The sequence below is a fragment of the Imperialibacter sp. genome, assembly GCF_040222815.1.
GTDB lineage: Bacteria > Bacteroidota > Bacteroidia > Cytophagales > Cyclobacteriaceae > Imperialibacter.
The window spans coordinates 1-230686 of record NZ_JAVKCH010000036.1 but is presented as its reverse complement, the minus strand read 5'-3'; the positions used below and the strand labels follow the sequence as shown (position 1 = coordinate 230686).

Annotated in this window: 205 protein-coding genes and 1 pseudogene (1 of these 206 cut by a window edge); 128 read left to right on the top strand and 78 right to left on the bottom strand. The window is 46.6% G+C overall.

Translation table 11 applies throughout. The features are described 5' to 3' along the window. On the top strand, positions 1 to 519 hold the 3' portion of the coding sequence (locus tag RIF36_RS18215) for an outer membrane beta-barrel protein (RefSeq protein WP_350125265.1). Its footprint begins 2223 nt before the window's first position; only the last 519 of its 2742 coding nucleotides appear in the window; its start codon lies off the left edge, out of view; its stop codon occupies positions 517 to 519. Positions 520 to 546: 27 nt separating this feature from the next. Here the strand turns inward: RIF36_RS18215 and RIF36_RS18210 are convergent, their stop codons facing one another. Both RIF36_RS18210 and RIF36_RS18205 read right to left on the bottom strand, forming a co-directional pair. Then, on the bottom strand, positions 547 to 1260 hold the full coding sequence (locus tag RIF36_RS18210; protein WP_350125268.1) for a LytR/AlgR family response regulator transcription factor: 714 nt from the start codon (positions 1258 to 1260) through the stop codon (positions 547 to 549). Beyond that, the gene (locus RIF36_RS18205; protein WP_350125303.1) at positions 1238 to 2455 is read right to left on the bottom strand and encodes a sensor histidine kinase; all 1218 of its coding nucleotides are present in this window, start codon (positions 2453 to 2455) and stop codon (positions 1238 to 1240) included. The genes RIF36_RS18210 and RIF36_RS18205 overlap by 23 nt, the downstream gene beginning before the upstream one ends. A 93-nt stretch (positions 2456 to 2548) precedes the next feature. Here RIF36_RS18205 and RIF36_RS18200 point away from each other — a divergent pair, with 93 nt between their 5' ends. From RIF36_RS18200 to RIF36_RS18170, 7 genes are all read left to right on the top strand, one after another. After that, entirely contained in the window at positions 2549 to 2917 is a 369-nt protein-coding gene (locus RIF36_RS18200; RefSeq protein ID WP_350075851.1) for a MotA/TolQ/ExbB proton channel family protein, read from the top strand. Positions 2918 to 3299: 382 nt separating this feature from the next. Continuing rightward, the gene (locus RIF36_RS18195; protein ID WP_350125271.1) at positions 3300 to 4523 is read left to right on the top strand and encodes an ATP-grasp domain-containing protein; all 1224 of its coding nucleotides are present in this window, start codon (positions 3300 to 3302) and stop codon (positions 4521 to 4523) included. 19 nt (positions 4524 to 4542) lie between these two features. Beyond that, positions 4543 to 6531 carry a hypothetical protein gene (locus tag RIF36_RS18190; RefSeq protein ID WP_350125274.1) on the top strand — a complete coding sequence of 663 codons (1989 nt, stop codon included), beginning with the start codon at positions 4543 to 4545 and terminating at the stop codon, positions 6529 to 6531. Beyond that, positions 6525 to 7682 (top strand): alanine racemase, encoded by a 1158-nt coding sequence (gene alr / locus RIF36_RS18185; protein WP_350125277.1) that lies wholly within the window; start codon positions 6525 to 6527, stop codon positions 7680 to 7682. Before RIF36_RS18190 ends, alr begins: the two co-directional genes overlap by 7 nt. A 100-nt stretch (positions 7683 to 7782) precedes the next feature. Further along, the gene (locus RIF36_RS18180) at positions 7783 to 8664 is read left to right on the top strand and encodes a mechanosensitive ion channel domain-containing protein (RefSeq protein WP_350125280.1); all 882 of its coding nucleotides are present in this window, start codon (positions 7783 to 7785) and stop codon (positions 8662 to 8664) included. A 114-nt stretch (positions 8665 to 8778) separates the two neighbouring features. Further along, positions 8779 to 9126 carry a hypothetical protein gene (locus tag RIF36_RS18175; protein ID WP_350125283.1) on the top strand — a complete coding sequence of 116 codons (348 nt, stop codon included), beginning with the start codon at positions 8779 to 8781 and terminating at the stop codon, positions 9124 to 9126. Positions 9127 to 9334: 208 nt separating this feature from the next. Continuing rightward, on the top strand, positions 9335 to 9961 hold the full coding sequence (locus RIF36_RS18170) for a carbonic anhydrase family protein (protein ID WP_350125286.1): 627 nt from the start codon (positions 9335 to 9337) through the stop codon (positions 9959 to 9961). 66 nt (positions 9962 to 10027) lie between these two features. Here the strand turns inward: RIF36_RS18170 and RIF36_RS18165 are convergent, their stop codons facing one another. Then, positions 10028 to 10858, bottom strand: a complete 831-nt coding sequence (locus RIF36_RS18165) for a polysaccharide deacetylase family protein (protein WP_350125289.1) — start codon at positions 10856 to 10858, stop codon at positions 10028 to 10030. A 233-nt stretch (positions 10859 to 11091) separates the two neighbouring features. Here RIF36_RS18165 and RIF36_RS18160 point away from each other — a divergent pair, with 233 nt between their 5' ends. The 4 genes from RIF36_RS18160 to RIF36_RS18145 all read left to right on the top strand — a co-directional run bounded on the left by RIF36_RS18160 (position 11092) and on the right by RIF36_RS18145 (position 21610). Beyond that, on the top strand, positions 11092 to 13083 hold the full coding sequence (locus RIF36_RS18160) for a tetratricopeptide repeat-containing sensor histidine kinase (protein WP_350125292.1): 1992 nt from the start codon (positions 11092 to 11094) through the stop codon (positions 13081 to 13083). After that, entirely contained in the window at positions 13083 to 13733 is a 651-nt protein-coding gene (locus RIF36_RS18155) for a response regulator transcription factor (protein ID WP_350125294.1), read from the top strand. Before RIF36_RS18160 ends, RIF36_RS18155 begins: the two co-directional genes overlap by 1 nt. Before the next feature lie 97 nt (positions 13734 to 13830). Next, on the top strand, positions 13831 to 21042 hold the full coding sequence (locus tag RIF36_RS18150; protein ID WP_350149483.1) for an Ig-like domain-containing protein: 7212 nt from the start codon (positions 13831 to 13833) through the stop codon (positions 21040 to 21042). 283 nt (positions 21043 to 21325) lie between these two features. Beyond that, a complete protein-coding gene (locus tag RIF36_RS18145) occupies positions 21326 to 21610 on the top strand; it encodes a hypothetical protein (protein WP_350149481.1) in 285 nt (94 codons plus the stop codon). A gap of 234 nt (positions 21611 to 21844) precedes the next feature. Here RIF36_RS18145 and RIF36_RS18140 read toward each other — a convergent pair whose 3' ends face one another. The 8 genes from RIF36_RS18140 to RIF36_RS18105 all read right to left on the bottom strand — a co-directional run bounded on the left by RIF36_RS18140 (position 21845) and on the right by RIF36_RS18105 (position 29028). After that, positions 21845 to 22048: a hypothetical protein gene (locus RIF36_RS18140; protein WP_350122939.1), complete on the bottom strand. Its 204-nt coding sequence runs from the start codon at positions 22046 to 22048 to the stop codon at positions 21845 to 21847. Between the two features lie 611 nt (positions 22049 to 22659). After that, the gene (locus RIF36_RS18135; protein WP_350122942.1) at positions 22660 to 24183 is read right to left on the bottom strand and encodes a hypothetical protein; all 1524 of its coding nucleotides are present in this window, start codon (positions 24181 to 24183) and stop codon (positions 22660 to 22662) included. Between the two features lie 188 nt (positions 24184 to 24371). Then, a complete protein-coding gene (locus tag RIF36_RS18130; protein ID WP_350122945.1) occupies positions 24372 to 25001 on the bottom strand; it encodes a hypothetical protein in 630 nt (209 codons plus the stop codon). Positions 25002 to 25166: 165 nt separating this feature from the next. Next, a complete protein-coding gene (locus RIF36_RS18125; RefSeq protein ID WP_350122948.1) occupies positions 25167 to 25571 on the bottom strand; it encodes a hypothetical protein in 405 nt (134 codons plus the stop codon). A 29-nt stretch (positions 25572 to 25600) separates the two neighbouring features. Further along, positions 25601 to 26002: a hypothetical protein gene (locus RIF36_RS18120; RefSeq protein WP_350122951.1), complete on the bottom strand. Its 402-nt coding sequence runs from the start codon at positions 26000 to 26002 to the stop codon at positions 25601 to 25603. A gap of 705 nt (positions 26003 to 26707) precedes the next feature. Next, positions 26708 to 27271, bottom strand: a complete 564-nt coding sequence (locus RIF36_RS18115) for a fibrobacter succinogenes major paralogous domain-containing protein (RefSeq protein ID WP_350074614.1) — start codon at positions 27269 to 27271, stop codon at positions 26708 to 26710. Positions 27272 to 27344: 73 nt separating this feature from the next. Beyond that, positions 27345 to 28043 carry a hypothetical protein gene (locus tag RIF36_RS18110; RefSeq protein ID WP_350090009.1) on the bottom strand — a complete coding sequence of 233 codons (699 nt, stop codon included), beginning with the start codon at positions 28041 to 28043 and terminating at the stop codon, positions 27345 to 27347. A 430-nt stretch (positions 28044 to 28473) separates the two neighbouring features. Next, positions 28474 to 29028 carry a hypothetical protein gene (locus RIF36_RS18105; RefSeq protein ID WP_350074618.1) on the bottom strand — a complete coding sequence of 185 codons (555 nt, stop codon included), beginning with the start codon at positions 29026 to 29028 and terminating at the stop codon, positions 28474 to 28476. 99 nt (positions 29029 to 29127) lie between these two features. On the opposite strand from RIF36_RS18105, the gene RIF36_RS18100 reads away from it, so the two are divergent. Both RIF36_RS18100 and RIF36_RS18095 read left to right on the top strand, forming a co-directional pair. Then, entirely contained in the window at positions 29128 to 30015 is an 888-nt protein-coding gene (locus RIF36_RS18100; RefSeq protein WP_350122954.1) for an SMP-30/gluconolactonase/LRE family protein, read from the top strand. 4 nt (positions 30016 to 30019) lie between these two features. After that, positions 30020 to 30424, top strand: a complete 405-nt coding sequence (locus RIF36_RS18095; protein ID WP_350122957.1) for a VOC family protein — start codon at positions 30020 to 30022, stop codon at positions 30422 to 30424. Positions 30425 to 30835: 411 nt separating this feature from the next. Here the strand turns inward: RIF36_RS18095 and RIF36_RS18090 are convergent, their stop codons facing one another. Then, entirely contained in the window at positions 30836 to 33241 is a 2406-nt protein-coding gene (locus tag RIF36_RS18090; RefSeq protein ID WP_350122960.1) for an ABC transporter permease, read from the bottom strand. 190 nt (positions 33242 to 33431) lie between these two features. On the opposite strand from RIF36_RS18090, the gene RIF36_RS18085 reads away from it, so the two are divergent. From RIF36_RS18085 to RIF36_RS18070, 4 genes are all read left to right on the top strand, one after another. Beyond that, a complete protein-coding gene (locus RIF36_RS18085) occupies positions 33432 to 34010 on the top strand; it encodes a DinB family protein (RefSeq protein ID WP_350122963.1) in 579 nt (192 codons plus the stop codon). Between the two features lie 64 nt (positions 34011 to 34074). Then, on the top strand, positions 34075 to 34509 hold the full coding sequence (locus tag RIF36_RS18080; RefSeq protein WP_350090027.1) for a hypothetical protein: 435 nt from the start codon (positions 34075 to 34077) through the stop codon (positions 34507 to 34509). A 116-nt stretch (positions 34510 to 34625) separates the two neighbouring features. Then, positions 34626 to 36386 (top strand): TrkH family potassium uptake protein, encoded by a 1761-nt coding sequence (locus tag RIF36_RS18075; protein WP_350122966.1) that lies wholly within the window; start codon positions 34626 to 34628, stop codon positions 36384 to 36386. A 6-nt stretch (positions 36387 to 36392) separates the two neighbouring features. After that, the gene (locus RIF36_RS18070) at positions 36393 to 37061 is read left to right on the top strand and encodes a potassium channel family protein (RefSeq protein WP_151997448.1); all 669 of its coding nucleotides are present in this window, start codon (positions 36393 to 36395) and stop codon (positions 37059 to 37061) included. Between the two features lie 44 nt (positions 37062 to 37105). On the opposite strand, the gene RIF36_RS18065 is transcribed toward RIF36_RS18070, so the two are convergent. Then, positions 37106 to 37744: an NAD(P)-dependent oxidoreductase gene (locus RIF36_RS18065; RefSeq protein ID WP_350090033.1), complete on the bottom strand. Its 639-nt coding sequence runs from the start codon at positions 37742 to 37744 to the stop codon at positions 37106 to 37108. 652 nt (positions 37745 to 38396) lie between these two features. Next, positions 38397 to 39245, bottom strand: coding sequence for a sugar phosphate isomerase/epimerase family protein (locus RIF36_RS18060; protein ID WP_350122969.1), 849 nt, complete (start codon positions 39243 to 39245; stop codon positions 38397 to 38399). 126 nt (positions 39246 to 39371) lie between these two features. Between RIF36_RS18060 and RIF36_RS18055 the strand changes: the two genes are divergently transcribed. The 10 genes from RIF36_RS18055 (at position 39372) to RIF36_RS18010 (ending at position 49590) form a co-directional block, all read left to right on the top strand. Then, the gene (locus tag RIF36_RS18055) at positions 39372 to 41222 is read left to right on the top strand and encodes a metallophosphoesterase (RefSeq protein ID WP_350122972.1); all 1851 of its coding nucleotides are present in this window, start codon (positions 39372 to 39374) and stop codon (positions 41220 to 41222) included. 166 nt (positions 41223 to 41388) lie between these two features. Then, positions 41389 to 41613 carry a DUF433 domain-containing protein gene (locus RIF36_RS18050; RefSeq protein ID WP_350122975.1) on the top strand — a complete coding sequence of 75 codons (225 nt, stop codon included), beginning with the start codon at positions 41389 to 41391 and terminating at the stop codon, positions 41611 to 41613. Then, complete coding sequence (locus RIF36_RS18045; protein ID WP_350122978.1) at positions 41610 to 41966, top strand: DUF5615 family PIN-like protein; 357 nt, start codon at positions 41610 to 41612, stop codon at positions 41964 to 41966. The genes RIF36_RS18050 and RIF36_RS18045 overlap by 4 nt, the downstream gene beginning before the upstream one ends. A gap of 133 nt (positions 41967 to 42099) precedes the next feature. Next, on the top strand, positions 42100 to 42963 hold the full coding sequence (locus RIF36_RS18040; RefSeq protein ID WP_350122981.1) for an SIR2 family protein: 864 nt from the start codon (positions 42100 to 42102) through the stop codon (positions 42961 to 42963). 148 nt (positions 42964 to 43111) lie between these two features. Beyond that, entirely contained in the window at positions 43112 to 43792 is a 681-nt protein-coding gene (locus tag RIF36_RS18035) for a hypothetical protein (protein WP_350122984.1), read from the top strand. A 75-nt stretch (positions 43793 to 43867) separates the two neighbouring features. Continuing rightward, positions 43868 to 44467 carry a hypothetical protein gene (locus tag RIF36_RS18030; protein WP_350122987.1) on the top strand — a complete coding sequence of 200 codons (600 nt, stop codon included), beginning with the start codon at positions 43868 to 43870 and terminating at the stop codon, positions 44465 to 44467. Positions 44468 to 44561: 94 nt separating this feature from the next. Continuing rightward, complete coding sequence (locus RIF36_RS18025) at positions 44562 to 45395, top strand: carboxypeptidase-like regulatory domain-containing protein (RefSeq protein ID WP_350122990.1); 834 nt, start codon at positions 44562 to 44564, stop codon at positions 45393 to 45395. A gap of 42 nt (positions 45396 to 45437) precedes the next feature. Beyond that, entirely contained in the window at positions 45438 to 46028 is a 591-nt protein-coding gene (locus RIF36_RS18020; protein ID WP_350122993.1) for a hypothetical protein, read from the top strand. A 60-nt stretch (positions 46029 to 46088) separates the two neighbouring features. Beyond that, positions 46089 to 46886: a penicillin-binding transpeptidase domain-containing protein gene (locus tag RIF36_RS18015; protein ID WP_350122995.1), complete on the top strand. Its 798-nt coding sequence runs from the start codon at positions 46089 to 46091 to the stop codon at positions 46884 to 46886. A gap of 292 nt (positions 46887 to 47178) precedes the next feature. After that, positions 47179 to 49590: a TonB-dependent receptor gene (locus RIF36_RS18010; RefSeq protein WP_350122998.1), complete on the top strand. Its 2412-nt coding sequence runs from the start codon at positions 47179 to 47181 to the stop codon at positions 49588 to 49590. 90 nt (positions 49591 to 49680) lie between these two features. Here RIF36_RS18010 and RIF36_RS18005 read toward each other — a convergent pair whose 3' ends face one another. From RIF36_RS18005 to RIF36_RS17995, 3 genes are all read right to left on the bottom strand, one after another. Further along, positions 49681 to 50811, bottom strand: coding sequence for a YncE family protein (locus RIF36_RS18005; protein WP_350123001.1), 1131 nt, complete (start codon positions 50809 to 50811; stop codon positions 49681 to 49683). A gap of 190 nt (positions 50812 to 51001) precedes the next feature. Further along, positions 51002 to 51613, bottom strand: a complete 612-nt coding sequence (locus RIF36_RS18000) for a hypothetical protein (RefSeq protein ID WP_350123004.1) — start codon at positions 51611 to 51613, stop codon at positions 51002 to 51004. After that, the gene (locus RIF36_RS17995) at positions 51610 to 51957 is read right to left on the bottom strand and encodes a PadR family transcriptional regulator (protein WP_350123007.1); all 348 of its coding nucleotides are present in this window, start codon (positions 51955 to 51957) and stop codon (positions 51610 to 51612) included. Before RIF36_RS17995 ends, RIF36_RS18000 begins: the two co-directional genes overlap by 4 nt. 326 nt (positions 51958 to 52283) lie before the next feature. On the opposite strand from RIF36_RS17995, the gene RIF36_RS17990 reads away from it, so the two are divergent. From RIF36_RS17990 to RIF36_RS17975, 4 genes are all read left to right on the top strand, one after another. Further along, positions 52284 to 52559 carry a VF530 family protein gene (locus RIF36_RS17990; protein ID WP_350123010.1) on the top strand — a complete coding sequence of 92 codons (276 nt, stop codon included), beginning with the start codon at positions 52284 to 52286 and terminating at the stop codon, positions 52557 to 52559. Position 52560: 1 nt separating this feature from the next. Next, positions 52561 to 53289: a carbon-nitrogen hydrolase family protein gene (locus RIF36_RS17985; protein WP_350123013.1), complete on the top strand. Its 729-nt coding sequence runs from the start codon at positions 52561 to 52563 to the stop codon at positions 53287 to 53289. Between the two features lie 247 nt (positions 53290 to 53536). Beyond that, entirely contained in the window at positions 53537 to 53839 is a 303-nt protein-coding gene (locus RIF36_RS17980; RefSeq protein ID WP_350123015.1) for a TfoX/Sxy family protein, read from the top strand. Between the two features lie 107 nt (positions 53840 to 53946). Then, the gene (locus RIF36_RS17975; RefSeq protein WP_350123018.1) at positions 53947 to 56049 is read left to right on the top strand and encodes an outer membrane protein assembly factor BamB family protein; all 2103 of its coding nucleotides are present in this window, start codon (positions 53947 to 53949) and stop codon (positions 56047 to 56049) included. Here the strand turns inward: RIF36_RS17975 and RIF36_RS17970 are convergent, their stop codons facing one another. Next, positions 56050 to 56343 carry a chaperone modulator CbpM gene (locus RIF36_RS17970; protein ID WP_151997470.1) on the bottom strand — a complete coding sequence of 98 codons (294 nt, stop codon included), beginning with the start codon at positions 56341 to 56343 and terminating at the stop codon, positions 56050 to 56052. Next, complete coding sequence (locus tag RIF36_RS17965; RefSeq protein WP_350123021.1) at positions 56340 to 57236, bottom strand: DnaJ C-terminal domain-containing protein; 897 nt, start codon at positions 57234 to 57236, stop codon at positions 56340 to 56342. Before RIF36_RS17965 ends, RIF36_RS17970 begins: the two co-directional genes overlap by 4 nt. A gap of 240 nt (positions 57237 to 57476) precedes the next feature. On the opposite strand from RIF36_RS17965, the gene RIF36_RS17960 reads away from it, so the two are divergent. Continuing rightward, on the top strand, positions 57477 to 58211 hold the full coding sequence (locus RIF36_RS17960) for a hypothetical protein (RefSeq protein WP_350123024.1): 735 nt from the start codon (positions 57477 to 57479) through the stop codon (positions 58209 to 58211). Between the two features lie 57 nt (positions 58212 to 58268). Beyond that, entirely contained in the window at positions 58269 to 59057 is a 789-nt protein-coding gene (locus tag RIF36_RS17955; protein ID WP_350123027.1) for a polysaccharide deacetylase family protein, read from the top strand. Between the two features lie 11 nt (positions 59058 to 59068). Here the strand turns inward: RIF36_RS17955 and RIF36_RS17950 are convergent, their stop codons facing one another. Beyond that, positions 59069 to 60220, bottom strand: coding sequence for a DUF819 family protein (locus tag RIF36_RS17950; RefSeq protein ID WP_350123030.1), 1152 nt, complete (start codon positions 60218 to 60220; stop codon positions 59069 to 59071). Between the two features lie 219 nt (positions 60221 to 60439). Here RIF36_RS17950 and RIF36_RS17945 point away from each other — a divergent pair, with 219 nt between their 5' ends. The 8 genes from RIF36_RS17945 (at position 60440) to RIF36_RS17910 (ending at position 70669) form a co-directional block, all read left to right on the top strand. Then, positions 60440 to 61411 (top strand): ligand-binding sensor domain-containing protein, encoded by a 972-nt coding sequence (locus tag RIF36_RS17945; protein WP_350123033.1) that lies wholly within the window; start codon positions 60440 to 60442, stop codon positions 61409 to 61411. Further along, positions 61408 to 62442 (top strand): hypothetical protein, encoded by a 1035-nt coding sequence (locus RIF36_RS17940; protein WP_350123036.1) that lies wholly within the window; start codon positions 61408 to 61410, stop codon positions 62440 to 62442. The genes RIF36_RS17945 and RIF36_RS17940 overlap by 4 nt, the downstream gene beginning before the upstream one ends. A 2-nt stretch (positions 62443 to 62444) precedes the next feature. Beyond that, positions 62445 to 63407 (top strand): transporter, encoded by a 963-nt coding sequence (locus RIF36_RS17935; protein ID WP_350093999.1) that lies wholly within the window; start codon positions 62445 to 62447, stop codon positions 63405 to 63407. A 107-nt stretch (positions 63408 to 63514) separates the two neighbouring features. Next, on the top strand, positions 63515 to 66322 hold the full coding sequence (locus RIF36_RS17930) for a CHAT domain-containing protein (RefSeq protein WP_350123039.1): 2808 nt from the start codon (positions 63515 to 63517) through the stop codon (positions 66320 to 66322). Between the two features lie 167 nt (positions 66323 to 66489). Continuing rightward, positions 66490 to 67038 carry a hypothetical protein gene (locus RIF36_RS17925; protein ID WP_350093993.1) on the top strand — a complete coding sequence of 183 codons (549 nt, stop codon included), beginning with the start codon at positions 66490 to 66492 and terminating at the stop codon, positions 67036 to 67038. Between the two features lie 109 nt (positions 67039 to 67147). After that, the gene (locus tag RIF36_RS17920) at positions 67148 to 67594 is read left to right on the top strand and encodes an SRPBCC family protein (RefSeq protein WP_350123042.1); all 447 of its coding nucleotides are present in this window, start codon (positions 67148 to 67150) and stop codon (positions 67592 to 67594) included. Positions 67595 to 67770: 176 nt separating this feature from the next. Beyond that, positions 67771 to 69627, top strand: coding sequence for a cation:proton antiporter domain-containing protein (locus RIF36_RS17915; RefSeq protein WP_350123045.1), 1857 nt, complete (start codon positions 67771 to 67773; stop codon positions 69625 to 69627). A 28-nt stretch (positions 69628 to 69655) separates the two neighbouring features. Next, positions 69656 to 70669, top strand: coding sequence for an esterase-like activity of phytase family protein (locus RIF36_RS17910; protein WP_350123048.1), 1014 nt, complete (start codon positions 69656 to 69658; stop codon positions 70667 to 70669). A 15-nt stretch (positions 70670 to 70684) separates the two neighbouring features. Here the strand turns inward: RIF36_RS17910 and RIF36_RS17905 are convergent, their stop codons facing one another. Then, positions 70685 to 72196, bottom strand: a complete 1512-nt coding sequence (locus RIF36_RS17905) for an FMN-binding glutamate synthase family protein (RefSeq protein WP_151997477.1) — start codon at positions 72194 to 72196, stop codon at positions 70685 to 70687. 140 nt (positions 72197 to 72336) lie between these two features. Next, positions 72337 to 74550, bottom strand: a complete 2214-nt coding sequence (locus RIF36_RS17900) for a M28 family metallopeptidase (protein ID WP_350149474.1) — start codon at positions 74548 to 74550, stop codon at positions 72337 to 72339. 264 nt (positions 74551 to 74814) lie between these two features. Here RIF36_RS17900 and tpx point away from each other — a divergent pair, with 264 nt between their 5' ends. Next, on the top strand, positions 74815 to 75315 hold the full coding sequence (tpx, locus tag RIF36_RS17895; protein ID WP_350123053.1) for a thiol peroxidase: 501 nt from the start codon (positions 74815 to 74817) through the stop codon (positions 75313 to 75315). 80 nt (positions 75316 to 75395) lie between these two features. On the opposite strand, the gene mdh is transcribed toward tpx, so the two are convergent. The 3 genes from mdh to tilS form a co-directional block, all read right to left on the bottom strand. Continuing rightward, positions 75396 to 76322: a malate dehydrogenase gene (gene mdh / locus RIF36_RS17890; protein ID WP_350075372.1), complete on the bottom strand. Its 927-nt coding sequence runs from the start codon at positions 76320 to 76322 to the stop codon at positions 75396 to 75398. A 127-nt stretch (positions 76323 to 76449) separates the two neighbouring features. Beyond that, positions 76450 to 76983: a cyclic nucleotide-binding domain-containing protein gene (locus RIF36_RS17885; protein WP_350123055.1), complete on the bottom strand. Its 534-nt coding sequence runs from the start codon at positions 76981 to 76983 to the stop codon at positions 76450 to 76452. Next, the gene (gene tilS, locus RIF36_RS17880) at positions 76977 to 78314 is read right to left on the bottom strand and encodes a tRNA lysidine(34) synthetase TilS (RefSeq protein WP_350123058.1); all 1338 of its coding nucleotides are present in this window, start codon (positions 78312 to 78314) and stop codon (positions 76977 to 76979) included. The genes RIF36_RS17885 and tilS overlap by 7 nt, the downstream gene beginning before the upstream one ends. A gap of 93 nt (positions 78315 to 78407) precedes the next feature. Between tilS and RIF36_RS17875 the strand changes: the two genes are divergently transcribed. The 8 genes from RIF36_RS17875 (at position 78408) to ispE (ending at position 87126) form a co-directional block, all read left to right on the top strand. Next, positions 78408 to 80153 (top strand): OstA-like protein, encoded by a 1746-nt coding sequence (locus RIF36_RS17875; protein ID WP_350123061.1) that lies wholly within the window; start codon positions 78408 to 78410, stop codon positions 80151 to 80153. A 39-nt stretch (positions 80154 to 80192) separates the two neighbouring features. Then, on the top strand, positions 80193 to 81014 hold the full coding sequence (locus tag RIF36_RS17870; protein ID WP_350075379.1) for an outer membrane protein assembly factor BamD: 822 nt from the start codon (positions 80193 to 80195) through the stop codon (positions 81012 to 81014). Positions 81015 to 81017: 3 nt separating this feature from the next. Next, positions 81018 to 81347 (top strand): DNA-directed RNA polymerase subunit omega, encoded by a 330-nt coding sequence (locus RIF36_RS17865; RefSeq protein ID WP_151997485.1) that lies wholly within the window; start codon positions 81018 to 81020, stop codon positions 81345 to 81347. A 124-nt stretch (positions 81348 to 81471) separates the two neighbouring features. Then, the gene (gene coaBC / locus RIF36_RS17860) at positions 81472 to 82668 is read left to right on the top strand and encodes a bifunctional phosphopantothenoylcysteine decarboxylase/phosphopantothenate--cysteine ligase CoaBC (protein WP_350123064.1); all 1197 of its coding nucleotides are present in this window, start codon (positions 81472 to 81474) and stop codon (positions 82666 to 82668) included. Continuing rightward, positions 82628 to 83554 (top strand): type IX secretion system protein PorD, encoded by a 927-nt coding sequence (gene porD, locus RIF36_RS17855; RefSeq protein WP_350093963.1) that lies wholly within the window; start codon positions 82628 to 82630, stop codon positions 83552 to 83554. The genes coaBC and porD overlap by 41 nt, the downstream gene beginning before the upstream one ends. A 116-nt stretch (positions 83555 to 83670) precedes the next feature. Beyond that, positions 83671 to 85326 (top strand): DNA repair protein RecN, encoded by a 1656-nt coding sequence (recN, locus tag RIF36_RS17850; RefSeq protein ID WP_350123067.1) that lies wholly within the window; start codon positions 83671 to 83673, stop codon positions 85324 to 85326. A gap of 50 nt (positions 85327 to 85376) precedes the next feature. After that, positions 85377 to 86189: an enoyl-ACP reductase FabI gene (locus tag RIF36_RS17845; protein ID WP_317487070.1), complete on the top strand. Its 813-nt coding sequence runs from the start codon at positions 85377 to 85379 to the stop codon at positions 86187 to 86189. Between the two features lie 133 nt (positions 86190 to 86322). Then, the gene (gene ispE, locus RIF36_RS17840) at positions 86323 to 87126 is read left to right on the top strand and encodes a 4-(cytidine 5'-diphospho)-2-C-methyl-D-erythritol kinase (RefSeq protein ID WP_350123070.1); all 804 of its coding nucleotides are present in this window, start codon (positions 86323 to 86325) and stop codon (positions 87124 to 87126) included. Here the strand turns inward: ispE and RIF36_RS17835 are convergent, their stop codons facing one another. From RIF36_RS17835 to tgt, 3 genes are read right to left on the bottom strand one after another with little or no spacing between them, the layout of a single operon-like run. Then, the gene (locus tag RIF36_RS17835) at positions 87127 to 88038 is read right to left on the bottom strand and encodes a DMT family transporter (protein WP_350123073.1); all 912 of its coding nucleotides are present in this window, start codon (positions 88036 to 88038) and stop codon (positions 87127 to 87129) included. Continuing rightward, complete coding sequence (locus RIF36_RS17830; RefSeq protein ID WP_350123076.1) at positions 88035 to 89108, bottom strand: LptF/LptG family permease; 1074 nt, start codon at positions 89106 to 89108, stop codon at positions 88035 to 88037. Before RIF36_RS17830 ends, RIF36_RS17835 begins: the two co-directional genes overlap by 4 nt. 4 nt (positions 89109 to 89112) lie before the next feature. Continuing rightward, positions 89113 to 90243 (bottom strand): tRNA guanosine(34) transglycosylase Tgt, encoded by a 1131-nt coding sequence (gene tgt / locus RIF36_RS17825; RefSeq protein ID WP_350123079.1) that lies wholly within the window; start codon positions 90241 to 90243, stop codon positions 89113 to 89115. Positions 90244 to 90627: 384 nt separating this feature from the next. Here tgt and tnpA point away from each other — a divergent pair, with 384 nt between their 5' ends. From tnpA to RIF36_RS17810, 3 genes are all read left to right on the top strand, one after another. Further along, positions 90628 to 91089 carry an IS200/IS605 family transposase gene (gene tnpA, locus RIF36_RS17820; RefSeq protein WP_350075397.1) on the top strand — a complete coding sequence of 154 codons (462 nt, stop codon included), beginning with the start codon at positions 90628 to 90630 and terminating at the stop codon, positions 91087 to 91089. 187 nt (positions 91090 to 91276) lie between these two features. Further along, positions 91277 to 91996 carry a glucosamine-6-phosphate deaminase gene (locus RIF36_RS17815; RefSeq protein ID WP_350123082.1) on the top strand — a complete coding sequence of 240 codons (720 nt, stop codon included), beginning with the start codon at positions 91277 to 91279 and terminating at the stop codon, positions 91994 to 91996. A gap of 54 nt (positions 91997 to 92050) precedes the next feature. Further along, a complete protein-coding gene (locus RIF36_RS17810) occupies positions 92051 to 92773 on the top strand; it encodes a hypothetical protein (protein WP_350075401.1) in 723 nt (240 codons plus the stop codon). A 13-nt stretch (positions 92774 to 92786) separates the two neighbouring features. On the opposite strand, the gene RIF36_RS17805 is transcribed toward RIF36_RS17810, so the two are convergent. The 3 genes from RIF36_RS17805 to RIF36_RS17795 are packed head-to-tail and all read right to left on the bottom strand — an operon-like array spanning position 92787 to position 95143. Further along, positions 92787 to 93476 carry a LytR/AlgR family response regulator transcription factor gene (locus RIF36_RS17805; protein WP_350075403.1) on the bottom strand — a complete coding sequence of 230 codons (690 nt, stop codon included), beginning with the start codon at positions 93474 to 93476 and terminating at the stop codon, positions 92787 to 92789. Then, complete coding sequence (locus RIF36_RS17800) at positions 93473 to 94525, bottom strand: sensor histidine kinase (protein ID WP_350123085.1); 1053 nt, start codon at positions 94523 to 94525, stop codon at positions 93473 to 93475. Before RIF36_RS17800 ends, RIF36_RS17805 begins: the two co-directional genes overlap by 4 nt. Continuing rightward, the gene (locus RIF36_RS17795) at positions 94526 to 95143 is read right to left on the bottom strand and encodes a hypothetical protein (protein ID WP_350123088.1); all 618 of its coding nucleotides are present in this window, start codon (positions 95141 to 95143) and stop codon (positions 94526 to 94528) included. Between the two features lie 281 nt (positions 95144 to 95424). On the opposite strand from RIF36_RS17795, the gene RIF36_RS17790 reads away from it, so the two are divergent. The 4 genes from RIF36_RS17790 (at position 95425) to rsmG (ending at position 98857) form a co-directional block, all read left to right on the top strand. Further along, positions 95425 to 96207: a hypothetical protein gene (locus tag RIF36_RS17790; protein WP_350123091.1), complete on the top strand. Its 783-nt coding sequence runs from the start codon at positions 95425 to 95427 to the stop codon at positions 96205 to 96207. A 172-nt stretch (positions 96208 to 96379) separates the two neighbouring features. After that, a complete protein-coding gene (locus RIF36_RS17785; protein WP_350123094.1) occupies positions 96380 to 97492 on the top strand; it encodes a glycosyltransferase in 1113 nt (370 codons plus the stop codon). Next, a complete protein-coding gene (locus RIF36_RS17780) occupies positions 97483 to 98091 on the top strand; it encodes an RNA polymerase sigma factor (RefSeq protein ID WP_151997501.1) in 609 nt (202 codons plus the stop codon). The genes RIF36_RS17785 and RIF36_RS17780 overlap by 10 nt, the downstream gene beginning before the upstream one ends. Positions 98092 to 98230: 139 nt before the next feature. After that, the gene (gene rsmG / locus RIF36_RS17775) at positions 98231 to 98857 is read left to right on the top strand and encodes a 16S rRNA (guanine(527)-N(7))-methyltransferase RsmG (protein WP_350123097.1); all 627 of its coding nucleotides are present in this window, start codon (positions 98231 to 98233) and stop codon (positions 98855 to 98857) included. A gap of 8 nt (positions 98858 to 98865) precedes the next feature. Here the strand turns inward: rsmG and RIF36_RS17770 are convergent, their stop codons facing one another. The 3 genes from RIF36_RS17770 to RIF36_RS17760 form a co-directional block, all read right to left on the bottom strand. Then, positions 98866 to 99201, bottom strand: a complete 336-nt coding sequence (locus RIF36_RS17770) for a type II toxin-antitoxin system PemK/MazF family toxin (protein WP_350123100.1) — start codon at positions 99199 to 99201, stop codon at positions 98866 to 98868. Beyond that, entirely contained in the window at positions 99198 to 99491 is a 294-nt protein-coding gene (locus RIF36_RS17765; protein WP_350123103.1) for an AbrB/MazE/SpoVT family DNA-binding domain-containing protein, read from the bottom strand. Before RIF36_RS17765 ends, RIF36_RS17770 begins: the two co-directional genes overlap by 4 nt. 252 nt (positions 99492 to 99743) lie before the next feature. Then, positions 99744 to 99911 (bottom strand): hypothetical protein, encoded by a 168-nt coding sequence (locus RIF36_RS17760; RefSeq protein ID WP_350123106.1) that lies wholly within the window; start codon positions 99909 to 99911, stop codon positions 99744 to 99746. Between the two features lie 388 nt (positions 99912 to 100299). On the opposite strand from RIF36_RS17760, the gene RIF36_RS17755 reads away from it, so the two are divergent. Further along, a complete protein-coding gene (locus tag RIF36_RS17755) occupies positions 100300 to 100830 on the top strand; it encodes a hypothetical protein (protein ID WP_350123109.1) in 531 nt (176 codons plus the stop codon). A 166-nt stretch (positions 100831 to 100996) separates the two neighbouring features. Here the strand turns inward: RIF36_RS17755 and RIF36_RS17750 are convergent, their stop codons facing one another. Next, positions 100997 to 103531: a TonB-dependent receptor gene (locus RIF36_RS17750; protein ID WP_350123112.1), complete on the bottom strand. Its 2535-nt coding sequence runs from the start codon at positions 103529 to 103531 to the stop codon at positions 100997 to 100999. A 200-nt stretch (positions 103532 to 103731) separates the two neighbouring features. On the opposite strand from RIF36_RS17750, the gene dnaE reads away from it, so the two are divergent. The 7 genes from dnaE to RIF36_RS17715 all read left to right on the top strand — a co-directional run bounded on the left by dnaE (position 103732) and on the right by RIF36_RS17715 (position 112706). Beyond that, positions 103732 to 107913: a DNA polymerase III subunit alpha gene (gene dnaE, locus RIF36_RS17745; RefSeq protein ID WP_350123115.1), complete on the top strand. Its 4182-nt coding sequence runs from the start codon at positions 103732 to 103734 to the stop codon at positions 107911 to 107913. A 187-nt stretch (positions 107914 to 108100) separates the two neighbouring features. Continuing rightward, positions 108101 to 108424: a thioredoxin gene (trxA, locus tag RIF36_RS17740; protein WP_151997507.1), complete on the top strand. Its 324-nt coding sequence runs from the start codon at positions 108101 to 108103 to the stop codon at positions 108422 to 108424. A gap of 131 nt (positions 108425 to 108555) precedes the next feature. Next, complete coding sequence (locus RIF36_RS17735) at positions 108556 to 108792, top strand: antitoxin (protein WP_350075419.1); 237 nt, start codon at positions 108556 to 108558, stop codon at positions 108790 to 108792. Next, on the top strand, positions 108792 to 109037 hold the full coding sequence (locus RIF36_RS17730) for a PIN domain-containing protein (RefSeq protein WP_350075661.1): 246 nt from the start codon (positions 108792 to 108794) through the stop codon (positions 109035 to 109037). The genes RIF36_RS17735 and RIF36_RS17730 overlap by 1 nt, the downstream gene beginning before the upstream one ends. 337 nt (positions 109038 to 109374) lie before the next feature. Continuing rightward, positions 109375 to 111600, top strand: coding sequence for a DUF5916 domain-containing protein (locus RIF36_RS17725; protein WP_350123118.1), 2226 nt, complete (start codon positions 109375 to 109377; stop codon positions 111598 to 111600). Between the two features lie 32 nt (positions 111601 to 111632). After that, positions 111633 to 112043, top strand: a complete 411-nt coding sequence (locus RIF36_RS17720) for a DoxX family protein (RefSeq protein ID WP_350075423.1) — start codon at positions 111633 to 111635, stop codon at positions 112041 to 112043. 120 nt (positions 112044 to 112163) lie between these two features. Further along, positions 112164 to 112706 carry a PepSY-associated TM helix domain-containing protein gene (locus RIF36_RS17715; RefSeq protein WP_350075425.1) on the top strand — a complete coding sequence of 181 codons (543 nt, stop codon included), beginning with the start codon at positions 112164 to 112166 and terminating at the stop codon, positions 112704 to 112706. Between the two features lie 64 nt (positions 112707 to 112770). Here the strand turns inward: RIF36_RS17715 and RIF36_RS17710 are convergent, their stop codons facing one another. After that, entirely contained in the window at positions 112771 to 114783 is a 2013-nt protein-coding gene (locus RIF36_RS17710; RefSeq protein ID WP_350149492.1) for an OmpA family protein, read from the bottom strand. A gap of 517 nt (positions 114784 to 115300) precedes the next feature. Between RIF36_RS17710 and RIF36_RS17705 the strand changes: the two genes are divergently transcribed. From RIF36_RS17705 to RIF36_RS17655, 11 genes are all read left to right on the top strand, one after another. After that, a complete protein-coding gene (locus tag RIF36_RS17705) occupies positions 115301 to 115693 on the top strand; it encodes a response regulator (RefSeq protein ID WP_350075428.1) in 393 nt (130 codons plus the stop codon). Between the two features lies 1 nt (position 115694). Beyond that, positions 115695 to 116822 (top strand): sugar transferase, encoded by a 1128-nt coding sequence (locus RIF36_RS17700; RefSeq protein ID WP_350123121.1) that lies wholly within the window; start codon positions 115695 to 115697, stop codon positions 116820 to 116822. Positions 116823 to 116845: 23 nt separating this feature from the next. After that, complete coding sequence (locus RIF36_RS17695; protein WP_350075432.1) at positions 116846 to 118891, top strand: LruC domain-containing protein; 2046 nt, start codon at positions 116846 to 116848, stop codon at positions 118889 to 118891. A gap of 251 nt (positions 118892 to 119142) precedes the next feature. After that, positions 119143 to 119865, top strand: a complete 723-nt coding sequence (locus tag RIF36_RS17690) for a TolC family protein (RefSeq protein WP_350075434.1) — start codon at positions 119143 to 119145, stop codon at positions 119863 to 119865. Positions 119866 to 119902: 37 nt separating this feature from the next. Then, positions 119903 to 122008, top strand: a complete 2106-nt coding sequence (locus RIF36_RS17685; protein ID WP_350123124.1) for a nucleotide-binding protein — start codon at positions 119903 to 119905, stop codon at positions 122006 to 122008. Positions 122009 to 122022: 14 nt separating this feature from the next. Further along, positions 122023 to 123240, top strand: a complete 1218-nt coding sequence (locus RIF36_RS17680) for a glycosyltransferase family 2 protein (protein ID WP_350123127.1) — start codon at positions 122023 to 122025, stop codon at positions 123238 to 123240. A gap of 37 nt (positions 123241 to 123277) precedes the next feature. Continuing rightward, positions 123278 to 124756, top strand: a complete 1479-nt coding sequence (locus RIF36_RS17675; RefSeq protein WP_151997518.1) for an O-antigen ligase family protein — start codon at positions 123278 to 123280, stop codon at positions 124754 to 124756. 23 nt (positions 124757 to 124779) lie between these two features. Next, a complete protein-coding gene (locus RIF36_RS17670) occupies positions 124780 to 126114 on the top strand; it encodes a lipopolysaccharide biosynthesis protein (RefSeq protein ID WP_350123130.1) in 1335 nt (444 codons plus the stop codon). A 61-nt stretch (positions 126115 to 126175) separates the two neighbouring features. Continuing rightward, the gene (locus RIF36_RS17665; protein ID WP_350123133.1) at positions 126176 to 127066 is read left to right on the top strand and encodes a glycosyltransferase family 2 protein; all 891 of its coding nucleotides are present in this window, start codon (positions 126176 to 126178) and stop codon (positions 127064 to 127066) included. A gap of 108 nt (positions 127067 to 127174) precedes the next feature. After that, the gene (locus RIF36_RS17660; RefSeq protein ID WP_350123136.1) at positions 127175 to 127819 is read left to right on the top strand and encodes an SRPBCC family protein; all 645 of its coding nucleotides are present in this window, start codon (positions 127175 to 127177) and stop codon (positions 127817 to 127819) included. A gap of 551 nt (positions 127820 to 128370) precedes the next feature. Beyond that, positions 128371 to 128583, top strand: coding sequence for a hypothetical protein (locus RIF36_RS17655; protein ID WP_350123139.1), 213 nt, complete (start codon positions 128371 to 128373; stop codon positions 128581 to 128583). A gap of 202 nt (positions 128584 to 128785) precedes the next feature. Here the strand turns inward: RIF36_RS17655 and RIF36_RS17650 are convergent, their stop codons facing one another. Beyond that, a complete protein-coding gene (locus RIF36_RS17650; protein WP_350123142.1) occupies positions 128786 to 131404 on the bottom strand; it encodes an FtsX-like permease family protein in 2619 nt (872 codons plus the stop codon). 633 nt (positions 131405 to 132037) lie between these two features. Then, positions 132038 to 132376, bottom strand: a complete 339-nt coding sequence (locus tag RIF36_RS17645) for a PadR family transcriptional regulator (RefSeq protein WP_350123145.1) — start codon at positions 132374 to 132376, stop codon at positions 132038 to 132040. A 150-nt stretch (positions 132377 to 132526) separates the two neighbouring features. On the opposite strand from RIF36_RS17645, the gene RIF36_RS17640 reads away from it, so the two are divergent. After that, entirely contained in the window at positions 132527 to 132952 is a 426-nt protein-coding gene (locus tag RIF36_RS17640; protein ID WP_350123148.1) for a hypothetical protein, read from the top strand. Here the strand turns inward: RIF36_RS17640 and RIF36_RS17635 are convergent. Both RIF36_RS17635 and RIF36_RS17630 read right to left on the bottom strand, forming a co-directional pair. Continuing rightward, positions 132942 to 133907 carry an IS1595 family transposase gene (locus RIF36_RS17635; protein WP_350123151.1) on the bottom strand — a complete coding sequence of 322 codons (966 nt, stop codon included), beginning with the start codon at positions 133905 to 133907 and terminating at the stop codon, positions 132942 to 132944. The two genes, RIF36_RS17640 and RIF36_RS17635, sit on opposite strands and share 11 nt — an antisense overlap. Then, entirely contained in the window at positions 133904 to 134338 is a 435-nt protein-coding gene (locus RIF36_RS17630) for a hypothetical protein (RefSeq protein ID WP_350123153.1), read from the bottom strand. The genes RIF36_RS17635 and RIF36_RS17630 overlap by 4 nt, the downstream gene beginning before the upstream one ends. Positions 134339 to 134759: 421 nt before the next feature. Here RIF36_RS17630 and RIF36_RS17625 point away from each other — a divergent pair, with 421 nt between their 5' ends. From RIF36_RS17625 to RIF36_RS17615, 3 genes are all read left to right on the top strand, one after another. Then, positions 134760 to 136448, top strand: a complete 1689-nt coding sequence (locus RIF36_RS17625; protein ID WP_350123156.1) for an NACHT domain-containing protein — start codon at positions 134760 to 134762, stop codon at positions 136446 to 136448. After that, the gene (locus RIF36_RS17620) at positions 136445 to 138868 is read left to right on the top strand and encodes a hypothetical protein (RefSeq protein WP_350123159.1); all 2424 of its coding nucleotides are present in this window, start codon (positions 136445 to 136447) and stop codon (positions 138866 to 138868) included. The genes RIF36_RS17625 and RIF36_RS17620 overlap by 4 nt, the downstream gene beginning before the upstream one ends. 61 nt (positions 138869 to 138929) lie before the next feature. Beyond that, positions 138930 to 139070: a hypothetical protein gene (locus RIF36_RS17615; RefSeq protein WP_350123162.1), complete on the top strand. Its 141-nt coding sequence runs from the start codon at positions 138930 to 138932 to the stop codon at positions 139068 to 139070. 47 nt (positions 139071 to 139117) lie between these two features. Here RIF36_RS17615 and RIF36_RS17610 read toward each other — a convergent pair whose 3' ends face one another. Both RIF36_RS17610 and RIF36_RS17605 read right to left on the bottom strand, forming a co-directional pair. Then, positions 139118 to 139513: a (R)-mandelonitrile lyase gene (locus RIF36_RS17610; protein ID WP_350123165.1), complete on the bottom strand. Its 396-nt coding sequence runs from the start codon at positions 139511 to 139513 to the stop codon at positions 139118 to 139120. 160 nt (positions 139514 to 139673) lie between these two features. Continuing rightward, on the bottom strand, positions 139674 to 142223 hold the full coding sequence (locus tag RIF36_RS17605) for a zinc-dependent metalloprotease (protein ID WP_350123168.1): 2550 nt from the start codon (positions 142221 to 142223) through the stop codon (positions 139674 to 139676). Between the two features lie 187 nt (positions 142224 to 142410). On the opposite strand from RIF36_RS17605, the gene yiaK reads away from it, so the two are divergent. From yiaK to RIF36_RS17580, 5 genes are all read left to right on the top strand, one after another. Next, on the top strand, positions 142411 to 143415 hold the full coding sequence (gene yiaK, locus RIF36_RS17600; protein WP_350123170.1) for a 3-dehydro-L-gulonate 2-dehydrogenase: 1005 nt from the start codon (positions 142411 to 142413) through the stop codon (positions 143413 to 143415). A 115-nt stretch (positions 143416 to 143530) separates the two neighbouring features. Next, complete coding sequence (locus RIF36_RS17595) at positions 143531 to 145018, top strand: hypothetical protein (protein WP_350123173.1); 1488 nt, start codon at positions 143531 to 143533, stop codon at positions 145016 to 145018. 119 nt (positions 145019 to 145137) lie between these two features. After that, a complete protein-coding gene (locus tag RIF36_RS17590; RefSeq protein WP_350123176.1) occupies positions 145138 to 145653 on the top strand; it encodes a GNAT family N-acetyltransferase in 516 nt (171 codons plus the stop codon). Between the two features lie 133 nt (positions 145654 to 145786). Further along, entirely contained in the window at positions 145787 to 146605 is an 819-nt protein-coding gene (locus RIF36_RS17585) for a hypothetical protein (RefSeq protein ID WP_350123179.1), read from the top strand. Positions 146606 to 146662: 57 nt separating this feature from the next. Then, complete coding sequence (locus RIF36_RS17580; RefSeq protein ID WP_350123182.1) at positions 146663 to 147562, top strand: helix-turn-helix domain-containing protein; 900 nt, start codon at positions 146663 to 146665, stop codon at positions 147560 to 147562. A gap of 100 nt (positions 147563 to 147662) precedes the next feature. Here the strand turns inward: RIF36_RS17580 and RIF36_RS17575 are convergent, their stop codons facing one another. The 6 genes from RIF36_RS17575 to RIF36_RS17550 all read right to left on the bottom strand — a co-directional run bounded on the left by RIF36_RS17575 (position 147663) and on the right by RIF36_RS17550 (position 159151). Continuing rightward, positions 147663 to 150095: an alpha-L-rhamnosidase-related protein gene (locus tag RIF36_RS17575; RefSeq protein WP_350123185.1), complete on the bottom strand. Its 2433-nt coding sequence runs from the start codon at positions 150093 to 150095 to the stop codon at positions 147663 to 147665. A gap of 208 nt (positions 150096 to 150303) precedes the next feature. Further along, a complete protein-coding gene (locus RIF36_RS17570; RefSeq protein ID WP_350123188.1) occupies positions 150304 to 151806 on the bottom strand; it encodes a RagB/SusD family nutrient uptake outer membrane protein in 1503 nt (500 codons plus the stop codon). 41 nt (positions 151807 to 151847) lie between these two features. Continuing rightward, complete coding sequence (locus tag RIF36_RS17565) at positions 151848 to 154967, bottom strand: SusC/RagA family TonB-linked outer membrane protein (RefSeq protein WP_350123191.1); 3120 nt, start codon at positions 154965 to 154967, stop codon at positions 151848 to 151850. 389 nt (positions 154968 to 155356) lie between these two features. Next, positions 155357 to 156388, bottom strand: a complete 1032-nt coding sequence (locus RIF36_RS17560) for a GntR family transcriptional regulator (protein WP_350123194.1) — start codon at positions 156386 to 156388, stop codon at positions 155357 to 155359. A gap of 45 nt (positions 156389 to 156433) precedes the next feature. Then, positions 156434 to 158098 (bottom strand): carboxylesterase/lipase family protein, encoded by a 1665-nt coding sequence (locus RIF36_RS17555; protein WP_350123197.1) that lies wholly within the window; start codon positions 158096 to 158098, stop codon positions 156434 to 156436. Positions 158099 to 158251: 153 nt separating this feature from the next. Continuing rightward, positions 158252 to 159151 (bottom strand): helix-turn-helix domain-containing protein, encoded by a 900-nt coding sequence (locus tag RIF36_RS17550; RefSeq protein ID WP_350123200.1) that lies wholly within the window; start codon positions 159149 to 159151, stop codon positions 158252 to 158254. 232 nt (positions 159152 to 159383) lie between these two features. Between RIF36_RS17550 and RIF36_RS17545 the strand changes: the two genes are divergently transcribed. The 6 genes from RIF36_RS17545 (at position 159384) to RIF36_RS17520 (ending at position 164740) form a co-directional block, all read left to right on the top strand. After that, positions 159384 to 159836 carry a nuclear transport factor 2 family protein gene (locus RIF36_RS17545; RefSeq protein WP_350123203.1) on the top strand — a complete coding sequence of 151 codons (453 nt, stop codon included), beginning with the start codon at positions 159384 to 159386 and terminating at the stop codon, positions 159834 to 159836. A gap of 48 nt (positions 159837 to 159884) precedes the next feature. Continuing rightward, positions 159885 to 160331, top strand: a complete 447-nt coding sequence (locus tag RIF36_RS17540) for a nuclear transport factor 2 family protein (protein WP_350123206.1) — start codon at positions 159885 to 159887, stop codon at positions 160329 to 160331. Between the two features lie 28 nt (positions 160332 to 160359). Further along, complete coding sequence (locus RIF36_RS17535) at positions 160360 to 160995, top strand: flavodoxin (RefSeq protein WP_350123209.1); 636 nt, start codon at positions 160360 to 160362, stop codon at positions 160993 to 160995. A 4-nt stretch (positions 160996 to 160999) separates the two neighbouring features. After that, positions 161000 to 161851 (top strand): aldo/keto reductase, encoded by an 852-nt coding sequence (locus tag RIF36_RS17530; RefSeq protein ID WP_350123211.1) that lies wholly within the window; start codon positions 161000 to 161002, stop codon positions 161849 to 161851. Between the two features lie 78 nt (positions 161852 to 161929). Further along, on the top strand, positions 161930 to 163552 hold the full coding sequence (locus RIF36_RS17525; protein WP_350123214.1) for a carboxylesterase/lipase family protein: 1623 nt from the start codon (positions 161930 to 161932) through the stop codon (positions 163550 to 163552). 114 nt (positions 163553 to 163666) lie between these two features. After that, positions 163667 to 164740 (top strand): alpha/beta hydrolase, encoded by a 1074-nt coding sequence (locus RIF36_RS17520; RefSeq protein WP_350123217.1) that lies wholly within the window; start codon positions 163667 to 163669, stop codon positions 164738 to 164740. Between the two features lie 388 nt (positions 164741 to 165128). Here the strand turns inward: RIF36_RS17520 and RIF36_RS17515 are convergent, their stop codons facing one another. From RIF36_RS17515 to RIF36_RS17495, 5 genes are all read right to left on the bottom strand, one after another. Next, positions 165129 to 165542, bottom strand: a complete 414-nt coding sequence (locus tag RIF36_RS17515; RefSeq protein WP_350149462.1) for a putative quinol monooxygenase — start codon at positions 165540 to 165542, stop codon at positions 165129 to 165131. 56 nt (positions 165543 to 165598) lie between these two features. Beyond that, positions 165599 to 167752: an outer membrane protein assembly factor BamB family protein gene (locus tag RIF36_RS17510; RefSeq protein ID WP_350123223.1), complete on the bottom strand. Its 2154-nt coding sequence runs from the start codon at positions 167750 to 167752 to the stop codon at positions 165599 to 165601. A 51-nt stretch (positions 167753 to 167803) separates the two neighbouring features. After that, complete coding sequence (locus RIF36_RS17505) at positions 167804 to 168511, bottom strand: LytR/AlgR family response regulator transcription factor (RefSeq protein ID WP_350123226.1); 708 nt, start codon at positions 168509 to 168511, stop codon at positions 167804 to 167806. After that, positions 168508 to 169506, bottom strand: a complete 999-nt coding sequence (locus RIF36_RS17500) for a sensor histidine kinase (RefSeq protein WP_350123229.1) — start codon at positions 169504 to 169506, stop codon at positions 168508 to 168510. The genes RIF36_RS17505 and RIF36_RS17500 overlap by 4 nt, the downstream gene beginning before the upstream one ends. A gap of 372 nt (positions 169507 to 169878) precedes the next feature. After that, positions 169879 to 170043 (bottom strand): hypothetical protein, encoded by a 165-nt coding sequence (locus tag RIF36_RS17495; protein WP_350075488.1) that lies wholly within the window; start codon positions 170041 to 170043, stop codon positions 169879 to 169881. Positions 170044 to 170170: 127 nt separating this feature from the next. On the opposite strand from RIF36_RS17495, the gene RIF36_RS17490 reads away from it, so the two are divergent. The 4 genes and pseudogenes from RIF36_RS17490 (at position 170171) to RIF36_RS17475 (ending at position 174434) form a co-directional block, all read left to right on the top strand. Next, positions 170171 to 170623: a nuclear transport factor 2 family protein gene (locus RIF36_RS17490; protein ID WP_350123232.1), complete on the top strand. Its 453-nt coding sequence runs from the start codon at positions 170171 to 170173 to the stop codon at positions 170621 to 170623. Positions 170624 to 170826: 203 nt separating this feature from the next. Further along, positions 170827 to 171285 (top strand): (2Fe-2S)-binding protein, encoded by a 459-nt coding sequence (locus RIF36_RS17485; RefSeq protein WP_350075492.1) that lies wholly within the window; start codon positions 170827 to 170829, stop codon positions 171283 to 171285. A gap of 22 nt (positions 171286 to 171307) precedes the next feature. After that, a pseudogene (locus tag RIF36_RS17480) lies at positions 171308 to 173569 on the top strand (xanthine dehydrogenase family protein molybdopterin-binding subunit). 235 nt (positions 173570 to 173804) lie between these two features. Further along, on the top strand, positions 173805 to 174434 hold the full coding sequence (locus RIF36_RS17475) for a hypothetical protein (RefSeq protein WP_350123238.1): 630 nt from the start codon (positions 173805 to 173807) through the stop codon (positions 174432 to 174434). 342 nt (positions 174435 to 174776) lie between these two features. Here RIF36_RS17475 and RIF36_RS17470 read toward each other — a convergent pair whose 3' ends face one another. Continuing rightward, complete coding sequence (locus tag RIF36_RS17470) at positions 174777 to 175703, bottom strand: hypothetical protein (RefSeq protein WP_350123241.1); 927 nt, start codon at positions 175701 to 175703, stop codon at positions 174777 to 174779. Between the two features lie 200 nt (positions 175704 to 175903). Here RIF36_RS17470 and RIF36_RS17465 point away from each other — a divergent pair, with 200 nt between their 5' ends. The 5 genes from RIF36_RS17465 to RIF36_RS17445 all read left to right on the top strand — a co-directional run bounded on the left by RIF36_RS17465 (position 175904) and on the right by RIF36_RS17445 (position 180513). Continuing rightward, positions 175904 to 176203, top strand: coding sequence for a nucleotidyltransferase family protein (locus tag RIF36_RS17465; protein ID WP_350093639.1), 300 nt, complete (start codon positions 175904 to 175906; stop codon positions 176201 to 176203). Next, positions 176196 to 176528 (top strand): HepT-like ribonuclease domain-containing protein, encoded by a 333-nt coding sequence (locus RIF36_RS17460; RefSeq protein ID WP_350123244.1) that lies wholly within the window; start codon positions 176196 to 176198, stop codon positions 176526 to 176528. Before RIF36_RS17465 ends, RIF36_RS17460 begins: the two co-directional genes overlap by 8 nt. Positions 176529 to 176657: 129 nt before the next feature. Then, positions 176658 to 178910: a xanthine dehydrogenase family protein molybdopterin-binding subunit gene (locus RIF36_RS17455; RefSeq protein WP_350123247.1), complete on the top strand. Its 2253-nt coding sequence runs from the start codon at positions 176658 to 176660 to the stop codon at positions 178908 to 178910. A 111-nt stretch (positions 178911 to 179021) separates the two neighbouring features. Continuing rightward, positions 179022 to 180008 carry an aldo/keto reductase gene (locus RIF36_RS17450; protein WP_350123368.1) on the top strand — a complete coding sequence of 329 codons (987 nt, stop codon included), beginning with the start codon at positions 179022 to 179024 and terminating at the stop codon, positions 180006 to 180008. 163 nt (positions 180009 to 180171) lie between these two features. Then, positions 180172 to 180513 (top strand): hypothetical protein, encoded by a 342-nt coding sequence (locus tag RIF36_RS17445; RefSeq protein WP_350075498.1) that lies wholly within the window; start codon positions 180172 to 180174, stop codon positions 180511 to 180513. 12 nt (positions 180514 to 180525) lie between these two features. Here the strand turns inward: RIF36_RS17445 and RIF36_RS17440 are convergent, their stop codons facing one another. The 8 genes from RIF36_RS17440 to RIF36_RS17405 form a co-directional block, all read right to left on the bottom strand. Continuing rightward, on the bottom strand, positions 180526 to 181164 hold the full coding sequence (locus RIF36_RS17440; RefSeq protein ID WP_350123250.1) for an acyltransferase: 639 nt from the start codon (positions 181162 to 181164) through the stop codon (positions 180526 to 180528). Further along, complete coding sequence (locus RIF36_RS17435) at positions 181124 to 182377, bottom strand: glycosyltransferase (RefSeq protein WP_350123253.1); 1254 nt, start codon at positions 182375 to 182377, stop codon at positions 181124 to 181126. Before RIF36_RS17435 ends, RIF36_RS17440 begins: the two co-directional genes overlap by 41 nt. Then, positions 182377 to 183312, bottom strand: coding sequence for a hypothetical protein (locus RIF36_RS17430; RefSeq protein ID WP_350123256.1), 936 nt, complete (start codon positions 183310 to 183312; stop codon positions 182377 to 182379). Before RIF36_RS17430 ends, RIF36_RS17435 begins: the two co-directional genes overlap by 1 nt. A 4-nt stretch (positions 183313 to 183316) precedes the next feature. Beyond that, positions 183317 to 184237, bottom strand: coding sequence for a glycosyltransferase family 2 protein (locus RIF36_RS17425; RefSeq protein WP_350123259.1), 921 nt, complete (start codon positions 184235 to 184237; stop codon positions 183317 to 183319). After that, a complete protein-coding gene (locus tag RIF36_RS17420) occupies positions 184234 to 185145 on the bottom strand; it encodes a glycosyltransferase family 2 protein (RefSeq protein WP_350123262.1) in 912 nt (303 codons plus the stop codon). The genes RIF36_RS17425 and RIF36_RS17420 overlap by 4 nt, the downstream gene beginning before the upstream one ends. Before the next feature lie 2 nt (positions 185146 to 185147). Continuing rightward, positions 185148 to 186326 carry a glycosyltransferase family 2 protein gene (locus tag RIF36_RS17415; RefSeq protein ID WP_350123265.1) on the bottom strand — a complete coding sequence of 393 codons (1179 nt, stop codon included), beginning with the start codon at positions 186324 to 186326 and terminating at the stop codon, positions 185148 to 185150. Positions 186327 to 186433: 107 nt separating this feature from the next. Continuing rightward, a complete protein-coding gene (locus RIF36_RS17410) occupies positions 186434 to 187117 on the bottom strand; it encodes a LytR/AlgR family response regulator transcription factor (RefSeq protein ID WP_350075511.1) in 684 nt (227 codons plus the stop codon). After that, a complete protein-coding gene (locus RIF36_RS17405) occupies positions 187114 to 189975 on the bottom strand; it encodes a PAS domain S-box protein (protein WP_350123268.1) in 2862 nt (953 codons plus the stop codon). The genes RIF36_RS17410 and RIF36_RS17405 overlap by 4 nt, the downstream gene beginning before the upstream one ends. A 306-nt stretch (positions 189976 to 190281) precedes the next feature. On the opposite strand from RIF36_RS17405, the gene RIF36_RS17400 reads away from it, so the two are divergent. Next, the gene (locus tag RIF36_RS17400) at positions 190282 to 192714 is read left to right on the top strand and encodes an ABC transporter permease (RefSeq protein ID WP_350123271.1); all 2433 of its coding nucleotides are present in this window, start codon (positions 190282 to 190284) and stop codon (positions 192712 to 192714) included. A 68-nt stretch (positions 192715 to 192782) separates the two neighbouring features. On the opposite strand, the gene RIF36_RS17395 is transcribed toward RIF36_RS17400, so the two are convergent. From RIF36_RS17395 to RIF36_RS17380, 4 genes are all read right to left on the bottom strand, one after another. Next, positions 192783 to 193196 carry a DUF1573 domain-containing protein gene (locus RIF36_RS17395; RefSeq protein WP_350075517.1) on the bottom strand — a complete coding sequence of 138 codons (414 nt, stop codon included), beginning with the start codon at positions 193194 to 193196 and terminating at the stop codon, positions 192783 to 192785. Between the two features lie 140 nt (positions 193197 to 193336). Then, positions 193337 to 194434: a mannonate dehydratase gene (locus RIF36_RS17390; protein ID WP_350123274.1), complete on the bottom strand. Its 1098-nt coding sequence runs from the start codon at positions 194432 to 194434 to the stop codon at positions 193337 to 193339. Positions 194435 to 194512: 78 nt separating this feature from the next. Beyond that, positions 194513 to 196186 carry an ATP-binding protein gene (locus RIF36_RS17385; protein ID WP_350123277.1) on the bottom strand — a complete coding sequence of 558 codons (1674 nt, stop codon included), beginning with the start codon at positions 196184 to 196186 and terminating at the stop codon, positions 194513 to 194515. Positions 196187 to 196272: 86 nt separating this feature from the next. Beyond that, positions 196273 to 197679, bottom strand: a complete 1407-nt coding sequence (locus RIF36_RS17380; protein ID WP_350093686.1) for an ATP-dependent DNA helicase — start codon at positions 197677 to 197679, stop codon at positions 196273 to 196275. 64 nt (positions 197680 to 197743) lie between these two features. On the opposite strand from RIF36_RS17380, the gene RIF36_RS17375 reads away from it, so the two are divergent. The 4 genes from RIF36_RS17375 to coaD all read left to right on the top strand — a co-directional run bounded on the left by RIF36_RS17375 (position 197744) and on the right by coaD (position 200339). After that, on the top strand, positions 197744 to 198295 hold the full coding sequence (locus RIF36_RS17375; RefSeq protein ID WP_350149455.1) for an NUDIX domain-containing protein: 552 nt from the start codon (positions 197744 to 197746) through the stop codon (positions 198293 to 198295). 71 nt (positions 198296 to 198366) lie between these two features. Beyond that, positions 198367 to 198957 (top strand): hypothetical protein, encoded by a 591-nt coding sequence (locus RIF36_RS17370; RefSeq protein WP_350093691.1) that lies wholly within the window; start codon positions 198367 to 198369, stop codon positions 198955 to 198957. Between the two features lie 6 nt (positions 198958 to 198963). After that, entirely contained in the window at positions 198964 to 199851 is an 888-nt protein-coding gene (locus tag RIF36_RS17365) for a DUF3822 family protein (RefSeq protein WP_350123283.1), read from the top strand. Positions 199852 to 199883: 32 nt separating this feature from the next. After that, positions 199884 to 200339 carry a pantetheine-phosphate adenylyltransferase gene (gene coaD, locus RIF36_RS17360; RefSeq protein WP_350093693.1) on the top strand — a complete coding sequence of 152 codons (456 nt, stop codon included), beginning with the start codon at positions 199884 to 199886 and terminating at the stop codon, positions 200337 to 200339. On the opposite strand, the gene RIF36_RS17355 is transcribed toward coaD, so the two are convergent. Beyond that, positions 200327 to 201013: an NUDIX hydrolase gene (locus RIF36_RS17355; RefSeq protein ID WP_350093696.1), complete on the bottom strand. Its 687-nt coding sequence runs from the start codon at positions 201011 to 201013 to the stop codon at positions 200327 to 200329. The genes coaD and RIF36_RS17355 overlap by 13 nt on opposite strands. Positions 201014 to 201211: 198 nt before the next feature. Here RIF36_RS17355 and pyrE point away from each other — a divergent pair, with 198 nt between their 5' ends. The 9 genes from pyrE (at position 201212) to RIF36_RS17310 (ending at position 207800) form a co-directional block, all read left to right on the top strand. Continuing rightward, complete coding sequence (pyrE, locus tag RIF36_RS17350) at positions 201212 to 201862, top strand: orotate phosphoribosyltransferase (RefSeq protein WP_350123287.1); 651 nt, start codon at positions 201212 to 201214, stop codon at positions 201860 to 201862. Further along, the gene (locus RIF36_RS17345) at positions 201789 to 202739 is read left to right on the top strand and encodes an aldose 1-epimerase family protein (RefSeq protein ID WP_350149453.1); all 951 of its coding nucleotides are present in this window, start codon (positions 201789 to 201791) and stop codon (positions 202737 to 202739) included. Before pyrE ends, RIF36_RS17345 begins: the two co-directional genes overlap by 74 nt. A gap of 90 nt (positions 202740 to 202829) precedes the next feature. After that, positions 202830 to 203294, top strand: a complete 465-nt coding sequence (locus RIF36_RS17340; RefSeq protein ID WP_350123293.1) for a YHS domain-containing (seleno)protein — start codon at positions 202830 to 202832, stop codon at positions 203292 to 203294. A gap of 231 nt (positions 203295 to 203525) precedes the next feature. Continuing rightward, a complete protein-coding gene (locus RIF36_RS17335) occupies positions 203526 to 203927 on the top strand; it encodes a response regulator (RefSeq protein ID WP_152000997.1) in 402 nt (133 codons plus the stop codon). A gap of 123 nt (positions 203928 to 204050) precedes the next feature. Beyond that, complete coding sequence (locus tag RIF36_RS17330) at positions 204051 to 205028, top strand: calcium/sodium antiporter (protein WP_350075539.1); 978 nt, start codon at positions 204051 to 204053, stop codon at positions 205026 to 205028. Positions 205029 to 205246: 218 nt separating this feature from the next. Next, positions 205247 to 205837, top strand: a complete 591-nt coding sequence (locus RIF36_RS17325) for a TetR/AcrR family transcriptional regulator (RefSeq protein ID WP_350123296.1) — start codon at positions 205247 to 205249, stop codon at positions 205835 to 205837. Between the two features lie 66 nt (positions 205838 to 205903). Then, positions 205904 to 206137 carry a hypothetical protein gene (locus RIF36_RS17320; RefSeq protein ID WP_152000992.1) on the top strand — a complete coding sequence of 78 codons (234 nt, stop codon included), beginning with the start codon at positions 205904 to 205906 and terminating at the stop codon, positions 206135 to 206137. A gap of 18 nt (positions 206138 to 206155) precedes the next feature. Then, positions 206156 to 207409: an MFS transporter gene (locus RIF36_RS17315; RefSeq protein WP_350123299.1), complete on the top strand. Its 1254-nt coding sequence runs from the start codon at positions 206156 to 206158 to the stop codon at positions 207407 to 207409. Between the two features lie 76 nt (positions 207410 to 207485). Then, positions 207486 to 207800 (top strand): antibiotic biosynthesis monooxygenase family protein, encoded by a 315-nt coding sequence (locus RIF36_RS17310; protein ID WP_350123302.1) that lies wholly within the window; start codon positions 207486 to 207488, stop codon positions 207798 to 207800. A 36-nt stretch (positions 207801 to 207836) separates the two neighbouring features. Here RIF36_RS17310 and RIF36_RS17305 read toward each other — a convergent pair whose 3' ends face one another. The 5 genes from RIF36_RS17305 to RIF36_RS17285 all read right to left on the bottom strand — a co-directional run bounded on the left by RIF36_RS17305 (position 207837) and on the right by RIF36_RS17285 (position 211195). After that, positions 207837 to 208613: a TIGR02757 family protein gene (locus tag RIF36_RS17305; RefSeq protein ID WP_350123305.1), complete on the bottom strand. Its 777-nt coding sequence runs from the start codon at positions 208611 to 208613 to the stop codon at positions 207837 to 207839. Further along, entirely contained in the window at positions 208610 to 209062 is a 453-nt protein-coding gene (locus tag RIF36_RS17300) for a PIN domain-containing protein (RefSeq protein ID WP_350123308.1), read from the bottom strand. The genes RIF36_RS17305 and RIF36_RS17300 overlap by 4 nt, the downstream gene beginning before the upstream one ends. After that, positions 209046 to 209261 (bottom strand): hypothetical protein, encoded by a 216-nt coding sequence (locus RIF36_RS17295; protein WP_350123311.1) that lies wholly within the window; start codon positions 209259 to 209261, stop codon positions 209046 to 209048. Before RIF36_RS17295 ends, RIF36_RS17300 begins: the two co-directional genes overlap by 17 nt. Positions 209262 to 209343: 82 nt before the next feature. Further along, positions 209344 to 210411: a LysM peptidoglycan-binding domain-containing protein gene (locus RIF36_RS17290; protein ID WP_350123314.1), complete on the bottom strand. Its 1068-nt coding sequence runs from the start codon at positions 210409 to 210411 to the stop codon at positions 209344 to 209346. Next, the gene (locus RIF36_RS17285) at positions 210389 to 211195 is read right to left on the bottom strand and encodes a DUF4905 domain-containing protein (protein WP_350123317.1); all 807 of its coding nucleotides are present in this window, start codon (positions 211193 to 211195) and stop codon (positions 210389 to 210391) included. The genes RIF36_RS17290 and RIF36_RS17285 overlap by 23 nt, the downstream gene beginning before the upstream one ends. Before the next feature lie 37 nt (positions 211196 to 211232). Between RIF36_RS17285 and RIF36_RS17280 the strand changes: the two genes are divergently transcribed. The 4 genes from RIF36_RS17280 (at position 211233) to RIF36_RS17265 (ending at position 216211) form a co-directional block, all read left to right on the top strand. After that, positions 211233 to 212585: an NfeD family protein gene (locus RIF36_RS17280; RefSeq protein WP_350123320.1), complete on the top strand. Its 1353-nt coding sequence runs from the start codon at positions 211233 to 211235 to the stop codon at positions 212583 to 212585. Positions 212586 to 212614: 29 nt separating this feature from the next. Beyond that, positions 212615 to 213358, top strand: a complete 744-nt coding sequence (gene kdsB, locus RIF36_RS17275) for a 3-deoxy-manno-octulosonate cytidylyltransferase (RefSeq protein WP_350123323.1) — start codon at positions 212615 to 212617, stop codon at positions 213356 to 213358. Positions 213359 to 213442: 84 nt separating this feature from the next. Continuing rightward, positions 213443 to 214573 (top strand): DUF3667 domain-containing protein, encoded by a 1131-nt coding sequence (locus RIF36_RS17270; RefSeq protein ID WP_350123326.1) that lies wholly within the window; start codon positions 213443 to 213445, stop codon positions 214571 to 214573. 63 nt (positions 214574 to 214636) lie between these two features. Then, a complete protein-coding gene (locus RIF36_RS17265) occupies positions 214637 to 216211 on the top strand; it encodes a serine hydrolase domain-containing protein (RefSeq protein WP_350123329.1) in 1575 nt (524 codons plus the stop codon). Between the two features lie 45 nt (positions 216212 to 216256). Here the strand turns inward: RIF36_RS17265 and hemL are convergent, their stop codons facing one another. From hemL to guaA, 3 genes are read right to left on the bottom strand one after another with little or no spacing between them, the layout of a single operon-like run. Beyond that, the gene (gene hemL / locus RIF36_RS17260; RefSeq protein ID WP_350093738.1) at positions 216257 to 217555 is read right to left on the bottom strand and encodes a glutamate-1-semialdehyde 2,1-aminomutase; all 1299 of its coding nucleotides are present in this window, start codon (positions 217553 to 217555) and stop codon (positions 216257 to 216259) included. Between the two features lie 4 nt (positions 217556 to 217559). Further along, positions 217560 to 219404: an ABC transporter substrate-binding protein gene (locus tag RIF36_RS17255; RefSeq protein WP_350123332.1), complete on the bottom strand. Its 1845-nt coding sequence runs from the start codon at positions 219402 to 219404 to the stop codon at positions 217560 to 217562. Further along, the gene (gene guaA / locus RIF36_RS17250; protein ID WP_350123335.1) at positions 219395 to 220924 is read right to left on the bottom strand and encodes a glutamine-hydrolyzing GMP synthase; all 1530 of its coding nucleotides are present in this window, start codon (positions 220922 to 220924) and stop codon (positions 219395 to 219397) included. The genes RIF36_RS17255 and guaA overlap by 10 nt, the downstream gene beginning before the upstream one ends. 38 nt (positions 220925 to 220962) lie before the next feature. On the opposite strand from guaA, the gene RIF36_RS17245 reads away from it, so the two are divergent. The 6 genes from RIF36_RS17245 to RIF36_RS17220 all read left to right on the top strand — a co-directional run bounded on the left by RIF36_RS17245 (position 220963) and on the right by RIF36_RS17220 (position 223694). Then, positions 220963 to 221112 carry a hypothetical protein gene (locus RIF36_RS17245; protein ID WP_350123338.1) on the top strand — a complete coding sequence of 50 codons (150 nt, stop codon included), beginning with the start codon at positions 220963 to 220965 and terminating at the stop codon, positions 221110 to 221112. Positions 221113 to 221284: 172 nt separating this feature from the next. Then, positions 221285 to 221632 (top strand): hypothetical protein, encoded by a 348-nt coding sequence (locus RIF36_RS17240; RefSeq protein ID WP_350123340.1) that lies wholly within the window; start codon positions 221285 to 221287, stop codon positions 221630 to 221632. Between the two features lie 13 nt (positions 221633 to 221645). Next, the gene (locus RIF36_RS17235) at positions 221646 to 221918 is read left to right on the top strand and encodes a hypothetical protein (RefSeq protein ID WP_350123342.1); all 273 of its coding nucleotides are present in this window, start codon (positions 221646 to 221648) and stop codon (positions 221916 to 221918) included. A gap of 25 nt (positions 221919 to 221943) precedes the next feature. Continuing rightward, the gene (locus RIF36_RS17230; RefSeq protein ID WP_350123345.1) at positions 221944 to 222219 is read left to right on the top strand and encodes a hypothetical protein; all 276 of its coding nucleotides are present in this window, start codon (positions 221944 to 221946) and stop codon (positions 222217 to 222219) included. A 22-nt stretch (positions 222220 to 222241) separates the two neighbouring features. Continuing rightward, the gene (locus RIF36_RS17225) at positions 222242 to 222466 is read left to right on the top strand and encodes a hypothetical protein (RefSeq protein ID WP_350123348.1); all 225 of its coding nucleotides are present in this window, start codon (positions 222242 to 222244) and stop codon (positions 222464 to 222466) included. 130 nt (positions 222467 to 222596) lie between these two features. Beyond that, positions 222597 to 223694 carry a DUF695 domain-containing protein gene (locus tag RIF36_RS17220; protein WP_350123351.1) on the top strand — a complete coding sequence of 366 codons (1098 nt, stop codon included), beginning with the start codon at positions 222597 to 222599 and terminating at the stop codon, positions 223692 to 223694. A gap of 48 nt (positions 223695 to 223742) precedes the next feature. On the opposite strand, the gene RIF36_RS17215 is transcribed toward RIF36_RS17220, so the two are convergent. Together RIF36_RS17215 and RIF36_RS17210 are read right to left on the bottom strand one after the other, a co-directional pair. Then, a complete protein-coding gene (locus tag RIF36_RS17215) occupies positions 223743 to 225125 on the bottom strand; it encodes a high affinity choline transporter 1 (protein ID WP_350123354.1) in 1383 nt (460 codons plus the stop codon). A 149-nt stretch (positions 225126 to 225274) separates the two neighbouring features. Then, positions 225275 to 225676, bottom strand: coding sequence for an Hsp20/alpha crystallin family protein (locus RIF36_RS17210; RefSeq protein WP_350123357.1), 402 nt, complete (start codon positions 225674 to 225676; stop codon positions 225275 to 225277). Between the two features lie 152 nt (positions 225677 to 225828). Between RIF36_RS17210 and RIF36_RS17205 the strand changes: the two genes are divergently transcribed. Then, a complete protein-coding gene (locus RIF36_RS17205) occupies positions 225829 to 226824 on the top strand; it encodes a phosphatase PAP2 family protein (protein WP_350123360.1) in 996 nt (331 codons plus the stop codon). 27 nt (positions 226825 to 226851) lie between these two features. Here the strand turns inward: RIF36_RS17205 and RIF36_RS17200 are convergent, their stop codons facing one another. Next, complete coding sequence (locus tag RIF36_RS17200; RefSeq protein ID WP_350075586.1) at positions 226852 to 227571, bottom strand: DUF4197 domain-containing protein; 720 nt, start codon at positions 227569 to 227571, stop codon at positions 226852 to 226854. A 158-nt stretch (positions 227572 to 227729) separates the two neighbouring features. Here RIF36_RS17200 and RIF36_RS17195 point away from each other — a divergent pair, with 158 nt between their 5' ends. Together RIF36_RS17195 and RIF36_RS17190 are read left to right on the top strand one after the other, a co-directional pair. Continuing rightward, positions 227730 to 228989 carry a competence/damage-inducible protein A gene (locus tag RIF36_RS17195; protein WP_350123363.1) on the top strand — a complete coding sequence of 420 codons (1260 nt, stop codon included), beginning with the start codon at positions 227730 to 227732 and terminating at the stop codon, positions 228987 to 228989. Positions 228990 to 229220: 231 nt separating this feature from the next. Further along, positions 229221 to 230489: a dihydrolipoamide acetyltransferase family protein gene (locus RIF36_RS17190; RefSeq protein ID WP_350123365.1), complete on the top strand. Its 1269-nt coding sequence runs from the start codon at positions 229221 to 229223 to the stop codon at positions 230487 to 230489. The last annotated feature ends 197 nt before the right edge of the window (positions 230490 to 230686 follow it).

Here is a 230686-nt window from a genome sequence, read left to right as displayed (position 1 = left end):
CTCATCAACGATGAGCTCAACCTGGCCAACTCATGGAACTACCGCCTTGGCTTTTCGCTAAGCAGCAACATCAGTGAAAATATCGACTTCAGGGTGGCCACCTGGTCGAGATACAATGTGGTGGAGAACAGCCTGCGGCCGGCGCTCAACAATAACTTCTTCACTCAAACTACCAGGCTCAACTACAACATGATCTTCGGAAACGGCTTCACGTTCAGAACAGACGTGAGGCATCAAATCAACGCAGGGCTTTCTGCCGGTTTCGACAACAGCTTCACTCTTTGGAACATGAGTGTGGGTAAAAAGTTGTTCAAAAACAAGCTTGGTGAAGTAAGTTTGAATGTGTACGACATCCTGAAGCAGAACAACAATATCCGAAGAAATATATCCGAAATTTACATTGAGGATACGCAGTCGAATGTGCTTAACCGGTATGTGATGCTTTCTTTTACCTACAATTTCCGGCATTTCTCAGTGGGAGCCAGCCAGGACGATTTCGAAGAGATCAAAACCAACTAAACAAGCTAACGGGGGACCCGAGAGCGGCTAAAGGCTTTGGAACCTTAACAGCACTTCTTCCTTGTAGCTCCGGCTGATGGGCACCTCTTTGCCTGCAACGTTGACGTGCTCGTTGGTAAATGACTTTATCTGTGCACTGTTGATCACAAATGACCGATGTGTTCTGACAAAAACGGCAGGTAGGCTATGCTCGATATGGCTAATCCTCTCTTTTGTAATGATCGTCTCGTCAGCGGTGAAAATCTTGATATAGTCGCTGTAGCTTTCTATGTAAAGAATGTCCTCCAGCACTATTTTTACGGTTTTTCTATCTGATTTTACGAATATTGACGCTGGTGTTTGCGTGGTCGCTGCCTGCACTTTTGCATTGCCCTCCGACAATTGATAAAATTTATCTACCGCCTTCATGAACCGCTCCAGAGAAACTGGCTTGAGCAGGTAATCCACCACATCCAGGTCAAAACCCTCAATGGCATATTCCCGGTAGGCCGTGACCAAAATCACCTTTGGTCGGTGCTGAAGTGCCTTCAGGAAGTCGAGACCTGTGAGCTTAGGCATTTGAATATCGAGAAAAATAAGGTCGATGGAATGGCTGCGCAAAAGCTGAAATGCCTCCGTGGCCGAGCGGCACTCAGCCACTATTTCGAAGCCACCAATTTGCAGCAGATAGCCCCTGATCACCCGAATGGCAATCGGCTCATCATCAACAATCATGCATTTACGAGTCGCTTCCGACATCATCTTTTGTCTTTAAGTCAAGTTCCAGGTTTACAATAAAGTGCTGCTCATTGTTCTCAATTGTGAGCTCGTGGCTGCCCGGATAAAGCAACTCCAAACGTTTCCTCACATTTGACAGCCCCACCCCGCCAAGCTGCCCCGCTTCCTTCTCGTTTTTTGAGAATGAATTGGCCACTGTGAGGTAAAGTCGCTCACCTTTTGTATGGATTGAAATGGATAGAAAAAGCTGCTGGTCGTCCTGCATAAAGCCATGCTTGAAGGCGTTCTCCACAAATGGAAAAAGGAGAAAAGGTGCGATACTACAGTCATTCCCGTTGGCCTGAATATCCAACTCAAGCCGAAGTCTTTCTTCAAACCTAAGTTCTTCCAGTGCTATGTAATCCTTCATTAACTTAATCTCGTCGGCCAGTGGCACCAATGGCTTATTGCTTCTGTACAGAAGAAAGTCGAGCAGTTCGGAAAGGCGCAGGATGCTAACAGGGAGAACATCCGACTTCTCCAATGCCAAACCGTAGAGGTTATTGAGGGTGTTAAATAAAAAGTGAGGGTGTATTTGACCCTTGAGCAACTGCAGTTCTGCTTCCTTCAGCTTCAGCGCTGCTTCGAGGCTGGCACTTTTCAATTCGGCCCTTTCTCGCTCAGCTTTCATCCAAAGTCGCAGCAACTTAAGAGCGACACCCAACAGTACGATAGAATAAAGACCTACCGGCTGAAAAATGAAATCCCCGGCTACCGGCCCTAGTTTCTCATAGTTGTACTCAGCGATGGAGATATAGGTGAGCGCAATTACCCACATCTGGAAATACATCGACACAATAAGTGTGTACAAAAAATACAACATGAACTTGCCGTAGCTTCTCGTAAGGAGGTACTTAGGTACAAGGTTGTAATTAATGAAGTAAGTGGTGCCCATCGCCACCGGCAACATGAGGCACGCAAAACGCAGAGAGAAGCCATAATCGCTACTTATCCTGGCAAAATAAACCATCAGGAAAGCAAGAGAGAGCCACCAGAAGACCACGTGGGCCAGCACTCTACCACCTTTTGAATAGACCAACTTGTTGAGATAATCGCTTATCATTGCTGCAAAATGCCGATAAATTCTAAATCTTACCGTGAAAGTCGACGAAATGCCATTTTCGGCAGGTATTTTACCAAAAATGTAGAATCCCCCCGAAAAGTGGTTGTCCACCGACATCGTCGGCAACTCCGTCTACTTTGCCCATTTTGCCTGGCTAAAAACCGTAAGATTGCCCTGGATGTTTTTTTAAACCCTTAAATCTTTACAACTATGTTTGAATTATTTTGGATGGGCGGAATAGAATTCATGTCAGTTCTTACGCTAATGTTTCTTGCTGCATTGATCTTCAGCGGGCTTTCTGCCTCAGATATCTTCTCCAAAGGGTTGAAAGGTGACGAAGTCAAAAGGAGGCTGGACTATGTAAAGTTCTTTGGACTACTGGCCCTTGTCACTGGAGTGCTTGGTCAACTCATTGGAATGTTCATGGCCTTCCAGGCAATCGAGCAAATTGGAGAGGTATCGCAAGCCATGCTGGCAGGTGGGCTGAAGGTGTCAAGCATCACCAGCATCTACGGCATGCTTATTTTTGTTGTCACAAGGCTTATCTGGTTTGGCCTACACTACAAAGCCAACAAATAGCAGCAGGTTGCATTTGCCCCTTCAATGCATGCGGGCTCCACTCAACTCCACTATTATGTAGGGCAGTTCCGCACGGCAGCATAAAAGTTTGTTTAATAGTTGATTGGCGAAAGAGACTTCCTGTGTGGAGTCTTTTTCTGCTTGTGCATCCGAATTACGCTTTAAATGTAACTATTGTAACACATCATTGACTTATTTCAATGAATTCAAATTTTTTTGAACGATAGTGGCCTGTATCCTCTTGTTCTTATAGATGCAGCAATCTAAGAGAGGACATGTATGCCTTTATCAGACAGTCGATCAGCTTCCGCTCCCACTTGCAAGCCGCCTCTGTCCTTTCCGCATCCATTTTGAATTTTTCACCTTTTAAACCAACACGATTATGGCAAAATGTTTCGCACTGATGGGCTGGAGTCTGCCTGTAATAGAAAGTATGCAAAAATTAGGAAAACCCTATGTAGTGGTGTCATTTCCGGATTTCGAACCATATGCAGCCGAACATAACATACCATTTGTTCCCTACCAGCTAGATGAGTGGAGTGACACTTCCAATTCGCTTGACCTTGTTGAAAAGCTAAAACCATATAACGCTGACGTGGCTGTTCCGCTTTACGAGGAAACAGTAGAATGGGCCGGAGCACTGAATTCAATTTACAGAAATGACCCCAGGGTACTTAACCGGGCTTTTCTTTTTCGAAACAAGGCCATCATGAAGCGCAAAGCCCTTATTGGAGGACTGAGGGTTGGTCTGTTTGAAGAGGTGTATAGCAAAGACGGTGTGAAGGCCTTTATGAAGCGACTGAACGAAGCCAATCTGCAACTGGAAGGCGAATCGGATAGCTGGGTACATATCAAGCCCTTTGCCTCGGCCGGTACTGTTGGCCATCGCCTGTTGAAGTCAATGGCTCAAATAGACGAAGAATGCGAAGATGGCGATTTCCCATGTCTTGCTGAGAGTCACTTGCCAGGCAGGGAGTTTTCCTGTGAAGCATTTATCCATAAAGGCAAAATCAGGTTCCTCAATATCACCGAGTATGTGAAACTCGGGTATTCTAATTTTATTCCTGAAGGCAACTTTTTGGAAACCAAGCGTGAGTTGATCCACAAACAGGTGCAGAAAATGGTCGATATTTTCGGTATTGAGTTTGGTATGGTACATCCCGAATGGTTCCTTACCGAAAACGATGAGCTGAATTTTGGAGAAACTGCCTGTAGAATTCCCGGCGGACACATTCTTGAGCTTTGCTCCAAGTCGTACGAGTTCGACGCTCTGGCAGCTTTTGTGGTCTCGCACGATCCGAATGCAACCGACGAAGAGCTGGATGCAATATTCCCTCCAAAGGGCTTCAAACCGAAGTATTACCATGGCAACGTGATGATCTATCCTCACAAGCGTCAGTTTTCGAAACTTGAAATACCCGAAGAGCTCAACAACGACCCTTACTTCATTGAGCACAGCCTGGTTCCGCCCTACGAAGGTCAGAAAATCAGTGGCGACCGTGGAGGATTTGGCAATCACTTTGGCACTATCAACTTCAAGGGAGAAGACCCCGACCGTATGACAGAGCTTTTAAAGCATTATCAGAAAGTCGATTTTTATGTATAAGCGAAGGTAAACCACCCTTATGGAAATAGCATCCGACAGGATATTTCAAAATTTTGAAAAGAGTTTAGAAGAGTTTAAAGAGTCAATTGAGTTAACCAAGCAGGAGAAAGCTGCCAAGCTGGCGAGTCAGGTAGATATACTCAGTCAATCCAGGAATGGGCTGGTCTACCTGCTTCAAAAAATCGGTGAGCTCGACCGTGCGGGCATTTTCAACAACACAGTATGGAGCGAGCCCGACAAGCTCATTCCTCTGCTGGTGAAGGGCACCCTGAAAGTCGGCCACCCTACCTCCAGCTTTGAGATTCTCTCTGAGCTGCGGCTGTTAGCTTTTGCAACCGGCATTGAAAAAAGCGATAAGATAGCGCAGAAAGACGCTCAAAGCTTTTTGGAAGAGGTGATGGTGCACAATCTTGAGTTTGCCCATCAGGATGTTTCAGAAGAAACCCGTTTGGCCATGCCTGTGAGAGAGTTGAAAAAGGCGTTCAATCTCTTCGGCTTCATCGTCTCAGAAATCGACCTGCAGGGCGTGTATGAAAAGCTCGCCGAGGAAATCCGACTCATCTGCGCTCAACGGCCCATCATGACCCGCAAAGCCAGAGAGCTCATCCGATTGGTTAACGAGCGTTTCGATACCACAGGAGACTCCGAAACGGATCGGTCGGTTCGGCTGTACATCAACGCTATCTATGCTCCTTCTGAAGGAGCAAGAAACAATGCCAGCCTCAAGGATTACGAGCATTTCCTTTCGGAAAGCAGCGTGGCCACTTTGGAAAGGGAGGCCAGAGCCATGGGCGACCATATGAACGCCACTGGCCTGGTGAGTGGCTACCACTCTCTGCTACTCAAAAAGCTCGTTGCTGACTATGAAGACCTGGTTCCTGTTTGCCTCCACCTCAACGACCGTGGAGTGGCCGAGTGGGAGAAATTTCATGGGTTGATTTCCACCCTGATCAACGAAACAGTCAGCCCCGACAATTGCCAGTGCATTTATGGCTTAGCCCGAATGCTGGGGAAAAGCTTGTTTTCCAGGCGGCCTGTTAGGGTGGGACTCGAAAACCTCCGCAAAGTCAAAATCCACAGCATGGTGGAGAAGCGGATCAGCAAGTCGCTGATCAACAAAGACGCTGATGTAACTGTGCTACAGTACCTGATAGGCGGCACCATTAAAGTGCTGGGGCAGCACCTTGGCGTGGGGCAGGGCAACAACCCCACCTGCCAATCGGCCAGGGGCATTAGCATGTGGAGCCAGCATGCCCCGGCAATGCTCATCGATATGATCATTACTGTGGCGACCCAAAATGACCTCATCATGCGCTTTGAAAACCAGGACCTGACCTCTAACCAGCTGGGGAAAGGGCTGCTTGACAACCTGGACCACAACCTTGATGTGGTGTCGGTAGTGCTTGTGCCTCATTTGGATAAAATCTACAATGAGATGATGAGGCGTTCGTCATTTCGTGGTGAAGATCCGCACAAATGGGTAAACCCGGCCATGTATGGGCAGTGGGTGCACGTGGGCTTTGCTTCGTGTTATGACTACCCGAGCAATTCGATCGTTGACTATGCAGGTTTTGTCAAAATCTTTTACGCTGCTTTCCACCCCGACTTCAACGGTCAGCACCAAATGGTGTACCCCAACCCAGTAGGCATTTTTCTCACTACCAACAAAGGAGTGATGGTGGGGCTTCATGCCATCTCTCTACTCCGTGTAGACAAAAACAAAAAAGGAGAAATGAGGGCCTACTTTCTCAACCCCAACAATGAGGGGCGGCAGGATTGGGGCCAGGGAATTAAACCCACAGTGTTTGGAAATGGTGAGAAGCCCGGGGAATCATCGCTGCCGTTTTATCAGTTCGTTGCCAGGGTGTACGCCTTCCACTACAGCGCCCTGGATGTAAAAAGCTGGTTGAGCCTGGTGCCACAAGAGGAAATCAGGAAAGTAGAGCCCCTGGCCAAGGAAAGCTGGGGAAAATCATATGTCTGGAATCAACAAACTAAACTATGGTAAGGCACTCGTCAAGAATAGAGCTCAGCCAGTCTTCTCTGGTGAAAAACATCAATTTCATCAGAAAGAAAATTGGTCCAGATGTGAGGATTTCCTCGGTGGTGAAAGCCAATGCCTATGGCCATGGTATAGCACAATTTGTGAAAATGGCTGAGAAAGCTGGCGTAGATCATTTTGCTACGGCATCGGCTTTTGAAGCCGAGGAAGTATTGGCAGCCAAGTCGGAAAAAGGAGGTATCATGATCATGGGCATACTGTACGATCAGGATATTGAATGGGCCATTGAAAACGATATTGAATTTTTTGTTTTCAACTACGCCAGGCTACCACTGGTGTTGGAAACAGCCAGGAAAGTTGGTAAGCAAGCACGGGTGCATATTGAAGTGGAAACAGGTGCCAACAGGACCGGTATGAACGCCAAAGAATTTCCTAAAACACTGAGTTTTTTGAAAAAGAATACCCAACATATTGAATTCACTGGCCTCTGCACGCATTTCGGGGGTGCCGAGAGCTTCTCCAACCAGTTCAAAATCACTTCGCAACACAAACGGTACAAGGATTTCCTCAAGGAGTGTAAACAAAAAGGTACAATGCCCGAATACCGCCACATTGCCTGCTCTGCTGCTGCGTTGGCCATGCCCGACACAGTATATGATATGGTGAGGATTGGCGTGGCTCAGTATGGTTTTTGGCCCAGTCCGGATATTTACTACACCCACTTGCAGGAAACAGGCAAGCCGTCCGATGGAGCCCTGAAAAGGATTTTCAATTGGAAAACTGATGTAATGGACGTGAGGGATGTTGACCCCGGCGAGTTTATCGGATATGGCACTTCCTATCAGGCAACACAGAAAATGAAAATAGCAGTAATGCCTTTAGGTTATTCCAACGGCTACCCCAGGGCGCTCTCGAACCGGGGGCACGTACTCATTCACGGAAAAAAAGCTCCAATAGTAGGCCTGATCAACATGAACCTGTTCATGGTGGACGTATCCCATATACCTGGCGTAGAAGTGGGCGACGAGGTGGTGCTCGTAGGTCGGCAGAACAACAACACCATCAATATCAGCTCTTTTACGAACGTGACCCAGCTAATCAACAACGAAATGCTCAGCAGGTTGCCGGCGGCAATTCCCAGGAAGATAGTGAAGTAAATGCTTGTGCGATATTTCGATGTGCCCAACTGGTCGGTTTCTTTCCTTTAAATAACCCAAGTTCTTCTATAGATTTGCACCGCCATCAACACATCACCCCATGGCCAAACGATTTGTGGATTTTAAGAAACTAAGGAATTTTCGACTGCTGCGCCGAATCTTCTTCCTGCTCATTTTTCTAGGCATTGAAGAAGGCCTAAAATGGGCTGATAGTGAACGATACATCACCATTCCAAGCTACCTCGACAAGCTGTTGGACGTGGTGTTGTGGGCCGTGGGTGCACTGATTACCGTAACTATCATATTGAGGTTTACCGAAAACAGGGTCTTTCGGTTCAATGACGATGAGGTAGACATCGAACAACGCATTCTTTTCACAAAAATCTACTCGACCACACTGTACCTTCTCGTAGCAGCGGTGGTGTTCTGGAGAATGGGGCTTGAAATAGGCAACATCACTATCTTTCTGGGCCTTATTACTACGGGTGTGGCCTTTGCGGTGCGGGATGTTATCAACTCCTACTTTACCTGGTTCATCATTCTCACCAAGCACCCTTTTCGAATAGGCGACTATGTAAAAATTGGTGATGAGGCCGGCACTGTTGAACGCATCGGCACTTTCTTTGTGACTTTACAGAATCCCGGAGCCATAGATTTCATTAAAGTACCGAACAATACACTGCTCAGCAAAGCCATTATCAACATGGGGAAAAACAGGGTAATGCATACGGTAAAGTTCCCTATCAAAACCATCCCGGCCGATATCCAGGCCAGAATGGACAAAATTGATGAACTGGCAAAGGCGGTTGTAAAGGACAAATCGACCCCAAAAATGCAGCTACAGGCTGACGGAGCCATCATGACAGTCTACATTGTGCTCCCCCTACCAGTCGGTCAGGTAACCAAGCGCACTGAGTTCATTGTGAAGGCCAATGAGGTGCTGTCAGACATCATTGCTGAGCCAAGAGCACTTCTTTCGTAAGGAGCCTACCAATTAAAATTTGATTAGAACTAAAAGCAACACCATATTGGTAGGGTTGAATTTCAAATTATCATTATTTTTGACCATGTTCACTAATTCTAAGTGGCGGTCGAAATGAGATTTCTGTTTAAAATACTAGCGATTACTTTGCTAAGCCTTTTCATAGCGACTGAGGCCCAATTTGTCTTGTTTGTTTTCGACAACAACAGTGCTCTACTGGAGGACATCGAATTAGCAGAATTGGGAGGAACCGAAAGTGGCGAAGAAGAGAAAGCTGATGACAGTAGCGAAGAAGTAGAAAAGTTTTTCGCTGCACACCAGTTTGACCTTTACCCAGAGCTATTTTTGCGACGTGGTCAGCAGTTTTTCTACAACATGTTCATAAAAGCAAATTTGCATTTCGAGGTAATATCACCTCCTCCTCAATTACTTCTGCTCGCCGCCCCTCTGGCAGTTTTCTAAAAATTTGTAGCGATATCAGATTACCTTTATCCTCTGCAAAACGCATCACTTAAAGTGCCTCCATAGCTGGCAATTTAAGTAACATGCTTCAAAGGTATCAGGTTTCCGGGGTCGCCGACCAGGTGACCAATTTGACTGATTTTGATTTGCTTCAGGTGCTACACTGAGGCACCACATATATTTAATTAACACTAACAGGTAAAACACTGTGAAAGCACATACAAAAGAAACCCAAAGCACAATGACGCCAGCAAAAGCGCTGGCCTTTCTCAAAGAAGGAAATCAACGATTTCAAAATAACCTCAAAGCCAACCGCAACCTGCTGGAGCAGGTGAACGACACCAGTGAGGGACAGTGGCCTTTTGCTGTTATTCTTAGCTGTATCGACTCCCGGGTATCAGCCGAGTTGGTCTTCGACCAGGGGCTGGGCGACATCTTCAGCGTGCGGATAGCAGGCAACTTTGTCAACGAAGACATATTGGGCAGCATGGAGTTTGCCTGCAAAATAGCAGGATCAAAGCTCGTTGTGGTACTGGGCCATAGCAAATGCGGAGCCATCAAAGGCGTATGCGATAATGTGACCATGGGCAACCTGACTGCGCTCATGAGCAAACTCAAGCCTGCTGCAGACGCTGTTAAAGAACCTGCGGAGAACAGAAATTCAGGCAATTCCGAATTCGTGGAAAATGTGGCTGCGATGAATGTGAGAATGACAATGAAGAATGTAAAGGATAGAAGCCCCATTTTGAAAGAGATGTTCGACAAGGGTGAAATCGGCATCGTTGGTGGTATGTACGACGTAGAAACCGGAATTGTCCGGTTTTTTGAAGATTAATTACACGATGTAATTAAAAAGGGAGCCCTAATCAGCCCGGCCAGCACCTGGGCTGGTTAGGTTTTTTTATCGCTTAGCGGCCACATAGTTGGCCACTGTGCCCACCGGCGCCAGCCAAATACCGTTAGCGGGGTTAGCAGCATATTTCATCAGCTCTTCCAGCATGACCAGGCGGGTGGTTTGGTCACCGCCCTCGCCCATTTCATGTCCCGCCAGCACAAGCCACTGTCCCGATCTTTTGGCCTGTTCGATCAATGAAAGGATTTTATCGAAGTCTTTGCCGTCGCTCTCCACGCCAGTGAGCTGTGCAAAGTCAACGTAGGAAGGGTCATTAGCCGCTTCGTCCATCCAGCCCCGGCTGTTATCAAACATTTTTGCCACTATGGGCACATAGCTTTGGGTGCCCTCGCCCCTGCCAACGAAAGTCTGGCCACAGGGGTAAGCGAACACCTTGCAGTCGACGCCAAGCATCTCTTTGATTTGCTTGTTCGCCTCTATGAGCTCCGCCCCCATTTTCTCCAGCGTATACTCTTCCAGGGCTTTGGAACGAGACCACACAAAATTGCCGGAGCAAGGATGATTCAGAGAATGGTTGCCTATTTCATGACCCGAGGCCACCGCCTTTTTCCAACCTTCCAATTGGCCTTTTACCGCTGAGGGCACCACGTAAAAAGTGGCCTTCACTCCGTATGCATCCAACAGCGCTGTGCCCCCATTCACCTGACTGGCACGGGCGTCGTCGAAGGTCAGGCTAACGGCGCATTGCTTGCCATCGGGCCAGGGAAAGGGTTGAGGATTTGCTTGCGCAAAAATGTTGCAGTTTACCAGTAATAAAAAAGCGAAAACAAACACCCCCTGCTTTACGCTCGTGCTTCCGTATGTGACAAGTATTTTCATACTACTCTTGATTATCCGATTGAAACCCTTTTTCGGGACTAAAACTTCAACTAAGCAATGATGGTGTTCCGTCTTTTTTGAAACTACCTCACGAGCTGAATTTACGATTAAAAAAGTCTTGTCCATAGCCGGGGCTCGATAGCCACCGGCTAGAGGAATGATTTAATGGAGACAGTGTATTGATCGATTGTTTATTTTGGATATTTTAGAGCATTAATAGACCATCAACTCACATGTATACCAACTTTATCAGTCGATATAACCGGGGTGCCTGTGTGTTGCTGCTTTTTGTGTTTCACAGCAGTTTTTCGCAAAGCCCGAAAGCGAACCAGGACATACCCCTTTACCCGCTTGAAAAAATATTCAGCATGCTCCGGTCCCAGCCCGACTCGGCAATTATGCTTTTACCCCCCTATTTTGCCGCCAGCAACGACAGCATCAAAGGAAAGGCCTATAACTACATGGGCAATGCCTACTATTTCAAATCGAATTATGACACCGCCATTCAATACTTTACCAGGTCATCAGAGATATTCAGCAGGCTACAGGACGACGAGAACCTTTCAAAAAACTACAACAACATGGGAGTTGCTCACTATTTCCTGAGCCAGTATGAAAAAGCCTTTGAGTTTCATAAAAAAGCACTGGAAATCCGGGAGAGGCATCAAGACCCTGGCATTACGTCAACCTATAACAACCTGGGGCTGGTGCTTACTGACCTTGGGTCAACTGAGGAAGCACTCTACTACTACAAAAAATCGCTAGATGCGAAAATACAATACAGGCAGTTCACCAGCCTGTCCACAACTCTTACTAATATCAGTAATATTTACAGAGACAGAAACGAGCTTGATTCTGCTTTGATGTATGAATTAAAAAACCTGCAGCACCTTGATAGTTTGCCGGACAACAGAAACCTTGCCACCTGCTACAACAATCTGTCAATAAGCTACCTGCGACTGCTTGACCTCAAAAAGGCTGAATTCTATGCCCTAAGGGCGCTTCGGCTGGAAAAAGAACTGCAGAGAGGTTTTGAGTTGATCAATGTGTGCAAAAATTTAGCAGAGATCTACCTTCAACAGAAAAAAGCGGCCCTTGCTTACCAGTACCTCGACTCCGTTTTTTTGCTTGTGCCCAATCATGGCGATTACAGGGCGGTTACAGGCGTATATCTTTCGCAGGCTATTGCCGATTCTGTGAAAGGAAACATGGGTGCCGCATACGTCCATATGAGGAAGTATATGGATTCCAAAGTGCATTTCGACGAGTTAGAAAGAAAGAATCTGGTGCTGGATCTTGAGAAAAAATACCAGGGAGAGATCAAGGAGCAAAAAATTCTGGAACTGGAGCAAGCCCACACCATCAAAGATCTTGAAGCAGAGCGCTCGAAACTGTTCAGGTTGTTCCTCATTGCCATAGTTATCCTGCTCATGCTGGCTGCCGCAATCCTCTACAGCCGCTACCGGCTAAAACAAAAGACAGCCGGGATGCTGGACGCTAAAAATAAGGAGTTGCAAAGCCTGAATCAGGTCAAAGACCGTCTGTTTGCTATTGTTTCCCACGACTTGAAAAGCCCGCTGTCGTCGTTTCACACCGTCACCAGCACCCTGAATCAATACTATGAGCAGATTAGCCCCGATGACATAAAAAGGTATCTTACAAAGCTGGAAACCGCTGCCAAATCGTTGGAGGATCAAATGAAAAACCTGCTCGAATGGTCGTTGCACCAAATTTCCGAAAGAAGCTTAAAAACGGAAGTATTTGAGCTGCGGGACATGGCTGAAAAATTGAGGAGTTTCTTTCAGCTCAACCTGGAGGTGAAGCGACAAAACATTTACATTGAAATTGAAGCGCCGATCCACCTGGAGACTGACAAAGAGTACCTGCAAACCGTTTTGCGTAACCTTATTTCTAACGCTATCAAGTTCACACCGGCAGAGGGGATCATCTGGCTGCGGGCCAATGTTATTGACAATAATGTGATCATAGAAGTGGAAGACTCAGGAATCGGGATAGCAAGTGACGACTTCCACAAACTTTTCACTCTGGAATCGGACAAAAAGTCGATTGGCAACTCAACAGAAAAGGGAACAGGGCTGGGGCTTGTTTTAGTGAAAGAAATGATAGAAAAGCTGGGAGGCGTACTTTCGCTAACCAGTGAATTGGGAAAGGGCACAACGTTCACAATCCGCATGACTGGCAAACAACTTAAGAAAGCTGCCTGATGACGTCAGGAAAGATTCGACTACTGATGATCGACGACCACGAGCTGTTCAGGGACGGTTTGTCGCTCTTTCTGAAAATGCAGTCCGACGTGGAAGTGCTGGCGGCAGCCTCCTCGCCCAGGGAGCTGCATCAGCTGCTGAGCCAGCACGAGGCGGACATCTTACTGATGGACATCGGCCTGCCCCAGCAGTCGGGTATTGACCTCAGCAGGCAGTTGTTGAAGGAATACCCAAAACTTAAGATCATCTTTCTCTCAGGAAATGAGGGACAGGCCTATATTGAACAGAGCCTGAAAGCTGGCGGAAAAGGCTTTGTGCCCAAAAGCGCCCCGAAAACGGAGGTGCTCGATGCAGTTAGAAAGGTGGATCAGGGGCAGTTCTACTTTCCGGAGGGGCTCGCACAGGGCATTTTCCAGCAATATATCTCACAGCTGCACCTCCAAACTGATGCAAGCACTGTAACAGAGAGAGAACTGGAAGTGCTCCGCTGCTTTGCCAATGGCATGAGTTTCAAGGAAATTGAAGACCATCTACACATCAGCAAGAAGACCATTGAGCACCATAAAAAAGCTATTTTCGACAAGCTAGGCTTTTCTTCCAACGCCGATCTGGTGAAGTATGCTATCAAAAACAATATCATAGAATTATAAGTAGGGGTTTTTCTCCTGGGTTTTGAGGGATTTGCCTCATATCAATTGGACAGACAAAAAATGACTTTTGGTGGGTAAAACCAATAAACCTTAAGTCATGAATGTTCACTTGATTTTCAAAAGCTTCGGCAAGCGCATCAAGTTTTGCGCCATTTTTTTCCTTGCTGTCATCACCTTTTCCTGCGTGGAGGTTTTGGCTCAAAACCATGAGTGGGTGAGCGTCTTTACGGGAGCCTCTTCCATTCAGGCAAATGCCATTACCGTTGACGCCTCGGGCAACGTGTATACCACGGGCGTTTTCGCCGGCACCGCCGATTTTGATCCGGGCGCAGGCGAGGTTTCGCTTACTTCGGCGGGAAACAATGACATATTCATCACGAAACTCAATGCTTCGGGAGCGCTTGTGTGGGCACGAAAAGTGGGCGGCACGGGCACCGATGAAGGACTGGCCATCAGGGTGGATGCCTCCTCCAACGTGTTGGTGTCCGGTAAGTTTACGAGTACCGTTGATTTTGACCCGGGAGCAGGAACATCCAATTTGACAGCCAATTCAACAGATCTCTTTGTGCTGAAACTCAACTCAGCTGGTGACTATGTGTGGGCCAAGCGGTGGGGATCCAACCTGGAAAGTGAACACATAGGTTTGGCTGTGGACGGCTCCGGCAACGTTTATACGGGTGGCTCATTTCGAAACACCATCGATTTGGATCCGGGAGCGGGTACAGCAAGTGTAACTACAGGATTGTCAAATATCACGCATACTTTTTTGGTAAAATTGGACGCATCAGGCAACTACGTTTTGGGAAAGAGACTCGGTACGCCCACTTTTAGTTCTGTCGTTTCAAGGGTATTTGAAACAGATGCCTCCTCAAATATCATTATAGCTGGGCAATATTTCCTCGGAAATGGTGGAACTGACCCAGTAGACTTCAACCCTGATGCGGGTACAGCTAACCTGGGCGCCACAGGAGGTTACTTTGTTGCTAAATATAATTCTTCACTGGCTTACGTGTCGGCGGCCGAGGCTCCGCCAGTAACCATCACCGACCTACACGCCGATGCATCTGGAAACCTCCTTGCCACCGGGCAGTTCACCGGCACCAAAGACTTTGACCCGGGAGTTGGGGTGACTAATCTTGTGTCGTCAGGATCGGTTGACGCCTACGCTTTTAAACTCAATGCTGCTTTTGAATTGCTGTGGGCAAAAAACTTTGGCGGGACTGTGGATGATCAGGGCTTTTCCATAAAATCCGATGCTTCAGGAAACGTTTATATCGCCGGGGAATTTTTTGGCACCAGCATAAACGACTTTGACCCTGGAGCTGGCACTGTTACGCTGACGGTTGGGCCTAATGGCTATGACGGTTTTATACTGAAATTAAATGCCTCCGGTGAATATGTATGGGTGCAATCTTTCTACGGGCCCTTCTCCAACGGGTATGAGAAGGTGAGTGGACTTTTTGTTGATGGGTCAAACAATGTCTATGCCACAGGTTTTTTCACAAATGGAACCGTAGATTTCAATCCAGGTGCCGGAGCGGATAACAAAACGGCAGCCTCCTCGGATGCTTTTGCTCTAAAGTGGAACCAAAATGTACTGACCAGTCAAACCATCACCTTCAATGCGCTGCCAGCCAAGGCCATGGGCGACGCACCATTTGCACTTACTGCCACGGCCTCTTCAGGGCTTCCGGTGAGTTACACCAGTTCCAACACTGGTGTGGCTACTGTAAGTGGCAACACAGTAACGCTGATTGCCCCTGGCACCACCACCATCACGGCCAGTCAGGCCGGCAACGGCACTTTCGCACCCGCTTCCAACGTGCCGCAAAGCCTCACCGTAACCAAAGGCAACCAAACCATTACCTTTGGCACATTGCCCCTGAAGACCTTTGGCGATAGCAATTTTATACTAAGCGCCACCGCCAGCTCAGGCCTTTCTGTAAGCTATGCAAGCTCGAATACGGGGGTTGCCACCATAAGCGGCAACACCGTGACCATCGTGGGAGCCGGTACCACCAATATTACCGCCTCGCAGGCTGGCAACACGAATTACAATGCCGCTGCCAATGCCGTGCAGCCGTTATATGTAGACAAAGCGGATCAAACCATCACCTTTTCACCATTTCCCAACAAAGAAGCAGGCGATCCCGACTTTGCACTTTCCGCCTCGGCTACATCGGGCCTGCCAATCACCTTTACAAGTTCGAGCCCAGCCGTGGCCACCATTAGTGGCAACGTGGTAAGCGTGGGAAACGTGGGGCAATCAGAAATCACTGCCTGGCAATATGGCAATGCGAATTACAATGAGGCTACTCCCGTGTCATACATTCTCACAGTCACTTCCTCGGATGTTACTGCTCCAACAATTTCCTCCTTTAACCCAATCAACAACGCCACCGATGTGGCTGTGGCTTCCAACCTAGTAGCTACCTTTTCAGAACCGATTGAATTGGTGAATTCCAAAATAATTCAGATTGTGAGGTACCCTGAGCTTGTCGCTCATGAGCAATACACCTTGCCATCGGCCAATGTGCAGGTGTCGGGCAGCACACTCACCATTAACCCCGCCAATAACTTCCTCAACTCGGCTGCTTATTATGTTTTCATAGCAAGTGATGCGATTACTGATGTAGTAGGAAACCCCTTCGCCGGCATCGTTTCTAATGGTATGTGGCAATTCAACACGGTTGCAGGTGCCGATATTACCGCCCCTACGATCAGCAGCTTATCTCCAGCCGACAACGCAACCGGAGTGGCCGTAAATGGCGACCTGGTGGTAACCTTCAGCGAAAACATTGTGGCCAACACTGGTGTGATTACGATCAGGGACATCGGAGGATCTATTCACTCCAGCTACAGTGTAAACGGCGGTGCGACCATCGCCAACAACACGCTCACCATTACGCCATCCTTCAATCTGAACGCCAGCACTGAATACTATGTCGACCTGGGCGTGGGTGTAGTGAAGGACGCAGCAGGCAATACATTTGCCGGACTAAATGGTAATCCCAACTGGACGTTTACCACTCAGGCACTTGAAGTATCAGCCTTGAGTTACGCTCCAGCCAATGGCAATACCAACGTAGCAGTTTCAAGCGATCTCAGCATCACTTTCGAAGAAAATATCACCATCGCTACTGGAACAATCAGTGTACATCATGCAAGCAATGGAATGTTGATCACCAGCCTGACCAACTATAATGGCAGTGAGATGACGATCAATGGTGCCACTGTCACTTTTAACATGCCCAATGATTTACCGGCCAATACGGAGGTATATGTTAACGTCACCAGCGGTTACCTGAGGAGTGCAGCAAATTCTCAAAAGATATGGCCCGGAATCGAGGACAATACCTCGTGGCGGTTCACAACAGGAAAACTAAATCAGACAATCACTTTCGGCGCACTCCCTGAAAAAGCATTTGGTGAAGCACCCTTTGCCCTCTCTGCTACTGCCAGCTCAGGCCTGACCGTTGCCTATGCCAGCTCCAATCCGGCGGTGGCTACAGTGAGCGGCAACACAGTGACGATTTTGGGTGTGGGCACCACCACCATCACAGCTTCACAGGCGGGCAATGCAAGCTACAATGCCGCCGCCAATGTACCGCAAACCCTCACGGTTAACAAGGTCGGCCAAACCATCACCTTCGGAGCCCTGCCAGCCAAAACCATCGGAGACGCTAATTTCACATTGTCAGCAACGGCCAGCTCAGGACTGACCGTTGCCTACACCAGCTCCAACACAGCGGTAGCGACAGTAAGTGGAAATACAGTAACGATTGTCGGTGCCGGAAGCACCACCATCACAGCGTCGCAGACGGGCAATGCGAATTACAATGCCGCCACCAACATGCCGCAAACACTCACGGTGAACAAAGCCAGCCAAACCATCACCTTCGGAGCCCTGCCAGCCAAAACATTTGGGGATGCCAACTTCACACTGGGAGCAACATCCAGCTCAGGTCTGTCTGTGAGCTACGCCAGCTCCAATACTTCGGTAGCCACAGTAAGTGGCAACACGGTAACGATTGTCGGTGCCGGAAGCACCACCATCACTGCGTCGCAGACGGGCAATGCAAACTACAACGCCGCCACCAACGTACCTCAAACCCTCACGGTGAACAAAGCCGGCCAAATCATCACGTTTGCGGCTTTGCCAGCGAAAACATTTGGGGAGGCCAACTTCACACTGGGAGCAACATCCAGCTCAGGTCTGACGGTGAGCTACGCCAGCTCCAACACAGCGGTAGCGACAGTAAGTGGAAACACAGTAACCATTGTCGGAGCCGGAAGCACCACCATCACAGCTTCACAGGCGGGCAATGCGAATTACAATGCCGCCACCAACGTGCCGCAAACACTCACGGTGAACAAAGCCGGCCAAACCATCACGTTTGCGGCGTTGCCAGCTAAAACCTTTGGTGACGCTAACTTCACACTGGGAGCAACATCCAGCTCAGGCCTGACCGTTGCCTATGCCAGCTCCAACACAGCGGTAGCGACAGTAAGTGGAAACACAGTAACGATTGTCGGAGCCGGAAGCACCACCATCACAGCTTCGCAGGCGGGCAATGCGAATTACAATGCCGCCACCAACGTGCCGCAAACACTGACGGTGAACAAAGCCAGCCAAACCATCACTTTTGCGGCTTTGCCAGCCAAAACATTTGGCGATGCCAACTTCACACTGGGAGCAACGGCCAGCTCAGGTCTGACGGTGAGCTACGCCAGCTCCAACACAGCAGTGGCCACAGTGAGGGGCAACACGGTAACGATCATTGGAGCCGGAAGCACCACTATCACAGCTTCACAGGCGGGCAATGTGAATTACAATGCCGCCACCAACGTGCCACAAACACTCACGGTTGATAAGGCCAGTCAAACGATTACCGTCTCTCCTATCGCCGACAAACTTGTGTCCGCCGCACCGTTTGCTGTGTCGGCCAGCACAACCAGTGGCTTAAGCCTTACCTATGCTATTGCAAGCGGCCCGGCCACCATCAGCGGCAACACGATCACCCTAACCGGAGCCAGCGGCACGGTGGAGGTGGCTGTGAGCCAGGCAGGTAACACCAACTACAACAGTGCTTCGTCCTCCGCTTCATTTTTCGTGTCGGATCCGGACAAGGCCAACCAAACCATTACGTTTGCTGAATTACCGGCGAAAGCCTTCGGAGCCACCAGCTTTTCTCCCGGGGCAACCGCCAGCTCAGGTTTACCTGTCAGCTACACCAGTTCTAACCTGTCAGTGGCCACCATCAATGGAAGCCTGATAACAATCACAGGCGTAGGCAGTACAACCATCACAGCCTCACAGGCAGGCAATGCAGCATTTAACCCAGCGCCATCGGTGCGGCAGACACTGACAGTAAGCAAAGGCAGCCAAACCATCACTTTTGATGCCATCGCCGATAAGTCTTTTGGCGACGCTGCCTTCACTTTGTCACCAACGGCCTCTTCTTCGCTGGTAGTAAGTCTGGAAGTAGTGAGCGGACCTGTTACACTAAACGGCAGCGAGGCAACCATTACCGGTGCCGGAACAGCCACTATCAAAGCTACCCAGGCAGGTAACGAGAATTTCAATGCGGCCTCTCCTGTCGAAAGAACTTTCACTATTGCCAAAAAGGTACAGGTAATTACCATTGCTGATATTGAAGACAAACTGACTACTGATGCGGCTTTTGACCTGGTCGTCTCTGTTGATAGTGACCTGGCATTATCATACAGCATCGATGGCCCGGCCACGCTGTCGGGTGCAACTGTGACACTGACAGGCGAAGAGGGTACTGTGACTATTACAGTCAGCCAGGGGGGCAACGAGAACTATCTCGCTGCTGAAGCTGCTACAACTTTTGAAGTGACCGCACCAGAGGTAGACGAAAAACAAGAGCAAACCATCACTTTTGCAGCCATAGCAGACAAAACCTTTGGTGATCAGGCCTTCGCCCTGGAAGCAACTGCCACATCCGAACTTGCCGTCAGCTTTGAGGTGGTAAGCGGCCCGGCGACACTCAGTGGAAACACTGTGACAATCACCGGCGCAGGAACCGCCACCATCAGGGCCTCTCAGTCAGGTGACGAAACGTTCCAGGCTGCGGTTGCTGTCGAAAGAAGCTTTGCCATAGCCAAAAAAGCCCAGACCATTGTCGTTGAAAGCATTGGAGACAAGCTAACGACCGATGGCCCGATAGCGGTAAATGCCACTACAGACAGTGGGCTCGAGTTGAGCTACAGCGTAACAGGACCTGCCAGCCTTACCGGCACTACGCTTACTCTAACTGGGGTTGAGGGCACTGTCACCGTTACCGCCAACCAGGTTGGCAACGACAACTACCTCGCCGCTGAGGCCACGGAAGCGTTTGAAGTGACGGCACCGGTTGTAAAAGCGTTGAGCGTCACCGGTGTGGCTTCTCTGGGCAACTCCGCCTTCACCCAGGGCGAAGCAAAGCTTCACCCGAAAAACAGTAATGGCACCTTTGGCACACCAATAATATCTGCGCTGTCCGCCAATGGAGCATTTACTTTTGACGATGTGCCAGCGGGCCAGTATGCTTTGAGCGTTGCATCTGCTTCCACTGCCGTGCTTACTACTTATTTTGAAAAAGCCACGACCCTTGCCAACGCCACGCTAATTACACTGTCTACTGAAAGCATTGAAGGCATAGTTGTTGACATGATCGAAAAGCCGTCGGTGCCAGGCGGGCCCGGCTCTATTGCAGGAAAGCTGTTGCTTTCGGACGATGGAAGCCGCCATCTGGTGACAGACGGAAGAACCATGGAGGGCACTCCCCTTTCCGGGGTCACAATCTTGCTTGTAAGCAGCCCCGGGGGTGAGCTGATCGCCAGCACCGTAACCACCAGCGACGGAAGTTTTGGGTTCAGCAACCTGCCACTCGGTGCTTACAAACTTCTGATCGACTACGAGGGGAATGTAAGCCTGGAATCGCCTGAAATAACCATCAGCACCGGGCAGCTAAGCTTTGAGGTAGCCTCTGAGGTAACAGACGAAGGCATTGTGATCATTGCCATGCCCACCGCTACCACGGGCGTTTCAGCCGAAGTGCTCCGCTCGATGATCAAAACTTACCCTAACCCGTCGCAGGGACAGTTCACCATAGCGTGGGATGGTTCGCTGGCAGATGTAAAAGAAATTATCATCCACAACAACAACGGCTCAGCCGTGTGGCAGCATTCGATGACTACGGCACAGCTGACTGTCGATATCAGCAGTCAGCCAGCCGGAGTCTACATTCTCAGGCTGGTCACCAGCCACGGGGCAGCCGTGCATAAGCTTGTGATCAAGTAAAGTAAAAACCGCCGCCCCATGGGTGGCGGTTTTGTTTTACCCAAACCTATCGAGCGGCAAAGTTACAGGCTTCAGTGGCATTGGGAACAGTGCAGGCAACAGCTACACTACCCAAGGGCACGTCATCCCGATTGCGAGGTACGAGCGAGGGATCCCCATGATGATGGCACTGAACCGAACCGGGTGCCGTTAAGACCTGGGTAGTGAATCTGGGGGATCCAGCAGCAGTAAGGCGTTGGTACAGTTGCGCTAAAGAATGCGTGGGTGGCCATCAGACACCCTTTTGACAGTTATAAACAACGTTCATGAGTCGTTTGGGCAATCCTTACTCCTGCATTGCGCAACATCGGCTACAGGTATTGCGCAACCTCGTCTACCTGGGTTGGGCAACACCGCCGCCGACATTGGGCAACACCGCCGCCGCCCTTGCCCAACCGGGGAGCCGAAGTCGCCCTGCACCCCCAGCCGCTATTGGGCGATAGGTATAGTGGAGGTTGGGCGAGTGGACAAACAAAAGGTGCTGCTGACGAATGACTCAAAGGAGTTGTTTGATTTTTTGGGGTTTTGAGAGATAAATGGAGCTGGTTGATTCGCTTTGAAACAGCGATAAAGCTACAGGCCGATAGTATCATAGATAAACAACACCCATAACTTTCATTCCCTTGCTCGCCTATTTGTGATTTGCTTTCATCCCGGGCGGGCAGCCTATTGATCTTTGACGTTTCGGAAACAGTTGCTACCTTCAACCAGGCCGCTGCTCAAAACGATTATTCATGGAAGCCTTGTGTTATCAGCTTTTTACTTAGCCATCCAGAACTTCCAGTCGATCGGTAAATGCATCTATCATTTGATTTAAAGCTGAAGACAGAGCCTCGTGGTCAATCGAAAGCTGTGGAATTCTTACCGAGGCCAATTCTTCGTTTTTGCCAAATTCCTTCCAGAATATCTCGTTGTATCCAAACTCCCAAAGGTCTCTTACCTCCTGCTTGCTAGACAATGCCAGCAACTCATCATCTGCTAGCTGAATAGCGAGGTCGTTAAACAGGTTAATGAAGTTGATTGATTCGGTAATTGAAGCTTTAGTGAAGCCATTAACGTCCAGCGAGGCCTCAATGGAACAGATGTCATAGCTTATTGCAGAAAGATCGTCCAGACTCTCAACCTAAGTCACCCAAGTTATGGTGTTTATCGGGTCTGGCAATAAGTGCTTGTGCCTGTTTAAGTACGTGAGTAATTGTCTAGAGTCAAAAGCTGCAACAACTTTTTTGAAGTTGTTTAGTATAAGTTTGTCGGTGTCATTGTCACTGAGGTCGGTTATCCAAACTATCGTTACGGGCTTTGCAAATCGTCTGGAGTTAATTTGCATCAACCACTTTTGGTAAGTCCGGCACTTGTCCTCAAATGATTGCCTTGTTTCATCAACTGCCATTCGTCAAGTTACTTTGCTGATATCGCCTGCCTAAAGTGAGTGTGGGAGTTTTATGCAGCTCCGCTTCCACTGGCACTTAGCCACGCTTTGCTAGCCGTAGCTTTAGCGAAGGTTAGGCGATGTTAAAATTATAAATTGTGGCGGGCAATCCAAGCCAACTGCCCTATGACATCCACCGAAGCCCACATTCACTTTACTGTTGTGTTACCAGCTTTTTTCATCAAGTCTAACAGTCGCTGCTCCTCCCGAGTCCATTCTAAGACATTTCGTGGATATTTGGATTTTATACTCTCCAGCTCAGGCTGCCAGTACCAATATTCCAACGGTCGTTGATAGAGTTCCAACGACATTTCGTTTTTTAGATTCTCTATTTGGCTGTATACCAAATCAAGGTATTCGATATACCGACCAAAGGTGATTTGATTGTCTTTGTTAAATATGATGACGTTGTCAGGAGAATACTTTTTGGTGAATTTGTAAACAATCTCGGCAAGCTTGCTATCTGTTACTGTTGCCCCATTTACCATTACGTCGTCCTTGCCAACATAAACTTCAATGCGATTATATTCTTTAAGGGCATTGACCCTATACATCATAGATTCTGGCAATCGAATCGTGTACTTATCAAAATCAAGATGCTCTGCCGAATCCAGAAAGCTCACAAACTTTGGATAGTGTCTAGGATAAAGGTTTTGTTGAATTCCTGAATACTTCCATTGTGGATAGTTTGGTGGATACTTTGAGTGTTTTTGTCCGGTCGAATACTGGATTATCCTTAGGCTGTCTTGTCTGAACCGATACTTGAGTTCTTCAACGAACGTCATTGGGATATTTTCGTCTATGTGCAGATTGATAGCCATTTGAGAACTCTCAATCCATGATAGCTTGTCCCGTTCGATGTTTAGTTTAATGTCAATACTATCCAACCCAGTTTGAGTGTAGACATTGTTGATGAAGATTATCGGTTGAAATGGGTCAATCGTATCCCGAACAATGTAGACATTTGTCGTTAGGGATCTACGTTGTAACAACTGTTGCGTTTGACTTCTTGGAACCGTCAAGCCATAAGTGTATTCGATAGATTTCTTGAGAAGTATTTTGTTGATTTTTTCGCTGGCTAGAAAACTCTTAAAGGCAAATCCAAAGCTCATTGTCGCAAAAATACCTAAAGATATCGCCGTCCATTTGAGCCTGTAGCCCTTTGTGATTAGAGCTAGTTTTGGCCACGTGGTAAAGAATACAACAATTGGAAGAAGGGTTAGAAGAAAAGGGAACTCATCAAGGAAATAAACGTCGTATTGAATTGGGAAAGCAATATAACAAATCCCCAATATGCTTGTAATTCTACTAAACCAGGATAAGAATGCCCAAGTAAAGAAGTCTTGCTCATTCAGTGTCCTCCGCATCAAAAACCGTGCTTTTGCTGACTGTCCAGTCACTGAGTTTTGAAGCACAAACCTCAGTGCCAGTCCATAACCAATTGCAACTGCCAGAGATGAACAAAAGAGATTGTAGATGAAGGTTTCGTTTTTGTCCAGTACGAGCAATACTTGATCTCCAAAATCGGCAGTGAGAAACCTAAAAATCTCACGACTTAAGAAGAAAAAAGCATAGAGAATATAGGAGAAGATAATCCAAAGAATCGTCCCGCTTGAGAGTAGGCTAGTGCTGAATACCGTACGTTTCTGTAGAAATCCCTTGGAGATTGTCATGCGTCATGTAGACAATTGCTGGTAACGTCTGCCTAAAATGAGTGGGGGAGTTTAAAGCAGCTCCGCTTCCAACACATCTTAGCCACGCCAAATTTAAAATTAACTTTTGTGGCGGACAATCCAAGCCAGCCACACTCAGCTTACCTGAACAGCCCACATTCATTTTTACCGCTGTGTTATACACTTTTTCATTTGCCGTGCCCGTCATGGTCAGCCAGAAGTTTAGCGTAGGCAATCTGAAGAAGCTGGCCTAGTCGTTTGTTCTTGGAGGATAAGTCGGAATGAAATTCAACGAAGCCCTCTTTCATTTGATCTGGATGGGGTCCGTCGTACATGAATCTAAACACGCTCAGAAGTTCGTCGTCTGTCCGTTTTGCCAGTTGCTTGCAGAATTGGTCAGGGTCGTCACGAAACCTTTTACCAAGCACAAAGGCACCACCGATGTTGTCTGCCTGCCAGTATCCGTCAATGTTGATGTCGATATACCTGTTATAATACTGCGAAGGTTCAATGCTCTTTAGGTTTGAGAAAAACAGAATCGTCTCCATACCTGCGGGAAACTCATAAAGAGGGGCTGCCACACCTGTTTTCATGTCAAATCCGAAAAGTCGCTCCATGTCAGCAAATGAGGCCGGAAAGGCACAGAAGAATTCTGATTCAATTGAAAGCTTTCTTGTCTCAGAGGCAGTTGGGTACTCTTCTCGAAGCTTGGTCAGGTAAGCCGCTTGATCTTCGATATTTTCAAACTCTGGGCACTGGCAGAAAGCAGTCCTTCCGAAAGCCCACAAGAACAAAAGTAAGAGGTGCTTTATTGCCATTCCTGCATTGTGTACGCTCAGCTAAGCAGCGTGGGGATTGGTAAGAGAATCCGTCACCGTCCGCAAATAGCCACGCCGATGAATAAAAATACACAAAGTGGCGGGGACTGCAATCCCCACCGCCATTTCCTTGCAGGTGAGGCCCCATGATGTCTTAGCTTTGTGTTATATGCCTTTCTTCCCAGTGATTCGGTCTCGAAACTCCATCCATGCCTGCATTTTCTCAGTTGCCGTGTCATTGTCAAAAAATTCGCCGTTGGAACCATCTGCTGCTCTAAGCCCTAAGTGTTTTAAGATGTTTCCAATGCAAGGAATGGCAAGTTCGTTGCCCCGAACATGCAAAGCAAAAGAGCCTAGAACCTCGTCTTCTCCCATGTTAAACTCAATTGAGAACTGATCGTTTTCGATAGTTCCCCAAGACTGATCAGTAAAGTTCGCCGAAGGCTCAACTGCCTGAATTTGCTCGATGATGGTCGAACGCCTTCCAATTGGCTGCGGTTGGAAATCATCTGGAGTGTCGTCAAGTGTCTTAGCAGTACCCCAGTCTTGCACAAATAAGTCCCAGCTCATTCAAATATGTTTTAGTTTTGCATACATTTCTATTCCGTATGTAGTCCAGTCGCTGTGATCACCAAATTCGTTGATTTAGGCTGTTCGTCTACCCCATGTAGAAAAGTTAGCCGTTTAGTAGCAGTGTCAAACTTATATGTCCGAGGATTGAAGAAGTTGCCGTCTACCCAGTAACTTTTATGAGTCGTCTTTTCTTGATCGTCCATTTGCTGGATAGAAATGAGAAGTCTGTGAACAACTACGTCGCCATCGAGACCAGCTACCTCGTCCGTTGTTATGTAGGCACTTTCCACAAGTCGAATAGCTACTCGGTCACCACCAAACTGCATAGTATTTCTAATCGACAGAAGCAGCGAATTGATCTCCTGGTCGACGGATTCAGCTACAGTTATTTTCTGAGCCAACAAGGCAGGAGTCAGTACTAAAGTCAAGATTATTGCCGTCAAGAAGTTTTTCGTCATGCAGATTCTGGCATATCATCCGGATATAGACCGGTCTATATTCGCATTATATATTCATTGAATATCGAGTATTTATTTCAAAAAATAATATTTAGGAGGGTTCTTCAAGCTACATAAGGCAGTCGCTTGAAAATTCTCTAAGCAGTATTGAGTCAAAGGCACATTCCCCAGGCTGATTTGCGTGATGATGGCAGCGAGTCATTAGCAGGCACTGCAAGTTCACGGGAATCCCGTTCCACGTCGGCTCTCCGCTAGCTGGCGGATTGAAATGACGCTGTTATGGAGTCAATGGCAGATCGACGGCCTGGCTGGTCAACCAAATAACGGCTTTGCGTGAGGGATAGCAGCGGAAAGCCCACAGGACGACCCCCCCCCGATAGCTATCGGGGCTATCGGGGCTATCGGGGGCGGCCGAGGACTTGGAGCGGATAGCCCGACCCCCGCCAAACGGTGTCTGTTCTATTCAAACGGAATATGGCTGGCGGGGGGCACGCCCAAAAAGGAATTACAAATAGCAACAAAGGCGAATATCAGGAAGGGAAGTGCGTCTCTGGAAAAATACAGCCGCTACTCTCTGTAGAAGCGATTAAAGAGGTTACTATCTGCGGAAGCGCAGAGAGTAACCTCTTTAATGTCGCCGATTATCGGGCTTCGAAAGGACAGGAAAAAGGCCGACTACGCCTTTAGGCAGCGCACCGAGAGGCCGTCCTTTTTCTCGTAGTAGCTGCGGTTTACGTGGTCGTTGTCGTACTCCATGATATAGCTCCAGGCGAGTTTCTTGCCTTCTTCGTCGGGGGTCCACCAGTAGCCAATGGTGCCTCTGTCCATGAAGGAGCAGTCGTCGTCGCAGAGCCCGCCTGGCTTGGCACTGAAGCCTGCCTGGTTGGTAGCGCCTTCGTTGGGTGCCTTCCACAGCTCAGTTGACTTGAGGATGGCACCAGCCGTTAAATGTCCGCCCACGGTTTGCAGAAGCAGTTTCCAGTCGCTGTCGCTGGCAATTCTAAAGCCCTCTGGCGCCAGTCCTCTGGGGTCGACCAGCGCATACCAGTTGTAGAGCTTGCCATACAGCTTGCCCATTTCGGGGTCGTTGTTGTAGTAGCACCAGGCGCCAGTGGTGAGGCGGTCCCATTCGTCAGTGTCGGTTACCTCGGGGATGGGGTCACCGTTGCGATATGTGTCTACGTCCAGGTTGTCGGCCATCCATATCTGGTTACCGATTTTCACCAATTTGAATTCCATGGTTTGGGCAATTAGTATGTCGATAAAAAATTTGTCAGGCTATAATAGCTGTATGCCAAACAAAAAACAATAGCTATTTGATGGTATCAAGTACCAATGCGTCAGTATCCCTACTACCGTCGGCTAAAAAAAGATCAATTTCTTTCAGACATCTGGGGTATTTCTCTAGTAGCAACTGCTCCGACAATTGCATATACGTGCCCAACGTTCGCTGGAAGCTGTGGAAATCATTCTTCCTGCCATTTCCAATATTTCTCAGGTCACTGATTAACAGGTTGTCTATGCCGGCGACCTTTTCCTGAAGATCATAGGATTCGTTAATTGCGTACAAGAGATTAAAATCAATTGATGACAATATGGAAGAATTGAGGCTCGTTTTCCACGCCACTTCAGGCAAGCCAAGCAATTCGATTTCTATATCAAGCCTACCTCTCGCTAGCAGTAAGTCCGGGAATTGCGCCTGAAGAGAATCAAATTGACTACTGGAGCCTAAGAATGTCATATCATCATCCACCAATGGAAGGTAAGCATCCAAAAAGCCGAGCTGACGTGCGTTAACTTGAACTAGCGTATCCATGGCAGACTGATTTCTTGCTACTTCACTTCGAATATTTTTCAAAGCCACCTCTGCTATTTGCTGCTCCCGCCTGTTACCTGCCCAGTTGTTAAGCCAAAAGGCTATCAGCACACCCAAAACCACTCCTGCAAATCCAAGGACGTGGTTTAGCCATTCAATTTTTACTTTGGGTGCTTTCTTTTTTTGCTTCGCCATGAGTTAAATGTTCTGATAAATTTATTATGGCGTCGGGAGGAAAGCAACTGGTGGGAAGTAGGTGGAGCAATTACAGGGGAATAAGTCAACCGACGCCTCCACAGCGGCGTCATGCCTGCCTACCGAAACGTAGTGGAGGTGTGGCTGATTCCGAGTCTGTTGGGCTTTCCGAAACGCAGTGCAGGTAAGCGATGCGACGAGGGAGGCATCCCCCGGTTGATGGCACAAACTAGGAAAAGCTCCAGCAGCAGGTCTGGGGGATCTCTCCCACCGCCCCGATTGGCATCGGACCGGTAGATCGAGATGACGGTTGTTTATGGAAGCTTTTGTTGTTGGGCAACCTTTGGTAGTTTACCTGCCCCGCCCCAAACGAAAAACCCGGCCAAAGGCCGGGTCTTTTAATACCGGAACATATTATCCATACACCTGCTTATTCCGGTCGTTTGGATATAACGTAGCCAGCGGGTATTTCCTTGTCTGGCAGGTTAAAAGTTTCTTTTACAGCGTCATAGTCAGTGTAGTCCATTCGTCCGCTAAACTGCCCGGGCACTACCACTACCCTTGCCAGCCAGTTGTCGAGAAACGGCGAGCCCAGGTTGTCGAGGTTAAAGTCGGAATCAAGAAATACCCTTGTGTCGAACTTGGTGAAGTCGAAGTTGTACTGCAGAAACCCAAAGTCGGTGATCATGGACTGTGGCAGCAATCGCCACACTTCAGTGCCATCATCGAGTGTATCCCACAGCAGGTAAACCAAAACCACATCTGAATCAAGCGCAGTAAAACCATCGGGGTACTCAAGAAGGACACCATAATCGGGCGATTCAAAGTCGAAGACGAATTCAAACACATACGCTTCCTCGCCGTCTTTTCCGTCGACGCCATCGTAGCCATCAAACCCCTGTGGGCCGGGAGGGCCCTCAGGGCCAACGCAGGATTGACTGATAAAGAGCAGAGCAACAAAGGCGGAGTAAATGAGCTTTTTCATATCATTAGATTTTTTGGTTCATACTGGCAATAAGCCAAAGATTGTTCCAAAAAATATTTTTGAACGACTTTCCTTTTACCTTTGAGGCAAAGCCAGATCATGAAAAAGTCTATTCTTTACGCCACCAGCCTGTTTTTCATCCTCTTTTCCTGCTCGGAAAAAAAATCAGCCGAGCTGTTCAAAGCCACGGATTTCACAGCCGAAAACCTCTTCACCAACAACATCGAGGGGCCGGCCTTTGATGCCGAAGGCAACCTGTACGTTGTCAACTTTGGAGAAGATGGCACCATCGGGAAGGTAGCCGCAGATGGTACCGCCTCGCTCTTTTTGACACTCCCTGAAGGCAGCACCGCCAACAGCATCAAGTTTGGGAAAGATGGCACCATGTACCTGGCCGACTACACCGGCCACAATGTGCTGGCCGTTGATATGGCCACCAAAGCGGTCTCCACCTTTGCTCACAACGACGCTTTCAATCAGCCCAACGACCTCTGCATCGACAGCCAGGGCAGGCTCTACGCCTCTGACCCCAACTGGGGAGACAAAACCGGGCAGATCTGGAGAATTGACACCGACGGCACCACTGTTTTGCTCGACAGTGCCATGGGCACCACCAATGGCATAGCGCTGAGCCCTGATGAAAAGACGCTTTATGTAAATGAAAGTGTGCAGCTGAAAATATGGGCATTTGATGTGGATGCCAATGGTGATATTTCCAACAAGAGAGAATTTGCTTCCTTCGAGGATTTTGGCTTCGATGGGATGAAATGTGATAAAGAGGGCAATCTGTACGTCGCCCGATACGGCAAGGGAGTCATCGCCGTGCTGAATCCCGCCGGAGAACTGGTAAGGGAAGTGGCGCTTACGGGCAAAAAGTGCAGCAACCTGGTTTTTGGTGGTGCCGATGGCAAAACTGTCTTCGTGACCCTGCAGGACAGAAAAGGCATGGAGAAGTTCCAGAACGATGTTCCGGGCAAAGGCTATTAAGCCGATGGCACAGCTGCTGAAACACATCGCCCTGGTGGTGACCGATTACGACAAAGCTATTGAGTTTTACACTAAAAAGCTCTATTTCACCCTTGTGGAAGACACCCGCCTGAGCGATACCAAAAGGTGGGTGCTGGTGGCACCGCCAGGCGGAACCGATGGTTGCCTGCTGTTGCTGGCAAAGGCCGCCAGCGACGAACAACAAACCAGGGTGGGTAACCAAACCGGCGGTAGGGTGTTCTTATTTCTTCACACAGATAACTTCCAAAGAGACTATCAAAACCTTCTTGATCAGGGCATCAAAATTGTTCGAGAGCCTTCGAAAGAGGACTATGGCACCGTGGCTGTTTTTGCTGACTTGTATGGTAATTTGTGGGATTTGATTGAGCCAGACTCCTCCGGCGGCTGACGGCTCCACCGCACCAAGCCTGCTGGCCGTACCGACGCCTGGCCAATCTGGGGGCACTTTCCTGTAGGATGTGGCTTCACCAACATCCTTTGGGTATTACGCCCTTTCAGGGCTTGCGGAGTTTCGAGCCCTGGGCCGGGCACCCCCAATGCTATTAAGTTAAGAGGTTCCTTGTACCAATTCTATTTTTACCCCTGACCCTGAAGGGCGAGTGAATTGTCATTAGCAGAGCCCTTTAGGGATTAAGGGTAAAATGCTCTTAACTTAATAGCATTGCGGGCACCCCTGAAGGGGCCCGGACGGAGTGAAATATCTATGCGTTGGGTGTAGCCCGACGCACCAACCGGCGGCTGACGGTTCTACCGCACAGGCTCGTTGGCCGTACCGACGCCTACTCTTCCGTCCCCTACCTCATTCATACCTCAGCGATTTCACAGGATTCATTCTGGCGGTGTTGATGCTGTGCCAGGCCACGGTGAGGAAGGCGACAACAACTACGGCAACGCCGGTGACGGCAAAATATACCCAGCTCATGCTGATGTGATAGGCAAAATTTTCCAGCCAGCCGTTCATGAAGTACCAGGCAAAGGGCCAGGCGATCAGGTTGGCAATCAGCACCAGCTTGAGGAAGTCCCACGACAGCAGCCTCACCAGGCCGATTACATTGGCACCAAGTGTTTTTCTAATGCCTATTTCCTTGGTTCTTTTTTCAATCATGTAGTTGGTCAATCCAAACAGCCCCAACACACCGATCACGACCGAGAGCAGGGTGAACAGCACCAAAACACTTGCCTGTCGTTGCTCGCTGTCATAAAGCCGCTGCAGCTCAGTATCAAGCAGGCTGTACTCAAAGGGTGCATCGGCAAAGATGTTCATCCAAACTTCACGCACATGGTCCACCCCGGCGGGGTCGTTGATGTTATTGACTTTCACGTACACATACCTGTCCTGCCACGGGCTGACGAAAAAGAAAAGAGGATCAATTTGACTCCTTAGTGAGTTGAAATGAAAATCTTTCATCACCCCTACTATCTTTCCGCTTGCTTCGTCTCCATAATGGAGTGTTTGTCCAACGGCCTCCTCAGTTCTCCAGCCCAGCATGCGCACCAACGCCTCGTTCACCACCACATGGCTATTGAGCGGTTCGTCGGTGCTATCGTTTAGCTGCATGGAGGTAGCATTGAAACCCTCTCCTGCCAGCAGCTCGATACCGAGGGTATTTGCCATTTGATCGTCGGTGGTAAACCCAAGGGTACGAATGCCCTTGTTGGGATCCATGCCGTCTTTGTACGACGACCAGGTGGCGAGAATATTGCCCATCATGGCCGAGCCTCTGCTCACATCGCCAATGGCGCTATTCTGCTTTAGCTCGCTGCTGAAGGCCTCAAACTTGTTGAACATCTTTCTATCGGCAAAGGGCACAACAATCACCTGTTCTGAATTGTAGCCCAGGTCTTTGCTGTTGGTGAAATTGAGCTGCTGGTAGATGACCAAAGTGCCCAAAATCAGAAAAATAGAAATACTGAACTGGAAAATGACCAGCGCTTTGCGAAACATGTCGCCAGCCTTGCCCGGGTTGAAAGTACCCTTGAGCACCTTCACTGGAATGAACTGCGACAAATACAGCGCCGGGTAGCTGCCAGCGATCAGGGTAATGGCAAACACAACGGCTGCCAGCAGCGCTATCCAGCCGGGGTTGTCAAAATAGCTGATCGATATTTTCTGTCCAATGAGCTCGTTGAAAGCGGGTAGCGTGAACTCAGTGGTGCCTACGGCTAAAAGCACTGCCAGGAAAGTGATGATAAGGGTTTCCCCGTAAAACTGTAGAATAATGTGCGTTCTTACCGCACCCATTACCTTTCTGATGCCTACCTCACGGGCTCTTTTTTCGGAGCGGGCCGTCGTCAGGTTGATATAATTCACGCAGGCCACCAGCAAAATGAAAACGCCAATCAGCGCAAACGCCAGCGTGTTGGACATGTTTCCTCTCTGACCAATGTCCGCCTGTAAACTACTGTCCATGTATATGTCGGTTACCGGCTGCATTTCAAATGACACGGACATGCCGGAGCCCTCCAGTTGCTCTCCAAGTTCTTTTTCAACAATAGCGTTTATTTTCGTTCCCACTTCGCCTGCATCTACTCCCTCCGCCAGCCTCAAATAGGTGATGTAGTTCATGGGAAACCACTGCTCACCATCCTCCATGCTATGAAAAGCGCAGATGAAGTTGAACTGCAGGTGGCTATTGGCAGGCGGATCTGCCACCACACCAGTTACCTTCTTGTCAGTATTATTGTTGATTCTCAACGTCTTCCCCATAGGGCTGCCGCCCGGAAAATACTTCCTGGCCATGGAGGATGTGATCACTACCGAACTCGGATCCTTCAAAGCCGTCTCTACATCTCCTTCTATCAGGTCAAACGAAAACACTTTAAAGAATGAGGAGTCGGCATAAGAAAATGTCTTCTCCATAAATACCCTTTCCCCTTCTTTTACAATGGTTGGCTTAAAAATGCCCACATCAGCATAACGGCAGAACAGCTCCACGCCAGGCACCTCTCGTTTAGCAATTGGGCCCAGGATACTGCCAGAAACGGCAATTCGTCCCTTTTCTTCACCCATGACTGCGGAAGTCACCACTCTAAATATGCGTTCCTTCTCCTTGAAGAACTGATCGTAGCCAAGCTCATGAGACACAAAAAGGAAAATGAGCAAACAACTCGCCACGCCGGAGGCAAGGCCAAAGATGTTGAGCAGTGAATAAAATTTATTTTTCCAGAAACTTCGAAAGGCGATGGTAAGGTAGCTTTTGAACATATCGGTGAGTTTAGTTGCCCTGTGGCACATGTGTTGGCAAATAGCTTACCAAATAAATCCTGCCCAAATATAGCTTAAAAGGCCCTTTGTAAGGAGCTGACAACACCATAGCGTCCGCCAGCGAACAGCAACGACCGCAGGGTGTACAATGTGACAATTAAGCCGTAAATTGGTTTTCAAATGAATCGTCATGAGTCAGAGCTTCCACAATGTCAATATTCAATCGCATCTTGATAAGATGGAGGAGTTGATTGCCGAGGTCAACAATGTATTCGGAGACCTGTCGGCGCAGCAGTTAGGCTGGAAGCCAACAAAAGGACAGTGGAGCATCAGAGAATGCCTGGATCATATCATGATGACGAACAAACAATACTATCCACAGTTTGACAAAATTGCCGATGGCAGGTACGAGCCCACTTTTTGGCAGAAAATGCCTGCTTTTTGGCACAGCTTCTGGGGCGGGCAACTGGTGGAATACCTGGGGCCGGAGGTGAAGCGTAAATCGAAGTCACCGGCGATATTCCGGCCAACCGCAGGCAGGCTTAGCCAGCACATTGTGAAAGACTTTACTGATAGCCTCAAGCTGTTGACTAGAAAAATGATAGCGATGGATCATGTAGATCATACTACCGTCATTATTACGTCGCCAGTGTCAAGGCTGGTGACCTACTCGCTGTACGACACGCTACAAATTGTGGTGGGCCATGCGGAGAGGCACGTAAATCAAGCCAAACGGGTTACCCAGCAGCCCCTTTTTCCTGTCAGATAATGTCTTTTGGCCTTGCATGATTTTCGCTCATTTGACTCATCGTTTTCAGGTAAAAAACCAAACCATGACAGATCTTATCAAAAAACTTAACTACAAAGCTCAGCAGGCGATAGGCATATTTGAGTCTCCGGATGAGTTTGCTCCTCATATCAGGGACTTTGAGAAGCTCGGCACTGTTTATACTAAAATCCATTCAGCCGACCACTTTGACTTTGTGCTGGTGTTTGTGCAAACAGAACAAGCAATTGCTAAGCTCAGCCACGAGATAAATCCAAAGCTGACGGACGACGCTCCGTTTTGGTTTGTATACCCTAAGAAGACTTCTAAAAAGTATAAAGCGGAAATCCACCGTGACCACGGATGGGCACCTCTTGGAAAGCTGGGCTTCGAAGGTGTGCGCATGGTAGCGGTGGACGACGACTGGTCGGCGCTGAGGTTCAGAAAAACGGACAAAATCAAGGAACTGAAAAGAGACCCCTCGTGGCGGCTGACGAAATAGTAACCAATTTTCATTTAAAAAGGGGAATTTTAATAGCAATACGTTATGCAATAAGGCCAACGATAGCTAGCTTTCCCCCAAGGTAGCGTCGGTAAAAAGACAGTGGCCCAGATCATTTGAAACGGAAAGCACTCAATATTATTAACTGGTCTTCGCTGGGAGTAAGCAGTGTTGGCTTGCTTCTACTGATTATTGACTTTGGCTTCCCCTACAGCGGCGTCCTTGAAGTCTACCTTCATACCTTGCTTCCCGTTCTTGCTGGCATCTTGTTTGTGCTGATTACAGTTGCAAGCACTATCGCATGGATGCTCGATTCCAGTCGACTCCGGTCAAGACTGGTAGAGGCACTGCTGGCTATCTACATGCTGGCCTATGTAGTGTTTTCAATCAACCCGCACTTGTATCCTCAGTTGAGCTTTTTCACCCATAAGTTCACTGGCTACTGGGGCTGCTTTTTCATTTTTGTAATAGAGTTTTCAAGGCGCACAACATCCCTCTACAAGCTTTCGAAGAATCCAGCCAATCTCTTTATCTTCAGCTTTGCGCTCATTGTGTTGCTGGGCTGCGGACTACTGATGCTGCCTAATGCCACTTATGAGGGTATTGGCTTTGTAGACGCCCTTTTTACATCAACAAGCGCCGTATGCGTTACAGGCCTCATAGTAGTTGACACTGGTTCTTATTTCACTACGTTCGGTCAGGTTGTGATACTTGGCCTCATTCAGGTGGGTGGCATTGGCATTCTTACCTTCACCAGCTTTTTTGGCCTTTTTTTTAAAGGTGGGTTTAGCATCCAGAACCAGCTATTTCTAAAAGATGTAACAAATACTAACCGGCTGGCGGAGGTAAGTGGCATAGTGAAAACAATTGTCGCTTTTACCCTTCTGGTTGAGTTGGCAGGAGGTATTGCCATATTCACGCAACTCAACAAGGCAGTGCTGCCAGGTTTTGTCGACAGGGTACTCTTCGCCGGATTCCATTCCATATCGGCCTTCTGCAACGCAGGCTTCTCTACGCTTGGTAATAGCCTGTACGATCTAAACTATCGCTTCAACTACTCTCTCCATTTAGTCATCGCCTTTCTCTTCATTTTCGGAGGGTTGGGCTTTCCCATCGTCTTCAATTTTGTGAACTATGTTAGGGAGTCAGCCCGCACAATAGTGGCCCGGCTGGTAAAACGGCGGATTGTCTATCGGCTACCCATCAGGATCAACCTGCACACACGGATCGTACTTATTACAACGGCACTTCTCATAGTCCCCGGCACTTTGCTTTTCTACTTCTTCGAATACGACAATACGCTGGCCGAGCACAACGAATTTGGCAAATGGGTGACCGCCTTTTTCGGTGCAGTTACGCCCCGAACTGCTGGTTTCAACACTGTCGACAATGCGGCATTGAAGCTTCATACCATCATGATCATATTGTTGCTCATGTGGATTGGCGCCTCGCCCGGTTCCACCGGTGGTGGCATAAAAACTACCACGATCTTCCTGGCCACCCTTAACTTTCTAAGCCTGGCCCGCAGCAAAGACAGGGTTGAGTTTGGCAAAAGAGAAATCTCCAACAAGTCGATCAGGAGAGCGTTCGCCATTATTTCTCTTTCGCTGATATTTATCGGACTGGCCACATTTATGATTACGATGTTTGATCCTCACTTACCCTTTATTCAGGTAGCTTTCGAATGTTTTTCTGCCTATAGCACCGTGGGGCTAAGCATGGGAATTACATCGAGTCTTAGTACAGGAAGCCGACTGGTGATTATTCTTATTATGTTTATTGGTCGGGTGGGTGCGCTTACCTTGCTTGTAGGCATGCTACGAAGAGTGCAAACATTGAGGTATCGTTATCCAAACGAGGAATTGTTTATAAATTAAGTTTGTATGAAATACATCGTTTTTGGTCTCGGAAATTTTGGCAGCAGCCTGTCCACCACGCTCACCGCCATGGGGCATGAAGTGATTGGGGTGGATAAAAAAATGGACAAGGTGGAACTGCACAAGGATGACATTACGCATACCATTTGCCTCGACTCTACCGATATTCAAGCAGTAAGCTCCCTTCCTCTGGAAGATGCGGATGCGGTTATTGTTGCCATAGGTGAAGACGAAGGTGCCTCTATCATGACCACAGCCCTGCTGAAGCAACTCCATGCTAAACGAATTATCGGCAGAGCGGTGAGCGAATTACACACTACGGTGATGCAGGCCATGGGCGTGCATGAAATCAGTCGGCCAGAGCAAACCTCCGCCATCAGGCTGGCGAAAAGGCTTAACTTCAAAGGCGTAGTTGATTCATTCGAACTGTCGGACAAGCACAATATCATTGAACTGAAGTGCCCTGAGAAATATGTAGGAAAAACACTACTGGAGTCAGAGTTTAGAAAGAAGTACAACATAACAGTGTTGACTACCATTAAGCCAGTGGAAGGAAAAGAAGATGGTAAAATTTCCGGTGTAGCCACTGCGGAGACTGTTCTGGAAGAAGGAGATACGCTGGTTATTTTTGGTGCACTCGACGACTTGAAAGACATGCTGGATGACAGTGAATAAAAGTGCAAAACGATGCGGATCGATACAGACCCGCATCTTTTCAATCAATTACTGGCTATAAAAGGTGCTTGCCCCACAAAAGCATCGTCAGTCAACTGATCGGCCACAAAATGAGCCAGATCAGCAGCACTAATCCCGTCGCCGGGGCAGCTCTCCAAGCTTACGTTCACTCCCCTACTTTCGTCGGTAAGCTCAATCATAGGAAGCCTCACCAGCGTCCAATCGATATCGCTTTTTCTAAGAGACTCATATTCTACCTGCTTGTCCGCTGTGGTTTTGGGGTAGTTGGCTCTCATCCACTCAGTGGCCATTGCCACTTTTTCGCACTTCTTGTCGAAAGGAGTGTCTACGTTGAGCCCTGTGAGTATGACATATCGTCGAATACCTTGAATTGACATCGCAGCCACAATATTCTTTGTGGCCTGGTCGAAAATTGGCTCCTCTCCCCTCGGCTGACCAACGGCGCTGATGATAGCCTGGCATCCGTCGAGCAAAGATCGGATAGCTTCCACATCTCGTGCATCGCCTTTCAGTAACTCGATTTTCGGGTCTTCAATTTGAAGGTTTTCAGGAAACCTAAGAAGAAGTTTGAGGTGATACCCACGGCTGAGCAGCTCTTTTACGATGTACCTGCCAGCCTTACCTGTGCCGCCAATGACGGCTATTTTTGAAGTGTTACTCATTTTTACTCTCGATAAAATAAGACAATAGTTGATTACCTGGTATTGCCAGAAAAGCAAACCGCTTGAGCAGAAGTGTTTTCCGCTAAGCTTAAGTCAATATTTTATCAGGAGATTTTAATAAGTCGAAGGTAATGGATTTTGGGGAATTATGCAGCTTGGAAATGATCAGACTGGAGTAAATTCCAAGCTGGCAATAAAGCCTTGTCGGCCTGGAATAAATTCCAGGCCGGTGATAAAGCCGTGTCGATGGCACTGGCCAATCGGTTAGAGACATTTTTCACAAGCGAACCAAGTTCGGCAGCTTCAAACCTTCAGCCTGGAATGAATTCCAAGCTGATCAAAAAAACCGTGCCGATAGCACTAATCGATCAATAGGTGCCTTTTTCCGAAAGGAATTGGCAGCACCTTCAAACCAGCTTGGAATAAATTTCAAGCTGATCAAAAAAACCGTGCCGATGGCACTAATCGATCAATAGGTGCCTTTTTCCGAAAGGAATTGGCAGCACCTTCAAACCAGCTTGGAATAAATTCCAAGCTGATCAAAAAAACCGTGCCGATGGCACTAGTTAAATAATGCGAGGTTAGTTCATGTCGATAGGTAGTTCGGTAGTTTTCAAATCCTCGATTCCTCAAATAGTCAAATACTCTCTTCCTACTTCCACACCTCTTTGACCTTCGCTTCCAAATATTTCAATGTGGCGGGCGCTTCTTTTGGAAAGTCGTCCCAGCGGGCTTCGATGACAATACTTCCCTTGTAGTCAATTTTCTTCAGCTCTTGCAGGTACGGAACTACTTCGTCGCCCAGCGTACCTGGCGGGTCTCTGTCTGCCTTTTCAGCGATATCGCAGTGGAAAGTGAGGTCTTTTCCCAGCGCTATCATCGACGGAGGATCACCATCCATGAGCATGTGGTAAATGTCCACGCAAGCCATCAGATTTGGCTCATCTACCCGCTTCACCACATTCACCACCTCATCAAAGCCGTTGAGAAAGTTGGCTTCGGTCTTGTTGAGGTTTTCTACAGTGATCAGGATATCGTATTTCTGCGCCTGCACGGCTACTTTCTTTGCAATGGCTACAAACTGATCTACTGCCTTTTGATAGTCCCAACCGTCAGGCAACCGCCGGGAGCCACCGCTGCCCCATACCACCAGATCTACATCAATCTGCTTGCAACGCTGAAATACAACGTCGGTGTAGGCCAGTATGGCTTCCTCATTTACGTCAGGGCCAATCACTTTCAGGTTGCCTGGTAAAAAGTAGTTCACAGCAAACATGTTGGTTTTCAGCTTTTTGATGGTGGCAACATTCTCGGCAAACTGCTCATCTGACACTTTTTGCGGACTGATAATTTTGTCCACCTTTTCTACAAAATACTTATAGCCGCAGGCACGCATGAGGGCGTCGTCTTCCATGTCCCATGCCACGGTAACTGCCGGTCGTTGTGCATAAACAAACAAGGTGGTGCCAAGAAGTAAGAGAGCGAACAAAGTGGTTTTCATAGGCGATAGTTAAGCAGTTATTTTTATTGTTTCCTTCGCCAGGAAACATTAACTTAAACTTAACTATTAATTTCAAATACCTCTCGGCAAGGAGGCGTAACTTCACCCTAACCAAATCTATCTAGTATGAATCATCTTTCAGCCGCTGTTGTTGGCCTTCTTGTCTTTGGTGCGGCTTGCACCGCTCCAGTCGAAAAAGCAAGTATTAAGATTGAACCCATCGAAGGGCCAACACCCTACACCAGCCTTGATCTGAACAATGACCCCTCTTCTTTTCAGTTTGCCATTGTTACTGACCGAACCGGCGGCCATAGGGGTAATGTGTTTGAAGTGGGCCTAAGCAAGCTTAATCTGCTACAGCCTGAGTTTGTGATGAGCGTGGGAGACTTTATTGAAGGCTACACTGAAGACGAAGCACGGCTGGATGCTGAGTGGACGGAATTCAATGGGTTTATCGATTCTCTCACGATGCCCTTCTTTTACGTGCCTGGCAACCACGACATCACCAACAAGGTGATGTATGACAAGTACAAAACCATTTTTGGAAAGGATTACTATCACTTTGTGTACAAAGACGTGCTGTTCCTCTGCCTCAATTCGGAGGACAACTACCGTGGGGCAGGAAAAGGTACCATCGGCGACGAGCAGTATGAGTGGATAGAAAAAACCCTTGCAGCAAACGCAGACGTGAAATGGACGCTGGTGTTCATGCATCAGCCTCTGTGGAACCAACAGGCCGAAACCCTTCGCTGGCCTGACGTTGAAAAACTACTGGCACCCAGAAAACATACCGTGTATGTAGGCCACCACCACAGCTACGTGAAATACGAAAGAAATAATGGCAAATACTTTATTCTGGCTACCACAGGAGGCAGCAGCCGACTGAGAGGCCCACGGTTTGGGGAGTTTGATCATGTGGTGTGGATCACTATGACCGACAACGGGCCCATCATGGCTAATCTGGAGCTTTCGGGCGTTTGGGACGAGAGCGTGGTGACAGAGCAGTCGAGTAACTACTTCAGGCCACTTTTTAATGGGCAGCCTGTGCGCATATCGCCGATGTTTACCGATGGCAGCACGTTTTCGGATGGCACCACCGAAATCCGCCTGACCAACGACAGTGATGCCCCAATGGACGTTAGTTTTGAATTGGCTGCTAACAAAGATCTTACTTCCAGCATTATCCGTCAAAGTCTCACCATAGCTCCGAATTCAGTAGAAATAATTCCCCTAAAGCTTAGTGGAAAAGCTGCCCCGATTGCTACACTGGAGCCAGTAGAATTGAGAGGAACGGTCACCTTCCACGGCGAGGGCATGGCGGACGTCACGATGGATGTAACACAAAATGCCCGTCCGGCCAAAAAGGAATACATTTCAAAGGGCACCACCAAGACAATAGATGGCAAACTTGACGATTGGGCGGCCCTCCCATACTCAGAAATCAAAATGTACACGGAAGCCAATCCCTTCTCTCACAAAGGTGGCAAGGCTGACGGCTCGGTTCGGTTCGGAATCAGCTACGACGACCAGTTCCTTTACATTGGCGCCGAGGTAACAGACGATGAACTGCTGGCAGTGGCCTCCTCAAGGCCTTACAACCAGGATGCCTTTCAGATAATTATCGACGGCCGCAGTGAAAATATCAGCTCTTTCGGGACGAGCCTCTCGGGTGTGCTGTACATAGGAATGAGTCCTTATGTGGATGGCGCTGAGAACACCACGCCGTTCACCAGTGGCAACAAGCCCGATGGAACCATTGGCGTAACAAGAAAAACGGAAAAGGGCTATGCCACTGAGCTGGCCATCCCGCTAAGCTACCTTGGCGAGCAGCAGGGTGGCGACTGGAAAACCGTCCGGGTCAACGTAGGCGTGAACGACTTTGACAACGACTACAGTCACCGCACCAACCTGTGGTGGCAACCCGACTGGCGTGGTGCTGCCAACTACCCCGGTTCGGGTACCTTTTTCAGAAAATAACACGGGTAATATCAGTACGAGAAAAGAGCCTGCGGAAACGTGGGCTTTTTTTGTTCAAAAACCGTCATCACATTGGAAACTCCGACATATCGTTGGAATAAATGATTTACACCTCCTTTTCGGATGGTTTCGGCAAAAGAGCTATTTTTGCTAAAACCCTGTCCAAATGGTAGACTATAAAAAGATCATCCAAAGGAACCCGAACAAAAGATTCGGTAAGCCTTGTGTACGAAATACAAGGATTACCGTATATGATGTGCTTGGCTGGCTAGCTGCCGGAATGGGTTTCAACGAAATTCTCGAGGACTTTCCCGAGTTGACACTGGAAGACATTCAGGCCTGTCTTGCCTATGCAGCAGACAGAGAGCATAAGCTTCAGCACAATGCATGAAGCTATTGTTCGACCAGAATATCTCTTTCAGATTGGTGAAAAAGCTTGTTGACTATTTCCCCAACTGTCTACATGTAAGTCACTGTGGCTTAACCGACATGGAAGATTCAGATATTTGGCCTTACTCAAAAGAACATGGCTTCACCATTGTCACTTTTGAGGCCGATTTTTATGATATTAGTGTGATTAACAGCCATCCACCAAAAGTGATTTGGATTAGAACAGGCAATCTCTCAACTAATCAAATAGCCCAGCTTTTAATCAACAACTACTCGGCGATAGAAAATTTTCTACTGCAAGATGCCTATAGAGAAATGGCCTGCCTTGAGTTGGAAGCCGACAACAACAGCTGACCTCGCTTTATCGTCTTGACCCCAGCCTTATTGGCGTACTTGAGTACCCCGCAAGAAATTGAATACCAATACTGCCTGCGGAAACGTGGGCTTTTTTTGTTACATTCTCCAAAAAAGCATCCACTAACCTCGTATGAACGCCATTGCATCCATCAGGAGCAAATACAAAGACGCCGCTTTTCTTATTGGGAACGGCCCTAACCTACGAAGTGGCATTATGCCATCCTGGAAGGACTTGCTGAAGGCAGCCTCTCCAAAACCTATTCCCTTCGCCCTGACAGGACTGACTAATACAGAGATATATGACCTGATCGAGTTGTACGCAAACGACCCTGTCAAAGTGAAAAATAGGGTGAAGGCTGAATTGCAATTGACAAACAGCGATGACCTGTGTGTCCATAAAAAAATCATGGAATTTGCCAGGTCAACAAACACACCAGTGCTGACAACAAACTTTGATACGGCTTTCGAAGAGTCTGTAGGGGCAAGGCCATTTCACATTGATTCCGATGGATTTACCCGATTCTACCCCTGGAAAACCTACTACGGCTTCGAACAAATGACTACTCCTACTCACGGCTTTGGTATTTGGAAGATTCATGGCGACATAAACTATCGGGATAGCATCAGGCTTGGACTCGGCGACTACATGGGGAGTGTGCAGCGAGCTAGAAGCCTCATCACCAAAGGACGACGCAGGCTTTATAAAGAAACACTTCTGTCGAAATCGTGGCAAGGCGAGCAGACCTGGCTCCATATCTGGTTCCACAGCCCACTCATCATTTTTGGCTTTGGCTACGAACCCGACGAGGTGTTTCTCAGGTGGCTGCTAATTGAAAGGAAAAGGTATTCCATCAAACTCAGATATGCCATGGATGTTTGGTATGTAACGAAAGGTGCGCCCAGCCCCTCAGTGAAAAACTTAATGGAAAACCTTGATGTGAAGATTCATTTGGTGGAAGACTATTCGGATATCTACGACGGCCTTTCTGATTGATGTTCTTTGATTTATCGCAAGTATTCACGTTCCAAATTTACTGAATTACTGCCGGCTATTTCCTCCAATTAAATTAAAGCGACCATTACGCAATATAAAGGGTAAAAATATGTTCTATTTCGACAACAAATAAATCAACAACCACGTCATGAACAAATCGCTCAGCCTCACTATCTTTCTTTCACTTCTGTTCCTGATTTCTTTTACCTCACACGCCCAGTTCTCAAAGGGAACAAAGCAGGCTGGAGGAAATTTGAAGTTCTATCGAACAGTGGTGAACAACGAGTATACGACACCTGTCAGCTTCGTACAACAGTCTATCAACGAAAACAGCGAGATTAAAATACTTCCGAGGGCGGGATTATTTATATATGACAATTTCAGCGTCGGCGTTTCAGTGGGCTTCGTAAACAACTACACCCGCACCAAATCCTCGGCACCCCAATTTAATATTGACCAGAGAACGGCATCAAATCTAGCAGCAACACAGGTTTTTGGCAGGTATCATGTAAATATTACTGACCACTTGATTTTGTTTGGGGAGGGCTTTGCCAATTCAAACTTTGGAAAAGAGAAAACGACGGTTGTGGCGAATGAATATGAAGAAAAAGTCGTTGGGTTCGGTGTTGGCGTGAAACCTGGCATTATCCTCATGATTAGCGAAAAAATAGGGCTAGAAACTTCCATTGGACTTCTGGGCTATCAACAAGAAACCAGAAAGCCTATTGATCGCCCCGAATTGCCTATTGGAAACACTAATACTCAACGGGACTACGGTCTATCCCTTTCTCTTGCAACCCTCGACTTTGGTATGCAGTATTACTTCTAAGCATATACAATGGCAACTTTTTGGGGAAGCCAGAAAACTTTCTAGTTTCGAAGCCATAAAACAGCATTGCTGCTTATGAAAAAGATGGTTGTTGCTGGCTTTGTCATTTTCTTCGCCGGGTTCTTTATCAAGTTCTTTCACATTCACTACAATGCAATTGTGATGCTGGCAGGTCTTTTTATATTGCTTGCCGCTAGCCTGATTGCCATTATCAAAAAAGAAAACAATGTGAACGGATGGGCCAACCTTGCCTCCGCTTTCTGGCTGGCCATGCTGCTGTTTACAATTAAGTTCTACCCGTTTGTATCGGTCGTACTGGCCCTGGCAGTTGTTTTCACTTTAGTTGCCGTTCTCACAACTGCAAAAAGAAAAACATGGAAGACATTGACGTTCCCGGCAATGGGTTTAGCGCTCGCCCTTACCTTCCACTTAATGCCTGCCGATAGTAAGTACCACCTCATGAATATCCGCTGGAGTTATGAAATCGATACAGACTTCGTCACATGGGACAAATACGCATGGTTTCTTTACCAAAATGGCAAACACGATGAAGCCCTGAATGCTTCAGGTAAGGCGCTGCAACTAGCCACAGAAGCAGGTGAAGCAGAATGGGCAAACTTCATTGCCGACCACAAGAGCAGGATTGAGCAAGGGAGCTGGACGACGTTTCGCTGAAAGCCGTGCTGAGGCGGCCTTCTGTTGATTATCACAAGTCGCTTTACACTTTTCACAAGTAATCTGCGATATTTGTAGCCTTATACCTGCTTAAATGTTGTACAAATTGCGCTTGTTTCTCGCTGTCCTGGTACTGGGTGCGCCCCTTCAACTCATTTCCCAAAATCAGATTTGGGGCACGGTAGTGAGTGCCGAGAATGGCCTACCAATTCCCTACGTTAATGTAGGTGTGGCGGAAAAGAACATAGGAACTGTATCAGACGAGAAAGGGGAATTTTCTTTTGATATCGAGCAGGTTGCTCCAAGTGATTCTGTTATCTTTTCAATTGTTGGATACAAAAGAGAGGCTGTAACGTTGCGTGCGCTGTTGGCAAACGTCTCGCCGCAAAAAATAGAACTCAGGGAGCATGTGATTAAGCTGGCAGAGGTTGTTATCGAAGTCGATCCATCCAACAGCAAAGTATTGGGAGTTCAGCGGGTTTCCGGTAAAAGATTTGGCTTTGTCGGAGGCATTGGTGCCGGAGCGGAAATATCCCGAAAAATGAGGATATCCCAACCTTCTGTGCTGAATACGGCCTCCATTTATGTTAAAAACAAAAGCAATCAGCCATTCAAACTGCGACTGAATGTATACACAGCTAATTCTAAAGAAGGGGAGCCTGGGGGTTCATTGCTTAGCCAGTCAATTATTTTGGAGTCTGACCTGAAAGAGGGTTGGCTGAGCTACGATTTCAAAGAGCCTGTCGTCGTCGATCGTGCATTTTACATTTCCTACGAATGGGTAGAGCCGAATCTCCAGAATCCCATGATCGCTCTCAGGGGCAACAACCTGGACGAAAGGGTGAGGGTGAGACCAGTAAGCATGGGGAAGTGGATCATGGGTGGAAACTTCGATTTTGCTATTCGCTGCGAGGTAATGAATGACTGAGGAAGCCAACATGACAATTCCACCTCCCCTCACCTTATGCCCATGATGAAGAAAACGATAGGACTTTCCCTTCTGGTGGTTCTTTGCGAGTACGCTATTTACGTGTGGTCGGGCGGTGTATCACCCGAGCCAGGCATCTACTTCCAGCTTGCAGCACGGTATTCTGCCAGGGTTTCATTTTTGCTTTTTGCAGGTATCCTTTGCTGGACGGGCATCAGAGGCCTGAAGCACATTTATGCAGAAGAGCAGCGTCGTCAATTGTTTGTTAGCTTGCTTTTTTTTCTGGCCCTCAACCACCTCATCCATTTCTACTTCCTCGCTATGAACTTTGAGACAAGGGGCATGGAGCTCCGTGAGTTTAAAAATTTACCAGGTGCAGTTGCCTACGTTGTTTTGACCCTCTCGCCGTTCTTTTTATGGAACAAAAAAGAGCTAACAAGAAGTCGCTACCAAATTATCATCTCAGGGTTTGTGCTTGTTACGGCCTTGTTTGTTGGTACCTATGTCAAAAGGTTTACACAGGAAATAGAGATGCCCATTTCGAAATATTTGCTGATAGCCAACCTGGCGGTAATGACGTCGTTGGTGATCATCAATATCTTCAGAATACGCTCCGAAAAAAATCCCCAATAATTCACAGTATATGCCAACCAATTTGCAACAACTAGCGTCATTCTGATAAAAAATCTAACAATGAAAATTACTTTTCTGGCAGCCGCAGTTCTTCTTTTTTATCATCTACCGGCGCAAGAATCCCTCACAAAACCATTTAGAGAGTGTAACATCGAAGGCAGCATCACCCTCTTCGATTACAACGCCAAAAAATGGATTTCCAGCGACATCAACGATAGCCATGTAGCTACTTTGCCAGCCTCCACTTTCAAAATCATCAACACCCTGATAGCGCTGGAAACCGGTGTAGCAAAAGATGAAAATCAAGTGATAAAATGGCCGGGAACCACCGACACGGTGAAGTATGGCTACCGGCCTGACATTTACCATGACATGACTATGAAAGAAGCCTTTCGGCTTTCTGCCGGATGGGCCTATGTGGAAATGGCAAAGGAAATCGGCAAAGAGCGCTATGCGCACTTTCTAAAAGCCAGCCACTATGGCAATGCCGATGTTTCCATCAACGACCCTGACTTCTGGAACTTTGGTTCGTTTGCCATTTCGCCAGCCAATCAAATAGAAATCCTCATTGGAGTGTACGAAGAGACTCTGCCATTCTCCAAACGCTCTTTTACCATCCTGAAAGAGATGATGATAGAAGAGCAAAACGAAGGCTACATATTGCGAGCCAAAACTGGCTGGACCCGTGACAGCGGAAAAGATACTGGCTGGTGGGTTGGGTACATTGAAAAGGAACACAATGTCTATTTCTTTGCCACCAGGTTGATAAAAGACAGGAAGGTACCGAACCCAAATTTCGGAAGTTGCAGAAAGACGATTACGAAGCAAATTCTGACTCAGCTAAAAATGATGCCTTAGTTAAAGTTCAATTTGTGAGGTTATGGGTTGGTTACTCTGCTGACTCTCCTATAATCATTTTTCATCTCCCACGACTGGCCTTTTGCGGCCACCTGAGCTTCCTGCCGGAACTCATACCCTTTTGTTCCTTCTAACTCCTTGCGAACACAAAGGAAGTCTTCAAAGTTTATTCAGAATTCAGTGGCTACCTTGCATCAATGAATGTTCTAAATATTAGAAACGAGCAAGAACTGTCAGAAAACATCTTTGGTATGTTGCGATACGTAATTGAAAGAAACCGTTCGGTAGTAAAATGAATCAAATCACAAAATTTATTCTGAGTATCCTATTTCTAGTGCCTTTGGTAATATCAGCCCAAAACAGTGCCATCACAGTCTCAGGATCAGTAAAAGACAACAAAGCACAATCGGGACTGGCTTATGTTAGCGTCGTGCTGAAAACTGAGGCAGATAGTGCGTTTGTGTCAGGCACCATCACCAACGACGAGGGGCTATTTGTACTCACCGGTGTGAAACCAGGAAAGTATGTACTGGAAGCCTCTTATGTTGGCTTTAAACCCTTAAAACAACCACTGTTTGTGGGTAGCCTAAGCAGGTTTTTAGAGGTAGCGCCCGTCATTTTGGATGAAGACATAGAAACGTTGAGCGAAGTGGTTGTCACCGGTCAACAGGACGCAGTCAGTGAATCGCTAGACAAAAAGACCTTCACTGTAGCCGACAACGTTAGCCAGGCGGGTGGCTCGGTGCTCCAGGCCATGCAAAACCTGCCGGGAGTAACCGTGCAAGACGGTAAGGTACTGCTGAGAGGCAATGACCGGGTCGCAGTGCTGATTGATGGCAAGCAGACTGCCCTAACAGGTTTCGGCTCGCAATCTGGACTTGACAACTTGCCAGCTTCTGCCATCGAGAAAATTGAAGTCATTAACAATCCATCTGCCAAATATGACGCCAATGGCAATGCGGGCATTATCAACATCATTTACAAAAAAGACAAGCAGGAAGGCTTCAACGGAAAAGTCGGGCTTTCATCAGGCCTGGGAGCGCTTTGGGTCAAAAATGAGAACCTGCCCACCATTCGGCCTCAATACCAGGCAACACCCAAAATCAACCCTTCACTATCTCTCAACTACAAAAAGAACAAGGTCAACACCTTTTTGCAAGCCGATAACCTCTATACCCATACGCTCAATAAAAATGAATTCGTCACCAGGACCTATGACGATGGCACGGTGATCTACAACCAAACAAAGCGCAACAGAGACACCAACCTCTTTTCAGGCAAAACCGGCATGGACTGGAGTATCGACGATGCCAATAGCCTCACTGTGTCTGGCTTTTTCAGCAGTGAGAAAATTCTTGATCGTGGCGACGAACCATTTTTCGAAGGAGACCTCAGCAACCGTTACAGACTGTGGCAATTCCTGGAGGATGAGCTAAAAACAACCGTGATGGCTACTGCTGCCTACCAGCACAAGTACAAGCAGCCAGGTCGCTTGCTCAATATTGGTTTTAACTACACCTACCACCGGGAAAATGAGCAGTACTTCTTCGACAATATTCTGCCGGAGTCAACTGGAAGGGATGCCTTCAAGCTCATTTCTGATGAGCATGTGGCCGATTTCAACCTCGACTATGTACAGCCTTTGGCGTACGGTCGCTTCGAAACAGGCCTTAAGTTTCGCAGGCGAACCATCCCCACCAACATGCAGTTCTTTCCAGGGCTCAACTCCCCCATCGACTCGGCAGCAGGTGGATGGGCAAATTACGGAGAGCTAATTCCAGCCGTGTATGGTAACTATGTCTTCGAAAATGAAAAGTATGAGGCGGAAGCCGGCGTGCGGGTGGAGTATGTGAAGATTGACTACAAGGTGAATCCCGATCACCCCACATACAAAACCAGCGGCTACAACTACACCCAGCCGTTCCCGAACGTGCGCCTGGCTTACAAGCTCAACGACAACAACAAACTGTCGGTCTTTTTCAATCGCCGTGTCGATAGGCCCAACGAGGTTGACATCAGGATCTTCCCCAAGTATGACGACGCAGAGATCATCAAAGTGGGTAACCCGGGGCTTCGGCCACAGTTTACAACCAACTACGAGGTTGGCCACAAGGGCAGCTGGAACACGGGCTATTTGTACTCATCCGTTTACCACAAGCAGATGGATGCCACCATCACCCGCATCGGAAGCATCGTGCCGGGCAGCGTACTTATCTACAACATCTTTCAAAATGCCGGCAAAAGCTACAATACGGGTTTTGAAGTGCTGCTTTCTCAAAACCTGGACAAATGGGCCACCATCAACTTTAGTGTGAATGGCTACCAGAACATCATCGAGGCCTTTACGGTAACCAACCTTTATCCTGAAGTGAACGTGTTCACAGCTGCCCGGCAGGAAATCCTTTCAGGAAACGTAAAGCTCAATAGCGTCTTTCACCTGGCAAAGCAAGTGGATATTCAGCTAAGCGGCACTTACCTGGCCCCTGACATCATCCCACAGGGAACCATTGGCACCCGCTTTTCACTGGATTTGGGTGTAAAGAAACCCATGCAGAAAGGAAGAGGCGAATTGTATGCCAACGCCACCGATTTGCTCAATACCATGAGAGTAAAGCGGGAAATTCAGGGCGATGGGTTTAAGTACCTGGCTACCGACTACTACGAAACCCAGGTGGTGAGAGTGGGCTACAGTTATAAGTTTTAGAAATTGGTGGCGTTGTGTGAAATCATGGCGTCACCACAATGGTTTAGTTCAGGCGTGTCTCACACGCCTTTTTTCATGCTATTTCTCTGACTACAAAGCCCTGCCAAGCCCAAACTGATCGCCGGCTTTGGTGGCCTTGCCATCTTTCATAAAAATCTCCACCATCTTCTCACTTGAAACAGTGTTGTAATTTTCGTCTTTCAGAAAATACAGTACTGCTCTCTTTGCCGGATCTATCACCTCTCCGCTGGAAGGATAGGCATATTTACCGTCGACGCTAAAGGTAATCCAGCCGGGCATGTCGCTCAGCGGAATGGTTGTTAGCTGCTGATAAGGCGGCTTGCCATCAAAAATGTGCATGCGCATATTGTGGCCATCGCTGATCCAAATTTCTTTTTCATCAGGCGTAAGTGCGATTCCATGAGCAGGATTACCATGCCGACGCACTGGGCCTTTGTCCCAGCCCAGCACCTGCACACTGGCCAGCTTCTCTCCTGTTTTCAAATCGCCCACCTCAAAGCCCAGCAGTTCATTCACGTTCACGAACACCAGCGATTCATCGGCATTCACCGTAAATGGCCTGATACCTGCACTGAAGGGGCCGATCTTTTGAACTACTGTATGGGTTTTAGGGTCGGCTACATGAAGTTCAGGCGACCCAATGTCGGCCATGTATACCTTTTTGCCAGATGGCCCATAAATAGTGTTGTGCGCTCTTGAGTGTATTTTTATTTTGGCTATTATGTCACCGCTTTCGCAGCTTACCACATTCCAGAAGTCTTTTTCCAGCGACGGTAGGTACATCGTCATCCCATCAGGGGAAATAGACATGCGGTCGCAGCCGCCTTCATACTTTCGCTCCCAAACTACTTTTTCTGTTGCTAAATCAATTCGCTGCATGGATTCCAGCGTGGAGATATAGACACTATTGAGCTGGACGCTCACATCAATGCCTTTGACATTGGAAGGGGTTCCGTTTTCATGAAAACCCTGCGTCTTAATGCGTTTAACAAACTTATGGTTATTGTCCACGTCAAAGACAAGCAAGCCATGTCCGCCGTAGCCTAGATAGTCTCTGATGCCGGGAGTAGCCACATACAAAAAATGCCCTGTTCCTCCGGCTGGTAACACTTTCGTTGATAAATGACCCACAGGCACCACCCAGGCGGTGGCGAACAAGAGTAAAAAAAGGACGGTAACAGATAGGAGTTGGCGTTTCATAGTGGTGTTATTTGAAAAACGGGCTATTTTTAAAGTTACATCTTCCAGACTAAACTTGGCAACAATCTCTTATTGTATTGCACTTGAATTCCACTTCCGCATAAAAAAAGGCGAGAGCTTCCTCTCACCTTTACCTACTACCATTGCTACGTTATGAATTTCTTCGTTTCAGCAGCAAGTCCGCTTTTTGCTAGACGGCCTCAATTGATCGCTTATACAAAGTGTAAAAAAGAAAAGGCAGGAAGCCGAACCCAAAAAGAAAGCCCCCGCTAATAAGCACCGCCCCTGAACCTTCCAAATGAAGCATATTGAGAATACTGCCAAGTGCCAGCATCATAAAGCCCGCAGCTCCTACTATCCATTTCATTTTTTCCGATGGCGAATAAGCCCCGCTAGTCTTCAAATGGCTTACCAAAAGGAGCGGAGCAAACACAAACGCAGTAACCATAATACTACCGAACAGCAAAATAGAAGCACCCGGCAAATGCAACGATTTGAACACGACGGACAATGTAAGCCCCAATGAGGAAATGAATCCGGTTAGATAAGTAATTCGCTTCATATTAGTGATTTTATTAAAGTTGAGAACAAAAAATACTTCCTCCTGTATTTCGTCAAAACCATTCGGCGTGGTTTGATGAAATGCTTTTTGATAGGCAACCTCAAAAGACACACCCTGATCCATGTCTTCTTCTATGAGGCAATAAAAATGGTCGATGAGATCATCCTGCACTTCTTTGCTGGAAATACTACTTTCCTTCACTTTACCAGTGATAAAGTCTAATTGGTCGTCAGTAATCATGCGCTGGCCGGTTTACTATCTGGTTCAAACATGATGCTCTCAATGGTCTTCAAAAAGTCCATCAACTCCGACACCTTTTCCCTCTTGGCTTCATTTCCTTTTTGAGTGAGCGTGTAATACTTCCTGACCCGTTTGCCTATGCTCACTTCCTGGGTGGTTACCGTGCCGTCCACAAGCATTTTGTGAAGGGCCGGGTACAACGAGCCATCTTTGAGTAGTATCTTACCTCCAGTGAGCTCTTTCACCTTTTGACAAATTTCGTAACCGTACATTCTGCCATGCTCACTGAGTAACCTCAAAATGATCATGTCGATGGTGCCTTTCAATAATTCTTTTGAATACATAGCACAATAATACATAGATATATGATATATCAATACTATAGGTATGTTTTTTTTTGAATTTGGACATATTGTTGAAGGTTGAGATGAAAATCGACCAGATCAAAACTTCCGTTAAGTCAGACAGTGCAATGAAGAGCCGTTGAGCCAAACGGATCTGAACCCAGCCGACTCACCACCAGCTTGTTCGCTTGGGGCTCAGTAGTCCTGGCGGCATATGATACTTTCCTGTGGCACAAGCTAATTCTACAAGCAACAAAATAAATTGACTGTGGCCGATGAATCATTAACTTTATAGCATAATGCAGATCAACCATTTAAATAAATAAATGACAAACGAAGACCCAGGAAAAAGTGGCCTTGCTGGCCGGATAAGCAAGTTAGCCAACTCTGAGCAGCGAAACAATCCTCTTCACGGGGTAAGACTGGATGCCATTCTGGAAGAACTGGTAGCTAAGCTTGGCTGGGAAGAACTGGGCAAAAAAATCAACATCCGCTGTTTCAACTACGATCCTTCCATTAAGTCGAGCCTGGCATTTTTACGAAAAACACCCTGGGCCAGAGAGAAAGTGGAGCAACTTTACCTACGTGTGATCAAAAAATGAGATGAGGATTTGTGTAGCGCAAACCCGGCCGATTAAAGGCGATATCGTTGCCAATATTGAGCAGCACAAAAAGCTCATCCATCAGGCTGTTGGTAACAAGGCAGATGTCATCGTTTTCCCTGAGTTGTCGATCACTGGCTATGAGCCAACCCTGGCCAGGGGCTTGGCTATGGACGCCAGCGATACAAGGCTTGATAGCTTGCAACAGATAGCCGACCTGCATGGGATAATTATCGGAGCAGGCATCCCAATGAAGTGTCGTAATGGCATCAACATCACGATGGTACTTTTTCACCCCAATGCACAAAGGCAAACCTATTCCAAAAAATACCTCCACGACGATGAAGAACCGTTCTTCGTAAGCGGGGAAAATAACGCCACGTGCATAAGAGGCTCGAACGTTGAGTTAGCGATCTGCTACGAAATATCGGTACCTGAGCATTCGGCCAATGCCGGTAAAAATGGCGGCAAAATCTACCTGGCCAGCGTGGCCAAATCCGCTAAGGGAGTGAAAGCAGCCCACCAAACCCTGTCGGGCATTGCTGCAAAGTATGGCATGACGGTTTTGATGGCCAATTCGGTGGGGCCAAGCGACGATTTCGTGGGAGCCGGTGGATCGGCGATTTGGGATAAGAAAGGAAAACTCGTGAGCCAATTGGGTTCGGACTGTGAGGGGCTATTGATAGTTGACACGGAAACTCTGGAAGTGGATGTGAAGGAGTTCTACTAGTTGAACCTGGCTGTCACTTTGTGCAAAGTAGTCCGGATAACCTTTCTCCTGTGATGGTCTACATCTGCAATGAACGACTCCAGAAACTACTTTTCCCACAAATATTCTGACCTGCCAACTACCTGGAAAGCGCCTTACATGACGACTAAATATGTCCACGCAGTAAGCATATTAGACCATCCCAGTCAAATTCGTATCTTTAGCTACACAACCAACCTCACACTCGATGGGCGTCAAAGGAGATAAAATGACAAAGGAATCAGCTAGTTCTGTAGAGTGGCTGGTAGAGAAATTATCCCCCATTGAAGGGATCACCGTTAAGAAAATGTTTGGGGGTCATGGCATATTTCATGAATCCACCATGTTTGGCATTGTAGACTCCAAAGGCCAGTGTTTTGTGAAGGTGAACGAAGCACTTAAAAGCACCCTTGTTAAAGCCGGAGCCAGCCAACACAGCAAAATGCCTTACTACTCCATCCCGAAAAGCATATTAGAAGATCAGAAAGGCCTTGTTGACTTAGTGAACAAGATTATCGCCGATACAAAGTGACATAGAAACTAAAAGTTTCATGACTCTCATAAATCCCGTTAGCTTATGTTGCCATGCTTGACACAAAAGGATCGCAACATTTCCAACTCCTTTGTATCTTTCTCTTTATGAATAAAAGCACCACAGAACTCTCCTTATGCCGGACAGCTTATCTATTCACCTTGCTGGCGTGTTTTGGATGTTCATCAACTGACACCAACTGGCCCGAATACAATGGTGGCCCTGATCGGAATCACTACTCTGAACTAACCCAATTCAACAAAGAAAACGTCAATCGCCTGGAAAAGGCATGGGAATATAGCTCAGGTGGCGCCGATACCACAAAAAATCAAACGCAGATCCAGTGTAACCCTATCATCATTGATGGCATACTCTATGGCGTTTCGGCAGGTTCGCAGGCTTTTGCGTTAGACGCCGCTTCGGGGCAGGAATTATGGAAAACCAACTTCAATGACAAAACCTTTTCCATGACCAGCCGGGGTGTTACGTACCAGGCTGACGAAACAGGAAAGCGGATTTTTTTCGGGTATGGGCACCTGCTTTACTGTCTCGACGCAAAAACTGGAAAGCCTATTTCCTCCTTTGGAGACAATGGAAAAATCGACCTGAAGCAAGGCCTGGAGCGCCCAACTGCCGACGATTACGTCGTGTACAACACGCCCGGCGTCATCTTCGAAAATCTGTTGATTACTGGCGCCCGTGTGCAGGAAAACTCCTCAGCCTTGCTGGGCGATGTGCGGGCCTTTGACGTTCACACAGGTGAGCTGACCTGGACTTTCAAAACGATTCCGGAAAACGGCGAATTTGGCAGCGACACCTGGCCACCCAACGCCAGGCAAAATACAGGCGGTGCCAACTCGTGGATGGGCATGGCCATCGATAGGGAAAATGAAATAGTGTATGTGCCCACCGGTTCGGCTGCATTTGATTTTTATGGTGGCGACCGGGCAGGCGACAATCTCTTTGCCAATTGCCTCCTCGCCCTCAATGCCAGAACAGGCGAGCGCCTATGGCATTTTCAAACCATGCACCATGACATTTGGGACAGAGACCTCCCCGCTCCTCCCAACCTGATCACGCTGGAAAAAGACGGTCAGCAAATACAAGCAGTGGCCCAAATTACAAAGCAGGGCTACGTTTTTGTATTCAACCGCCTCACCTGGGAGCCACTGTTCCCGATAGAAGAAAGGCCCATGATTACAGAAGGAATGCCAGGTGAGCAAGTAAGTCCTACCCAGCCCTTCCCCACCCTGCCCGAGCCTTTTACAAGGCAGTCATTCACCTCGGCTGATGTGCGAACCGATGCTCCCGACCGGGAGGAGATTCTCCGTCAACTCAGCGAAGCAAAAACAGGACGGACCTATATCCCGCTGACTGAACAACGAACCATCTTCTTTCCGGGGACTGATGGAGGCGGTCAGTGGGGTGGTGCGGCCGTTGATTCCGAAGGCGTGATGTATGTGCCCGCCAAGGAAGTTCCGGTATACTCTTCGCTTACCAACGCACCTCAGCAGCAGGCTCTAGCCTCCTCCAGCACCTTGTATCAAATTCATTGCGCTTCCTGCCATGGCAAAGACATGACAGGCGATCACAGCGGTGCCTACCCTGCTATTAAAGACTTTAACAAGAGACGCACAGCTACCGAGGCATATAGCATCATAGAACGAGGCCGGGGAATGATGCCTGCTTTTACTCAACTGAGCAACGCCGAAAAGAAAGCCATTGCCGACTACATCATGGGCATTGGAGATGCGACCCTGACAGTCTCAACTGACTCCCGCTCTTCGCCTTACAAACATACTGGCTATAACCGGTGGTACTCGGAGGACGGCTACCCTGTGAACACACCACCGTGGGGCACGCTGACTGCCATTGACCTGGCCTCTGGCAAAAGAAAATGGCAGGTGCCACTTGGTGAATTCCCAACGCTGAGTGAGCAGGGATTTCCACCAACAGGCACTGACAACTACGGCGGGCCGCTGGTGACCGGAGACCTCATTTTCATAGCAGCAACCCCCGATCAAAAATTTCGTGCGTTTGATAAATTGACTGGTGAACAGGTTTGGGAAACTGATCTTCCGGCGGCAGGCTATGCTTCGCCATCGACTTACTCAGTAAATGGAAAACAATACCTGGTGATTGCCTGCGGCGGTGGCAAGCTGAGAAGTCGTTCAGGAGACAGGTACGTCGCTTTTGCCTTGCCAGACTAGCTAGTCTTCATATAGCTTCAGTCGACTCCTTACCTGGCTGAGTTCCGTCTGTAGCGCCTCAATTTTGTTCAGCAAATTGAATACGACATCGATGCCTTCTATGTTGACATCCAGCTCATGATGCATGCGGATCATCTTTTCGACGGCATTCATTTGGTCTTCATGAATGTACTGCGTTTGCTCAAGCGTCTCTATCTCGATCAACCCAATCTCTCCCAGGCCAATAAAGAAGGTGGTCTCCACTTTATAGTGCTCGCAAAGTGTTTCTATTGGTATGTGGGTATCGGTTTTCATGGTCTTCTCAATTTAGCAAGTTCGCTCAACAATTCTTTCTCTTTGCTGGTCAGGTTCGTAGGTATGGAAATCTGGTAAGTCACATACAAGTCGCCAAACGCTCCCTCTTTTTTGTAGACAGGAAAGCCCTTTCCTTTCAGTTTCACCTTCGATCCATTTTGGGTTTCTGGCAGCACCTTCAATTTCACTTTTCCATCGAAAGTATCAATGGTGATTTCTCCGCCTAGCATCGCTGTGTACAAATCGAGGTCAACCATAGAGTAAAGGTTATCGCCATCGAGTTTGAATTTGGTATCGTTGGTAATAGCAAAGGTGATGTAGAGGTCGCCTTTTGGCCCACCGCTCATTCCATCACCTCCATGGCCTTTGATCTTGATTACCTGCCCGTCCTTCACTCCGGCAGGGATTGTCAATCTTATCTTCTTGCCATTAACGGTCAATGTCTGCTTCTGCGTATTGTACACATCACGTAAACGCAAGTGTAATTCAGCATGATAATCTTGTCCTTTGAATTTCACACTGCGCCCACCCGTTCTACCGGCACCGCCTCCGAACATTGATTCAAAAAAATCTGAATAGTCTTCTCCGCCAAAGCCTCCTGCAGTCTGCTGCTGAGTACTTCCTCTCCTTTGATGCTGTTGTGCTTTTGCCTTGTCAAACTCGTCGGCATGCTTCCAATCCTTGCCGTAAGCATCGTACTTCTTGCGGTTTTCCGCATTGCTCAGCACTTCGTTCGCCTCGTTCACTTCCTTGAACTTCCTCTCCGCCTCTTTATCGTTGGGATTTACGTCAGGATGATACTTCCTTGCCAGTTTGCGATAGGCATTCTTTATTTCCTTCTCTGTAGCTCCTTTTTCTATCCCAAGAAGCTTATAATAATCAATAAATGCCATTTATGTGTGTATTCTAATTGCTTTGCAAGATATCACTGTAAATATCTGATCGGGCGCCTTTCTTTTAGCTGACTAGCGTCATTCATTCCTGAGATTCTCGTCAGCTGGTGGTAAGCAATCCATCACAAGCAATATCATAGAAAGTTACGTCACACGAGCCGAGCCTAACAAGCACATTTTATCGGCCTCTCTGATATTCAACTTCTTTCAGCTAACTTGGTATAGAACATCAATATATCTATGAAACCTATCCACCTACTGCTCTGGTTTTGCTGCTACTTCCTATGCACATCTTGCCAGGATAAAACACGTCCAAACGAGGACAAAGGTGAAGAAACGACTAGTGAGGCCTCAAGCAGCCGGGAAGATGGCGATGTAAGTAAGGAGTTGATCCCCATTTCGTCCTCCGATTCATTGCACATCAATGGCCTGATCAATCAACTGACAGGAATAGAACGCTTTGCAGTAGAGAATAATTTCAACCTGTTTGCCAGCCTCTTACAGCATGCCAACGACGGCAGTTTTGATCGGGTCAATAACATTCTGGCCAGTTCGACTGATTGGTTACAGACGTATGAAATAATTGCCTTGGATAAAACAGGTGGTTATATCGAATATGCTCCCAGAGGTGCCGAAGTCACCTATAGTATGACGTATTGGAACTTAAAGGATGGCACAAAACTAATAGCAAAGGTTGAAAAAGGCTGTGGTCCTGTCTGCGAGTCTGAAATTCATTTTTCAAAATACTTCAATGGCATATCTTCTATTCAGAAAACTTCGGACATCATCCCCACATTCGACACTTTAAAACCGCTACTGATAGCCAAGTACCCGAGCGATTGCGACCCTTGCGAATTTATTTTCCATCTTCCACGCAAAGGGAAAAACATCACGCTTTGTGAAGAAAGTGATGCCTCAGGTGAGAAATGTATTGTCCTTGTTTGGAAAGATGGTGTTTTCGATGTTGAAAGTTAGGTAGCAGTTGGATTTGATTTTGCTAACTTTCACCCAAAAGCCTATCACCGCCGCTCCATGAAAGAACCCTTGGTCTTCGTCATAATGCTTTGCAGTTTTTTGCCAGTCAAAGCTCAAATCCTCAAAAAACCCATCGAAGACAAAACCGTGGTGCTGACCTTTGACGATGCCCCGGCAAGCCAGTATTCGGTGGTAGCTCCTCTGCTTCAGCAATATGGCTTTGATGCCACCTTCTTCGTCTGTGAATTTCCTCCAAACTACAAAGACAGCTCACTTTACATGAACTGGAGGCAGATCAGAGAGCTCGACCAAATGGGGTTTGAGATCGCCAGCCACACCCGGTCGCATGCCAGGGTGGCCAGTCTTACCAAACCTCAATTGATCAAAGAGCTTACCTATATTGAAACCAAGTGTGATTCCCTGGGAATAGCCAAGCCAGCTAACTTTGCCTACCCAGGCTACAGCCTCAGCCCGTTGGTCGTTAACACACTTGACGAACAGGGTTATGCATTTGCCCGTGCTGGCGGTGGCCGCCCATACGACCCGTTGAAAGACCACCCCTTGCTGGTTCCCAGCTGGGCCATGGACAGCACAAATAGAGATGAAATCATGCAGGCACTTAATGAGGCCAAAGACGGCAAGATCGCTGTGCTTACCATTCACGGTGTACCTGATGTGGAGCACCCTTGGGTGACTACCCCTCCAGAGCTATTTGAGGAATACTTGAAGTACCTATCCGAAAACGGCTATAAAGTACTCTCTATGAAAGGGCTTGAGCGCTATATAGATGTGGAAAAGGCAAAGAAAACGCTCACGCCAGATTACAATCTTCGGCTAAAGAACTGATCGGAGCGGCATCACAAAAGCACCTCCGCCACCAAAAAGCCAATGTAGGTACCCAAGCCAGTTCCAAGGGATCCTATAACTATAGAAGGCAAAAGCAGGTCTTCTCTGTTCAAACTTTTGGCAAGCGCCATGGCAGATGACGGCCCGCCTACGTTGGCTTGTGAGGCAATGGCTACCACATCCCAATCCTGCCGAAGCAGTCCACCCACGCCAAAAATAACAAGCCCATGCACAGCTACAATGATCAGCGTAAACAGACCGATGTAAATCGCCAGTTCGCCAATCCCTTTGAGGGCGGCCAACTCGCAAAAAGCGCCAATAACAGCCAGAAACAAATAAACTGTAAAGAGGCCGAGTAAACGACTGCCCTGTAATTCTCTTATGCCTTTGAATTGCGCTAGTCCAAGAGCAATGGTTGTCACTATCAATATGGAAGGGAAATTCCACCCATACGCTTCGTTCAACGCAACAGCCAGCCAATCTGCAAATAGCAAACTTCCGCCGCCCAACGCCAACAGTACAGCCAGCGACCAAATAGAAACCATTTCCCTTGCTTCAGGCAGTTTTCCTTCAATATCCCTGGTGGAGGCACGGTTACCGACCCTCTTCCATATTTTACCGAGCATTCGTGGCAAAAGTAAGGTAGCCACCATCCACGTCGCAGTGAGAATATTGTCCACCGCAACGGTTCCGGCATATAAACCACCCTCTTTCATCACTCCATAATGCAGAGCAATAGCGTTAAAATTGAGGCTTCCCCCTATGTAAGTACCGGTCATCATGCCTGCCAGTGCCTTATAATGCTCTCCAAAAACCACCGGCCCGTTCACGACCCAAATGGCCATCAGCGCTCCCAGGCTTGTGCCAACAGCCCCCAGAAGAAACATGCTGAGCATAGGCAGGCCTGCCTTTTTCAAATCAACCAATCTCACATCCAGCAGCAAAAAGAACACTGAAAGTGGAGCGATGAAGGTAAAAATCCCTTCGTAAACAACCGAAGACTCAGTGGCGGACGGAATAATTCCCAGGTTAGCAACCACTGCCGTGAGAATAATTACGAGCAGCGTGGTACCCATGTGCTTGAGAAAAGTATGGTTCTCAAGCCATTCACTGATCAGGATATTGAAGACAAGGACGGTAAGCACCCACAAAGGATTTGACATCTGAAATAATATTAAGGCCAGGAAGGAAATTAAGACAAAAAGAAACCGATTGAAACTTAATTAATACATCCGCAAATGGTATTGCCAAAAAGTTCGGGATACTTACTATTCAAAGTGATCGCCAAGTGCTGAAAGGCACGGAAAAATTCGTCCCGAAAGAATTTGAATTCATGCTACTTATTTCGTAAATTCCTAATAATCAAATACCTATGAAGGCGCATGAGGTTAATTTTTGCTTTTTTGCTGCTTTTCTCCGTTTTTCTTTCCTGCACTGACGATGATGGGGTAATTCAACCGGATTCAACCGTTGAGTGGAAGAACCTTAAAACGAGCGACGGGCTTCCGTCCAATGAAGTCTACAAGCTATTTGAAGACTCCAAAGCCAATGTATGGATTGGCACCGACAAAGGAATTGCTCTTTTTGATGGCGAACGCTTCAAATCGTTCAATCAAATCAATGCACAACTTGGCTACGCAGATGCGATTACTGAAGGCCCGGATGGCGAAATATGGGTTGGTTCTGCGAATGGCATTGCCCTCTATGAGGAAGGGGAATGGTTTTTTTTCAACTCGATTGAGGGGCTTGACCTTGGTGTGATTTCGCTCCAATCAACCCGAGCGGGAAAAATCCTCATGGGCACTACTAATCTTGGCATCTTGATTTATGATGGATCAGGCTTTCTCCAGCTATACGATGAAGATTGTTCAGAGTGCAATTCTGCAAGAGTTTTCCTTGAAGACATACAAGGCCAAGTATGGATTGGAACTGACGGTGGGCTGAAACGTTTGAAAGGCAATCAGGTGACGCTTTTTACCACTCAAGGCCTTTCCGTGAACCAAATCAGGACTCTGGAAGAGGATCAATGGGGAAGAATTTGGGTGGGTACTCTGTATGGTGAAGACCCATTGGCCTTTGAAAATGAGCGTTTCAGATTCATTAAAATGCAAAATGGATTGGAATTAAACCCGATCTACGCCCTTGCTGAAGACCGTGGGGGCACCATGTGGCTGGGCCTAATAAAAGGAGGGCTGATCACATACGACGGGGCATTCATGAAACCCATTACCTCTTCAGAAGGGCCGGGATTGGAGACCATATTTTCTGTGATCGAACGTTCCAATGGTGAAATTTGGGCAGGCACCTCAACCAAAGGAATTTTTATCTATTCACCCTCAGCGACCACACCATGAGATATTTTTTCTTGCTCATAGTGCTTTCATTCCCATTACTTGCGGTAAGTCAATCAAGCAGAGACACTGTCTTTTTGAAAGAGAGAACTATGGATCGCCCGTTGATTGTGCATGATCATCAGCTACGGGTGACCGGACTATACGGATTTTCGACCATTACAAAAAAGTTTGATGAGTCCTCCGGCAGGATCAAATTATCCGACGAGGGATCTTCCAATATGCTTCACAGAGGTTCGGTGGACATTCGCTATGGGTTTTTAAATATCCTGCAGGTCAACGTTGCCCTTACCTATGTCAACAATTATCAAAGAGCCCAACCGATTCTTTCATTTGCCCTTGACGGCAGCTACGTTGAGACATACTACAACAGCTATTACTCTGGTTTTCAGGACTTGTTTATTGGAGGCAGTATTTTAGCACCATGGAAAACCAGGAAAATAGACCTTGTGCTGTCAGGAGGGATGACATTACCAACTGCCAATTCAATGATGCCACAACCAGGTCACACCTACGAGCAGGGAGCTGGTTCTACGAAAATTACCTATAACAGGAACTACCCTGTTGGCTTGGGGGTCGCTAAAACCTACGTGGGAACCCAGTTCAAATATCGTTTGAAAAATATGGCTTTTACAGCCTCTCTGCGCTACGGGTTTCCTATGGGAGAGTCAGAAGATGTGGATTGGCGTTATCGGGTAGTTCTCAACGAATTCAGTTATGAGCGCCACACATACAGGCTGGCTCATCCATCTTCATACAGTGCCCTTCTTGAAGTTGAATATCAGCTATTTCCGTTTGTGAATGTCTTTTTAGACTTGGCTCAAGACGCTTTCATTGGCGGGTGGTCCGAAAGAACTACTGTCAAAACCGGTTTCCCGGATCGGAAATTTACTATCCTTTCTCCCGGAATTGAAGTACTGCTAACTTCAAAATTCTGGCTAAGACAGCAGGCCATTTTTGGAATCGCTGGGCAAAACACCCTGGCACCGTTTAGTATCAACACAAGCCTGATGTATAATTTCTTTCCGTTCTAACAATGAAAAGAATCGGGATCACCGTACTATTCCTTTACACACTGGGGAGCCAAATACAGGCTCAGACGGAACAACAAATACTTCCATCTGAGCTTAAAAAACAAACACTAATCACTCAGCCGGCTACGCTGTACAAGGGGTTCTTCAGAACAGGACTGAGTGGTAGCTACATTTTTTTAAACAAGGTTTTCAATGCTGACAGCAAGCGTGAGTCTATTTCTAATTTTTTTGGGTATGGATATACAATCACTGCAAGTGTGCAATATGGTGTGACTGATCGATTACAGGTTGAATTGGCTGTTCCTTTCTCTACTCAAACCAACTACCTTTCTTTTTTGGCTCTTTTTCCAGGCGACAACGCCGAAATTCAAAGAACGTATAAAAACAAAGGTTCAGGGCTTGGAGACACTTATCTATCTGGTAGTTATCAATTGATAGCTGGAAATGGAACAAAGCCTGCTTTGGTTGCCAGGGTTACGGCCTTTCTTCCAACAGGTGAAAAGAATCCGTCAAATATAGTTAGCGAAAACGAGTATGAGCTACCCATAGGCAGCGGTAATTTTGCGACGGAACTCAGTCTGATGCTACGGCAAATTAACTACCCCTTCTTGTTTACTTCATGGATTAGCTACAAACACAAATTTCCAGGAAATAAGATTGCCTACCCTTTTGAGCCTGCTTCCGATTTCCATAACGGAGGACTATTCAACGTAAGCGGCTCCGCAGGATTTCACGTTAACGAATGGATGGCGGTATTGAACGACCTGGATTTTGACCTAATCGGGAGAGACAAGGTAGAAGACGTGTATGTAGATACTGAAGCAAAATGGGCGTTGGTTTACCGGCCACATATCAGTTTCCAGGTCAACCAAATCCGTATCAACCAGGCACTATCATTTCCACTTTTTGGCAAAATGAGCGGTGCCGACCCCTCCTATTTGATCATTGTACAGTATGTCTTCTAATGATAGGGCCCATCCTCTATAGGTGCTTTTTTATCACGACAATAGTCGGCGTGTGTCTACTTGAAAGCTGCGTCACCACATCTGTATCCTCCACTCAAACCATTGCCATGGGGGACGCAATGAACAACCAAAACCGATATTCGGAAGCCATACAATACTATGAGAGCTACTTGAGGGACAGCCCATCTCTAGGGCTTTATCGCAATTATGAACTTGAAAGTGATGTCTACAGAAAGCTGGCCCACGTAAATAGTACCCAGGGGCGGTATTCAAATGCGATAGATCAGCTGCAAAAAGCCTATGAGATAGATAGCGAAATCAACAAAAATAATTTACGGGCAGCCGAGGATTTGCGCCAGCTAGGGCTTACCTACAGCTACACTGGCGATTACCAAAGTGCAACCAATTATCTCCGGCAATCACTTGCTGCTACGTCAGGGATGGGGGCTAGTGCGAAATCGGAGCAAAAGTTGGCTGTAGCTGATACCTATCTGTCTCTGGCGAGTGTTGAACTGGCGCTTGGCAACATTCAGCTAGCCCTAACCAACACTGAACTGGCGCTCGCAATCTACGATAAGCTTCCCAATGAGTATGTGGGCAAAGTGGAAGCTTTCCTGATCACTGCACAGGCGCTTACTGTGGTATTTGAGCTTGAAAAAGCAGAAGCGGCCGTAGAAGAGTCTCGAGCTATTGCCGAAGCACACCAAATGAATACTGCCCGTCACCTTCAGGCTGAAAGTGAAATAAGCCGTCTAAAAGGGGACCTGGAAGGCAGCCTGAGAAAGCGGCTTGGAGCGCTTGAAGAGGCAGAAAAATCAAATATTACGCCGCAAATAGCATGGGCTCAACTTCGGGTCGGTGACGCTTACAATGACCTTAGTGATGGCAAAAGTGCCTCCACATTCTATCGGCGTGCCCAATTGCTGCAGCAACGTTCCGGTACCGATACTTCTTCACTACAGCCTTCTATTCAGCTGAGGCTGGGCGACATCGAACAAGCCAGAAATGTGTGGGGTAAGTCTGGGTTTTCCTTAGGCGTTGGCATTGCCAACCTTAAGCTAGGACAGCAGCTCTTCGCCAGTGGTCAAACGGACTCAGCCTTTTCCTATTTTTCAGAATCCGGGGCTGTCTTCGCAGATGCTAGCAACACAGAAGGGCTGATAATGTCGAATCTTGGGCTGAGTCAGTGCCACATCCAAAAAAGGGAATACCAGATGGCACTCTCTCTGCTCAACGAAACGATCAGGTTGAATGGTCAAGCCGGGCACCAGCCGGATGCACAATGGCAACTTTGGTTTCAGAAGGGGCTTGCCTTCGATGGATTAAATAAAACGGACAGTGCTATTCACGCATACTTTCTATCTATTGACATTATAGAGGGTATTCGTGGCTCCATCACAATTGAAGAGTTTCGAAGCTCCTTCTTCGAGGACAAAACGATTGTTTATGATCAACTCATTCAAAGTATTCTTCGAAAAGGCGTGGAAGTAAATTACCGGGGACGGAAGGTTCCTGCGGGTGAACTAGCCTTCATATTCAACGAGCGGGCGAGGTCTCGCACTTTCCTGGACATGTTGGGAAATAAGAAAGTGCCGCCAAGAAAATCGGTTGACAACGCCTTGCTTGAACGAGAGCAATCACTAAGGTTAAAAATCCAACTACTCGGGCAGCAGATCCAGCGCAATGAATTGAGTGGCAAGGATGAATCGGCCATCCAGGCTGAACTTGAAAATACACAAAAAGAATATGAAGAAGTTGTGCAGAGAGTCAAACTTGCAAATCCAGCATATGCCGGAATGGTATCGCTGGATCCACCACAACTGCCTGATGTACAATCGAAACTAAATAAGGAAACCGTTCTGATAGAGTATTGGGTCGGAAAGGAGCAGGTAGTAGCGTGGGTGATCGGCAACGGCCTGTTTCACTATAAGCTCCTCGAAACAAACCAAGGGCAACTGAAAAACGACATCAAGGCGCTGCGCAATTCTATCAAGTTTAACCTGCAAAGCGAAATTGACAACCGTTTAGCCTCACTTCACTCGCAGCTCATCGCCCCCCTTAACGAATGGATTCAACCGTATGACAATATTGGCATTATCCCTCACAGTAGCCTGCATTTCTTGCCATTTCAAGCCCTTGTTGATGAAACGGGTGTCTATTTAATAGCCGACAAAAACTTATTCTTCAATCCATCGGCTGCTATATACTATCTCAGTAGCAACTCAAAGGGCGAAAATGGAAAAATGCTAAGTGTAGCACTGGGCAATCACATCATTGGAGCGCACAAGGCATTGCCCGGCACCCAGTTTGAGATCAATCAGATATCACAGTTTTATCAGCAATACACTCCGAGGTACGGCGAAGGAAATTCCGAAGATTACTTCAAAGAAAATGCTCATCAATATAACCTAATTCATGTTGCCACCCATGGCGTGCTGTCCGACAAGCAACCCTTATACTCCTATCTGCTCATGTCCGCATCTGAGCAAGAGGATGGCAGGCTGACAGTAAATGAAATCATGGATATGAAGCTCTCTTCAAAACTTGTAACCCTCAGCGCCTGTGAAACTGCCCTCGGCGACTTGAATAATGGTGATGAATTGGTGGGTTTGAGTAGAGCATTTCTTTATGCTGGCACTGAGGCGGTCATAGTAAGCCTTTGGACTGTGGATGACCTGTCCACCTCGCTACTCATGACCAAGTTTCATCAGTTCTTGAGTGAAGACAACTCGCCTGCGCAAGCACTTGGCATGGCACAAAGAGCGATGCTGAAGCAGGAGTTTCAGCTTTCCGACAGCAGAGGGGTGAAATTAAAATGGGAAAACCGACTGGAAGAGGAAGTGGGCGTTGCTAACAGGTTCCGCAGCAGCCCATACTATTGGGGTCCTTTTGTTCTCATAGGAAATGGAAATTAGTAATAACGAAAACGTAACCCTCTGTGGCAGAGACAATCAAACTCACAAGCTAAATTCTGCAAAGTGGATTTCTTATTTGAAACAGGCCTGGCAAAATAGTAGCTGACCGATCAACAATTGAAGTATCGAAAACAACAATCTCTTTCACCGTTTTAAACTCTACGGCCATGAAAAATTACTCAGTTCTTCTATTCGCAACGATACTATCCTTTTCATGTATGGCTCAAAATACATTTGAAGTGAGTGCCGCTGCGGGCTACACAGCAGTGGATCTTGATGCCCTTGTTGAAAAAGATGAAGTCTCCGGGTCCTATGTCGCCGACTGGAACCAACTTAGCGCTGGAATTGGTGTCCAATATTTTTATGCAGCCAGCGAAAATATAGGGTACGGCGCAGAGCTGATGTATCACCACCTGTACTGGTACAGCGTAAGGATACCCTTCGGCACCCAGGTGATCTACCGGGACTATTCGGTAACCGCCTTTAGGATAACCCCAATCGTTAGATTTGGCATAAACTCAGCCGTATCCTTTGATATTGGCCCCGAACTGAACTTCTCCGACGGATTGGAAGTGGGCTTTATGCTCGCTGGTGGTTATAACATCTCACTGTCTGACAGATTAACTGTTCCCCTGAAGCTTCGCCTTGATATAATGAACAGCACCGTCATTACCCTGCCTGTTACGATCAACGCCGGACTGCGGTTCAAACTGTAGGAAATTGCACACTGCCACTTAAAAAACCGATAGATCACCTCCACTATGCTAAATTGTCCTGGATCACCAGACTTAATCGTCATTAGTCACCAACAAAAACATTAAAGGAATGCAGTCAGTAGACATTACAACAGAAATAACTTTTTCAAAGCCAATCGAAAAAGTGGCTATCTACGCCAGCGACCCCGACAATGCACCGAAGTGGTATGTGAATATAAAATCTGTCGAATGGAAAACCCCCAGGCCGATAGCAGTAGGAAGTAAGGTGGCTTTCATTGCAAAATTCCTTGGCCGCAGGCTGGAATACACATACGAAGTTGTAGAACTCGTTCCGGAACATAAGCTTGTCATGCGAACTGCACAGGGGCCATTTCCAATGGAAACAACCTACACCTGGGAAAGCTCCTCAAACGGGGGCACTAAAATGACCCTGCGAAATGCAGGCAGCCCTGCTGGCTTTTCACGACTATTTTCCCCATTCATGGCTGCTATGATACGAAAAGCGAACAAAAAAGACCTCCAAATGCTAAAGCAAATACTTGAGGGAAATAACTAATTGTTCTCCCTAACAAGCAAGCAAGGCAACTCAAAGTGAATCATTCCTTGCTTCAAAGAATATTGCTATCACGGTAATAGTTAGTGCAAGTTTTGAGTTCATATCAGTCAAAATTCTGATTGCAGTCTGTGATTGTTATATTGGGGGTCGACCTAACCCAAAAGTCAACCTTCGTTATGGAAAATAGCATTAATTACCTTCCTCTTTTTATAATCATGGTGGTAGCCTGGCTGGTGCCTATGGCATTGACCTGGGGACGGGTAACCAAAATCCCGGCGGTCATTGTCGAGATCATTGTGGGCGTTATCATTGGCCCCTACGTGCTTGACTGGATTGAAGAAACTCCCTACATGCGGTTGCTAGCTTACTCGGGCTTTCTGTTCCTTATATTTCTTTCGGGGCTCGAAATTGACCTTGGAGAAATATACCGCTCGATTCCAAAAAAAATCAGAAAAATAGATCTGGTAAGCAATTCAATGTTGCTGGCTATCACCATCTACACGGGATCACTTTTATTCGCCATCCCATTTTCCTTGCTTCTGCATTTTTTCTTTAACACCGACGTCGTTTTCTTTTCCATGCTTCTTCCGACCGTGGCGTTAAGTGTTATCGTCCCTATTATTAAGGCTGACGGCGAGCTCAGCCGAAAGTTTGGAAAAATCATTTTGATGGTTGGTGCCATTGCCACCATCATGAGTATTATTCTGATTTCCATTTATTCAGGAATCCTGAAGAATGGGTTTGAATCTGAGCTTCTTCTCTTCCTGGTCATCTTTGTGGTTTTCTTTGTCGCTTACAAAGCCGGAAGATGGCTGATAGGGATACGTACGTTTCAAAAATTACTTTACACACTTGAACACGCCGCCTCCCAAATCAGAATTCGTGGTACCGTTGCGTTACTGCTGTCCTTCGTGGTGGTGGCCTACCTTATCAAAACAGAACTTGTATTGGGTGCCTTCTTTGCTGGCTCTCTCCTCTCCATGTTTTTGAACAAGCAGCGATCCGCTCTCATGTTTAAGCTTGATGGGATGAGCTATGGCTTTTTTATTCCCATTTTCTTCGTGATGGTGGGTGTCAATCTCGACATCTCTGCCCTGAGTGAGTTTCAAAGATCAATCCCATTAACCCTGTCTATTTTGGCCGGATTCTTTATCACTCAGGTATTGCCTGCTTTTGCCATGGCAAAGATATTTGGATGGAAAAAAGCCCTTTCAGGAGGCCTCCTGTTGTCATCGAGAATGGGGCTGAGTATAGCTACTGCTCAAATAGGCCTCTCGCTTGGCGTAATCAGCCAGTCTACAAATTCCGGCATTGTAGCTGCTTCGATCCTCGCATCCGTTTTGGCTCCTATGCTTTACAAATTGCTTCACAGCGAAGGCGAAGTGAATTTTAATTTGTATTTGTTTGGAGGCAGCAAAGCAAGTCTTTTGCTCGCAGAGCGTTTGAAATTGCATGGTTTGAACCTCTTTACCGTGGTAACCACCGCAGAAGATGTCGAAGCTTTAAAGGAAAAAGGAATTCAAGCAGCCTATGTGCCTAACCTGGACACCTACTACCTTCGTAAACTGAAGATAAGACCGACCGACCAGGTGGTTATTCTGACTGATTCATTTGCCATGAACAAGAACCTGGCTTTGTTTCTGGAACAAGAGCTGAATCACAAAAAAACCATCACGCTTACGAAGGACAAGCACTCCACACTCTTTAGTGAGACCTCGGGAGTGAAGCTTGTGAACATTGAAGACACGCTTGCCAGCCATGTGGAAAACCTAATCATGAGGCCCGACTCCTACCAGGCCTTTTCAGAAAGCTTTGGATTATACAGGGTCGAAGAAATTCTCATGAGCAATTCTCAACACGACAGAGAAAAAGTAAAAAAAATAGCCTTTCCTCCCTCGGGCTCTCTGGTGATGTTCCGTCGAAACAACGAGATTTTCATCCCGCACGGGGATACACAGTTATTGTTGGGCGACGTAATTACGGTGATTGGAAACACCCAGGCGCTCGAAGAATTCCGCAATAAATTGGAATAATCGGTTTCGATATATATAAATTGGAGCGATGAAATTAACCCGCCGACTAACCTGTTCACTCGCTTTCCTTTTCCATTGTTTTTGTATCTCGCATTGGGTGGACGCACAAGTCTCTTTTGACACCGAGCACTCATTCTTTATTGAAATCCCGTTCGATACATCGGGCGTTTTTGAAGGCCAGGAAAAGCCCTTTGGAGGCATTTCCGCCATCACATATTCCGGGCACGAAAGTGACTACTATTTACTGTCCGATGGCCTTCCAGCCCGGTACTACACATTTAGCATCGACCCAATAAAGAGCCTGAGCATCGTTTACAAAGACGTATACTATCTGGCGGAAAGCCAAATTCGTGGTGAAGGAATGGCGCTTTCAGGATCAAGCATGTTTGTGTCCGATGAGAGGGATATTGACAATGTAGAAAAGACACTTGTGTGGCAAGCCGACGCTTCAGGAAAACTCCAAAACATCAAAGACCTGCCCGTCAGATACTATGGAGAAATGTACGACAATAGCGGCTTTGAGGGCCTCACCATCAGTCCCGATCACAAGAAGCTTTTCCTGGCTATGGAAAGGGCACTGCCAACGAGCGGGTGCCGGAGCATCTTACCGATTCTTGAGTACTCATTGGCAGATCATAGCACCAAAACATACTGGTATCAAATGCAATGGAATACCAAAGGCAATGGCATTAGCTCCTTGGTGGCTCTGAGCGACTATGAGTTGCTGGTCATCGAGCGGGACTACCTGAAGGCAGAGGACCGCAACGAAGTGAATATTTACAAGATTACGTTGATCGAAGCATCCAAAAATAACGACTCCGACTGTCCACAGTCAGGAGAGTCGGTATTGGTGCCTGAAAAGATTTTCTCATTCAGTCAAGACCTCAAGCTGGGCGGACAACCCTACAAAGTCAATAATATCGAGGGGGCCACCTTCACTCCTGACGGCCAATACCTTCTACTGGTTTCGGACAACAATTTCGGCAACAAAGGCAACCGCACCCCCACTCAGCTGGTCGCTCTGAAGGTGACTAAGTTCTAGCTTTCAACCTCTTCCTTATTCGTCTACCCTGTTCAATACCGAATCGGGGAAATAGCGGTTAGTAAGGGCCACCATTTCGTCTCCTTTCACAAACATGCTAATGTTGATTTCCTCAGTATGCTTACAGCCACAAGCTCCCAGCAACTCGAGCACCGCTTCAATAGTATTATGGTGAAAGTTGTATACTCTTTCAGCCTTGTCAGTGACCACAAGGCCTTTGACCAGTTCACCGTCTTGTGTAGCAACTCCCGTGGGGCAATCGTTGGTATTGCAACGCAGCGCCTGAATGCAGCCGATGCTGAACATAAACGCTCTGGCGGAATTGCAGATATCTGCTCCTAGCGCTTTCATCCGTAGAATAGAAAAAGCGGTAAGCACCTTGCCACTGGCAATCACCCTTACTTCTTCTCTCAATCCGAACTTTTTCAACGTGCTGTGCACAAATATCAGTGCAGGCTCAAGCGGAATGCCCACGGAGTCTGAGAACTCAAGTGGAGCTGCTCCAGTGCCGCCTTCTGCCCCATCAACGGTAATAAAGTCTGGCCAAACACCCTCTTCCTTCATTTCCTTACATAGCTCAATGAACTCTTCCGTCCGTCCCACGCAAAGCTTAAAACCGATCGGCTTCCCGTCGGAAAGTTCACGTAGCTCGGCGATAAAATGAACCAGGCCTTTCGCATCGCTGAATTTCTTATGACTAGGAGGTGAAATAATAGTGGTATGAGGCTTCACACCTCTGATCTTTGCAATTTCTTCGGTATTCTTTGATCCGGGTAACACACCACCGTGGCCAGGCTTCGCCCCTTGCGAAAGCTTGATTTCAATCATCTTTACCTGGGGAGTAGCAGCCTTTTTCTTGAATTCGTCGGGATCAAAATCTCCATCGTGCGTGCGGCAGCCAAAGTATCCGGTTCCTATCTGCCAGGTAATGTCTCCTCCTCCTTCGAGGTGATAATGTGAAAGACCACCCTCGCCAGTATTATGGTAGAAGTTGCCCTTTTTTGCCCCCTTATTCAGGGCAAGAATGGCGTTCTTGCTCAGCGACCCGAAGCTCATAGCCGAGATATTGAGCACAGAAGCACTATAGGGATGCTTACAAAATTTACTTCCTATATCTACCCTTGGAAACTCCTTCACAGGCTCGGTGGCATATATCGAGTGCCTTATCCCTTCATAGTGTTCATCGTTGATATTCAGTTGAGTGCCAAAAGGGTGAGTAGCGTTCACATTTTTTGCCCTGCGATACACCAGCGCACGGTGATTGCGGCTAAATGGCTTTCCATCCGTTGACTTTTCAATGAAATACTGCTGAATCTCAGGAGAAATCAGCTCAAACAGGTAACGAAAGTATCCCAGAATTGGGAAATTTCGGAGGATAGTGTGGCTCTTCTGAAGCCTGTTCATAATGCCCACAAAAATCAATGGGCCAATAACGATAAATGCCCACAACATGGGGGGCCAGAAATAGCTTACAATGCCAATAAAAATTACAGAGATGACAATGAACCTGTAGAATAGGTGTCTCATACTGACTAGAGTTGATAGTAAATTCTTAAAGATTGAAATCTTTGAGCAGATTTCACGGAGCTAGCCAAATAATATTTTAAAAAATGTGGTTTTCCACATAAATCCGGCAGCATCCTATGGCGAGGATGCTGCCGGGGTAATTACTTTGCAGCGTCAATGATCTTATCGAGGTGGCTGTTGAACTTGTCAAGCGTTGCAGCCAAAGTGACTATCTCTTCCTGAGCTTCTGCCCATTCCTCTTGCTCTATAGCTTCTCTCACACCAGGAAGCGTTTTTACGCCATATCCTGTGTAAAAACCTGGCGCATAAATCTCGTGCTTAAACCAATCTCTCCTGGGCAGTCCGCTCTCATCAATCAATGTCCTCTCCGACTGATAGAGCAACTCATTCACTTTCGTCCAATTGCCAGGTGCTATGCTTCCCGCCTTGAGCAAGCCTTCCACCACAGCTGCCTTTTCCTTCAATGTTGCCAGTGATGTTTGCAATGGGCTAAAATTAAGATAAGGCACTTCGCTGGGGGGTAGTGGCTTATAGTTAGGCTGTTTCGGATCGGCAGCCAGGTCGTAGTAGTTTTGCTTTAGCATACCGTTGATCTTTTCCGCTTCCTTTCTCATTTGCTCCGGCAGCTTCATTACCTCATCGGCGTAAGTGGCAACAGTGCTATAGAAATGATCGAACTCAAAAGGAAGAATATCGGCGTTGGCAAGCCTCATGGTCAAACGCCCGCAAACCTGTGCCAGCACTACTCCATACACCATCCCAGGATCCTGGAACCTGGAATAGTGGTCGTAAGAGTCGTAAATGGAATGGTACTCTCCTCCGCCGCTTTCACCACCAAAGCCGACGTTGAGCGAGGCGATACCCAGGTGCTGAATAAACGGGGTAAAGTCAGACCCTGACCCTAATGCGCTTATTTGGAACCCTTTGTGGTCTGGGTTGCCTGAGTTCACAATGTCAAATGCCTTTCGTCTCTCTGCCAGCGTCACCCCTTTTTGCGGGTCGGTGACCGAGGCCGCTACCTCTCCCACCAGCTCTTCCAGCGTATGAGATCCACCTGCAAAAAGGAATCCTCTACCATTTCCGTCGGTGTTGATATAAGCAACCGCTTTTTCTTTCAGCTCTGCAGCATGATCTTCAGCCCATTCAGTTGACCCGATTAAGCCAGGTTCTTCGGCATCCCAGCCACAATAAACCAGCGTTCTTTTGGGCTTCCAGCCCGTCTTTGTCAGTTCAGCAACTGCCCTCGCTTCTTCCATCAAAGCCACCATGCCACTTACCGGGTCGGCAGCACCATTTACCCACGCATCGTGGTGGTTGCCACGAATCACCCACTGATCAGGAAATTCGCTGCCTTTCATTTTGGCAATGACATTGTAAGCAGGCTTGATATCCCAGTTGAATTCCAGTTTCAGGTGAACCTTTGCCGGGCCAGGGCCTATGTGATAAGTGATAGGCAGGCCACCTCTCCAGGATGGGGGAGCTACAGGGCCTCCCAAAGCATCAAGTAGCGGCTTTGCATCGCCGTAAGAAATCGGAATCACGGGAATTTTAGTCAATGTAGGTGCCGTCTTGATATCCAGCCTTTTTGCGTCTTTTGTCGCACCAATCCCTGGCGTCAAAGGGTCACCAGGGTACAGCGGCATATCCATCACTGAGCCACGCTGAGCACCCTGCTCGCTTCTGTAAGGCCCTTCAGGGTACACATCGCCCTGCACATAGCCATCATCAGCCGGGTCAGAATAGATGATACAGCCAATAGCTCCTTTCTCGGCCGCCAGCTTGGGCTTGATGCCCCTCCATGAGCCATAGTATTTGGCTATCACTATTTTGCCCTTCACATCTATGCCTGCCTTTTCGAGTTCTTCGTAGTCGGCTGGCACGCCGTAGTTAACATACACGAGCTCTGCTGTTACGTCTCCGTCGGCTGAGTAAGCATTGTACACGGGCAATTGCTCCTTCGTCTGCCCGGACGTAGCATCTTCTTTTAGCGCAGGCTCCACAAGCCCCGCTTTAAAACGTGTTGGGCCTGTCATTTCCAGCAGCCTCACTTTAGGGGTGGGAAACAGCACATCGTAGCTCACCACCTCAGCATCGTAGCCCCACGATTTAAACATCGCAGCCATAAAATCGGCATTGTCTTTGTCAAATGGCGACCCCACGTGGTGTGGCTTTGACGACATACGCTTTAACCACTGATCGAGGTTTTCAGCCTTCAATTGCTGATCAAATTTTTTCTCCAGTTCCAGCTCAGTAGCCGGATCTTTGAAGCCCATAATGCCTTTGTCCTGGGCAAAGGCACCAGTGGCAGACAAGCCTAAAGCCACAAGGGATAAAAAAGTAGTAAGTCTCCTCATTCGTTTTTTTCTTTAATATAGAAAGAAATTAACCTGAGAGAGTAGCCTTGTACAATGAAGGAAATATCACTTGAAGAGTGGCTGGTTAAGAACCCATACTGTTCTAAATTAAGCGTACATATCCCATCGATCTGATTGCATTGTTGACCCTCACCTCCCAATAGATTATTACTTAGCAAGGGGAATTATTCCTGCTTCGTCTCGGTATTCTAACAAAGCATTCATTATTTAGTTGTTCACATAAACCGTTAACAGACTATTCAAATGGCTAGAATTACATTGGGTGGAAATCCATGCACCACTATTGGCGAACTTCCTGTAGTAGGGTCTTCAGCACCAAATTTTAAATTGGTAAAAGCAGATATGTCGGAGGCATCTTTGTCTGATTTCAAAGGAAAGAAAGTGATCCTCAACATTTTCCCAAGTGTGGATACCAGGGTCTGTGCCACCTCGATAAGAACGTTTAACAAAGAAGCATCATCATTCGACAATACAGTCGTTTTGTGTATCAGCAAAGACCTGCCTTTTGCAGCCAAAAGGTTTTGTGGCGCCGAGGGCCTGGATAACGTAATCACGCTGTCGAACTTCAGAGACGGCAACGCTTTCGGCAAAGCCTATGGCGTAGAAATTATCGACGGTAGGTTCCAGGGCCTCGATGCCAGAGCTGTAGTAGTGATAGACGAAACAGGCAGGGTAGCATATACCGAACTTGTGCCGGAAATTGGCCAGGAGCCAGATTACGAAGGTGCACTGAAGGCGGTTTAAATTAGTGAAGACCTGATTGGTCATAAAAAAGGCACCAGAGATAATTCTCCGGTGCCTTTTTATATGTGTGATTTGAAGGACTATAGCTCCAAAGCATCGTTCATATTGCGAACAGCTGCTGCGCTGGCCTCAAATTTGGCTTTTTCTTCAGCGTTAAGCTTGAAGTCAACTACTTTCTCCCATCCGTTTTTGCCAATGATCACAGGCACACCTACGCAGATGTCTTTTTGACCATATTCGCCTTCGAGATACACCGAAGCGCTCATTAATTTTTTCTGGTCACGCACAATGGCCTCAATCACGGCTGCCCCTGATGCTCCCGGAGCGTACCATGCTGAAGTACCCAACAGGCCGGTAAGTGTAGCACCACCAACCATCGTAGCTTTCGACACTTCTTCAAGCTTCTCTGCTGAAAGGTAGTTGGATACAGGTGTTGAATTATAAGTAGCCAGACGAGTCAAAGGAATCATGGTTGTATCGCCATGCCCACCAACTACAACACCCTGCACGTCATTGGCATTGCAGTTAAGCGCTTCAGCCAACCTGTAGCGGAAACGGGCGCTGTCAAGGGTGCCACCCATGCCAATGATTCGATTCTTAGGTATACCGCTTGTTTTAACAGCGAGATAGGTCATCGTGTCCATAGGGTTGCTGATCACCACAATGATAGCCTCCGGAGAGTGCTTGAGCACATTTTCAGTTACTGACTTGACGATACCAGCATTGGTGCCGATCAACTCTTCACGGGTCATGCCTGGCTTTCTTGGGATGCCTGACGTGATTACTACCACTTTCGATCCGGCTGTTTTGCTATAGTCGCCAGTAGTACCAATGATTCTCGAGTTGAATCCATTGAGGGTTGCACATTGGTTGAGGTCCATTGCCTTGCCTTCCGCAAAGCCTTCTTTGATATCGAGGATCACAATTTCGTCAGCCAGTTCTTTCATGGCTGCGTATTCAGCTACACTGGCCCCCACGTTTCCAGCGCCAACAACGGTAATTTTCATATGTCTATTTTTTTAGGAGTTGAACCATTTAATAATCGGGACAAAGCTATAAAATACAAGCTATTATTCGAACAAGCTTTTGACTAATTGGCCTGCCCGGTTGCTAACAAATATGTGCGGCAAATATTTAGCGTCTTTTGTAAGCCAAACTCAGGTCAAAAAAGCCGAAGTGATTTCGGTACGACTTCACAAGGTTGGCTGAATAGGCGTTGTAAATCTCAGCAAACGAGGTCATCACCTTAGCCCTGATCACCGTGTTATCATTCATGATCTGCAATAAGTTTACTTGCGGAATCACATAAAGCTCGGCGTTGTCGCTCACCACAACGGAGGTAAATATTCGGGTGGCACTTTCAATCACAGTGTTGTCCCCAAACGCATCGCCTGGATAGATCCGTGACAACTCCTCAAATTTATCCTTCACGTCGATGTTCAACGCTATCTCCCCACTCTTAATGATGTAAAGCGCATGACTGGGGTCACCTCTAAAAAAAACAGCTTCCTCATTTTTATACTGCCTGAGATACAGATAAGGGACAAACAACGCCATCTCCTCATAGCTCAGGCGCTCGAACAGCCTTACTTTTTGCAAAAAGCCAAAAAGGTTGAGTTCCTCTGAGTTATAAGACCTTCTGAATGGATTCAATATGCTCTTTAACATACACTTAGTTTGTACACCCTGCTTGTGGAAGAAGTAATCTTACATCGGTCATCAATCCTTTTGCCAACCACCCAGACCACTTCGCCGCCCGACAACAGGACATATACCCTGCTTTTCAAGTTTACTGGAATTTTGGCATCAATCATAAAATCGCTGATCTTTTTTTGGCCGCTCATGCCCAGTGGCACAAAGCTGTCTCCTTCTCTCCAGCGCCGAAGTTCCAGGGGAAACTGCAGGCAGTCAGCGTCTAACAAAGCTAGGTTCTGTGATTTGTCAATAGCTACAGGCATAGCCAACCTTTCACAGCTAAGCTTTCCGAGTTGAAATGTTATCACCTTGTCATTTGCTTCAATAAGAATCGGTTCATCACCCTCATCCCCACCTGCCCTGCTTATAATAAGTCGGCCCCGGTCCAGGTTGATCTGATGGGTATCAGTGAAAAAAAGTTTGCCGGAAGTGCCTTCTTCAATACTCGCTTCCAATTGCTTGAAAGACTTGTAGGCCAGCGAGGTTTTAGCCTTCAGGTACTCATAGACGTAAAACGTGGAGTGCTCTCCAGCTCCCTTCAGTGTTACTTCGGTGTAGTCGCCCTTTTCCACTACATAATTGGCCAGCCATACTTCCAGTGAACCCTTAATGGCAACGTCAGTTGCCCAAAGCCTGGCCAGCGTGTCCTTCAGGGTACCTCCCAGAGAAGGGTTTAATTCTTCCAACACCGGCACTACATGGTGTCGCAGCTTGTTTCGCTCGTAGTCATCTTTGGCATTCGACGCATCCTCTCTCCACTTCAGGGCCAGTGTACCGGCTATTTCTCTTATTTCTTCGCCCGTAAATAACAGCATAGGCCTCACAAAATGGTCCCTGGCCGGTGTGATGCCAGAAAGCCCCCGAAAGCCTGTCCCATGTGTGAGGTTGAGCAAAATGGTTTCCAGCGCATCGTTAACGTGGTGAGCCGTGGCAATTTTTGCATTGCCTTGTTGCTCACTTAGGATGGAAAAATAGCTATATCTGAGCTCCCTGGCCGCCATTTGAATCGAGAAGCCGTTTTCTTCTGCAAAAGCCGCGGTATTAAACGAGGTGGAGAAAAATTGTGCTCCCCACTCGTTGGCCAATTGTTTCACGAAGGCCTCGTCGCCATCGGAAGCTTCGCCTCTCAACTTAAAATTGCAGTGCACAACACCGAAAGATTGCCCAAGCTCCATCATTAGCCGACCCATCACCACCGAATCGACTCCCCCGCTTATCGCCAGCAAAATCGTTTCGCCGGGATCAAAAAGGCCGTACTTCCGGATAAAAATTCTTAATTCACGGAGTTTTTTTTCGATATCCATACCGCATTTGGTTGCCTTGCCGTTTAAGCAGCTAAAGGAACTTTACGCAAGTAAAGGTTCTTTCTCTATTTTTGCCACGCACTAACAAAAACAATGAGGCAATTCTCTTTTCAAATACTCATCATCTTTTTCTTCCTGCTGGGCATCTCGCTTCCCGCCCAGGCGCAGCGCAAGGAGAAGCTCAAATACAAGGCAGAGCATGGCATGGTGGTGAGAGACAAAGCTGGCTCCTATGAAAAGCTGTGGGACAAAGTGACCTTCTCGCAGAAAAACACCATCATCTATTGCGACTCGGCGGTGATGCTAAAATCCACCAACTCCATGGAGGCTTTTGGGCACGTAAGAATTGTTGACAACGATACCGTGACTATTACAGGCAACAAGCTTTTTTACGATGGTAATACCAGAAAGGCGCAGATGCGGGAAAATGTGGTGTACACCAGTGGCGAAAACAGGCTTTACACCGACTTTCTGGACTACGAACTAGACACCCGTGTGGCCAACTACTTTAACAATGGTAAGCTGGTGGATTTGAATAACACACTTTCAAGCCGCCGGGGCTATTTCTACGGTTTTGAAGACCGGGCCACTTTCTACGGCAAGGTCGAGCTGTTAAGCCCTGAATACACATTACATTCCGACACACTGCGGTACAATACCATTACCAAAATTGCCATCACCGACGGGCGAACGGAGATCATCACCTCTGACAGCACCATGCTGTATTCGAAAGGTGGTGAGTTCAAAACCGTTCCCGAGCAGTCTTCATTTATCAAAGGACAAATAGACACCAGAGACTATATTCTGGAGGGAGACGAGCTGTTTTTTGACGACATCAATAAATACTACACCGCTACTGGTCATGTGAAAATGACAGCAAAAAACAATGATGTCATCATCACTGGCGAAAAGGGAGTTTACTGGAGAAACAAAGGTTTATCCAAGGTGTTTGGCAACCCAGTCATGAAAAAAATGATGCAGGCGGATACCTTCTACCTGGCTGCCGACACCCTGATCTCAATAGAAGATAATGTAGACTCGCTGAAGCGAATACTGGCTTACAACCATGTACGGATGTTCAGATCCAATTTGCAGGGAAAAGCGGATTCATTGGCCTACTTTATAGCTGATTCTGTTATCACCTACTATTTCGATCCGGTGCTGTGGAACTTCAAGAATCAGATAGAATCTGACACGATCAGTTTGTATTTAAAAAACAACGTGATCGACGAGATGTACATGCAGAAAGACGCATTCATCGTTTCGCAGGATACACTCAAACAGTTTAATCAAGTCAAGGGACGAAACATGAGGGCTTACTTTGCTGATAATTCCATCAAGAGAGTGGACGTAAATGGCAACGGTGAGAGCATTTACTATGTGTTAAGCGACGGCGACAGCCTGCTGATGGGCATGAACCGGATACTATGCAGCAATATCACCATGCGATTCAAGGGAAATGACCTAAATAATATTTCGTTCTACATGAAACCGGAGGCCACATTCTACCCGCCACACGAAATTACGCCCGAGCTCACAAAGCTGGATGGGTTTGCCTGGCGGGCCAGTGAACGGCCTACTCTTCTACAGGTACTCAGCCCTGTTCCGCCGGAAGAAATCACAACCGACAGCCTGGGCAATGCCATCAAGAAACCTTCTCCTACAAAACCTGTCCGAAAAGGCGGTGTGAGCACAACTTCAAGTTCAGCGAAAGGTGCGGCGGGAGGTTCGCCAAACAACGCAAGCGGTACCCTACCATCTAAAACCGCCGTTCCGACAAAAAAACCCAACCCTAACGGCACATCTGGTGTCAAAAAGAAAGAAAACAGCCAACAATAGATTGGTAATTAGCTGACCATCACTTAATTTTGCGAGCTTATGTTCAAAACCCGGCTTTTAGTAACGCTTTTATACCTTTCGATAGGTTTCATCACAGTTTCTTGCAGCGAATTTCGAAAAATCCAGAAGAGCACTGACTGGAAAAGGAAGTATGATGCGGCAATGAAATATTATGAGGAGGAAGAGTACTACAAAGCCAACGTGCTTTTTGAAGACATCATCCCTATCATTAAAGGAACCAAAGAAGCTGAGCTGGCGGAGTACTACTATGCTTATTCTTACTATTATCAGAAGCAATACATATTAAGCTCCCACTACTTCAAAACATTTGCCACTACCTACGCCAGAAGTGAGCATGCCATGGAAGCGCAATATATGAATGCCTATTCGCTGTATCTTGAGTCCCCAGTAACTGACCTCGACCAAAGCAGCACCTATGAGGCCATTGCATCTATGCAAACCTTTATAAATAAGTACCCGTACAGTGAATACAAAGACAAATCGCAGCAGATCATTGACGATCTTCAGCTAAAATTAGAGAAGAAATCTTTTGACAATGCCCGTCTGTACTACCAACTCAGGAGGTACAAATCGGCGGTTGTGGCATTCAATAACTTTGAAGTAGATTTTCCCGATTCTGAGTTTAATGAAGAGGGATCATTCCTTCGCATTAAATGTCAGTTCGAATATGCTCAGCAGAGTATTCCGAGCAAGCAGGAGGAACGATACAGAGAAGCAATTGTTTATTACCAGAAGTTTATAGACAAATTTCCAGAAGGTAAATTTGTACGGCAGGCCCAGGATATGTACACGATCAGCCTGGAGCAGGTACGTGAATTAGCAAGTATTTCAAGTAACTAAGATATGGCAGTTAACAAAACAAATTCGCAGGCATCTATTATCACCCGTGATAATGCGCAACTAGCTAAACCCACAGGCAACATTTATGAGTCTGTAGTAATAGTTGGTAAGAGAGCCAGACAGCTTTCTGCAGAAATGAAAGAGGAGCTTAGCAATAAGCTGGCTGAATTCGCTTCTACCGTAGACAACCTGGAGGAAATTTTCGAGAACAGAGAGCAGATCGAAATCTCTAAGTTCTATGAGAAGATGCCTAAGCCTACCATCGTGGCAACAGATGAGTTTCTGGAAGGAAAGCTTTATTTCAGAAGAAACGAAGAAGAGGAAACAGCTTAATTAGCTTTTCCTTCAACCAAATTCGTTTCGAATAGCCTGAAAAGCGTTAATTTGAAGATGAAGCGGCTGAAAGTGACCTTTGGTTATGAATTTGGCCGCTTCATAGTTTTTCAATTACATTAACATGCTTCAAGGTAAAAAAATCCTTCTGGGTGTTTGTGGCAGCATTGCCGCTTATAAATCGGCTCTTCTTACCCGTTTACTCGTTAAACAAGGCGCAGAGGTGCAAGTACTTCTCACTGCCGACGCCAAAAACTTCATCACCCCGCTTGCGCTTTCCACACTTTCTAAGAAAGCAGTTTATTCCGACTTCTTTCACTCCGCCGACGGTACCTGGAACAATCATGTAGAGCTTGGTCTTTGGGCTGACGTCATGGTAATAGCCCCGGCAAGTGCCAACACGCTAGCGAAAATGGCCAATGGCATTTGCGATAACCTGCTGCTAGCCACTTACCTTTCTGCCCGCTGCCCTGTGTTTTTTGCCCCTGCCATGGATCTCGACATGTACAAGCATCCATCTACCACCGCCAATATCAACTCGCTTCTGTCCTACGGTAATAAGCTCATCGATGCCGAAGATGGAGAGCTCGCCAGTGGCCTGAGCGGTGTAGGCCGGATGGCAGAGCCTGAACACATAGTGCAGCATCTGGAGAAGCACTTCAGCAAAACACAGCGCCTGGCAGGAAAAAAAGTGCTCATCACTGCAGGCCCAACACACGAAGCAATCGATCCGGTTCGTTTTATAGGCAATCATTCTACTGGCAAAATGGGCTTTGCGTTGGCAGAGCAGTTTGCCAGCCAGGGAGCGACAGTGGAAGTAGTGAGTGGTCCTTCGTCACTTTCCGCCTCCCATGCTGCCATTAACGTCACCAAAGTTCGTTCGGCTGAAGAAATGCTGACAGCTTGCGAGGTGCTGTTTAACGATGTTGATATCGCCGTTTTTGCTGCCGCAGTGGCTGACTACCGCCCCGACACACCCGCACAGGAAAAAATTAAGAAGAGCGACGACACGCTCACTTTGCACCTGGTGAAAAACCCCGACATTGCAGCCACACTCGGCAAAAAGAAGAAAAAGCAATTTACTGTCGGCTTTGCTTTGGAAACTACCAATGAAATAGCTCATGCAAAGGAAAAGCTGAACAAGAAAAACTTCAATCTCATCGTTCTTAATTCGTTGAAAGACCAGGGAGCGGGATTTGCCCACGATACAAATAAGATTACTATCTTAGACCATGATGGAAGCAGCACGTTTGACCTTAAATCTAAACACGAAGTGGCCAATGATATTGTCGACATGGTGTGCGAGAAAATGGGCTTATAGCCTGACAATGGCATTCGCCTTGTGTGCGACATTGACTGCCAATGCCCAGGAGCTCAATTGCAAAGTGACAGTGAACGCACAACAGGTGCAAACCACGGAGCGCCGAATCTTTTCTGACATGGAGCAGGCGTTTACGCAGTTTTTCAACAGCCGCAAATGGACGAACGACGTTTACAAGCAAGAAGAGCGGATAAACTGCAACATCATCATTAACATGGAGGAAATGCCCTCCGTTGGCAACTTCAAGGCAGCTGTTCAGGTGCTGTCGGCCCGGCCCGTGTATAATTCGGGGTATGAATCGCTTGTTTTCAACTTCGCCGACCGGGACTGGCAGTTTGACTACACGGAGTCGCAGCCCCTGCAGTTCAACGAGAACGCCTTTACCAGCAATATCACATCGATGCTGGCCTACTATGCCTACATTATCCTGGGTATGGACTACGACACGTACTCAAAAATGGGAGGCACGCCTTATTTCGAAAAGGCGTTTCTTGTTGTTAACAATGCCCAGCAGTCGGGAGCCGTTGGCTGGGATCAGTTTGGGAACAACCGAAACCGCTACTGGCTCACAGAAAACCTGATGAACGCTGCCATGATCCCCCTACGTGAAGCAGCATACGACTACCACTTGAAGGGCCTCGACCTATTTCAGGAAAAGCCAAACGAGTCCCGGGTGGCGATGCTCGAGACACTAAAAAAAATCCAACAAGTAAAAGCCGTAAGGCCTAACAGTATTTACCCCATCGCCTTTATGGATGCCAAACTCGATGAGCTGGTAAATATTTACTCACAGGGAGATAGATCGGTTCGCCAGCAGGCTTACGATATCCTGACCAAACTCGACCCGGGAGAAAACGATAAACTTCAGGCAATCCTCAAGAATTGAGCGTTGGAAGTGAGGGATTCTTTTAAAGAATTCTCCACCGAACTCGGCTTTCAAAACATTTAAACTTATATTTTTGGCTTCCTTAATGCAAAGACAATAGGGAGTAACCGGCAACCATGCTAAAACACCTGCTCATTAAAAACTATGCACTCATTGAACACCTGGAGATGACACCATCGCCCAGGCTGAACATGATAACAGGTGAAACCGGCGCAGGTAAGTCCATCATGCTGGGAGCCGTTGGCTTGCTGCTTGGCAACAGGGCCGACACCAAGTCGCTCTACAACGAAAATGAAAAGTGTGTAGTGGAAGGTTCTTTTGATGTTTCTGCCTATAGATTGGCCCCACTTTTTGAGGAAAATGAACTTGACTACGAGGCAGTAACGCTGATCCGAAGGGAAATCAGCCCATCTGGTAAATCGAGGGCTTTTGTGAACGATACGCCCGTTACCCTTGACGTACTCAAGTCGCTGGGAGATCATTTAATGGATATCCATTCACAGCACGACACATTGCTGCTGGCTTCTAATAAGTTTCAGCTGGGTGTGATCGATGCCTATGCTGGCAGTCAGTCGTTGATAGATGGCTATACCGGCTTTTTCAAAAACTTCAGAAAGAAAAAGAAAGCTTACGAGCAATTGGTGACCGAAAGTGCTGAGCTGCAAAAGGAGGCGGAATACAACCTGTTTCTTTACACAGAGCTCGAAAAAGCAGCTTTGAAGGCAGACGAGCAGCAACAATTGGAGGATGAGCTTGCCACGCTGGAGCATGCCGAAGAAATCAAGCTGAGGCTCAACGAAAGCCTGCAGCTACTCAGCGAAGCAGAGTTTTCTATTGAAAGCCAACTGGCGCAGGTAACGCATGCCCTCTCTGCTGCTGGTAAGTTCTCAGGAAAAATCAATACCCTCAGAGAGCGGCTGGAAAGCGCCGTGATTGAGCTACAGGACATTGGCGAGGAAATAAAAAAAGAAGATGATCAGATTGAATACGATCCTGAGAAAATCCAATTGACAAAAGAGCGGGTTGATTTGATCAATCAGCTGCAGCAGAAGCACAGAGCGGCCTCTATTGAAGAGCTGCTCGTTATTCAGCAAAACCTTGAAGCAAAGGTGAGACTTGTCCAAAACATGGACGACACCCTAACCGATGCCAGAAACGAGCTTGATGAAGCTGAAAAGGAATTGACATTGGCGGCTGCTAAGTTGAGTGAGCATAGAAAGTCTGCTTTCGCCAGTTTCTCGAAGGCAGTAGTGGAGATCGTAAGAGAGCTCGGCATGCCTTTGGGATCTTTCGAGGTCAGCCACAAGCTGGTGCCCCCAACAGAGTCGGGTGTTGATGAAATTGGCTTCCTTTTCAGCGCCAACAAGGGCATTACTCCAAGGGAACTCAAAGACGTAGCCTCTGGTGGTGAATTTTCACGGCTCATGTTTGCTATCAAATACATCCTCACAGACAAAACTGCTTTGCCTACCATCATCTTCGACGAGATTGACACGGGTATTTCTGGTGAGATCGCAAATAAAATGGTAGGTATGATGAAAACCATGGCGACGAAGCACCAGGTGATATCAATTAGTCACCTGCCTCAGTTTGCTGCCAAAGGCGATGCACACTATTTTGTTTACAAAGACAACAGCAGCGATAAGGCCGTGAGTAAAGTAAAACTGCTCGCAGAGGAAGAGAGGGTGAATGAAATTGCCAAGATGATTGCCGGTGCCTCCCCTACTGCATCTGCGCTGCAGAATGCACGGGAGTTACTTCAACAGGATTGAGTTAAATTTTTCTATTTTTGCCCATATTACATTCGCTTAAAACAAGAACTATGGCTTATAATCTATTAAAAGGAAAAAGAGGAATCATTTCTGGCGCATTGGATGAAAACTCCATTGCCTGGCATGTAGCTGAAAAAGCCCACGCCGAAGGTGCAACTTTCACACTAACAAACGCACCTATTGCCATGAGAATGGGCAAAATAAACGACCTGGCCAAGGCCTGTAATGCCGAAATCATTCCTGCTGATGCTACCTCTGTGGAAGAATTGGAAAACCTCTTCAGTAAGTCGACCGAAATATTGGGTGGGAAAATCGACTTTGTGCTGCACTCTATCGGCATGTCACCTAACATCCGCAAAGGGAAGTCGTACGGTGAGCTGAACTACGACTGGTACCAGAAATCCATTGATATTTCTGCTCTTTCCTTTCATAAAATGATGCATGTAGCCGAAAAGCAGGACGCACTCAACGAATGGGCTTCCATCGTTGGCTTGTCCTACATCGCTGCACAACGCACCTATCCTTTTTACACCGACATGGCCGACGCCAAAGCTGTGCTGGAATCCATTGCCAGAGGCTACGGATACAGACTGGGAAAAGCGAAGAACGTGAGGGTGAATACGATCTCTCAATCGCCTACAAAAACCACAGCAGGATCAGGTATCGATGGATTTCAGAGCTTTTATGACTTTGCCGACAAGCAGTCTCCATTGGGTAACGCACCTGCCGGCGCTTGTGCCGATTACTGCATTTCGCTTTTCTCAGACCTTACCCGCATGGTAACGATGCAGAACTTGTACCATGATGGTGGATACTCCAGCACAGGTATCTCTGAAGAGGTGATTGAAATGTTCAATAAGTAATTGAAATAACTTTGCGTATACGGATCGTCGTGCCTGCGAAAGCAGGCATCTCCGTTTAACTACCTGTCAGTTGGTTATCATTGCCTGATCAACACGCCTTGCAAAGAATTTCGGACTACAACCAAAGCCCTCAGTGATCACCTTCCCCAACGCTAAAATCAATCTGGGACTTCAAATCCTTCGTAAAAGAACGGATGGGTATCACGACATTTCTAGTCTCTTTCTGCCTATTCCGCTACAGGATGTGTTAGAAATAGTGGAAGCTAAATCGTTGTCATTTACATCATCGGGTTTGCCCATCCCCGGCAATAGTGACGACAATCTTTGCCTGAAAGCCTATCAGTTACTTCAAAGGGATTTTGCGCTGCCACCCTTAAGCATCCACCTCCACAAAGCCATCCCTATGGGCGCTGGGCTCGGCGGCGGCTCTGCCGACGGCGCTTTTATGCTGGTGATGCTCAATAAAAAATTTGCGCTGGGGTTGAGCAATGCTCAGCTGGAAGACTACGCAGCTCAGCTTGGTAGTGATTGTCCTTTTTTTGTGAAAAACCAGCCGGCCATGGCGCTTGGTCGGGGAACTGAGCTAACGCCCTTCCCTACTGACCTAAATGGATACCATTTACTCCTAGTATTTCCCGGTATTCACATCGGAACAAAAGAAGCCTATGCGGGAGTAAAGCCTAATGACAGGCAACAAGGCATCACTGATATCCTTTCCCAGCCCATTGAAAAATGGAAAGGCCAGTTGGTAAATGACTTTGAGCAATCTGTATTTTCCAACCACCCTGCTCTGAAGGAAGTAAAAGAAAAGCTTTATGCCAAAGGGGCCGTTTATGCCAGCATGACAGGCTCCGGTTCAACGATGTATGGAATTTTCGAAGACAAACCGAAAGCAAGTCTGGCAGGTGAAATGAGTAGCTGGACCACTATGCTCTAATCACCGCAACACATCGGTCTCCAGTGCTTTTCTCTTGTAGTACCTATTGATCCATGGGTAGACCAGCACAGACGATAAAATAACAAGTGTCCCCAGATAAAATCCCGGTTTCATTTTCTCTTGCTCTCCGAAGATCAGCAACGCCAGTACGATACCGTAAATAGGCTCCAGATTGACGGCCAGGTTGACTGCAAAGGCCGGAATCCTCTTCATCAGCTTCACCGACTCGGAATAGGCATACACAGTGCAGGCGAGCGCCAAAATAATCAGCCAGAGCAAGTCATATCCTTGCAGCCCAAGTTGAACTCCATCGGAAAAGTAAGCCCCATAGATCGGGAAGAACAGAATGATGCTCAGTGAGGCGCCAATCATTTCATAAAACGTGACCGTGAAATGGTAGTGCCGCTGTGTAAACTGAGAGTTGATGACAGTAAATACAGCAGCTAAAAATGCAGAGACAATGGCAACGAAAAGCCCCCAGGCATACTTGAACTCCACATTGAAAATAATAACGATGCCGACTATAGCCATCATGCCAAGCACAACCTCAAAGCCCTTTACCCGCTTTTTGGTCATAAGGGGTTCCAAAAGACTAGTCCACAACGAAATAGTAGCTATTCCGGCCAGGCAAACGGAAATATTGGAAAGCCGTGCTGCGGCAAAGAAGAGAATCCAGTGTACGCCAATGATAATGCCTGTACCAAGCGTTTTAACAATGTCCTTAGTGCCTATCGCAAAGCTTTTCTTTCCGACTAACAGCATGACGCCCAGTGCGATGGCTGAAATGAATGTGCGGTAAAAAACCAGCTCCACCGACGGCATGCTTACAAGCATTCCCAGTATGGCTGTGAAACCCCATAAGAAAACAATGAAATGGAGCTGGAGATAGTCTTTGGTATACTGACTCGTCATCGGGGAAGCGTGAAGTACATGAGCCCTCCAATAGTACCAAACACAATGTTAGGCAGCCACACTGCAAGAATAGGATCCATCGATCCAGCCTCGGCCACTGCCCGTGAAAAAGTATAAAAAATGATGTAAAGAAAGGCCAGCGCAAAGCCCAAAGCGATGAGATAGCCTGTGCCTCCTCTCGACTTTCTTGCTGAAACGATCACTCCTATAAACGTGAGGATGATGACGGCAAATGGCTGCATATAGCGGATATATTTCTCAATTTTGTAAATCACTACATCCTCCGCTCCTCTGGCGGTTTGCAATTGAATGTGCTCTTCCAATTCATTCATGTTCATGGTCTCCTGGCGACCATAGTTGTTGGTAAAATCCGCCGGAGACAGGCTCAATGCCGTATCAAGTTGAGTTCCTGCTGTTATTTTCTCTTCAAAACCATCAATCTCCCGTAGCTGCCAGTTGATTACCTTCCACTTGTGGGTTGTTGAGTCCCAGTCCATTCGGTTAGCTACCAGCTTGGCTTTCATCTGATCTCCCTCTATCTTCTCCAGCGTTACTTTGTAGGCCACGTCCGAGCTGTTATTATAACTCTGCAGGTACAGGTAGGTGTCATCTCCTACCTTCATGTGAATATCTCTCTCAACAAAATAAAATGCCTTTTTCACGTAGGCCACTTCGAAGCCAATCCTGAATTTATTGGCATTAGGAATGATGTATCCGTTAAAAAAAAATGTGAGTATAGCGATAAGAATAGCACCTATAGCATAGGGTACAAGCATGCGTTTGAAGCTAATACCGCTGGCCAGAATGGCAATTATTTCTGTTCGGGCGGCCATATTGGCTGTGATGAATACAGTAGCAATGAAAACAGTGATGGGGGTGATTAAGCTGGCGAAGAAAGGAAAAACAGTGAGGTAATATTTGAAGATGATCGCAGCTTCCAAACCATTTTTGATGAACTTATCATTCTTCTCAGTGAAATCGATTACACAGATGACAGACACAAGCATCACCATCACAAAAAAGAATGTGACGAGAAATTTCTTGAGTATGTATTTGTCGATCAGCTTCATTTCGCTACAAACGGTGGCTTACCTTCTTCACCATAATATCTTTCCAGCTCGCAAAAGTACCATCAATGATTTTTTCCCTTGCTGTATTAACCAGCCAAAGATAAAAAGTAAGATTGTGAACCGTAGCTATTTGTGCCCCCAACATTTCCTTGCTCATGATGAGATGACGCAGGTAAGCCCGGGAATAGAAAGTGCTGGCATATCCACCAACCGTTGCATCAATAGGCGAAAAGTCGTCCCTCCATTTCTCATTCTTAATATTGATAATCCCCTCAGAAGTAAACAACATGCCGTTTCTGGCATTTCTGGTTGGCATCACGCAGTCGAACATATCCACCCCCAGGGCAATGCACTCCAGGATGTTGGCTGGCGTGCCTACTCCCATCAGATAACGGGGTTTGTCGGCAGGTAGTATATTGCAAACAAGGTCTGTCATTTCGTACATAAACTCAGCAGGCTCGCCCACCGACAAGCCACCAATGGCATTGCCATCCATGCCTCTGGAAGCGATGTACTCTGCAGAAATCGTACGGAGTTCTTTGTCCACACTGCCTTGCACTATGGGAAATAAGGCCTGCTCATATCCGTAAAGCGGTTCTGTCGTTTGCAGATGGCTGATGCACCTGTCCAGCCAGCGATGTGTCATCTCCATGGACTTTTTTGCGTAGTCCAGCTCACAGGGAAAAGGCGGGCACTCGTCAAAAGCCATGATGATGTCAGCGCCAATGGTGCGCTGAATGTCCATGACATTTTCAGGTGTGAAAAGGTGATTGGAGCCGTCGATGTGTGACTTGAACTTTACGCCTTCCTCTGTGATTTTCCGTTGATCGGCCAGGGAATAAACCTGATAGCCTCCGCTATCGGTAAGGATCGGCCCCGTCCAACCATTGAAGCCATGAAGCCCTCCGGCAGGCTTGAGAATATCCAGGCCCGGCCTGAGATAAAGATGGTACGTGTTGCCAAGGATGATCTGTGCTTTGATGTCCTCTTTCAGCTCCCGCTGATGCACGCCCCTTACGGAGCCCGCTGTGCCTACCGGCATGAAGATGGGGGTCTGAATCTCACCGTGCCCTGTACTCAGCTGCCCGGCCCTTGCTTTCGATCCTTTGTCTGTAGCTTGAAGTTTAAATTGCATCCCTTTTAAAAACAGGTGCAAAAATAGCTTAATAATTGGCAATAGAGAGAGAATGCGATGCAAGTATCGTCGCTAATCCCAACTCGCAAGCCCTAAAACCCATATGGCATCCCTACGGGATTTGAATCTTGTCATTCTATTTGCTCTATGTACCGATATGCCGTCCCTAACGGGACTTGGGATACTGTAAAAATATGACCGGGAATGAAATAGTTTGCAGAACTCCTCAGGGATGCTTCATTCCCTTATCTGAGCATTAGAGTCAGACTTAGGCCCAATTTGTAATACCCTAGTCCCATCGGGACGCCACATCGGTAGCCCCATAGGGGCGAAAAAGATGCCCATCGAATCCCGTAGGGATGGCATATTTGTTATATTTAAGTCATGCCGAACACCTATACACAAATTCATCTCCAGATCGTTTTTGCGGTAAAATACAGGCAGGGGTTAATTGAAAAAGCATGGAAAGATGACTTGTATAAATACATAACGGGCACAATTCAGTCTTATGATCATAAAATGCTTGCTATAAACGGTGTGGAAGATCACATCCACATTTTGATAGGCATGAGACCTACCCAGTCCCTTTCTGACCTTTTGCAAGACATAAAATCAGGCTCTTCCAAATGGATCAATGATAACAAGCTGACCAAGCGGAAATTTGCCTGGCAAGAAGGATATGGAGCCTTCTCATACAGCAAGTCCCATGTGCCGAATGTTATAAGGTATATCCATAATCAAGAAGAGCACCATCGAAAAAAGACCTTTCTGGAAGAATATGAGGAATTTCTCAAGAAATTCGAAGTGGATTATGACCGGCGCTACATTTTCAAAGAGCCAGAATAGCCTCTAGAACTATATGCCATCCCTTCGGGATTCTGATTTGTCGCTAGCTTGCTTCCTATCGACCTTTATGTCGTCCCTAACGGGACTAGTCACGAGACGTCAGCCTATCAAATCCCGTCGGGACGACATATATTGGTAACCCAGGCTCGGCACACTATCTTCGCCAGTCCAAAACACCTCAGACGATATGACCATCCAAACCTACACCACCTACAAAGAGCTCTCTCGCAAGACTGCTGATCTAATCATCGAAAGTATAAAAGGCAAACCCAATCCTCTGGTCTGCCTGGCCTCAGGCCATACGCCGATTGGTGTCTTCAAATGCTTCGTGGAAGACGTGAAGTTTGGCAAGCTCGACGTCTCTGGCTGGACTTTTGTTGGGCTCGACGAGTGGAATGGCATGAACGGCACCACCAAAGGCTCGTGCCGCCAAATGATGGATGAAGACCTCTTTGAGCCACTGAACATTCCCGAAAAGCAGATCGTTTTTTTTGATGGTACCCAACCCAACGTGCAGGCGCAGTGTGATGAGGTAAATGAGCTGATCCACCAACATGGCGGTTTGGATGTGATGCTGGTGGGAATAGGCCTCAATGGCCACATTGGCATGAATGAGCCTGGCACTTCTTTCGACACCTATGCCCACATCAGCCAGCTGGCCAAAGAAACCATCACGGTCGGCCAAAAATACTTTCCTGGAGAAACGAAACTCTCCACTGGTATCACCATGGGATTGAAGCATTTTCAGGAAGCCAGGCTGCCCATTATTATGGCGAATGGAGAAAAGAAAGCGGGCATTATTGCTAAAGTGGTAGCCTCACAGCCAATCGAGAGTCTGCCTGCCAGCATTGTGCATATATCTCCGCAGGCTTATATAATGGTGGATAAGGAGGCGAATTCTCGATGAGAATTACTATTTTATTGGTAGCTTCAGATTGAAATCAGCGATCAAATTCATTGTATGAGATCATCTACAGGAACTATCAAAATAATAATAATTACCTCTATTGTGGTAATTCTTTTGTGGATGATGAATTTCGCTATCGTGATAAAATGGGATTGGCTAATTTTATTTTTTCCAAGTTTGGCTGGAATTGAGCCAGGCACACTTGGCGACACTTTTGGCCTCGTTAACTCTCTTTTCTCGGCACTAGCATTTTCTCTTCTTATCTGGACGTCTCTCATGCAGAAAGAAGAGCTTTCTCAAAACACTAAGATATTGGAAATGCAAGCCAAAGAGATGACTGACCAAAGTGAAAGTCTTAGGATGACTCGAAAAGCCCAGGAAGAAAATTTGAATCTGGTAAAGAACCAACTTAGGCTATCTGTAAGACCTTCTTTTTCTTCTGGCTATATCTTATGGTATGAAAATGGCAAATACTACGAGCTTGCTATTCCAGTAATGGATCATTCAATTGCTCTGCTCACATCAGATATTTCGATAACGATAAATAGTGAAAAAGTTGAGTTCGAAGCGTTAGTAAAATATATAAATCCAGGGGAAAAAATTATTTACAAATCAATAACTTTACCATCCCCAAGTGAAGGGCTAAACGCTTATGGTACTTTGAAATTTTTTGACAAGGTTGGCAATATCTATAACCTTGGATTCGGTCTAGATTCTCCTGAAAACCAATCGGCAATATTAAATATCTATAGTATCCAATACTTAGAAAATAGTTAAAACGTATCAGCTCTTACCCCCCCAACCCCTCCATCAATTTATCCTTATAAGTCAGGCCTACCGGCAACATCTCCTCTCCCACTTTCACCTGGTTGCCTTCCAGGTATTGAATAGCATGCAGAGACACTATATAAGATTTATGCAGCCTGATGAATTTTGGTGAGGGCAATTCGTCCTCAATATTCCTCAGGGTCTCGTTGGTGATCAATACTTTGTCACGGGTATACACCTTCACATAGTCGCCAATCGACTTAAAATAAAGAATATCCTCCAGCGCTATTTTGTGCAGCTTTTTATCAGCCTTGACTACAAAATAGTCTGCTAGCTGCTTTCTCCCAGAGGCCTGCAAATAGTTCTCAACTTTGCCAACTGCCTTCAGGAATCGCTCGAAAGAGCATGGTTTCAGCAGATAGTCGACTGCTTCCACCTCAAAGCCTTCCACCGCAAACTCAGGATAGGCAGTGATGAACACAACCGCAGGTGGTTTGGCTAACGATTTCACCAGGCTGATGCCCGACAACTTGGGCATGTTGATATCAAGAAAAATGAGGTCGACGGGCTGACTCCGAATTACCTCAGCGGCCTCCAGCGCATTGCCGCATTTGGCCACCAATTCCAACTGTGGCGTGTCGGTCACATAGCCTTCAATCACTTCTTGTGATAGCGGTTCATCATCGACAATAAGACACCTGAGTTTGATCATAGTTCTATTGTTAAGTGAACTTTATACTCGTCCTCCGCTTCATCCAACTCCAGGGTATAGCGGTCTTCATATATCAACTCAAGCCGCTTTTTCACATTCTCCAGCCCTATGCCCCCGTATTTCTTTTGCTCCACATCGTCAATACTTCCCACATTATTGCGACAAGTAAAATCGACAAAGTCGTCCCCAACTTCCATTTTCACATCAACGTAAGATTCGCCTGTCTCCCCTTTTATGCCGTGCTTAAAGCTGTTTTCAACAAATGGAACAAACAGTAATGGAGCAATTCTTTGTTCTCTTACCTCACCAACGATTTCTAATGATATCCTGGCATGGTGATCGGATCGCAACCGTTGCAGGTTGATGTAATTCTCGATAAAAGCTATCTCCTTTTCAAGCCGTACCTTCTCATCTTTTGCTTCGTAAATCATGTAACGTAAAACCTCCGACAACTTCAATATCGAGGCTGGCGTCTTCTTATCCCCTTTCAGGGAAAGACCATAAAGGTTGTTGAGGCTGTTAAAAAGGAAATGTGGGTTGACCTGCGACTTAAGTGCCTCCAACTCTGCATCCAGCTTTTCTTGTCGGGTCTCCGCTAGTTTGGTTCTCGCCTCGGCAAGCTGAAACCATCCCTTCGATAGCTTCAGCAAGGTGCTCGCACCCATGTATACTGCGAAAAACTGAATGATGTCAACTAACTCATAGTAGCTAATGAAGTAGTAGCCCGGCAGAAGAAAATCAACAAGATAATCGAAAAACCAGGTATTAAGCTGGCTAAACACCAGGATGGAAAAACCGACTAAAGCGATATAAAGAAAGTACCTGCCCTTGTCCAGCAGTTTCGGGATCAGAACAAAGAGATTAAGGTAGACGGGTATGATTAGTGTGAATTGAAATAGTCCGTCGTAGATGTAATCGATGTTACGAATCTCGCTGTCAGTAGAAAAAATCCGCAGCAACACATAAAAGGACAGCACCCAAAAGGCCAGGTGCTGCACCAACCTGTTGGATACTGTCTTTTTGAACAACTGCTTACTACTTTTCATCATTTACTGACGCTTTCTGACAAACTTATCAGGTTCGCTGAAAGCTTTGGGGTCATTGTGATATTTCGCCACAAACTTTTGAAGCTCGTTCGTTGATGCTGTCAACACCACCCTGTCGGCCCCATGGGCTTTTACTACTTCATGCGAAATTCTGATCTGGTTGTTTTTTATCAGGTCACTGAGCCATTCGCTGTCAAACTGATAGATGTATAAACTGTCATCCTGCGTTTCCACCTTTGAAAAGGTATGGACAGGAAGTAAATTCCCCAGGAGTATGTCGTTTCCTATTTCTTTGTCATAGTTTTCTGCTGGAAACAAATCGATAAAATAGGTCCCATCCAGTTTCATCATATAGGCATCCAGGTTGGTTTCAACCGAATCCCCATGGTAGGTTATTTGATAGGCCTTAGGGTTTACCAACTCCTTCTTCAGTTGATTGGCATCCGGCCTTTGAGCTCTCTTAATTACCCAGCTATTGCCATCATCATCTATCCATTCTCCTTTCAAAAAGGGCTCATAGATCATAGTTTTTTCATCGTACAATGGGTGCAACGACTGAACAGTGCATGAGGATGCCGCCATTACCAGGGCAAGCATTCCAATAATTGATTTAGCCTTCATCTTCATGTGTCTTTTGTGATTGTTTCTTAGCACGAAGAAATAGTCCATCCATCGAACGCTCAAAAAACTTCGATGTACACCAAAAAACTCGAGGTAAAATGAGAAATACTCCCGGTCTTTTCCTAATCAGTCTCCCTCATGTCAACATGATTCGGAGGTACGATGACTCCACTCTATTCTTCACCCGCCCTCCAAAACGAACTTAACTAATTGATATATAATTACTTGTGTTTTTGGCCCGCCATTTGCATATATCAGACCAGAACCAAACAATTACGGTCATGAAAACTTCTACATTAATTCTGAGTTTGAGCTTGCTGGTACTGGTTAGTACTACAGAAGCTGTTTCACAACCTTCATTTGCCTTCTATTATAGCAGCTACGGCGACCAGCTGAGCTGGAATGTGCCGCAGGCAGTGATGTACAAAATCAATCGTTCGTACTACGGTTACGATGTAGTCCATGTTCGCCAGGTACCTTACAGAGGTTTCATTGACTTCGAAATTATCCTTGAAAACAGAGGCACCTTCGTGTCAGTGAATATAGACCACTACGGTAGAATCCTGAACTCGGTGCAGATCGTGAATTCCCACTTTGCTCATCACATTTGTGACAGCTACTGTGGATTCCACGCCAATCACTACCAGAGGTACTACCGTCCAAGACCTGTAGTGGTTGCCAGTAAATACCATTACTACAACAAAGGGTACGCTCATGGCCACAACCATCATAATAAGCACCATTATAACAATGACCACAATTATGGCAACAACAACCATCAGAAAGGTCAGCAACATGGCAAATATGATAACGACCGTCGTGACAATAATCAATACCGTGATAGCCAGAATGGAAAGAGTTATGATAAAGACGGGCGCCGTGACAACAACCAAAACACTGGAAAAGGCAGCTCAAATGATAAGTACCGTGGCCAGGCCAGCGAAAGCAGAGTGGCGGATACTAATAGCAAAACAGAAAGTACTGGTTACAGAAGAGGTTACAGAAGAGGTCTTCAACCGGCGACAACCGCAACGGCCCGTCAGCTAAGCACAAGAGGTAACTGATTTCTGAATAATTGATAGTTCGTTGTTGGAGTTTGAAAAGGAGCGGCGCATGTCGCTCCTTTTTTTGTGCACCACTACTGAAAATCATCACTTCATATTTAGCCCTTCAATTCGATCATCTAATTGGCTAAAAAACCTATCTTTGATGCTTTTGAAAACTTGAGCGTTTTACATGGAGTATTTAGTACCAGCCTTGTGTGGTTTTTTTCTTTTCATTCATCTTTTCTTTCAATTCAAATGGTGGATTGGCTTGAGCAAAGTCAATAAGCGGCAGAAAACGCTGGCTAAAACTGAAGTGGGTGTCTCAGTCATTGTGTGTGCTCACGACGAAGAAGAAAACCTAAAAGCGCTTATTCCGCTCCTGCTGGCCCAGGACTACCCCAACTTTGAGGTGATCATTGTGGATGACCGCAGCAATGATGGCACTTACGACCACTTGTTAGGCCTTAAGGACAGCACTCCAAAGCTAAAAATGGTTAGGGTAGACAGCTCGCCCAACCATGTCAACGGCAAGAAGTATGGCCTGACATTGGGAATAAAAGCAGCGAACAACGACATAGTGCTATTCACAGACGCCGACTGTCGCCCTGCTTCCGACCAGTGGGTGGCAGAAATGGCTAAAGGATTCAGCTCAGAAAAAATTCAATTCGTGCTCGGGTATTCCCCATACTACACTGAAAAGGGCTTTCTTAATAATTTCATTCAGTGGGAAACCACTATCACGGGCATCAACTACCTCGGGTCGGCTGGTGTGGGTGGCGCCTTTATGGGAGTTGGACGCAACCTGGCTTACCGGAAGTCGTTCTTTCTCGACAACAAGGGCTTCAATGCGCATTTGAAAGTGACCGGAGGAGACGATGATTTGTACGTAAATGCCCACGCCGGTTCAAAAAACACGGTGGCCATTGTGAACCCCCAGTCATTGATTTACTCCTACCCAAAAAAATCATTTGGCACCTATTGGACGCAGAAGCTAAGGCACCTTTCGGTGGGCAAAAGATATAATGCCGGGGATAAAATTAATTTAGGCCTCTGGTCGTTTTCCCAGATAGGATTTTGGGTGACTTTGCTTATTTTAGCCCTTTCAAATACCCAACCCTATTGGGCTTTGGGAGGTTTTTTGGGCAGGGAAGTATTGACCTTGGGCTTGTTGAGTTACTTCCATCGGCTAACCGGACATCGTTTTTCTTACTGGGCGCTACCAGTAATTGATTTATTTTATGGAGTATACCTGCTTCTTGTTGGTGGCAGGGCTACATTTGCTAAACGGGTTAAATGGACGTAAACAAACAATTTTCTGACAAAGCATTACGGGATTTCAAGCTGATCGACAAAGCCACGGTCGACGGGGAGGAACATGCCTATGCAGATTTGATGCAGCTATACAAAAAGCCCGTTTATCACATGATCCTCAAAATGGTGAGGAATATTGATGATGCTGAGGACCTGACCATTGAGGCATTTGCCAAGGCCTTTCGCAACCTTCACAAATTCAAGAAAGACTACACATTTAGCACCTGGCTGTTTCGCATAGCTACTAACAATGCCATCGACTTTATCAGGAAAAAGAAGCTGGACACCTATAGCCTCAACACCAGTTTTACAGACGAAAGTGGCGACTCAGTGAATATAGATGTGCAGGATGAGAACCTGAACCCGGCAGAGGAAACCATCAAAACGCAAAAGATAGAGATTGTGCAGATGTTTGTGAACAAGCTGCCCGCCAAATACCAGAAACTGGTGCGTCTTCGCTATTTCGACGAGCTGAGCTATGAAGAAATAGCCGTGGAGCTTGAGGCACCCCTGGGCACCGTGAAGGCGCAACTGCACAGGGCACGGGAGTTGATGTACGACCTGGTGAAAGAGAAAAAGGATCATATCTGAGGATCATATCTGAGGATGATATCTGAGGATCATATCTAAACTTTACTGAGGCCTGTCAGGGGACAGGCCATGGGAATGAACGGGAGCTTCCTCAATCCCCCTTGGTCTGTCCCCTGACAGACTTAAAACAATCAAGACCTTGAATCAAGACCTCATCTTCCGCTATTTCCCTGATCTATCGCCTCGGCAAAAAGAGCAATTCACAGCCCTTTACCCTCTTTACGAAGACTGGAACTCCAAGATCAACGTCGTTTCCAGGAAAGACATTGAGCAACTCTACCTTCACCACGTGTTGCACTCGCTGGCTATTGCCAAACTGGTTTCATTTCAACCAGGAACAAAGGTTTTAGACGTCGGCACTGGTGGTGGCTTTCCTGGCATCCCGCTGGCTATCCTCTTTCCCGATGCCGAATTCACGCTTGTCGACTCGATTGGCAAAAAGATATTGGTGGTAAAAGAGGTGTGCAAAGGAGCAGGCATCCAAAACGTAACGGCTATTCACGGCAGAGCCGAAGAACAGAAAGGCGAATGGGATTTCGTCGTAAGCCGGGCAGTTACCCGCCTAAAGCCCTTTATAGAGTGGGTGGAAAATAAAATTAGTAAAACGCCTAAGCACTCCGTTCCCAATGGCATTCTATGCCTCAAAGGCGGCGACCTGGACGAAGAACTCTCAGAGATCGATTACCCTCACCATGTGCATGACCTCAGCGACTTCTTTAAAGAAGAATTTTTCGAGACGAAGAAGCTAGTGATAGTGAGTGTGTAAAAGGCTAGTTACAACAAATCGAGAACTTTCATCAGGCCCAGCTTTACATCATCTATTTCATCGTCGCTCAATTTGCCTAACCTCCTGATGAATCTTTTCTGGGAGACCGACTTCACCTGAAAGCAATCGGCAATACTTAGTTTAATCAGTCCATTGGAAGGCGAGGGCGTCAAGACAACATGCCATTCCTTTGGAACCTTTAAGCCGTCAGTTACAGGTACTACCACTTTGAGGTCGAGTGCCCCCATCGTATCGTTGTTGACTACAATAGCAGGCCGGGTTTTTCTGATTTCATCACCCACCTGAGGCGAAAAATTGACCTCCCAAACCTCACCTGTCGTCATTCGTCTGAAATGTTTAAGTCAATATCTGCCGACTGGCTCTCCTGCTGATAGAAATCGATGATTTCAGGATCATTGGCAGCAGCCCTCATTCTCTCATAAATTTGGGCTTTTGACGCTCTTGCCGCTTCTACCTTCTTCTGAAATGGATTGTCAGCAGATTTATGAGGCCTTATAAGTATTCCTTCACTTGTTTCCTCAAGGGTTACCTTCTCCAAATGATACTTTTCTATGAGGTGCTTTGGAAGAATAATAGCCTGACTGTTTCCTACGGTGGTGAGAGATTTAACCATTCCTAAATTTATCAAAAGTAATAACAAAATTATAACAACTAGTTATATTTTAGTACTTACTCATTTAATCCACCAAAGACTAATCTGCTTTCAATTGTCAGCCCAATATCAAAGGATAGCGTCCTTCCCAGGTTTGGGAAATTGAAGCAGCAACATCTCAGCTAAGTCGAGATTGATGATACGTATTGAGCCTTATTGATACGAAAATGAACCGCAAGCTTAGCAGTCAATTCATCTCAAACCCCTCCCTTTTCAGGAACGGGCGACCATCTTCGTATGCATCAGCCTTTCTACTTTAATCAGGTGAATAAAGGAAGCGACACCTTTGGCTTCATAGTTTGCCGAAAGGCTTTTTCCATCTTTGAAATAACCAGCCACAACACCGCCAGATGCCCGACTTCCATATATGGCAGCTCCCATTCCTTTAAGGGTATAGTGTGGCCGTAGCTAGTTATCTGCAAGCAAAGGTGCGCTTCCTCCTACTAGCCCTTAGTCTATTTATTTTCATATGTTGGTGACAATAACGGAAAACAATCTGCTACCGACCGGATCAATATTGGACAGGTATTTATCTACTTCATACGGGATAAATTCTACTTGAATGTTATAAATGATATATTAGGGTATATTATATAGGCAAATGAAATTTCCTGCCTACCCCACTTGAAAGTTCGACTTCAAAAGAAACGTCGATATTGTATTTTGGGATAGGAATGGGGTTTCAACTGGATTACATTTTTACAGTATTAAACTACGCAGAAGTGATAAAACGGTAATTGGATGGTTATTAATATGAAACAAATCAGCTATGAAAAATTTTCAAACTAGTCTTTGCATAGGGCTATTTGCTCTTTTAGGCGGGACAGCATTGGGGCAGTCAAAGGACGAGTCTAACTCCCTTTACGCAGAATTTTTAGGAAACGGAATCGTCTATTCATTAGGATATGAGAGGGTATTTCTTCGAACTGAAAAAGATTGGTTTGCCGTTCGTGTTGGTTTAGGTGTAGTTCCTGAATCTCGTGGGAATGCCAAAGGATTATTTTTATCCTTACCCTTGGAAATCGTAACAAGGGGCATCCATAAAAACATTGAAATCGGGACAGGAATAACACCTTATTTGAGCAATACATATGTTCCTTTAAGCGTTACTGAGCAATTGTTTGAAAAAGAAACATCATTGGAGTTTAAGGTTTATGCAAGACTCGGATACGTCTCCTCCCCTGGTAAGCGTGGCTTATTCTGGAGAGCGGCATTTGTACCCGACCTTTATGACTCTAGGCACAACAACAAGAAAAATAATGTCATAGGATTCGGTTTGGGGCTTGGGAAGAAGTTTTAGTAGTTTATAGTATCACTGATATCGTCTTACCAATATGAAAATCAATCAATACCATACTTTGGATCACTACTCTAGACCTCTATTCGACTTCAAGTAAGAATAATGGCCCTCCACGGGTGAATAATATTTCTTACAAGGAATCAATCAGAGTAGCAGACATTCAAATCTAATTCACCACAAACTCCTCCTTCTTAACAAACGGCCGACCATCTTCCGTAATTCCTTCAATCCTCACTTCAAAAGTGGAAGCCACATCCGATGTATAAAACTCCAGCTTGGCAGGAGTTCCTTCTGCTGTTTTCAATCCGCCTTTCCAGTAAAGGGTCGGCCGAACATCAGTGCGGACGTGGGATTGCTTTTTGCTGCTGTAGTCAGGTGTGTAGAATTCACGGGCTTGATAAAAACCTGGATGTATCATTCCGAGCGATCCCTTAGGCACAAAAGATTCGTCGACTTCGCTACCATCCTTTAAATAAACGGCAACAACTCCACCAGCACCCATTGAGCCGTACATGGTTGCCCCCGTGCCGGTCAGTACGTCGACGAAATCAACCCGATCAACTGGAATGGTATTAATGAAACTTGCATCCACGATACTTCCATTCAACACATATAGGGGATTAATGCTTCCTCCCTGCAAACTAGAAGCACCTCTAATAATCAGGTCATAATTAGGGTAAGACCCGACTACCCGAACGCCAGGCGTACGTCCTATAAACACTTCGAAAATGCTAAGAAATTGAGTGGTTCTACTTATGGAATCCACGTCAACTCTTCTCGTGGGCCTCTTGTATGTCATTCCTGGCTTATTAAATCTTTCGCCAGTCCTCACTCTCTCTCCTTCCACTTGCATCTCATCCAAAATTACTACGTCTTGCTTTGCAAATGCCGCTTCAATTTCCCTCACCTTTCTGGCCTCCTCAAGGTAGGCGGCTATTGCTTTACTACTAACCAGTTCATCCACAGCCATTTCACCATATTTAATTTCCGGTGATTTCGTTTCGTTGACAACTATTTTGGTTGCAAGGTTTACATTGCCCCCTTCAACAAAATCTTTCTTACCGCCCTTTTTCCCCATCTTCTTTTCATCAGGCGTTTGAATAACTACTCGTGCCGTATCGTCGATGTCCAAAGCCGTGAATAAGAAATAACCATCGTCGTCCGCCTCCGTTTCAGCTGACCACAAATCACCGTCTGCTTCAGTGCCCGTAATTGTCACTTTCGACTTTACCGGTTTGGACTGAAAAAAGAAATCGGTCACACGGCCAGCAATGCTAAAACCGGGCTCCACCAGGTGATTGATGTCCGGCTTTTTGTCCTCCATAATGTCTTTCCAGGTAAAGCGTCTCCATCCCTGCGTCAGCATCAAATTATCCAGCGCTGGCACCCTGTCTTTGTTGGCCTCATCAAAATAGTAGCCGGGGCTTTCAATATCCCCCTTGATATCGGAGGCCATTAGCAGGTAGCTTACAATATCATCTGAATTAGGGTCAAATTGCACTTTCGTTTTATCCACTACCGCCACCGACAAGTGAGATGTAGTCGTAGCCTCTGCTTCCGCCATCATTATGGCGAGGTCAACTTTTGATCTTTTTTCGTATGTCGCCTGAAGCCCGTCCACCCTGGCAACCGGTCTCTTATCAGATTGATCGATATACACGATCCTTTCTGCCTGTGGCTGCCCTTTCTTGTCAAAAAAAGTAAACTGTGCAACACCCTCGGGCAAATTCTCCTTGGGTATCAATCCTTGTAAAGGCTGCCCATCACTTGCTGGCAGCGTTAAAAACACCACTCCTCTTACATGACCCACAACGGTTCCACCATCTGTGCTTTCACCGCCGGCTCCTTCCACCTTCAGCGTTACATACTTTGGCGACACGTTGGTCATGGTCATCACATAGCCTGATGGCCTGGCCGTTGGTAAAGGCACCTGCATCTTCTCCATACCAAATTTAAATGTAGCCTTATAGCTCTCACCTGCCACGGGCTGCATCAGGAATTTCCCCATACCAAACCTGCTGGCTTTGATGTCAGCGATCTTCTTGCCCGTGTTATCGGATACCTCTCCTTCAATGTCCACGCCCTTGCCATCGGGCCCCGTTGCTTTAAAGCCAACAGTGCTCCACAGACCCTCAACAAGATCACCTCCCTCAGGGAAAAACTGTAGTCTGACGAGATCTGAATAGTTTTTCATTTCTTCACTTCTCAATTGTGCGGTCGAGCCGGAGACATCAGCCTCGTCAAACGACGGCGACTGCGTATTTTCTATTCGAAGCTCCTTGTGGAAAAAGAAGTCATGGTCAAAGTTTCGCATAAAACTTGTATAGGCCCTTAGTTCATAGGTGTCAGATATCAGTGTGTCTGGCAGAGCAATATCCCCACTACCACTACCTTCACTAATAAAAATATCTCTTTTGGCCACAACGGATCCATCGGTACTTACCACCTCCACGTACACCAGCTTGCTTGGGGCTGATGCCATGTGCGAAATACCATGGGTGAGGTAGGTGGCAAACCAAATGGTATCCCCAGCCGAATAGTAAGGCTTGTCGTGATGGACATACACTTTTTCCGGTGTGTAGTAGGCCAGGTAAGCCTCCAGTTTCTCAATCAGGTCGCTAACAGAAGCTGGCGGTGTTAAAAAAGAAAACAAGGCGCAAATCCATAGAATGAGAAAGGGTTTAGCTTTAAGTTTAAACATGCGGTTGAAGTATTGATTGGTTTCGATTAATTATTAGCCTAAAAGTTAGCCTAAAAATACTTGTGATAATAACATAAATTCTGATTTTAGGAATTATCTCTGTCAATATAACTAATCTGTTAGTCAAAAATTGTGGATAACTGTTTGCGGAATTTTTCTACTTTCACCGTCGTTGTTCTCATTGACTTTCCCTAAGCTTTATGTACCTCATATTCGATACCGAAACCACCGGTTTACCCCAAAACTATAATGCGCCGCTAACGGATTTCGACAACTGGCCAAGGGTGGTGCAAATTGCATGGCAGCTGCACGATGCCTCTGGAAAGCTCGTTTCAAATAACAACCTGATTGTGAAGCCTGAAGGCTTCGAAATTCCCTTCAATGCCGAGAAAATACATGGCATTTCCACTAAAAGAGCACTGGAAGAAGGCCATCCTTTGGAAGAGGTACTGAAGCAGTTCAACGAAGACCTGGCCCGGTGTGAAGTAGTTGTAGGCCACAATATTGAGTTCGATATCAATATCATGGGCTGTGAGTATCTCCGCAAAGAGATCGAAAGTCCGCTCATCTCTCTCAAAAGTATCGACACCAAAAATGAGTCTACCGAATACTGCGCCATACCCGGCGGCAGAGGTGGAAAATTCAAATGGCCTACGCTCACCGAACTGCACAAAAAACTCTTCGGCGTTGGGTTTGATGAGGCGCACGATGCTGCCTACGACGTGGCAGCCACCACCAAATGTTTCTTCGGACTGATTACAGAAAAGGTGATCAAGCCCCTTGATGGCGCTGATCCAGCATCTATTGTTTATGAAGAACCTAAACTGGCGGCAGCCAACTTCGCTCAAAAGGAAGACAAGGGTAAGACCCCCGAAAAAGCTGTTGCGGTTGACATCAAAGGGCCCTTCTGTCACCTTCATGTGCACTCACAGTTTTCCATTCTGCCTGCCACTGCCGACATTAAGAAACTGGTGAGCAAAGCCAAAGAATATGACATGCCAGCCGTGGCCCTCACTGACCTTGGCAATATGTTTGGTGCCTTTAAGTTCGTAAGAGAAGCCCATGCCCAGGGAATTAAACCCATTGTGGGATGCGAGTTTTATGTTTCTGAGGATCGCAAAACCAGAAAGTTCACCAAAGACAATCCGGATAGGATGACCCAGCAGGTATTGCTGGCCAAAAACAAGGACGGCTATCACAACCTCATCAAACTGTCATCATTGGGCTATATGGAAGGACTTTATGGCCTTTATCCACGGATCGACAAGGAGCTGATTAGGCAATACAGCAAGAACATCATTGCGCTAAGTGGTAACCTAAGCAGTGAGATTCCCAACACCATCCTGAACCAGGGCGAGAGCCAGGGTGAAGAGCTTTTCAAGTGGTGGGTAGAGGTATTTGGCGACGATTTTTACGTGGAATTGATCCGCCATGGCCTGCCTGAAGAAAACCACGTGAATGAAGTGCTTCTGGGGCTGGCAGCAAAATACAACACCAAGGTAATTGCGGCCAACGACGTCTTCTATACCGAAAAAGCCGATGCTGATGCCCATGATATCCTTCTGTGTGTGAAAGACGGGCAGGTTCAATCTACTCCCAAGGGGCTTGGCAGAGGTAATCGCTTTGGTTTTCCCAACGACCAGTTTTACTTCAAGTCCGAGGAAGAAATGAAAAAGCTGTTCGCCGATGTGCCCGAAGCCATCGAAAACATCGGCGGGCTGCTGGAAAAAATTGAGAGCTACAAACTAGATAGGAATGTGCTCCTCCCCGCCTTCCCTATCCCTGAAGGCTTTGAAACAGAAGACGACTACCTCCGACACCTCACCCTCGAGGGAGCAAAAAAGAGGTACAAAGAGATCAGCCCGGAAATTCAGGAAAGGCTCGACTTTGAGCTGGAAACTATCAAGAAAACGGGTTACCCTGGCTACTTCCTTATCGTGCAGGATTTCACCTCTGAAGCCCGTAAAATGGGCGTTTCGGTTGGCCCTGGCCGTGGTTCAGCAGCAGGTTCAGCGGTAGCCTACTGCATCGGCATAACCAACGTGGATCCTATCAAGTACGACCTACTGTTTGAGAGATTCCTGAATCCGGACAGGGTATCACTCCCCGATATTGATATTGACTTTGACGATGAAGGCCGGGGCAAGATCATCGAGTGGGTGGTGAACAAATACGGCAAAAACCAGGTGGCGCAAATCATTACTTATGGTACCATGGCCGCCAAGTCTTCCATCAGAGACAGCGCCAGGGTAATGGAGCTGCCGCTTTCGGATGCGGATATTCTGGCCAAGCTTGTTCCCGAGCGGCCAGGCACGTCGCTCACACAGGCTTTCAGGGAAGTGCCTGAGCTCATGGCCTTTAAAAATGGCAAAGACCTGAAGGCCCAGGTGCTGCAAAAAGCGGCTGTTATCGAAGGGACAGTGCGGAACACTGGTATCCATGCCTGCGGCATCATCATCACGCCCGACGACCTGACCAACCACGTGCCGGTATCCACCGCTAAGGATTCTGACCTGCTGGTGACACAGTTCGATAACAGCGTGGTAGAAAGTGCGGGCATGCTGAAAATGGACTTTTTGGGTCTGAAAACGCTCAGCATTATCAAAACAGCCATTGAAAATATTCGGCTGCGGCATGGTATCACCATCGACCCCGACGAAATTCCGCTGGATGACGCCAAGACCTTCGAACTGTACCAAAAAGGCCAAACCAATGGTACTTTTCAGTTTGAATCGCCGGGTATGCAGAAACACTTGCGCAACCTGAAGCCCGACCGGCTGGAAGACCTGATTGCCATGAACGCCCTATACCGTCCGGGTCCGCTCGAATACATCCCCAACTTTATTGCCCGAAAGTTGGGCAAAGAAGTCATCGCCTACGACCTCCCTGAGATGGAGGACAACCTGAAGGAAACCTATGGCATCACCGTGTACCAGGAACAGGTGATGCTCCTGTCGCAGAAGCTGGCCGGCTTTACCAAAGGCGAGGCCGACGTGCTGCGAAAGGCGATGGGTAAGAAGCAGCGGGAAGTGCTGGATAAGATGAAAGGCAAGTTTGTTGAGGGTGCCACGAAGAAAGGACATCCCAAAGACAAGCTCGACAAAATCTGGAAAGACTGGGAAGCCTTTGCGCAATATGCCTTCAACAAATCGCACTCTACCTGCTACTCGGTAGTCGCCTACCACACAGCCTACCTGAAAGCCAACTACCCGGCTGAGTACATGTCGGCGGTGCTTACTCACAACCAGAGTAGCATCGAGAAGGTGTCGTTTTTCATGGAAGAGTGCCGCAACCTGGGGCTTCCTGTGCTAGGCCCTCACGTGAACGAATCGAGGGTGAACTTTGCTGTGAACAAAAAGGGCGAAATTCGCTTCGGTCTGGGTGCCATTAAGGGTGCTGGGGAATCTGCCGTGCAATCTATTATAGAAGAAAGAGAGAAAAACGGCCCCTTTCAGGACATCTGGGACTTCGGCGTGCGGGTGGTGAAAAACGGCTTCAACAAGAAAACCTTTGAATGCCTGGCCATGTCCGGCGCCTTCGACTGCTTCGAAGAGTACCACCGCAGGCAGTACCTCGAAGCGGCCGATGGCGAATCGACGCTGGTAGAGCTCATTACCAAGTATTCGCAGCGACTTCAGCAGGAGGCAGCCAGCGATCAGGTATCCCTTTTCGGAGGCTCGGGGCAGGTAGAAGTGCCAAAACCCCGAATACCCGATATCGAACCCTTTGGCGACATCAGGAAGCTGAACATAGAAAAAGAAGTGGTAGGGCTATATATATCGGGGCACCCACTCGATCAGTTCAGCTTTGAAATGAAGCATTTCTGCAACACCACGCTAACTGACCTCAAGAACGACGAAAGCCTGGCAAATGGCGGCATTATCAGACTTGGCGGCATTGTAAGTGGTATCAACCACCGCACAACCAAAAAGGGCAATCCATTTGGCGTGTTGACATTGGAAGACTATTCCGACTCCTACGAGTTCTTCATGTTTTCTGACACCTATGTTAAATTCAAGCAGTTCTACATGGTGGGCTGGTACTTGTTTGTAGAGGGCTTCATGCAACCCTCCAAATTTCGGGTGGGAGAACTTGAGTTCAAAATTAGCGAAATCCAGCTATTGAATGACATCAGAGACAAAATGGCCAAGGGACTTATCCTGAAGCTGGATGTCAACAACCTGACCGAGCAGATGATTGATGACCTCCATCAAATGGCCATAGACCATGCTGGCTCCTGTCCGCTGAAGGTGGTGGTGCAAGACCCCTCGGAAAACATTTCGCTGGAACTATTCTCCAGAAAGCTACAAGTAGAGCCGAAAGGCGAACTCATCAAGCAATTGGATGCAGTGGGAGATTTGGAGTATGAGGTAATGACGTAAGAAAAGAGGATTTGAAGAACTGAAGATTTGAGTATTTGACGTTCCTCAAATACTCGATTACTCAAATCCTCAACTCGTCTCCGCTTTTGTCCGCACGCATACATATTGAGATTTTTTGACAAGGATGTAGAACTTATTGATCTATATTTGTGTAAGGTATTCAGCAATTACAAAAATTATACATACAATGGGTAAAGCAATAGAAGTAACTGACGCTAATTTCGAGGAGATCATTAGCTCAGACAAACCCGTTCTGGTTGACTTTTGGGCAGAATGGTGTGGGCCTTGTAAAATGATTGGGCCAATAGTTGAGGAGCTGGCTGGTGATTTTGAAGGCAAAGCCGTTATCGCCAAAATGGACGTGGACATGAATCCACAGGTGCCCGCTAAGTTTGGCATCCGCAGCATCCCCACCCTTTTGGTTTTCAAAAATGGCCAGGTGGTTGACAAACAAATTGGTGCAGTTCCCAAGTCAGTTTTGAACCAGAAAATTCAAGCTCAGCTAGCTTAATCAGCTACTGAGGAATAAATAATAGAGAGGCTACCTGAAAGGGTGGCCTTTTCTCGTTATAAAGAAAAGCAGGTGAAACCTGCCTTGTTTTCCTTTTTCTTTAATTTTGTACATTAGTTGAAAATGACGCCATGGGTTTCGAAACAATTGATATAAAAGATTCTACAGGCACTCAGTTGATTGGAATACCCGAGAGCCTTAAGATTAATGACAATAAGGCCTACCTCAAAAAGGTTGGCAATGTGTTGTATATTATCCCTTTCCACGATCCCTGGAAGAGTTTGATTGATAGTGTGAATGAGTTTTCTGACGACTTCATGACAGTGAAAGGTCAACCAGATCAGCAAAAAAGGGAGTCGTTTGATTGATGTTTATTCTCGACACGAATATTTGCATCTACATTATCAAGCAAAAACCGCTTCATTTTTTTGAAAGATTTCGGTCTATCCCTTTGGGTAAAATCGGGATTTCTTCAATAATACTATCTGAACTGAATTACGGAGTAATGAACAGTGCACTGGCCGAGAAAAATAAGCTTGCGCTTGCTCAATTTCTTATTCCATTGGAAATCCTACCCTTTGATATCGATGCCGCCATGGCTGTGGCAAAATAAGAGCGGATCTCGAAAACAAGGGAAAGCCCATTAGCCCCCTGGATATCCTGATGGCAGCTCACGCACTCAGCCTTGATCAGACACTTGAAACCAACAAAGAGAAAGAGTTCACAAGAGTCACTTCTCTGAAAATCGAAAACCGGGTTTGAATGATAGGAAAGTCAATGGAATCACTTTTGCAGGCAAAAAGACGGCTACCTGAAAAGGTGGCCGTCTTTTTTTGTCCGGTGACATTCTTTTACACTCCGCCCAACAAATCTTTAGTTGACTGTCGCACGTCAACCCATTTTCTTTGTCAACGACACAATCAACACTCTATAACCGATCGGTCGGATTTATGCGCAAAACCATAATTACGTTCATTTTTGGACAACTTTTTTTCCTCGACGCAACCTCCCAGGAAGTCAACGATAAGAAAAATACCGGATTTCAGTCAAAGTATCAGCTCAGAATAGAGCGAGCCAAAGATCCTATCGTGCTTGACGGCGAACTCAACGAAAGTACCTGGCAAACCGCCGATGTAGCGACTGACTTCTGGATGAAATTTCCAAGAGACGACCAAAAAGCACCCCGGCAAACAGAAATGCGTGCTGCCTACGATGAGAAATTTCTGTACATAAGCGCCGTGTGCTACGACACCAGCTACTACGTGGTACAAACGCTTAAAAGGGATATCCGGTACTTTGATGGCGACGGCATCGCAGTGGTGCTTGACCCAGTCAATAAAAAAACCAACGGCTTCTTTTTTGGTGTAAGCCCCATGAATGTGCAGGCCGAAGACCTGCTGGCCTCGAGCTCCAACAACCTCAATTTTAGCTGGGACAACAAGTGGTTCTCTGAAGTAACCAGGCATGAAGACCGCTGGATAGTAGAAATGGCCATCCCGTTCAAAACACTTCGATTTGAAGCCAATAATGATGAGTGGGGCATCAACTTCATCCGCAACGATGTGAAAGCTAATCAATACCACGCCTGGACCAATATCCCTATCAACTTCGACGGCTATGATTTGGGCTATACCGGATCGATGGTATGGGACAAAGCCCCAGACCCTGTAAAAACCAACTTATCGGTGATCCCCTTTGTCACTGGAGGCATCAACAACAACCGGGAAGACGAAGTACCTGTCACCTCAGCTGACCTGGCGGGCGGTTTGGATGCGAAAATTGGCATTACCTCTTCCCTCAACCTGGACCTTACTGTATTGCCCGACTTCTCCCAGATTGAGGTAGACGTGCAACAAACCAACCTGACCCGTTTTAGTCTCAATTATCCTGAAAGGCGAACCTTCTTTCTGGAAAATGCAGATCTGTTTTCCGGTTTCGGTGGTGGCCCGAATCGTCCCTTTTTTTCCCGACGAATAGGGCTCGACGAAAACGCCCGGCCGATCCCCATCCTGGCAGGTGCCAGATTGAGTGGTAACCTCACACAGCGCATGCGAGTAGGCGTTATGAACATTCAAACCAGGGAAACAGACGACACCGAAGCACAGAATTACACAGCCGTCGCCGTTAACCAACGTGTTTTTAGCAGGTCGCTCATCAAAGGCTATTTTCATAACAGGCAAAGCTTTGTTGCTGGAGCGGGAACCGATAAAACCAATTATGGGCGAAATGGGGGGATTGGGTTCGACTACTCCAATATTCCGGGATCCATAACGGGCACAGCCCTTGTAAGCGTATCTGAAAAGCCAGGTGCCGGTGTTTCTTATTCACAACACTATACCGCCGGGTATGACGACAGGCACTGGTCTCTGTTCGCAGACTATATCTCCGTTCCTACCGACTTTCATGCCGACATGGGCTTCATTCCGAGGTTAGAAAACTATGATGCGCTGCGAGACACTGTTATCAGACTGGGATTTGAACATATATACAGTCAGGCTAGCTATACCATCCGCCCCACCAATGGAGGCAACATCAATACCCATGAAATTCAAACGAGCACCAGTGTAGATTGGAATCCCGACTGGACACTCAATGAAAGATCTTCCTCCCTGGGCTATGAAATCAACTTTAAAAATACATCTGGAATAGAAACAGAGCTGAGCAGCAACGACGTTCGGCTGCTTTTTCACACGGCTTTCATTGACGATACACCGCTCCCACCCGGCACTTATCAGTTCAGCCAATTCAATATTGCCTACGAGTCAGATGAACGAAAAAAGCTGGCTTTTTCAGTTGAGGCCGGTGCTGGTGGCTTCTATAACGGCGAAATTCAGCGATACCAAACAGAATTTACCTATCGGCTACAGCCCTGGGGCAACTTTTCACTTGGCTTCGAGCAAAACGAGCTGGCCTTTGCTGAAGGCTACGGCAGCGCAAGCATAAGCTTATTTAGCCAGCGATCAGAAATCAATTTTTCCAATAGTCTGTTCTGGATAACTTTCTTTCAGTACAACACCCAGAGAAACAACTTCAATATCAACAGCAGGCTGCAATGGAGGTATAAGCCTATGTCTGACCTCTATTTGGTATACACCGACAACTACTTTGCAGATCCTTTCCTGAAGGCCAAAAGCAAGGCCATCGTGTTTAAGCTGAACTATTGGTTTACCCTTTAATGCTATTATTGAATCCCGTTAAATTTTCTACTATGAAAAAACTTTTCTCCAGCTCGATCAATGAAAACTATGTCTCACTTGGCCTCCTCGTTCTCAGGCTGTTTTCGGGCGCTTTTATGTTAACTCATGGCTTCGGTAAGTTCCAACGCCTGTTCTCCGGAGGGGAAATCCGCTTCATGGATTTCATGGGGCTTGGCTCAACCGTCTCCCTGTCTCTTGCTGTGTTTGCCGAATTTGTGTGTGCCATCCTCATTATGCTGGGCGCTGCCACACGCCTGGCCGCTATCCCTCTCATTGTAACGATGACAACAGCAGGCTTCGTGGCTCACGCCGCAGACCCTTTTGGCACCAAGGAAAAGCCCTTTCTGTTCCTGATTATTTTCATCTCTCTGCTGATTATGGGGGGTGGCAAATACTCTGTAGATAAATTGATTAGTAAGTAAACTCGGCCGCCAACGGGTAGCCGAATAACACTCTGGCATCCTGAAAAAGTAAGTCAACGTCGATTTTACCAAATTTTGTTAGATGAAATGTATAATTTCACCGCAAAAAAGCGAACTGAAATGAAGCTAACCGCACGAAACACCCACAGGGACATCGCCTATTTTTATATAGGCCTCATTATTGCCTTTTCTTTTTCAGGAATTTTCCTCAATCACCGAAGAGTGTGGCACCCGAGTCGGGTAAAGTATACTTCACAGGAAATCACAATGACTCCCGTCAGCGCCGAATCGATTAACGATGACTTCATCAAATCGTTTTCCGCAACTCAGTCCATAGATGACCAGCTTCGCAGGTACAGCATGGACGGAAATACCTTGAGAGTTTCCTACGCTAATCAAGACGTGACAATGGACGTGAGCACGGGCAGAGGAAAGCTGGAAAAATACATGACCACACCGCTTCTCGGTCAAATGACCAAGCTTCATGTAGACACCAGTGACTTCTGGATCTACTACTCCGACATATTCGGGGTGGCCATGCTTGTCATCGCCTTCACCGGGATGTTTATTGTGAAAGGTGACAAAAGTTTCAGAAAAAGAGGGTGGAAACTGGCCGCCATTGGGCTTTTGTTTCCTTTGATTTTTCTCTTCTTACTGGGTTAAAAATAACCTCTATATCATGAAAAAGCCGTTAATAGCGGCTTTTTAGTTTTCCAGAGTGCCCATACTAGTTACCTTCCGCTACCACCAGAAACTCTACTCTTCTATTGAGCTCCCGCCCCTCCAATTCCTGATCGTTACTAGCCATAGGCTTGGTTTCTCCATATCCCTTGGCGATGATCCGGCTGGCAGCAATACCTCTTCCGACAAGATGCTTTTTAATTGACTCCGCTCTATTTTGCGAGATCACCATATTGATCTTCGCACCTCCAAAATTATCAGTGTGGCCAGCCACTTCAATTACTAGACTTTCATCTTTTCGCATTAAAGACAACACCTCATCCAACAGCGGTTGGTAGTCAGCAGAGAAATAGACTTTGGTATTTTCAAAATATACGTTTGGTCTTACCAGCTTTCGGATAGCTTCTTTGTATTTGTGACTATGAGTCTGACTATTACTACCAGCGGCGGTGGTAGCGCTTGTTCCTGTGCTTCCGCTACCTGAGTTTTCAACCCCACCCTCATTGATCAGCTCCACCACTGCCTTTTCCTTACTGGCGATGAGGTAGTCTGTATCGGCCTGCTCAGGCATTTTTACATCGATATTGGTTACCGTGAACATCTCCTCCGTTTGCTCTCCCCCAATAACAAAGTTTCTGGTGAGTGTGGTTGCCAAACCACCCGACGCCTTGATCTGGAGGCTATTGTTGTAAATCATGTTTTCATCGACATCGAAAATCTCAACCACGAAAATCTCGTCGGCAATAATCTCGTTTCCGTAGGCGCCAGACTCGCCCGTAAAACTGGTGAACGACTCATCGTAATAGCTCGAAGGGTGGAATTTGATCTGGCAGTCGACGCACGGCATACCTGTGGCCCCGTCAGTGATCACACCCTTTATGTTGACCTTCTCAATGGCCCAGAAGTAATAGATATCGAAAGCTCCCATACCGTGTATGCGATCCGATGAAAAATATCCTTCCTCACCATCCACCTTCATTTTAAAGTTCAACTCATTATCAGGGGAGTTAATTGGAAACCCCATATTCACTGGTGCTCCCCACGTCTTCGTGGCTTCGTTAAATGCTGAACTAAACACATCGTATCCCCCAACAAACCCAATCCGGTCTGAGCTGAAATACAGGGTATTTCCGTCGGCACTCAAATAGGGGCTAAGCTCATTAAAAGTGGAGTTTACGCTTCCTGGCAGTAATGTTGGCTCACTCCATTTCGCTGTTGCAGGATCTTTTAGTGACTCAAAAAGGTCAAAATCCTTGCCTTTCTTTCCATCGTTGGAAGCAAATATTACCCGGTTCTCTTTGGGATTGATAAAAAAATGAGAATGAACGTGGGCGTTAGACAACATGGCGTCAAACTCGGCTGGGACTGTCCACTGGCCGTTTTTTTGCTCACTATAAAAGAGGCGCCCTCCCTTTTTTCTGTCAAAAACAAACAGCTTTCCGTCTTCATTCACCACTTCCAGATTGGCATTTTCATACTCAAAGTCTCCCAGCAACGGAATTTGTGTCGGCTTTTCCCAAGTGGACTCTCCAAACTTAGTATGATACACCCTGTATACATCTTCTTTGCCTTCGCTGGAGCGTGAGGAAAGAAACAGTAACTCATCGTTGCCACTAAAAAATACCGGAGAAAGGTCGTTTTGCTCAGAGTTGACACCTGGAACGAGCCTAATCTCGAAATCATCAGGATTCCTCAGGTATTTCAGGAGCCATTCCGCATCAGTAAAGAAACGCTTGGTCTCATCTACAATCTCCTCACTCTTCTTTGCTCTCAGGTCCAAAAAGATCTGGAAATGCTTAATGGCATGCTGGGCATCATAGTTTCCAAAATAAATTCTACCCAGCCAGTATGAAAAGAACTTGTCCTTTTTCCCCTGAATATCGTCCAATTCTAATAATTCATCTATTGGCTTGCCTCTGCCATCGGTAAGGAAGTGACTAATGAGATAGTGGTACTTTGCTTTGGTTTGTTTGGGGTCTATTTCTAGTATCTCTTTGTACTTTTCCCGAGCCAAAACGAAATTTTCATCATAAAAAATCTTTTCCGCATCACGAAGCATTCTATCCACGTTTTGAGCAGAGGCGGTAAAATACGTGGCTATTAGTACAAAAAACAGAAACAATCGAGGCATGGTGTCGAACTAAGGGTCTTGTTGAACAATCACTCGTTTTGTGATTGTTCCAAGTCAATTACACAAATAATACAATAAGATAATGCTGCCGATTGCCAGGCAATCACTTGCATGCCAAGTGAAACCCCGCCAAACTAGCTGGTTTTGAGCTAAAAAAACCACTGTTCGGAGCAATCCGGCCTTCTCAGTTGCCTACATCCCTAGTTGGTGAAACTATAAAATATCTTTCAATAATGAAAAACGCCGAAATATAACATTACTAACACATACATAGCAACTTATCGGCCAATTGAGGCGATAAAATCTATTTTGAAATACCAATATTCATTTCTAAACATCATTTCATTACCCCCCAAATATCGATAAAAGCCTACCAATCGTCTAAAGGTTCCTCTGCCTGGGAGCATCTCCAATTACATTTGATCATCCATAAAACGACAAAACCATGAAAAGTAAACTTTTGATTATTGACGACAACGAAATGATGCGGAGCTTTCTTAAGCACATTCTCGGAAGCTCATTTGAAGCTGAAGTGGTGAGTAGCGGAGAGGAAGCGCTCGAAGTTTTACACGACAAGACAAGAACACCCCACCTGGTGCTTGCTGATTTTGACCTCGACGGCATGAACGGGTTGGAGCTTTTGGTTTATCTCAAGTCTTCGGCCGTGTACAAACATCTTCCGGTGGTTATCCTTTCCGGCAAGGGCAACAGCAATAACAGAATTAACTGCCTCAAGGCCGGTGCTTCTGACTTTATCACCAAACCTTTCAATCCCGTTGAACTACAGGTGAAAATCGAAGGTATTCTTGCCTCCCATAAGGTTCAACAAACAGCCTAACATGATGAAAATTGCAGCTATAGGAAATAGACTTTTACCCGTTACCGAGGAGCTTACGGCCAATGGAGTCGCTGTGTCGTGGCACCCTTCCGTTGAGGGCACGCAGGCTAATAACCTTGTCTTCATTGAGGCGCAGCCGGATATTCAACAGCAGTTGAGAGACCTCGTAAAGGAGCAAGCCGAAAAAAGTTGCTACAAGAAGGTGGTACTTGTCGACTTCGACAACATCGCTATCCCAGCAGCCATGCAGCTACCTCCATTTATTGTCGATGTAGTTCAATATTCGAAAAATAAAGAAACCTTCGTGGGGATCGTCAAGACCCTGATACATTTCACTTCAGAAAAAAAAGCTGAAAAGAAAAATGTCACCACTTTCAAAATGCCACTATCAAAGCGGCTATTTGACATCATCGTGTCTTCGATGATCATTCTTATGATCAGCCCCATTCTTATTCTGGTGGCCATTCTCATCAAGCTGGAATCCAAAGGACCGATTGTCTATCAATCGCCCAGAGTAGGCACAGGCTACAAAATATTCCCCTTTTACAAATTCCGCTCCATGAGACCCGATGCTGACAAGCTGCTGGAAAACATGAAGCATTTGAATCACTACGCCCAGGACGATAAAGCCGTAGAGGATCCTACAACAAAAGTTGACGGTGTTGATCAAAGTATCGCCTTTGACGACGAGAACGTTTTGATTGGTGACGACTACTGGGTGGAAGAACCGAAGTTCGCTGCCTTCAAGCAAAAAGAAGAGAAAAACTCGTTTGTTAAAATCAACAATGACCCCAGAATTACCCGGGTTGGCAAAATTATCCGCAACTCAAGCATAGACGAATTGCCGCAACTTTTCAATGTGCTGCTGGGGCATATGTCAATCGTTGGCAACCGTCCCCTCCCGTTGTACGAAGCTGAGAAGCTTACGTCCGACGACTGGTCGAAGCGATTTATGGCACCAGCCGGCATCACCGGCCTTTGGCAGGTGACCGAAAGAGGCAAAAAAGCCACGTCGGAAGACAGCCGCAAACGCCTGGATATTGAATATGCGGAAAACTATTCTCTGTGGATGGACATCAAAATTTTAGTTAAAACGCCTCTTGCAGCCTTCCAGCACGAGAACGTATAAATACCCTTATGAAAATTAAAGCTATGAGAATTAAAAGTATCGATGTAATTACCTTTCTGTTTGGAGCAACCCTGCTGACGGGTTGTGTCAAAGAGTTTGACGGTGGGCCTGGCAATTCGTCAGCAAACACCTACGACCTGGACTTTTCGAATGTGACTACAAAGGCCATTCGCATCAAACTAACAGATGAGGAAGGCAGCCCGCACAAAGGAGTTAAGATTACACTCTGGGACAAGTCACCTCTCGACAATGGAGTGATCATCCTGAAGGGCTTTACCGATCAAACCGGCAATTTTGAAACTGAGTACAGCATGCCCAACACCTTTACTGAGGTAGTTATGGAGCTGTCATACCTTGGCCTTCCTGACTTTCTGGTGATTCCCGTCGAGCGCTTTAACGGGCAGGTGACCGTTGCCGGATTTGAGCATGACTTTGATTATTTAGCGGACGAACTAGTGCCGAATCAAAGTGTGCAGGATGGCACAGCGGTGGATAATTCAGGTGGAAGAATGGCAGCAGCAACACTAACAGCCCTAGGATCCTTTAGAAAGGATGGAAAGCCTGACTATCTGCTTCAGAAAGACAAAATTAAACATAGAGCCCTAGAGTTTATCAATGCTTCTCTGCCGGAAAGGCAGCCAGTACCATCCTACCATCCCGGTTATCTCGCTGAAGGGACAGAAACCAACCTCAATGTGACATCGGAGGCCGATGTGTGGATGACCTTCGTGACTGAAGGTGCAGGGTTCTTAAACACTTTGGGTTTTTACACTTACCCCACTGGCAATCCTCCCTCAGAGCCAAGTGACATCGAGACACTCTATATCGGCTTTCCAAATGCCTCTCTTCACGGGTCAGGTGGGCCATTGAAGTCCGGCGACAAAATTCACCTGGGAACATTTAATTCAGGAACGTCTATTGGGTTTGTGCTGATAGCCGATGGATTCGATAGCTCAACCTCTACAATAAAAGAGAATGCCAACAGGTACTACTCACATAGCCACCTCAACCCTGAAGCTGATGCTTCATTGAAACAACACACCGTCACACTTTATGATGAGGAAAATGAGCTTTTTGTCATTGGTTTTGAAGACTTGAATAGAGCAACCGGAAGCGACGACGATTTCAACGACGCTGTTTTTTACATCACTTCAAATCCAATAACAGCCATCAGTACTGAAAACGTTAAGCCAATTGACAAGCCCGGCGACGACGACGGAGATGGTGTAAGCAATGTTTACGACGAGTTTCCTGATGACCCGGCTTATGCCTATAAATACGACTATCCTTCATCGGAGGCATACGGCACCTTTACTTTCGAAGACAGGTGGCCCGGCTATGGCGACTACGATTTCAACGATTTCGTAGTAGATTATCGGTTCACCCAATTCGCTGACGCCAACAATAAAATCACTAACCTGAAATCAGAATTCGTGATCAAGGCCATTGGGGCAAGCTATCAGAATGGGTTTGGGTTTTCTACCAAAATAGCATCCGGCCTGGTTGCAAGCGTAACCGGCAGCGAACTTCATGGCTCAGCTGTTACGCTAAGTGCCAATGGCACCGAACAGGGCCAATCAAAAGCCACAATTATTGTGTCCGACAAGGTTCATGGTGGTTTTCCAACCTCGGGTATTATCAATACCATACAAGCCAACAGCTTTGTGGCTCCCGACACCATCCGAAATCTTGTCACCTTTACAAGACCTGTTACCTTTGCGGAGTTGGGGTCAGCGCCCTACAACCCATTTCTGTTCATCAATCAGGAAAGAGGCCGTGAAATTCACATGCCGGGGTATGAGCCAACTGACCTTGCTGATCACAGCTACTTTGGGACGGAGAATGACAATTCGGATCCATCCAGAGGCATCTACTATAGATCAAAAGAGGAGCTGCCATGGGCGATGAATCTTCCTATAGCTTTCGACTACCCGGTTGAAGGTGGAGATGTGAGGGAGTCATACATCAACCTCAACCAATGGGCCAGAAGCAGTGGTTTCAGCTATATGGACTGGTACGTGGACAAGCCGGGCTACAGAAACACCAATAAGCTTTACAAAAAGAAGTAAAGATTCAATTTTAAATATTCATGGTTTATGGTGTGAAAGGGAAACTGTTGGTTTCCCTTTCTCTTTTTGCTCTACAAGCAAAGCCTTTTTGGAAGAATACCTTCACTTTCTTTTGAGCCTATGATGCTACATCCCTGTAAATCCAATTATCGCCAGATTCTGTCATTAACCGGCTCCGCCCCTCCAAACGTCTAATAAATCCCGATCAGGGAGCGCTCTGCTATAGATTTGTATTATCAAATAAACTAGTTATGCGCTTATTCATCTTTATATGTTTACTCTCTCCCTTGGCGGTTTTCGCTCAGCAAGAGATTGACGTGGCTAGGGAAATCGAGCTGGTTGAGGTGCTTCTTACTAACGAAGCGGCGATCGACAGCCTGGTCGATCTGGCACTTGTCAATTCTTACTACCTCAAAAGCTTTGACGCCGAACTCGCCCAGCAGTACGAAAATGTGAAGCAGGAAAAAAACAAGTGGCTTTCTACCTTCAGAATGGGCATCAACTTTTTCTCTCTAAACACTTCAGTAGATGGCCAAAACCAGTCGGTAACTACAGCCGGGGTACTCCCCAACCTTGGGGTGACGCTTAGTATTGACCCTGAAAAATTCATCAATCGTGGTAGCTACATAAGAAAAGCGGAATACAATATTGTGCGAGCCGAAAACTCCTTAAAAAACCAACGAAAGGCTGTTCGCTCCCAGGTAATCGACATTTTCTACACTTATCTGGAAGCACTAGGCATTGCGCAGCTAAGAATCTCTGCCAACCAAACGCAAAGTGAGCAGGTGACCCTGGTAACAGAGCGATTCAGAAAAGGTGAGGCAGGCATGGAAGAAGTGCTGCTTATTCAGAATGGAATGAACCTCACCCAGGAAGCAGTCCTCAAATCCGAACTGGCAGTAAGGAAAATCCGCCGACAAATTTCAATCATGATCTCAGATACTGAAGCTGCATCTGCCACTTCAGAGCAATAAAACCATGGACCAACTAATAGCAATACTCAGAACATTAATGAAGCACTGGCTTAAGCTTGTGCTTGTGCCTGGGCTAACTATGGCGTTGATCATCTACATGACGGCCAATGGCCAAAAGACTTACAAAACAGAAGCGAAACTCTACCTCAACCTACAGGAAAGCAAAAGCACCAGCCTTACGGATGAGGACATGAAGCAATACCAGATCCACACGGTATTCCAAAACATTGTGGAACTGCTGAAGTCAAAAAAACCTATAGAAAGGGTAAGGATCAAAGCAGTAAGAAAAGGTCTTGAAGATGGAAACATTTTTTCAATTGGGAATGAAAGCCTTGTTGCCAACAGAGAGGAAGTGCTGAAACGTCTGGATGAAATGGAGCACAACAATGAGCAATTGCGCCCCAAGCAGTTTCCCGACACCCTCATCGCCAGCTACCTCGACTTCCATCAGCTACAGATTGAAAGACTGAAGGATATTGTGATGTCGTACCGCATCATGGACAGCAACTTCATGAAGTTTGAGCTCTCAGAGCATATCCCTGAAAAGACACAAATAATAGCTAACCTGTTTATTGAGGCCCTGATCGATGAAAACCGTGAGATTGCCAAAAACAAAATCAAGAGTCATAAGGACTTGATTGAAGGGCTAGTGAACAAAGCAAAAGCAGATCTTGATGAAAAAATCAAGAAACTCGAAAACTTCAAAGTAGAAAACAGCATCATCAACCTTGGCGAGCATACCAAAGCCATTGTGGTGTATCTGGTGCAGTTGGAAGGCACCCGGGCCAACCTGATGGCCAAGGTGAGCTCCTCAGCGAAAGGTAAGTCAGAAGTACTGAGCACTGTGGCAGCAGGCAACGCCCTCTCGCTTGACCTCACCACCAACGCTGAAATTGTGCAGCTAAAGGAAGACCTGAAGAGACTTAACCGTCAGGTCCTTACTACTAGTCTTGAGGAGAACAATGCTGCAGCCCTGGCGCAGGTGAAAAGCAATGTGGAAACCACAAGAAAAGCTATCAATGCGAAACTCATAGAGCTGACCGGTAAGAGCCCCTACGACCCAAGCAGGATACAGCTGGAGCTGGCCAGCAAGTACCTCAACTATGACCTTGACACAGAAATCAACGCCGACGTGTTGAGCATCATTGAAAATGAAATCCAAAGGGTCACAGGGTATTCTAAAAAATTCGCTCCGTTTGAGTCCACCATAGTGGCATTGGAGCAGGAGATAAGCACGGCACAAAACGTGTATCTGGTGTTGCTAAACAAGCTCAACCTGACCCAAACCATGGAGTCAAGCTCTGGTGAGAACATGATAGAGGTGATTGACCCTCCATATCTTCCCACTAAGCCGGAGCCTTCAAAGAGACCTGTTATAGTGGCAGCCGGTGGTATCGCAGTTTTCGTGTTAATGGCAGCTGTGTTCATTATCATTCAGTTGCTCGATGCATCCATCATCAGTGTGGAAAAATTTGAGAGAAGTTCATCGCTGCCAGTCATTGGTGCCCTCCCAAGAATAACAGCGAAGGAAAAAGACAAAAAGCTAGCCAAAGCACTTCAACTCATACATCAGCAGCAAATACTTCAGTTGTTGCAAATGATCATGAGCAAATGCTTCGACGATGAGGGCATACTGATGCTAACCTCCAGCCAGGCAGGTGAAGGCAAGCACTACGTCGCACTGGAGCTTCAATCGCTGCTGGAAGGCTCCGGGAAAAAGGTCGCCTTTGTTGACGCCGACTGGATGAACGAGAACACCTACGAGTCTCTCATTGACTTCAAGCCCTTGGTGGAGAACAATGGTTTGATAAAAAACAGAACCAAAATTGTAGAGTCGCTGGATAAGATGAAAACCGAAAACGACCTCGTTGTGCTGATCACCTCCCCTATCAACATCAGCGCTGAGGCAGGCTTCTGGATGGAACTCTCTAAACACGTGCTATATATATTCAGCGCTAATCGCATCATCACCAAAGTCGATCAGCGAGTCGAGAAGATGCTATTGGAGTCCAGGCTACAGTTCCTGGGCACGTTGCTCAACAGAGTCGATGTTGAGAACATGGAAGACTACCTGGGCGAAATACCCAAGAAAAGAACCTTCATCAGACGGATCACCAAGAAATTGATAACAAGAGACTTTTAGAAATAATGACAGCTATGCAGTTTATAATGTACCCAATCGCCTTCTTCCTGCTCTTTTACAGCCTTTACTGGCTGGCGCTCATCGTATTGGGATATGCCAACCCGAAGGCAATGGGGGAAAATAAAAACCTAACCAACCCACACCTGCTGCTTGTGCTACCAGCCTACAAGCCTGGCCCCATTTTCAAGGAAGTGCTTAATTCTATTGAAAAAGCTATCAAGGCAAGAAAGAACATCCACGTTTATGTATTGCTTCAGGAAGCTGACAGCGAATATGCCGATTTTGTAAAATCAAAAGGCTTTTTTGTCGAAGAGAAGAGCTTTGGACACCTGGGCGGTAACTCCTATCAACATGCACTGCGACACATTACCCATACTATTCACTGCGAATGCGACAAAGGTACCTGGTGCCCTGAATTCCTTATGCTGGTGGACAAAGACAACCTGCTCGACGAAGACTATTTCAACAATATTCCTGAATCACTTTACGATAGCTACGATATCATACAGGGCAAACGATCGTCTTTGTCGGTAAACAACTCGGTTGCTTTCTTCGACAATACCACGGAAGCGCTAAACGACACCATGTTCCGCAAGGCGAAACAAAATATGGGCATGATGATCGAAATCAGTGGCAGTGGCGCATTAATTGAAGCTGAGCTGTTTTCAGAGGCCATCAACGACCTCGACCCCAAAGCTCCTGGCTTCGATAAGAACTTTATGGTACAGTTGCTGAGTCGCAAACGGGATGTACGAACTATCTACTGGCCCGCCAGCGAGCTTTACGAAGAAAAGACTTCGGCCCTTGAAGCGCACAACCCTCAGCGCTTGAGATGGTTTGGCGAGCAGTACTACAACGCCCTTTATCATGGCAAAACACTACTTACAGCGGCATTTACTTACCGAAGACTGGCAGCTTTCGACTATCTCATCACACTTTGGAGGCCGCCCAGGTCTATTCAGGTGGTGATCACGCCAATGGTGGCGGCTTTGGAAATCGGATGGTATGCCTATTTTGGCAGCTGGCCTTTGTACTTGCCATTGTTTACCGCATCGGCGGTCGTTCTTGGACTGGCTGTGGCCTTGTTTCTCATTAGCCAGAAAGCGCTGGGAACCGCATTAAAGCATGGCCTTCAGCTTCCAAAATTGGCTTTCAACAACCTTTTCAATGCTGCAAAAAGTGTCAAGAAGGAAAACCATGGCAAGTTTATCCACACAACTCACAAACTTTAAGAATTTGCCTTTCAGGAGGTAGCTTCTGGCAAGATAAATGAAAAACCTCTCTCCATCTTCAGGAACTATTCTTGGCCGGTTTATCCGGGGTGAGGGAGGTATTCCTCCATGGATGCAGTGGGTGCTCTGGCTTTGTCTTGTGCCCGTCGTTGCCCAACTAATGGTGGCGAAAGGCATTATCGTGGCCTTAGGCATTATTGTGGTCGTAGTAGCACTGCCAATTGGCGTATCTGCCCTTTGGAAAACGGAAATCGGCATCTATATCATGCTGGGGCTGGCCTTTTTTGTCAGCATCCCCAACAGGCTTTTTGAAGGCATTCCCATGGGCATTTTGCTTGATGTGGTTATCGTTACGATGCTGGTGGGTGTGCTCTACCGAAGTACATACAACAAGGATTGGAGTACCTTTTCAAGTCCGTTCGGCATTTCTATTTTGCTATGGGCGGGTATGAATGTTTTTGAGCTATTCAATCCGATGGCGGCTTCACGACAAGCCTGGTTCTTTGTGATAAGGCCAGCCGTGGGTTATCTCATGCTGTTTTTCCTTACTTATGACATGCTCACCACGCCCAAAAAGATGTACAGGTTACTGTTTGTCATCCTTGGGCTTTCATTGTTTTCGGCCAGCTGGGGAATCTGGCAGGCCAACTTCGGCTATTTCAGTTGGGAGTATAATTACGTGGTTAGGCACGACGTCATGCACCTCGTTTTCAACTACGGCCGCTGGAGAGCGATAGGTAGTATTGGATCTCCCGCCCAGTTTGGAATATTGATGGCTTTCATTTCCATGCTTTGTGTGGCACTGCTCACAGCTTTCAAAGGCACATTCACCAGGCTCTTTCTTTTGGCTACCTTTCTTGCCACCCTGATGGGCATGGTATACTCCGGCACCAGGTCTGCCTATGTCATCATTCCCATATTCTACTTTGCGTGGGTGGTGCTTTCAAGAAACAAGAAACTCTACTACTCGGTAATCTTTGCCGGTGCGCTGATGGTGACGGTGGCCGTAATGCCAACCAACAACTACCACATTCAACGGATTCAAAGTACTTTCAAAGCATCAGAGGATGCCTCCTACCAAACCCGTGCCCGCAACAAGGCCATCATTTTCCCCTGGATCCTGAAGCACCCCATTGGCGGTGGGTTAGGGTCAACGGGTGTGTGGGGGCAGCGTTTTTCACCCGGTACCTTTCTGGCCAACTTTCCACCTGACTCTGGTTTGATCCGTGTGGCCGTGGAGTTGGGCTGGATAGGCTTGCTTTTCTTCCTAAATGTGTATTACAACATCCTTGTAAAAGGCACCTTCCTTTTCTGGAAAATGAAGAATAAACGCTACAAGGCCATTGTCTCCGGCATGATTTGCGCCATAGCCCCGCTACTCGTCGTGGAATGGGGACAGGAGGTCGTAGGTGTTTTTCCAATGAGCGTGCTTTTCTGGCTGTTTGCCGCCATTATGTTTCGATCCATCGATTTTGACCAGAAAGAGCAGGCTGAGCAAGCTAAATTTGAATCATAATTCAATGAAAGGCTTACTTGCTAATGATTTCATTCAGAAATAAAATATGGTCGTTACTAAACAACGGGATTGAGTTCGCCCTGGGCATAGGCCTGGTAGCAGCCATCACCCGGATGTATAGTACCGAAGACACAGGAGCCTGGTTCCTGTTCATCGCCATATTTGCCATGGCAGGCAGCCTCAGAGATGCCCTCATTCAGTCGGCCATGGTGAAAAGCACCGCTGGCATAACAGGTAGCTCAGCCCACAGTTCACTAAAGACCAACCTGACCGTGATGCTGTCTTTCGAACTCGTCACCAGCCTCGTTATTGTTGCGATAAGCTTTTTCCTGAGCACTACTCTGGGGAAGTTTATGCTTTTCTACCCACTTTATGCCGTTCCGAATGCATGGTTTCGCTGGCAGGTTTTTTTCCTGAGAAGCCAATTGCAGATCAAAGAGATATTTATTACTAATCTACTTAACCTTTGCACCATTATCGTTTTGTTCGTTCTACTCTACCTGAACAAAGCGGAAGTCATTTACCTGGTGCCCACCATGGGAGCCGGGAGCATAGCGGGCGGCATTTTTGCCTCGTTCTTCCTTCCCTACAAGCAAATCGCCAAGTCGACTACTGCGAAGGAAAACCTAAAGTTGATCCGTCATTTTGGCTTTTTCGCCATGCTGCGGGAAGCTACTTCTGCGGTGTCCTCAAGGATAAGTTTGTTTTACTCCAGTGCGCTGCTCAGCCTTCAGCAGACAGCCTTTCTGGGGGTATCGCAACGTTTTTCACAAATCGCCCTTTTGCCTAACAATGCCTTCCAGTCGATCCTTTTTCCCAGTCTGGTGATGCATGTGAACAAAGGCGACCTCAAAGCAGCCAAACACACATTCGAAGACTCTATTGCCCAGCTTCTGGCCTTCACCATTCCATTTGCACTGACAGGCGTTTTCTTATCGCCTTTCATTCTGGAATTGGTGAGCGGCCCAGAATACAGGCAATCCTGGTCCATACTCGCCATTTACCTTCTGCTGGCTACCATCATAACGCCTTTTGGCGCAGCCTTTGGCAGCATGGTGACCGCCATGGGAAAACCTCAAACGGCATTCCGCATTGTACTGGTTAACAGCATATTGAATATCGGCATTGGCTACCTGCTCATGCGCAACATTGGCCTGATGGGAGCTCCGCTTGCTATGGCCATTACTGAGCTGGGAGGGTTTATCTGGATCGGCACAATACTCAAAAAAGAGGCTGACATCAGCATCGTTTCCACATTTGCAAAAATTCCCGGTGTCTACTTGAGAAGTATCGGAAAAGTGCTGGGCCTAATGAAAAAGCCAGAAACCTCATTAAAAGCGACGGAGGTGATCGAATGAAAAAACTATCGACAGCTACCGGGTACACCACGCCCATTCTAAAACCTGAAAATTTTTCGCTATGGATATTTCGGTAATAATTGCGACCTATAACAGACGGGATTCTCTAAAGGAAACCCTGGATGCTCTTAGCCGCCAGGACTTCTGCCATCTTTCTTACGAGGTAATTGTGATCAACGATGGCTCCACCGACGGAACCGTTGAATTGCTTGAGGAATACTCTGTTTTCGGCACCATTGGTCTTCGTTTCTTCAATCAACAAAACCAGGGCCCTGCTGCTGCAAGAAATCTGGGGATTCAGTATGCAAAAGGAAGAATAGTCGCCTTCACTGACGACGACTGCATCCCTTCACAAAACTGGCTATGTACGATTGATGCTCAATTTAAGAATAGCGACATAGTGGGTTTGCAGGGAAGCACTTTTACTGACAAGGATAAAATCACACCTCTGACTCACCAGATAGATAATACACAAGGCAACAAAAGCGTTCCTACTTGTAACGCTGCCTACCTGAAGAGTGCTCTTGACGCCGTTGGCGGATTCGATACGGAATTTCCTTTTCCGCACAACGAAGACGCCGACCTGGCCTGGAGAATACAGAAAAACGGAGAGATTGGATTCTGCGCTGATATGCTCGTATATCACCCACCCCGCATGGATACCTTCACGAAGGTTTCCAAAAGGATGAAGATCATGGAAAGTGAGTTTCGCCTATTCTACAAGGATCCGGAAAGCTACCGGAAAAACAGAGGCAGCTCACCCTGGCAAATCATCTACTGGGAGGTAATGATAAAGACACAATGGTATTATTTCAAAACAAGGTTTAAGTACCTGAAAAGACCAAAGCTGATGTTCCAGGGATTGGCCCTGACTTTCATCTGGTGGTGGGACCTGATCAGGTTTTATCCCAGATTTTGGAACGCCAATAAAATACATAAGAAAATGTTTTGAGTGGTTTTAGAGTAGGTTTAGGAAAAAGGCACCTCATTTTGAGCGTGCCTTTTTATTTTGCTTTTCGTATCTTGATGCTGCAATGCTCACATATAATGCTGAGATATAATGTTGAGATACTTTTTTTATTCGCTGCTTACTACATTTTTTCTGTTTGGTTTTACCTGCCGTTCCCAGCCCCAGTGGACAGTGCTGGAGGAGCTCAATGGCATCACCCTCTATGAATCGGACCACAAGTGCGACACGCTAAGGAACTTCATGGCGGTTTTCACTGTGCCAGCCAGTGTCAAAACCTGTGTCAACATCCTTTACAATACTGAATTCCATACCGATTTCATGGATGGTATGAAGAGCAGCGAGCTTATAAAATACCATCACGAAAAGTCCCTTGTCTTCTATCAGGTGATCGATTTGCCATGGCCCATTCCCAACAGAGATATGGTTACCCTGGCTACATTCAACCACACACCTGACTTCAAAACTGTAACGGTGAACCTCCGCTCTTCACCACATGAAAAGGAAGCTACCTCTATGACAAGGGTGAACGTACCCGAGCGGGAATGGAGCTTCTCTAAAAATGGAGAGCGTTCTACTCATGTAACCTATACCTACCGCACCAACCCCAGCCATTTTCCTTCTATGCTGGAAGATACCTTCACCATCGACGGGCCTATGAAAATGATGAGCCGGTTCAAAGAACTGGCTACTAAAGAAAGTCGCACGCCGGTAAATTTGGTTTGGATCAGGGATTGAAAGGCTGCTTCGTAGGATGGGGCTGCACCGCCATCCTTTTCTTATTACACCCTTTCAGGGCTTTGATTTCAGACATCACATGGCAACACCGTACAAGGCCGTCGACACTGGGTTCGTCAGGTCTCGGCACGGCCAATTAGCCACTCTGAAAGAGCCGTCAGACACCGGGTGGGTGCATTGCCAGGGGTTCCTGCCTTCATACTTCCACCATCTGCAACTTCTCAAAATGGAGCTTCATTGCCACTAAGGCACGAGGACACAAAGGATGCACGCAATATTTCTGGTCCGCCGAAGCTTTAGCGAAGGCGGGTCGGAGCTGCTGAAGCTTTAGCGAAGGCGGGTCGTCCGACTAAGCTTCAGCGTAGGCGGGATTGTCCCTGGATTTATCCTCACGCCGTGCTACTCATACCTCAGCGAATCCATAATTAACCAATCGTTTTAACCAAACATTCACTCAAAACCTTAAATTGCATTAGAAAGAGATGAGCAGGGTTATTTGAGATCATGATCAATAGCCGCAATCAGAAAGACAAATATCTCTAAAAGAACAAATGCCAACCCCTACTCAAAAGAAAAACCGAATCACCATCCTGGATTCATTCGAACAGATGAACGAATCTGACATCCAGGAAATGGCTGCGACCTCTCCATATGAGCGAATCAAAAACACGGTTGACTTAACACTGAGGGCTTATGGGGTCACAAGGGCCCAGCTTTCGAAAAGGAGGCGTGCTACGAGGGTTGAGATCACCAGGAACGAATGAATCTTTTTGTAGAGTCGCATCAAAAGTTACTCATACAGCTTACAAAGGCTGAGGTAGATTTCATCATTATAGGCGGCTATTCAGTCATTTTTCACGGGTATGCGAGAACAACTTTGCCGAAGCCTCTGGCACAGGCTAGCTCCATCCCCGCATGTGCCTTCACTTCTAACCGTCTTCGGGTGTGTCTTCACACCCGGCTGTTCTACTCATATCTTAACGAATCCGACGGATTGGTCGTCGCAGCTCTAAACGCCTGCAAGCCCACCATGGCAATCGCCAGCACGATGAAAAACACTGAGGGCAGCACATACGTCAGCACACCGGGTGTAATATGGTACTCAAAATTGGCCAGCCACTCGCCGATGGCATAAATGGTTAAGGGAACAGTAACCGCAATGGCTATACCCACCATCACCACAAACTGCCGGCTCAGCAGCCCCAAAATCCCCTGGTTGCTGGCACCCAGCACCTTGCGGATGCCTATCTCCTTGGTACGGCGCTGTACCTCAATGGCTGCCAATCCCAACAGGCCAATGCATGAAATCATGATCGCCAGCACGGAAAACACCCTGAAGATTCTGAACATGCTGTACTCCTCTTTGTAGAGTGCGTCGATGCGATCATCAAGAAAGCGGTAATGGAAAATGCTGGCTGGAGCCACGTCCTGCACAAAGTTTTCGAGGTAAGCCACCGTCTGCGGCACATTCTCTGCGTCGATTTCTACCAGCATATAACCTGTCCACCATGGTTTATACTCTATCACCAGCGGCTCCACCTCCCTGTGCAGGGAGTAGTAGTGAATATCATCGATCATGCCGATAATCGGCCCTCGCTCATTCCTTGTCATCTGCTCGGCCATCTCTCCTACGGGGTTTTCTATCCCCCACAGGTCGGCCAGTTTTTTATTGATGATGTAGACACCTCCTGTGTCGGCTTTCGGCTGAAATGTGCGCCCCGACAGCAGCTCAATGTCCAGGGTGCTGAGGAAGCCCTCATCTACCCGCAAAACATTGACCGACGGGTAGTCAGCATCCGGATCCATGGAGGCCAGCCGGAACCCCTCCACGCTGAGCTGGTCGCCCATCAGGTTCGACGACAGACTCACGTCCTCAATGGCCGGATTTTCCTTCAGCCGGGCAAAGAGACTTTCCCGGTTCTCCACTAGCTGCTCCTTCATTTTGCCGTAGGTTTTTACCGCCACCACATGGCTGGCCGAGAAGCCCAGGTCTTTGTCTCTTACAAAGTTCATTTGCTCTGTTACCGCCACTGTGCTGATAATGATGAACAGCGACAATACAAACTGAAATACCACCAGCCCCTTGCGGAAACCAGACACGCCGCTCGTGCGGGCATCCCGCTTGGCCGACAAAGCCCTGATAGGTGTAAAGCCCGACACCACAAGTGCTGGATAGGCACCGGCCAGCAAGCCGATCAGCAAGACAATCCCCACTAAAAACACCAGGTATTTCAGCTCGAGCAATTGCATGGCTTCAATGCCGGATCCAGCCAGCGAGTTGTAAAACGGCATGGCAATCGCACAAAGCAGCAACGCCACCAGGGCCGACAGCACCGATGTAAGGATGCTCTCTCCAAGGAACTGCTGTAGCAGCTGCCCCCTTTTGGCACCCATCACCTTGCGCATGCCAATCTCTTTGATGCGCCGCATGGAAATAGTGACGAAAATATTGACAAAGTTGACACAGGCGATGATAGTAATGAACACTGCTAGCGTGATAAAAATATAGATATAGGTGGCGCTGGAGTTTGGCCCCATTTCCTGAATCTTGTTTGACCCCAGGTGGATGTCGGTCAGCGGCATAAGCTCATAGAAGAAATTTTCCGCCTTTACCTCTGCCATCCCCTCTTCTGTAATTTGCCTGTAGTCGATTTGAAAGTCGAGCATTTTGGTCATGGCACTTTCGGCTTGCTGCTGGTTGTCGAACAGCACATAGGTGTACATAACCATCCAGCCTTTGTTACTATACCAATCGGCATCTACCCATTTCATAAAAGTCGGCATGGAAACCAGCAGCTCGGCTTTAATATGAGAGTTGGTCGGCAGGTCTTTGATCACGCCGGTCACTTCAAATTTGTCGTTCTCATTCAGTTCGATGGTTTGGCCAACCGGATTGTCTGTTCCAAATACTTTTTTCGCCAGCGACTCGGTAAGAAGAGTGGTGCCTGGCCGGGTGAGGGCTCCTTCCGCAGTGCCGTTTACAAACTGGTAGTCAAACATATCGATGGCTGACTGATCGGCCAGGTACACATGCTCCACGTCAAAGAAGTCTTCGCCCACATTGAGCACAGTAAGCTCCCCACCAAAGTCTGCAAAGCGGCAAAACTCCTTCACCTCCGGCATATAGGCTTTGAAAGCCTCTCCTTGCGTGGGCGACGACTTGGCCCAGGTGGTGGCAGCCAGGCGGTAGATATTGTTATGTTTTGGATAAGCCTTTTCGTAGCTCAGCTCCTTGTCCACATGCAGAAAGATCATGAGACTGACGGCGATACCGACAGACAGGCCAACGATATTGGCCAGTGTATACAGCTTTTGGCGGGCCATGTTGCGGCCGGCGATTTTGAGGTAATGGGCGATCATTGTCATTTGATTAGTCTTTATTTGAGTTTTCCTTAGTCTTGTATTGTACAGCCGCATGAACATCAGCCCATTGGCCACATAAAGCCATTTGGCCTTCCAAAGCCCCTTCTCCTCCACCCAGCGGTCGAACAGCTCGAGCATATCGCCACGGATTTCATTGGCGTACTCCTCGCTGCAGTACCAGTCGAGCAGGCGGTTGATCCATTTAGGTGGTTGTTGTTTCATGCTTTTTATGTTTCACGCAAATCCCCGTGAGGGGGAAGCGCTAAGGTGCAAAAGTCTTCAGTCTCGTTTACTTTATTGCGTTAGAGACTGTCCGACTGTCCGACTCTCTGACTGTCCGACTTTCTCTTGTAACCAATTTTGTTCCCAGGTGTGTTTTCACACCGGGCTTTCACACTTCTCAAGGATGGGGCTTCACCGCCATCCTTATTCTATTGCGCCCCTTCAGGGGTGCCCGGCTCAGGGCTTGACGCAGGTGTCGGCACGGCCAGCTAGCCACCCTGAAAGAGCCGTCAGACACCGGTTTTTTTACTCGTCTTGCCGACGCCAGCACTACTATCCCCCGTCTTCCTTGCCCGCAGAAGCTTTAGCGTAGGCGGGCCGTCTCCTCACTCTCCGACTACTTACTATTCCCCCCACTCTCAACTTCTTCCACCAACCCGGCGGCTGACGGCTCTCTGCCCGCATGCCATCCCCGCCGTACCGACGCCTGCCACCGTTCACTCAACTCCGGACTTCCGTCTTCCCTCTCCTATCTTCCGCCTTCCCTCTCCTGTTTGTCCGTCTTCCGTCTTCCCTCTCCTGTCTCCCGTCTTCAAACTTCCGTCTCCTCACTCTCTTACTACTTACCAATTACTACTTACTACTTCCCTCCCATATCACCTTCGGAATATCCCTCCACATCCCATTCCTCAGCTCTCTCGCCTCGTTGATCACATTCTTGCCGAATGCAGTTAGTTCAAAAAGCCGCTTGGTACGTCCGCCCCGCTCCTCAGTGGCGCCGCCCATTTCCGATTGCAGCAAGCCTTTTTCCTGTAACCTTATCAAAGTGGAGTGCACGGTACTGATAGTAGCCGAGCGACCGGTGCGGCTTTCTATTTCATCTTTGATCGACAGCCCATAGGCCTCGGGGTACAGCACCCCTACCGCCAGCAGGCAGAGCTCTTCAAATTCTCCTATGGAAGTTCCTTTCATCAGTATATATTTTTACGCACTTATCCCGCTAATTCCAGTTTTCATGTTTATTTCTTAGTTTGGTACAATTTGTATTTAAGTAAATCAATTTGATACCTGTCGCTTATTATCAACTTGCTTTCCGTTGGTCTACCAAAAAAATCGTACTCCATGATGACTGATATAATTAAAATGATTGGCAATACCGATATTGTTAGTGATAGTTTCATTATTGAATACAAAACATTGATTGTATTAATAGCGACCACTAGTGTTCTGGTTAACATTATCGTACTTATCGCAACTGAAAAAAGAAAGAAAAGATATATCGAATGGAAGGAGACAAAAATCAACATTTTTGGATGGTACCAACGTACTTGGGAACGTAATGATGACAAGTTCATGAATGAACTATTTGATGATAACATCCGACTTGAAAAGGAGAATAACCTGCTCAAGAAGCGATACACTAATCTTTCTATTTCAGTTACATTAATTCTAGTCATTTCATTAATTGGTATTGTGTTATATTCTGTACCTAAAAGAATCGTAAAAACAGTAAAGAAGCCATTCACTAATGGAGACGCTAGCAGTTAGCTTTCTTTTTAGGTCTGTAAACAATTTTTTCGACTGCCTTGGTAGGCTTGTAATTTACTAGGCACTTGGGCTCTGTAAGGGCTCGTTTGATGAACTCTTGGAATAGGTCGTGCCGGGCTGACCTCCTGTTGTATATGTATTGAGCCTGAACCAAATACATAGGGAGGTATTTCTTACTGATCGCTACGTAATTCCCTTTGATGGAATTTTTCACAATTGACCAGAAGCCTTCAATTGTGTTGACATGGACTATTCCCTTGGAATATCCCTGACTGTGATTGATGGTTAAATGCTGGACTAGCTTATCGAATGATTTGTATGATTTGAACTCGTCGGTCATTACGATAGCGTTGTTTACATTAACGCTATCCTTCAGCACCTTCATTAGGCTACTGGCAGTGAGGTTTTGCACTACTTTCAAATACACGTTTCCGTTTCGCTCTACTACGCCAACAATAGGCGTTTTGGAAGTTCCACGACCACGCTTTGTATTGACGCTGGAAATGGATGGATGATTAGATGGAACCTTTCTCTTCTTACCTCCTACATAGGCTTCGTCCATCTCTACAATGTTGCTTAGCTCTATGCAGTCGTCAATCATTGCGCACCTAACACGCATGCCAACGTACCACGCCGTTTTGTAGCTACAATTGACGTTCCTTTCCAACTCCTTGGCTGCTATACCTTTCTTGGAGTTGAGGATAAGCCCAATCATTTGAAACCACTTTGGAAGCGGGAACCTGGAATGGTCGAATATGGTGCCGTTAAGAACTGAGAAGTCTTTGTTAGTAGCGTTGCAGTGGTAGAAGTTGGAATTACTACGCTTAGTCACTTGAGTAGTACCAGTGAACGGAGAAATTACTTTGCCATCTGGCCACCGAAGGCTTTCCAAGTAGGCAATACACTTGGCTTGCGTGTTGAATTTGGTCGATATATTTGATATGCTTGTGCTCATTGTTTTTTGGGTTTTTCGTTCTTGATTTTGCCTATATCAGACATAAAATCTTCGTCATACGATACCTTTAAATCTTTAAACTTTACCTTCAGGTTATGAGGCAATACAATTACCTCATCATCTCCAACAAGAGAGCCCCTACTTTTCTCTTTGTATAACAGGGCAGCAATTATCATGGCATTGTTATTAATGATGCTTTTAAGGTTAACATCGTTTTCTATTCTTAACTGAGCTTCCCTTGCCTTACGTGTTCTGTACCAATCAATAAGCAAAGCGGCTGACGAGAACACAACCATTCCCATAAACAATATAGTTTGCCAGTTTTCTGCAAAAATGTCTTTTAGATATTCCATATTGATTTCATTTAATGTTTGATAAATTGAACCTATGCCACCTAGGGCACCGATTACTTTGAAAATTTTGCTTTTCATGTAGGTTGAGTTTTGTTGATTTACTGAATATCATCAATTCTCTGTTCATGGTGCTAGTTTTCAAATCTTAGTTTTGTTCAATTATGTGGTTTTCAGTGTTAAACCTGCCTAAATAGCTCAGAAACGAAGATTATTTAGTGATTTCTGTATTTAGCGGGATAAGTGCGTATTTTTAGATAGCGGCTAGATCGGTCCACTTGATATGGCTTTCTCATGGCCACTCCACGAACTTGGTTTACGGCAAAGATAATTATTAGTTTCGGTTTTGCCGATGTAATATAAGGAAAGGCTTGGAAAGATACGAGCGCAAGTGGAAAAGTGGTCCTATGAATCATTTATTCAAAGAGACGGTGGGTGAGTTCGGGAAATGGGAAAATTGATTAATACCAAGTAAATTCAAACTCCACACAATTCATAGAGAATGACCAACGAGGATTTTCTTAGCCTGCTGTCTTCCGCAAGCTCCGTCATAAAGGTTCACAGCTTAGTAGAAAAACTTAAGGGGGATGGTCTCAATTACTATTTCGGCAAGGCTTTGCGACAAACAGCCATTAAACTTGACAAAGAGTTCGAAAAACAATTGTTTGGAAACAGCACAGAGTCAATTCTTCTAAAACAGGTAGATGAAATCGTAAGACACTTTGAGCCTTACGGACATTTGGCAAACCTACAGGATCAACTTGCATGGGGCATTGATTTTCATACGCTGCCCCCAAGTTTTTTTGAAACCTTCAAAAGAATTCTAATTGAGGAGATTAATAGGTTTCGTAAGCTTAAACCCGTCTTAGCAAATCACCTTCAAACTTTTCAAATTGATGAGACGCATAAAAAAGTATCGGCGATTCCAAGCATCGTTGAAAAACTCGACAAACTAATTTCTTTAGTCGAGGACTCTGACGTACAGTTGCCACCAAAAGTTATATATACCTTTAAACACCAGCACTTTATATCAAGGAGATTATACCCAAAGAGCTCCGAGACGCTATCGGAAAGTATCAGCCATTTCTTACTGGAATTAATCCAACACGACCAAGCAAAAGCTCCAAAAGAAGAAAAAAGGTTAGTTGTTCTTGGCTATGCAGGAAGTGGTAAAAGCCTTGAGATCGATTATCTACTCAGCAGGCTCTCAGAAGACCCTATTTACTTTCCTATGAAAATTAGCTTGGGAAACACTAATATAACTGATGACTGCATAGAGGAATTCTTTGACAAAAAACACCCGGGTTGGCGTATTCTAAATGTTGAGTTAGTGATTTTGATTGACGGACTAGATGAAGTTGGCGAGGATCATGTCGACAGTGTAAGAAATCAGATTCATCAACTTAGCGAAATAAAAGATGAATCTGCGATAGTAGTTACCTGCAGAAATAATGGATATTTTTTGAACGGGACTGAAGGTTACTTAAAAGGGTTTACCGTATATCAATTGCCACCCTTCAGCTGGCAAGAAGTTAATGACTATGTCACGAGTAAAATAGTAGGCTATCAACAACAACAAACCTTCCTGAAGAAAATTGATTCCCACGGGTTTCGTGATGACATGACAACTCCGTTCTATTTGGCTAATCTTGCCGACTTTTTTTTAGAGCGAGAAAACTCTCTACCTGAGTCCAAAACTGAACTTTTCGAATTCCTTATTGAAAACCTAAAAAAGCGTGAAAAGGCCAAATCGCATAAGAGAAGAGCTGCCATCAATAAAATTGAAACGGAACTGGACGAGGCCATAGCGAAAACTGCGTTTGTATTTCAATGCACAGATAACAACTTTCTTACAAATGGAGAACTCCAAAAAGTGATAATAAATAGCCGAGTTCTTGAAGCAATTAAGGACTGCTATGTGTTAGATAACGGTGGAGAAGAAAAATGGCAGTTTGAACATAATAACTTCAAGGAATATCTATGTGCCAAATTCCTAGCCTCGAAAGATTTTTCATTTATCGAGAAAATACTGTTCGTGCCAAAAATCAACAAAATAAAGCCCAGATGGTTAAACACCCTTGGATTCCTAATAAGTATACTACCTAAGAGTCAGGAACCCGCAATTTCTCTGGTCGATCACCTTAAGGATAGTGACCCAGAGTCGTTGGTAAGGATAGAAAAGATAAGTTGACTAAAGAAATTCGTGAGCAACTATTCGTACAGCTTTTTGAGACATATGTTCAAAAGGGAGTATATCCGCAATCACCGAAATTTACTACGGAAGACCTTGGCATATTCGCCTCAGATAGCGAAAATATCTGCAAATTTTTGATCGAACAGATCGATCTCAATAATTCTCATGTCCGCATCGACCTAAGTCTCTACCTGCTAGTCAGAAACAGTCACTGGCAGGAAAGAAAGGAAGAAGTGGCGAAAAAGATAAAACAGCTTCTAAAATCACCTGATAGTCCCGTCTCGATAAAAACAACTTCTATCTCGGCGTTAGGTTGGTTTAAAATTATAAACCGATCCTTAATTGACGAGTTGATGGAGACCCTTGACTTAAGTGATAAAGAGATTCAAGAGCGTTTCTATTACTATATCGCTAACTCGGATTTTCTGGAGGACTACTTTCCTTTTATTTTAGACTGTTACCTTAAAAAAGAAAGCCACTTTGATTTCAAATACGGCATTCTATTCTACTTGAAAAGGCCAGAAAGTTTCCAGTATATTCTGTCAGAACTCAATAAGCAAGAATTTAGACATAATCAGGATGGAAACATTGCAGATACGTTAATTGAAATGAAGAAGAAATTGATTTTCTCCGAAGACATTCCAAACATCGTATATGATTCTTTTAAAGCACACCTACAGTACTTCCCAAATGGAATTTTGAAGAGCTCGTTCATAGAATATATAGATAAATTCAACTTGCGAGAATTATTCTTCAAACAACTACTTGCAGACTATTTTGGTGATGGACAAGACAGCGCTTTTTATTGTCTACACCTCCTTCTCGATAAAAACAATGTAAGCTCTCTTATTACTGAATTAAGTAAGAAAGCTTTAGCTCTGGATCAGTTATTTGGCATACGGAACGTGTTATCTAGCGCCGACGATAAGGAGGCGTTCGAACTATTCTATAGTAAAATCAACAAACTATATGGCAATCAACTACAGTGGCAAGAACCAAAAAATATCCACCTGGAAACAACGAAACAAGAAGTCACATTCTTACATAACAAAGACTACTTCCTATCCGTGGGAGGCATCTTTTTCGGAGATTCTAAAAAAGCAATCGACAAAGACTATTTGTATTCTAGTGAATGGTTCAAAAAGCATGATGATCATTCAATGCTGGCAGCACTCAACATTCTAAGAAGAATCTTTGGCACCAAAGCAATGACTAAATCTCAGCTCGTTAAATTCGTCAACAATCGCCGTGAATGGGATTTTGTGAGGGCAGTCGAGTTAACTCAAATAATGCAGCGGCGTAATTATCCAATAGATGCCAAGACAGCTTCCTTTTTAGAAAAATGGGCTCGTAGAAGAATTGCCTCCAAGAGGTTTGAGAAGACTTTTTTTAGAAATAAAGATCGGGAATGGAGGTACTACTACCCCGAGCTTTTGGCCAGTGGCATTTGCCAATTCTTTGATTTAGAGTTGACAAATGCCGACTATATTAACCTGATTCGGCTGGACTGCCACTTAATCCCGTACATCGAGAACCAAAATAGGAGTGATCAAATTCGCTTAGATAATGTTTTAAGGGATTCCAGGTTAATAACTTACATAGTTAGCAAAATAGGCGAAGATCAAACAGAGCTCGAGATAGTCCGTAATCTTCGAGAAGCTGACTTGTATGAAGACATAATAAACCATCACTTGAGATTCCTGAGACTTAGGGAACGCACAGAACATAGAGAACTTTTCTTAAATAAGAACCTAAAAATTTACAGACCAACCGCCCTTGTATGGTTTGTAGAGCTTCTTGGAGATCTGGATATGGCAGTCAAAGAACTTAAACATATTGAAAATCACGAACGCTGGTCAGTTGTCGATGCCATCATCAAACGGGATAAAAATATCTTACACACATACTTAATAGAATCCTATGAAAAAACAGAAAGCGAGGAGGATAAAGCTCGAGCAATCACCTACTTGCTTAAATGCGACCAGGAAGTCGGACTTACTAAAATGAAAGACTGGATTACAACTTGCCGACATTTCACGTACAATTCGTGGGCAGAGTTGGCAGTTAACTCGTCATCAAAAAGAAAGCTGGAAGTCCTAAAAGAAATATGTTACGACTCTTTGGAAAACAACTATGGGGGAGACGGGCCCTTTGGTGAGAGAAGGAATTATTTGAACGCCTTAGCTGAATTGGGTAAATCAAACTGGAAGACTTATAAAGAAGTAAGTGAATTTCTAACAGCTATTGTTACTAACAATCCTGACTTAAGCTTCCTTCACGGAACTATTGCGGACATGGAATTTGATTTCTTTAAAAATCAGACTTATTCAATGAGTTTGGATGAAGTCCTAGTTTTGATCAATGAAAGTCAGTCCTCTCCTCAAGATGTTCCGAAGGGCATGTCGAAGCCTAAATAATGATGGATTTAAAACCCACCCTTATATTCACCCAAATTACGCATCATTCCCCGAACCTCCGATGACCATCGATCCCAACAATCCAATCGTTCAACTATGCGCCGAGGGAATGAACCTGGAAGGAGAAGGCAAGAGAGCTGAAGCCGCCGAAACCTTTGTGCGTGCCACGCTCTTCGGAATTTGCAATTCCGAAGCCCTATAGTAGGGTCTGTGATCCGGTAAAAAAACTTTTCAGACCATACCTCCCTGTTACCGTTGATATTGCTCTTCTGTCACTTTCTCCATCCAGTCGACCGCTTTGCCATTCAGTTGCTCATGTACTGCTATATGTGTCATCGCCGTGGTGGCGGTAGCCCCATGCCAGTGCTTTTCGCCGGGGGCAAACCAGATGACATCCCCAGGCCGAACTTTTTCCACCGGACCTCCCTCCTTCTGCACCCAACCGCAGCCGAAAGTAATGATCAAAGTTTGTCCCAATGGATGCGTATGCCAGGCTGTTCGTGCCCCTGGCTCGAAAGTAACGCTGGCACCCGCCACACGTGCCGGCGCATCAGCCTGAAACATCGGGTCAATGCGCACTACACCAGTAAACCAATCTTCGGCCCCTTTGGTACTCGGTTGTGATCCTGCTCTTTTAATTTCCACGGCTATCTCCTTCTGTTTTTAATGCGGGGTCATTGTAAAAACAATTTGGATGATCAGTGTCATGAAACACTAACCACTTGGTTTGCCATCCAAATCAAAAAAACCGTTTCAGTCCATATGCCACGGATCAAAACGGTTTCTCCTACTTGCTTAATATTCCTTACTTCGGATCCAGCGCCTGCTCAATGCGTTTTCTCAAATCGGCAATGTGGTATTTGCTTACCTGATCCGCTGAACCGGTGGCGGCTGAGCTTAGCCATCCTTTAATACGCTCCAAATGCCCTCTTGCCAGCGACGGAACGTCGGTCTGACCAAGGTCAACCTTGCGACTGTCGAAAGCGTAGCCAGCACCATTGGGGATAGAACGAACAGTCACCTCACCGGGCTCCAGCAGCTTGATCAGCTCGTCAACGTAAATCTTCTGAAGGTTTCGACGATTGACCGTGATGTTGTTGCGGGAACGCACTTCAGACAAAATGCTGGCAGACAGGTCGGTGAACAGGTCATCAACAGAATAATTGTTGGGGCTTTGAGCACTGGTTTCAATCAACCGTACCAACCGGTCACCTTCGAGTAGTCTCGTAACGCCATATTCCTGTAGCGCCGACACAGACTCTACACCAGACTCCGGCTTGATCTTATTCAGCACCGACTGATCCATTAGCCAGGTAGGCGTAGTAAACAACTGCTTGCTCAGGAAGTTGATGGCATCTTTTTGCAGCGCCTTTGGCACCACTTCATACACGGGGCCCTCCATGTCGTAGGTCTTCGGCGAATCGTAAATACCACCCACGTTCTTGATCACGTGGCCCATATAGCGACGGTACTGACTCAGCACATTCCTGTAAATTTCTTCCAGTTCCTTATACGCTTCTCCATCCTCGGCGCTCCATTCAATGAGCGAGGGCATCAGCCTTTTCAGGTTTTCAATGCCATAGTCCGACGCCTTCATCGCATTGTCGCCCAGGTCTTCCGTCTGGTAGCGGGGGTCGTAGGGGCTTATTTCGGTGCCAAACCACAGCCTCCTGCTCTTGTAGGCTTCTTTCGTCCATGCGTTCAAGGTGGCTTTTGCCTGTTCTTCAGTTACGTCATCACCGAAGTAACTATAACCCCACTTGATCGCCCAAACGTCGTAGTCACCTATTCTAGGGAATAAATCCGTAACACCATCGCCGGGCTGCGCTACATAGTTGAAGCGGGCATAGTCCATGATGGAAGACGTATGACCATTTTGCGCTACCCAATCTTTGTCTCTCAGCTTCTCCACCGGCGTGGCTGAGCTGGCTCCCATGTTGTGGCGGAGGCCCAGCGTATGCCCTACCTCGTGCGACGACACGAAACGAACCAGCTGCCCCATTAGCTCGTCGGAAAACTCTTTGGAGCGTGCGTTTGGATCGACCGCTGCTGCCTGTATCATGTACCAGTTACGCAGCAGGCGCATCACGTTGTGGTACCAACCGATATGACTTTCAATGATTTCGCCGGTTCGTGGGTCGTGCACATTGGGGCCATAGGCATTTTGAATATCGGCGGCAAAATACCTGATCACAGAGTACCTGGCGTCCTCCAGGCTCATCGTGGTATCGTCTTCAGGCCAGTATTCTCCCCTGATGGCATTTTTCCACCCGGCAGCCTCGAAAGCAATATTCCAGTCATCTACCCCCTGCTTGAGGAAGGGACGCCATTTCTCAGGCGTGGCCGGGTCGATATAGTACACAATGGGCTTTTTTGGTTCAATCAACTCGCCGTTCTTCTGCCTGGCTGCATCGTCGGCATTTTTTGGTTCCAATCTCCAGCGAACTGCGAAAATATCCTCATCGGCCTTTTGCGACTCTTCTTCAAACAGCGAGTACTGGTTGTAGAAATAACCCACCCTGTAATCGAATGGTCGCTTACGCATAGGGTTGGAAGGCAGCAGTACAAACGAGGTGTTCAATTCAAGCGTGACCACTCCTACCCCTACCGAGGCTGGAAAATAGGTGGTGCGTGGTCCTGTCGACGGCCCTGACTCCCGCTTGGGTGGATTGACACCGAAGGTCTTTATCGTGCGAATTTCTGTATTAGTCGGGTAAGTCGATATTCTTTCAATGAATGAGGCTTCCTTTTTGATGCTGGAAATATTGTATTCCTGCTTCGTTCTCGGGTCGACCGAAAAGGCTTGATTGTCGCCATCGAAAGTCGAGGTCACGTCTATCACGTAAACCGAGTCTTTCTTCAGCGCTTCTATCTTGAATGCCCCAATGATGGGTGCTGCATTGGAGTTGGCCACGGCACGAAACATGGGACTTAAGCTGTCGGGGCTCATCATCACATAGGTAATAGAGCGCAGCAGAATGTTGTCGTCGGGGCCTTTTTCCCACCTCACTACCTGCTCGTTTACCTCTTCCCCACCGAACACATCGCCGCCGGCGGCAGTCTTCGTGTAGCGGGTAATCGCCATCAGCTCCTTACCGAAAAGTGCCTCAGGAATTTCGAAGTAGTACTTGTCTTTCTTCTGATGCACCGTCATCAAACCTTTACTTGTCGTAAAAGTGCTGTCGATGAACTTTGCATAAGGCTTAGGGCCCTTGTCTTTGTCATCGTCCTTTTTGGCGGGTGTCACCTTTTCTGTGTCTTTGCCCTTGTTCTTTTTCCTGGATTTCTGAGCGTTGGCGGTGCCAAAGCCTATGGCAAGCACAACTGCCAGCATGAGCGGGAGTAATCGTTTCATTTTGGGTTAATTAGATTAGTCTTATTTTGAAGGGGGGAAGATAGCGACAAAAGTCTTTTTGTCGCTACTATATTTTACTAAAAGGGGCCAGGAATTGTATCTTGGGGACTGCAATCTCAGGGTTTTCTCGGTGTTTTCGGATGTCTCAAAGCCCTGGATTCACCGCTAACAAAAGTCAGAAAAAGCTATGCGTATACCATCAGGGCAAATGCAGGAAGTGCTCCACAAGCTGTTCATCAAATACCAATTTTCGGAAGAAAAAGCCCACATCTTGGCAAAAGCCCATACCGACAGCACACTCTGCGGCGTCAATTCACATGGGATCAACCGGGTACCGCTGTTCATTAGCTACGTTGAAAAAGGATCGGTAAAAGTGGACGCCGAAGCCGAAAAAGCGGAAACCTTTGGCAGCATCGAAAGGTGGGATGGCCACTTTGGCTCCGGCGTTATTAATGCAACAAAGTGCACCAACCGGGCCATTGAGTTGGCCAAGCTGCATGGCATGGGGCTGGTAGCGGTGCGCAACACCAATCACTGGATGCGAGGTGGCACGTACGGCTGGCAGGCTGCGGAAGCTGGCTGCATTTCTATTCTCTTTACCAATACCCAGCCCAATATGCCACCCTGGGGCGGTAAAGACAGCCGAACCGGTAACAATCCGTTCGTAGTATCCATACCAAGACCCGAGGGGCACGTGGTGCTGGACATGGCGCTGTCTCAGTTTGCCTTTGGTAAGATCAACGACTACAAACTCAAAGGCGAAAAGCTACCCTTTCCCGGAGGCTGGGACGACAACGACGAGCTATCGAACGACCCTGAAAAGATCCTGGCAAAAGAACGTGGACTGCCCATAGGCTACTGGAAGGGGTCGGCGCTCTCCATGGTTTTAGATATGCTGGCCACGCTGCTATCGGCAGGAGATTCTACCTACAGGGTAAGCCTGAGGGACTATGAAACCGGAATTTCGCAGGTATTTCTTTGCATCTACCCTGAAGTATTCAACGACAAAAGCCTGCAGGAAAAGCTCCTCAACGAAATCATTGACTACACACACAACGTGGAGCCTATGCATCAGGGCGACAAAACCTACTATCCGGGCGAGCGGGCCTTACAAACCCGAGCCAGCAATCTCAAAGATGGGATACCCGTCAGCGACGAAGTTTGGCAAACTGTGCTGGCGCTTTTGGGGTAGACGTAGGCCAGTCTTTCCCTTTAAAAGAATATGGAAAAGTTTGACTTTTACCCGCTATTAGGTGAACTTATTATATCATTCACTCTTGCCAGTGGACTGAAAAACCTACTTTTGGATGAACAAACTGCTCTTGTTCGCTATTTTTTGTCTCTGCCCATTCGCTGTGGCTATGGCGCAGCTTTTTCCCCTAAAAAAAGAAAAACAGGTTAGCACCCGACTTGAACAACCCGGAAGAATTGAATTCGAAATTGCCAACGCCAACTATCAGAACTATATAGTAACAGGATGCGAAAAAGAAGGGCTTTTCATTTGTCACAAAACAGAGTATAAAGACAAGGACGGTTACAATTGGGAGTTCATACGGCTCGACACCACACTAGGTATTGTTTGGCAAAAAGACATGCATTTGCCGTTCGGCAGCCGCATTACCGACCACGACTACCAGCCGGGATTTATCAATTACCTGATCAGAGAAAAAGAGTATAAACAGGAGGAATTGGTATTGCTAAGAGTCAACCTGGAAAACGGCGACACTTCCCGGTTCTACATCAATACGGTGATACCAATGGTTCCCACGCAATTTCATGTGGTGGGCAACACACTGTTAATGGGTGTGTACACTGACTACAAGCCATTTATTTTCAGGTATAACCTTATTGATAAGTTACCACAGATTATTCCCGGCCTTTACAACGACTACGGCGAGATTCTAAGAATTACTACCGACGACAGGCTAAGGATTTTCACGGTGACCATGAGCGAACGCAAGCCTTATTTACGAACGACAGTCTCTGTCAGGTCTTTTTCCGAGGGCGGCGATATGATGCGCAATATTCACCTGGAACCAGATGAATCGAAGAGTTTGCTAAATGGAGCACCCACTAACCCAGAGCTGGATCGCCAGTTTGTGGCCGGCACCTATGCACATCAACGACTAACCTATTCGAGCGGCCTTTACATCGCCAGGTTGAGCAACAGCAGCCAGCAGCGCATCGACTACTTCGACTACAGCGAGCTTGATCACTTTTTTTCCTATTTGTCGACTGGAAGAGAAAGGCGCATCAGAGAGAGGGCCAACCAGAAAAAAGTCCTGGGCCAGCAACCACGATTCCACTATCGGCTACTCTTGCACGATATTATCCCAAATGGCAACTACTACACCGTCTTTGGCGAAGCCTACTACCCCAGCTATTCCTTTGGATACCACTACACCCATGCTGTGGTGATGACATTCGACCGCCTGGGTAACTTCCTCTGGGACAGCTCGTTCGAAATCAACGATGTCACCACCTTTGGCGCCAGAGACCTGGTGCACGTAGGCACCAAGGGCGACGAAACAGTCCTATTGTACCTTTACGACAATACCATCCGCTCAAAAGTGCTAAAGGAAGACAAAATCATTGAGGGCAAAACCTTCAACGACATCTCCCTGACCTTTGAAGATGATGAGTCGTGGGGTGGCAGGAATCAAGTAGGAAACCTGAGCAGGTGGTTTGGCACGACCTTTTACACTTATGGGATTCGGGACATTGAAAACCTGCATAGCGAAGAAGCAGGCTACTACCGGCAGGTGTTTTACATCAATAAAGTTGCTTACAGATAATATGCTCATAGTTACCTGCCCTGGGGCACATTGAGTGGACACCCCATGAAGCCCGCCGGATCAACCCGTTCCCGAACCAAAAGTATAGGTGTCCACAAGAGTAAAGAAATCACTGTAAAATGACTGAAAGAGGCCATATAAAGCTCAGAATCGCCACCATACAAGACCTCCCTCTCCTGCTTCACTGGGATGAACAACCACATGTAATAGCTTCCGACCCCGACGATGAGTGGGGATGGGAAAGCGAGTTGAAGAAAACGCCTCCCTGGCGGGAGCAACTCATTGCCGAGCTGGATGGCAGGCCCATTGGCTTTGTTCAAATCATCGATCCTGAGAAGGAAGAATCACACTATTGGGGCGATGTGCCACCCAACCTTCGGGCCATTGACATCTGGATTGGGGAGCAAACCGATTTGGGAAAAGGTTATGGCACCGAAATGATGAGGCAGGCTATCAACCGCTGTTTCAATGATCCGGAGGTAACGGCCGTTCTGATTGACCCGCTGGCCACCAATGTCGATGCCATTCGTTTTTATGAACGTCTCGGCTTTCAGTTTGTGGAAGACCGGATCTTCGACACCAGCCTCTGCAAGGTATATCAGCTTACCAGGAAGCATTGGCTAACAATGTGCTGATAGGAATCGGGGCGGGGAATCACTCACCATCTGCTGTTTGATTTTCGTAACTATTGCTTTGATTTACATTATCCCAAGTTTCTGGTTTGAAGTACCTTTGCATCAGACAATTACCAACACACCTATCCTACCAATGCATTCTATCTACCTCAGGAAACAATCACGGATCGAATACTTTGAGTTTCGGTTTTTCGCCTCCCTCATCATTGTCTTACTCCTTGTTATTGCAAGTCGAATAACCTTTGCACAGGAGGCCGACAGCACAAACCGGGCTGGCCATTTGAGCGGTGCTGTAACCGCCACTAACAACGGCATTTCGCTACTTCCTGCATTTTCGCTGGGCAGGCCCGCATTGATATTTGACATGAATGTGGGAAAAAAAAGACTGACGTTTGAGCCACAGCTCAGGTTTGCCATGACAGGCAGGCCATGGTCCTTCATCTTTTGGTGGAGATACAAAATAATTACCGGAGACAAATTCAAGCTGCATGTGGGAGCACATCCTGCTTTCACCTTCCAGTTTGACGATTATCCGGTAAACGGCGTGCCTACTACCCTTATGATCAGCCGACAGTTTGCCGCAGGCGAAATTGTGCCACGATATACCATCAATAAAAAAGTTACTGTGGGGCTATACTATTTGCAGGCACACGGTTTTCAGCCTGAGGGAACCCAGAATACCTATTTCTTTGCTACTCAGGCCAGTTTCTCAGAGGTAAGGCTTGGGCCAAAACTTTTGTTCGGCGCCAGTCCGCAGCTCTATTACCTGCAAATGGACGATAACCGTGGGTACTACGCCAGCTCCACCTTCAGCCTTGCACTAAAGGGTTTTCCCTTGTCGCTTCAGTCGATAATGAGCCAGTCGATTGACACCGAGCTGGCTGGAAAAGATTTTATCTGGAACATCAGCCTGGTGTACTCGTTTGGTAAGGAGTATAGTGAAAAGGATTAAGTTTATTGGCAATCTGCACTTGCCAATAAATGTTCGAATTTTGTAATTGAAAGAACAATGGACAACATTGAAAGCCTCGAAGAGTTTTATAAACGGAAGTTTGAGTGGCTGCCGGAAAACATCCGGAAGGACATTGGGCATTTCAATATGTTTGAACTGGAGCCTTTTGTGGCAGGCAAAGCTACGGCTATCCCCTACCGCAGGCGTGATTTTTACAAGATCATGCTGGTGAGAGGGGGCAGTCGTGTACACTACGCCGACAAAGTAGTGGAGGTGAAAAAACAGGCTTTATCGTTTTCCAATCCAAAAATTCCCTACAAATGGGAGCACCTCGATAGGATAGGTGGTGGTGTATACTGCATTTTCAATCCTGTCTTCTTTACTCAGTTTGGTCAATTTGCACATTATGAGGTATTTCAACCCAACAGCGACCACATTTTTGAGCTAACAGATGAGCAGGCTGAGCAGGTAAATGGTGTGTTTGAACGAATCCGCAGTGAGTTCAACTCAGACTACAAGTATAAATACGACGCCATTCGCAACCTTATTTTTGAGCTATTGCACTTTGCATTAAAGCTTCAACCCACTTCGCAAATAGATGCGCAGCCACTCAATGCCTCCAACAGAATCTCGATGCTGTTTACCGAACTGCTTGAGAGGCAGTTCCCTATTGACGACTCACACCATGCCATTGGCCTGCGCACTGCCTCCGAATTTGCCGAGCAGCTCAACGTGCATGTCAATCACCTGAACAGGGCAGTGAAAGAAACCACGCAGAAAACCACTTCACAAGTGATTGCCGACCGGCTGCTACAGGAAGCGATGGTGCTGCTGCGCCACAGTAACTGGAGTGTGTCGGAAATCGCCTTCGCTCTCGGCTTCAAGGAAGTCACTCACTTTAACAATTTTTTCAAGAAGCATACCCAAACAAGTCCGCTGAAATTCAGGAAGATTTGAAGCGCTTTCCCCGACTATATCGAAGAAAAGGCGGCAGAGGGGTCTCTGCCGCCTTTTTGCTCGTGATACTTCGCTGTGAAAAGCCAAATTAGAAGTCAGCTTACAACTTCAGGCTATTTGCTCCTCCTTTGAGCTCATGTTCCTTCCCTTTCCACACGAATATGCCTGACGTGTTTCCTGGGAGGTTGATATCAGCAGTTAACGCACCCTTCTTAATGGAATAAGCCACTGTGAGTTTCCCTTTCGGATGTGGCATCTCTCCACTAATATCTGTCAACGTACCCAGGTGAGGTTCAATTCTCACTTTGGAAAAACCAGGGCCGTCACTATCAATGCCAAGGATGATCCGGTAAAACTCCACGTTGGGGCTTGATCCCCACGCATGACAGTCGGACCGTGAGGTGGCTACCTCCGACGTTTCAGCCCAGGTGGTTAGCCCTAAATTGATATTTTCTCTCCATTTATCCAGCCATGAAAGATAATCGTTTCCGTAACCGGCTTTGGTTAAAGCCTGGTGCAGATAGAATTTGAAATAAATGGTAGCTGGGGCCAGCGAAGCATCTGACATAAGACCTTTTGCCACGGTGATTGCTTCCTCGCCTTCCACCACTCCTGCAAGAATGGCTAGTGAATTAGCATGCTGAGAAAAAAGGTCCTTTGTTTCAGTGTCAGCGAAAAGTCCTTTGTCTGCCACCCAATACTTTTTCCGGATAGTTTCCTTCAATTGTTTAGCACGTGATAGATAAAGCTGCGACAGGTCTTTCAATCCCAAGGCTGCTTCTAGGTCCGCTGCCTGTTGATACACCCAAGCCAGCTGAATATCAAGCACTGCTGATTCGCCATTTTTACCGATGGGAGCCATACCGAAATCCCAGCCATCGTGGGTTGTCCAATCAGTAAACAACCAATAAGGAAGGTTTTTAAGGGATCCATCCGCTGTTTGGTACCTTTCAAAAAAGGACATTACCTGACGAGCACCCGGTAGAAGTCCCTTGATGAAGCTGGGATCCTTGCCATATCGGTAGTAATCGTGCATCATGGCCACCCACCACAATGAAAACGTTGTTATCTGCTGGTCAAGATCAGTCGGGTATCGGCTCAGTGTTATGCCTTCTGCTAACCGAGAATGATCCATCAGCGTAAGTGCCTGCTTTACCAGTCTATCGTCATTTGTATTGTACATTGTCACAAGCGCCTGAATTCTGGCATCGCCTATATATTGCAACTGCTCATAGTAAGGACAGTCCATATACGTCTCGAAGGCGCATAACTGCGCAGTTCGCCAGCCTATGTCCACCATTTGCCCCATTTCAGCATTTGCAACATCAAGTTTTGAATTCTTAACAAAGGGGTATCCAGTGAATGTGCCGTAGATATCATCAATCACCAATGGCTCGCTTCCTGTATAAATCTTCAGCTTAATGTAACGGTAAGTCCGCCACCATAGAGGTGAATACTCCTGATTAGCCTTGCCATTGGAAACCACACTGTCAGTTTTCCCAATAAATAATTTACCTTCAACCTCATTTCTATTGTCTTTGCTTAGCCTTGGGAAAGGCCCCCGCTGTTCGCCTTCCATAGGCGTGTAAAGCGCTTCTGCATACCCCATGGCAAAGCTGGCGTTCTTGCCGCCGCTGAATTTTATCGTCGGATATCCATTCGTTAAAGCTCCCTGGTCCAACAACAGAGTGGCTTTTGAATTGGCGGGTATAGTTACCTTGTTAGGAGTTGCTGGAAATCCTTTAGGTACCTGCACTCCTTCGGCTATTCTGGTTGACTTGAGTCGCTCAACTGTCATAGCCATCTGTGGCAATGGTGACGGTACCAGCATCCAACCCATGGCATTTACTGCAGCATCTTTTGTGACACTGGGGCCAATTGCTCTGGCACTTCCCCAGGCTGAATCATCCAAATCTTTTTGTCGCCAGCCGCTCACATGTTTATTCATGTCGACGAATTCAGAAGGCCCGGCCACATAATAGCCAGGAACCCTTACCGGCAACGGTTGGTAACTATTGTCTTTGATTGCCTTCCAGCTATTGTCTGTGTTGATAACTTCTGAAGATTCTGAATCCCCCTGAAGCACGAAAGCTGTCAGGTAGGTGATCTGGGCCTCACCTTTATTTGGCCCATCATTCCAGACCACAGCAGCAACTGTGTTTTCCCCTTCTGCCAAATAAGGGGCAAGGTCAACAGTTTCAAAATTCCAGAAATACAGGTCGCCTCTTGCAGGGCCCTGCGACACCAAATTGTCGTTGACGTACAGTTTATACCTGTTGTCGGCAGAAACATGAACGATGAATGACGAGGGCTTCTGAGGCAGGGTAAAGCGCTTCCTAAATTTAAAAACGCCATACTCCTTTAAAGTTTGATCTGACCTTACCATCCACCGGTTGAGGGGAGCTCCCGGACCAGTAATCCATTGGGCTTTCCAGGGTTTTTGCATCAGTTCTTCCCTGACCTGACGGGCCGACAACGTCGATGAAAGTACGCATATTATTACGGCAACTACTATGTGAAATTTCTTGCTCATGATATTGTTTGGGTTGTAATCTAAACTATCCGTTTTTCCAATGTGACCGAAATAAAAAGTCACCAAACTTCGCCTTCTTTTTTTTACTAAGGAAATTAAAGAGGCCACCTACATTGTCGGCAGCCTCTAACCTACTTAAACTACATTTTTAAATAGTTTTACTGTGCTATTAGGCGCATGTATATATCTAATGTCCAAGCGTAAACGATTAGAAATTAGGACTTAACAAGGCTTCATCAGCAGGTAGCGGAAACGTTAGGTCAATTGACGTGAAAGCAGAAGGAACAGGCGCTTGACCAGCTGGAAAATAGTAGTTCTCCGGGTTCGCCTTAACACTAGCACCAAACGCCGTCATAACGGCAACTGCTCTTCCAGTTCTCACCAGGTCTAACCATCTTTTGTTTTCAAACGCTAGCTCAACTCTTCTTTCGTTAAAAATGGCATCACGCAAGCCTGATGTTGAGATTATATCGCTAAGTCCAGCCCGGCCTCTCACCTGGTTCAGGAAAGGCAGTGCTTCAGCAGACTTTCCCTGCTCATCCAGTGCCTCCGCCAGCAATAACAGCACTTCGGCATAACGATAGATTGGCCAGTTATCATCTGTTAATCCTGCTGTGGCGTGGGGATGCAGGTACTTAAGAATAAATGGATAGTCAACACCGCCTGCTTTTGCCGTGCCAATGGAGGCAGCCTTTCTTTCATCGTCGGCTTCATAAGCAGCGATGATCTCCGGGGATGGTATGTTGTATCCCTGTTGTACTAACCCGTTCACAGCGGCAGGTGCCACGCCGTAGTTCGCCATGGTTTCGGTTAACTCTCCCGCTGTAATTGGCATGGGGAAGAATGAGTAAACGAAGTTGCTTGAGTACCCGTCCTGACCTTGTCGATATTGAACTTCAAAAACTGATTCAGAGTTATTCTTGTTGGATGTCAAAAACACATCGCCATAGTTAGCAACAAGAGCGTATTCACCCGAGTTAACCACTTCCTTGAGAATCGTTTCTGCCGCACTCCAATTCTTCAGCACAACATGCACATTTCCCAGCAAGGTTTTTGCAGCACCCGATGTAGCACGTCCGAGCTCCTGATCAGCTTTGCCGGGAAGCAACGAAGCAGCCTCCGTAGCATCGGCAATGATCTGGTCGTAAATAACATCTACCTCAGAAAGGGGAAGGGCAACATCATCAAGAGATGTTGAAGGAACAAGATGCAAGGGAAGCTTACCGAAATATTGAACAAGGTCAAAATAAGACAAGGCCCTTAAAAACAATGCCTGACCTTTAAGGTTGTCCTTTGCTGCAGGATCAAATGTTACACCGTCTATACTGCTTAGTACCTGGTTGGCCCTGGCAATCACCAAATAATAGCCACGGTACTTATTTAACACCGCTGAATTAGTAGGAATTACTGTAAAGTCCGCCACATTTTCCTGGTCAATTGTCGCTCGAAAATTCGGGTTGTATTTATACCGGGTATTGTCAGAGTGCATCTCACCCATAAGCCAGGAACCTGTTGCTGCATTACCTCCACTGTTAAATAAGCCTCGAAGAGGAGCATAGGTGCCATTCACCGCCTTCTCAAAATCACTTTGTGACTGAAAGAATGTAGCCGAAGTCAAGTTCGTTTCGGAAGGCAATTCAAGGAAGTCGCTGCACGAACTAAATCCGAGCATGAGAAATCCAGTTAATATCAGATAATTTATATTTTTCATGGTTGTTCTCTTTTGTTTGTTTGACATGATCCTCAATTCCATCATTTGAATGTAGCGTTTAGACCAAATGTGTAAGTCATCGGAACTGGGAAGGTAGCCCAGTCGAAGCCTGTATTAAGAGCGCTTACTGCTGCCTGGCTTCCACCCTGAGCGGCACTTACTTCTGGATTAGGACCTCTGTACTTCGTAAAACGGTGAAGGTTCTGACCACTTGCATATAATCTCACATTGCTAATGAAAGCCCACTTAACAGGGACAGTATAACCTAATGTTATGTTTCTGATGGTAATATTGGAGCCATCACTAATGAATCGTGAGTGGAACCAGTCACGCTCATTCGCTGTGCCGCTGGTTGTTTTGCCATATTTACCCGCTCCTGGGTTGTCCTCAGATCTCCATCTGTCTTTTACCTCTCTGAGTACATTGAATACCCCATCAAGATTGGTTGTACCCTGGTCCGTCATTACAGCAACACTATTGCCTTGTGTACCCGAAAGCACCACTGTCAGGTCGAAGTTATTGTACGTCACGTTATTCGTGATTCCGAACACAGTAGTAGGAAAAGGGTTACCAATATAGGTTCTGTCGTCGTTGTCTCCACCATAGGTGATCACACCATCACCATTAACGTCGCGGAATTTCACGGTGCCAACCTGAGAAGCCGCAGCCTTTGGAGAACTATCATAGTCCTGTTGATTAACATACACACCTTCTTGCACCAAGCCCCAGAACTGACCAACTCTTTGACCCACCTCTGTTAAAGTAGCATATGCGCCCTGGCCACCATAGATTCTATCCACACCGTCTGACAAGGCAACTACTTTGTTGTCGTTAAACGAAATATTGAAATTGGTATTCCATTTTACGGCTCCTACCGTATTTCTTGTGCTTACAGTAAACTCATGGCCCCAAAATTTTAGCTCACCTATGTTGCCGGTAAAGGTTGAAAAGCCCGATTCTTGAGGAATGGCTACATTGTAGAGTAGGTTGGTTGTATTCTTATTATAGAAGTCGTACACAAAGTTGATTCTATTATCAAACAAGCCAACATCCAGGCCGAAATCAAACGCTTTGGTAGTCTCCCATCCCAGGTTGCTATTGCCTAAAGTTGTCAGACTCGCACCAGGAGCAAGATTTGAACCGAAAATAGCATTTGTAGTGGTGCTTACAGTTGCATATTGTGTGTAGTTACCAATATTATTATTACCAACTGTGCCATAGCTCACTCTCATTTTTAGGGCAGAAATCTGCGGGATGGTATTCATAAAATCCTCGTCTGTTACATTCCAGCCTGCGGAAACTGACGGGAATGCACCCCATTTGTTGTCTGCTCCAAATCTGGAAGAACCGTCCCGTCGCAAAGCAAAAGAAACAAGATACTTACCCTTATAGCTGTAATTTGCACGTGCCAGATAAGATAGTAAACTCCATTCCTGCACATCGTCGAAAGTTTGTGTCCTGTCTATGTTAGCGGCAGTTTGAACAGTTTGAATGCGATTGTCCGGCAGGTCGGTCATCCTCAACTGCGAGAAATCTCTACTGTATTTTTGCGATGTAAAACCTCCTAATAGATCTATTTTATGATCACCAAAGGCAGTGTTGTAAGTAAGAATGTTTTCATTCAGCCAGGAATAGTAACGAGTTTCGTTGCTGAATGACGTTGAGATGGCAGGAAGTGGTGGGCCAAACAACGCCTCTGCGGCGGTAGTAGGTTTGAAATTCGCAAAGCTAGTATTTCCAATATCTGCGTTTACACTTGTCTTGAAGTTAAGGCCTTTTAGAATTTCAAACTCCAAAAATGCATTCGATATCAACCGGGTTGTAGTCGACTCATTTGTAATTTCTTTGAGCGATCTGTACCAGTTGGGTGTAGTAAAAGCACTTACTCCTGGAATAAATGCCGTCATCGGTAAAGATCCATCTGGGTTCTTATAAGGAAGGATAGGCCAGGTAAGTAGGGCATTATTAAGCAGACCTCCAGGTGCAGTAACACCTATATTTGACGCATAGAACGCCCCATCCGAACTCGGCGTTTTGTCATTTGAGTACAAGGGAGCTGCATTAAAACCTACTTTTATCCTGTCATTTAACTTAAAGTCTGTATTAACTCGCAAAGAATAGCGTGTATAGTTAGAGTTCTGTAGAACGCCATCTTGATTGAAGTAGCCAAGAACGGCGGAGGCAGAAGCCTTGTCATTGCCTGAGTTGAGGGAAACGCTGTGGTTTTGAATCGGTGCTGTGCGCAGCATTCCACCATACCAATCATACCCTTCGCCATATTGCGATGGGTTTTGAAATGCGGGATCTGGAGTTTGTCCTAAATCCTCTGCCGATTCTTTCCTAAACTGGGCAAACTCCTGGCCGTTCATCATCTCAGGCCTGCCTTTCTGAGGGACAGCTTGAAAACCATAATAGCTAGAAAAACCAACATTTGTCTGTCCATCTTTAGCTCTTTTTGTTGTCACCAGAACAACACCATTGGCAGCCCTTGAACCGTACAACGACGTCGATGCGGCATCTTTCAATACCGTAATACTTTCCACTTCATCAGGATTAATATTGCTGATATCACCAACAATCGGAAAGCCATCGACTACATAGAGAGGGTCGCTTCCTGCCACCAGTGAAATCTGTCCACGTATTCGAACTTGCATCCCCTGGCCTGGCTTTCCTGTGTTTTGGTTGATTTGGACGCCCGTGACCTGACCTTGCATTTTTTGAGTAATCTGTGACACTGGCATGTCCTTAAATTTCTCCGCATCCAGCTGCTGCACAGATCCTGTAACATCTCTAGCGATCTGGGAGCCATAGCCAACTACTACCACCTCGTTAAGGGTTTTCAGGTCAAGTTCAAGCACTACATCCACTGTACTTCTGGCGCCAACCACAACCTCCTGTGTAGCGTAGCCAATAAAAGAAAACACTAATGTTTCATTCGCATTTTCCAATGCCAGAGAGTACGCTCCGTTGGCATCAGTAGTGGTACCCCGTGAAGTACCCTTCACGATTACATTGACTCCGGGAATCCCCTGACCATTGGCCTCTGAAACCAAGCCGGATACAGTCGAATTCTGAGCCAAAGCTCCATTGATACATAGCAATAACAACATTATCGTTGACAGCCATGATCTTGTAGTTTTTTCGGTAAAAGCTTTCTTCATAACAATTTAATTGGGTGAAAAAATTATTTAATCGAATTTGCAAACGTTTGCAAAAGGGACCATCATGGCCTATCATGCGCTGTGATGAACCATATTGAACTGTACTGAACTGTACTGAACTAGAACTATGTTCTTAAAAAAATGCAATTCCACACTTCAAAATGCAGTCCAATTGAAACAGAGTGAAAGAATTGAAGAAATAGCACAGGAAAATTTACAGTTTATCAAACTGGCCGTCACTTTGTCCCGGGCCAAAAACCGCTTTTGAATTTGATGAACGAACAAAAAAAGAGGATAGTCGGTAATCCGTTTTTCATCAAAAGCAGTGTCGATCATTGCCTTTTTTTAGAGTGGGAGGGCCAATACAAAAAAAACAGACTTTAAACGGGCTAAAGAGAACTTCTAATGGTTAGATGGAAGGGAACTTCAAAGTGCTCTCTGTGGTTAGTGAGTATCATTTCCGCAGCTTTTTGTCCCATCATGGTGAAGTCCGTCGAAATGGTGGTGATACCGTTCAGGATAATCCTTTTAAGAGGTGTCTCATTGTAAGAAATGACGCCAACATCTTTTCCTACTTGAAGTTTTGAGTTGATGATCTTTTCAATGAGAACGACAAGATCGTCTTCCATCAGATTGATATATGCCTCGTTGCTGGAAATTGGTTCGTCAGCTATCCAATTGACCACCTTGCCCTCAAAGGCGTACTTGTCGCAAAAACTACGGAATCCTTTTAGTATCTCATGTGGGAAATAGGAGTAGCTGGGAAATATTATTTTAAGCGTTCGGTACTTGGAAAGTTGCGGGAGTGACTGACTGAGCGCATCAAAAATGTCCTTTTCGAAGTTTTCAAAAACAGCGCCGAACTTGCCGGTCACTTTAGGCGGAAGCTTGTCCAGAAGGATTAATTTCTCTTTATCTATTGTGTTGATGATTTCATGAGCGTTTTCTCCTCCCTCAATAAAATGTGGTATGATCACATAATGGGTGTAACCGTCTTTTTTGGAGGAAACGAGCTTTTTAAAAAATGAAAAATCATTATCGTAAATGTAAAAATCAATGGCGGCTTGGTGATTGAGACAAGTGGCAATGGAGTCGTAAATAATCTTCTTATGTGTGCTTAACTTATTAAAAAGGAGGAATACACGCAGGCTCTGATTAACATCATCATTGCATATAAAGTAGCCTTTTCCGGGCACTGACCCCAATACTCCTAGCTCTTTTAAGTATTTATAGCCTCTTGCTGCAGTATCCCTGGATATTTCAAAATCAAAACTAAGCTCACTCAAAGAAGGAAGCACCTGGTCCTTCTTGATATGGCCCTGCCGCACAGCATCGATGATCGAGTTGGCCAATTGCTGATATTTGGGAGTGGCCGACTGTTCGTCGAGTACTATATAAGGATATATAACCGAACTGTTCATCGTTTTAGGGTATCCCAGGAAATCTCTCTTTGTGTGAGTAGCTCCTTATAATCGTCCAATAGACCGCCACATGGCCAGTTCGCTGCTGAATCTATCTTTGATGACTTCGCATTTTGCATCAATTCGCATGGTAGCCCTGTCTGTCAGGTTGTAGGCAGGCCACTGCGGCAAGTCTTTCCCACCTGGCTTCCCTGTTCGGGCAAAAGTGGTCCATAGCTCAGCCATGTTGTGCGAGGCGATAAATCTATCGGGCTTAGAACCTCCGAAGCCCATCCTTTGCTGCTCCCCTTCTTTAGGTGGCACTTCATTGTTAAATTTGAATGAGATGTCCATTGCGTGCGGTGTACCCATTTCATAGTCAGTGCCCGGTATTTTCATGTCCGACTTGTACCCGAAGTTGTACAAATACACCGGTGCGCCATTCTCCTTTGCTTTCTTCTCAGCAATTTCGATCGAGCCAAGCCCCATCATAACGATGGATGAAACTGCCACGAATATGTCGGGAGCAGATGCATCGGGTCCTGCCTTGCGGTAGGTATCAATAATTGCTTTTGTATCGTCGCCAAATTGAGGCTGCATTTTAACTTCCAGTGCATTAAAGTCCATGCTAAAGACGTCAGTTACACGGTTTTGCCAGGCAAAGAAGTTGTACTCGTCTTCGTTCCAGCCGACCATCAACGGTTTGTTTTTTGAAATCACCGGTGCCGTTGGATCAAATGGGTTGTTGGGCAAGATACCACCATCGACCACCGGCCCAAATCCTCCAGCTCTTGGCTCAGTAATTCCTCCTGTTTTAGTTTTGGCCTGAAACGGCGGTACCGGCGGAAGCTTTGATTGCACCTCAAGCAACGTGGCGGCGGGCAGGTCGACGAGCTTCCTCCAGTCCTTTGAAGAAAGGTTAAGTTCTTTGAGTACCAATGCGGTTGTTTGGGCTGCCATATCAGTAGACAACATCCGAACACCAGGCCCACTTTCTATGGAAGCCTTGTTGAAGTAGGGAGCTGCCTCTGGCATTGTATACAGGCATGAGGTTTTCGCACCTCCCCCCGACTCGCCAAAAATCATTACGTTGTTAGGGTCACCACCGAATTGGGAAATATTTTCATTCACCCACTTCAGTCCTGCTGCAATGTCGGCTACACCCATGTTACCCGATCCAGCATAGTCACTGCCCCCTAATTCGTCGAGATAAAGGAAGCCAAACAAGCCCAGTCTATGGTTGGTTTCAACCACCACCACATCGAAGTTTCTTGCAAGGTTGGCGCCATCCTGTCCTCCGGATCCTCCAGAACCTACCACAAAGCCACCACCATGGCTATAAAACATGACGGGCCGCTTTGCATTGTCGTTGGCAGGCGTCCAAACATTAAGAAACAAACAGTCTTCTGCCGGATCTGGCTCCCCTCGCCTCGGTCCCTGAATAGCCGGTGCCCCCAGCACTAGCCCATCCCTTACGCCTGTCCATGGGTCAAGGGGTGCTGGTCGTTTGAATCTTCTCTGGCCTGACACCTTTCCAGCATAGGGTATCCCTTTAAAAATACTAACTCCCTCAATCCTCATTCCTCTGATGGCTCCGTAGGAAGTATCTGCCTTTACATACTCATCCCTTCTGTTCGGAGACGAAAAGGTATACCCGGGATATGCTACAAGGGCGGCGGCCAATGACAGCCGTGAAACAAAGCTTCTTCTATTCAGGGTGTGGTTGCTCATTGTCATTTCTCTAGCATTGAAGGTTTAAGATCGTCAGTCAAGCTCTAAGTATGTGTCAAACAAACGCAATGTACTTTATGAATACTCCCGATCCGTCCTGTACTATACTGATACAGGCATCAGGCTTCTCAAATTTGCCTGCTTAACAGAAAATCAATTTTCGGACATTCGATACTCCTGGGGAGATACCCCCACACATTGCTTGAACACCCTGGTAAAATGCTGCGGGTACTTAAACCCCAGCTCGTAAGCGATTTCGCTGACCGACTTGTTGGGGTCAAATATTTTCTCCTTGGCCACGTCGATCAATTTCAACTGGATGAATTCGTGTGCCGATTTGCCGGTCTCCTTCTTGATCAGGTCGCCAAAATAGTTGGGAGACAGGTTTAGTTCATCGGCACAGTACGCTACCGAAGGCAAGCCCAGCTCTGCCGGTTTACCTGCCGAAAAGAAGTCACCGAGGAGCTTTTCAAACCTTTCCAAAATCCCCTTGTGAACGTTGTCCCGTGTAATGAACTGCCGGTCGTAGAATCGAGAGCAATAATTGAGGAGCAGTTCGATGTTGGTAGCCATCAACGTTTTGCTGTGCTTATCTACGGCATGCTCCAACTCGTATTTCACCTTCGAAAAGCTGTCCAGTACCAATTGACGCTCCCGCTCCGAAATGTGCAGTGCTTCATTCACATGGTAGCTAAAAAAGGTATATTCGTCAATATGGCGACCCAACGAGGTTCCCCTGATCAAATCCGGGTGAAAAACAACGCCGTAGCCTTTCGGTTGGTAAAGTTCGTCACCTGCATCGCTGCCAAACACCTGACCAGGACCTATGAACACCAGCGTTCCTTCCTGATAATCGTAGGTGTTTTTGCCGTAACGCATATCTCCACATTCCACATCTTTCAGTAACACCAGGTAGAACCCAAAATAAGTTCTTCTCAATCGTCTGGGGGAAGCCTTTGAAAAATCTATCACGCTCACCAGCGGATGCAATGTCTCGTGGTTGTTGAAAGCATTGTATTGGCTAATGGTCTCAAATCTCGATATCTCTTCCATGACATTTTTTATTTCCAGTTAAAAGTACAGTGTTCCGTCATCGGTTCCTTATCCGAAAAGCCAAATCGTTGAATTTGGTAGGTGAAACAGTAATCTGTATAAGCACAACTCAAAAACGTAGAATCATCTTTGTATCGCAAGCCCAGGGCGAAAAGTCGTTTTGAACTCTGAATCCACATTGCTGTCGGCTTCGCCGACAATCACAAGAAGGTATGACTAAACAATCTTTAAAATGAAAAAATTAATTATCGCTCTATTCTTCATCTTATTTACGGCACAAGTTTCCCTGGCACAAAATGCGGCAACTGAAAAGGAACTCAAGGAACTATCACAGTTGAAATGGCAGTGGATGGCAGACAAAAACGTAGCCAAACTAGCTGTTCTTTTCGACGACAGAGCAAAATTTGTCCACATGAGCGGAAGCTGGAAGAAAGCAAGGGAGCTGGAAATCATTGAAACGGGAAGCATCTGGTACAAGAACGCCAAAGTGCATGACGTTGCCGTAGAGGTTTTTGGAAATACAGCCATCGTATGGAGCAGAATTACGCTTGATGCTGTGGTGCGAACCAATGAGGTGTCGACTGAATTTACGGTGACCGAAATCTTTCAGAAACAAGGAAGCGACTGGAAGCTCCTCGACCTGACATTCAGCAGCGTGCGGGACACGCATGAAATTGAAAAATGAGAGGCATAGGTATATTGGCTGCAACGTAAAATCTTACCCATCAACAATATGAAAGAGACATTTCTTGGATTGATAATACTACTAATAGGTACACAATGCTCCTTCGCCCAAAACACACCTGCCGAACAGGAAGTCATTGACCTATCGAAAGACAAATGGCAATGGATGGCCGACAAAGACGCCGGAAAGCTCACGGCGCTGTTCCACGAAAAAGCCGCCTTTGTGCACATGGGTGGTAGCTGGGGTACCGAACAAGAGCTCAACATCATCAAAAGTGGTGGAATCTGGTACAAGCAAGCCGATATCCACAACGTTTCTGTAAACATTATTGACAATACGGCCATCCTGCTCAACAGGATCACCCTATTGGCTGTGGTGGGCGGAAATGAAGTAACGAATCCATTTATGGTGACTGAGGTGTATGTGAAGCAAACAGACTCCTGGAAATTAGGCTCTCTATCGTTTACCAAATTGCTGACACCGGGAGACCGTTGAATAGCCAGTAAGCCGACACATCTTAACAATGAAAGCTACCTGTTCTATCAAACACACCCTTTTCGGTCTTTTTTTTCTGGTTTCAGCTTGCTCATCTGGCCAATCCACAGCTGATCACACTGGTGTGGGTGGTGCTGCTTTAAATCCAGAGAAAATTCTGATCGTATACCTCACCAGAACAAAAAACACGAAAGCTGTGGCCGAAATGATTTACGAGAAAGTGGGTGGAGCGTTGGTGGAATTGGAGCTTGAAGTGCCCTATCCGGAGGACTACCGGGCCATTGTGGCCCAGGTGGCGAAAGAAAACGAATCCGGCTATCTGCCTCTGTTAAAAACGAAGGTGGATGTTTCAAAATACGAGGTGGTGTTTATCGGCTTCCCTACCTGGGGTATGCAACTGCCACCACCTATGAAAAGCTTTTTGACCCAGTATGACTTAAGCGGAAAAACAGTCGTGCCTTTCAATACCAATGCAGGGTATGGCGTGGGCAGCAGCTTCGACAAAGTCAAGGAGCTCTGTCCTGATAGTACTATCAAAGAAGGATTGTCAACTAAAGGAGGTATAGAAAGAGACGGTATCTACTATGTGATGGAAGGAGAAAAAGAAAAGCAGGTGCGGGTAGAGGTAGAGAAATGGTTGAAGAAAATACAAGTACTTAAATAAGGATATGCAAAAAGTACGACTAAACAACGGAGTTGAAATGCCCATTCTGGGCTTCGGAGTGTTTCAGGTCACCGATTTAAACGAATGCGAAAGAAGTGTGGCGGATGCCATTGAAACGGGTTACCGGCTCATCGATACGGCGGCTTCCTACCAAAATGAAGAGGCTGTGGGCAGAGCGATCAAAAAAAGTGGGGTCCCCCGTGAAGAGCTCTTTATCACTACCAAGCTTTGGATACAGGACACGGGCTATGAAAACACTAAAAAAGCCTTTGAGAAATCGCTAAAAAGGCTCCAGCTCGACTACCTCGATCTGTACCTGATCCACCAGCCCTATGGCGACCTGCATGGTTCGTGGCGGGCGATGGAGGAGCTTAATGAGGCAGGAAAAGTTCGTGCCATCGGCATCAGCAACTTCCACCCCGATAGAGTGGTAGACCTGATGGCATTTAACAAGGTAGCCCCGACCGTGAACCAGATCGAAACGCATCCATTTCATCAGCAGAACGAAACCCAGCAGTTTTTAAAGGAGAGCGACGTTCAGATCGAATCGTGGGGTCCATTTGCCGAAGGAAAAAATGATTTATTCAAAAATGAATTGCTGGCTTCTATTGGCAAAAAGCATAACAAAACTATTGCCCAGGTGGTACTCAGGTGGCTTACCCAAAGGGGCGTTGTGGCTATTCCTAAATCAGTCCGTAGAGAACGGATGGAGGAAAACTTCAACATTTTTGACTTCGTGCTAAGTGGAGAAGACATGGAGGCGATCAAAATACTGGATACCCGAACAAGTGCCTTCTTCGACCACCGTGATCCTGCCATGGTAAAATGGCTGGCAAGCAGGAAACTTGACATTTAATACGCTCTCTAAAACAGAGCCTCTGCGGTATATCATCAACGTAAAATATAACTACTTATCAATCAAAGTAATCCTACTATGAAAAAGCTGTCTCTATGTTTTGCATTATTGCTGGTGGCAGGTTCTCTGCTTGCTCAAACCCCCACTGTTCGTACTGCCTCGGGCAGCCTACGTGGCATCACTGAGGGTGAAGTTTCCAGTTTCAAGGGAATTCCTTTCGCCGCACCACCGGTAGGAGAACTTCGTTGGCGCCCACCGCAGCCTGTTGCTCCATGGCAAGGTGAGCGGGACGCAAGCAAATTTGGCCCCGACTGTGCACAAGCCGGCTGGGGCGGAGCTCCCGGAACAATTACAGCAGGCTCATCAGAAGACTGCCTTTATCTCAATGTATGGAAGCCTGCAAGCGCTGGGGCCAATGCAAAGTTGCCGGTGATGGTTTGGATCCATGGTGGAGCCTTTGTGGGTGGCAGTGGTTCAGGGGCCGGCACCATTGGAAATGAATTTGCGAAGCAAGGGGTTGTGCTGATCACGATCAACTACCGTTTGGGACGTTTGGGCCATTTTGCCCACCCAGCTCTGGCGGTTGAGCACCCCAAAGAGTTCAAGGGCAGCTATGCCTACATGGATCAGCTGGCTGCCCTCAGGTGGATACAGGAAAACATTGCTGCATTCGGCGGAGACCCTGATAATGTCACCATTTTTGGCTTTTCTGCTGGTGGAGTATCTGTTCACTCACTTATGACTATCCCTGCTGCTAAAGGGCTGTTCCATAAAGCGATTGGTGAATCCAGCGGTGGACGGGATGGCGTACTCACGGGCAGACCCATTAGCAACGACAATGCCGACCCCCTCTACCCTGTTTCAGCCGAAACAATAGGAATCAACTTTGCCCGCAAGCATGGTATTGAGGGCACAGACGCAACTGCTCTGGCAAAACTGCGTGCGCTGACCGTAGAAGAAATTGTCGACAGCGGCCAGGAAAGTGACGGTCAGGGTGGCCCACGTACCTATTCGGGGCCTATTCTTGATGGCAAACTAGTTGTAGAAACAGCCGAGAGCGCCTACATGGCGGGCAGGCAAGCTGGTATTCCACTCATTATCGGGAACACCAGTGCGGAAATAGGTGGAGGATTTGTGAATGCCAGCACATCCAAGGAGGAACTTTTTTCAGAGTTCGGAGAGCTTGAGAGTGAAGCAAAAGCTGCCTATGATCCTGATGGCAACAAAGCATTCGCCGAGGTTATCACAAAGTTTAACACCGACTGGGTGTGGGGTGAGCCAGCAAGAATGACAGCAAGAATATTTGTAGCCAACAAGGCTCCGGTCTACATGTATCAGTTCGGGTATGTTCCTCCTTCCATGCAGGAGCGGGCGCCTTACGGTGCTGGTCATGGTTCTGAGGTATCTTTTGTATTCAATACGCTCAATGCACGTTGGGGAGCAACTGAGGCAACGCCCGAGGAAATAGAGCTAGCGAAAATGATGAACGGTTATTGGGCGAACTTTGCTAAAACAGGCAATCCTAATGGTAAGGGATTACCAGTTTGGCCCCTATACGATACTAAAAAAGAAGAAATTCTCGATATTGAACTGAGCGGCAAACCAATAGCCAAGCCCGATCCCCGGAAGGCGAGACTGGATGTGATTGAAAAGGCTCTGATCAAGTACAGGGCCAAAATACAGGCTCGTGGTGGTATTTAAACTGGAAAAAACCAAGCAGCTAAAGCTCTGGTGTTTTTATGTAGACTTAGAGTTTGAAAAACAAAACACGCAGCGCTAAGTGCCCAAAACCCACTTCAAAAGACCCGGAAGCAGATGATTGTGAAAAGCGAAACAGGTCATTTCGATCGACGGCAGGCAAAGAAGATTGCCCTGTCGTTAGGACTCCCGACAGCAGTATTGCTACTGTTGGGAGTCTTTGCTAGCTGCATTAACAAGCGGCAAGAGCAAGAAGCCACTCATGCTACTGACTCACGACGTCCGAAAGAGCTTGATCAAATGACCAATCACCTTACTACAGACAACAAGATAGCCGACATCGTCAATCACCCGGCATTTAAGGGTTTTGGTGAGCTGTTGCTACCGCACGACAACAATTCACGCTACTACAACACACTCCTGAATCAGGTTGGCTCCCTTATGCCTTATCATGGCCACGTGGAGCCGATTGATGTCGTCAATGCGCTGAACCACATGATTGATGAGGTTAGCGATGGCCACAGCATCTTCTACAACTTTTACTCTGAGCAGCAAAAAGAGAAAGATGGCCAAAAAAAGAATACTGGCCTATTTTTCTTTCGGGGCAAGCCAGGGTCGCCCTTTGCCATTATCTGCCCTGGCGGAGGATTCTCCTACGTTGGTTCGCTGCATGAGGGATTCCCCCTCGCACAAGAAATAAGCAAGAAAGGATACAATGCCTTCGTGATCCGGTACCGAATTGGCAGTGGGAGGCTAGCGACCGAAGACCTGGCAGCGGCCATTGACTTCATTTTCAAAAATGCCGACGGCCTTGACGTGGGTATCAAGGACTATTCAGTGTGGGGAGGTTCGGCGGGCGCCCGCATGGCCGGCGACATTGCCATGAACGGCGTTTCGGCGTATGGAGGAAGCAACCTGCCCAAACCTGCGACTGCGGTGATTGCCTATACCGGCCATTCTACCTATTCAAGCGACTTCGTCCCTTCGTTCATGACTGTAGCCGCCAACGACGGAATAGCCAGTATCCATGCAGTAGAGCAGAGAGTTCAAAACTTAAAAGACTCCGGTGCCGAAGTGGAATACAAAAGGTATCAAACTGCCGGACATGGCTTTGGCCTGGGCACGGGCACCGATGCCGAAGGGTGGTTGAATTTGGCCGTGCAATTTTGGGAAAGGCATATGGGCAAGTAAAGTCGGAACCTGAGGGCTGCCCTTGAATCAGAATAGGGTATGATGCTGCCAAAACCTGGCGGTCACCTACCTTGCCCAACCTCTACTACTCCTATTGCTCAATAGCGACTGGGAGTGCCGTGCGAGGGCGACATCCCGGTTGCGCAAGTGCGGCGGGGCAATTGCCCAATGCTGGCGGCTGGGTCGCCCAACCCAGGGGGGGCGGGTTGCGCAATGCCGGGGGGCGAGGTTGCCCAACCCAGGTAGGCGAGGTTGCGCAATACACCGGGTGGAGGTTGCGCAACCGGCAACCGACCTCCTCTCTTTGCTACTATTCCGGCTATTCCTAAGCCCAAAGATTGATGAGCCCAAACAGTCAGCACAAATTTACCCCACAGTATGGCCGCTTCTACTTGATCTTCATTCGAGGCACCAAGGGCACAGTCTCAACCAGCTCAAGCGACTTCACCATGCTGGCCGTACCGTTTTTGTACTTGATGAAATGGGGTGTTTTCAAATGGGCCTGATAGGCAGCGGAATCGGCATAAATTTCCAAAATAGTGATACGTGCCGGGTCGTTCTTTTCAGCTACGGCATATAGAGTTAACACCCCAGGCTCTAAGCGAACCGATGCTTCAATTTCTTCCTTCAAAAAGGCATTGTAGCTATCGAGCTGGGCTGAGTCGATGACCAGCTTAGCCAGCCTCACCATTTGTTTATCGCTCTGGGCAGCAGCTTCCGAAAAAGCGCTTATCATGATCACGCTCAAAACAATTGCACACAAGCCATTGAGTCTACTTTTCACTTCATTTTGGTTCTGCATGTTACAATTTACCGATTTTATGTCATCAATTGACTAGGGAAATTAAACCATTAAACTTAAGGCAAGGCAAACGTCATAATGGATCCTGAAGGGTTTTCCTTTGTACCTCCTACAGACAGTGCCACATACTGTTTGCCGTTTACTGAGTAAGAACATACATTGGCATTGTTAGCGGCAGGCAGACTGGTTTCCCAAACCATTTTACCTGTCTTCTTATCAAATGCCCAAAGCTTTTTGTCATCCGCTCCGCTGAGGAACACCAGGTCACCCGCAGTTACCATAGGGCCTGAGCGGGCTAAGAGTCCCGTAATCGGCCCTCCTTCTTCCTGTAACTTTTCATCATTGCCCACAGGGATTTGCCACTCATATTCGCCTGTAGAAAGATTCAAAGCGCTCAGCGTATTCCATGGGCCCTTCATCGCCGGACTCCCGCTCGGGTCGGACCATGTTCTGTAAGCCGTAATATTGCCGTATCTCACCGGTTTTGTAACTTCGCTGCTTTCCTCCAATGCTAATGACCCTTGGTCAATTTTGTCATACAAAAATGCCATGATCGCTCTTTCCTCGGCCTCCGTAATTACCCCTTTATAGCCTGGCATCTGTCCGCTACCCGCCCTAATTTTCCCGAGCGCCTCGTTTTCACCCATTCTGTCTTTGAGGTTCACCAGTGATGGGAATGTGGGTGGGATTCCTTTCCTTTCTTCGCCATGGCATGTCGAACAATGTTGCATGTAGGTTACCCGCCCAGTTTCCAAAATCGTATTGTTTTGGGTAGCAAAATGCTTGTCCATATCAACAATGGTTTGAATTTCAGGCAGGTTATTCCCCCGGATATACAAGTAGGTGGTGTTGGGGTCAAAAGCGGCTCCACCCCAATTCGCACCTCCTCTTGTGGCGGGTATCGATAATGTACCTCGCAAATCCGGTGGCGTAAAAAGGCCTTCGTACCTTACTGATCTGAATTTTTCCAGAATGGCCTGGTAGTCGGCGTCGGAATAATGGTTCAAGTCATCCTCAGTCATCGACTGCCGTACAAACGGCTTTGGCTTTAGGGGGAAGGGCTGCGTTGGCCATGTTTCTTCTCCGGGCAGGTTGGAAGCAGGCACTGGGCGTTCCTCAATCGGAAACAAAGACTCACCCGTGTCACGATTGAGCACAAAAACAAAGCCGTGCTTAGTCACCTGAGCTACAGCGTCTACGTCCTTTCCATCTTGTTTGACAGTCACCAAATTAGGAGGTGAGGCCAGGTCGTAGTCCCACACATCGTGGTGCACCGTTTGAAAATGCCATTTGTATTGACCCGTGGCTGCATCCAGGGCGAGCACGCAATTACCATAAAGGTTTTCTCCCCTTCTGTCGGCACCATAATAGTCATAAGAAGGCGACCCCAACGCCAGGAACACCATACCTCTGTCCATGTCGATACTCATGCCAGCCCAGCAGTTCACCCCACCAGCATATTTGTAAGCATCGGGTGGCCAGGTTTCGTAGCCAGGCTCGCCAGGGAGAGGGATGGTGTGAAAGGTCCATGCCAAAGCGCCAGTTCTACAATTATAGGCCCTGATGTATCCAGGAGGTGCCCCGTAGAAGTCGGGCAACCTGGAACCGATGATGATTAAATCGTTGAAGATTCTCCCAGGGGTGGTGAGCGTCACCGAAATTTTTTCCGGGTCGTCTCGCACCCCTTCATTGAGATTTACCCTGCCATTGGTGCCAAATGAAGGGATGATCTTTCCTGTTTTGGCATCAATGGCTATCAATGAATTGCCAGCAGAATACAAAATCCTTTTGTCATCTCCGCTTTCCCAGTAGGTGACACCCCTGCTGGCAGCACTTGGCTGACCTTCCTCCAGGCTTTTAAACGACCAGATTTCTTTGCCCGTCGCTGCATCGATGGCATAAACGGTCTGCTTTCCAGAATTGGCATACATCACACCGTTGATGATGATGGGGTTACTTTGGCTCGACACGGGGTCGGCCCCCTGAGCCAAATCACTCATTTGGAAAGTCCAGGTATTTTCTAATTTGGCCACGTTGGTCAGGTTGATTTGATCGAGCGAAGAGTAGCTGGTACCTTTTGGGTCAGCCTTGTAGGCTCCCCACCCATCAACATCCGACTTCTTGTCGCCACATGAAATAACAAACGCCGAAAAGGCAATGATCAAGCAAAGCGCTGCGCCTGGCTTCATACGTCTTTTGTTTTCCTTCATTATTCTTAAATTGATTCAGATCGTGTTATAAATACATTGATGAAGCGTCTCCTACAGCAGCTTCCTGTCGCCGAGCTTTTCAAAAAACACTTCCCGGTAGTTGCGGCTAATGGGGTATATCTCTTTGCCAATCACCACCTCGTTCGACTGCACTTCGTCGATATGCCTCATGTTGATAATGTAAGACCGGTGAATGCGCACGAAGTCGGGTGGTAACACGTTGGCTATACTCGTGAGCGACACCAGCGACATCACCTTTCTGGAACCGGCAATGATCTTGATATACTCTCTTTGCGCCTCGATAGCGCTTACCTCTGCAAACATGAATTTTACTATCCGGGTATCGGTTTTGATGAAGAAGTAATCTGGTTTTTCGCTGTTGTCATCGGCTGCCACCTGAACTGCGAGGTATTCGATGGCCTTGTCGATGGCTTTTTGGAATCGCTCAAACGGCACAGGTTTCATCAGGTAGTCAATCACGTCCAGCTCATATCCCTTCAGGGCATACTCCTCGTAAGCGGTCACAAGAATCGTCAATGGCCTTTCGGGAAGGTCGTTGAGAATTTCCATACCAGTCATCAATGGCATTCGAATGTCGAGCAGCAAAATGTCGACTGTGTTTTCGCTCAGGAACTCCACTACCTCCACCCCATTGCTGCATACACCAGCGAGCTCAAGATTTCCAATCTTTGACACATAGTCGGACAGCAATTTCCTTGCTGGTGGCTCATCGTCAGCTATCAGGCATCGGTACTTCATCGCATGTGTATGGTTAAATCCACGGTAAACAAGGCAGGCTCCTCACGCAACGTCAGCGTATGTTTTTCAGGGTAAATCAAGTCCAGCCTTTTTCTAACATTGATCAGCCCTACACCACTTTTTTCATCGATAGTTTTGTTCCCGGCAATCATATCGTTTCTGACATGAAAGTGGAGCACCTCCCCTTCCTTAATATCCAGATTGACGTGAATCGTTCCGTTCATCGTATTTCCATGCTTAAACGCATTTTCGAGGAAGACAAGAAAGATCAAATGAGCAATCTGGTGCCCTTCCTGCACTCCACTGTGCTTAAAAACAATGGTTGGCTTTTCATCCAGCTTCAGACGCCATAGCTCTATGAAATTCTCCATGAATTTGATCTCCCTGGAAAGCGGAATGAATTTCCCCTGATCCTCGTAGAGCATGTGTCGCATCATTTCCGACAGCTTCAGAATGGCCGGAGCAGTATTCTTGTCGCTGAAATAAGCCATCGAATAAATATTATTCAGGGTATTGAACAGAAAGTGAGGACTAAGCTGCAGCTTCAAAAACTTTAGTTCTGAATCCAGCTTACTATTTCTAAGCTCAATTTCCCTTCTATTGGCCGAGATCAGGTTGTCAAAAAACCAGATGACCGTAGTGAGCAGGTAAAATCCAATGGCAGGTACTGAGCGAATAAAGTAAGTGTATGAAATAGACTTGTGACTAAGCGGAAGGGCATTGACCCTGAAAAACACCAGGGACACCACCAGCGAAACAGACGCCACGATGTAGAGGGTGTACTTCCCTTTTCGGTACAGCTTTGGCAAAAACCAGAAGAAGTTAATATAAACTATGGCCGAGGAGGTGAGAACATCGGAAATAACCGTGATCCATATTTGAGTCTGAGAGCGTTCCCAGTTGCTGAGTGAAGCGTACAGTATAGCTCCATAGCATACCCAAAAAAGAATATGCAGCGCATAAACAGCACTACGGGGCAATACTCGAGTTTTCATTCCCGAAATGTAGGGTTTTAAGTCGTTCGAAATACCTACTATCATCGAAGTAACAAATTCAATCTACGGAAAGCATTTTTTGCACGACAAAAGGATTGAGTCTCCACCATTGTGCGCAACACGAACGATATTTTTCTGTCGTAGGTGAAAACGACCATCCCGGTGAGAGGTTTGAGGCATTCATTGATTTCCTCTCACCAACTTGTGTTTTATATCGTCTATTAGCGTAGCGGAAATAGATACGACGGCCCGATTCAATAAGAACAGTTTCCAGCCAAGCGGCTTAACAACACCAAAAGCACTGCCTGGCAGTATGCAATTTGGAAAATTTCAAATTGTAGTTTAAGTGAAGTATGATTAAAGGCCGTGGAGTTATCCATGGCCTTTTCTATTTAAATACCAGTTGAAGCTGGCTAATGGATTGGTGTATGGCTGAAGTGAGAGGTTACGGCACATTATTAAACCGCCGCTTTTCAGTTCGTAGATAAAAATAGTCGGCTCGGTGAGTGATTTGTATCGCCCGTTGATTTCCCTCATTTGCTTTGATTTTTATCGTCTAATTAGTGTAGTGAAAGTGGCAAGGCGCTGGAAATTAGTGGCAAAGCAGGCTGCTGTATATCCAGAAAAAATAATGTTCATCTTAATCAAGACACCCTAATAAATAATGAAAAAATCAATTATCGCCCTATCCTTCATCTTATTTACGGCACAAGTTTCCCTGGCACAAAATGGGGCAATTGAAAAAGAGCTCCAGGAGCTATCACAGTTGAAATGGCAGTGGATGGCCGACAAGAACGTAGCCAAACTAGCCGTGCTTTTCGACGACAGGGCAAAATTTGTCCACATGAGCGGAAGCTGGAAGAAAGCAAGGGAATTGGAGATCATTGAAACGGGAAGCATCTGGTACAAGAACGCCAAAGTGCATGATGTTGCCGTAGAAGTTTTTGGAAATACAGCCATCGTGTGGAGCAGAATTACGCTTGACGCTGTGGTACGAACCAACGAGGTGTCGACTGAATTCACGGTAACCGAAATCTTTCAGAAACAAGGAACCGACTGGAAGTTGCTGGATTTAACATTTAGCAGTGTAAGAGACACGCACGAAATTGAAAAGTAGGAGGCTACTTCCGGAAAGCAATTGCGAAAAACTACGATTCGCTTCCTTCTGAGTGATCAGGAATTTGAAAGACCGGGTTGTTGGATCCGCAGAAGTAAAGCTGATTATCAAAATGTTATATTGTTTGAAGCTTGTAACCAATTGTTTGGATTTCGTAACTTTAAAGAACTAGAAAACCCGATATTGTAAAAAACTTAAAAATCATGGCAGTATTCAATTTAAGCGTAAATGGAAAGAAGCAGCAGGTAGATGTTGACCCCGCCACCCCTATGCTTTGGGTGCTGAGGGATCACCTGAACCTGGTAGGTACTAAATTCGGCTGCGGCATTGCCCAGTGCGGTGCCTGCACCATTCATCTCGATGGCACGGCGATCCGTTCCTGTCAAATGCCCGTATCTGCGGTCGCCGACAAGGCCATCACCACCATAGAGGGTTTATCAGAAGAGGGTGACCATCCTGTACAAAAAGCCTGGCTGGAACACGACGTACCACAGTGCGGCTACTGTCAGGCAGGACAAATCATGACGGCCTCGGCACTGCTTGCCAGCAACCCGACCCCTAGCGATGAAGAAATCGAAGCAGCGATGAACGGCAACATCTGCCGTTGTGGCACCTACCTGAGAATCAAAGCAGCAGTTAAGACGGCCGCCGCTAACGCTTAAGGAATCTAAACCATCTCCAAAAATGACACTACTTAAGAAAAACATAGACAGACGCTCCTTCATGAAGGTTTCTGCCCTTGCAGGCGGAGGCATGATGCTGAGCTTCAGCTGGCTGGCCGGTTGCAAACCGACTACCGAAGCCGAAGTAATGGAGCTACCCAAAGAATGGTTTGAGCTTAACAGCTACATCAAAATTGGCGACAACGGCGTAGTTACACTGATGTCACCAAATCCTGAATTTGGCTCCAATGTGAAGACGTCCATGCCGATGATTCTGGCTGACGAACTAGGCGTAGATTGGAAAAATGTCATCGTAGAGCAAGCCGACTTCTACCCTGAGCGATACGACCGCCAGTTTACCGGAGGCAGCCAGGGCATTCGCCAGGGCTGGAAACCGCTGAGAACGGCAGGCGCTACTGCCCGGGAAATGCTGATCAAAGCAGCAGCCCAAACCTGGAGTGTACCAGCCGAGGAGATTACCGCCGGAGCAGGCACCCTTGAACACAAAGCGAGTGGCAAGAAAGCTGGCTATGGCGAAATGGCCTCTCTCGCAGCCACTTTGGAGGTGCCTGAAGAAGTTAAGCTGAAAGACATTAAGGACTTTAACCTGATTGGTGTTTCCCAGAAAAATGTGGACGGTAAGAAAATCGTTACCGGTAAGCCTTTGTTTGCCATGGATCATTATCCGGCGAATGCGCTGGTGGCCATGGTGGTTCACCCGCCTGCTTTTGGTATGAAAGTAAAAACACTGGATGAGTCATCGGTGAAGGGCATGCCGGGCATCAAAGACGTCTTTGTATTCGAACCGGTGAAAGAAGACTACGACAGGAATTTCTTCGACGTGAACTCTTTTTCTAACCTCGTTGCCATAGTAGGCACCTCTACCTGGGAGGTCATGCAAGCAAAAAAGGCAATCAAGGTCGAATGGGAAATAACCTCCGACAGTTCATTTTCAATGGCAGGGTTCGGAGGAAACAAAATGACGGTGAAAGTACCCGGCGGTGTCGAAAGCACCGAGGGACACAAGGCTGCCATGGAAACCATGGCCAAAGGAAAAGTGAACCTCCTCAGAAAAGACGGCGACCCTGAAGGAGCTTTCAAAAAGGCTGCCAAAGTGCTGGAGCGTACTTATACTGCTCCCTATCTGGCTCACAACTGTATGGAGCCAATGAACTGCTTTGCTGACGTAACTGCAGATGGAGCTACCTTGTACGGGCCTATCCAGGCACCCGAGTTGATCAGAAATACGATTTCCGCCCGGCTGGGGCTCGACAAAGAAAAGGTGCAAATCAACCTTGCCCGAATGGGTGGTGGCTTTGGACAAAGGGCCTACGGACACCACCTGGTCGAAGCCGCTGTCATCTCTCAAAAAGTAGGAGCACCTGTAAAATTGCAGTACAACCGTGAGGACGATATGACCTACGGCATCTACCGCCCTACTTACCAGGCTACCTACCGTGCCGGACTGGATGAAAACAATAACCTCATCGCATTCCACGTCAACGGAGGCGGCGTTCCGGAAAGTCCGGTGCATGCCAACCGTTTCCCGGCAGGTGCGGTCGATAACTACCTGGCAGAAGGCTGGTCAGTAGAATCCAATATTACCATCGGGGCTTTCCGTGCCCCTCGTTCCAACTTTATTGCCGGAGCCGAGCAGTCGTTTCTTGATTAATTTGCAGAGCTCGCAGGCAAAGATCCCATCGACTTCCGACTGGAACTGCTGGAACGGGCCAAGACCAATCCGGTAGGTGAAAGAAACGACTACGAAGCTGACCGCTATGCAGGCGTATTGAAGCTGGTGAGAGAAAAATCGAATTGGGACGAGTCCACGGCCCCCAACAAAGGGGTATCGGCCTATTTCTGCCATAACTCTTATGTAGCAGAAGTCATAGAAGTGGATATGCAGAACAATATGCCTGTGTTCCAAAAAGTGTTTGCAGCTGTAGACTGCGGCATTGTTATTAACCCCGATGCCGCAGCGAACATGGGCGAGGGTGCCATAGTGGACGGTATCGGTAATGCTTTGTTTGGGGAAATGGATTTTGTTGATGGTGTGCCTCAGAAGAACAACTTCCACCAGTACCGCATGATTCGCCAGAAAGAAGCACCACGGCATGTGGAAGTGCATTTTGTGAAAAACGATATCGATCCGACCGGCCTGGGAGAACCCTTGTTCCCTCCTACCTTTGCTGCCGTGGCCAACGCCATGTACAAAGCAACAGGGCAGCGGTTTTACAACCAGCCTTATATGAAAGAGCTGGAAGTATCTAGATCGAGGATTTAACAGAATTCAACTCAATAGTAAAAGGCTTCGGAGGTTTTCTCTGAAGCCTTTTTTTGTAGTGGAAAAACAAGTGAAAATACACCCCTAAACAAATGAATCTGGCACATTTTATGCTTGGAATTATTAATCCATTGCATAACTTCAAAATATCACTATTGAAATAGGCGCAATGAAAATAAAATAAATTTACAATCAGGTATTTTTCCATTCTTAAACACCTCGCAACCAACCAGCTATGAAAAGACTAACCTTACTATTAACCCTGCTGCTATTGGGCGTTCCTCTCCTGCATGCACAAGACACTATTACAACGGCGGACGGTCAAACCATCAGTGCCTACATACTTAAGGAAGGTGTTAATTTCATTTACTTGGGTAATTCCCAGTATGCCAACCAGTCAAACTTAAGATTAAGAAAGAGTGACATCAACCATATTAACTATCAAAACGGCTATTTAAGAACGTTTGGAGATACCACGGACATAAGGATTTCAAGACCCTCTTCGTTATCCGGCGGCTTTATGATGTCGCCGGATAATGAATATGGAAACCTTTACGGAACGTTCGATCACTTTATCACTCCGAGGATAAACTATGAAATACATGCAGGAATCACATGGGCGGCCACCGGAATCAACTACTATTTTCATAAGCCCGATAAAAACAGAAGCCTTTTCCCTTATGTTGGCTTGCTTGGCGGGTACGATTACAACGGATATGACTCTCCAGTAATGCTTGTTCAGGTTGGCATTTCGAAAATTTTTCCTAGCGGGCTCAACTTCAGGCTTGGAGTAGACGGTGTCGCCATTTTTGAAGATGACAACTTTGTAATGGGGAAAATAATGGTAGGGTATCGGTTTAAGTAAACCCCAACGCCCCGATTCGTATCTCAGGAACGATTTATTAATTTCACCGCACCTCCCTGGTTTGCAACGGGGCAACCAACTCCCCCCTCCCGCAAGCTTAGCGGCTAACGTAGCTTGTGGAATATATATTAGTTAAGTTTCCAGCTTGCCCTCATCACTACACCACTGCTGCTACTCCCCCAATCGTCCCTGTTTGAGCACCAGCGGAAACAAGGTCGAAGAAATGCGGGATAATATCGTCATAAGCAATTAACAGAATAGTTGTTTGCTAAACTTTTGATGCTTGACTACAGCTATGCAGAAGGGCAAATCAGCCTCAATGCACCACAAGTGCGGCCGAGGCTAATTGTATTTTAAAACCTGGATATCATCGAAGTATACAGTGCCTGTGCTGCTGCCATCAAGTATCAGGAAAATATTGAGTTGCTCAATCATTGATGGGAAATAGTTCACTTTAACAGAATATTCTTTGAAATCGTTTGTGCCAAGGACCGGATCGCCTTGCGTGGTATAGAAAAATACAGGAAACTCTTCTCCTTGTATATCGGCACGAAACGCAAAGTAAGCTCCACCGTTTGTCAAGTCCTCTGATTTAATCTTTAGTTTCAACACCACCTCATCACCCACTTCAATGCCTTGCGGGATCCATTGGTAGCGCCAAAAAGAAAACCCGGAAGAAGTCCCGTTCGATTTAATAGCCAAACAATTTTCTGCTGAGTAGTAAACAGTATCAATCACTTCACCTTCATGTAGTGCCCCATTGGATGATACGAAGGCCCAAGCAGTAGGTAAGGTTATATTGTCATCGATCACACTGTATTCATTTGTCTTTACCGCAGTCCATGCAGGAAGACCTTTTAAAACTCCGAAGAGTTCATCGAGATAGTAGACTCTTTTTTCTATCGTAAAATCATTATACAATACCGTGGGATCTGGCACCATGATACTTTTGTAATCTCCATTGGGCAAGGTACTTTCATCGTGATCCAGCCTGAGTAGGGCATGGCCCAATTCATGAAACATTAGCAATTCCTTGGCTACGTCAGGCAACCTATTCCAGCAAGCCTCGTCGATATTCACCCGTAGCGGCACAATTTCAGCCAATCCACAATTATTCTCCATATCCTTAAACCTCAGCTCCAGCTTGTCCAGGGAAATTGTTTTACCCCGTAGCTTCGCTTCGTTCACAAAGCGATTCAGGTAAGTCGCAAATTCAGATGGGATAACGGCTTCGTCTTTATTGCAGGAAACCAGCAATATGCAAAGCATGAGAGTTGAAAATAGTCTAACCATGAAGAACCTCTCACAAATACAGTGCCGAAATTTCTGAAATTCAAGCCAAATTTTTTAATTCTTCCTCGCTTGCAATGAGGGTGCCTAAGAAATGCGTTTATAACGCACGAAGAAGTAAGTCTTCATCAGAAAACTACCAAAACACTTTAAAACCCGAAAATCAGTATATTTGAAACATGGGACTTATTGATATCCACAAAAATCAAATTCAGAGGCTTTGCGAAGACCACAAGGTCAAGACCCTTTATTCTTTTGGTTCAGTGAACACGGCCAGGTTCACCCAAGGGAGTGATGTTGATCTGGTTGTAGATTTCAAGATTGACGATCCGCTGGAATACACTGACAACTACTTTGACCTAAAATTTGAACTAGAAAAGATTTTTAACCGACCAATTGACTTGCTCGAAAGCAAAGCGATAAGGAATCTCTTCCTGAAAGAACGTATTGATAAAACCAAGGTACTGGTGTATGGATAATGAGATCAGGGCCTGGTTAAAAGACATTGAGCAAGCGATCTTAGAAATCAACTCCTTTCTGCCGGAGAGTAAAGTTTTTACGGATTTTCAGAAAGACCTGAAAACGAAGCGAGCCGTTGAAAGAAATATTGAAATCATCGGTGAGGCAATGGCAAGAATTCTTAAAGTCGATCCTGACATTGACATAAGTGACACGAGAAAAATAGTCGATACGAGGAACAGGATTATTCATGGCTACGACTCCGTTTCTGAAGATATTTTGTGGGGGATCATCATTAGAAATTTACCGGTTTTAGAAATTGATGTTAAGAACCTTCTAAAGTAACCCCATCTCCCCTGTTTGCAACGGATGTGACCAAGACATGCGTTTATAACGCATCATCCATCCACCAACAAAAGATTGCCATTCCAGCCAATATTGGGTATCTTAAAGTCTATTCTAACTACTCATCAAATGGCTACCATAAAGACCTCTCTCAACAGGCGTTCCTTCCTAAAAACATCAGCCCTGGCCGGTGGCGGCATGATGCTCAGCTTCAGCTGGCTGGCTTCGTCATGCCAGTCGGGCACAAAAGCGGGACTTGACATTCCAGAGGAATGGTTTGATCTCAATGGCTTTATCAAAATTGCCAACAATGGCATGATCACCATCATGTCGCCCAACCCCGAAGGTGGACAGAACATCAAAACAGCCTTCCCAATGATCGTTGCTGACGAGCTCGACGTGGACTGGAAGAATGTAGTCGTGGAACAAGCGCCTCTCGACACAGAGAAATACACCCGGCAGTTCATTGGCGGCAGCCAGGCTATCCGCCAGGGTTGGAAAAGCCTGCGCATGGCCGGTGCAACGGCCAGGCACGTGCTGAAAGAAGCTGCTGCCAAAGCCTGGGAAGTTCCGTCAGGAGAAATCACAACTGAAGCTGGGATGCTCTACCACAAAAGCAGTGGCAAACAGGCTGGCTATGGCGAGATGGCCGCTGCGGCTGTGTCAATTCCTGTGCCCGAGGAAGTGGCGCTCAAGGCGCAAAAGGACTTTAAGATCATTGGCACCTCCCGCAAAAATGTGGATGCCAAAAAGATCATAACCGGCCAGCCATTGTTTGGCATCGACCACAAAAAGGAAGGCATGCTCATCGCCATGTTGGTTCACCCACCGGCGTTTGGTTTGAAGCTAAAATCGGTAGATGATAGTGCTGCCAGGGCTATGCCTGGCATCGTCGACGTGTTTCCCATCAAAAACATGCAGGACGACTACCAGCGGCAGTTCTTTGATACCTGTGCCTTCACCGAGCTGGTGGCAGTAGTGGGAAAGTCTACCTGGGAGGTAATGAACGCCAAAAAAGCACTTAAGGTGGAATGGGAACCCTTCTCAGACTATTCCGAAACCAGGGACAATGGCAGCAGGTTGTTTCCAGCCGGTTTGGAAAGTACCGAATCCCACAGAGAACGCATGGCCAAAAAAACTGGCAAGACTGTCAACGTACTTCGTAAAGACGGCGATCCGAAAAAGGCATTTAAAAATGCAGCAAAGATCATCGATCGAACCTATACTGGGCCTTTCCTGGCCCACAATTGTATGGAGCCGATGAATTTCTTTGCTGATGTAACCGCCGATGGCGCCCTGTTGGTCGGGCCACTCCAAAAGCCAGAATTTACAGAGAAAACCGTATCGGCCCGGTTGGGCATTCCGCTCGAAAAAATCGATATACAAATGACCCGTCTGGGCGGTGGGTTCGGTCGCCGATCCTATGCGCACTGGCTGGTGGAAGCTGCGGTGATCTCCGATAAGGTGAAAGCACCTGTAAAGCTCATCTACAGCCGGGAAGACGACATGACGTCGGGTATCTACCGCCCTACCTATCAGGCAACCTATCGGGCAGCCCTGGATGCTGAGAACAACCTGATCGGCTTCCATGTTAACGGCGGCGGCATTCCCGAAAGCTGCATTTATGCCAACCGCTTTCCGGCTGGTGCGGTTGACAACTACCTCGCCGAAGACTGGGTGCTAGACTCCAACATCACCACCGGGTCATTCAGGGCACCCCGATCCAACTTTATCGCCGCAGCTGAGCAGTCCTTCCTCGATGAAGTAGCAGAAGGTGCAGGCAAAGACCCGATTGACTTCAGGCTGGATCTGTTGGAACGAGCAAAGAACACCCCGGTCGGCGACAACAATGACTATGATGCTGACCGGTATGCTGGTGTGCTCCAACTGGTGAAAGAAAAATCAAACTGGGGTGAGAAGAAAGCGGGCGTGCACCGGGGTGTTTCTGCTTATTTCTGCCACAACAGTTACGCTGCCAATGTGTTAGACCTTGTATTTGAGAATGGCAATGCCCGGGTAGAAAAAGTCACTTGCGCCATCGACTGTGGCATAGTCGTGAATCCTGATGCAGCCTCTAACCTGGCGGAGGGTGCCACAGTGGATGGCATCGGCACTGCCATGTTTGGCGCTTATACGTTCAAAGATGGTGAGCCTGAAAAGACCAACTTCGACAAGTACCGGATGATCCGTACAAAAGAAGCACCCAAGACTATCGATGTCCATTTCGTCAAGAATGACATTGACCCAACTGGCATGGGAGAACCGGCTTACCCCCCTGTTTTTGCCGCCCTGGCCAATGCTTTATATCAGGCCACTGGCAAACGGCTGTACGATCAGCCATTTGCGCCGGCGCTGGAGGAGTTGTCGAGGTCAAGGATTTAAAGTTGTTTGATTTTCGTAGCTCTTTATTTGTTTTTCATTACTCAAACAGCCTCCATAACCCTACCTTTGATTTGTTAAACGTAATAAACGTAAACAATCATGAGTATTACTTTGCCAACACGCACCCTCGGAAAAACCGGGCTGGAAGTATCTGCCCTTGGCCTTGGCTGCATGGGTATGAGTTTTGGCCTTGGTCCTGCCGGTGAGAAAAACGAAATGATAAAAGTGATACGATCTGCTGTAGAGCAGGGTGTCACTTTCTTTGATACTGCGGAGGTCTACGGGCCCTACACAAACGAAAGTCTCGTGGGGGAAGCCCTTCAGCCTTTTAGAAACCAGGTAACTATTGCCACCAAGTTTGGCTTCAATATCGTCGACAGAAAAATGGCTGGTGTCAATAGCCAGCCGGAAAATATAAGGAAGGCGGTTGAAGCATCGCTCAAGCGACTGCGGGTAGACTCAATAGATTTGCTTTACCAGCACAGGGTAGACCCCAATGTGCCCATTGAAGATGTAGCCGGCACCGTGAAGGATCTCATCCGGGAGGGAAAGGCCAAACACTTCGGCCTCTCAGAAGCAGGAGCCACCACGATCAGGAAAGCACATGCCGTGCAACCAGTTGCTGCCTTGCAAAGCGAGTACTCTTTGTGGACAAGACAACACGAAAAGGAAATCATTCCTGCCATTGAAGAATTAGGGATAGGACTGGTGGCATTCAGCCCCCTGGGAAAAGGTTTTTTGGCAGGCAAAATTGATGAAAACACGAAGTTTGGCGAAGGCGACATCCGCAATATGCTGCCAAGGTACGCCGAAGAAGCACGGATGGCTAACAAAGCACTGTTGGACATGATTGCAGCGTTTGCCGAAAGAAAAAATGCCACCAATGCCCAAATTGCTCTGGCCTGGGTGCTTGCACAAAAACCATGGATCGTGCCGATTCCAGGCACCACTAAACTCCACCGCTTGACTGAAAACATTGGCGCTGCCGCCATTAAGCTAACAGCTGATGAGTTGCAGGAAATGGAAGCAGCTTCGGCTCAGATTGAAATCGTGGGTAACCGGTACACTGAGGCGATGGAAAAGGCGACGGGGTTGTAAAACACGAGACTTTGCGAAAAAGCAACAATAAAGGCAAAAGTTGAATGAAAAATTTAGTTGGCCGGGATCACCAACGGACAACTGACGTATTGCCCCTTCAAACATGACGGATGTCCTGTTTTCTCAGCATCGCTTTTGCGATTTTTGATAAAATTGTCTGCGCATGAGCAACAGGACGCCCCTTACCATTATCAGAGCAATTCACACCTTCATTTGGGGGTTTTTCAATATTGTGATTTTCTACATGCTCTACGCAGTCATCACCAATAGAATTGACAAATGGCTATGGATCGGTTTTGCACTAGTGGCGTTGGAGGGAATCACCTTATTAACATTTAAGTGGGTTTGCCCACTGACCATTGCCGCCCGAAAGTACTCCTCCTCCACAGCCGACAATTTTGATATTTTCTTGCCAAATTGGCTGGCCAGGCACACCAAACTGATCTACACTTCCATAGTGTTTTTCATTGCAATTCTGACCTTGATTAGGTTGTTGCCACTTTGAAGGCTGGTCAAACTATTTGGTCGTAGCCAATGGCTTCACCCACTCCTTCTTCTCAAAATCCCATACCCTGACAACTTTGGCCGGGTTGCCAACGGCTACTGAGTAGGGAGGAATATCGGTCATTACCACCGAGTTAGCACCAATGCGACAGTATTTGCCAAGCACCAACGGTTCTCTGTTCTTTTTACCCATGATCACAGTGCCTGTGCCTACAAAGGCATCTTCTTCCAGGATCACTAGTGCTTTATGGGAAGGCTGGTGATGGTGCGGCTGGTCAGGATCAATGCCATGATGCATGCCGAGAATTCGCACGTACTGCGAAAGCCCCACATGCTTGTGTAGTGTTACCGGGCCAATGATCACACAGCCAAGGCCGGTGTGAACCTCGTCTCCAATGATTACATCGCCCATGCCGTTATTGATCAGCACCCCTTTTTCAATACGGGAGTACTTGCCCATGCTGAACTTATTGAAAGGCACCAGGTCGAGGCGGGATCCCCAACTGATGCCCCGTTTAAAGTAGCGGGGAAAGATCAGCCACAGCCAGATATACCACCGAACCCTGGCACTGTAGGGCTTGCGCTGGAAGATCAGCGTAAGAACCAAATGCTTAAGCTTCGGGCTGCTTTTGATCTTTTCTTTGAGCGACATTTCCTTTTGGTTGTTTTTCCAGAGCAGAGCGGATAAGTGCTCCAAACTGCTTTGCCCTGTGTGTCCATGTATTTTTTGATGCGACGAGTGCTCTCTGCTTTTGCTTTTCATCATCGTCAGAGGCGTAAGCTTTTAACACTTTATCAGCAAAGTCTTCGGGTGTCAAACCAATCTCAACCACTTCACCGAGACTGTCCAGCACTTCAGGATTAAAATTGGTACTTACTACTGGCTTACCTGCTGCCAGATACTCATAAAGCTTTAACGGATAAATCCCCTGGCTTACTTCATCACATTTGAATGGAATAATGGCCACGTCGAACCGAGCCATCACCGAGGGCGCCTCTTCATGATTGCAAGAACCTGTAAAGTGTATTCTGGGATGATCAAAAACTTGTTCTGGCACGTACGCCGCCTCTACCGGACCTGCCAGCACGAGATGCCAGTCGCTCAAAACCTCCAGCACATCATGCAACAAATCAAAATCTGTTCTTCGTTCTATGTTACCAAGGTAGCCCATCACCTTGCCCTCTATACCAGCAAGACTCTTGTGATACGCTCCTTTGATGGCCAATGCTTTGTTGAAAAGCTTATAATTGGCGGCATTAGGCACCAGAAAGCTGTTCTCAATTCCCTGGTCGGTAAATTTCTTTTGAAGGGCTGGCGCTGTCGAAATCACCATATCCGACTGTTCCACAGCTTTTTGTTCCAAGTAAGGGCCATGGCGCAGTGTAAATGGCTTCACCATCGGGTCAATGCAGTGATAGACACTCAGCGCAGGTTTTATGGCCAGTTTTCTTCCAAGGCCAGGAAAATAGAAGTCGAAGGAGTTGACATACACCAGTGACTCAATATCGTTTTTCTTTAAAAACCTATTGATTCTTCTGGCCAGCATTTGATGATTCAGCCCAGAGAAGAAATTGTACAACCCTCCTTTTGGAAGTGAGTTAACGGGCCAAACAAAGGGAGGAAGGAGCACCTTCACTCCCTCTTTTTCTATCACAGGTTTATTGAAGTAAGCCAAAATTCTTTTACGAATCTCTGGTTTCCCAGGCCCCTTAAACAACTCAGTAAATGTAAAAGGGTGATCGACCAGGATCACATTATTGTCCAATGCCAACTCTCTCGAAATCTGCCAGGTGGTCGACGTATACCGTTCGTCGTGCCTCGGAAGGGAAAGCACCAGTATATTAGTATTTGCAAGTCTGGTCATCAGGATGCCATTTGGTTAACCGGCTGTTTCGCCTCCAGGCCTTTCCGAAGCTCCACCGCTAAATCCGGGTGACGATCGTATTGATGCACCACGGCCAGTGGCTTTCCTGCCAGATTCTCTATTCTTCCATTAGATACTGAAAATTCTGTTAAATCCGAAAAGTGAAGAGTTGCGATTGAGCCTGATCCGTTGGCTTCCAGGTGCCTGGTGAGTCCACGCAGGCGGTAGTAGAACAAGCGGATATGAATGGCCTGGTCGGCACCAAGCATATCAATGATCTTCGGAAGGTTTGCGTAGGTCTCTTCCAGCATTTCTTCAATATACTGATTGATGGCCCGGCGTGAGCCATAGGTTACCCCAGCGCAAGCCACATTTTTATCGGCCATTTGTTCGAAAACAGCATCAGAGTATGTCCTCCTGATCCACTTCTCGTTCATCTCACTTTCGCTGTTGGCCACTGGCTCAATACCTGTAACTATCGCATCGCTCTGAAGGGTTGCAAATGGATCGTATTGAAAAATGATATCCCGCACATCGGCAATCATCACCTGCTCATGAGGAAGCTGCGACAAGAGCTGCTTGATCAGGAAAAATCTTTTGACCATGAACTGTGTCAGAGGAGACGTTAATGCTTCAATTCTAGCTCTTCTTAGTGGATCCCGTTCCCATTTAGCTGACAGGTACTGCGCATATTTTTGCTGCAGCGAGGGCACCTTGCTAAGTACCTTGGCTATAACCTTGCCTATAAAATTCTCCCTGAAGGGGATAAAATGAACACCTTGAATATGACTGCAGTCTGCCTCGAGCTGAGGGATATTTTTGCCTGCAAACATGTAAATATCCGTGTCAGGTATGAACTTTTTGCAACTCAGAACAAAGTGTTTAATATGTTCGAAGCCATACCCCACTCCAAAAGTGATTATTGCCTTTCTCATCATCTTACGATTTGGTGACGAAATCATCGGTAGTATGCTTTAATTTTTTAGGTCCGAAAGCATATTCAATTAGCTTTCCTGACTCTTTCTGAATTCTTTTTACAAACGCATTGAACAGCGTGCCATCCTTCAACAGCCTTCTTGAACTGGTCCACATCCTGGCTTTGCTGTTGCGCACCAGCTTCAGCTTGCCAATCTCCCCAAGCTTCCGGCCCATCCTGCCATCTTCTCCAAAAACAACGAAGTTGGCACTCGACTCATCGTTGTCAAACACCCGGGTCACAGGCATTTCAAAGCCTTTCACAGCCAGTCCCTGCTCTATGCGGAACCCAAAGTTGGCTCCACGCACATTCAAAAACTCTCTTCTAATGCGTCTGTATTCGAAAAGGATCTCTGCCAATAGTTCATAGAAACCGAGCTGAATGCGGCCAGCCTTGCCAAAGGGAAGGAAGCTGTAGTTGGCATACACACAGGTGATTTTCTCATTGTCCATGAGTGGTTTCGCCAGTGTTTCAACCCAATGCGGAGGGTACAACGAATCGCCGTCGCCACAAAGCTGGTACTTGCCTTTGGACGCTTTCAATCCCGCCAACCTGGCATGGGCAATACCCTGCTTAGTTTCGAGTAGTGACCTCACTCCCAGCCTATCCAATAATGCCTGGGTGCTATCAGTCGAGTTATTGTTAACGATGATCAATTCAGTAGGGTATTTCAGCTCCATGGCTGAAAAGGAAGAAAGTGTTCTTAGCAGGTTTTTCTCCTCATTCCAAACTGGAATTACGACCGAAACAACAGGTTGGTTTACATGGAACTTCGACAAACCAGCTTTGATTCTGTCAAGCTCAGAGGCCGAAGCCTGCTTCCAGTCGCCATCTTTGAAATTATGTTTTCTCACCCAGCCGGGCACTTTGAATCGTGAGCTCATGAGTATCTTAGATTATTAAACTTGTAACCAATTTTTTGGGAGTAAGTAGGCGACTGAAAATTCCAGCCAATGCCCGCTAAATGAGCCTTAATATTGCCCCACTGACTCTTCAAAGCATAAGAAACCAGGCTTTTTGGTGTGGCCACCAACAGATAGTATATCCAGAACAAAGTCAGATAAAAGGACCTTGAGTTTCGACGCATAAACAAAATCCTGTTTCTGCTCATGAAATAACTCTTCAGCTCACTGATTGGGCCCACGGTTTGTGATTCTTTGTGAAATAGTGTCGATTGCGTGTCTACTGCGACCCTAAATCCTTCTTTCTTGATCATCTCGGCCCAGTCGTGTTCCTCATAGTAGAGGAAATATGTCTCCGGCATCATGCCAACTGCTTCGACGACCCGCTTTGGAATCATCATTGCAGCTCCGTGTGGAAAACTTGTGTAGCTTAATCCCTCTTCATCAGCTGGAGCCGTTGCCGTCAGGCATTCATTGCGGCAGGTCACTTTATTGAACGGTGTGAAGCCTGCATACTGCATTACATCAGGCGTATCGAAATAGTAGAGCAATGGACACAGGACGCCAATAGCGGGGTGGCTCTCCAACAGAGAGACGAGCCTGGGCAAAATATCGGCTTTGAATTCAGTGTCGTTGTTGATAAAGAAGTAGTAGTCTCCTTTTGCTTTTCTGATGCCGAGGTTGTTGCCACCTGCAAAGCCGAGGTTGATGTCGCTTCTTACAAACGTGATCCACGGGTGCTGAGCCTTCAACAACGGGCCGGGGTTCTCCCGGGACCCATTGTCTACCACCACCATCTGAATATTTTTTATCCCCTGCTTCTCAATGCTCCGAAGCAGTTCCAGGGTGACTTTTGTATTGTTATAATTAACTGTGATGATCGATACCATGCTTATACTGCTAATTTTCTTTGTGCCTTTTCCCACACTGCCGATTGCTTACCATTTATTAGTCGCCAAAGGCCCCGGAAAACAGAAACATTCATGATGGTGAAATACAAGGGGATGTACAGAACCTTGAGTCTTGTTTTGCGCTTTTCAAGTATGTAACCCAGCGCCGCCATGATGTAAAATGCTATCTGGGCAACGAAGAGAACCGTGCCTGGCAAGTAGCCCTGAAGAGCCAGCATAAAGCTGGTGACAAGAAGAAGCGGCAACATCAGCGGTGCGAGCGTCCAGCGGAGTGCCCGGTGCGACACATATTGAAAGGTCAATACAGGGTTTGGGAACGGATTAAGTAACCCGCTCATGCGCACTACTGCCTGAAGTCCTCCGGCGGCAATTCTCACCTTCCGCTTTATTTCTTCTGTAATAGAAAGGGAAGCCGTTTCAAGGGCATATGACTGTGCCTCATATACTACCCGATGCCCTTTAGCGGCTATTCCCATTGTGAGCACAAAATCTTCGATCAGGGTGTCGGCCGGCACGGGCTCATAAAGGGATGTTCTCACGGCAAAAAGCTCGCCGGCTGCGCCCACCACTGAGTGCAGCTCAGAGTCCCATTGCTTAAGCTTTGATTCATATTTCCAGTAGATACCTTCACCGGCGGCTGAAGCATCGTCGGCATTGGTTTGCTCAATCCTTTTCTCTCCAGCCACGGCACCCACGGATGGGTCAGCAAAATGGCGAACCATGTTGGTGATCGCCTCTTTGTTCAGCAGCGTATTGGCGTCAGTGAAAATGGTAATTGGTGACGTAATGCTTTTCATTACCCTTTCGACAGCAGCCAGCTTTCCTTTGCGTTCGGGTCTGTGCTCCAGGGTAATGGCTGGGTATTTCGTAATAATCTCGTTGGTCTTATCTGTACTGCCGTCAGTGACAAACAGAAACTTGATCCTATCTGACGGGTAGCTAAGGCTCAGGGAATTCCTTATTTTGTCTTCTACACAGTCCTGTTCGTTGTAGGCGGCCACCAGCATCGTAACTTCAGGCCATTCTGTCGTCTCGACCGGCTTTCTAGGCGCAAAAAATCTCTTACCCTGCACCAGGACAAACAGCACAATGCCATAGCCCAGGTAGCTGTAGAAAAGAATACTTAGCGCAACAATACTGATTACAATGAGGATTTCCATTTCTGATCTTTTCCACCAAATTAGCGGGTGACCAGTGGTTGGGGCCTAAGTATTCGATAGTTGGGGACGAACTGTCGATTTTTGGATTGAATCGGTGGAAGAGGGAATCAGAGAGTTTTGATATGGTTCATCAAAACAGGCTTATGTGCCCTGCTGATCGGTATTACTTTGTCTTTAATCACGAGGTTAGTTTCTTCAATATCCACAATCTTGGAGAGGTTCACTATATAAGACCTGTGCACTTTCAAAAACTTACTGTTGTCAATTTTAGCATCAATGTTTTTTAAAGTGGAATGAACAATGAATTTTTCTTTTTTCTCGGTGTGAAAAACGACATAGTCACCAATAGATTCGATGTACAAAATATCATCCAGGCTAAGTCTTACATGCCTCCCATCTACTTTTACATAAAGTTCGTTGATCTCTTTAGATGTCTTTTTACCATGCACCTCTCTTGCCTTATCGATTGCCTTTAAAAGCCTGCTCAAAACAATGGGCTTGTGAAGGTAATCGGTCACCTTATATTCAAATGCTTCCAGAGCGTATTCTTTGAGGGTGGTGGTGAAAATCACCTGCGGAATGTCAGGCTTCATTCGAACCAGCTCCATGCCGTTCAGTTCGGGCATTTCAATGTCAAGCAGAATCAAATCGACTTCTTCCTTATTCAAAAAATTGAGTGCCTCCAAGCCATTAACACACATCCCCACCACGGTAAGGTCTTCAATCTTATCGCACATGAGCTCCAGCGACTTTCTCGCCATTTCATCATCGTCAACTATCAGACACCTCATTGTATTAAGTGATTTTTGATCCTGGCCAACTCGTTTTGTACAATTTGCAACTTAGGATCAATATCCCCAATAAATTTTGCGAACTTCTGTTTGAGTAAATCAGTCATTCCTGATGCTTTTCCCTCGGTTTCTATTTCAACAAGAAGCTCTGAGACTCCGGTCAGCCCAACCATGGCAAAGTTGGGAGATATTTTGTGCACTTTTCGAATAAATTCCGCTTCATTTCCTTCTTTTTCCAGCTGTTTCAAAAGCTCAATTTCGCTGGCAATACCATCAACAAAAATCTGAAAAATGATGGAAGCCCTCTCTACATCGTCCTCATACATCATGTAAAGATGCTCTCTATCCAAAGAGGCTGAAAATTCAAAATCGGCCATTTTTTTCTCTTTCTCCTGCATTTTCTGATCCTTTAGGGCCTTGAGCAATTGCTCAGGAGTAAACGGTTTAGTCAAATGGTAGTTCATACCTACTTCGAGGGCTCGGTTGCGCTCATCTACCAAAGCTGAAGCAGTCAACGCAATAATCGGAACTGTGCAATTTGGATTATTTTCCATGCTCCTAATCCGTATGGTTGTTTCATAACCATCCATTTTAGGCATCCGAATATCCATTAAAATATAATTATAAACATAATTTTCAACGAATTCGAGTGCTTCAACCCCATTATTAGCTATATCACAGGGAATTTCCCATTTAAAAAACAACCCCGAAAGGTATTGCTGATTCATTTCATTGTCTTCCACTATCAGCACCCTGCTAAGGTCGGGAGGAGAACTACTATCATGGTTTGGTTCCTCGGCTAGCCCGGCTTTGCCCACCCTTAACTCAAGAATCACCCGAAAAGTGGTTCCCTGGCCTTCTTCGCTTTCGAGCTGTATGGTGCCACCCATCATTTCCACCAGGTGCTTCACTATTGAAAGGCCAAGGCCAGTGCCACCATACTTAAGCTTGGTTTCCTTGTCGGCCTGTTTAAATGACTCAAAAACCATCGCTTGCTTGTCGGCCGATATGCCTATGCCAGTGTCCCACACCGAAAACTCCACTTTGGCCAAGTATTCCTTCTTTTCCAACACCTTAGCGGCAATAACGATGAAGCCTTTTTCAGTGAACTTGGCAGCATTACCCACCAGGTTGATGAAAATCTGATTCAGGGCGGTAGGGTCGGCCAAAAGAGTTTCGGGAACATCAGGCGATATGTCGGTGAAGAAATTGATATCGCCCTTACCCGCCTTCAGCTCAAATGTCTTCATGACCGATTCTGCCACCTCCCGGATGTTAACAGGCTCCTCGGCCAACTCATACAGCCCCGCTTCTATTTTAGACAGGTCAAGGATACCGGAAATCAACCCGAGCAGTATTTCGGTCGAAAATTTGATTGTTTTGAGGTAGTCGCTTTGCTGCTGATCCAGCATCGTATCTCCCAACAGGTTCGACATCCCAACGATCGCATTGATTGGGTTACGGATTTCGTGGCTCATATTGGCCAAAAACTGCTTTTCTGCCAGCATGGCCTTTTCTGCTTTGTTGCGAGCAATCCGAAGCTCTTCCTCAAGTCTCTTCCTATCAGTGATGTCGTAATGAATGCCCAGTGATCCCTGAATAACGCCCTTTTCGTCGTAAAACGGGGCTCCGCTGATCAGCACCCATATTCTCTCTCCACTTTTATTCAGTATTTCTATCTCGTAAATATTAGCCTTACCCTCAAGCCTTTCTGCATCTTGCTTTTCGATAGTGGCCAAAGACTCAGGAGGAACAAGCAGGTCATTGGCTTTCTTGCCGACGAGCTCCGCCGAAGTGTAGCCAGTCATTTCACAGAATCTGTGGTACGCTTTTACTATTCGCCCAACTCTGTCTACTTCAAGCAAGCCCAGCTCCATGTTTTCAATGAGGCCTCTGTACTTTTCTTCGCTGAGCTTTAATCGCTTCTCCTGGTTTTTCTCTTCTGTAATATCCAAATAGTGCCACAAGTGGCCCAGGTAGGTTTCGTCCTCAAAAATAGGGATGTAGTCCCGGAGTAGCACAGTGCCGTCACTCATCAGCAGCTCTTCCCGGCTCACTGGCTGTTGCTTACTCAGCAGTTGTTCTATGCGTTTGGTAAAAGCAGCGGGATTGGCAAACAAATGTTTAGTCTGTTCTGCAGAATTATTGCAGTCGGCACCAATCAGATCATTGGGCACTGCAGAAATATTGAAAATGGAGCAAAATTTCTCATTCACCAGCACAATTTTGCGGTGCTCATCTTCCACCAAAATGCCTGCATTGAGGCTGCCAATTAACGAGGTAAGCCTTAAACTTGCCTTCAGCAATTCCTGCTCCGAGTCTATTCGCTTCGTGACATCCCTTCCAACGGCACTTACCTTGAGAAGCTTGCCAGAAGGATTGTAGAAATACTGTACATTTTGTTCTATCCAAATCCATTGGCCATTAATGCCGACAACTGGCACCACACTGAAACTGCGTTTCTCCTTCTCAATTCTTTGCTGCTGGTAGAAAAACAATACTTGTTTTTTGTATTTTTCGGGCACAAAGTCGACAAACTTCCGACCGATAATTTCCGATTTATCCTTAAAACCTAAACTACTGACAGCCACCGGGTTCACCAGGGTGATGATACCTTTTCCTGTTGTTTCGTATATAAAGTCGCTGGCTGAATCAATAATTTGCCGATACCTCAGCTCACTTTCCTCTGCCTGTTTGGTTCTCTCCTCTATCTTCACCTCCAGGCTCTCGTTCAGCGCTATCAGCTCTTTGTTGGCACTATCAAGTTCCGTAGTTCTCGACACAAGCACAGCCTCAGCCTGCTTCCGCAAAGCTACTTCTCTCTCCAATTGCTTTCTTAAATCTTCCAATTCACTCATTCCAGCTGACAGAGGTTTGTGATGATCCATGGATTAATCCAAAAAATACAACTTCTTCAGCTTTTTTGATAATAAGAAAGGAATATCATTCACTGCTATGTAATTTTTGAAAGCAATCCCGCTTGCTATTCATTCACCAAACGTAAAAACAAGTAGAGCTGGAGGCTGGGGCTTGCTCGATGCGGCATTGCTACCCTGGGCCCGGCTACACAAAGCCGACTTCATATCAATTAAAAAAATTACCACTCCAACGCAACCTGAAGGCAGTTTGGCGCATCTAACCAGCGAGGTCAAAACTAACTTACTATGCTTAAAAACTTTTTCAATGTAACCTTCAGAAGCATTCTGAAGCACAAATTCTACTCCTTCATCAACATTCTAGGGCTATCCATCGGCATCACATGTTTTTTGATGATCACGCTCTACGTGCAGGATGAGCTGAGCTACGACAAACACCTACCCGCTATAGAAAGGCTCCATCGACTCGACTTTACGGGCACTGTGGGAGGTAATGCCTTCGTCACTTCGCTGTCGAGTGTACCCGCAGCCCCGGCCATACTTAACGACTATCCGGAGGTGGAAGCCGCCGTGAGGGTGAGAGAAAGAGGCAATGAACTGATCAAGCCCGAGGGGCAGATCCAGATTTTCAATGAGCAGCGTCTCTTGCTGGCAGACTCCAATATTTTCAATTTCTTTCAAATTCCGCTGCTGGAAGGGGATGCATCCACTGCACTGGCTGGCCCTAAAAAAATAGCTCTTAATGCGACTACAGCAAAGAAGTATTTCGGTGCCGAGCCAGCAGTAGGCAAAACTGTTGAACTACAGGGGTGGGATAAGTTTGAAGTAACTGCTGTGTTTGAGGACATGCCCCATAATCAGCACTTCCACGCCGATGTGCTGCTTTCCATTATGAGCACCAGCGAGGCCCGTCAAACAGCGTGGATTGGCGGCTTCAACTTTGTTACCTACCTTAAGCTGAAGCAAGGTGCCTCAGCCGAGGCACTCGAGGCCAAATTTCCAGACATGGTCGCCAAATACATGGGCCCGGAAGTCCGGAAACACATGGGCCAGAGCATGGAAGAGTTTCTCGAAGCAGGGGGACGATTGGGCTATACCTTATATCCTGCAAAGGATATTCACCTCACCTCCAACAAGCTCGGTGAGCTCGAAGCGAATAGCGACATTACGTACGTGTACCTGTTTTCGGTCATTGCTTTCTTCATTCTGGTTATCGCCTGCATCAATTTCATGAACCTGTCAACGGCTCGCTCCGCAAACCGGGCCAAGGAAGTTGGTGTCCGAAAAGTGTTGGGTGCCCAGCGGCCACTCATCATTCGCCAGTTTCTGGCGGAAGCGCTTATTCTCAGCTTCCTTTCGTTTATGCTGGCCTACGGTTTATGCTTTCTTCTCCTGCCCTCATTCAATACATTGGCCGAAAAGCAATTGGCAATAAGCGCCTTGCTTACACCAGGGTTTATTATCACCATTTTAGGGTTGATCATTGCCGTAGGCTTGTTGGCAGGCAGCTACCCGGCCTTCTACCTTTCTGGCTTCAAGCCTGTAGAGGTGCTTAAAGGCAAGCTCAACCTCGGCATGAAGAGTGGGGCCATTCGTAGTTTTCTTGTTGTCTTCCAGTTCACGCTCTCCATTATCATGATAGTGGGCACCATGGTTATTTACGATCAATTGAATTTCATACGCAGCAAAAAGCTGGGCTACCAGAAAGACCACCTGATCATTATCAACGACCCATGGCTTTTGAAAGACAACCTCAATGCCTTCAAAAAGGAAGTTTTGCAAAATTCGTCTATAGTCAGTGGCACAGTCAGCAGCTTTCTGCCTGTGAATGGAAACACCAACAATAACCTCTACTTTAAAGGAAAAAACCCTCAAAACGACTCTCACATAGTGAACGACTGGCGGGTCGACCAGGACTATGTACCCACGTTTGGCATTGAAATAAAGGCGGGAAGGAACTTCTCACGGGAGTTTCCAAGTGACTCTTCTGCTATAGTAGTTAACGAGGCTTTTGTAAGTCAGTTTGGGTTTGAAAATCCTATTGGAGAATTCATTTCCACTCAGGGTGATGACGAAGATGGCACCAGCGTTGTTTCCTACAAAATCATTGGAGTTATGGGGGATTTCCACTATGCCTCCCTAAGGGAAAGCATTTATCCCTTGATGATGAAACTTGAGAGCAGCAGGGGATATATTACCTTCAAAGTGGCTGGTGACAATATTGACCAAACGATCACCACCCTGAAGAGCACCTGGGAGCAGTTTGGCCCCGGGCAGCCTTTTAGCTACAATTTCATCGACCGGCAGTTTGAGGAAGTGCACAAGTCGGAAATGCGGATAGGCTCCATCTTTATGGTGTTTGCCTCGCTGGCCGTATTTATTGCCTGCCTTGGGTTATTTGGGCTGGCAGCTTTTACAGCCGAGCAGCGCAACAAAGAAATTGGGGTACGCAAGGTGCTTGGTGCCAGTGTTTCCAGTATCATGAGCCTGCTCTCCAGGGAATTTGTGAAGCTGATAGGCATTTCCTTCATCATAGCTGCGCCTACTGCCTACTTTGCTGTCGGCAAATGGCTCGACAACTTTGCCTACCGCACCGAACTCAGCCTGGTTACGATATTCATCGCCGGTTTGCTATCGTTAGCGGTGGCCTGGCTTACCATGAGCTTTCAAACATGGAGAGCAGCACGTGCCAACCCGGTAAACTCCCTCAGAAGCGAATGACATAAAGAAAAAGAGGCCAGCCCAATAAACTTGAGCTGGCCTCGTCCTTTCAAAAAGAATTTCTTTTTTTACTCGCCTGCTTCTTTCTTAGGCAACACATTTGTGGTAATGCTGATCCTTTCGCTGCTATTGGTAGCGTTAGAAATAATGGTAATCACCTTGTTTTGCATTCCCATTTTTCCAGTGCTATTGAACGATACCTTCACTTCTCCTTTTTCCCCGGGAGCAATAGGCTCTTTTGGCCAGCTGGGGGCTGTGCATCCACATGTTGTGAGCACCCTCGATAGAATTAGGGGCTCAGTGCCCTTATTTGCAAAGGCAAATACATACTCCACCTTGTCGCCTTGTGTAATGTCACCAAAATCGTGGGTGGACTCTTCAAACTTAATTTCAGGACCTTTCTTTTCTGCAGCCGCATCCTGCGCTTGTACAGCTACTGCCGATGCCAGCATGAAAACTACTAACCAAGCAAACTTTCTCATATCCAATTATATTTTGTAAAACTCATTTTTAATACACAAACAACGGCGTAGGTAACCAATAGTTCCCTTACTAACACCAGAGAAGCGTTTTTATTCACCCTCTTCAACAAAAGTAAATAAATTTCTCAGAGCAAAGAAACTTAGTTGCTCTTCGACACAGCCTCCATTAACCCCCGCATATACCCTATAGCATAAAGGTTGCCAAGAATACCATAACCAGGGTGATTGTTTTCCTCTCCCTCCATCGTCGGCACATGATCCGGCCTGATAGGCCCCTTGAAGCCGATATCATAATATGCCTTCATGGCTTCGTACATGTCAGTTTTGCCATTATCATGGAAGCTTTCTTCAAATTTCCATTTGTCGCCAATGATGTCTCTGAAGTGCACAAAGTAGATGCGGTTTCTGTTGCCAAAGTACCTGATGGCCGACGGAATATCTTCCCCCATAGTGGCAAAGGTGCCCTGGCAGAAAGTGAGCCCGTTGCTTGGGCTTGAATGCATATCGAGCATGCGCTTGAAGGCCTCCACCGACGTCATGATCCTGGCAATGCCCCGAATATTGGGTATTGGCGGGTCATCAGGGTGCATGGCCATTTTAATACCTGCTTTTTCAGCTTCCGGCATAATGGCCTTCAGGAAGTAGTCGAGGTTACTCCACATTTTCTCCGCAGACACTTCACCGTACTCCGTAAGAGGCTGGTCTTTTACGTCTTCGTAGTTAAAAGCGGTAACGAATGCATCTCCCCTACCTCTCTTGTCGACCTGACTCCGGTGCCAGCTAATCACGGGCATCCAGTTATAACAAACAGTATCGATGCCCGCCCTGGCACTGCTTTTTAAGAATGTGATAAAATTATCAAGCTCCTCGTCTCGCCCCGGCAGTCCCAACTTTGCTTTCTCAAGCGTTGGTGGCCCTTCCAATACCCGCAGCACCAATCCTTCCTTGGCAAATACGTCTTTCAGCCCCTGTATAGTCTCGTAGTCCCAGGGCTTTTTGCCCGGCACGCCAGCCATGCTGGGACTCACAGAGCAAACCGCTCCATCCACGCCCATTTGGCGCTGTAAAGCCAGTTTCTGAGGTTGCATACCGTAGAAGTAAGACATGCAAATTTGCAGTTCGTCTTTCACTTCCGGGTCCCTACGGCCTACTTCAGCAAATGCATGACTGCCTCCCAGACCGGAGAGGGCTGCCAGCGAGGCTGTACCCTTTATAAACTGTCTTCTCGACTTTTCCATGTTTGTAAAAATATTAGCTGCGAGCTTGGCTTAAGCTGTTAGGAAAGATAAGAAAAAGAAGAAACTTAGAAAGGTCAACTACTTATGAACGGTTCGAAGGTGAAGCGTGAAAACAGAACCCATACCAAATTCAGATTGAACAGTAATCTTCCCTTTGATCTTTTGTGCCGCTTCGCTGGCGATATAAAGCCCAAGCCCCGATCCTTTTGAGTTGGTAGTGCCTCGATAAAACATCTCAAAAATTCTTTTTAGAATCTCTGGCTTTATTCCCTCACCGTTGTCACTCACCATGATAGATACCTCGCTGCCTTTCTTTCGGGAGGTGATAGTAATTTTAGCCGGATGGTTCCCATTTTTTTTCCTATACGCAATGGCATTTCCAATCAGGTTGGCCAAAATCACCCGAACGCTTGTTTTATCATTGATAATCTCACCCACGGTAAGCGACGAGAAGTCAATCTCAACAGCATCGAATCCATCCATATAGCGAACGTCTTCAATGATATCAGCAATGAGTTCCTGCATGTCTATGCGTTGGTAGTTAGCCTCCACTCGCTTAACGTGCGAAAAATCAAGCACCTCCACAATGAATTGTTCGAGTTTCCTGACACTGTCCTCAATCTTATTGAAATAGGTTCTATGTTCCGCCTGATCCTGAGTGAGTGTGCTGAGATTAACCAGCCCTTTTATCGATTTAAGAGGTGCCGTGAGGTCATGAGAAACACTGTAAACAAAGTGATCCAGCTCCTTATTAGTCGTTTTCAGCTCACTGTTAGCCCTTTCCAGCCGAATAACCTGATCGGTGATTTGCTCCCTGGCGAAATTTATGTCATCAATCACTCTGCCAGTTATCGCTGAAAACACGTAAAGCAAACTGGTGCCGAGGTAAATATTGATCAAAACCGGATCAATCGTGTACTCCCCCATCGCCTCGATCTCCCTGACGACCGGAATAATATAGGCAAGTATAAAGATGAAGGAGTTGGTGAGCACCGCCATGCCAAACCCAAAACGCAAAGCAAACCAGAGTGAAAAAACACCATACACAAACCAGTATTGATCCAGGCCGACAAAAAATGACATCATGAAGATTAAAAAGTAGATAGCAATTACCAGAAGTCTATCCTTACCAGGGATTTTAGGGCTGTAGTCGTTGAAGTCGAAATGAATAGCGAGCAGGCCATGCCGCCCCATCACAGGTGTCAAAAAATATAAAATTGGCAGGGTTAGTCCAAAATTACACATAAACTCCCTGAGCCAGCCAAGTACAGCAGTGCTGGAAAACATCACAATCGGGAAATGGAACGTCAAATAGAATAACACCTTCAGAAAAAGGAAGGAAATGAACAGGGGAATAATTATTCCCCACAGCAAAAACAGGTTAAGGTTGTGTGTATCAGGTATCCAATACTTCCCATGGTTCTTTACAGAAAAGAGGTACCATGAAAGGAAGACAAATGATGTTTCAGGCAGCGCAAATAAGGGGCGGAAATACCAGGGATCCACGCCCCACAAGTACCCGCAAATGACCGCATTGATGTACACCATGGGAAGCACCCTGACCGGCCCCCACCAGTTGACAAGTATTATTCCTATAGCAGTGGGGAGGTAAATCAGAGCAGCCGAAGAAGAAATTCTGTATATCGACGACAGGTAGCTTGCGGCAAAAAAGATAATAAGAGGAGCCACCCACGTCCACCAGGGCAATATATTTCTCAGCTGACTTTGGCTGACTTTGTTATCAGTTTTCACACAATGGCCCAGGTTGATTGCTAACTAATATACCGAAAAGATACTATAATAACACACATCAGGCACCTCAAAAAGGCTTATGGTTCTTAGCCCCCAAAAAATTTAGCGTCAAAGTTAACAAGAAAGACTTCATCGGTGGCCCGTGTGACAGCCGTATACAACCACCTGACAAAATCCTGGTTTATCATATCGTCCTTTACGTACCCCTGATCGACAAACACTGCCTTCCATTGCCCACCCTGCGACTTGTGACAAGTAAGAGCGTAGGCAAACTTAACCTGAAGCGCATTCAGGAAGGGATCCTTCTTCAAAGCCTCTGCCCTTTCTTTTTTGTTGGCCAGGTCCTCATAGTCCTTCAGCACCTCCTCGTACAATTTCTTATGATCCTCCGGGCCAATAGAGGGCGTTGGCGCATGCAACGACTCCAGCAAAACCTTCGCCTCAAACTTGCCCGCATCATAGTCGATCATCCTTAATTCCAGGTCGGCAAACCGAAAGCCATACGCCTCCTGAAAACTGATGATTTTCATGATTTCCACGAAGTCTCCATTGGCCAAAAATCCGCCTGGAGCATCTTCAGGGAAATAGAAATAATTGTTTCTGGTGGCCAAAAGTATGTCGCCGGCATTGATCTCGTCTTCCATAAAGTGGATTTGACGCCTGATGTATTGATTGTACATCACTGCTGACTTATTTGATCGACAAATAATGATAGTATTTTCCTGGCCGAACTTGTCATACGCATACCTCAAACCCTCCTCCAGCTTTTCAGAGGTCATCCTGAAAATGTCTTTGAACGGCCTGGTAATGAACTTCGGAGCATAATCCTCAGCTTTTATCAACTCCCGAAGAGAGGTAGCGTTTTCCAGAATACCGGACGCCTTTTCCTGGCGAAGCACTTCGGTGAGCTCCACTTCCTTCACATCCACGTGAAATTGACTGCGCAGGTAAGCGCTACTCATGGCCGGCGACTCAATTTGACCAACGGGTGGGAGCTGCGCCACGTCACCTACCAAAATAAGCCTGTTAGTCTCTTTTTCAAAAACATACTCCATGAGATCTGCCAGCAGCCCATTTTGCCCAAAGTCGCTTTCATTGGAGAGCATGGAAGCTTCATCCACGATGAAGATAGTATCCTTTTGATAGTTTTTCTGTCGACTGAATTTAAGGTTTTGGCTACCTGGCTCCGAGGTTTGTTTGTAAATCACTTTGTGGATCGTGAATGCTGAGCGTTTAGCATAGCCGCTCATCACTTTTGCGGCCCGGCCGGTAGGCGCAAGCAGAGAATATTTTCGATTGAAAAGTGGTAGCACATTTACCAACTGGCTTACCAGGGTAGTCTTGCCCGTTCCCGCATAGCCTCTCAGCAGCAGAATCTGCGGGCCCGGCTTTTCATCGTTCAGCAGCTCATCCAGGAGACCCATAAAGGCCCTTTGTCCGTTTGTGGGTGCAAATGGAAACCGGCGTTCGAGTACTTCGGAGGGTAAGGGCAAATGAGTGGGTGGTTAGCTGTAAAAGCCGAATTTCCTCAATAGCCAGCTTAAATCAAACAATGAAATGAGTTGCTTACACAAAACCCGGCAGGTGCGTGTGGAATTTTCCCTAAATTTGAAGATGGATGTTAGTCAGGAAGTAGAGCGCCGGTATGGGCACGAAGTAAGAACGAGGGTGTGTGGCATTTGCTTCAGTGCAGACAAGCTGCTGTTAGTCAAGCACCTGGGCCTTACTTCGGTTGGCTTTTTGTGGGCGCCACCTGGCGGTGGTGTGCAATATGGCACCAGTCTGGAAAGCAACCTCATCAGAGAATTCAAAGAGGAAACTGGCCTTTCTGTAAACGTGGCTAGATTTCTTTTTGTCTATGAATATGTTGGAGCGCCCCTGCAAACAATAGAACTATTCTTCGAAGTTCAGCCCACAGGCGGAGACCTGTGCAGAGGCGTCGATCCCGAAATGTCTGATTCACAGCAGATAATAGATGAGGTTCGTTTTGTATCTTTGAAGGAGCTGAACGATTTTGCACCGGAAAGTCTCCATCACATGTTAAAGGGTGTTCACAACAAGGAAGACCTACTTCGTAAAACAGGATTTTTTAAATTTGAAAAGAATTAATAAAATAGCGTTTTCTATTAAAATCATATAGTTTCGTAAACTAATAACTTAAGCACTCAAATAGTCAAAAGATGAATACCACCAAAATTCTATCCATTGTAATTCTAGTTATTGCTCTAGCTTTAGGATATTATCTTTTCAGCAGTATCAAAACTGATATTGATACCACTGAAAGAATTGCCAAAACTGAGGCGAGAGTTATTAACAAGCTTAAGATGATCCGTGAGGCTCAGGTAGCTTTCCAGAAAGTGAATGGGAAATATTCTGGCAACTGGGATGAATTACTTGCATTTGTGGATACCGGTAGTTTCTACATCACAAACAAAACGGAGATTATTATCCCCCTTGACTATGGTGCTGATAGTATTTATGTGGAAATTGACACAATAGGAACAGTATTGGTGAGAGATTCGATTTTTAGCCCAAGCAAGTTTCCTAATTTTGACCTGGCCACACTTCCACTTATACCAGGAACTGATGGAAAAAGGTTCGATATGTGGGCTGACAAGATTGACAAAGCAGGCGTGATGGTTGATGTAGTTGAAGTAAGAGACATTGCCCCCGTTGATCCGGCAAGGAAAGAATCAAACGAAATCACTAACCGTAAACCATTACGTTTCGGTTCCAGAACGAATATTACTACATCGGGAAACTGGGAATAATTGCCTTTGGAGACTCTCGTAGCCAACTACAAGCTTTTAAAAAAAGTCAAAGACGCCAAGTTCGATGTCGATGACCTTCATCACTATGGCTTGTGTCTTCAGATTGGCATTCGTGACTTCCAGTTTTGTGTAGTCGACAACAGAGACAATCGATGTCTTCTTTATGAAGACTTTGCTTTTGAAAACGTGAAGACGGTCAATGCCCGTCTTCAAGTCGTTCAAGACCTCTTCGAGAATCATCACCTGCTCATGGCAGGCTTTTGGAGTACTATCAAGCTTTCGATTAAAAGTCACAAGTTTGCCCTTGTACCTCAGCCGGTCTTCTCAAAGGAGGGGCTTGTGGACTACCTGTCGTTTAACACCCCTTTTAATCCCAGATACGAAGAAGTGTATTTCTATAAGCACATTGGCACCGATGCTGTTAATGTATTTTCGGCTGACAAGAAGCTGATAGATTGGATCAGGGAGTTGTATAGCCAAAAAGATGTGATTGTGGTTCATCAGGGAAGCGCATTCATTGAGGGGATCCTCAAATACAACGACCACTCAGGCGAAAAATCAATGTTTTGTCTGGTTGACAAAGGCATCCTCCATGTGGTGATCACTTCTGACAAAAAGCTTCACTACTACAACCAGTTCGCAGTAAGAAAAACTGCTGATTACCTAAAATACATCATGCTTGTGTTTAAGGAAATGAAGCTGTCGCAAAAGAAGAGTAAAGTACTATTCTGGGGTGGTTTAACCCCACAGTCTCCACATATTCAGGAGCTCAAAAAGTATATCCGTGACATTTCTTTTGGAAGCCGTCCTTCCTATCTCTCTTTCAGCTTTGTGTTTGACGAGATTCCCGATCACAAGGGCTTCGACGTGTTCAACATTTTTCTTTGCGACTAATCTTGGCTAACTTTTAGCCAGAGACTTTTTGTATGCCAAATAAAACCGCTGTCTTTCCTGGTTCATTCGACCCCTTCACACTGGGGCATTTCGACATTGTGGTGAGGAGCCTGAAGCTGTTCGACGAGGTAATCATCGCTATTGGCCATAATAGTCAGAAAAAAAGGTATTTCCCGCTTGAGACTATGCTCAGCAAAATAGAAAGTGCCTTTGTAGAATACCCGCAGGTAAAAATAGTGACCTACGACGAGCTAACAGCAGACCTCGCCAAAAGACTGGGCGCTAAAGTACTCCTCAGAGGACTCCGAAATACGACGGACTTTGAATATGAGAATAGTATTTCTCAGGTAAACAGGTACCTGAACGACGAAATAGAAACCATGTTTTTGATTACTTCCCCCAAGTACGCCCCTATTAGTTCCACCATTATCAGGGAAGTTCATAAGTATGGCGGCGATGTAAAGGCATTTCTGCCCTACGAGTTGTAAGCTTCTCTTTTTACCTTGTAGAATTCCCGGGCCACGTGCCTGATCGATCGGTAGGAGTTGTAAAGTGAGGCCCTTACATCTCTTATTTCCATCCACCTGAGCTCATCAATGTTCTCCTCTTTTTGAGGAGTCATTTGGCTATCATCTATAAGATCCATGCGGTACCAATGGGTCTTTTTCAAGATGTACTTCTCGTTCATGATATAAGTGTGGTAGGTAGCGCAAATCTTCTCACCCAAAAGCACCTTCACTCTGCACTCTTCTTCTACCTCCCTCACGGCAGCCATTTCAGGGGTTTCCTTCTTCTCCAGTTTCCCTTTTGGAAAATCCCATTTACCAAGGCGGTGAATGAGTAAAATCTGATCTCCCTTTTCTACCACACCACCAGCAGCCTCAACAATATTGAATTTTTCCTTAAGGTGGTTGATGGTCGCCTTACGCTTGCTTACAGCAAATGTAACCGCATCGAGGTCTTTCAACTTCTTTTTTGTCATCAACTGAAGAAGCTTGTCAATGTCTTCCTTCGAAGCATTGACCACAAGCACATCGTCTTGCAGCTTTTTAGTATCGATGCCGTCTCGTTTTCCGTCAACGATATGGTTGTATTGCTCGAAGTTTTGCACTTCATCGAGCTTTTTTATGGAGACAGGAATATCGTTGATGAAAATCTTCATGTTGCGATCTTATAAGAGCCAATAATGTAAATTCTCTCCAATATGAAAAAGTTTTTTCTACGAATTCATTAAAAAAATCTACGAACCCGGACACATTGAATCAACACTGCAAGGTGCCTTTCAGCTATTTCCTACAAGGGTCAATATTTAACTTAGACCAGAAATGGCAATTTTATCGAGTATGGTTACTTTTGAAGCATGAACATTAAAATTGCAGACCCTTCCGTTGCCGCCGCAACTGCCAAACACCTGCTCAGCATTGGGGCGGTAAAGCTCAGCCCCGACAAGCCATTTACCTGGGCTTCTGGTTGGAAGTCGCCTATTTACTGCGACAACAGAATGACATTGTCCTACCCTGAAACAAGAAGCTTCATGAAGGAGCAGCTAGTTAGTCTCATTAAGAAGGAATTTCCCGGCGTCGGGGGCATTGCTGGTGTGGCCACCGCAGGTATTCCACAAGGGGCACTTTTGGCTGATAGCCTTGACTTGCCCTTTTGCTACGTGCGCTCCAAGCCGAAAGACCATGGCATGGAAAATCTCATTGAAGGAAGGATAGAAACTGGCCAGAAGGTAGTTGTTATAGAAGATTTAGTATCGACTGGCGGCAGCTCACTGAAAGCCGTAGACGCCCTTAGAGGAGTCAAAGCGCAAGTGCTGGGCATGGCAGCCATTTTTACCTATGGTTTCCCACAGGCGGAACAAAACTTCGTCAAGGCCGACGTAAATCTGGCTTGCCTGTGCGACTATGAGTCGCTGATTAAAGTAGCCAGCGATAATGGCTATATCAACGCCTCCCATGTGGCGTCGCTCGGAGCCTGGAGAACTGATCCCGCTAACTGGAAAGCCTGAACCAATGGACTATAGCCTCACCTCCTCCGATCTCGTGGTTGGCGTTAAAACACTTGGTGCAGAACTCTGTAGCATAAAAGGTGTAAACAATGGTGTAGAATACATCTGGCAGGCTAACCCAGCCGACTGGGGTCGGCACGCCCCTATTCTATTTCCCATCGTGGGCAAGCTCAAGGGCGACAGCTACGAGTACAAAGGGAAAACATACCACTTACCACAGCATGGTTTTGCAAGAGACCAGCCTTTTAGTCTGATAGAATCAACCACGTCAAAGCTGGTTTTCGAGCTGACGTCAAATGATAAGCTTAAGCTTGTGTATCCCTTCGGCTTTTCATTGTTAGTAACGTATGAGCTTTCAGGAAACTCACTCCAAATTTCCTACTCTGTAAAAAACCCAGGCACTGATCCCCTGCTCTATTCCGTTGGTGCCCATCCTGCCTTTCGTATTCCTATCCATCCCGAAGCAAAAAGGTCGGATTACGAAATCCTTTTTGAAAAAGAAGAGTCTGTGGTTGTCCACTTGATCGATGGAGGGCTGCTTTCTGGCAAAACGGAGCAGCTTTCTCTTAAGCAAAACAGGCTGGTCATAAGCGACTCCATTTTCAACAAGGATGCGCTTGTTTTTAAGGGGCTTGCATCGAAAAAATTATCATTGGCAAAAGCCGGAAAAGCGCCCTTCTTAAATTTCTATTTCGACGCCCCCTACTTTGGCATCTGGTCTAAGTCAGGCACGTCTGAATTCGTTTGTCTTGAGCCATGGAACGGCATTGCTGACAGTGTCAACCACAATCAGCTTTTGGTAAAAAAAGAGGGCATTCGACGTTTGAATGGTGGAGCGTCAGAGACGTTTAACTTTTCCGTGGAAATCATGGGGTAAAATGTCTGCCGACTGACTAACCAAACACTAAAGCGAACCAGAAACAAACTCCAGAAAGAGAGACACGTTTGAGTTTCTATACAAAAAAAGATGAAACTCTTAACACTCACTCTCCTCCTATTTGTTTTTCACACTGGCATTGCTCAAGATGTTACACAAAGAAAAAACAATTACAACCTGAGTAAAGATGGTGTCGCCCTATCTGGCTATGATCCCGTGAGCTACTTCAAAAGCCCTGAGCCAAAAAAAGGCGAAGCGAAATGGTCACATACCTACCAGGGAATTACTTATTGGTTTAGCTCGGCCAGCAACCGCACCGAGTTTATCAATTCACCAACCAAATACGAGCCTTCATATGGTGGATGGTGCGCCTACGCATTAGGCACTTCAGGCGAAAAGGTACAGGTGGATCCGCTCACCTACAAAATCTACCAGGGTAAGCTGTTGCTTTTCTATAACAGGCTTTTCACCAATACACTCACACTTTGGAACAAAGACGAAAACACATTTTTTAAAACGGCAGAGAAAAACTGGCCTACTATCATTAATCATTGATTTTTTAGAATATTATTTAGGCGAAAAAGGTGTAAAGGCGTGACTCTCACTTTTTCCTCTACAAAATAGCGGTGGTCGTCGAAATAAGCCACACTCAAAACCCTAATTCCTTAAGATTGTACATGATCGATGGAGATGGCTCCAGTATCCCGGTCGTATTTTCGAAAAAGCTATGGATGGGAATAGAGAATGTCTTACCAAAAGTTGTCCTATGGCCTCTAGCTTTACATCATGAACCGCAGAATAGAGATTATCTATGTTGTTGACGACGACGATATTTATCAATATGCCGTCAAAAAGAAAATCCTGAAGCGTAAACTTTCTGCTGAGGTAAATACTTTCAAGAACGGGAAGGACGCCATCCTGCATTTAGGTGAGGTAGTGAAGACCGGCGGCCCTCTGCCAGACGTCATCTTCCTTGACCTGAACATGCCCATCATGGATGGATGGGATTTTTTAAACGAGTATGCCCGACTTAGGCCTCTTGTAAAGAAGAAAATTCTACTTTATATCGTTTCAAGTTCAATACAAGACTCCGACATTGACCGTGCAAGAAGCATGTACGGTGTAACGGACTATATTGTAAAACCCATTGATGATGAACGACTGGACGATATTTTGATTCCAGTCTAGCAAATTATATTTTCGGGTATAACTGATTTTCTCTTCACATAAAAGAGAGAAGAGAGAAAGAATGTTTATTTTTCATTGCTTTTGAAAATTAGACATTCCTAAGCTTACTGATCGAACCTAACTATGATACTGAGTTTTTTCCTCCTCATTGTCGGATTTTTTGTCTTAATAAAAGGAGCTGATTTACTGGTAACGGGTGCCTCATCACTAGCCAAAAGATACAATGTTCCGGAGCTGGCCATTGGACTCACTATAGTCGCTTTTGGCACCTCTGCTCCTGAAATGGTGGTCAACGGAGTCGCCTCTTACGAAGGCCACACCGACGTGGTGTTGGGTAACGTAGTTGGCAGCAACATCTTCAATACTTTTTTTATCCTGGGTATAGCGGGTGTGGTTTATCCTCTCTCGGTACAAAAAAGTACGGTTTTTAAGGAAATACCCTACTCTCTTTTTGGAGGTTTGCTCATCTTGTTTTTCGCCAATGATGTGCTCTTGAACCTGGGAGAGGAGAATATTATCAGTGTAGTAGAAGGAATCATTTTGTTCGCTTTTTTTCTACTGTTTTTGGGCTATGTGTTTTTCTCAATGAAGAAAAGCCAGGATTCCCAAAGCGATGAAGAAACAAAGGTGATTGCCATGCCTAAAACCATTCTTTTTATGCTTCTGGGGCTTTTTGGGCTCACCGTTGGCGGTAAGCTGGTAGTAAGCAATGCGATCGACATCGCCAGGTACCTTCAGGTAAGCGAACAGCTCATCGGCCTCACCATTATGGCTGCGGGAACATCGCTGCCGGAGCTGGCTACCTCAGTAGTGGCAGCTACTCAAAAGAAAAGCGATCTGGCAGTGGGTAACATTGTTGGATCCAACATCTTTAATATGTTTTTTGTGCTGTCCATCAGTTCAATGATCAACCCAATTCCCTACCCGACCATTTTCAATGTGGACATGATCACCTTCATGGCTGGCACCGTCATTTTGTTTATTGCCATGTTCACCGGCGAGAAGAAAATCCTGGATCGCTGGGAAGCACTTATACTGCTGATGTTCTTCGTTTTTTACAACATGTATCTGGTGTATAGAGACCACCTGATTGCGGCGTAGCCACCCCAACCTTTTAAAACTCCAGCGTTACCCAACTGCCGGTTTCAAACTTCTATTGAAGTAGTCTATATTCCCTTACATGCCGCTAAGGCAAAAAAACACCAAGCCTTAGAGAAATGCGTGTTATCAGACAGCAGAGAAGTTCAACCGGTTCATAGCAAAAAATATTTTTCTTTTCGTTTTATAAATGAATGAACATTCATTTATGTTTGTAACGTATGCGAACAAGAGACGAGACAAAGGAAAAGTTGATACGGGAAAAAGCCCTTGAAATGGTCGCTAAGCAGGGATTCGAGGGTTTAAGCATGCAAAAGTTGGCCAAAGAGGCGGGCGTATCTCCGGCTACAATCTATATCTACTTCAAAGACAGGGATGACCTCATCCTTCAACTTTGTAAGGAAGAAGGCACAAAAATGATAGAAGCCACTTTCAATGGTTTTGATCCTGAGATGCATTTTGAAGAAGGGCTGAGAATTCAGTGGCAGAACAGATGCCGCTACTGGCTGGAAAACCCAATGAGTGGGCAGTTTCTGGAGCAAGTGAAGCATTCACCGCCTTACAAAGCTTTCTTCAGCCAGGACAAAGTCTTTCCAAGGCTGATGGGCCATTTTATGGCGAATGCCATCGCCAAAAAAGAAGTGATTCCGCTGCCAGCTGAAGTCTATTGGTCGGTTGCTTTTGCTCCCCTGTACCAACTCATCAAATTTCATCTGTCGGGAAAAGGATTGGGCAATAGAGGCCCGTTCGTTCTAGATGAATCAAAACTGGAGATGACTTTGTCTCTGGTGCTGAAAGCTCTTAAACCATAAAATGAAACTGATTTAAAGTAATTATTAATAACAATCGTCTATCATTCAGAGGACTAATTTTTTTCTATGAATTCTACTGTTACCAACGAGGTTCTTGTTTTCAAAACCAACATCCGCTACAAAAAGGATGTGAGCAAGATCATGCCGCTTTTGGAGTCGGACAATAGAGTGATGGAGTGGAATGTGGATCAAATGGATGTAGACAATGTGTTAAGAATTGCTTCGGGTGGACTTCATCCAACAGAGGTAATAACCATGATCCAAACAGCAGGGTACTTTTGCGAGGAGCTACCCGACTGACCCAAACTCCAATATTGAATGACAAAAGACTTATCTCCCAAAAAAAGGGTGTTCACGCAATACGAAACCTTTGTGATCGCCATATTGGCTATCATCCAATTCACAGTCATTCTTGACTTCATGGTGCTATCGCCATTGGGTGCGATGCTGTTGGTTGAGCTTGACATTACCACTTCACAGTTTGGGCTAGTGGTGTCAGCCTATGCTTTCAGCGCCGGCATTTCAGGTTTGCTGGCAGCTGGTTTTGCCGACAAGTTCGACAGAAAAAAGTTGCTGCTTTTCTTTTACTCTGGCTTCATTATCGGCACGTTGCTCTGCGGCGTAGCGCCCAACTATCACTTTCTTCTTGCTGCCAGAATCGTCACAGGCATCTTTGGTGGCGTGCTGGGCTCAGTGGTTTTTGCCATCATCACTGACCTTTTCAAGTTAGAAGTAAGAGGTCGTGTGATGGGCTTTGTGCAAATGGCGTTTGCCAGCAGCCAGGTACTTGGATTGCCGATAGGGCTGTATGTAGCCAACCTTTGGGGATGGCACTCGCCTTTCATCCTGATCGTAGGTTTGGCCGTCGGCACGGCCACCGTCATTATCCTTTTCATGAAGCCTGTTGATGAGCATTTGAAGCTTCAAACGCCCGGAAACCCATTCAAAAAACTTTATAAAACAGTTTCCCAGCCCGTTTACCTGAAAGCCTTCGGTGCCACCGCCCTTTTAGCAACGGGTGGATTTATGCTGATGCCATTTGGCAGCACATTTGGTGTCAACAACCTGGGCATCACACTCGACCAGCTTCCCTTGGTGTACATGCTTACAGGCATCAGCACCATCATGGTTGGCCCATTGGCTGGCCGGCTAAGCGACCTTTATGGCAAGTACAAAATATTCACCATTGGCACTTTCATAGGCATTGCTACGATCCTGATCTATTGCAACCTTGGCATCACTCCTCTTTGGGTTGTGATCATCATCAACATAGTCATTTTTATAGGCATCACCGCCAGGATGATCTCTGCTTCTGCTTTGATGACAGCCATTCCTGAACCAAGGGAGCGTGGCGCTTTCATGGGAGTAAATTCTTCTATTCAGCAAATATCAGGAGGGTTTGCCTCTGCACTGGCTGGCATTATCGTTATACAAACGCCCGCCGGGCCGCTTGAGCGATACGATCTGCTTGGCTATGTGGTTACCGGCACTATGCTTGTTACAATCTTGATGATGAGCGTAATCAACAAGATTGTGAAAGACAAGGTAAAGAGGCAAATGCAACCAGCCTAGCAGCGGAATCAACTTGACCTTCCACAAGGTTTACCGCCACCAATTCCCTAATTTGGCATAAACCAATGATGTTGTCATGGAAAGAATAGTGGTAGTTTGCTATCGACCTAAGCCTGGCAAGGACAAAATCCTTGAAAAGCTGGTGAAAAGCCATGTGCCTGCTTTGAAGCGAGAAGGCCTGGTGAGCGACAGGCTCCCGGTGACTATGAAATCTAAAGACGGAACTGTTATTGAGGTCTTTGGCTGGAAGTCGGCTGAGGCCATAGAGGCAGCCCATTCCAATCCGGTTGTGCAGGAGATGTGGAAAGAATTTCAGGAGGCTTGTGACTATGAAATACCTGTGAACATAGCAGAATTCAACGGCATATTTTCTGAGTTCAGCCCCCTGTAGTTACGCAATTTGGGACGGTTCGAGCGTTAAAAGAGCTTACGCATACTCAATCACTCCCATACCAAACAAAGCAAAATCGTATTTGACTGGATCGCTGGAATCCATTTGCCGTAGATTTTGAGTTAGTTCCAGAGCTGTTTGCCAGTCGGTTTGCTTGCGGGTAATCAGCCCAAAGTTTCTGGCCACCCTATCCACGTGCAAGTCGCAAGGACAAACAAGCTGCGATGGGCTGATGGTTTCCCAAAGGCCAAAATCAACACCCCGATCATCCTTTCTCACCATCCAGCGCAGAAACATGTTGATGCGCTTGCAGGCGCTTTTCCTTTTCGGCGTAGCGATATGCTTTCTGGTACGGGCTGGGAATTCGGGAAGGCTGAAGAATAAGTCGTGAAAGCCGATCAGACAATTTTCAATCGTCTCGTCACCTGGCTTCATAGAATTTGAGAAAGCGCTCTCAAGGCTGTCGTGGTTGGTATAGTGCTCACGAAAGAACTGAATAAAGTAGAGCAAGTCGGTGGTATTGAACGTGCGGTGTTTGAACTTTAGTAGTGTTTTTAAATCACTCTCGGAATGATTCAACACGAACTGATGAGGGGCATCATCCATCAGAGTGAAAAGCTCTCTGCACTTGTTGATGATGGTGACCCGCTGGCCCCAGGCCAAAGTGGCAGCAAAGAAGCCTGCAATCTCAATATCCTGCTTAGTAGTGAAGCTATGGGGAATGCAAACCGGATCCTTTTCAATGAAAAAGGGGCGGTTGTACTCATCCACCTTTTGATCGAGTAGCGTTTTAAGTTCTTTAATGTCGATCATTCGGCGCTCCGCTTATTTAGATAAGTCAAGAGGTTCGCTGTGGTCATTACATTGGAAACACCCTTCTTCAGTAGTCCTCCGTGTAACTTCTTGTCTCCTGTCCAGAGTTTAGCATCAGGAACGCTATTGGCCATTGCTACAAATAACAAATCATCGGCATCTATGTCTTTAACGATATCATAGGCGGACTTCAAAGCAGATTTTGACAAAAAGCTATCTGACAAGAAAGTAATGTCTCTGGTCACGGTAGCAATCAGTTCGGACAATTCATCGCTACCAAGATCCGTCAATTTTAATAGCTTCGGGAAGTGGCTCTCAATTTCGACAAGCAAGTATTCAGAAGAGTAGAATTCAAGGATTCCTTTTGAGTGAATGAGAAGGCGGCCAATATTTCCTGATGAGTTTAAGATGCCACTAAAGACAATATTAGCATCAACTATTATCTTCATTTAGAAATTTTGACTTATTACTTTCAAACCAGTTTTTGTTAATCGACTTTGCCAATTTATTAACGTCAACCTGCTTAACTTTGAACTTTGAAGTAATTTCCTGATAGCGCAAATAGCGTAAAAAATCTTCTATCTCTTCCACATTGACAGTTGAAGGTAGCCTGATAATTAATTCGTCTTTTGTTTTTTCAATGACCATATCTCCAAATATTTATTAAGATAAGAGAATTAAAGACGAGAACTACCAGACTTCAGCCTTATTCTCACTATCAATCTTTCAGTTACGGAACATAAGATACTTCAACAGGCACTTTAGGGTCAACTGACTCAAGCCTTTGAAAAGCTTTTTCCGAAAGCCTGATCAGCACCTTGTTGTTGGTTCCAGTGTCGGGCAGTTTGCCCACTACCCTCACATAGATAGATCTGCCATTCATTCTGTTCTTCACTTCCAGAATGGCGCCGATGGGCGCAGTGCGGTGCAGCGCCAGAAACTTCCTCGTTTCAGGCGAGTTTTCAATCACCATGGCAAAGCCCTCTTCCACCACTTTTTCGTAGCCTGCCACCGAGGCCGTATCTCTGGTGTAGCCTTGCTTGTTGATTTGCTTCAGCGAACCATTGCTGGCCTCGCTTACCACAAGTTCCTTTTTCTTCTCTCTCGCCGGTGTTTCTTCCGCAACCGCCACAGGTGCCTTAACGGTTGCCGGCTTCCCAATGGCCAGCTCCTGCCCTACCGACAGGCTGTTGCCTTTGAGGTCGTTCCACTTTTTGATATCGTCTACAGCCACATCGTATTTTTGCGAAATACTAAAAAGCGTTTCAGAAGGCGCCACGGTGTGATAGGTTAGCTGAGGGTTTTTCGGGGTGGCAGACTCAGGCTTAACAGGGGCTGTCTGCTCCACCGGCTTTTGGCCTTTCTTTACGACCAGCTGCTGCCCGGTACTTAGCTCGTTGCTTGTCAGGTTATTCAGCCGTTTGATTTCATCCACACTCACATCATATTGCTTCGAAATAGCAAACAGTGTCTGACCTGCTTCAACGGTGTGATAAAGCTGTGCAGAAGCTGAGCTTTGGTTCATACTTTTGTGGACGTCTCCCTTCCAGGGGATAGCGATTTCCTGGCCTATAGCTACACTATTGTCGCTAAGGTTGTTGGTTTTGGAAATTTCCTCCACGCTCGATTGGTATCGCCTCGAAATAGCATAAAGAGTTTCCCCCTGCCCAACCCTATGAATAACAAACTGCTTACCCTCTCTCTTTTCCAGCCGCACGGAGTCCATCTCCGCTCCAAATGAAAGGTTGGTGATCATGGTCAATAAAAAGACAGCCTTAAGCACCCTCAAATAATTCATAAACAATAAGTTGCGTTTTGTTTGACACAAATATCAATCTATTCTTCAGTACAAAGAAAGTATCAGCCGCAAATGCATCCAATCCAGTGCCAATTTTTTCTTCGATCACAATATTCCCTTCAGAATCAATCACGGATAGCACATTGGCATAAGAGCTTCCCTCCGAATAAAACCATGAAATAACGATCAGGTCTTCTACTTCCAGGTAGTCACAAGCACCAACCGCCTTCATATTTAAGTAATTGACAATGAATGACTTAACAGTTTCCAAATGCGGTGACTCACTGTCGTAGTGCGTTGGGTATTTGGCTTTTATCGACTGCTCCTGCACATTGGCATTATCAACCAAATCGGCCGCAAGTTCCTGCCCGGAATTAATTTCGTAGTGCTTGACAATACTTTCACTTTCACCATGCTGTTTACCAGACACTGACAGGCTATTCAATTGCAGCAGCTGAAAATTTTGCAGCCACCATTGTACCTCCATAGATTCTATGTTGATCGCTAAAAGCCCCTGCTTCTCCGGTTGCTGGCTATCATGGTACTGTTTTATCAACAACAAGTTGTCTTTTATCGTTACAATGCTCATCCACCATTCTTCCTCGAATGCATAACGATCAAACACCAATGTTTGTGTATGAAGGTCCAGCAAAGAAAAACTCACAGACGCCTCCTTCAGGTCACGTAGCTCCAGGGCCAGCAATCCTTTTTCCGGTTCCAGCGCCATTTGCCAAATGGGCTGTTCAAAATCATGGATAAAAATGGGTGATAAGCTTTGCGACACTTCTATTTGATTAACTTTACGTAAAACTATAGGTAATATGAACCTATTGAAATTGATGAACAAAAAAAGCGTATTTATCCTCCTGATGGCTTTGCCTTTTTTGGGGCTCGCCCAACAAAAGCAAACCAAGGTATTGAGAGTGCTATTGGCGGCAGAAATTGACCCACGCACCAACCGGCTGATGGAGCTTGCGCTCAATCAGGCCACCGAAGACTCAGTTGACTATGTGGTGATTGAAATGGACACCTACGGAGGTGCACTTACCGACGCTGATGAGATCAGGACACGGGTGCTTGATTTCGAAAAACCTGTCTACGTGTACATCAATAAAGATGCGGCCTCTGCAGGAGCGTTGATTTCTATTGCCTGCGACAGTATCTACATGGCCAAGGCTGCCAGCATCGGTGCAGCAACTGTAGTGACTTCGGATGGTGCCGCCGCCCCCGATAAGTACCAAAGTTATATGCGCTCCATCATGCGGTCTACCGCTGAAGCCAACGGCCGTGACCCACGGATTGCAGAGGCAATGGTAGACGAAACACTGGAGTTTGACAGCATCACACAAGCAGGCAAAGTGTTGACATTTTCAACCAGCGAGGCCATTAAAAATGGCTACTGCGAAGCCCAGGTAAGCAGTATTGATGAAATAATGGAACGCTCGGGCGTAACCGATTACGAACTCATCGATTTCAAGCTGGATGCTACTGATAAGATCATCGCCCTTTTTCTTAATCCCTTTGTTTCAGGCATCCTCATACTGATCATTATCGGTGGTATCTATTTCGAGTTGCAAACCCCCGGCGTTGGATTTCCGATTATAGCAGCCATCATAGCTGCTACGCTCTACTTTGTGCCTTACTATCTCAATGGACTGGCGGAAAACTGGGAAATCATTATGTTCTTTATTGGTGTGCTGCTGATAGCCGCCGAAATTTTCGTCATACCCGGCTTCGGAGTGGCAGGCGTGGCAGGCATTATATTCACCCTCGGCTCCCTTATACTCGTCATGGTCAATAACGACAACCTCGATTTCTCTTTCGTTGAATTAGACAGCCTGCTTATTGCTTCCGTCACAGCCATTATTGGAATCATGGGGAGTATTGTCCTCATGTTCTTTGGTGGAGCCCGGCTCAGTCAGTCGAAAGTATTCAACAGAGTGGCCCTGGGAACCAGCATGGACAGAAGTGCTGGCTACACCTCCAGCTTTATGAAAGAGCCGATGGTAGGCAAGACCGGGGAGGCCCACACCATTCTAAGACCCAGCGGCAAGGTATTGATCGACGGAGATGTATTCGACGCTTTTACCCGGGGCAACTACATCGACAAAGGGGCTAAGATTGTTGTGATATCTGACGAAGGAACTTCACTTAAAGTTAAAGAGGTTGAATAGTTTTATCGATAGTTTCAAAAACCTGTTCTATGCCTAACATCCTCGGCGTCATTCCTGCCCGTTATGCTTCCACGCGGTTTCCCGGCAAGCCTTTGATTGACCTGGCCGGTAAGTCGATGATTCAACGGGTATACGAGCAAGCTTCCAAAGCCAAGCTTCTGAATAAAGTGGTAGTGGCCACGGATGACGAAAGAATTCTGCTGCACCTGCAAAACATGGGGCTTGAAGTGGTAATGACCTCGACTAACCACACCAACGGCACGGAAAGGTGCCTGGAAGCGTTGCAACTAACTGAAGGCGACTTTGAATATGTGATCAACATTCAAGGCGATGAGCCTTTTATCGACCCGAATCAGATTGATACCTTGGCAGGTATTCTGAACGGAAAAGTGCAGCTGGGAACCCTCATCAAAAGAATAACTGATCCAGCCGTTCTCGATTCTCCCAATATTGTTAAGGTGGTGTTTAATAGAAAAATGGAGGCGCTGATTTTCAGCAGATCATGTATTCCGCACCTGCGGGGAGTTAGTAACGAAGACCGGCTCTCACAATTCACTTTTTACAAGCACATTGGCATTTATGCCTACCGGGTCGATGCTCTTGCGGCCATCACGCACCTACAGCCCTCCCCTCTCGAAAAAGCCGAGTCGCTGGAGCAGTTGCGCTGGCTTGAAAACGGCTACAAAATAAAGGTGGTGGAAACCGACCTGGAAACGATGGGAATAGATGCGCCAGAGGATGTGGAGAAAGCAATGAAACATTATGATGTTTAAGCACATCAAGCCTTCGACAGGAGCAATGGTATTTGCAGGTTAAACACCCAGTCCCTATTTTAGGCATCGACTAACCCAACCAACATGAGACGCAGACGTAAGCAAAACGCCTGTTTGAACTGCGGCTATCCGCTGGACACTGAGATATACAATTACTGCCCGTCGTGCGGACAAGAAAACACCAATACCAATATCTCTTTTGGCCAGTTGTTGTACGACTTTTTCAATAATGCCTTTTCCTTCGATAGCCGGTTCACCAATTCATTGATTCCTTTTTTCTTCAAACCCGGCTGGCTTACACTGCGGTTTAACGAAGGAAAAAGAGCCTCCTATGCTAATCCGGTTAGGCTTTATCTTGTCATCAGCCTTTTCTACTTCTTTGTCCTCAACATGGTGGGCAAAAAGGTTACACGAGACATAGAGACAAAGATGGCTCAGCAGGAAGCAGCAAACCCAGACCTAAATTTCTCTTTTGGTCCCAACTTGCTTACCAGCACCGACAGTCTGCACGTGATGGATAGTTTGAAAGCTGAGATTGCCCAGCTAAACCAGGAAGAACTTGACTCAAACACCAAGGCGACCATAGAGTCACTGGGGACAAAAAAATCGCTCGATCCGATAAAGGTTGATACTGATGGCGAAAAAGAGGGCAGTTTTTTCGGAATAAGCACCGAGAACTGGAATACTTACAATCGCCTGAAAGACGACAGGAAGCTGACAGACGAGATGCTTTACGACAGTTTGGATCTGACGGCGAATACCACCACAGAACAATTTTTGGCTCGGCAAATAATTCGGGTGAACAGGGGTGACAAACAAACGTTGGTAGAGCTGGTCACCAAAAACCTGCCCATACTCATGTTCATCATGCTGCCGATATTCGCTTTGATTCTCAAACTACTTTATATCCGGCGCAACATCCTTTACGTGAATCATATTATGCATGCCGTTCATTTGCATAGCTTCGCTTATATCATTTATGGACTGTCTCTAATTGTGATAATGTTAAGTGATGGAGAGAGCAGCCTTGGTGATTGGGCTGGTGGAATTGGCTTCACATTGGTCACCACCTACGGCTACTATTCTTTCAAGCGGGTGTACGGACAAGGTTGGTTTAAAACCATCACCAAGTTCATCCTTCTAGGCTGGATCTATTCCTGGTTTCTATTTATCGGAATCATGGCAGAGTTGGTGATTTCGTTTTTGCTTTTTTAGCCATTCCATTTCAAAAACCTCCACGGTTTAGGTTAAATTGTCTCCAACCTAAACCAGGCTTCTATGAAATCATCGGTCCTCATCACTTGTCTCCTCATTGTGGCTTCCTGCGAAACGGCCTCACCCCCTGCCAATCAGGATGCTACCCAACCAGGTATCGTTAGTTTTGACCCCGCATTCAAGGCTGCAGCGTTCACCGAAACCGACAGGGTGCAAAAAGTAGTTGCCCTGGGGCCCGAGATCGACGCAATGCTGCAACAAGCCGCCAAAGACAATCACTACCCCGGCATGGTGTATGGTATCGTCATGGAAGGGAAATTAGTTTGGTCAAGCTCTTACGGTATTGTTAATACCGACAACAAAGCGCCAGTCTCAAACAAGTCTCTGTTCAAAATAGCCTCGATGAGCAAAAGTTTTACCGCCATGGGGATTATGAAACTGGTGGAAATGGGAAAGCTCAAACTAAACGACCAAGCGGCCACTTATATGCCAGAAATGAAAAGCCTGGTATACCTCACCAAAGACGCCACACCCATCACCATCGAAAACCTGCTCACGATGACTGCCGGCTTTCCAGAAGACAATCCCTGGGGAGACAGACAGCTGGAAGACACACCAGAAGAGTTGCAAGCTTTGGTGGCACAAGGCCTAAGCTTCTCCAATATTCCGTCTTTTGGCTACGAGTACAGCAACACCGGCTTTGCAATTCTCGGACAAATCATCAGCAATGTATCAGGGCAGCCCTATCAAGAGTTCATCAACGAGAACATCTTTAAGCCGCTTGGCATGAACAACACTCATTGGGAGTTTGAGGGCCTGCCGGAAGACCTGCTGGCGCTGGGCTATCGGTGGGAAGATGAACAATGGAAGCCGGAGCCTCTGCTGCACGATGGTGCCTTTGGCTGCATGGGAGGGCTCATCACATCGCTGGACGATTTCAGCAAGTATGTGGCCTATCACCTTTCCGCCTATCCCCCAAACAACGATGACGAGTATGGCCCGGTAAAGAGAAGTTCTCTGAGAAACATGCACAAACCCAAGGAGCCAAGCCTAATGGCAGACGCCAGGGATGCAGATGGAAATCCTTGCCCTATGATTAGCGGGTACGGCTATGGGTTGAGCGCCAGAAAAGACTGCAACGGTGTGTTGTACATACGGCACAGCGGCGGGCTGCCCGGTTTTGGCAGTGACTATCGTTTTTATCCTGAATACGACCTGGGCATCATTTCCTTTGCCAACCGCACCTATGCAGGCGCTGGCGCCATCAACAATGAGGTCGCCAACCTGATTTTCAAAAAAGCCGGTCTTCAGCCCAGGATATTGCCAGCTTCTGATATTCTCCTCGCAGCCCAGACAAAAGTGGCCAGTTGGCTACAGACCAACGAAGCAGGTGTTGAAGAAGCACTTTTTGCGGAAAATTTCTTCCTGGATTTTTCCAGAGACAGACGCATCAAAGAATACAATCAGGCCCTGGCTCCTATTGGTAATGTTACCAAAGTGGGTGAAATGAAAGCCATCAACCAACTCAGAGGAGTTTTTACCCTCACAGGCGAAAACGGGAATGCAGAAGTTTTCTTCACCATGTCTCCTGAAAAAACACCAAAAGTGCAGCAGCTGGATGTTCGGGCAAAGGAATGAAATAGGGATTTGGTGCCACCAGCTACGCTGTGGGCACCAAGTTTTTCAGGAATGGATTTCTTTCAAGGACTCTTTGTTGGCGGCAATAATCTTGTCTGCCAGTTCTTCAGTAATGGCAGTAGAGATAAACAGCGTTTCATACTGCGAGGGTGCCAGATAGATTCCTTTCTCAAGCATCTTCTGAAAGTACTTGCCAAACATAACCGTATCGCTGGTCTTGGCTGAGTCGAAGTTTACCACGTCAGAGTTGGTAAAAAACAGGCTGAACATGCTGCCAACATGGTTGATGGTATGCAGCAAGCCAAGTGACTCCAGGTTGTGCCTGAACCCGTCCACAATTCGTTGCGTAATCTTGTTCAGGTAGGTGTATGTCTCTGGGTGCTCGTTCAGGTAGGTAAGCATTGCCTTGCCGGCTGCCATGGCTATTGGGTTGCCCGATAAGGTGCCTGCCTGATATACTGGTCCGGCCGGACTCACATAGTTCATGATTTCAGCACGACCGCCATATGCACCAACAGGCATACCGCCACCGATAATTTTGCCCATGGTGGTTAGATCGGGAGTGATGCCGAATATTTCCTGTGCGCCGCCCTTTGCCAGGCGGAAGCCGGTCATAACTTCATCGAATATCAATAGAATGCCTTCCTGATCGCAAAGCTTACGCAGACCTTCAAGAAACCCCTGTGCGGGTAGTACACAGCCCATGTTACCAACCACGGGCTCTAAAATAATAGCCGCAATTGTTCCCTTATTCTTAGCAGCCAGCATTTCCACAGCAGCCAAATCATTGAAAGGTGCCGTTAAAGTATCTTTCGCCGTTCCCTCGGTTACGCCAGGACTATCGGGCGTTCCCATGGTTACCGCACCACTTCCCGCCGCAATCAAAAACGAATCGCCATGACCATGGTAGCAGCCTTCAAACTTGATAATTTTGTCTCTTCCGGTGAATCCACGAGCTACTCTGACAGCCGACATGGTGGCCTCGGTACCGGAGTTGACCATGCGCACCTTCTCAATAGAAGGCACCATATGTGAAATCAGCTCCGCAATTTCCACCTCAGCCCTCGTAGGGGCTCCAAATGAAAATGATTTGCCTATGGCGTTTCTTACAGCTTCTTCAATCATCTCATTGGCATGGCCCAAAATCATTGGCCCCCATGAGTTGATCATTTCAATATACTTATTGCCATCTTCATCAAAAAGGTAGGCCCCCTTAGCTGACTTGATAAATAGTGGGTTGCCCCCTACTGCTTTAAATGCCCTAACCGGAGAATTTACGCCACCTGGAATTACTTTTTGTGCCCTGTCAAAGAGCGCTGCACTGCTAGATCTGTTCAACGTCATACTGCTACTTAACTTCCTTCACTAATTGGTTATTCTCTAACTTTAGAAAAGTCACCACTTGATTATCGTTGTGGAATCCATATTCAAAACCAGAAGTAAATACCCCTTCCACTATCTCTCCTTCCGGCAAGCCCGCCTGAAAGTAATTGCCATTGGCATGCATCAAGCCTCCAAAAACAATCGTCATTTCATAACCTAAGGAAGCATATACCGATGGTGGTGCTTTGTATTTTCTCATATAGTTTCCGCTAAACGACTGGTAGGTCGTCCGGCTCTTGTCTATGAAAACAGGTGATATGAATACCGCATTGATCCTTTCCACCTGATCATAATTCACCTGAGGAATATCCAGCCAGTCTTCCCTGCCGATCACGGGGATTTTATCAGGACGGATTTCTATTGCGCTGATGGTGTTGGTAGCGAAGAGAGGGTTAGATGAGGCAATCATGATATGACCTATACTGTCTCGTTTGATGCTCCACACTTCCTCAATATAGACCAAAGAATCCTTGCCAAACGTCTTCTGCTTCGACTTCACAATGTATTTGTCCGGTTTCAGCAGCATTGAATCCAAGCGTTCTTTGCTCTTGATTTCTACCTCTTTTTTGAAGCTCAATGTGTCAATAAGGTAGTGGGCTTCATTCGACCTCAAAGGCTTCACTTTCAACACATTGAACTCATTATCTCGCAACTGCTGCGCATAAAGCACTGCTGCAAGTGAGTCTCTGTTATCGTTGGGTTTGTATTCGTAAAAAACAAGTGCGTTTTTATTATCCTGAAATTTCTCTATCGCATATTCAGCAGCCTTCAACGATTGGGTCAGGTAGGTTGGTCGGAGAAGGAACGAAAACGGATTACCTGCCATCACGTCGGGATTGGCCGACACCGGATTGATCATATTGATCTTATTGGCAAAGGAAAAGTCCGACACCAGCTTACTTGGCTCAGGGTACAGCGGCCCGATAATCAAATCCATCCGCTTCAGCTCCGCTTTTTGCAGAAGTTTGGTTGTGACAGCTCCGCTCCTCCTGGTATCATAGGCATGGATAGTCACTTTCTTGTTCTCAGCATTAAGCTTTTCGGCAGCCAGAAGAATACCTGTATAGAGTTCGGTAACAAAATCAGCCCGTGGATTAGCTTTGCTTTCATCCAATGAGGAGAACATAAAAGGCAGCATTACTGCCACGTGGTACTCGTTCTTTTTGACAGACTTGCTAAGGTCAACCAGCCCGAATGATTCCACGGGCAGATCAAACTTCTCTACTATTTCCCTCACCATGGCCTGGTCAAGCGTATTGCCCGGATCACTCACGATTTTTCGTGCCAACCTGGAAGCTACTACGGTATCCCTGTCGTAGACGTTATACAATGCCTTTAGCTGGTTCAGACTATCTATTTTTGAAATGTATTTCGTCTTCAGTAGATTAATTTCGCTGGACATAGAAGGGCTTTTCACCCTCTTCAGATAATCAAGTGCAGCCGCAGGCTGATTTTGCTCAAAATAGCCAGTGGCCACCCAGTAGTAGGCTTCGTCCAGCTTTTCCCAGTCCGGGAATCGTTGTGTCAGCTCAAGAAACAGGCTGCGGCTGTTCTCCGACTGACCTAGCTTGTAAGCCGACAGAGCATTGTAAAATGCAGCATAGGGAGCGTACGGGTTGTTAGGAGCGGGCATCATCACCTTCTTAAAGGACTGCATGGCCAACTCGTAGCGCCCCTCCCGGAAGAGCTCCTTGCCGAAGGTGAAATTAGTTTGGTGGTCCTGTGCTTGCGTAGAAGCTGCCCAAAAAAGCAAACAAATAACGCTCAGGCTTCTAAGAATAGCTGGATATCGCATGTTGATTATTCCCATTCAATGGTTGCAGGCGGCTTAGAGCTGATGTCATACACCACTCTGTTGACCCCCTTTACTTTATTGATAATTTCACTCGATATTTCTCCCAGGAATTCATAAGGCAGGTGACAAAAATCGGCAGTCATGCCGTCGACACTAGTTACTGCTCTTAAAGCTACTACATTTTCATAAGTTCTTTCGTCGCCCATCACACCGACTGCCTGAATTGGCGTAAGCATAGCGCCTGCCTGCCAAACCTGGTCGTACAAACCATGGTCTTTCAGGCCCTGTACAAAGATATGATCCACTTCCTGCAGCACTCTGACTTTTTCAGCAGTGATCTCACTCAAAATCCTGATTCCCAAACCAGGGCCGGGAAAAGGATGGCGGCCCAAAATATTAGGATCAATCTCCAGCGTGCGCCCCACATTCCTCACCTCATCTTTGAACAATGTATTGAGCGGCTCCACCACCTTCATTTTCATTTTGTCAGGCAGGCCACCTACGTTGTGGTGCGACTTGATGGTGGCAGACGGCCCTTTCACCGAAACAGACTCGATCACATCAGGGTATATAGTGCCCTGACCAAGCCACTTCACGTCTTGAATTTTGTGCGCCTCTTCGTCAAACACCTCAATAAACGCCCGACCAATCGCCTTCCGCTTTTGCTCAGGCTCTGTCAGTCCTTTAAGCGCTACATAAAAACGCTGTGAAGCGTCCACACCCTTCACATTCAAGCCCATGTGCTTATAAGACTCAAGCACACTAATAAACTCATTTTTGCGAAGGAGGCCGTTATCAACGAAGATACAATGCAGGTTTTTGCCGATGGCCTTGTGAATAAGCATGGCAGCCACTGAGGAGTCCACTCCGCCGGAAAGCCCCATGACCACCTTATCGTTGCCCAGTTTGGCTTTCAATTCAGCCACTGTGGTTTCAACGAAGATGTCTGGTGTCCAGTCCTGGCTGCAGCCGCAGATGTGCACTACAAAATTGCGCAGCAGCGTCTTTCCCTCGGTTGTATGTGTCACCTCAGGATGAAACTGAATGCCGTAAACGGGTTCATTCTTCAACTTGAAAGCCGCCACATTCACCGACGGGGTACTGGCAATCACCTCATACTTGTCAGGTATGCTTGCTATGGTATCGGCATGCGACATCCACACTTGCGAGTTAAGCGTAATTTCTTTCAGCAGGTCGTGGTGCGAATCCACCTTGCTAAGCTTGGCCCTGCCATATTCTCTGATTTCCGAGGGAAGAACATCGCCTCCACTTTTTTTTGCCATGAGCTGTGCACCATAGCAAACGCCTAACAATGGCACTTTTGAAGAATAAAAATCAATATCTATGTCTGGTGAACCTTCGTCTCTTACAGAGCACGGGCTACCGGAAAGAATGACGCCTTTGACGTCGTCGCTCCACTCAGGAAGGTGGTTGTAAGGGTGTATTTCGCAGTAAACATTGAGCTCCCGAACCCGGCGAGCGATGAGTTGTGTGTATTGAGATCCGAAGTCGAGGATCAGAATCATTTCAGCCATCCGCAAAAATAATACGGGGGGTTAGTTTAAACTAGTTTTTGAGTGGGAAAGTCGGGAGGAAAATGGAAGTGGGAAGTTTGGAGACGGGAGACCGGAGACCGGAGATGTCGGTACTGCTAGTGGGGCCAGCGCTGGGGCAGTCAGCCGCCGTTTTGGAGACTGAACTAGTGGCTGACGGCTCTTGGTAGGTAACTACACCTGACGCCTCTGCACCACATGCAGAGAAGGTGCGTGAAGACACGACACCTTAACAATTCATAATCGATGCCCGATGGCTCTTTCGCTGTGGCTGGCGCCGCACCAACACCTGCACAAGGCTAATAAAAGCTACCTTTTCACATTAAAATTCTATATTTAAGCATGAAAAGTTTTCTATTTTTTATTGGAGGTGGCGTGTTCATGATGCTAGCCTCTTATTCTACGCCAGAAATATATTCCTGTAAGGATGAAGTAAAGAAGCTAATGGTGGCAAATGACTCATTGAGGGCAGAAGTTCAAAAGTCCCAGGCTATTGCCGAGGTCAGGAGACGTGAAGCAGAGCAACAAACTCTAATAGCCGAAACGCAAAGAACGATTGCAGACAGGTCTCAGGAAGAAGCACTCATTCAGGCTGAAGGAGCAGTTGAGGCTGCCACTGAAGCCACCAGGCAAAAAGCCTTAGCGAATGACTATAAAAAACAACTCGAAGCTTGTCAAAAGCACAACTAAAGTCATAACAACCATGAAGCTCTGGGCTAAAATCACAATCGGCATTCAAACGCTCATCATTATCTTTTTTGCTATTTACTCCTCTCTCAAAGCGAATGAAGCTTCCACGTTCCTGAACCTATTGAGGGAGCAAGAGGCCCTGCTCGTTCGGGCTGAGCTGGAAGCCGAGAAGCAAACTGAAATAGCGATGAGTGCTCAAGCCGAGGCCGAACAGCAACGAATGATGGCCAAACAACAAACTGCCCTTGCTCAGCAAATGCTAGAAGCATGCGAAAACAGAAAATAAGTTCTATCAACCAAAACGTAAAACCATGAAACTCTGGGCTAAAATTATAATAGGCGTTCAAAGCCTTTGTATCGTTTTTATGCTTATCTACGCCTTCATCCTGGCATCGGAGGCAACCAGGCAATCTACTATCGCTGAGCAACAAACACAAATCGCTGTAGCGGCACAACAAGAAGCTGAAATGCAAAGAAAACTAGCTGAGGAAAACGCAGAAGAAGCTCAGCTACAACATATACTTGCTACAGAAGCGGCAGATCAGGCAAGAAAGGCTCTGGAAGATTGCCAAAGCAAAAACAAGTAACTTGCCAGCAAAGGACTTACCCATGAAAAATTTCCCACTGATCATTATTGTCATCTTATCCGCCGCCCTGGTTCTTTTAAGTATCTATGCCAAAATGCAGGCTTCCAAAGCTGAGCTTAACTCGCTAATGGCCAACAAATACCAGGAAATGATGCTGCAGGAGAAGGAGGTGAACGAACAGTTGATGGTAGAGTTGTTGGAGTGTAGGGAGGGGAATAGTGAGGAGAATGTAAGTAGTAAGGAGTAGGCAGTGAATCAGTTGGTCAGGCGGCTGATCTTCATGATAGGGATTATGAAGAATAGCAAGGCGTTTGCGACCTGAAGCAGCAGAAACGTCAGGATATTATTGGAGTTATTTGCCATGTCAAAGAGAAAAAATGGGATTATTTAGAAATTTACTAAGAGCGAAGGAAACACCGATCAAGTCGAACAAGGATTTTTGGAGTTGGTTTCAGAATAATGAAAAAGATTTCTTCAAAGTCATAAAGAGCCAGGGCAATATTGAGCGAGATGTGTTTAATAAATTATCTACACAACTCAATCAACTAAGGGATGGATACTGGTTCCTGGTTGGAATGTGTGATGATAACACTGCGGAATTGATACTAACAGCTGACGGGGTTTGTAAAAACATCGTCTTTGTTGAAGAATTGGTGAGCGGCGCCCCTGTACTTGATAACTGGAAATTCACTGCATTGAAACCTGCACTGAATATTAATGACGTTTACATCAGCATGGGTGACCTGAAATTTAATAAGGAGAATTTATTCTTCTATTCGAATGAACGTTCTGAATATCCCGATGAAGTCGACATTACGGTTGTCCATTCGGACTACCAAGAAGCATTGAAGGAGCCAATTACAAATGGGGTGTACATCTTCATGGATAATTATTTAGGTGAACTCAACTCGTTGACTGCTATCGATAATATGCAGATTGTAGGTACAGAAAATGCTAACAAGGAGTTAATCCCTATAGAGAAACTTAAAGATTACCTTGTTTGGAGAGAAAAAGAATTTGTAGAAAAATATGAAGGAACGAGATATGATACTGTTAGTGATAGCTATAACTCCCTTGAGGCAACGTTAAGTAACGGTAAACCTCTAATAGCTATTATAAATTCTGCTTTACTTAGCTGGGATAGCAAAGCATCTCACCCTTGGGTTGTAAAGGTAGAGATTATATATAAAGGCAATGAAAACGGAATGCCTGACAAACAAATTTACGATCTAATGAATACGTTTGAAGATCAGCTAATGCTTGAATTAAAAGACTCAGCAGGGTATTTGAATATTGGTAGACAAACCGCAGATGGCGCAAGAGAAGTTTATATGGCCTGCAAAGATTTTAGACTGCCTTCGACGGTTCTGGATAGATTTCAATATGATTTTAGAGGCAGATTGAATTTTGACTATGTGATTTACAAAGACAAATACTGGCGATCATTCAACCAATTTAGGCCAGAGATTAACTAGAGCCTAATCCAGTGATTATCACATTTAGTCTGTCATAAAAATTGGAAATCATCTATCCCTGGGAAACAAAAAAGTACCCACCACCATCCCCAAAGCACTGGCACCAAACCCAATAAACATAGCCGGAAACTCGAAGTGAAATACATGTTCGCTCAGAAACCAGCTGATTAGCCCAACCACCATCGACAATATCGCCCCGCCCTGGGACGACTTTTTCCAAAAAAGTGCTGTTACCATTGGCACAAACAGGGTGACTAAGCCCAAAATAGACGACTCCGAAACTAGCTCGAAAATGTTGGTGCGGTACGAAGCCAGCCAGGCAGCCAGGACGGCCATACACACCACTGACGCCCGTAGAATGACCAAAAAGCGTTTATCCGGCATATTTTGATCCATCAGCGGGCGAATGATATTCTCCGATAAAATACTGGCGGGTGCCAGCACCGCTCCACTGCATGTACTGAAAATCGCAGACAGCAGCGCTCCGAAAAACATCACCTGTACCCACATGTCAGTATGTGCCATCACCATCGAGGGCAGCACCTGCTGCGTGTCTCCGTCAATCAGTTCCGGGTAAAGCACCTTCCCTGCCAGGCCAATGAACAGCGGCAGAATAGCAATCAGGCCGTACATGCCCGCCCCTAGCAAAGTAGATCGCACAGCAGTCTTCTCGCTTTCGGCTGAGTTGGCTCGCTGAAAAATATCCTGAGAAGCGAGCGAACCGAGGCCCAGTGTGAGCCATGCCGCCATGTAATGAACCCAGGTCATAGCGTCTCCTTCGGTCGGTACAAAGGAAAAGAAGCCCTCCGGCGCACCATCCAATACCGGTGACATTCCTCCTGCTTTGCTAACAATAGTAACCGCCACAATCACCAGCCCCACGACAATGATGATACTTTGCATAAAATCGGTGATAGTAATGGCCCACATCCCTCCCATCAGTGTATAAATTGTCACCACGCCTGCACTGATCAGGATGCCGTAAATGGTGGGCAGTCCGGAAATGATCTGGATAAGTATGCCAAGCGCCACCAGTTGGGCAGCGATGTAACCAAAAAAGGTAAGCAGCATGCAAGCGCTGGCAATCAGCTCCACGCTTTTTCCATAGTGGTTGCGGTACAAGTCGCCGAGGGTCAGCAGGTTTAATCTGTACAACGGTTTGACAAAGATGAGCGCAAAGAGAACCAGGCACAAAACACCACCAAAGGGGTCTTCAATCACACCCAGCACGCCATGCTTCACAAACTCCGAAGAAGCACCAAAAATAGTCTCTGAGCCAAACCAAAGGGCAAACAGTGCTGACGCTGAGAGAAACATGGGCAGCTTGCGGCCTGCAAGCATGAAGTCCGTGGACGTTTTGATGTACCTGGAAGCCGCTATGCCAATAGCCACAGTCAACAACAGATAAATCACTACAAAAACTCCAAGCATTAGCCCAGCTAAAATGTAAAAGACGAGCAGCAAAAATAGGAGTAGAAAAGTGGAATGCAATACCGTTAAAAACACAAGACCCCACGGGCAAACGCCCGCAGGGTCTTCAAAAAGGACTAATCAAAACTATGCTTAATAGTTATTCTCTTTTACACAGTGTCTATATCTATGCTCCTGAAATACCCCTCAGCCAGCTCGTTAAAAGGCATAATGACTTTCAAATGCTTTTCTTCATATAATGCAGTGATGCTATCCAGCTCCACGTCGAATGGGATAGGCATCAAATGTACAATATTTGGCGCTCCCTCCTGTTCATTCGTGTGGTTGGGTGCCTTATAGTTGAGGTAATGGAACACACTCAAGTGCCTGTTGTGAATTTCAATTTTGAGATTTTCCACCGAGAGTCCCGGAGCAACCACATCCAATTCGTAGCAATCTTCCAGCTTCCTCATTTTTGTGGAAGGAAGACTCATACCTCCATTGATCGTATTCAGCAAATCGGCCGTCACAACCATGTTTTTTACTAAAGAGTCAGATAACTTCATTTTCATATATCCTAAATTCCCACATTAGTCATCAATCAATGTACCAACGCATTATTCAGGCATTTATGTCATGCTTTCTTAATAAAAATTCACAGAATCGGTCAAATTGTCTTTTTGTCTGACAGAGTAATCCTGTAGTTTCGGTAAAAAAATAGCTTATGTTTCAAACCGAGCCAAACCATTTTCTCCAAAGTTTTGACAGCCCGGTCGTTTACTGGCTGATGGACGCTACCACCAGGCTCGGGTACAACTCCGCCTTTATTGCTGTGGCCATTGTGCTCATTTTTGGCGTCCATATGAAGAAGGCCTTCCTTGCTACGCACATGCTTATATGGACAGGGTTTGCCGGAGCTCTTCTGAAGGACTTTTTTGCCCTGCCCCGCCCGGAAAATGTTGATTCATCACTCAAGCACTTGGTCGATGAGTTCACCGCCGTTTCTCCCTTTGTCAGAAAAGGCGGACAATCTTTTTTTAGCTTGCCAGCACCGGAAGCCATTGAATACTACAGAGAGAACAAGCTCGATTCTCATGGGTTTCCTTCAGGCCATGTGAGTGGCTCGGTGGCCTATTGGGGCGGCATCGCCATGTTCTTTAACCGAACCTGGCTAAAAGTGGCAGCCATCATCATCATTGCACTGATGCCCTTCTCACGCATGTACCTCGGCAGGCATTTCCTGGCCGATGTGCTGGGTGGGCTCGTTCTCGGTGGTATTACCGTTTGGCTGGCGTGGTTTTTCCTTATCAAAAAGGACAAACTTTCGGCATATCTGGCCATCCGGAAGCTGCGACTGCAAATGAATATGGCCACCGTCATCTTCATTTCATCCTGCATTTTGCTGCCCATCGTTTTCATCTTCCTGGGCAACAGCATAGCTGCACAATTCTTAGGGCTCAATATTGCTTTCCTCCTCATTGGCTTGCAGGGCTTTCCTTCAGATGAAGGCAAGTGGTTGATCCGGGTTTTAAGGGTGGCATTGGCCATTGCCGTGCTGGTGGGGAGCAGTGTTGTGCTCGATCAACTTATCGGAGCTGTTGGACTAAAGGGAAATGAAATGGTGCTCCTGGCCAAGCGGGCGTTGGAGATGTTTTTGCTGATTTGGGGTAGTACGGCTATTGCACAGAAGTTGGGATGGTACAAAGAAATGGCAGGGTGACGAAATGCTCCCCTGGCAAAGTCAGCTTCAATTATCCTGCTCTTTGAACACCTTTTTCAGCAACTCCGTAGTTCTGGCACCTGGGTTGTTTCTGATGTTTGCTTCTTCCTGAGCCACCAGCTTGAACAGGCCATCTATGGCTAAGGTTGTCGCATAGTCATTCAAATCGGGGTTGACCTTGTCAACCAAAGGAATCTTATTATAAGTATTGACCAGGTCGCCATAGTATTTGGTGGCGTTTACTTTATCGAGTGCCTTCTGAATCACCGGCTTGAATTTAGCTTCTAACTGGCTGGTGGTAGTTTTTTGCAAGTATTGAGTAGCAGCATCTTTGTCGCCTTTCAGTATATTCCAGGCATCATTGATTGTCATTTGCTTAATAGCGCTCACAAAGATAGGAGCAGCCTGCTTGGCCGCTTCTTCAGCTCCTCTGTTCAGTGTTTCGATGAATTGATCCACTTGTTTGTCCATTCCCAACTGACGAAGCTTGGTTTCCACTTTTCTCACATCTGGAGGAAAAGGAATCTTTATCGCTGGATTTTTGAAATAGCCATCAACAGCGGAAGCTTTTTTGGCCCCGTTAGTGATTCCTTTTTCCAGCGCCTCTTTCAGGCCAGATGCCACTTCTTCAGTGGTTGGCTTTGCATCTTTCAGGTAACCATCTACAGTTTTCTGTATTTGCTGAACCGAGCAAGCTGAAATTGCAAGGATGGTAAAAGCCAATATTGTTGCAGACAAGAATCTCATTATGTAGCTGTTTTAAACTTTTTCAAATAAAACCACTTTATGTGTTTATAGCTAAAAATCGAAGTGACAAATTTGGCAGGAATTTAAAGTAGCTGAACCCGGTTTGATAATACTGCTATCTATTAACTTTCGACCTGACAACGAACAACATTCTATTCATGCATATCAACGCAGAAATACTCAGCATAGGCGATGAAATCCTCTATGGACAAATCCACGACACCAACTCCACCTGGATCGGGCAGCAGCTCTCGGAGCGTGGCATCAAGGTCATCCGCAAAACCACGGTAGGTGATGTGGAAAGCGAAATGATGACGGCCTTTGCAGAAGCAGAAAGAAGAGCTGATATTATCATCATCACTGGCGGTCTGGGCCCAACAAAGGATGATCTCACCAAACCACTATTGGCCAGGTATTTTGGTATGGAGCTGGCATTGCATGAAGAAGCATTGGCAGAAATCACTATGCTTTTCGAGAAACGAGGCTTTCAAATGACTGACACCAATCGCCAGCAAGCGTGGTTGCCAGTTGGAAGCACAAAGCTGACCAACCGCATGGGCACAGCGCCTGGGATGTGGTTCGAAAGAGGCAATAAAACCTTTGTGTCGCTACCGGGCGTACCTTATGAAATGAAGGTGCTGATCAGCGAACAGGTCATACCCAGGCTTAGGGAGAAATATACCCTACCGGTCATCTATCACAAAATGATTCGTACCATCGGCATTGGCGAATCGTGGTTGTCGGACAAAATTGAGTGGTGGGAAACCAGCCTGCCTCCTCATATCAGGCTGGCCTACCTTCCCAGTCCGGGAGAGGTGAAGTTGCGCCTGACGGGTGCCGGCCCCAACCTGGATACGCTGGCAAAAGAGGTACAGGAGCAGATCGACAGGGTGATGCCAGATATCCAAAAATTTGTGTACGGCTACGATCAGGAAACCATTGAATCAGCCATTGGTAAACTGCTGCTGGAGCGTAAACTCACTGTTTCTACTGCCGAAAGCTGCACAGGTGGCTACCTGGCCCATGAGATCACGAGCGTACCAGGCAGCTCTGCCTATTACATGGGGAGCATTATTTCCTACGACAACCGGATCAAAACCGAGGAGTTGGGCGTAAAGCAGCAAACACTCGACACAGTTGGCGCAGTGAGCGAAGAAACGGTGCGACAAATGGCCGAGGGAGTGAGAAAAAGGCTAAAAACGGATATTGGCCTGGCTACCTCGGGTGTGGCGGGGCCTGACGGAGGCACACCTGAAAAACCGGTAGGCACTGTGTGGATTGCCTGTGCTTTCGAAGGCCAAACTTTTACCAGAAAACTGCAACTAACCACCGACAGGCAAATCAATATCCACGCCAGTGCGTTGCACACACTCAATCTTTTGAGGACGTCGCTGATGGAAATGGAAGCACTGGCCTAATAGAAACAAGTGAGATAGCGGTAGTTTGGCAAAGCTTACGACACTACAAGGAAAAATTGCACATCATTCCCATTAAAATGTTAACTTAGAGGCCGTGAACGCTATTTTGTAAACAAATGATTCTTAGGTTTTCGTCTATTAAAAGACGATGAATTAGAAGAATGTTTTGAAAAGCAACAAACAACAATACAAATAACCTATTACCCAAAAGGATACGAAATACTTAGTGAGATGGCAGTAGTTGAAATGGTGATGCCCAAAATGGGTGAAAGTATAATGGAAGGAACCATCCTTTCATGGTTGAAAAAGCCAGGAGAGACCATTGAACAGGATGAGTCAGTGCTGGAAGTGGCTACTGACAAAGTGGATACGGAGGTGCCCGCCACTCATGCTGGCGTGTTGAAAGAAATTTTAGCCAAAGAAGGTGAAGTGGTGCAGGTGGGTAAAGCCATTGCTATCATAGAAATAGAAGGAAGCGGCGAGAACGGCCATGCTACCGAGGCTTCAGAGAATGGGAAAGACGCTGTGGCGCTCGCTACGGAAATGGTCGATACCGCTGTAGCAGCAGTGAGCCACGCCCCCGTGGCAAAGCCTAGCTCCGACAGGTTCTACTCTCCCCTCGTGATGAGTATTGCCAAAGAGGAAAAGATCAGCACTTCAGAATTAGAAGGAATTCCCGGCACTGGCAAGGAAGGCCGTGTGACCAAAAATGACATCCTCGCTTACATTCAAACCAAAGGAAAAGGTGCTGCTCCTAAAGTAGCCGAACCTGTAAAAATCACCTACAGCGGCAACGATGAAATCATCGAAATGGATCGCATGCGCAAGATGATTGCAGAACGCATGCTAAGCAGCAGGCAAATCAGTGCCCACGTGACCTCGTTTGTGGAAGTAGACGTGACCAACGTGGTGAATTGGAGAAACAAATGGAAGCGCCCTTTCCTGGAAAAAGAAAAGGCTGCACTTACCTACACCCCCATTTTCATTGAAGCCATTGTGAAGGCCATTAAGGACTTTCCGATGATCAATATCTCAGTGGATGGCACAAAAATTATCAGACACCAGGCGGTACACATTGGCATGGCCGTAGCCCTGCCTTCAGGCAACCTGATCGTGCCTGTGATCAAAAATGCAGACAAGCTGAGCCTCCTCGGCATCACCCATGCTGTGAACGACCTGGCAGAACGTGCCCGCACCAACAGTCTGAAGCCGGATGAGTTATCGGGCGGTACATATACCATCTCCAATGTGGGTGGGTTTGGCAATATCATGGGTACGCCTATCATTATGCAGCCTCAGGTGGCTATTATGGCTGTGGGCGCTGTAAAGAAAAAGCCAGCGGTAATCGAAACCCCACAGGGCGACTTTATCGGTATCCGCCACATGATGTTCCTCAGCCACAGCTACGACCACCGGGTGGTAGATGGCGCACTCGGCGGCATGTTTGTGAGAAAGGTGGCGGATTATTTGGAACAGTTTGATACGACTCGTTCTATTTGAAGATAACTAAAGTTAAAGAAAGAGCTCGCCGGAAATGGCGAGCTCTTTTCGTTTATTTAGAGACTGTTCAGAAAAGTGTGTCATAAGTATAAGTAAAAATAAAGTGAGAACTTATGACAGAAATGGAATCAAAGAAACCACCTCGGAGTGAGTTGGAGCAACTTTTCGAGGAAGCATTACAGACACTTAAGTCAGGT

What these genes read in the sequence shown, in the direction of transcription:
- RIF36_RS17805 (WP_350075403.1), bottom strand. Translation starts at nt 93,476, where the DNA reads ATGATCAAACTCAGGTGTCTTATTGTCGATGATGAACCGCTATCACAA.
- RIF36_RS18125 (WP_350122948.1), bottom strand. Translation starts at nt 25,571, where the DNA reads ATGAGCTGGGACTTATTTGTGCAAGACTGGGGTACTGCTAAGACACTT.
- RIF36_RS17685 (WP_350123124.1), top strand. Translation starts at nt 119,903, where the DNA reads ATGAAGCACTGGCTTAAGCTTGTGCTTGTGCCTGGGCTAACTATGGCG.
- RIF36_RS18150 (WP_350149483.1), top strand. Translation starts at nt 13,831, where the DNA reads ATGAATGTTCACTTGATTTTCAAAAGCTTCGGCAAGCGCATCAAGTTT.
- RIF36_RS17530 (WP_350123211.1), top strand. Translation starts at nt 161,000, where the DNA reads ATGCAAAAAGTACGACTAAACAACGGAGTTGAAATGCCCATTCTGGGC.
- RIF36_RS17405 (WP_350123268.1), bottom strand. Translation starts at nt 189,975, where the DNA reads ATGAGTGAATTGGAAGATTTAAGAAAGCAATTGGAGAGAGAAGTAGCT.
- RIF36_RS17235 (WP_350123342.1), top strand. Translation starts at nt 221,646, where the DNA reads ATGAAGCTCTGGGCTAAAATCACAATCGGCATTCAAACGCTCATCATT.
- RIF36_RS17425 (WP_350123259.1), bottom strand. Translation starts at nt 184,237, where the DNA reads ATGAGCTCACGATTCAAAGTGCCCGGCTGGGTGAGAAAACATAATTTC.
- RIF36_RS17800 (WP_350123085.1), bottom strand. Translation starts at nt 94,525, where the DNA reads ATGATGAAAAGTAGTAAGCAGTTGTTCAAAAAGACAGTATCCAACAGG.
- RIF36_RS17280 (WP_350123320.1), top strand. Translation starts at nt 211,233, where the DNA reads ATGAACCTATTGAAATTGATGAACAAAAAAAGCGTATTTATCCTCCTG.
- RIF36_RS17325 (WP_350123296.1), top strand. Translation starts at nt 205,247, where the DNA reads ATGCGAACAAGAGACGAGACAAAGGAAAAGTTGATACGGGAAAAAGCC.
- trxA (WP_151997507.1), top strand. Translation starts at nt 108,101, where the DNA reads ATGGGTAAAGCAATAGAAGTAACTGACGCTAATTTCGAGGAGATCATT.
- recN (WP_350123067.1), top strand. Translation starts at nt 83,671, where the DNA reads ATGCTAAAACACCTGCTCATTAAAAACTATGCACTCATTGAACACCTG.
- RIF36_RS17760 (WP_350123106.1), bottom strand. Translation starts at nt 99,911, where the DNA reads ATGGGAGCTGCCATATATGGAAGTCGGGCATCTGGCGGTGTTGTGGCT.
- RIF36_RS17680 (WP_350123127.1), top strand. Translation starts at nt 122,023, where the DNA reads ATGCAGTTTATAATGTACCCAATCGCCTTCTTCCTGCTCTTTTACAGC.
- RIF36_RS17565 (WP_350123191.1), bottom strand. Translation starts at nt 154,967, where the DNA reads ATGAAGAAAGCTTTTACCGAAAAAACTACAAGATCATGGCTGTCAACG.
- RIF36_RS17965 (WP_350123021.1), bottom strand. Translation starts at nt 57,236, where the DNA reads ATGGCATTTATTGATTATTATAAGCTTCTTGGGATAGAAAAAGGAGCT.
- RIF36_RS17835 (WP_350123073.1), bottom strand. Translation starts at nt 88,038, where the DNA reads ATGACGAGTCAGTATACCAAAGACTATCTCCAGCTCCATTTCATTGTT.
- RIF36_RS17870 (WP_350075379.1), top strand. Translation starts at nt 80,193, where the DNA reads ATGTTCAAAACCCGGCTTTTAGTAACGCTTTTATACCTTTCGATAGGT.
- RIF36_RS18005 (WP_350123001.1), bottom strand. Translation starts at nt 50,811, where the DNA reads ATGAAACGCCAACTCCTATCTGTTACCGTCCTTTTTTTACTCTTGTTC.
- RIF36_RS17410 (WP_350075511.1), bottom strand. Translation starts at nt 187,117, where the DNA reads ATGAGGTGTCTGATAGTTGACGATGATGAAATGGCGAGAAAGTCGCTG.
- RIF36_RS18040 (WP_350122981.1), top strand. Translation starts at nt 42,100, where the DNA reads ATGAACGCCATTGCATCCATCAGGAGCAAATACAAAGACGCCGCTTTT.
- coaBC (WP_350123064.1), top strand. Translation starts at nt 81,472, where the DNA reads ATGCTTCAAGGTAAAAAAATCCTTCTGGGTGTTTGTGGCAGCATTGCC.
- RIF36_RS17660 (WP_350123136.1), top strand. Translation starts at nt 127,175, where the DNA reads ATGTTGAGATACTTTTTTTATTCGCTGCTTACTACATTTTTTCTGTTT.
- RIF36_RS17920 (WP_350123042.1), top strand. Translation starts at nt 67,148, where the DNA reads ATGCAGTCAGTAGACATTACAACAGAAATAACTTTTTCAAAGCCAATC.
- RIF36_RS18090 (WP_350122960.1), bottom strand. Translation starts at nt 33,241, where the DNA reads ATGTTCAAAAGCTACCTTACCATCGCCTTTCGAAGTTTCTGGAAAAAT.
- RIF36_RS17320 (WP_152000992.1), top strand. Translation starts at nt 205,904, where the DNA reads ATGAATTCTACTGTTACCAACGAGGTTCTTGTTTTCAAAACCAACATC.
- RIF36_RS18070 (WP_151997448.1), top strand. Translation starts at nt 36,393, where the DNA reads ATGAAATACATCGTTTTTGGTCTCGGAAATTTTGGCAGCAGCCTGTCC.
- RIF36_RS18010 (WP_350122998.1), top strand. Translation starts at nt 47,179, where the DNA reads ATGAATCAAATCACAAAATTTATTCTGAGTATCCTATTTCTAGTGCCT.
- RIF36_RS17925 (WP_350093993.1), top strand. Translation starts at nt 66,490, where the DNA reads ATGAAAAATTACTCAGTTCTTCTATTCGCAACGATACTATCCTTTTCA.
- RIF36_RS17515 (WP_350149462.1), bottom strand. Translation starts at nt 165,542, where the DNA reads ATGCAGAACCAAAATGAAGTGAAAAGTAGACTCAATGGCTTGTGTGCA.
- RIF36_RS17750 (WP_350123112.1), bottom strand. Translation starts at nt 103,531, where the DNA reads ATGTTTAAACTTAAAGCTAAACCCTTTCTCATTCTATGGATTTGCGCC.
- RIF36_RS17200 (WP_350075586.1), bottom strand. Translation starts at nt 227,571, where the DNA reads ATGAGATTCTTGTCTGCAACAATATTGGCTTTTACCATCCTTGCAATT.
- RIF36_RS18025 (WP_350122990.1), top strand. Translation starts at nt 44,562, where the DNA reads ATGTTGTACAAATTGCGCTTGTTTCTCGCTGTCCTGGTACTGGGTGCG.
- tnpA (WP_350075397.1), top strand. Translation starts at nt 90,628, where the DNA reads ATGCCGAACACCTATACACAAATTCATCTCCAGATCGTTTTTGCGGTA.
- RIF36_RS17190 (WP_350123365.1), top strand. Translation starts at nt 229,221, where the DNA reads ATGGCAGTAGTTGAAATGGTGATGCCCAAAATGGGTGAAAGTATAATG.
- RIF36_RS18210 (WP_350125268.1), bottom strand. Translation starts at nt 1,260, where the DNA reads ATGATGTCGGAAGCGACTCGTAAATGCATGATTGTTGATGATGAGCCG.
- tpx (WP_350123053.1), top strand. Translation starts at nt 74,815, where the DNA reads ATGGCTAGAATTACATTGGGTGGAAATCCATGCACCACTATTGGCGAA.
- RIF36_RS17705 (WP_350075428.1), top strand. Translation starts at nt 115,301, where the DNA reads ATGAAAAGTAAACTTTTGATTATTGACGACAACGAAATGATGCGGAGC.
- RIF36_RS17780 (WP_151997501.1), top strand. Translation starts at nt 97,483, where the DNA reads ATGGACGTAAACAAACAATTTTCTGACAAAGCATTACGGGATTTCAAG.
- RIF36_RS17900 (WP_350149474.1), bottom strand. Translation starts at nt 74,550, where the DNA reads ATGAGGAGACTTACTACTTTTTTATCCCTTGTGGCTTTAGGCTTGTCT.
- RIF36_RS17810 (WP_350075401.1), top strand. Translation starts at nt 92,051, where the DNA reads ATGAGATCATCTACAGGAACTATCAAAATAATAATAATTACCTCTATT.
- RIF36_RS17915 (WP_350123045.1), top strand. Translation starts at nt 67,771, where the DNA reads ATGGAAAATAGCATTAATTACCTTCCTCTTTTTATAATCATGGTGGTA.
- RIF36_RS18135 (WP_350122942.1), bottom strand. Translation starts at nt 24,183, where the DNA reads ATGACAATCTCCAAGGGATTTCTACAGAAACGTACGGTATTCAGCACT.
- RIF36_RS17510 (WP_350123223.1), bottom strand. Translation starts at nt 167,752, where the DNA reads ATGAAGGAAAACAAAAGACGTATGAAGCCAGGCGCAGCGCTTTGCTTG.
- RIF36_RS17650 (WP_350123142.1), bottom strand. Translation starts at nt 131,404, where the DNA reads ATGAAACAACAACCACCTAAATGGATCAACCGCCTGCTCGACTGGTAC.
- RIF36_RS17490 (WP_350123232.1), top strand. Translation starts at nt 170,171, where the DNA reads ATGAAAAAATCAATTATCGCCCTATCCTTCATCTTATTTACGGCACAA.
- RIF36_RS17575 (WP_350123185.1), bottom strand. Translation starts at nt 150,095, where the DNA reads ATGAGCAAGAAATTTCACATAGTAGTTGCCGTAATAATATGCGTACTT.
- RIF36_RS17555 (WP_350123197.1), bottom strand. Translation starts at nt 158,098, where the DNA reads ATGAGCAACCACACCCTGAATAGAAGAAGCTTTGTTTCACGGCTGTCA.
- RIF36_RS17885 (WP_350123055.1), bottom strand. Translation starts at nt 76,983, where the DNA reads ATGTTAAAGAGCATATTGAATCCATTCAGAAGGTCTTATAACTCAGAG.
- RIF36_RS17670 (WP_350123130.1), top strand. Translation starts at nt 124,780, where the DNA reads ATGATTTCATTCAGAAATAAAATATGGTCGTTACTAAACAACGGGATT.
- yiaK (WP_350123170.1), top strand. Translation starts at nt 142,411, where the DNA reads ATGCGTATACCATCAGGGCAAATGCAGGAAGTGCTCCACAAGCTGTTC.
- RIF36_RS17470 (WP_350123241.1), bottom strand. Translation starts at nt 175,703, where the DNA reads ATGCTTTGCATATTGCTGGTTTCCTGCAATAAAGACGAAGCCGTTATC.
- RIF36_RS17715 (WP_350075425.1), top strand. Translation starts at nt 112,164, where the DNA reads ATGAAGCTAACCGCACGAAACACCCACAGGGACATCGCCTATTTTTAT.
- RIF36_RS17630 (WP_350123153.1), bottom strand. Translation starts at nt 134,338, where the DNA reads ATGAAAAGCAAAATTTTCAAAGTAATCGGTGCCCTAGGTGGCATAGGT.
- RIF36_RS18020 (WP_350122993.1), top strand. Translation starts at nt 45,438, where the DNA reads ATGATGAAGAAAACGATAGGACTTTCCCTTCTGGTGGTTCTTTGCGAG.
- RIF36_RS17595 (WP_350123173.1), top strand. Translation starts at nt 143,531, where the DNA reads ATGAACAAACTGCTCTTGTTCGCTATTTTTTGTCTCTGCCCATTCGCT.
- RIF36_RS17520 (WP_350123217.1), top strand. Translation starts at nt 163,667, where the DNA reads ATGATTGTGAAAAGCGAAACAGGTCATTTCGATCGACGGCAGGCAAAG.
- RIF36_RS17545 (WP_350123203.1), top strand. Translation starts at nt 159,384, where the DNA reads ATGAAAAAATTAATTATCGCTCTATTCTTCATCTTATTTACGGCACAA.
- RIF36_RS17355 (WP_350093696.1), bottom strand. Translation starts at nt 201,013, where the DNA reads ATGAAGATTTTCATCAACGATATTCCTGTCTCCATAAAAAAGCTCGAT.
- RIF36_RS17635 (WP_350123151.1), bottom strand. Translation starts at nt 133,907, where the DNA reads ATGAGCACAAGCATATCAAATATATCGACCAAATTCAACACGCAAGCC.
- RIF36_RS17475 (WP_350123238.1), top strand. Translation starts at nt 173,805, where the DNA reads ATGAAAAGACTAACCTTACTATTAACCCTGCTGCTATTGGGCGTTCCT.
- RIF36_RS17550 (WP_350123200.1), bottom strand. Translation starts at nt 159,151, where the DNA reads ATGGAAGAGATATCGAGATTTGAGACCATTAGCCAATACAATGCTTTC.
- RIF36_RS17770 (WP_350123100.1), bottom strand. Translation starts at nt 99,201, where the DNA reads ATGACGACAGGTGAGGTTTGGGAGGTCAATTTTTCGCCTCAGGTGGGT.
- RIF36_RS17625 (WP_350123156.1), top strand. Translation starts at nt 134,760, where the DNA reads ATGACCAACGAGGATTTTCTTAGCCTGCTGTCTTCCGCAAGCTCCGTC.
- RIF36_RS17225 (WP_350123348.1), top strand. Translation starts at nt 222,242, where the DNA reads ATGAAAAATTTCCCACTGATCATTATTGTCATCTTATCCGCCGCCCTG.
- RIF36_RS17990 (WP_350123010.1), top strand. Translation starts at nt 52,284, where the DNA reads ATGACAAACGAAGACCCAGGAAAAAGTGGCCTTGCTGGCCGGATAAGC.
- RIF36_RS18015 (WP_350122995.1), top strand. Translation starts at nt 46,089, where the DNA reads ATGAAAATTACTTTTCTGGCAGCCGCAGTTCTTCTTTTTTATCATCTA.
- RIF36_RS17205 (WP_350123360.1), top strand. Translation starts at nt 225,829, where the DNA reads ATGTTTCAAACCGAGCCAAACCATTTTCTCCAAAGTTTTGACAGCCCG.
- porD (WP_350093963.1), top strand. Translation starts at nt 82,628, where the DNA reads ATGATATTGTCGACATGGTGTGCGAGAAAATGGGCTTATAGCCTGACA.
- RIF36_RS17955 (WP_350123027.1), top strand. Translation starts at nt 58,269, where the DNA reads ATGAAAGAACCCTTGGTCTTCGTCATAATGCTTTGCAGTTTTTTGCCA.
- RIF36_RS18155 (WP_350125294.1), top strand. Translation starts at nt 13,083, where the DNA reads ATGACGTCAGGAAAGATTCGACTACTGATGATCGACGACCACGAGCTG.
- RIF36_RS17420 (WP_350123262.1), bottom strand. Translation starts at nt 185,145, where the DNA reads ATGGTATCGATCATCACAGTTAATTATAACAATACAAAAGTCACCCTG.
- RIF36_RS17995 (WP_350123007.1), bottom strand. Translation starts at nt 51,957, where the DNA reads ATGTATTCAAAAGAATTATTGAAAGGCACCATCGACATGATCATTTTG.
- RIF36_RS17345 (WP_350149453.1), top strand. Translation starts at nt 201,789, where the DNA reads ATGGCTATATCAACGCCTCCCATGTGGCGTCGCTCGGAGCCTGGAGAA.
- guaA (WP_350123335.1), bottom strand. Translation starts at nt 220,924, where the DNA reads ATGGCTGAAATGATTCTGATCCTCGACTTCGGATCTCAATACACACAA.
- RIF36_RS17875 (WP_350123061.1), top strand. Translation starts at nt 78,408, where the DNA reads ATGAGGCAATTCTCTTTTCAAATACTCATCATCTTTTTCTTCCTGCTG.
- RIF36_RS17695 (WP_350075432.1), top strand. Translation starts at nt 116,846, where the DNA reads ATGAGAATTAAAAGTATCGATGTAATTACCTTTCTGTTTGGAGCAACC.
- RIF36_RS17495 (WP_350075488.1), bottom strand. Translation starts at nt 170,043, where the DNA reads ATGAGGGAAATCAACGGGCGATACAAATCACTCACCGAGCCGACTATT.
- RIF36_RS17455 (WP_350123247.1), top strand. Translation starts at nt 176,658, where the DNA reads ATGGCTACCATAAAGACCTCTCTCAACAGGCGTTCCTTCCTAAAAACA.
- RIF36_RS17300 (WP_350123308.1), bottom strand. Translation starts at nt 209,062, where the DNA reads ATGAAGATAATAGTTGATGCTAATATTGTCTTTAGTGGCATCTTAAAC.
- RIF36_RS18065 (WP_350090033.1), bottom strand. Translation starts at nt 37,744, where the DNA reads ATGAGTAACACTTCAAAAATAGCCGTCATTGGCGGCACAGGTAAGGCT.
- RIF36_RS18085 (WP_350122963.1), top strand. Translation starts at nt 33,432, where the DNA reads ATGAGTCAGAGCTTCCACAATGTCAATATTCAATCGCATCTTGATAAG.
- RIF36_RS18030 (WP_350122987.1), top strand. Translation starts at nt 43,868, where the DNA reads ATGAAAAAGATGGTTGTTGCTGGCTTTGTCATTTTCTTCGCCGGGTTC.
- RIF36_RS18175 (WP_350125283.1), top strand. Translation starts at nt 8,779, where the DNA reads ATGAGATTTCTGTTTAAAATACTAGCGATTACTTTGCTAAGCCTTTTC.
- RIF36_RS17395 (WP_350075517.1), bottom strand. Translation starts at nt 193,196, where the DNA reads ATGAGAAAGTTTGCTTGGTTAGTAGTTTTCATGCTGGCATCGGCAGTA.
- RIF36_RS17290 (WP_350123314.1), bottom strand. Translation starts at nt 210,411, where the DNA reads ATGAATTATTTGAGGGTGCTTAAGGCTGTCTTTTTATTGACCATGATC.
- RIF36_RS17785 (WP_350123094.1), top strand. Translation starts at nt 96,380, where the DNA reads ATGGAGTATTTAGTACCAGCCTTGTGTGGTTTTTTTCTTTTCATTCAT.
- RIF36_RS18050 (WP_350122975.1), top strand. Translation starts at nt 41,389, where the DNA reads ATGGTAGACTATAAAAAGATCATCCAAAGGAACCCGAACAAAAGATTC.
- RIF36_RS17195 (WP_350123363.1), top strand. Translation starts at nt 227,730, where the DNA reads ATGCATATCAACGCAGAAATACTCAGCATAGGCGATGAAATCCTCTAT.
- RIF36_RS17465 (WP_350093639.1), top strand. Translation starts at nt 175,904, where the DNA reads ATGGGACTTATTGATATCCACAAAAATCAAATTCAGAGGCTTTGCGAA.
- RIF36_RS18165 (WP_350125289.1), bottom strand. Translation starts at nt 10,858, where the DNA reads ATGAAAATACTTGTCACATACGGAAGCACGAGCGTAAAGCAGGGGGTG.
- RIF36_RS17975 (WP_350123018.1), top strand. Translation starts at nt 53,947, where the DNA reads ATGAATAAAAGCACCACAGAACTCTCCTTATGCCGGACAGCTTATCTA.
- RIF36_RS18000 (WP_350123004.1), bottom strand. Translation starts at nt 51,613, where the DNA reads ATGATTACTGACGACCAATTAGACTTTATCACTGGTAAAGTGAAGGAA.
- RIF36_RS17615 (WP_350123162.1), top strand. Translation starts at nt 138,930, where the DNA reads ATGACCATCGATCCCAACAATCCAATCGTTCAACTATGCGCCGAGGGA.
- RIF36_RS17310 (WP_350123302.1), top strand. Translation starts at nt 207,486, where the DNA reads ATGGAAAGAATAGTGGTAGTTTGCTATCGACCTAAGCCTGGCAAGGAC.
- RIF36_RS17500 (WP_350123229.1), bottom strand. Translation starts at nt 169,506, where the DNA reads ATGAAAACTCGAGTATTGCCCCGTAGTGCTGTTTATGCGCTGCATATT.
- RIF36_RS17415 (WP_350123265.1), bottom strand. Translation starts at nt 186,326, where the DNA reads ATGGAAATCCTCATTGTAATCAGTATTGTTGCGCTAAGTATTCTTTTC.
- RIF36_RS18055 (WP_350122972.1), top strand. Translation starts at nt 39,372, where the DNA reads ATGAATCATCTTTCAGCCGCTGTTGTTGGCCTTCTTGTCTTTGGTGCG.
- RIF36_RS18080 (WP_350090027.1), top strand. Translation starts at nt 34,075, where the DNA reads ATGACAGATCTTATCAAAAAACTTAACTACAAAGCTCAGCAGGCGATA.
- RIF36_RS17980 (WP_350123015.1), top strand. Translation starts at nt 53,537, where the DNA reads ATGACAAAGGAATCAGCTAGTTCTGTAGAGTGGCTGGTAGAGAAATTA.
- RIF36_RS17665 (WP_350123133.1), top strand. Translation starts at nt 126,176, where the DNA reads ATGGATATTTCGGTAATAATTGCGACCTATAACAGACGGGATTCTCTA.
- RIF36_RS17215 (WP_350123354.1), bottom strand. Translation starts at nt 225,125, where the DNA reads ATGCTTGGAGTTTTTGTAGTGATTTATCTGTTGTTGACTGTGGCTATT.
- RIF36_RS18180 (WP_350125280.1), top strand. Translation starts at nt 7,783, where the DNA reads ATGGCCAAACGATTTGTGGATTTTAAGAAACTAAGGAATTTTCGACTG.
- pyrE (WP_350123287.1), top strand. Translation starts at nt 201,212, where the DNA reads ATGAACATTAAAATTGCAGACCCTTCCGTTGCCGCCGCAACTGCCAAA.
- RIF36_RS17730 (WP_350075661.1), top strand. Translation starts at nt 108,792, where the DNA reads ATGTTTATTCTCGACACGAATATTTGCATCTACATTATCAAGCAAAAA.
- RIF36_RS17220 (WP_350123351.1), top strand. Translation starts at nt 222,597, where the DNA reads ATGGGATTATTTAGAAATTTACTAAGAGCGAAGGAAACACCGATCAAG.
- RIF36_RS17230 (WP_350123345.1), top strand. Translation starts at nt 221,944, where the DNA reads ATGAAACTCTGGGCTAAAATTATAATAGGCGTTCAAAGCCTTTGTATC.
- RIF36_RS17675 (WP_151997518.1), top strand. Translation starts at nt 123,278, where the DNA reads ATGAAAAACCTCTCTCCATCTTCAGGAACTATTCTTGGCCGGTTTATC.
- RIF36_RS17845 (WP_317487070.1), top strand. Translation starts at nt 85,377, where the DNA reads ATGGCTTATAATCTATTAAAAGGAAAAAGAGGAATCATTTCTGGCGCA.
- RIF36_RS17735 (WP_350075419.1), top strand. Translation starts at nt 108,556, where the DNA reads ATGGGTTTCGAAACAATTGATATAAAAGATTCTACAGGCACTCAGTTG.
- RIF36_RS17960 (WP_350123024.1), top strand. Translation starts at nt 57,477, where the DNA reads ATGAAACCTATCCACCTACTGCTCTGGTTTTGCTGCTACTTCCTATGC.
- RIF36_RS17505 (WP_350123226.1), bottom strand. Translation starts at nt 168,511, where the DNA reads ATGAAGTACCGATGCCTGATAGCTGACGATGAGCCACCAGCAAGGAAA.
- RIF36_RS17430 (WP_350123256.1), bottom strand. Translation starts at nt 183,312, where the DNA reads ATGAGAAAGGCAATAATCACTTTTGGAGTGGGGTATGGCTTCGAACAT.
- RIF36_RS17690 (WP_350075434.1), top strand. Translation starts at nt 119,143, where the DNA reads ATGCGCTTATTCATCTTTATATGTTTACTCTCTCCCTTGGCGGTTTTC.
- tgt (WP_350123079.1), bottom strand. Translation starts at nt 90,243, where the DNA reads ATGCAATTTAAACTTCAAGCTACAGACAAAGGATCGAAAGCAAGGGCC.
- RIF36_RS17535 (WP_350123209.1), top strand. Translation starts at nt 160,360, where the DNA reads ATGAAAGCTACCTGTTCTATCAAACACACCCTTTTCGGTCTTTTTTTT.
- RIF36_RS17985 (WP_350123013.1), top strand. Translation starts at nt 52,561, where the DNA reads ATGAGGATTTGTGTAGCGCAAACCCGGCCGATTAAAGGCGATATCGTT.
- RIF36_RS17525 (WP_350123214.1), top strand. Translation starts at nt 161,930, where the DNA reads ATGAAAAAGCTGTCTCTATGTTTTGCATTATTGCTGGTGGCAGGTTCT.
- RIF36_RS17640 (WP_350123148.1), top strand. Translation starts at nt 132,527, where the DNA reads ATGATGACTGATATAATTAAAATGATTGGCAATACCGATATTGTTAGT.
- RIF36_RS17950 (WP_350123030.1), bottom strand. Translation starts at nt 60,220, where the DNA reads ATGTCAAATCCTTTGTGGGTGCTTACCGTCCTTGTCTTCAATATCCTG.
- RIF36_RS17865 (WP_151997485.1), top strand. Translation starts at nt 81,018, where the DNA reads ATGGCAGTTAACAAAACAAATTCGCAGGCATCTATTATCACCCGTGAT.
- RIF36_RS17445 (WP_350075498.1), top strand. Translation starts at nt 180,172, where the DNA reads ATGAGCAACAGGACGCCCCTTACCATTATCAGAGCAATTCACACCTTC.
- alr (WP_350125277.1), top strand. Translation starts at nt 6,525, where the DNA reads ATGGTAAGGCACTCGTCAAGAATAGAGCTCAGCCAGTCTTCTCTGGTG.
- RIF36_RS18095 (WP_350122957.1), top strand. Translation starts at nt 30,020, where the DNA reads ATGGCACAGCTGCTGAAACACATCGCCCTGGTGGTGACCGATTACGAC.
- RIF36_RS17570 (WP_350123188.1), bottom strand. Translation starts at nt 151,806, where the DNA reads ATGAAAAATATAAATTATCTGATATTAACTGGATTTCTCATGCTCGGA.
- RIF36_RS17790 (WP_350123091.1), top strand. Translation starts at nt 95,425, where the DNA reads ATGAAAACTTCTACATTAATTCTGAGTTTGAGCTTGCTGGTACTGGTT.
- RIF36_RS17935 (WP_350093999.1), top strand. Translation starts at nt 62,445, where the DNA reads ATGAAAAGAATCGGGATCACCGTACTATTCCTTTACACACTGGGGAGC.
- RIF36_RS18035 (WP_350122984.1), top strand. Translation starts at nt 43,112, where the DNA reads ATGAACAAATCGCTCAGCCTCACTATCTTTCTTTCACTTCTGTTCCTG.
- RIF36_RS17755 (WP_350123109.1), top strand. Translation starts at nt 100,300, where the DNA reads ATGAAAAATTTTCAAACTAGTCTTTGCATAGGGCTATTTGCTCTTTTA.
- RIF36_RS17305 (WP_350123305.1), bottom strand. Translation starts at nt 208,613, where the DNA reads ATGATCGACATTAAAGAACTTAAAACGCTACTCGATCAAAAGGTGGAT.
- coaD (WP_350093693.1), top strand. Translation starts at nt 199,884, where the DNA reads ATGCCAAATAAAACCGCTGTCTTTCCTGGTTCATTCGACCCCTTCACA.
- RIF36_RS17400 (WP_350123271.1), top strand. Translation starts at nt 190,282, where the DNA reads ATGCTTAAAAACTTTTTCAATGTAACCTTCAGAAGCATTCTGAAGCAC.
- RIF36_RS17540 (WP_350123206.1), top strand. Translation starts at nt 159,885, where the DNA reads ATGAAAGAGACATTTCTTGGATTGATAATACTACTAATAGGTACACAA.
- RIF36_RS17255 (WP_350123332.1), bottom strand. Translation starts at nt 219,404, where the DNA reads ATGGGAATAATCAACATGCGATATCCAGCTATTCTTAGAAGCCTGAGC.
- RIF36_RS17830 (WP_350123076.1), bottom strand. Translation starts at nt 89,108, where the DNA reads ATGAAGCTGATCGACAAATACATACTCAAGAAATTTCTCGTCACATTC.
- kdsB (WP_350123323.1), top strand. Translation starts at nt 212,615, where the DNA reads ATGCCTAACATCCTCGGCGTCATTCCTGCCCGTTATGCTTCCACGCGG.
- hemL (WP_350093738.1), bottom strand. Translation starts at nt 217,555, where the DNA reads ATGACGTTGAACAGATCTAGCAGTGCAGCGCTCTTTGACAGGGCACAA.
- RIF36_RS18160 (WP_350125292.1), top strand. Translation starts at nt 11,092, where the DNA reads ATGTATACCAACTTTATCAGTCGATATAACCGGGGTGCCTGTGTGTTG.
- RIF36_RS17580 (WP_350123182.1), top strand. Translation starts at nt 146,663, where the DNA reads ATGGACAACATTGAAAGCCTCGAAGAGTTTTATAAACGGAAGTTTGAG.
- RIF36_RS18115 (WP_350074614.1), bottom strand. Translation starts at nt 27,271, where the DNA reads ATGGAATTCAAATTGGTGAAAATCGGTAACCAGATATGGATGGCCGAC.
- RIF36_RS17375 (WP_350149455.1), top strand. Translation starts at nt 197,744, where the DNA reads ATGAGTTGCTTACACAAAACCCGGCAGGTGCGTGTGGAATTTTCCCTA.
- mdh (WP_350075372.1), bottom strand. Translation starts at nt 76,322, where the DNA reads ATGAAAATTACCGTTGTTGGCGCTGGAAACGTGGGGGCCAGTGTAGCT.
- RIF36_RS17940 (WP_350123036.1), top strand. Translation starts at nt 61,408, where the DNA reads ATGAGATATTTTTTCTTGCTCATAGTGCTTTCATTCCCATTACTTGCG.
- RIF36_RS17590 (WP_350123176.1), top strand. Translation starts at nt 145,138, where the DNA reads ATGACTGAAAGAGGCCATATAAAGCTCAGAATCGCCACCATACAAGAC.
- dnaE (WP_350123115.1), top strand. Translation starts at nt 103,732, where the DNA reads ATGTACCTCATATTCGATACCGAAACCACCGGTTTACCCCAAAACTAT.
- RIF36_RS18205 (WP_350125303.1), bottom strand. Translation starts at nt 2,455, where the DNA reads ATGTCGGTGGACAACCACTTTTCGGGGGGATTCTACATTTTTGGTAAA.
- RIF36_RS17585 (WP_350123179.1), top strand. Translation starts at nt 145,787, where the DNA reads ATGCATTCTATCTACCTCAGGAAACAATCACGGATCGAATACTTTGAG.
- RIF36_RS18100 (WP_350122954.1), top strand. Translation starts at nt 29,128, where the DNA reads ATGAAAAAGTCTATTCTTTACGCCACCAGCCTGTTTTTCATCCTCTTT.
- RIF36_RS17210 (WP_350123357.1), bottom strand. Translation starts at nt 225,676, where the DNA reads ATGAAAATGAAGTTATCTGACTCTTTAGTAAAAAACATGGTTGTGACG.
- RIF36_RS17910 (WP_350123048.1), top strand. Translation starts at nt 69,656, where the DNA reads ATGAAATTAACCCGCCGACTAACCTGTTCACTCGCTTTCCTTTTCCAT.
- RIF36_RS17335 (WP_152000997.1), top strand. Translation starts at nt 203,526, where the DNA reads ATGAACCGCAGAATAGAGATTATCTATGTTGTTGACGACGACGATATT.
- RIF36_RS17340 (WP_350123293.1), top strand. Translation starts at nt 202,830, where the DNA reads ATGAAACTCTTAACACTCACTCTCCTCCTATTTGTTTTTCACACTGGC.
- RIF36_RS17905 (WP_151997477.1), bottom strand. Translation starts at nt 72,196, where the DNA reads ATGAGACACCTATTCTACAGGTTCATTGTCATCTCTGTAATTTTTATT.
- RIF36_RS18130 (WP_350122945.1), bottom strand. Translation starts at nt 25,001, where the DNA reads ATGGCAATAAAGCACCTCTTACTTTTGTTCTTGTGGGCTTTCGGAAGG.
- RIF36_RS17330 (WP_350075539.1), top strand. Translation starts at nt 204,051, where the DNA reads ATGATACTGAGTTTTTTCCTCCTCATTGTCGGATTTTTTGTCTTAATA.
- RIF36_RS17655 (WP_350123139.1), top strand. Translation starts at nt 128,371, where the DNA reads ATGCCAACCCCTACTCAAAAGAAAAACCGAATCACCATCCTGGATTCA.
- RIF36_RS17460 (WP_350123244.1), top strand. Translation starts at nt 176,196, where the DNA reads ATGGATAATGAGATCAGGGCCTGGTTAAAAGACATTGAGCAAGCGATC.
- RIF36_RS17945 (WP_350123033.1), top strand. Translation starts at nt 60,440, where the DNA reads ATGAGGTTAATTTTTGCTTTTTTGCTGCTTTTCTCCGTTTTTCTTTCC.
- RIF36_RS17435 (WP_350123253.1), bottom strand. Translation starts at nt 182,377, where the DNA reads ATGACCAGACTTGCAAATACTAATATACTGGTGCTTTCCCTTCCGAGG.
- RIF36_RS17560 (WP_350123194.1), bottom strand. Translation starts at nt 156,388, where the DNA reads ATGAACAGTTCGGTTATATATCCTTATATAGTACTCGACGAACAGTCG.
- RIF36_RS17295 (WP_350123311.1), bottom strand. Translation starts at nt 209,261, where the DNA reads ATGGTCATTGAAAAAACAAAAGACGAATTAATTATCAGGCTACCTTCA.
- RIF36_RS17725 (WP_350123118.1), top strand. Translation starts at nt 109,375, where the DNA reads ATGCGCAAAACCATAATTACGTTCATTTTTGGACAACTTTTTTTCCTC.
- RIF36_RS17265 (WP_350123329.1), top strand. Translation starts at nt 214,637, where the DNA reads ATGAAATCATCGGTCCTCATCACTTGTCTCCTCATTGTGGCTTCCTGC.
- RIF36_RS18060 (WP_350122969.1), bottom strand. Translation starts at nt 39,245, where the DNA reads ATGAAAACCACTTTGTTCGCTCTCTTACTTCTTGGCACCACCTTGTTT.
- RIF36_RS18200 (WP_350075851.1), top strand. Translation starts at nt 2,549, where the DNA reads ATGTTTGAATTATTTTGGATGGGCGGAATAGAATTCATGTCAGTTCTT.
- RIF36_RS18190 (WP_350125274.1), top strand. Translation starts at nt 4,543, where the DNA reads ATGGAAATAGCATCCGACAGGATATTTCAAAATTTTGAAAAGAGTTTA.
- RIF36_RS18045 (WP_350122978.1), top strand. Translation starts at nt 41,610, where the DNA reads ATGAAGCTATTGTTCGACCAGAATATCTCTTTCAGATTGGTGAAAAAG.
- RIF36_RS17710 (WP_350149492.1), bottom strand. Translation starts at nt 114,783, where the DNA reads ATGCTTCGTGATGCGGAAAAGATTTTTTATGATGAAAATTTCGTTTTG.
- RIF36_RS17720 (WP_350075423.1), top strand. Translation starts at nt 111,633, where the DNA reads ATGAAAAAACTTTTCTCCAGCTCGATCAATGAAAACTATGTCTCACTT.
- RIF36_RS17970 (WP_151997470.1), bottom strand. Translation starts at nt 56,343, where the DNA reads ATGAAAACCGATACCCACATACCAATAGAAACACTTTGCGAGCACTAT.
- RIF36_RS17315 (WP_350123299.1), top strand. Translation starts at nt 206,156, where the DNA reads ATGACAAAAGACTTATCTCCCAAAAAAAGGGTGTTCACGCAATACGAA.
- RIF36_RS17605 (WP_350123168.1), bottom strand. Translation starts at nt 142,223, where the DNA reads ATGAAACGATTACTCCCGCTCATGCTGGCAGTTGTGCTTGCCATAGGC.
- RIF36_RS18105 (WP_350074618.1), bottom strand. Translation starts at nt 29,028, where the DNA reads ATGAAAAAGCTCATTTACTCCGCCTTTGTTGCTCTGCTCTTTATCAGT.
- RIF36_RS17240 (WP_350123340.1), top strand. Translation starts at nt 221,285, where the DNA reads ATGAAAAGTTTTCTATTTTTTATTGGAGGTGGCGTGTTCATGATGCTA.
- tilS (WP_350123058.1), bottom strand. Translation starts at nt 78,314, where the DNA reads ATGGATATCGAAAAAAAACTCCGTGAATTAAGAATTTTTATCCGGAAG.
- RIF36_RS17440 (WP_350123250.1), bottom strand. Translation starts at nt 181,164, where the DNA reads ATGTCGCTCAAAGAAAAGATCAAAAGCAGCCCGAAGCTTAAGCATTTG.
- RIF36_RS17485 (WP_350075492.1), top strand. Translation starts at nt 170,827, where the DNA reads ATGGCAGTATTCAATTTAAGCGTAAATGGAAAGAAGCAGCAGGTAGAT.
- RIF36_RS17700 (WP_350123121.1), top strand. Translation starts at nt 115,695, where the DNA reads ATGATGAAAATTGCAGCTATAGGAAATAGACTTTTACCCGTTACCGAG.
- RIF36_RS18110 (WP_350090009.1), bottom strand. Translation starts at nt 28,043, where the DNA reads ATGGCGAAGCAAAAAAAGAAAGCACCCAAAGTAAAAATTGAATGGCTA.
- RIF36_RS17765 (WP_350123103.1), bottom strand. Translation starts at nt 99,491, where the DNA reads ATGGTTAAATCTCTCACCACCGTAGGAAACAGTCAGGCTATTATTCTT.
- RIF36_RS17930 (WP_350123039.1), top strand. Translation starts at nt 63,515, where the DNA reads ATGGGGGACGCAATGAACAACCAAAACCGATATTCGGAAGCCATACAA.
- RIF36_RS17390 (WP_350123274.1), bottom strand. Translation starts at nt 194,434, where the DNA reads ATGGAAAAGTCGAGAAGACAGTTTATAAAGGGTACAGCCTCGCTGGCA.
- RIF36_RS17815 (WP_350123082.1), top strand. Translation starts at nt 91,277, where the DNA reads ATGACCATCCAAACCTACACCACCTACAAAGAGCTCTCTCGCAAGACT.
- RIF36_RS17645 (WP_350123145.1), bottom strand. Translation starts at nt 132,376, where the DNA reads ATGAAAGGAACTTCCATAGGAGAATTTGAAGAGCTCTGCCTGCTGGCG.
- RIF36_RS18195 (WP_350125271.1), top strand. Translation starts at nt 3,300, where the DNA reads ATGGCAAAATGTTTCGCACTGATGGGCTGGAGTCTGCCTGTAATAGAA.
- RIF36_RS17270 (WP_350123326.1), top strand. Translation starts at nt 213,443, where the DNA reads ATGAGACGCAGACGTAAGCAAAACGCCTGTTTGAACTGCGGCTATCCG.
- RIF36_RS17370 (WP_350093691.1), top strand. Translation starts at nt 198,367, where the DNA reads ATGAATACCACCAAAATTCTATCCATTGTAATTCTAGTTATTGCTCTA.
- RIF36_RS17795 (WP_350123088.1), bottom strand. Translation starts at nt 95,143, where the DNA reads ATGAAGGCTAAATCAATTATTGGAATGCTTGCCCTGGTAATGGCGGCA.